At 71.7% G+C, this 226,250-nt stretch carries 216 protein-coding genes, 1 tRNA gene, 1 pseudogene and 1 riboswitch (1 of these 219 cut by a window edge); of the genes and pseudogenes, 147 read left to right on the top strand and 71 right to left on the bottom strand.

Features of this window, described 5'->3' with window-relative positions; genetic code table 11:
• Nucleotides 1–536 precede the first annotated feature (536 nt).
• From IE248_RS04715 to IE248_RS04700, 4 genes are all read left to right on the top strand, one after another.
• Nucleotides 537–1,121, top strand: a complete 585-nt coding sequence (locus IE248_RS04715) for a TetR/AcrR family transcriptional regulator (protein ID WP_100581854.1) — start codon at nt 537–539, stop codon at nt 1,119–1,121.
• Nucleotides 1,122–1,239: 118 nt separating this feature from the next.
• On the top strand, nt 1,240–2,730 hold the full coding sequence (locus tag IE248_RS04710) for an MFS transporter (RefSeq protein WP_373301464.1): 1,491 nt from the start codon (nt 1,240–1,242) through the stop codon (nt 2,728–2,730).
• Nucleotides 2,731–2,810: 80 nt separating this feature from the next.
• On the top strand, nt 2,811–3,872 hold the full coding sequence (locus IE248_RS04705; RefSeq protein ID WP_267896581.1) for a UDP-N-acetylmuramate dehydrogenase: 1,062 nt from the start codon (nt 2,811–2,813) through the stop codon (nt 3,870–3,872).
• A 17-nt stretch (nt 3,873–3,889) separates the two neighbouring features.
• Nucleotides 3,890–4,306, top strand: a complete 417-nt coding sequence (locus tag IE248_RS04700; protein ID WP_100581855.1) for a hypothetical protein — start codon at nt 3,890–3,892, stop codon at nt 4,304–4,306.
• 3 nt (nt 4,307–4,309) lie between these two features.
• Here IE248_RS04700 and IE248_RS04695 read toward each other — a convergent pair whose 3' ends face one another.
• Both IE248_RS04695 and IE248_RS04690 read right to left on the bottom strand, forming a co-directional pair.
• The gene (locus tag IE248_RS04695; protein WP_008739744.1) at nt 4,310–5,329 is read right to left on the bottom strand and encodes an adenosine deaminase; all 1,020 of its coding nucleotides are present in this window, start codon (nt 5,327–5,329) and stop codon (nt 4,310–4,312) included.
• Between the two features lie 166 nt (nt 5,330–5,495).
• On the bottom strand, nt 5,496–6,722 hold the full coding sequence (locus IE248_RS04690; RefSeq protein ID WP_073794646.1) for a pyridoxal phosphate-dependent aminotransferase: 1,227 nt from the start codon (nt 6,720–6,722) through the stop codon (nt 5,496–5,498).
• A 236-nt stretch (nt 6,723–6,958) separates the two neighbouring features.
• Between IE248_RS04690 and IE248_RS04685 the strand changes: the two genes are divergently transcribed.
• The 11 genes from IE248_RS04685 (at nt 6,959) to IE248_RS04635 (ending at nt 21,320) form a co-directional block, all read left to right on the top strand.
• Nucleotides 6,959–7,031 (top strand) — tRNA-Trp (locus tag IE248_RS04685).
• Between the two features lie 105 nt (nt 7,032–7,136).
• A complete protein-coding gene (gene secE / locus IE248_RS04680) occupies nt 7,137–7,418 on the top strand; it encodes a preprotein translocase subunit SecE (RefSeq protein WP_037792022.1) in 282 nt (93 codons plus the stop codon).
• Between the two features lie 84 nt (nt 7,419–7,502).
• Entirely contained in the window at nt 7,503–8,435 is a 933-nt protein-coding gene (gene nusG / locus IE248_RS04675) for a transcription termination/antitermination protein NusG (RefSeq protein ID WP_190029987.1), read from the top strand.
• Between the two features lie 165 nt (nt 8,436–8,600).
• Complete coding sequence (rplK, locus tag IE248_RS04670) at nt 8,601–9,035, top strand: 50S ribosomal protein L11 (protein ID WP_008739735.1); 435 nt, start codon at nt 8,601–8,603, stop codon at nt 9,033–9,035.
• Nucleotides 9,036–9,123: 88 nt separating this feature from the next.
• The gene (gene rplA, locus IE248_RS04665; protein WP_008739733.1) at nt 9,124–9,852 is read left to right on the top strand and encodes a 50S ribosomal protein L1; all 729 of its coding nucleotides are present in this window, start codon (nt 9,124–9,126) and stop codon (nt 9,850–9,852) included.
• 172 nt (nt 9,853–10,024) lie between these two features.
• Nucleotides 10,025–10,927, top strand: a complete 903-nt coding sequence (locus IE248_RS04660; protein ID WP_229895118.1) for an SCO4651 family lipoprotein — start codon at nt 10,025–10,027, stop codon at nt 10,925–10,927.
• A gap of 148 nt (nt 10,928–11,075) precedes the next feature.
• A complete protein-coding gene (locus IE248_RS04655; protein ID WP_190029986.1) occupies nt 11,076–11,912 on the top strand; it encodes an SCO4651 family lipoprotein in 837 nt (278 codons plus the stop codon).
• Between the two features lie 298 nt (nt 11,913–12,210).
• Nucleotides 12,211–12,741 carry a 50S ribosomal protein L10 gene (gene rplJ / locus IE248_RS04650; RefSeq protein WP_008739730.1) on the top strand — a complete coding sequence of 177 codons (531 nt, stop codon included), beginning with the start codon at nt 12,211–12,213 and terminating at the stop codon, nt 12,739–12,741.
• A 110-nt stretch (nt 12,742–12,851) separates the two neighbouring features.
• Nucleotides 12,852–13,235 (top strand): 50S ribosomal protein L7/L12, encoded by a 384-nt coding sequence (gene rplL / locus IE248_RS04645; RefSeq protein WP_037792014.1) that lies wholly within the window; start codon nt 12,852–12,854, stop codon nt 13,233–13,235.
• 605 nt (nt 13,236–13,840) lie between these two features.
• A complete protein-coding gene (gene rpoB / locus IE248_RS04640) occupies nt 13,841–17,323 on the top strand; it encodes a DNA-directed RNA polymerase subunit beta (protein WP_008739728.1) in 3,483 nt (1,160 codons plus the stop codon).
• Between the two features lie 97 nt (nt 17,324–17,420).
• Nucleotides 17,421–21,320, top strand: a complete 3,900-nt coding sequence (locus IE248_RS04635) for a DNA-directed RNA polymerase subunit beta' (protein ID WP_008739726.1) — start codon at nt 17,421–17,423, stop codon at nt 21,318–21,320.
• A gap of 60 nt (nt 21,321–21,380) precedes the next feature.
• Here the strand turns inward: IE248_RS04635 and IE248_RS04630 are convergent, their stop codons facing one another.
• The 7 genes from IE248_RS04630 to IE248_RS04600 form a co-directional block, all read right to left on the bottom strand.
• Complete coding sequence (locus tag IE248_RS04630) at nt 21,381–22,394, bottom strand: M48 family metalloprotease (protein WP_190029985.1); 1,014 nt, start codon at nt 22,392–22,394, stop codon at nt 21,381–21,383.
• Between the two features lie 13 nt (nt 22,395–22,407).
• Entirely contained in the window at nt 22,408–22,911 is a 504-nt protein-coding gene (locus IE248_RS04625) for a Pycsar system effector family protein (RefSeq protein ID WP_190029984.1), read from the bottom strand.
• Nucleotides 22,908–24,014, bottom strand: a complete 1,107-nt coding sequence (locus IE248_RS04620; RefSeq protein ID WP_190029983.1) for a hypothetical protein — start codon at nt 24,012–24,014, stop codon at nt 22,908–22,910. Before IE248_RS04620 ends, IE248_RS04625 begins: the two co-directional genes overlap by 4 nt.
• Before the next feature lie 14 nt (nt 24,015–24,028).
• The gene (locus IE248_RS04615) at nt 24,029–26,149 is read right to left on the bottom strand and encodes a hypothetical protein (RefSeq protein WP_190029982.1); all 2,121 of its coding nucleotides are present in this window, start codon (nt 26,147–26,149) and stop codon (nt 24,029–24,031) included.
• Entirely contained in the window at nt 26,146–26,913 is a 768-nt protein-coding gene (locus IE248_RS04610) for a hypothetical protein (RefSeq protein WP_190029981.1), read from the bottom strand. The genes IE248_RS04615 and IE248_RS04610 overlap by 4 nt, the downstream gene beginning before the upstream one ends.
• Nucleotides 26,914–26,998: 85 nt before the next feature.
• On the bottom strand, nt 26,999–27,721 hold the full coding sequence (locus tag IE248_RS04605) for a Crp/Fnr family transcriptional regulator (protein ID WP_190029980.1): 723 nt from the start codon (nt 27,719–27,721) through the stop codon (nt 26,999–27,001).
• Between the two features lie 79 nt (nt 27,722–27,800).
• On the bottom strand, nt 27,801–30,311 hold the full coding sequence (locus IE248_RS04600; RefSeq protein WP_229895117.1) for a YfhO family protein: 2,511 nt from the start codon (nt 30,309–30,311) through the stop codon (nt 27,801–27,803).
• Between the two features lie 457 nt (nt 30,312–30,768).
• On the opposite strand from IE248_RS04600, the gene rpsL reads away from it, so the two are divergent.
• The 41 genes from rpsL to glmM all read left to right on the top strand — a co-directional run bounded on the left by rpsL (nt 30,769) and on the right by glmM (nt 59,741).
• The gene (gene rpsL, locus IE248_RS04595) at nt 30,769–31,140 is read left to right on the top strand and encodes a 30S ribosomal protein S12 (protein ID WP_007265893.1); all 372 of its coding nucleotides are present in this window, start codon (nt 30,769–30,771) and stop codon (nt 31,138–31,140) included.
• Between the two features lie 2 nt (nt 31,141–31,142).
• Nucleotides 31,143–31,613 (top strand): 30S ribosomal protein S7, encoded by a 471-nt coding sequence (gene rpsG, locus IE248_RS04590; protein ID WP_007265894.1) that lies wholly within the window; start codon nt 31,143–31,145, stop codon nt 31,611–31,613.
• Nucleotides 31,614–31,652: 39 nt separating this feature from the next.
• Nucleotides 31,653–33,785, top strand: coding sequence for an elongation factor G (gene fusA / locus IE248_RS04585; RefSeq protein WP_037798042.1), 2,133 nt, complete (start codon nt 31,653–31,655; stop codon nt 33,783–33,785).
• 148 nt (nt 33,786–33,933) lie between these two features.
• Nucleotides 33,934–35,127 carry an elongation factor Tu gene (gene tuf, locus IE248_RS04580; RefSeq protein ID WP_037798043.1) on the top strand — a complete coding sequence of 398 codons (1,194 nt, stop codon included), beginning with the start codon at nt 33,934–33,936 and terminating at the stop codon, nt 35,125–35,127.
• A gap of 166 nt (nt 35,128–35,293) precedes the next feature.
• Complete coding sequence (locus IE248_RS04575) at nt 35,294–36,496, top strand: hypothetical protein (RefSeq protein ID WP_190029978.1); 1,203 nt, start codon at nt 35,294–35,296, stop codon at nt 36,494–36,496.
• Between the two features lie 453 nt (nt 36,497–36,949).
• Nucleotides 36,950–37,258, top strand: coding sequence for a 30S ribosomal protein S10 (rpsJ, locus tag IE248_RS04570; protein ID WP_003948644.1), 309 nt, complete (start codon nt 36,950–36,952; stop codon nt 37,256–37,258).
• Nucleotides 37,259–37,272: 14 nt separating this feature from the next.
• The gene (gene rplC / locus IE248_RS04565) at nt 37,273–37,917 is read left to right on the top strand and encodes a 50S ribosomal protein L3 (RefSeq protein WP_008739720.1); all 645 of its coding nucleotides are present in this window, start codon (nt 37,273–37,275) and stop codon (nt 37,915–37,917) included.
• Between the two features lie 4 nt (nt 37,918–37,921).
• Nucleotides 37,922–38,572 (top strand): 50S ribosomal protein L4, encoded by a 651-nt coding sequence (gene rplD / locus IE248_RS04560; RefSeq protein WP_008739719.1) that lies wholly within the window; start codon nt 37,922–37,924, stop codon nt 38,570–38,572.
• Nucleotides 38,572–38,895, top strand: coding sequence for a 50S ribosomal protein L23 (gene rplW, locus IE248_RS04555; protein WP_037792012.1), 324 nt, complete (start codon nt 38,572–38,574; stop codon nt 38,893–38,895). The genes rplD and rplW overlap by 1 nt, the downstream gene beginning before the upstream one ends.
• Before the next feature lie 39 nt (nt 38,896–38,934).
• Nucleotides 38,935–39,771, top strand: a complete 837-nt coding sequence (gene rplB / locus IE248_RS04550; RefSeq protein ID WP_008739715.1) for a 50S ribosomal protein L2 — start codon at nt 38,935–38,937, stop codon at nt 39,769–39,771.
• Nucleotides 39,772–39,783: 12 nt separating this feature from the next.
• Nucleotides 39,784–40,065: a 30S ribosomal protein S19 gene (gene rpsS / locus IE248_RS04545; RefSeq protein WP_008739713.1), complete on the top strand. Its 282-nt coding sequence runs from the start codon at nt 39,784–39,786 to the stop codon at nt 40,063–40,065.
• A 43-nt stretch (nt 40,066–40,108) separates the two neighbouring features.
• The gene (gene rplV / locus IE248_RS04540; protein WP_037792011.1) at nt 40,109–40,456 is read left to right on the top strand and encodes a 50S ribosomal protein L22; all 348 of its coding nucleotides are present in this window, start codon (nt 40,109–40,111) and stop codon (nt 40,454–40,456) included.
• Nucleotides 40,456–41,298 carry a 30S ribosomal protein S3 gene (gene rpsC / locus IE248_RS04535; protein ID WP_008739710.1) on the top strand — a complete coding sequence of 281 codons (843 nt, stop codon included), beginning with the start codon at nt 40,456–40,458 and terminating at the stop codon, nt 41,296–41,298. Before rplV ends, rpsC begins: the two co-directional genes overlap by 1 nt.
• Before the next feature lie 5 nt (nt 41,299–41,303).
• Nucleotides 41,304–41,723, top strand: a complete 420-nt coding sequence (rplP, locus tag IE248_RS04530; protein WP_008739704.1) for a 50S ribosomal protein L16 — start codon at nt 41,304–41,306, stop codon at nt 41,721–41,723.
• Nucleotides 41,723–41,947: a 50S ribosomal protein L29 gene (gene rpmC / locus IE248_RS04525; RefSeq protein ID WP_008739703.1), complete on the top strand. Its 225-nt coding sequence runs from the start codon at nt 41,723–41,725 to the stop codon at nt 41,945–41,947. Before rplP ends, rpmC begins: the two co-directional genes overlap by 1 nt.
• The gene (gene rpsQ, locus IE248_RS04520; RefSeq protein ID WP_008739702.1) at nt 41,947–42,231 is read left to right on the top strand and encodes a 30S ribosomal protein S17; all 285 of its coding nucleotides are present in this window, start codon (nt 41,947–41,949) and stop codon (nt 42,229–42,231) included. Before rpmC ends, rpsQ begins: the two co-directional genes overlap by 1 nt.
• Before the next feature lie 126 nt (nt 42,232–42,357).
• Nucleotides 42,358–42,726 carry a 50S ribosomal protein L14 gene (gene rplN, locus IE248_RS04515; RefSeq protein WP_008739701.1) on the top strand — a complete coding sequence of 123 codons (369 nt, stop codon included), beginning with the start codon at nt 42,358–42,360 and terminating at the stop codon, nt 42,724–42,726.
• Nucleotides 42,727–42,728: 2 nt separating this feature from the next.
• Nucleotides 42,729–43,052, top strand: a complete 324-nt coding sequence (gene rplX / locus IE248_RS04510; RefSeq protein ID WP_008739700.1) for a 50S ribosomal protein L24 — start codon at nt 42,729–42,731, stop codon at nt 43,050–43,052.
• Entirely contained in the window at nt 43,052–43,603 is a 552-nt protein-coding gene (rplE, locus tag IE248_RS04505) for a 50S ribosomal protein L5 (protein WP_037792008.1), read from the top strand. The genes rplX and rplE overlap by 1 nt, the downstream gene beginning before the upstream one ends.
• A gap of 5 nt (nt 43,604–43,608) precedes the next feature.
• Nucleotides 43,609–43,794, top strand: a complete 186-nt coding sequence (locus IE248_RS04500) for a type Z 30S ribosomal protein S14 (protein WP_003956452.1) — start codon at nt 43,609–43,611, stop codon at nt 43,792–43,794.
• Between the two features lie 223 nt (nt 43,795–44,017).
• Entirely contained in the window at nt 44,018–44,416 is a 399-nt protein-coding gene (gene rpsH / locus IE248_RS04495; RefSeq protein WP_008739698.1) for a 30S ribosomal protein S8, read from the top strand.
• Between the two features lie 20 nt (nt 44,417–44,436).
• Nucleotides 44,437–44,976, top strand: a complete 540-nt coding sequence (gene rplF, locus IE248_RS04490) for a 50S ribosomal protein L6 (protein ID WP_008739697.1) — start codon at nt 44,437–44,439, stop codon at nt 44,974–44,976.
• Nucleotides 44,977–44,978: 2 nt separating this feature from the next.
• Nucleotides 44,979–45,362 (top strand): 50S ribosomal protein L18, encoded by a 384-nt coding sequence (gene rplR, locus IE248_RS04485; RefSeq protein ID WP_008739696.1) that lies wholly within the window; start codon nt 44,979–44,981, stop codon nt 45,360–45,362.
• A 45-nt stretch (nt 45,363–45,407) separates the two neighbouring features.
• The gene (gene rpsE / locus IE248_RS04480) at nt 45,408–46,010 is read left to right on the top strand and encodes a 30S ribosomal protein S5 (RefSeq protein WP_008739695.1); all 603 of its coding nucleotides are present in this window, start codon (nt 45,408–45,410) and stop codon (nt 46,008–46,010) included.
• Nucleotides 46,010–46,192 carry a 50S ribosomal protein L30 gene (gene rpmD, locus IE248_RS04475; RefSeq protein ID WP_005313525.1) on the top strand — a complete coding sequence of 61 codons (183 nt, stop codon included), beginning with the start codon at nt 46,010–46,012 and terminating at the stop codon, nt 46,190–46,192. Before rpsE ends, rpmD begins: the two co-directional genes overlap by 1 nt.
• 2 nt (nt 46,193–46,194) lie before the next feature.
• Nucleotides 46,195–46,650 (top strand): 50S ribosomal protein L15, encoded by a 456-nt coding sequence (gene rplO / locus IE248_RS04470; protein WP_008739693.1) that lies wholly within the window; start codon nt 46,195–46,197, stop codon nt 46,648–46,650.
• Nucleotides 46,651–46,836: 186 nt separating this feature from the next.
• Nucleotides 46,837–48,150 carry a preprotein translocase subunit SecY gene (gene secY / locus IE248_RS04465; RefSeq protein ID WP_008739692.1) on the top strand — a complete coding sequence of 438 codons (1,314 nt, stop codon included), beginning with the start codon at nt 46,837–46,839 and terminating at the stop codon, nt 48,148–48,150.
• Complete coding sequence (locus tag IE248_RS04460; RefSeq protein WP_008739691.1) at nt 48,150–48,797, top strand: adenylate kinase; 648 nt, start codon at nt 48,150–48,152, stop codon at nt 48,795–48,797. The genes secY and IE248_RS04460 overlap by 1 nt, the downstream gene beginning before the upstream one ends.
• 92 nt (nt 48,798–48,889) lie before the next feature.
• A complete protein-coding gene (map, locus tag IE248_RS04455; protein WP_008739690.1) occupies nt 48,890–49,726 on the top strand; it encodes a type I methionyl aminopeptidase in 837 nt (278 codons plus the stop codon).
• A 152-nt stretch (nt 49,727–49,878) separates the two neighbouring features.
• Nucleotides 49,879–50,100 (top strand): translation initiation factor IF-1, encoded by a 222-nt coding sequence (infA, locus tag IE248_RS04450; protein ID WP_003956442.1) that lies wholly within the window; start codon nt 49,879–49,881, stop codon nt 50,098–50,100.
• A 74-nt stretch (nt 50,101–50,174) separates the two neighbouring features.
• The gene (gene rpmJ / locus IE248_RS04445) at nt 50,175–50,288 is read left to right on the top strand and encodes a 50S ribosomal protein L36 (RefSeq protein WP_003956441.1); all 114 of its coding nucleotides are present in this window, start codon (nt 50,175–50,177) and stop codon (nt 50,286–50,288) included.
• 200 nt (nt 50,289–50,488) lie between these two features.
• A complete protein-coding gene (rpsM, locus tag IE248_RS04440; protein WP_008739674.1) occupies nt 50,489–50,869 on the top strand; it encodes a 30S ribosomal protein S13 in 381 nt (126 codons plus the stop codon).
• Between the two features lie 54 nt (nt 50,870–50,923).
• Nucleotides 50,924–51,328: a 30S ribosomal protein S11 gene (gene rpsK, locus IE248_RS04435; RefSeq protein WP_003956432.1), complete on the top strand. Its 405-nt coding sequence runs from the start codon at nt 50,924–50,926 to the stop codon at nt 51,326–51,328.
• Nucleotides 51,329–51,467: 139 nt separating this feature from the next.
• Complete coding sequence (locus tag IE248_RS04430) at nt 51,468–52,490, top strand: DNA-directed RNA polymerase subunit alpha (RefSeq protein ID WP_008739666.1); 1,023 nt, start codon at nt 51,468–51,470, stop codon at nt 52,488–52,490.
• A gap of 92 nt (nt 52,491–52,582) precedes the next feature.
• A complete protein-coding gene (rplQ, locus tag IE248_RS04425; RefSeq protein ID WP_008739665.1) occupies nt 52,583–53,047 on the top strand; it encodes a 50S ribosomal protein L17 in 465 nt (154 codons plus the stop codon).
• Between the two features lie 90 nt (nt 53,048–53,137).
• Nucleotides 53,138–53,989, top strand: a complete 852-nt coding sequence (gene truA / locus IE248_RS04420; RefSeq protein WP_073794663.1) for a tRNA pseudouridine(38-40) synthase TruA — start codon at nt 53,138–53,140, stop codon at nt 53,987–53,989.
• A 71-nt stretch (nt 53,990–54,060) separates the two neighbouring features.
• Nucleotides 54,061–55,683, top strand: a complete 1,623-nt coding sequence (locus tag IE248_RS04415) for an ATP-binding cassette domain-containing protein (RefSeq protein ID WP_373301463.1) — start codon at nt 54,061–54,063, stop codon at nt 55,681–55,683.
• Nucleotides 55,684–55,717: 34 nt separating this feature from the next.
• Nucleotides 55,718–57,010, top strand: coding sequence for a glycosyltransferase family 87 protein (locus tag IE248_RS04410; protein ID WP_190030078.1), 1,293 nt, complete (start codon nt 55,718–55,720; stop codon nt 57,008–57,010).
• A 236-nt stretch (nt 57,011–57,246) separates the two neighbouring features.
• Nucleotides 57,247–57,690 carry a 50S ribosomal protein L13 gene (gene rplM, locus IE248_RS04405; RefSeq protein WP_008739660.1) on the top strand — a complete coding sequence of 148 codons (444 nt, stop codon included), beginning with the start codon at nt 57,247–57,249 and terminating at the stop codon, nt 57,688–57,690.
• A gap of 42 nt (nt 57,691–57,732) precedes the next feature.
• Entirely contained in the window at nt 57,733–58,248 is a 516-nt protein-coding gene (rpsI, locus tag IE248_RS04400; RefSeq protein WP_008739658.1) for a 30S ribosomal protein S9, read from the top strand.
• 134 nt (nt 58,249–58,382) lie between these two features.
• Entirely contained in the window at nt 58,383–59,741 is a 1,359-nt protein-coding gene (glmM, locus tag IE248_RS04395; RefSeq protein ID WP_008739656.1) for a phosphoglucosamine mutase, read from the top strand.
• A 12-nt stretch (nt 59,742–59,753) separates the two neighbouring features.
• Here glmM and IE248_RS04390 read toward each other — a convergent pair whose 3' ends face one another.
• Complete coding sequence (locus tag IE248_RS04390; RefSeq protein ID WP_190029977.1) at nt 59,754–60,719, bottom strand: DUF389 domain-containing protein; 966 nt, start codon at nt 60,717–60,719, stop codon at nt 59,754–59,756.
• Between the two features lie 24 nt (nt 60,720–60,743).
• Nucleotides 60,744–61,745, bottom strand: coding sequence for a type I pantothenate kinase (gene coaA / locus IE248_RS04385; protein ID WP_008739652.1), 1,002 nt, complete (start codon nt 61,743–61,745; stop codon nt 60,744–60,746).
• 212 nt (nt 61,746–61,957) lie between these two features.
• On the opposite strand from coaA, the gene glmS reads away from it, so the two are divergent.
• From glmS to IE248_RS04350, 7 genes are all read left to right on the top strand, one after another.
• Nucleotides 61,958–63,805, top strand: a complete 1,848-nt coding sequence (gene glmS, locus IE248_RS04380; protein ID WP_008739650.1) for a glutamine--fructose-6-phosphate transaminase (isomerizing) — start codon at nt 61,958–61,960, stop codon at nt 63,803–63,805.
• A 28-nt stretch (nt 63,806–63,833) separates the two neighbouring features.
• The gene (locus tag IE248_RS04375) at nt 63,834–64,202 is read left to right on the top strand and encodes a holo-ACP synthase (RefSeq protein ID WP_190029976.1); all 369 of its coding nucleotides are present in this window, start codon (nt 63,834–63,836) and stop codon (nt 64,200–64,202) included.
• Between the two features lie 100 nt (nt 64,203–64,302).
• Nucleotides 64,303–65,691, top strand: a complete 1,389-nt coding sequence (locus tag IE248_RS04370) for an NAD(P)H-hydrate dehydratase (protein WP_190029975.1) — start codon at nt 64,303–64,305, stop codon at nt 65,689–65,691.
• Nucleotides 65,692–65,748: 57 nt separating this feature from the next.
• The gene (gene alr / locus IE248_RS04365; RefSeq protein WP_037791983.1) at nt 65,749–66,888 is read left to right on the top strand and encodes an alanine racemase; all 1,140 of its coding nucleotides are present in this window, start codon (nt 65,749–65,751) and stop codon (nt 66,886–66,888) included.
• 12 nt (nt 66,889–66,900) lie between these two features.
• The gene (locus tag IE248_RS04360) at nt 66,901–68,130 is read left to right on the top strand and encodes an alpha/beta fold hydrolase (protein ID WP_073794669.1); all 1,230 of its coding nucleotides are present in this window, start codon (nt 66,901–66,903) and stop codon (nt 68,128–68,130) included.
• Complete coding sequence (gene tsaE, locus IE248_RS04355) at nt 68,066–68,641, top strand: tRNA (adenosine(37)-N6)-threonylcarbamoyltransferase complex ATPase subunit type 1 TsaE (protein WP_079195889.1); 576 nt, start codon at nt 68,066–68,068, stop codon at nt 68,639–68,641. The genes IE248_RS04360 and tsaE overlap by 65 nt, the downstream gene beginning before the upstream one ends.
• A 184-nt stretch (nt 68,642–68,825) precedes the next feature.
• On the top strand, nt 68,826–69,008 hold the full coding sequence (locus IE248_RS04350; protein ID WP_008739640.1) for a hypothetical protein: 183 nt from the start codon (nt 68,826–68,828) through the stop codon (nt 69,006–69,008).
• A gap of 43 nt (nt 69,009–69,051) precedes the next feature.
• Here IE248_RS04350 and IE248_RS04345 read toward each other — a convergent pair whose 3' ends face one another.
• Entirely contained in the window at nt 69,052–69,621 is a 570-nt protein-coding gene (locus IE248_RS04345) for a hypothetical protein (protein WP_037792050.1), read from the bottom strand.
• 126 nt (nt 69,622–69,747) lie between these two features.
• On the opposite strand from IE248_RS04345, the gene tsaB reads away from it, so the two are divergent.
• The 5 genes from tsaB to IE248_RS04320 are packed head-to-tail and all read left to right on the top strand — an operon-like array spanning nt 69,748 to nt 72,966.
• Entirely contained in the window at nt 69,748–70,410 is a 663-nt protein-coding gene (gene tsaB / locus IE248_RS04340) for a tRNA (adenosine(37)-N6)-threonylcarbamoyltransferase complex dimerization subunit type 1 TsaB (protein WP_037798044.1), read from the top strand.
• Between the two features lie 17 nt (nt 70,411–70,427).
• On the top strand, nt 70,428–70,907 hold the full coding sequence (rimI, locus tag IE248_RS04335; protein WP_008739636.1) for a ribosomal protein S18-alanine N-acetyltransferase: 480 nt from the start codon (nt 70,428–70,430) through the stop codon (nt 70,905–70,907).
• The gene (tsaD, locus tag IE248_RS04330) at nt 70,900–72,045 is read left to right on the top strand and encodes a tRNA (adenosine(37)-N6)-threonylcarbamoyltransferase complex transferase subunit TsaD (RefSeq protein ID WP_190029974.1); all 1,146 of its coding nucleotides are present in this window, start codon (nt 70,900–70,902) and stop codon (nt 72,043–72,045) included. Before rimI ends, tsaD begins: the two co-directional genes overlap by 8 nt.
• A complete protein-coding gene (locus IE248_RS04325; protein WP_008739632.1) occupies nt 72,042–72,314 on the top strand; it encodes a hypothetical protein in 273 nt (90 codons plus the stop codon). The genes tsaD and IE248_RS04325 overlap by 4 nt, the downstream gene beginning before the upstream one ends.
• A 28-nt stretch (nt 72,315–72,342) precedes the next feature.
• Nucleotides 72,343–72,966 (top strand): hypothetical protein, encoded by a 624-nt coding sequence (locus tag IE248_RS04320; protein WP_229895115.1) that lies wholly within the window; start codon nt 72,343–72,345, stop codon nt 72,964–72,966.
• On the opposite strand, the gene IE248_RS04315 is transcribed toward IE248_RS04320, so the two are convergent.
• Complete coding sequence (locus IE248_RS04315) at nt 72,953–74,182, bottom strand: THUMP-like domain-containing protein (RefSeq protein WP_190029973.1); 1,230 nt, start codon at nt 74,180–74,182, stop codon at nt 72,953–72,955. The genes IE248_RS04320 and IE248_RS04315 overlap by 14 nt on opposite strands.
• Before the next feature lie 90 nt (nt 74,183–74,272).
• Between IE248_RS04315 and IE248_RS04310 the strand changes: the two genes are divergently transcribed.
• Nucleotides 74,273–75,214: a polysaccharide deacetylase family protein gene (locus tag IE248_RS04310; protein WP_037791980.1), complete on the top strand. Its 942-nt coding sequence runs from the start codon at nt 74,273–74,275 to the stop codon at nt 75,212–75,214.
• A complete protein-coding gene (locus tag IE248_RS04305; protein WP_373301461.1) occupies nt 75,211–76,095 on the top strand; it encodes a polysaccharide deacetylase family protein in 885 nt (294 codons plus the stop codon). Before IE248_RS04310 ends, IE248_RS04305 begins: the two co-directional genes overlap by 4 nt.
• 36 nt (nt 76,096–76,131) lie before the next feature.
• On the opposite strand, the gene IE248_RS04300 is transcribed toward IE248_RS04305, so the two are convergent.
• Genes IE248_RS04300 through IE248_RS04285 form a run of 4 tightly spaced genes read right to left on the bottom strand, consistent with a single transcriptional unit; the run spans nt 76,132 to nt 80,985 of the window.
• Nucleotides 76,132–77,565, bottom strand: coding sequence for an FtsW/RodA/SpoVE family cell cycle protein (locus IE248_RS04300; protein ID WP_008739625.1), 1,434 nt, complete (start codon nt 77,563–77,565; stop codon nt 76,132–76,134).
• Entirely contained in the window at nt 77,553–78,761 is a 1,209-nt protein-coding gene (locus tag IE248_RS04295; protein ID WP_008739624.1) for an LCP family protein, read from the bottom strand. Before IE248_RS04295 ends, IE248_RS04300 begins: the two co-directional genes overlap by 13 nt.
• Before the next feature lie 57 nt (nt 78,762–78,818).
• Complete coding sequence (locus IE248_RS04290; RefSeq protein WP_229895114.1) at nt 78,819–80,267, bottom strand: sensor histidine kinase; 1,449 nt, start codon at nt 80,265–80,267, stop codon at nt 78,819–78,821.
• Nucleotides 80,260–80,985 carry a response regulator transcription factor gene (locus IE248_RS04285; protein ID WP_008739622.1) on the bottom strand — a complete coding sequence of 242 codons (726 nt, stop codon included), beginning with the start codon at nt 80,983–80,985 and terminating at the stop codon, nt 80,260–80,262. Before IE248_RS04285 ends, IE248_RS04290 begins: the two co-directional genes overlap by 8 nt.
• 279 nt (nt 80,986–81,264) lie before the next feature.
• On the opposite strand from IE248_RS04285, the gene groES reads away from it, so the two are divergent.
• Entirely contained in the window at nt 81,265–81,573 is a 309-nt protein-coding gene (groES, locus tag IE248_RS04280) for a co-chaperone GroES (RefSeq protein WP_008739621.1), read from the top strand.
• 133 nt (nt 81,574–81,706) lie between these two features.
• On the top strand, nt 81,707–83,335 hold the full coding sequence (gene groL, locus IE248_RS04275; RefSeq protein WP_190029972.1) for a chaperonin GroEL: 1,629 nt from the start codon (nt 81,707–81,709) through the stop codon (nt 83,333–83,335).
• 71 nt (nt 83,336–83,406) lie between these two features.
• Here groL and IE248_RS04270 read toward each other — a convergent pair whose 3' ends face one another.
• On the bottom strand, nt 83,407–84,117 hold the full coding sequence (locus tag IE248_RS04270) for an ester cyclase (RefSeq protein ID WP_073794677.1): 711 nt from the start codon (nt 84,115–84,117) through the stop codon (nt 83,407–83,409).
• A gap of 58 nt (nt 84,118–84,175) precedes the next feature.
• Nucleotides 84,176–84,949: an SDR family NAD(P)-dependent oxidoreductase gene (locus IE248_RS04265; protein ID WP_008739618.1), complete on the bottom strand. Its 774-nt coding sequence runs from the start codon at nt 84,947–84,949 to the stop codon at nt 84,176–84,178.
• Between the two features lie 192 nt (nt 84,950–85,141).
• Here IE248_RS04265 and IE248_RS04260 point away from each other — a divergent pair, with 192 nt between their 5' ends.
• Nucleotides 85,142–86,041 carry a LysR family transcriptional regulator gene (locus IE248_RS04260; protein WP_037798046.1) on the top strand — a complete coding sequence of 300 codons (900 nt, stop codon included), beginning with the start codon at nt 85,142–85,144 and terminating at the stop codon, nt 86,039–86,041.
• Between the two features lie 106 nt (nt 86,042–86,147).
• Here IE248_RS04260 and IE248_RS04255 read toward each other — a convergent pair whose 3' ends face one another.
• A complete protein-coding gene (locus tag IE248_RS04255; RefSeq protein ID WP_008739615.1) occupies nt 86,148–86,474 on the bottom strand; it encodes a WhiB family transcriptional regulator in 327 nt (108 codons plus the stop codon).
• 390 nt (nt 86,475–86,864) lie between these two features.
• On the opposite strand from IE248_RS04255, the gene IE248_RS04250 reads away from it, so the two are divergent.
• The 4 genes from IE248_RS04250 to IE248_RS04235 all read left to right on the top strand — a co-directional run bounded on the left by IE248_RS04250 (nt 86,865) and on the right by IE248_RS04235 (nt 91,460).
• Nucleotides 86,865–87,476 carry a response regulator transcription factor gene (locus IE248_RS04250; protein WP_003948568.1) on the top strand — a complete coding sequence of 204 codons (612 nt, stop codon included), beginning with the start codon at nt 86,865–86,867 and terminating at the stop codon, nt 87,474–87,476.
• A 391-nt stretch (nt 87,477–87,867) separates the two neighbouring features.
• The gene (locus IE248_RS04245) at nt 87,868–88,497 is read left to right on the top strand and encodes a sigma-70 family RNA polymerase sigma factor (RefSeq protein WP_008739613.1); all 630 of its coding nucleotides are present in this window, start codon (nt 87,868–87,870) and stop codon (nt 88,495–88,497) included.
• A 113-nt stretch (nt 88,498–88,610) separates the two neighbouring features.
• Entirely contained in the window at nt 88,611–90,119 is a 1,509-nt protein-coding gene (gene guaB, locus IE248_RS04240; RefSeq protein ID WP_008739612.1) for an IMP dehydrogenase, read from the top strand.
• A 216-nt stretch (nt 90,120–90,335) separates the two neighbouring features.
• Nucleotides 90,336–91,460, top strand: coding sequence for a GuaB3 family IMP dehydrogenase-related protein (locus IE248_RS04235; RefSeq protein WP_030230774.1), 1,125 nt, complete (start codon nt 90,336–90,338; stop codon nt 91,458–91,460).
• A gap of 71 nt (nt 91,461–91,531) precedes the next feature.
• Here the strand turns inward: IE248_RS04235 and IE248_RS04230 are convergent, their stop codons facing one another.
• Complete coding sequence (locus tag IE248_RS04230; RefSeq protein ID WP_073773765.1) at nt 91,532–92,761, bottom strand: nucleotide sugar dehydrogenase; 1,230 nt, start codon at nt 92,759–92,761, stop codon at nt 91,532–91,534.
• Between the two features lie 239 nt (nt 92,762–93,000).
• Here IE248_RS04230 and IE248_RS04225 point away from each other — a divergent pair, with 239 nt between their 5' ends.
• The 7 genes from IE248_RS04225 (at nt 93,001) to IE248_RS04195 (ending at nt 107,563) form a co-directional block, all read left to right on the top strand.
• The gene (locus IE248_RS04225) at nt 93,001–94,707 is read left to right on the top strand and encodes a glycerol-3-phosphate dehydrogenase/oxidase (RefSeq protein WP_073773764.1); all 1,707 of its coding nucleotides are present in this window, start codon (nt 93,001–93,003) and stop codon (nt 94,705–94,707) included.
• A 170-nt stretch (nt 94,708–94,877) separates the two neighbouring features.
• Complete coding sequence (locus IE248_RS04220; protein WP_190029971.1) at nt 94,878–97,487, top strand: serine/threonine-protein kinase; 2,610 nt, start codon at nt 94,878–94,880, stop codon at nt 97,485–97,487.
• Between the two features lie 116 nt (nt 97,488–97,603).
• Nucleotides 97,604–100,210, top strand: coding sequence for a serine/threonine kinase C-terminal domain-containing protein (locus IE248_RS04215; protein ID WP_190029970.1), 2,607 nt, complete (start codon nt 97,604–97,606; stop codon nt 100,208–100,210).
• A 126-nt stretch (nt 100,211–100,336) separates the two neighbouring features.
• Nucleotides 100,337–102,130, top strand: coding sequence for a serine/threonine-protein kinase (locus tag IE248_RS04210; protein WP_190029969.1), 1,794 nt, complete (start codon nt 100,337–100,339; stop codon nt 102,128–102,130).
• A 103-nt stretch (nt 102,131–102,233) separates the two neighbouring features.
• A complete protein-coding gene (locus IE248_RS04205) occupies nt 102,234–103,865 on the top strand; it encodes a succinic semialdehyde dehydrogenase (protein ID WP_073794685.1) in 1,632 nt (543 codons plus the stop codon).
• A gap of 26 nt (nt 103,866–103,891) precedes the next feature.
• Nucleotides 103,892–105,715 (top strand): GMC oxidoreductase, encoded by a 1,824-nt coding sequence (locus IE248_RS04200; protein ID WP_190029968.1) that lies wholly within the window; start codon nt 103,892–103,894, stop codon nt 105,713–105,715.
• Nucleotides 105,716–105,904: 189 nt separating this feature from the next.
• Entirely contained in the window at nt 105,905–107,563 is a 1,659-nt protein-coding gene (locus tag IE248_RS04195) for an LAVTG motif-containing sortase-dependent surface protein (RefSeq protein ID WP_190029967.1), read from the top strand.
• 94 nt (nt 107,564–107,657) lie between these two features.
• On the opposite strand, the gene IE248_RS04190 is transcribed toward IE248_RS04195, so the two are convergent.
• Complete coding sequence (locus IE248_RS04190) at nt 107,658–107,918, bottom strand: chorismate mutase (RefSeq protein ID WP_073773758.1); 261 nt, start codon at nt 107,916–107,918, stop codon at nt 107,658–107,660.
• 268 nt (nt 107,919–108,186) lie between these two features.
• Nucleotides 108,187–109,392 (bottom strand): RNA-guided endonuclease InsQ/TnpB family protein, encoded by a 1,206-nt coding sequence (locus tag IE248_RS04185; protein ID WP_190029966.1) that lies wholly within the window; start codon nt 109,390–109,392, stop codon nt 108,187–108,189.
• 338 nt (nt 109,393–109,730) lie between these two features.
• Here IE248_RS04185 and guaA point away from each other — a divergent pair, with 338 nt between their 5' ends.
• The 4 genes from guaA (at nt 109,731) to IE248_RS04165 (ending at nt 114,110) form a co-directional block, all read left to right on the top strand.
• Entirely contained in the window at nt 109,731–111,317 is a 1,587-nt protein-coding gene (guaA, locus tag IE248_RS04180; protein ID WP_037798048.1) for a glutamine-hydrolyzing GMP synthase, read from the top strand.
• Between the two features lie 161 nt (nt 111,318–111,478).
• Nucleotides 111,479–112,240, top strand: coding sequence for a class II aldolase/adducin family protein (locus IE248_RS04175; protein WP_190029965.1), 762 nt, complete (start codon nt 111,479–111,481; stop codon nt 112,238–112,240).
• Nucleotides 112,241–112,342: 102 nt separating this feature from the next.
• Nucleotides 112,343–113,599, top strand: coding sequence for a hypothetical protein (locus tag IE248_RS04170; RefSeq protein ID WP_174261718.1), 1,257 nt, complete (start codon nt 112,343–112,345; stop codon nt 113,597–113,599).
• A gap of 19 nt (nt 113,600–113,618) precedes the next feature.
• Nucleotides 113,619–114,110, top strand: a complete 492-nt coding sequence (locus tag IE248_RS04165) for a DoxX family membrane protein (RefSeq protein WP_008739580.1) — start codon at nt 113,619–113,621, stop codon at nt 114,108–114,110.
• On the opposite strand, the gene IE248_RS04160 is transcribed toward IE248_RS04165, so the two are convergent.
• Together IE248_RS04160 and IE248_RS04155 are read right to left on the bottom strand one after the other, a co-directional pair.
• Entirely contained in the window at nt 114,056–114,280 is a 225-nt protein-coding gene (locus IE248_RS04160; protein ID WP_037791967.1) for a hypothetical protein, read from the bottom strand. The genes IE248_RS04165 and IE248_RS04160 overlap by 55 nt on opposite strands.
• Entirely contained in the window at nt 114,267–115,595 is a 1,329-nt protein-coding gene (locus tag IE248_RS04155; protein WP_190029964.1) for a PspC domain-containing protein, read from the bottom strand. The genes IE248_RS04160 and IE248_RS04155 overlap by 14 nt, the downstream gene beginning before the upstream one ends.
• Before the next feature lie 131 nt (nt 115,596–115,726).
• Between IE248_RS04155 and IE248_RS04150 the strand changes: the two genes are divergently transcribed.
• The 3 genes from IE248_RS04150 to IE248_RS04140 all read left to right on the top strand — a co-directional run bounded on the left by IE248_RS04150 (nt 115,727) and on the right by IE248_RS04140 (nt 118,911).
• A complete protein-coding gene (locus IE248_RS04150; protein ID WP_073794739.1) occupies nt 115,727–117,031 on the top strand; it encodes an ATP-binding protein in 1,305 nt (434 codons plus the stop codon).
• Nucleotides 117,028–117,735, top strand: a complete 708-nt coding sequence (locus IE248_RS04145) for a LuxR C-terminal-related transcriptional regulator (RefSeq protein ID WP_008739574.1) — start codon at nt 117,028–117,030, stop codon at nt 117,733–117,735. Before IE248_RS04150 ends, IE248_RS04145 begins: the two co-directional genes overlap by 4 nt.
• 72 nt (nt 117,736–117,807) lie before the next feature.
• Nucleotides 117,808–118,911 (top strand): alpha/beta hydrolase, encoded by a 1,104-nt coding sequence (locus IE248_RS04140; protein ID WP_229895113.1) that lies wholly within the window; start codon nt 117,808–117,810, stop codon nt 118,909–118,911.
• Nucleotides 118,912–118,930: 19 nt separating this feature from the next.
• On the opposite strand, the gene IE248_RS04135 is transcribed toward IE248_RS04140, so the two are convergent.
• Together IE248_RS04135 and IE248_RS04130 are read right to left on the bottom strand one after the other, a co-directional pair.
• Nucleotides 118,931–120,007 (bottom strand): C40 family peptidase, encoded by a 1,077-nt coding sequence (locus tag IE248_RS04135; protein WP_190029963.1) that lies wholly within the window; start codon nt 120,005–120,007, stop codon nt 118,931–118,933.
• Between the two features lie 128 nt (nt 120,008–120,135).
• Entirely contained in the window at nt 120,136–120,489 is a 354-nt protein-coding gene (locus tag IE248_RS04130; protein ID WP_037791964.1) for a hypothetical protein, read from the bottom strand.
• Nucleotides 120,490–120,663: 174 nt separating this feature from the next.
• Between IE248_RS04130 and IE248_RS04125 the strand changes: the two genes are divergently transcribed.
• Nucleotides 120,664–120,981: an ArsR/SmtB family transcription factor gene (locus IE248_RS04125; protein ID WP_008739566.1), complete on the top strand. Its 318-nt coding sequence runs from the start codon at nt 120,664–120,666 to the stop codon at nt 120,979–120,981.
• Between the two features lie 60 nt (nt 120,982–121,041).
• Complete coding sequence (pcrA, locus tag IE248_RS04120) at nt 121,042–123,585, top strand: DNA helicase PcrA (RefSeq protein WP_008739557.1); 2,544 nt, start codon at nt 121,042–121,044, stop codon at nt 123,583–123,585.
• Nucleotides 123,586–123,652: 67 nt separating this feature from the next.
• Here pcrA and IE248_RS04115 read toward each other — a convergent pair whose 3' ends face one another.
• Both IE248_RS04115 and IE248_RS04110 read right to left on the bottom strand, forming a co-directional pair.
• Complete coding sequence (locus tag IE248_RS04115; protein ID WP_229895112.1) at nt 123,653–125,191, bottom strand: M23 family metallopeptidase; 1,539 nt, start codon at nt 125,189–125,191, stop codon at nt 123,653–123,655.
• Between the two features lie 230 nt (nt 125,192–125,421).
• Nucleotides 125,422–126,237, bottom strand: coding sequence for an esterase/lipase family protein (locus IE248_RS04110; protein WP_229895111.1), 816 nt, complete (start codon nt 126,235–126,237; stop codon nt 125,422–125,424).
• 278 nt (nt 126,238–126,515) lie between these two features.
• Here IE248_RS04110 and icmB point away from each other — a divergent pair, with 278 nt between their 5' ends.
• Entirely contained in the window at nt 126,516–126,917 is a 402-nt protein-coding gene (gene icmB / locus IE248_RS04105) for a coenzyme B12-dependent isobutyryl CoA mutase small subunit (protein ID WP_008739554.1), read from the top strand.
• Between the two features lie 582 nt (nt 126,918–127,499).
• Here icmB and IE248_RS04100 read toward each other — a convergent pair.
• A complete protein-coding gene (locus tag IE248_RS04100) occupies nt 127,500–129,050 on the bottom strand; it encodes a DUF5691 domain-containing protein (protein ID WP_229895110.1) in 1,551 nt (516 codons plus the stop codon).
• A gap of 246 nt (nt 129,051–129,296) precedes the next feature.
• The gene (locus IE248_RS04095) at nt 129,297–130,637 is read right to left on the bottom strand and encodes an SWIM zinc finger family protein (RefSeq protein WP_190029961.1); all 1,341 of its coding nucleotides are present in this window, start codon (nt 130,635–130,637) and stop codon (nt 129,297–129,299) included.
• Between the two features lie 134 nt (nt 130,638–130,771).
• Between IE248_RS04095 and IE248_RS04090 the strand changes: the two genes are divergently transcribed.
• The 5 genes from IE248_RS04090 to sucD all read left to right on the top strand — a co-directional run bounded on the left by IE248_RS04090 (nt 130,772) and on the right by sucD (nt 137,746).
• Nucleotides 130,772–131,878, top strand: a complete 1,107-nt coding sequence (locus IE248_RS04090; protein WP_037798053.1) for an ATP-binding protein — start codon at nt 130,772–130,774, stop codon at nt 131,876–131,878.
• Entirely contained in the window at nt 131,875–134,121 is a 2,247-nt protein-coding gene (locus IE248_RS04085; protein WP_190029960.1) for a DUF5682 family protein, read from the top strand. The genes IE248_RS04090 and IE248_RS04085 overlap by 4 nt, the downstream gene beginning before the upstream one ends.
• A gap of 94 nt (nt 134,122–134,215) precedes the next feature.
• Entirely contained in the window at nt 134,216–135,403 is a 1,188-nt protein-coding gene (locus IE248_RS04080; protein WP_190029959.1) for a VWA domain-containing protein, read from the top strand.
• 252 nt (nt 135,404–135,655) lie between these two features.
• Nucleotides 135,656–136,834, top strand: coding sequence for an ADP-forming succinate--CoA ligase subunit beta (gene sucC / locus IE248_RS04075; RefSeq protein WP_037798055.1), 1,179 nt, complete (start codon nt 135,656–135,658; stop codon nt 136,832–136,834).
• A gap of 21 nt (nt 136,835–136,855) precedes the next feature.
• Nucleotides 136,856–137,746 (top strand): succinate--CoA ligase subunit alpha, encoded by an 891-nt coding sequence (gene sucD / locus IE248_RS04070; RefSeq protein WP_030154828.1) that lies wholly within the window; start codon nt 136,856–136,858, stop codon nt 137,744–137,746.
• A gap of 88 nt (nt 137,747–137,834) precedes the next feature.
• On the opposite strand, the gene IE248_RS04065 is transcribed toward sucD, so the two are convergent.
• Nucleotides 137,835–139,946, bottom strand: coding sequence for a helix-turn-helix domain-containing protein (locus IE248_RS04065; RefSeq protein WP_229895109.1), 2,112 nt, complete (start codon nt 139,944–139,946; stop codon nt 137,835–137,837).
• A 119-nt stretch (nt 139,947–140,065) separates the two neighbouring features.
• Here IE248_RS04065 and IE248_RS04055 point away from each other — a divergent pair, with 119 nt between their 5' ends.
• Complete coding sequence (locus IE248_RS04055) at nt 140,066–141,646, top strand: cell division protein PerM (RefSeq protein WP_190029957.1); 1,581 nt, start codon at nt 140,066–140,068, stop codon at nt 141,644–141,646.
• A gap of 425 nt (nt 141,647–142,071) precedes the next feature.
• Here the strand turns inward: IE248_RS04055 and IE248_RS04050 are convergent, their stop codons facing one another.
• Nucleotides 142,072–142,677 (bottom strand): hypothetical protein, encoded by a 606-nt coding sequence (locus IE248_RS04050; RefSeq protein ID WP_073794708.1) that lies wholly within the window; start codon nt 142,675–142,677, stop codon nt 142,072–142,074.
• Nucleotides 142,678–142,908: 231 nt separating this feature from the next.
• Between IE248_RS04050 and purN the strand changes: the two genes are divergently transcribed.
• Both purN and purH read left to right on the top strand, forming a co-directional pair.
• Nucleotides 142,909–143,532, top strand: coding sequence for a phosphoribosylglycinamide formyltransferase (purN, locus tag IE248_RS04045; protein ID WP_037798059.1), 624 nt, complete (start codon nt 142,909–142,911; stop codon nt 143,530–143,532).
• Nucleotides 143,529–145,121 (top strand): bifunctional phosphoribosylaminoimidazolecarboxamide formyltransferase/IMP cyclohydrolase, encoded by a 1,593-nt coding sequence (gene purH / locus IE248_RS04040; RefSeq protein ID WP_190029956.1) that lies wholly within the window; start codon nt 143,529–143,531, stop codon nt 145,119–145,121. Before purN ends, purH begins: the two co-directional genes overlap by 4 nt.
• Nucleotides 145,122–145,215: 94 nt before the next feature.
• Here purH and IE248_RS04035 read toward each other — a convergent pair whose 3' ends face one another.
• Nucleotides 145,216–145,887, bottom strand: a complete 672-nt coding sequence (locus IE248_RS04035) for a hypothetical protein (RefSeq protein ID WP_073794710.1) — start codon at nt 145,885–145,887, stop codon at nt 145,216–145,218.
• A 246-nt stretch (nt 145,888–146,133) separates the two neighbouring features.
• On the opposite strand from IE248_RS04035, the gene IE248_RS04030 reads away from it, so the two are divergent.
• The 6 genes from IE248_RS04030 to IE248_RS04005 all read left to right on the top strand — a co-directional run bounded on the left by IE248_RS04030 (nt 146,134) and on the right by IE248_RS04005 (nt 152,141).
• On the top strand, nt 146,134–147,000 hold the full coding sequence (locus IE248_RS04030; protein WP_037798063.1) for a bifunctional methylenetetrahydrofolate dehydrogenase/methenyltetrahydrofolate cyclohydrolase: 867 nt from the start codon (nt 146,134–146,136) through the stop codon (nt 146,998–147,000).
• Nucleotides 146,990–147,688 carry a DUF3017 domain-containing protein gene (locus IE248_RS04025; RefSeq protein ID WP_190029955.1) on the top strand — a complete coding sequence of 233 codons (699 nt, stop codon included), beginning with the start codon at nt 146,990–146,992 and terminating at the stop codon, nt 147,686–147,688. Before IE248_RS04030 ends, IE248_RS04025 begins: the two co-directional genes overlap by 11 nt.
• A 193-nt stretch (nt 147,689–147,881) precedes the next feature.
• Nucleotides 147,882–148,871 carry a malate dehydrogenase gene (locus tag IE248_RS04020; RefSeq protein WP_037798065.1) on the top strand — a complete coding sequence of 330 codons (990 nt, stop codon included), beginning with the start codon at nt 147,882–147,884 and terminating at the stop codon, nt 148,869–148,871.
• A 101-nt stretch (nt 148,872–148,972) separates the two neighbouring features.
• The gene (locus IE248_RS04015) at nt 148,973–150,697 is read left to right on the top strand and encodes an AbeC-like domain-containing protein (RefSeq protein ID WP_100581887.1); all 1,725 of its coding nucleotides are present in this window, start codon (nt 148,973–148,975) and stop codon (nt 150,695–150,697) included.
• Entirely contained in the window at nt 150,681–151,100 is a 420-nt protein-coding gene (locus IE248_RS04010; RefSeq protein WP_047960666.1) for a hypothetical protein, read from the top strand. Before IE248_RS04015 ends, IE248_RS04010 begins: the two co-directional genes overlap by 17 nt.
• A 3-nt stretch (nt 151,101–151,103) precedes the next feature.
• Nucleotides 151,104–152,141: a serine/threonine kinase C-terminal domain-containing protein gene (locus IE248_RS04005; RefSeq protein ID WP_190029954.1), complete on the top strand. Its 1,038-nt coding sequence runs from the start codon at nt 151,104–151,106 to the stop codon at nt 152,139–152,141.
• A 24-nt stretch (nt 152,142–152,165) separates the two neighbouring features.
• On the opposite strand, the gene IE248_RS04000 is transcribed toward IE248_RS04005, so the two are convergent.
• Nucleotides 152,166–152,669 carry a carboxymuconolactone decarboxylase family protein gene (locus tag IE248_RS04000; protein WP_037798067.1) on the bottom strand — a complete coding sequence of 168 codons (504 nt, stop codon included), beginning with the start codon at nt 152,667–152,669 and terminating at the stop codon, nt 152,166–152,168.
• Between the two features lie 46 nt (nt 152,670–152,715).
• Between IE248_RS04000 and pdxR the strand changes: the two genes are divergently transcribed.
• The gene (gene pdxR, locus IE248_RS03995) at nt 152,716–154,119 is read left to right on the top strand and encodes a MocR-like pyridoxine biosynthesis transcription factor PdxR (RefSeq protein ID WP_073773734.1); all 1,404 of its coding nucleotides are present in this window, start codon (nt 152,716–152,718) and stop codon (nt 154,117–154,119) included.
• Nucleotides 154,120–154,507: 388 nt separating this feature from the next.
• Here pdxR and IE248_RS03990 read toward each other — a convergent pair whose 3' ends face one another.
• The gene (locus tag IE248_RS03990; RefSeq protein ID WP_073795045.1) at nt 154,508–155,344 is read right to left on the bottom strand and encodes a hypothetical protein; all 837 of its coding nucleotides are present in this window, start codon (nt 155,342–155,344) and stop codon (nt 154,508–154,510) included.
• A gap of 119 nt (nt 155,345–155,463) precedes the next feature.
• On the opposite strand from IE248_RS03990, the gene IE248_RS03985 reads away from it, so the two are divergent.
• Together IE248_RS03985 and IE248_RS03980 are read left to right on the top strand one after the other, a co-directional pair.
• Nucleotides 155,464–155,772, top strand: a complete 309-nt coding sequence (locus IE248_RS03985) for a hypothetical protein (RefSeq protein ID WP_037795508.1) — start codon at nt 155,464–155,466, stop codon at nt 155,770–155,772.
• 15 nt (nt 155,773–155,787) lie between these two features.
• Entirely contained in the window at nt 155,788–156,978 is a 1,191-nt protein-coding gene (locus IE248_RS03980; RefSeq protein ID WP_008744019.1) for a glutathionylspermidine synthase family protein, read from the top strand.
• A 6-nt stretch (nt 156,979–156,984) separates the two neighbouring features.
• Here IE248_RS03980 and rocD read toward each other — a convergent pair whose 3' ends face one another.
• A complete protein-coding gene (rocD, locus tag IE248_RS03975) occupies nt 156,985–158,190 on the bottom strand; it encodes an ornithine--oxo-acid transaminase (protein ID WP_073795047.1) in 1,206 nt (401 codons plus the stop codon).
• Nucleotides 158,191–158,299: 109 nt separating this feature from the next.
• Nucleotides 158,300–158,390, top strand: a riboswitch (ZMP/ZTP riboswitch).
• Between the two features lie 36 nt (nt 158,391–158,426).
• Between rocD and glyA the strand changes: the two genes are divergently transcribed.
• The 4 genes from glyA (at nt 158,427) to IE248_RS03955 (ending at nt 162,812) form a co-directional block, all read left to right on the top strand.
• Nucleotides 158,427–159,698, top strand: a complete 1,272-nt coding sequence (gene glyA / locus IE248_RS03970; RefSeq protein ID WP_073795048.1) for a serine hydroxymethyltransferase — start codon at nt 158,427–158,429, stop codon at nt 159,696–159,698.
• Nucleotides 159,699–159,836: 138 nt separating this feature from the next.
• Nucleotides 159,837–160,850 carry a tryptophan--tRNA ligase gene (gene trpS, locus IE248_RS03965; RefSeq protein WP_008744016.1) on the top strand — a complete coding sequence of 338 codons (1,014 nt, stop codon included), beginning with the start codon at nt 159,837–159,839 and terminating at the stop codon, nt 160,848–160,850.
• 225 nt (nt 160,851–161,075) lie between these two features.
• Complete coding sequence (locus IE248_RS03960; RefSeq protein WP_008744015.1) at nt 161,076–161,672, top strand: 2'-5' RNA ligase family protein; 597 nt, start codon at nt 161,076–161,078, stop codon at nt 161,670–161,672.
• A 180-nt stretch (nt 161,673–161,852) separates the two neighbouring features.
• Nucleotides 161,853–162,812, top strand: coding sequence for a YihY/virulence factor BrkB family protein (locus IE248_RS03955; protein ID WP_190029952.1), 960 nt, complete (start codon nt 161,853–161,855; stop codon nt 162,810–162,812).
• Here IE248_RS03955 and IE248_RS03950 read toward each other — a convergent pair.
• On the bottom strand, nt 162,809–164,119 hold the full coding sequence (locus tag IE248_RS03950) for a D-alanyl-D-alanine carboxypeptidase family protein (protein WP_434090938.1): 1,311 nt from the start codon (nt 164,117–164,119) through the stop codon (nt 162,809–162,811). The genes IE248_RS03955 and IE248_RS03950 overlap by 4 nt on opposite strands.
• 85 nt (nt 164,120–164,204) lie before the next feature.
• Between IE248_RS03950 and IE248_RS03945 the strand changes: the two genes are divergently transcribed.
• Nucleotides 164,205–164,450 (top strand): SCO4848 family membrane protein, encoded by a 246-nt coding sequence (locus IE248_RS03945; RefSeq protein WP_008744012.1) that lies wholly within the window; start codon nt 164,205–164,207, stop codon nt 164,448–164,450.
• A complete protein-coding gene (locus IE248_RS03940; protein WP_190029951.1) occupies nt 164,447–166,057 on the top strand; it encodes a metallophosphoesterase in 1,611 nt (536 codons plus the stop codon). Before IE248_RS03945 ends, IE248_RS03940 begins: the two co-directional genes overlap by 4 nt.
• Here the strand turns inward: IE248_RS03940 and IE248_RS03935 are convergent.
• The 11 genes from IE248_RS03935 to IE248_RS03885 form a co-directional block, all read right to left on the bottom strand.
• Nucleotides 166,054–166,785 (bottom strand): TetR family transcriptional regulator, encoded by a 732-nt coding sequence (locus tag IE248_RS03935; RefSeq protein ID WP_037799819.1) that lies wholly within the window; start codon nt 166,783–166,785, stop codon nt 166,054–166,056. The genes IE248_RS03940 and IE248_RS03935 overlap by 4 nt on opposite strands.
• Before the next feature lie 11 nt (nt 166,786–166,796).
• Nucleotides 166,797–167,327: a thiol-disulfide oxidoreductase DCC family protein gene (locus IE248_RS03930; protein ID WP_190029950.1), complete on the bottom strand. Its 531-nt coding sequence runs from the start codon at nt 167,325–167,327 to the stop codon at nt 166,797–166,799.
• A 3-nt stretch (nt 167,328–167,330) separates the two neighbouring features.
• Entirely contained in the window at nt 167,331–167,735 is a 405-nt protein-coding gene (locus tag IE248_RS03925; RefSeq protein ID WP_190029949.1) for a hypothetical protein, read from the bottom strand.
• An 88-nt stretch (nt 167,736–167,823) separates the two neighbouring features.
• The gene (locus IE248_RS03920) at nt 167,824–168,579 is read right to left on the bottom strand and encodes an alpha/beta fold hydrolase (RefSeq protein ID WP_190029948.1); all 756 of its coding nucleotides are present in this window, start codon (nt 168,577–168,579) and stop codon (nt 167,824–167,826) included.
• Nucleotides 168,580–168,684: 105 nt separating this feature from the next.
• A complete protein-coding gene (locus IE248_RS03915) occupies nt 168,685–169,233 on the bottom strand; it encodes a hypothetical protein (RefSeq protein ID WP_190029947.1) in 549 nt (182 codons plus the stop codon).
• 70 nt (nt 169,234–169,303) lie between these two features.
• Nucleotides 169,304–169,909 (bottom strand): Uma2 family endonuclease, encoded by a 606-nt coding sequence (locus tag IE248_RS03910; RefSeq protein WP_190029946.1) that lies wholly within the window; start codon nt 169,907–169,909, stop codon nt 169,304–169,306.
• Between the two features lie 203 nt (nt 169,910–170,112).
• The gene (locus IE248_RS03905) at nt 170,113–170,880 is read right to left on the bottom strand and encodes a succinate dehydrogenase iron-sulfur subunit (protein ID WP_008742073.1); all 768 of its coding nucleotides are present in this window, start codon (nt 170,878–170,880) and stop codon (nt 170,113–170,115) included.
• Complete coding sequence (gene sdhA / locus IE248_RS03900) at nt 170,880–172,634, bottom strand: succinate dehydrogenase flavoprotein subunit (RefSeq protein ID WP_008742072.1); 1,755 nt, start codon at nt 172,632–172,634, stop codon at nt 170,880–170,882. The genes IE248_RS03905 and sdhA overlap by 1 nt, the downstream gene beginning before the upstream one ends.
• A gap of 23 nt (nt 172,635–172,657) precedes the next feature.
• Complete coding sequence (locus IE248_RS03895) at nt 172,658–173,155, bottom strand: succinate dehydrogenase hydrophobic membrane anchor subunit (protein WP_008742071.1); 498 nt, start codon at nt 173,153–173,155, stop codon at nt 172,658–172,660.
• 8 nt (nt 173,156–173,163) lie between these two features.
• Nucleotides 173,164–173,544 (bottom strand): succinate dehydrogenase, cytochrome b556 subunit, encoded by a 381-nt coding sequence (sdhC, locus tag IE248_RS03890; protein ID WP_073795060.1) that lies wholly within the window; start codon nt 173,542–173,544, stop codon nt 173,164–173,166.
• A 152-nt stretch (nt 173,545–173,696) separates the two neighbouring features.
• Nucleotides 173,697–174,374 carry a 2-oxo-4-hydroxy-4-carboxy-5-ureidoimidazoline decarboxylase gene (locus IE248_RS03885; protein WP_229895108.1) on the bottom strand — a complete coding sequence of 226 codons (678 nt, stop codon included), beginning with the start codon at nt 174,372–174,374 and terminating at the stop codon, nt 173,697–173,699.
• 362 nt (nt 174,375–174,736) lie between these two features.
• Here IE248_RS03885 and IE248_RS03880 point away from each other — a divergent pair, with 362 nt between their 5' ends.
• A complete protein-coding gene (locus tag IE248_RS03880; RefSeq protein ID WP_008742067.1) occupies nt 174,737–175,468 on the top strand; it encodes an RNA polymerase sigma factor in 732 nt (243 codons plus the stop codon).
• Nucleotides 175,468–176,529: a hypothetical protein gene (locus IE248_RS03875; RefSeq protein WP_190029945.1), complete on the top strand. Its 1,062-nt coding sequence runs from the start codon at nt 175,468–175,470 to the stop codon at nt 176,527–176,529. The genes IE248_RS03880 and IE248_RS03875 overlap by 1 nt, the downstream gene beginning before the upstream one ends.
• A gap of 209 nt (nt 176,530–176,738) precedes the next feature.
• Here IE248_RS03875 and IE248_RS03870 read toward each other — a convergent pair whose 3' ends face one another.
• Entirely contained in the window at nt 176,739–177,641 is a 903-nt protein-coding gene (locus IE248_RS03870; protein WP_073795063.1) for a L,D-transpeptidase family protein, read from the bottom strand.
• Nucleotides 177,642–177,803: 162 nt separating this feature from the next.
• Here IE248_RS03870 and IE248_RS03865 point away from each other — a divergent pair, with 162 nt between their 5' ends.
• Nucleotides 177,804–179,384, top strand: coding sequence for an acyl-CoA mutase large subunit family protein (locus tag IE248_RS03865; protein WP_190029944.1), 1,581 nt, complete (start codon nt 177,804–177,806; stop codon nt 179,382–179,384).
• Nucleotides 179,385–179,429: 45 nt separating this feature from the next.
• On the top strand, nt 179,430–180,080 hold the full coding sequence (gene leuE / locus IE248_RS03860) for a leucine efflux protein LeuE (protein WP_073795068.1): 651 nt from the start codon (nt 179,430–179,432) through the stop codon (nt 180,078–180,080).
• Here the strand turns inward: leuE and IE248_RS03855 are convergent.
• From IE248_RS03855 to IE248_RS03845, 3 genes are read right to left on the bottom strand one after another with little or no spacing between them, the layout of a single operon-like run.
• Nucleotides 180,077–181,174, bottom strand: a complete 1,098-nt coding sequence (locus IE248_RS03855) for an acyltransferase family protein (RefSeq protein WP_190029943.1) — start codon at nt 181,172–181,174, stop codon at nt 180,077–180,079. The genes leuE and IE248_RS03855 overlap by 4 nt on opposite strands.
• On the bottom strand, nt 181,171–182,526 hold the full coding sequence (locus IE248_RS03850) for a polysialyltransferase family glycosyltransferase (protein ID WP_100581996.1): 1,356 nt from the start codon (nt 182,524–182,526) through the stop codon (nt 181,171–181,173). Before IE248_RS03850 ends, IE248_RS03855 begins: the two co-directional genes overlap by 4 nt.
• A 2-nt stretch (nt 182,527–182,528) precedes the next feature.
• Nucleotides 182,529–183,503 carry a glycosyltransferase family 2 protein gene (locus IE248_RS03845; protein WP_073795213.1) on the bottom strand — a complete coding sequence of 325 codons (975 nt, stop codon included), beginning with the start codon at nt 183,501–183,503 and terminating at the stop codon, nt 182,529–182,531.
• Between the two features lie 176 nt (nt 183,504–183,679).
• Between IE248_RS03845 and IE248_RS03840 the strand changes: the two genes are divergently transcribed.
• From IE248_RS03840 to IE248_RS03790, 12 genes and pseudogenes are all read left to right on the top strand, one after another.
• Nucleotides 183,680–185,101, top strand: a complete 1,422-nt coding sequence (locus tag IE248_RS03840) for a DUF6716 putative glycosyltransferase (protein ID WP_190029942.1) — start codon at nt 183,680–183,682, stop codon at nt 185,099–185,101.
• Nucleotides 185,098–185,487 (top strand): annotated as a pseudogene (locus IE248_RS37155) (acylneuraminate cytidylyltransferase family protein); the annotation flags it as partial. The gene IE248_RS03840 and the pseudogene IE248_RS37155, both read left to right, overlap by 4 nt.
• Before the next feature lie 381 nt (nt 185,488–185,868).
• Nucleotides 185,869–186,777, top strand: a complete 909-nt coding sequence (locus IE248_RS37150; RefSeq protein ID WP_073795217.1) for an N-acetylneuraminate synthase family protein — start codon at nt 185,869–185,871, stop codon at nt 186,775–186,777.
• A 78-nt stretch (nt 186,778–186,855) separates the two neighbouring features.
• Entirely contained in the window at nt 186,856–188,013 is a 1,158-nt protein-coding gene (locus IE248_RS03830; protein ID WP_008742057.1) for a hypothetical protein, read from the top strand.
• A 137-nt stretch (nt 188,014–188,150) separates the two neighbouring features.
• Nucleotides 188,151–189,395, top strand: coding sequence for an amidohydrolase (locus tag IE248_RS03825; protein ID WP_073773710.1), 1,245 nt, complete (start codon nt 188,151–188,153; stop codon nt 189,393–189,395).
• Nucleotides 189,396–189,624: 229 nt separating this feature from the next.
• Entirely contained in the window at nt 189,625–190,689 is a 1,065-nt protein-coding gene (locus tag IE248_RS03820) for a BMP family lipoprotein (RefSeq protein ID WP_008742055.1), read from the top strand.
• A gap of 293 nt (nt 190,690–190,982) precedes the next feature.
• Entirely contained in the window at nt 190,983–192,545 is a 1,563-nt protein-coding gene (locus tag IE248_RS03815) for an ABC transporter ATP-binding protein (RefSeq protein WP_229895137.1), read from the top strand.
• On the top strand, nt 192,542–193,660 hold the full coding sequence (locus tag IE248_RS03810) for an ABC transporter permease (RefSeq protein ID WP_073773708.1): 1,119 nt from the start codon (nt 192,542–192,544) through the stop codon (nt 193,658–193,660). Before IE248_RS03815 ends, IE248_RS03810 begins: the two co-directional genes overlap by 4 nt.
• Nucleotides 193,657–194,922, top strand: a complete 1,266-nt coding sequence (locus IE248_RS03805; protein WP_100581899.1) for an ABC transporter permease — start codon at nt 193,657–193,659, stop codon at nt 194,920–194,922. Before IE248_RS03810 ends, IE248_RS03805 begins: the two co-directional genes overlap by 4 nt.
• Entirely contained in the window at nt 194,919–195,317 is a 399-nt protein-coding gene (locus tag IE248_RS03800) for a cytidine deaminase (protein WP_008742051.1), read from the top strand. Before IE248_RS03805 ends, IE248_RS03800 begins: the two co-directional genes overlap by 4 nt.
• A 100-nt stretch (nt 195,318–195,417) precedes the next feature.
• Nucleotides 195,418–196,695 carry a thymidine phosphorylase gene (locus IE248_RS03795; protein ID WP_008742050.1) on the top strand — a complete coding sequence of 426 codons (1,278 nt, stop codon included), beginning with the start codon at nt 195,418–195,420 and terminating at the stop codon, nt 196,693–196,695.
• A 119-nt stretch (nt 196,696–196,814) separates the two neighbouring features.
• On the top strand, nt 196,815–197,150 hold the full coding sequence (locus IE248_RS03790; RefSeq protein ID WP_229895107.1) for an STAS domain-containing protein: 336 nt from the start codon (nt 196,815–196,817) through the stop codon (nt 197,148–197,150).
• Here the strand turns inward: IE248_RS03790 and IE248_RS03785 are convergent.
• Together IE248_RS03785 and IE248_RS03780 are read right to left on the bottom strand one after the other, a co-directional pair.
• Nucleotides 197,037–198,041: a sigma-70 family RNA polymerase sigma factor gene (locus tag IE248_RS03785; protein WP_190029940.1), complete on the bottom strand. Its 1,005-nt coding sequence runs from the start codon at nt 198,039–198,041 to the stop codon at nt 197,037–197,039. The two genes, IE248_RS03790 and IE248_RS03785, sit on opposite strands and share 114 nt — an antisense overlap.
• A 39-nt stretch (nt 198,042–198,080) precedes the next feature.
• Nucleotides 198,081–199,382, bottom strand: coding sequence for an MFS transporter (locus IE248_RS03780; protein ID WP_008742047.1), 1,302 nt, complete (start codon nt 199,380–199,382; stop codon nt 198,081–198,083).
• Nucleotides 199,383–199,444: 62 nt separating this feature from the next.
• Here IE248_RS03780 and IE248_RS03775 point away from each other — a divergent pair, with 62 nt between their 5' ends.
• Nucleotides 199,445–200,419, top strand: coding sequence for a LysR family transcriptional regulator (locus IE248_RS03775; RefSeq protein WP_190030072.1), 975 nt, complete (start codon nt 199,445–199,447; stop codon nt 200,417–200,419).
• Here IE248_RS03775 and IE248_RS03770 read toward each other — a convergent pair.
• Entirely contained in the window at nt 200,416–201,441 is a 1,026-nt protein-coding gene (locus tag IE248_RS03770; protein WP_100581901.1) for a helix-turn-helix transcriptional regulator, read from the bottom strand. The genes IE248_RS03775 and IE248_RS03770 overlap by 4 nt on opposite strands.
• A gap of 137 nt (nt 201,442–201,578) precedes the next feature.
• Between IE248_RS03770 and IE248_RS03765 the strand changes: the two genes are divergently transcribed.
• On the top strand, nt 201,579–202,874 hold the full coding sequence (locus IE248_RS03765; RefSeq protein WP_190029939.1) for an ATP-grasp domain-containing protein: 1,296 nt from the start codon (nt 201,579–201,581) through the stop codon (nt 202,872–202,874).
• Here the strand turns inward: IE248_RS03765 and IE248_RS03760 are convergent.
• Both IE248_RS03760 and IE248_RS03755 read right to left on the bottom strand, forming a co-directional pair.
• Nucleotides 202,850–203,224, bottom strand: a complete 375-nt coding sequence (locus tag IE248_RS03760) for a cupin domain-containing protein (protein ID WP_037798079.1) — start codon at nt 203,222–203,224, stop codon at nt 202,850–202,852. The genes IE248_RS03765 and IE248_RS03760 overlap by 25 nt on opposite strands.
• A 76-nt stretch (nt 203,225–203,300) precedes the next feature.
• Nucleotides 203,301–204,029 carry an alpha/beta hydrolase gene (locus tag IE248_RS03755; RefSeq protein WP_073795084.1) on the bottom strand — a complete coding sequence of 243 codons (729 nt, stop codon included), beginning with the start codon at nt 204,027–204,029 and terminating at the stop codon, nt 203,301–203,303.
• 113 nt (nt 204,030–204,142) lie between these two features.
• Here IE248_RS03755 and IE248_RS03750 point away from each other — a divergent pair, with 113 nt between their 5' ends.
• The 3 genes from IE248_RS03750 (at nt 204,143) to IE248_RS03740 (ending at nt 206,632) form a co-directional block, all read left to right on the top strand.
• Complete coding sequence (locus tag IE248_RS03750; RefSeq protein WP_008742040.1) at nt 204,143–205,291, top strand: adenosine deaminase; 1,149 nt, start codon at nt 204,143–204,145, stop codon at nt 205,289–205,291.
• 140 nt (nt 205,292–205,431) lie between these two features.
• On the top strand, nt 205,432–205,689 hold the full coding sequence (locus IE248_RS03745; RefSeq protein WP_037793701.1) for a hypothetical protein: 258 nt from the start codon (nt 205,432–205,434) through the stop codon (nt 205,687–205,689).
• Between the two features lie 169 nt (nt 205,690–205,858).
• Nucleotides 205,859–206,632 (top strand): hypothetical protein, encoded by a 774-nt coding sequence (locus IE248_RS03740; RefSeq protein ID WP_073795085.1) that lies wholly within the window; start codon nt 205,859–205,861, stop codon nt 206,630–206,632.
• 57 nt (nt 206,633–206,689) lie between these two features.
• Here the strand turns inward: IE248_RS03740 and IE248_RS03735 are convergent, their stop codons facing one another.
• From IE248_RS03735 to IE248_RS03715, 5 genes are all read right to left on the bottom strand, one after another.
• The gene (locus IE248_RS03735) at nt 206,690–206,893 is read right to left on the bottom strand and encodes a PspC domain-containing protein (RefSeq protein WP_008742037.1); all 204 of its coding nucleotides are present in this window, start codon (nt 206,891–206,893) and stop codon (nt 206,690–206,692) included.
• A 41-nt stretch (nt 206,894–206,934) separates the two neighbouring features.
• The gene (locus tag IE248_RS03730; RefSeq protein WP_190030071.1) at nt 206,935–207,456 is read right to left on the bottom strand and encodes a VanZ family protein; all 522 of its coding nucleotides are present in this window, start codon (nt 207,454–207,456) and stop codon (nt 206,935–206,937) included.
• A 166-nt stretch (nt 207,457–207,622) separates the two neighbouring features.
• On the bottom strand, nt 207,623–208,258 hold the full coding sequence (locus IE248_RS03725; protein WP_073795088.1) for a PH domain-containing protein: 636 nt from the start codon (nt 208,256–208,258) through the stop codon (nt 207,623–207,625).
• A gap of 25 nt (nt 208,259–208,283) precedes the next feature.
• Nucleotides 208,284–208,922, bottom strand: coding sequence for a class F sortase (locus IE248_RS03720; protein ID WP_190029938.1), 639 nt, complete (start codon nt 208,920–208,922; stop codon nt 208,284–208,286).
• 81 nt (nt 208,923–209,003) lie between these two features.
• Nucleotides 209,004–210,248: a hypothetical protein gene (locus tag IE248_RS03715; protein WP_190029937.1), complete on the bottom strand. Its 1,245-nt coding sequence runs from the start codon at nt 210,246–210,248 to the stop codon at nt 209,004–209,006.
• A 247-nt stretch (nt 210,249–210,495) separates the two neighbouring features.
• Between IE248_RS03715 and deoC the strand changes: the two genes are divergently transcribed.
• From deoC to IE248_RS03700, 3 genes are read left to right on the top strand one after another with little or no spacing between them, the layout of a single operon-like run.
• A complete protein-coding gene (gene deoC, locus IE248_RS03710; protein WP_037793712.1) occupies nt 210,496–211,464 on the top strand; it encodes a deoxyribose-phosphate aldolase in 969 nt (322 codons plus the stop codon).
• A 5-nt stretch (nt 211,465–211,469) separates the two neighbouring features.
• Nucleotides 211,470–212,906: an aldehyde dehydrogenase family protein gene (locus tag IE248_RS03705; protein WP_037798081.1), complete on the top strand. Its 1,437-nt coding sequence runs from the start codon at nt 211,470–211,472 to the stop codon at nt 212,904–212,906.
• The gene (locus IE248_RS03700; RefSeq protein ID WP_008742030.1) at nt 212,899–213,813 is read left to right on the top strand and encodes an aldehyde dehydrogenase family protein; all 915 of its coding nucleotides are present in this window, start codon (nt 212,899–212,901) and stop codon (nt 213,811–213,813) included. The genes IE248_RS03705 and IE248_RS03700 overlap by 8 nt, the downstream gene beginning before the upstream one ends.
• A 114-nt stretch (nt 213,814–213,927) precedes the next feature.
• Here the strand turns inward: IE248_RS03700 and IE248_RS03695 are convergent, their stop codons facing one another.
• Nucleotides 213,928–214,293, bottom strand: coding sequence for a hypothetical protein (locus tag IE248_RS03695; protein ID WP_008742029.1), 366 nt, complete (start codon nt 214,291–214,293; stop codon nt 213,928–213,930).
• A 54-nt stretch (nt 214,294–214,347) separates the two neighbouring features.
• Between IE248_RS03695 and IE248_RS03690 the strand changes: the two genes are divergently transcribed.
• The gene (locus IE248_RS03690; RefSeq protein WP_100581999.1) at nt 214,348–215,049 is read left to right on the top strand and encodes a uridine kinase family protein; all 702 of its coding nucleotides are present in this window, start codon (nt 214,348–214,350) and stop codon (nt 215,047–215,049) included.
• 7 nt (nt 215,050–215,056) lie between these two features.
• On the opposite strand, the gene IE248_RS03685 is transcribed toward IE248_RS03690, so the two are convergent.
• The 3 genes from IE248_RS03685 to IE248_RS03675 all read right to left on the bottom strand — a co-directional run bounded on the left by IE248_RS03685 (nt 215,057) and on the right by IE248_RS03675 (nt 216,802).
• On the bottom strand, nt 215,057–215,485 hold the full coding sequence (locus tag IE248_RS03685) for a MarR family winged helix-turn-helix transcriptional regulator (protein ID WP_100581906.1): 429 nt from the start codon (nt 215,483–215,485) through the stop codon (nt 215,057–215,059).
• A complete protein-coding gene (locus tag IE248_RS03680; RefSeq protein ID WP_198944735.1) occupies nt 215,482–215,925 on the bottom strand; it encodes an SRPBCC family protein in 444 nt (147 codons plus the stop codon). The genes IE248_RS03685 and IE248_RS03680 overlap by 4 nt, the downstream gene beginning before the upstream one ends.
• A 169-nt stretch (nt 215,926–216,094) precedes the next feature.
• Complete coding sequence (locus tag IE248_RS03675; RefSeq protein ID WP_073795096.1) at nt 216,095–216,802, bottom strand: SigE family RNA polymerase sigma factor; 708 nt, start codon at nt 216,800–216,802, stop codon at nt 216,095–216,097.
• 183 nt (nt 216,803–216,985) lie between these two features.
• On the opposite strand from IE248_RS03675, the gene afsQ1 reads away from it, so the two are divergent.
• From afsQ1 to IE248_RS03660, 3 genes are read left to right on the top strand one after another with little or no spacing between them, the layout of a single operon-like run.
• Nucleotides 216,986–217,663 carry a two-component system response regulator AfsQ1 gene (afsQ1, locus tag IE248_RS03670; RefSeq protein ID WP_008742024.1) on the top strand — a complete coding sequence of 226 codons (678 nt, stop codon included), beginning with the start codon at nt 216,986–216,988 and terminating at the stop codon, nt 217,661–217,663.
• Nucleotides 217,660–219,147 carry a sensor histidine kinase gene (locus IE248_RS03665; RefSeq protein WP_037793694.1) on the top strand — a complete coding sequence of 496 codons (1,488 nt, stop codon included), beginning with the start codon at nt 217,660–217,662 and terminating at the stop codon, nt 219,145–219,147. The genes afsQ1 and IE248_RS03665 overlap by 4 nt, the downstream gene beginning before the upstream one ends.
• The gene (locus tag IE248_RS03660; protein WP_073795098.1) at nt 219,131–219,763 is read left to right on the top strand and encodes a hypothetical protein; all 633 of its coding nucleotides are present in this window, start codon (nt 219,131–219,133) and stop codon (nt 219,761–219,763) included. Before IE248_RS03665 ends, IE248_RS03660 begins: the two co-directional genes overlap by 17 nt.
• Nucleotides 219,764–220,032: 269 nt before the next feature.
• On the opposite strand, the gene IE248_RS03655 is transcribed toward IE248_RS03660, so the two are convergent.
• From IE248_RS03655 to IE248_RS03645, 3 genes are all read right to left on the bottom strand, one after another.
• The gene (locus IE248_RS03655; RefSeq protein ID WP_100581907.1) at nt 220,033–221,682 is read right to left on the bottom strand and encodes a phospho-sugar mutase; all 1,650 of its coding nucleotides are present in this window, start codon (nt 221,680–221,682) and stop codon (nt 220,033–220,035) included.
• Between the two features lie 44 nt (nt 221,683–221,726).
• Nucleotides 221,727–222,533 carry a purine-nucleoside phosphorylase gene (locus IE248_RS03650; protein WP_008742020.1) on the bottom strand — a complete coding sequence of 269 codons (807 nt, stop codon included), beginning with the start codon at nt 222,531–222,533 and terminating at the stop codon, nt 221,727–221,729.
• A 110-nt stretch (nt 222,534–222,643) separates the two neighbouring features.
• Nucleotides 222,644–223,081: a gamma-glutamylcyclotransferase family protein gene (locus IE248_RS03645; RefSeq protein ID WP_008742019.1), complete on the bottom strand. Its 438-nt coding sequence runs from the start codon at nt 223,079–223,081 to the stop codon at nt 222,644–222,646.
• A 185-nt stretch (nt 223,082–223,266) separates the two neighbouring features.
• On the opposite strand from IE248_RS03645, the gene IE248_RS03640 reads away from it, so the two are divergent.
• Together IE248_RS03640 and IE248_RS03635 are read left to right on the top strand one after the other, a co-directional pair.
• On the top strand, nt 223,267–224,706 hold the full coding sequence (locus tag IE248_RS03640; protein WP_037793691.1) for an NAD(P)H-quinone dehydrogenase: 1,440 nt from the start codon (nt 223,267–223,269) through the stop codon (nt 224,704–224,706).
• 211 nt (nt 224,707–224,917) lie between these two features.
• The gene (locus IE248_RS03635) at nt 224,918–225,838 is read left to right on the top strand and encodes a DeoR/GlpR family DNA-binding transcription regulator (protein WP_037798082.1); all 921 of its coding nucleotides are present in this window, start codon (nt 224,918–224,920) and stop codon (nt 225,836–225,838) included.
• Nucleotides 225,839–225,913: 75 nt separating this feature from the next.
• On the opposite strand, the gene IE248_RS03630 is transcribed toward IE248_RS03635, so the two are convergent.
• Nucleotides 225,914–226,250: the final stretch of an acetyl/propionyl/methylcrotonyl-CoA carboxylase subunit alpha gene (locus IE248_RS03630; protein WP_073773685.1), read on the bottom strand. The gene runs 1,418 nt beyond the window's last position; 337 of the gene's 1,755 nt are visible here — the last part of the coding sequence; its start codon lies off the right edge, out of view — the gene reads right to left on this strand; its stop codon occupies nt 225,914–225,916.

Below are 226,250 nucleotides of genomic sequence, written 5' to 3'. Positions count from 1 at the left end.
GTCCAGGCCTCGGCGGGCCGTCTGGGCATCAGTGGATCGTCCGGGGCCCGGCGGATTTCCGCACGCTGGGGGACCTTCCAGGCGCCAGACGGCTCTCCGCGCGCCGGGGGATCTTCCGGGCGTCAGACGGCTCTACGCGCGCCGGGGGACCGCCCGGGCGCCAGACGGCTCTCCGCCGCGCCGGGGGATATTCCGGGCGCCAGGCGGCTCTCCGCGCGCTGGGGGCGGGTGTGGGCACCAGGGGTTGGTATGGGCAGCCACCACGCACAGGCCGGCGGGTGACGGCCGGCCTCAGCCCCCGGCGGCCCTCTTCTTGCAGGTCACGCTTGTAGCTCAGCCCACCACCGGCCCGGCGGCGGCCGATGAAACCAGTGCGCACCCCCACCCCGGCTCCCATCCCCCCCGCCCCGCCCGCGCCTCCCCATCCCGCGCCTCCCCAATCCCGCTCCCCCCACCGCGCCCGCGCCTCCACCCCGGCCCCACGCCAACCCCGCCCCCAGTTGACGAAGTTAGTGATTGAGCACTAACTTCGAACCATGGCAAGGATGAGCGCAGAGGAGCGGCGCGAAAGCGTCATTCGCGCGGCGATGCACGAGTTCGCCCGTCGCGGCTATTACGGGACCTCCACCGAGGCGATCGCCAAGCGCGTCGGGGTCTCGCAGCCGTATCTCTTCCGGCTCTTCCCGAACAAGCAGGCCATCTTCCTGGCCGCCACCACGCGGTGCATGGAGGACATCCGGCTCGTCTTCGAGGAGGCCGCCGAGGGCCGCAGCGGCGACGAGGCGCTCGGGGCCATGGGGGACGCGTACATGAAGCTGATCGCCGAGCAGCCCGACAAGCTCCAGATGCAGCTCCAGGTCAACGTGACCGTCGCCGCCGCCGAGGCCGCCGGGGAGCTGGAGTTCGGCCGGCTGGTGCGGGCCGGGTGGGAGGGGCTGTGGGACACCGTCCGCATGCCCCTCGGGGGAGACGTGGAAGCGGCTACGAGCTTCATGGCGCACGGAATGCTCATCAACACCCTCTCCGCCCTCGGCTTCCCGCCCGGGCACCGGGTCTGGGAGGGCTGCTATCCCGCCGCCAAGCCCGTCCGCGCCCAGGGGGAAGAGGGGGCGGAGGAGTGAGGCCGGGGGCTCCTCGGCCCCACCCCCGGCCCCGGTCGTCCGGCCGGCGCCGCCCGCCCATTCGTATGGGCTCGAAAGTTAGTCAGCAATCACTAACAAAGACTTCCAGGGGGAAATCGTGACCACGCACACCGCCACCGCCTCCGGCGCCGGCACCGACGGCGCCCGGCTGCGGGGGCCCGCCGCCTGGGCGCTCCTCATCACCGCCACCGCCGGGTTCATGGCGGCCCTCGACAACCTCGTCGTCACCACCGCCCTCCCCGCCATCCGCGAGGACCTCGGCGGGAAGCTGGAGGACCTCGAATGGACGGTGAACGCCTACACCCTCACCTTCGCCGTCCTCCTCATGTTCGGCGCCGCCCTCGGTGACCGCTTCGGACGCCGCCGGCTCTTCATCGCCGGCCTCACCGTCTTCACCGGAGCCTCCGCCGCCGCGGCCCTCTCGCCCGGCATCGACGAACTGATCGCCGCCCGCGCCGTCCAGGGCGTCGGCGCCGCGATCATGATGCCGCTCACCCTCACCCTGCTCACCGCCGCCGTCCCGGCCGCCCGCCGCGGCATGGCCCTCGGCATCTTCGGAGCCGTCACCGGCCTCGCCGTCGCCAGCGGCCCCCTCATCGGCGGCAGCCTCACCGAGCACATGTCCTGGCAGTGGATCTTCTGGCTCAACGTCCCCATCGGCCTCGCCCTGATCCCGCTCGCCCGTCTCCGCCTCGCAGAGTCCTCGGCCCCGCAGTCCCGCCTCGACGTCCCGGGCACCCTGCTCATCAGCGGCGGCCTCTTCGGCATCGTCTACGGCCTGGTCAACGCCAACGCCCACGGCTGGACCAGCGCCCCCGTCCTCACCGGCCTGATCGGCGGCGCCGCGCTCGTCGGCTGGTTCATCCGCCACGGCTTCCGCAGCGCCAACCCCATGCTCCCCATGCGCCTCTTCCGCGACCGCGGCTTCTTCGGGATCAACTTCGCCAGCCTGCTGATGTTCGTCGGCATGTTCGGCTCGATCTTCCTGCTCAGCCAGTACTTCCAGGGCGTCTCCGGCTACTCGCCCGCCGAGGCCGGACTGCGCATGCTGCCCTGGACCGGCATGCCGATGATCGTCTCCCCGATCGCGGGCATCCTCGCCGACCGGATCGGCAGCCGACCCGTCATCTCCGCAGGTCTCGCCTTCCAGGCCACCGGGCTCGCCTGGTACGCCGCGACCCTGTCCGCCGACATGTCGTACGCCGCCCAGCTCCCCGCCCTGATCCTCAGCGGCATCGGCATGGGCCTGTACTTCGCCCCCGCCTCCTACGCCCTGATGGCCACCGTGGCCCCCGCCGACCAGGGCAAGGCCTCCGGCACCAACAGCGCCCTGCGTGAGGTCGGCGGCGCGCTCGGCATCGCCGTCCTCGCCTCCGTCTTCTCCGCCCAGGGCGGCTACGAGAGCCCGCAGGCCTTCACCGACGGCACCGTCCCCGCCCTGTGGATCGGCGCGGGAGCCGTCGCCGCCGCCTCCCTCTTCGCCCTGCTGCTCCCCTCCAAGGCGAAGGAACAGAGCCGCCGCCCCGCCGCCGCCGGCGCGGCGGCCCGCGAGGAGCTCGTCGCCCTCGACAAGGCACCGGCGCACTGACCATCCGCCCCGAGCCGAGCGCGCCGGGCGAGTACGGTCCGTGGCCCCGCAGGGATGCGAGGGGCACGGACCGTACTCTTGTGCACGTGCAGGAACTCCACGACGCCCCCCTCGCCCCGCTGACCACCTTCCGCCTCGGTGGTCCCGCAGCCCGCCTGGTCACCGCGGTCACCGACGCCGACGTGATCGACGCCGTCCGCGCGGCCGACGACAGCGGGACCCCGCTCCTCGTCATCGGCGGCGGCAGCAACCTGGTCATCGGCGACCAGGGCTTCGACGGCACCGCCCTGCGCATCGCGACCACCGGCTTCACCCTGACCGGCACCACCCTGGAGCTCGCCGCCGGGGAGAACTGGAGCGCGGCCGTCGCCCGTACGGTCGAAGCGGGCCTCGCAGGCATCGAATGCCTCGCCGGCATCCCCGGCTCCGCCGGCGCCACCCCGATCCAGAACGTCGGGGCGTACGGCCAGGAGGTCTGCGACACCATCACCGAGGTCGTCGCCTACGACCGCACCCGCCGCGAGACGGTCACGCTGACCGCCGCCGAGTGCGCGTTCTCGTACCGCAACAGCACCTTCAAGGACCAGCCCGACCGGTACGTCGTGCTCCGCGTGCGCTTCGCCCTGGAGGACGCCGGCGGGCTGTCCGCGCCGATCAAGTACCCCGAGACCGCCCGCGCCCTCGGCGTCGAGGCCGGCGACCGGGTGCCCGCCGCCACCGCCAGCGCCACCGTGCTGCGGCTGCGCGCCGGCAAGGGCATGGTGCTGGACCCCGCCGACCACGACACCTGGTCCGCCGGCTCCTTCTTCCACAACCCGGTCCTCGGCGACGAGGCGTACGCCGCCTTCCTCGCCCGCGTCCAGGACCGCCTCGGCCCCGACACCGCCCCGCCCGCCTACCCGGCCGGTGACGGGCGTACGAAGACCAGCGCGGCCTGGCTGATCGACAAGGCCGGATTCACCAAGGGCTACGGCACCGGCCCCGCGCGCATCTCCACCAAGCACACCCTCGCCCTGACCAACCGGGGCCAGGCCACCACCGAGGACCTCCTCGCCCTGGCGCGCGAGGTCGTCGCGGGCGTCCACGCGGCCTTCGGCGTCACCCTGGTCAACGAGCCGGTGACGGTCGGCGTCAGCATCTGAAGGAGCCCGGGCGCGCCATGCAATGCCCCCTGCACGGTGCCGGAACGGACCCCACCCGCCTGGTGGGACGCGCGATCAGCGGCATCGTCGCGTCGTGGCACGTCTACGAAGGCGAACGCTCCGAGGCACCGCTCGACGTCTGGCTGATCGACAGCGAGGGCGATTCCACCCGGATCACCACCGGGTCGGACCGGTGCCTCATCGTGGAGTCCGCCACCCCGCACGAGCCGTACGACATGGGGGAGTGGGGCCGCATCGAGGTCGGCGAGGACCTCGGATACCACCCCTTCCTGCGCCACCTCGGCCACACCGTGGCGACCGTCGCCGAGTTCGCGGCCCCGCAGACCGGGCGCACCCACCTGGAGATCGGCTTCGCCGACGGCGACCGCGTGCGCGCCGACTGCTGGGAGGGCGACCTGCGGCTCACCCGCTGACGGCTACGTCGCCAGCCAGTGGTCGATCCCGGCCAGCAGCTTCGCCTGTACGTCCTCGGGCGCGGCCGAACCGCGTACGGACTGCCGCGCCAGCTCGGCGAGCTCCGCGTCCGTGAAGGCGTGGTACCGGCGCGCGATCTCGTACTGCGCGGCCAGCCGGGACCCGAACAGCAACGGGTCGTCGGCGCCCAGCGCCATCGGCACCCCGGCCTCGAAGAGGGTCCGCAGCGGGACGTCCTCGGGCCGCTCGTACACGCCGAGCGCGACGTTCGAGGCGGGGCAGACCTCGCAGGTGATCTGCCGGTCGGCGAGCCGCCCCAGCAGCCGGGGATCCTCCGCGGCCCGCACGCCGTGCCCGATGCGGGCGGCGTGCAGATCGTCGAGGCAGTCGCGGACGGAGGCGGGACCGGTCAGCTCACCGCCGTGCGGAGCGGCGAGCAGGCCGCCCTCGCGGGCGATGGCGAAGGCCCGGTCGAAGTCACGGGCCATGCCGCGGCGCTCGTCGTTGGAGAGGCCGAAGCCGACGATGCCGCGGTCGGCGTAGCGGACGGCGAGACGGGCCAGGGTGCGGGCGTCCAGGGGGTGCTTCATCCGGTTCGCGGCGATCAGGACGCGCATCCCGAGCCCGGTCTCGCGCGAGGCGGCGTCGACGGCGTCCAGGATGATCTCGACGGCCGGGATCATGCCGCCGAGCAGCGGGGCGTAGGAGGTGGGATCCACCTGGATCTCCAGCCAGCCGCTGCCGTCCCGGACGTCCTCCTCCGCGGCCTCGCGCACCAGACGACGGATGTCGTCCGGCTCGCGCAGACACGAGCGGGCGGCGTCGTAGAGCCGCTGGAAGCGGAACCAGCCGCGCTCGTCCGTGGCGCGGAGCTTGGGCGGCTCGCCGGCGGTCAGCGCGTCGGGGAGGCGCACCCCGTACTTGTCGGCCAGCTCCAGCAGGGTCGATGGACGCATCGACCCGGTGAAGTGCAGGTGGAGGTGGGCCTTCGGCAGAAGCGTGAGATCGCGTACGTGCTCCATCCGGTGATCCTGCCGCATATGTCACCCGATTGGCAGCGCATTACCTGAACGGAACATTGCCCGAACGCGAATCCGAGGGTCGCGGGGGCCCGCGGGAGCCGCAAACGCCGGAGCGGCGGTACCCCCGTGGGGTGCCGCCGCTCCGGGAACGGTTCCGCGCGCCGCTCTAGGCCTTGGCCTCCGCCAGCAGCTTCTGGATGCGGGACACGCCCTCCACCAGGTCCTCGTCGCCCAGGGCGTACGAGAGGCGCAGGTAGCCCGGGGTGCCGAAGGCCTCGCCCGGGACGACCGCGACCTCGGTCTCGTCCAGGATCAGGGCCGCGAGCTCGATGCTGCTCTGCGGGCGCTTGCCGCGGATCTCCTTGCCCAGGAGCTCCTTGACCGACGGGTACGCGTAGAACGCGCCCTCCGGGGTCGGGCAGAAGACGCCCTCGATCTCGTTCAGCATCCGCACCATCGTCTGGCGGCGCCGGTCGAAGGCGGTGCGCATCTCGGCGACCGCGTCCAGGTTCCCGGAGACGGCGGCCAGCGCCGCGACCTGGGCCACGTTGGAGACGTTGGAGGTGGCGTGCGACTGCAGGTTGGTCGCGGCCTTGATGACGTCCTTCGGGCCGATGACCCAGCCCACCCGCCAGCCCGTCATGGCGTACGTCTTGGCGACGCCGTTGACGACGATGCACTTGTCGCGCAGCTCGGGGACGATCGCCGGCAGCGAGACGAACTTCGCGTCGCCGTAGACCAGGTGCTCGTAGATCTCGTCGGTCAGCACCCACAGGCCGTGCTCGGCGGCCCAGCGGCCGATGGCCTCCGCGTCGGCCTCCGGGTAGACGGCGCCCGTCGGGTTGGACGGGGAGACGAACAGCACGACCTTCGTCCGCTCGGTCCGCGCGGCCTCCAGCTGCTCCACGGAGACGCGGTAGCCGGTGGTCTCGTCGGCGACGACCTCGACCGGGACACCGCCCGCGAGACGGATCGACTCCGGGTACGTGGTCCAGTACGGCGCCGGGACGATGACCTCGTCGCCCGGGTCGAGGATGGCCGCGAACGCCTCGTAGATCGCCTGCTTGCCGCCGTTGGTGACCAGGATCTGCGACGCGTCGACCTCGTAGCCGGAGTCGCGCAGCGTCTTCGCGGCGATCGCGGTCTTGAGCTCGGGGAGACCGCCGGCCGGCGTGTAGCGGTGGAACTTCGGGTTGCGGCAGGCCTCGATCGCGGCCTCGACGATGTAGTCCGGGGTCGGGAAGTCGGGCTCGCCCGCGGCGAAGCCGATCACCGGGCGCCCGGCGGCCTTGAGCGCCTTGGCCTTGGCGTCGATGGCGAGGGTGGCGGACTCGGAAATGGCGCCGATACGGGCGGAGACGCGGCGCTCGGAGGAAGGCGTGGCAGAGGTCATGCGGCCAATCGTCCCAGACGTCCTTGAAGCCCCGCACACCGTTTCAGTGAGCGGACGCGATGGGTCCGCATGGCGATCTCACGCGCGCTCCGGAGGCCGCCGACGATCTTCCGGCGGCTTCTGTTCGACGTCAGGGCCCGGACCACGTACACTCACCTGTCGTTGGCCCCCGCCGATCGCCCCAGAGCGTGAGCACTCCGTGCACTCGCCCGGATGCGGTAGGTTGGGGAACGCAAAGGGTCGTAGCTCAATTGGTAGAGCACTGGTCTCCAAAACCAGCGGTTGGGGGTTCGAGTCCCTCCGGCCCTGCTCCACACTCCTTCTCGGACGTGTGCGCAGGTACGTACTTCGATGCAACGCCGTGCGGCGCAACCGGGCGCGGCTACGGCCACGACCCGGATTCAGGTGAGAGACATGACGGACGCCCTGGGCTCCATCGACATGCCTGATGCCGAGGACGACACTCGCGAGAAGAAGGCCCGCAAGGGCGGCAAGCGCGGCAAGAAGGGCCCTCTGGGCCGGCTCGCGCTGTTCTACCGTCAGATCGTCGCGGAACTCCGCAAGGTTGTCTGGCCCACTCGGAACCAGCTCACGACGTACACCACCGTGGTGATTGTCTTCGTCGTCATCATGATCGGTCTGGTGACCGTGATTGACTATGGGTTCCAGCAAGCCATCAAGTTCGTCTTCGGCTGATCCCCGCGGAGGGCGGCGCCTTGATGGGTGCCGCCCGTTTTCGCATGTTCGACCACCTTTTGTATCCAGGAAGAAGCAGCCACCGTGTCTGACCCGAACCTGAACGTGAGCCCCGACTCCGTCGAGTCCGTCGAGGACGAGCTCGACATCGTCGAGGCTGCAGACGCTGTGGACCCCGACGAGGCCGAGCTCGCCGACGCCGAGGCCGGCATCGCCGCGGAGGACGCCGCGCTGCACGTCGAGGACGAGGCTGACGCCGACGTTGAGGACGCCGCCGACACCGAGGCTGACGACGACGACACCGAGGCTGCCGAAGACGACGCCCAGGACGAGGGCGACGTCGAGGCCGAGGCCGACACCGACGGGGAAGAGGCCGAGGAGGCCGCCCCCGCCGAGCCCGTCGACCCCATCCAGGCCCTCCGCGAGGAGCTCCGCCTGCTCCCCGGCGAGTGGTACGTGATCCACACCTACGCGGGCTACGAGAAGCGCGTGAAGGCCAACCTGGAGCAGCGCGCCGTCTCGCTGAACGTCGAGGAGTTCATCTACCAGGCCGAGGTGCCCGAGGAAGAGATCGTCCAGATCAAGAACGGCGAGCGCAAGAACGTCCGGCAGAACAAGCTGCCCGGTTACGTTCTCGTCCGCATGGATCTGACGAACGAGTCCTGGGGCGTCGTCCGCAACACGCCTGGCGTCACCGGCTTCGTCGGCAACGCGTACGACCCGTACCCGCTGACCCTGGACGAGATCGTCAAGATGCTCGCCCCGGAGGCGCAGGAGAAGGCCGCCAAGGCCGCCGCGGAAGAGGCCGGTCTGCCCGCGCCCGCCGTCAAGCGCACCATCGAGGTCCTGGACTTCGAGGTCGGCGACTCGGTCACCGTCACCGACGGCCCCTTCGCCACGCTCCAGGCGACGATCAACGAGATCAACCCGGACTCGAAGAAGGTCAAGGGCCTCGTGGAGATCTTCGGTCGCGAGACCCCGGTCGAGCTGAGCTTCGACCAGATTCAGAAGAACTGATCTTCTGAGACAACGCTTCCGGACAGGTCAGATCGCCCCGCGAAGGGCGGTCTGACCTGCTCGGTTTTTAGCCCCGCTCCGATACCCGTTATCGTGGTGCGGTATGCCTCCATCCGGATGACCGGATTGGCGGCGAAAAACTCTCACTAGGACCCGGAGAGAGCAATGCCTCCCAAGAAGAAGAAGGTCACGGGGCTTATCAAGCTCCAGATCAAGGCCGGTGCGGCCAACCCGGCTCCGCCGGTCGGCCCCGCGCTCGGTCAGCACGGCGTCAACATCATGGAGTTCTGCAAGGCCTACAACGCCGCGACCGAGTCGCAGCGTGGCATGGTCGTGCCGGTGGAGATCACGGTCTACGACGACCGCTCCTTCACCTTCATCACCAAGACCCCGCCGGCCGCGCGCCTCATCCTGAAGGCCGCGGGCATCGAGAAGGGCTCCGGCGAGCCGCACAAGACCAAGGTCGCCAAGCTCACCGGCGCCCAGGTCCGCGAGATCGCCGAGCTGAAGATGCCCGACCTCAACGCCAACGACGTCGACGCCGCGATGAAGATCATCGCCGGCACCGCGCGTTCGATGGGCGTCACGGTCGAAGGCTGATCCAGCCACCCCCAGCACCACCAGTGGTAGGACCAAGCGCTGGTCCGCACCACGACTCCATGCCTGAAGCCAAAACACAGGAGCAGAAGTGAAGCGCAGCAAGACTCTCCGCGCTGCGGACGCCAAGGTCGACCGGGAGAAGCTGTACGCCCCGCTCGAGGCCGTCCGTCTCGCCAAGGAGACCTCCACGACCAAGTTCGACGGCACCGTCGAGGTCGCCTTCCGCCTGGGTGTCGACCCGCGCAAGGCCGACCAGATGGTCCGCGGCACCGTGAACCTCCCGCACGGCACCGGCAAGACCGCCCGGGTCCTGGTCTTCGCGACCGGTGACCGTGCTGCGGCCGCGGAAGCCGCCGGCGCCGACATTGTCGGCGACGACGAGCTGATCAACGAGATCGCCAAGGGCAACCGCCTGAACGAGTTCGACGCCGTTGTGGCCACCCCGGACCTCATGGGCAAGGTCGGCCGCCTCGGCCGCGTGCTCGGTCCCCGTGGCCTCATGCCGAACCCGAAGACCGGCACCGTCACGATGGACGTCGCGAAGGCTGTCACCGAGATCAAGGGTGGCAAGATCGAGTTCCGCGTCGACAAGCACTCGAACCTGCACTTCATCATCGGCAAGGTCTCCTTCTCCGATGAGCAGCTGGTCGAGAACTACGGCGCGGCCCTGGACGAGATCCTCCGTCTGAAGCCGTCCGCCGCGAAGGGCCGCTACATCAAGAAGGCCGCCCTGAGCACCACGATGGGTCCCGGCATCCAGCTGGACTCCAACCGCACCCGGAACCTCCTCGTCGAGGAAGACCCGGCCGCGGTCTGAGCCTTCCCGGCTCACTGAGTGGCTGAACGGGCCCCTCGCCCCCTTCACAGGGCGGCGAGGGGCCCGTTCTTCGTGTTCCGGCGGCTTTCCGGCCGAAACCCGTTCGATGGCCGCCAGGAGTAGAACGTATGGTCGTACCAACGAAACGATCACATCAGGGGTGGGGACTCCAATGCTCGCGAACCGCAAGAAGACCGTCGGCGCGGCGCTGGCCGCCGTACTGCTCGTGGGTGGGGCCACGGCGTGCGAGAACGGCGACAAGGGCGACAAGAAGGACTCGGGCAAGGCGGCCGCGACCGCCTCGGCCTCCGCCTCGGCTCCGGCCTCCGCGGCCGCGGGCAAGGGGGCCGCCGCGGCGACGCCCGTCGCGCTGCTGGAGGGCACGAAGAAGACGTCCGAGGAGATCACCTCGCTCCAGTACTCGATGTCCGGCACCACCCCCGACGGGGCGGTCACGGGCGAGGTGTCGATGGCGCTCAAGCCGGCCCTCGCGATGGCGATGAAGCTGGCCTCGCCGGACAGCCCGGGGCAGACCGTCGAGATGCGCCTGGTCGCCGGCGCCATGTACATCGGCGCCGAGGGCAAGTGGCTCAAGTTCGACCTGAAGTCCATGGACCCGAAGTCCGCCGCGAAGCTGGACGCGGCCGGCAAGGGCACCCAGAACGCCGAGAACCCGGGCGACAAGGCGAACGCCCTGCTCCAGTCCAAGGACGTCAAGCTGGTCGGCGAGGAGACCGTCGACGGCCAGAAGACGAAGCACCTGGCGGGCACCCTCACGCTGGACCAGATGAAGACCGCGGCCGCGAGCGAGGACCAGGCGACGAAGGACCGCCGGGAGAAGACGCTCCAGGAGCTGGAGAAGCAGGGCATCACCAGCCTGACCATGGACATGTGGATCGACGAGGGCAACCACGCCAAGCAGGTGCGCACGCGCGGCCAGGGCACCAAGGGCGCCACGGACATGACGATCAAGTTCACGGACTACAACAAGCCGGTCGACGTGCAGGCCCCGCCGGCCGACCAGGTCGTGGACCTCGCCGAGATGATGAAGGGCTCGGGCGAGGGCAGCGCCTGACCGGCCACGCTCCGCACTCCGTCGTAACAACGGGCCCTCCGCCCCCCTTCCCGGGGGCGGGGGCCCGTTTCGTCGTGAATGTGGGGATTTCCCATCTTCCGCGTAGGGTCGGGGAGTTGTACAGAGATCCACACATGGGGGAGACCAGATGAACAAGGCTGTCCGGACACGGGCCGGCGCCGCCATGGCGGGCGCCGTACTGCTCGTGGGCGGCCTCACGGCCTGCGGCGGGGACAAGGCCGGGGCCGACGGGGGCAAGGCCGGCGCGGACCGGAAGGCGGGGGCCACGGCCTCCGCCCCGGCCCAGACGCCCGCGGAAGCCGTGAAGGCGTCCTACCTGAAGACGGTGAAGGCCGGGTTCGCGAAGGCCGAACTGACGACCGTGGGGGCGGACGGGAAGACCCTGAAGCAGTCCGGGACCAAGGGCTGGTACCCGTCCACGCACGACATCACGCTGACCCGCGACACGGGCGACACCCGCTCGATCATGCTCGGCGACACCGTCTACAGCCACATGGACAAGCCGGTCGACGGCAAGGTCTGGATGCGGATGGAACTGGCCAAGGACGGCAAGCCCGGCGTCCGGCTCAACGAGGACCCCGCCGAGTACCTGGCGATGCTGCTCGGCCAGCAGAAGCTCACGTTCGCCGGCGCCGAGCGGACCGGCGGGGCCGAGACCCGGCACTTCAAGGCCGCCCTCACCAACGAGGACCTGCTCAAGGCGGACGAGAGCGGCAAGGTCATGGAGGAGAAGGACCGCGCGTACCTCCACGAGGCGCTGAAGAAGATCTCCGCCGTCGAGGTGGACCTGTGGATCGGCGCCGACGGCCACCCCGCCCGCGTCGACTCCGTGACCACCGGCGAGGAGGGGACGAGCAAGACCACGGCGACGTTCTCCGACTACGGCAGCGTCCCGGCGATCACGGCCCCGCCGGAGGGCGAGGTGATCCTCTTCGACGAGGTCATGAAGCGCTCGGGCTCCTGACGCCGCCGGTGGCGCCCGCCGTTCCCGGCCAGTCCGGCGGGCGCCGCCACGGCCGATTTGCCTCGGCTCGACCCCTTCGCGTACGCTTCCCCGGAAGCCAAAGACCGCTGGTCGTTGCCGTGCCCGCAAGGGTGCGGCGGCCGAAGGATCCGCTAACTGCGGACGTCCTGCGCAGGTGACTGTGGAAAGTTCCCGGAACTCGTTCCGGTTGAGCTACGCCCTGGCGCCCGCGCCGGGGCGTTTCGTATTTCAGCCCCTTCTGAGCGGTCCTCATCACCCGGAAGGAGGCCGACGCACTATGCCGACGCCCAACAAGGCTGCCGCGGTAGCCGAGCTCAAGGACGCGTTCCAGAGCTCGAACGCCGCCGTGCTGACCGAGTACCGGGGTCTCACCGTCGCGCAGCTCAAGACGCTGCGTCGCTCTCTCGGTGAGAACGCCCAGTACGCCGTGGTGAAGAACACGCTGACCAAGATTGCGGCCAACCAGGCCGGGATCACCGCGCTGGACGAGCACTTCGCTGGTCCGACCGCGGTCGCCTTCATCACCGGTGACCCGGTGGAGTCGGCGAAGAGCCTGCGTGACTTCGCCAAGGACAACCCGAACCTCATCATCAAGGCGGGTGTCCTTGATGGTAAGGCGCTCACCGCCGATGAGATCAAGAAGCTTGCGGACCTCGAGTCCCGCGAGGTTCTGCTCAGCAAGCTGGCCGGCGCGTTCAAGGGCAAGCAGTCTCAGGCTGCCTCGCTCTTCCAGGCGCTGCCGTCGAAGTTCGTCCGCACCGCGGAAGCGCTTCGCGTCAAGCTCGCCGAGCAGGGCGGTGCCGAGTAATTCGGCTCGCGCACTGATCCACGCCGCCTAGTGCGTGGGTCGTAGCGGGCCGTTACGCCCGCCTCTATATACATCCGGCACCTGCCGATTTAGTGGAAGGATCGCCCATCATGGCGAAGCTCTCTCAGGACGACCTCCTCGCCCAGTTCGAGGAGATGACCCTCATCGAGCTCTCTGAGTTCGTGAAGGCCTTCGAGGAGAAGTTCGACGTCACCGCCGCTGCGGCCGTCGCGGTTGCCGGCCCGGCCGGTGGCGGCGCCGCTGTCGAGGCCGTCGAGGAGCAGGACGAGTTCGACGTCATCCTCACCGGTGCCGGCGACAAGAAGATCCAGGTCATCAAGGTCGTGCGTGAGCTGACCTCCCTGGGCCTGAAGGAGGCCAAGGACCTCGTGGACGGCGCTCCGAAGCCGGTCCTCGAGAAGGTCGCCAAGGAGGCCGCTGACAAGGCCGCCGAGTCCCTCAAGGCTGCCGGCGCGGCTGTCGAGGTCAAGTAACACCTCTGAGGCTCTCTGAAGCCTCTTCAAAGGGCGATCACCCGTAAGGGTGGTCGCCCTTTGGCGTACCCGTTGTGCCTGACTTGCCCTGGTCTCGTTGGGGAGTAGGGTGATCTTCGTTGCCTCGAAGCAGGGTCCGGAGATGATCCGCTCGGAGCAGGGGGCCTTGACGAACGGCACGCGGCGCGCAATTCTCAGTCCCGATGTGAGATCGGTCCGCTGGTCCGGGATCCAAGGCTCTGGTCGAGGATCCGAGGTATGGATCGACTACGAAGAGGGCAGTACTGATACGCGCTCTGTGTACGAGGGCCGCAGTGTCAGGCGCAGTGTTGGACGCAGGGTTGGTTCGTTTTAGACGACATGGGGAAGGCCTGTTGCCGGTTTCCGGAAACCTGGTCTGGACATCAGTGAGCCAAGTGGCTACACTGACCCTTTGCGCTGCCTGTTAGCTGCCCCCTGCCCGTCGCCAGGGGCATGCCCACGCTTGAGCACACTTGATTGATACGCCCTGACCTGGTCATCCGGCCGGATTGGGGGGCCTGTCTTCTGTGTCAGCTGGGACCGGTACGCGCGTAGTGAGTCCGAGCCCTCGGAAGGACCCCCTCTTGGCCGCCTCGCGCAACGCCTCGACCAATACGAACACCGGTGCCAGCACCGCCCCGCTGCGCATCTCCTTTGCAAAGATCAAGGAGCCCCTCGAGGTTCCGAACCTCCTGGCGCTGCAGACCGAGAGCTTTGATTGGCTGCTCGGAAACGCAGCCTGGAAGTCTCGCGTCGAGTCGGCGCTTGAGAGTGGACAGGACGTCCCCACCAAGTCCGGTCTGGAAGAGATCTTCGAGGAGATCTCGCCGATCGAGGACTTCTCCGGGTCGATGTCGCTGACCTTCCGCGACCACCGTTTCGAGCCGGCGAAGAACTCTGTCGACGAGTGCAAGGAGCGCGACTTCACGTACGCGGCTCCGCTGTTCGTCACGGCCGAGTTCACGAACAACGAGACCGGAGAGATCAAGTCTCAGACGGTCTTCATGGGCGACTTCCCGCTCATGACCAACAAGGGCACCTTCGTCATCAACGGCACCGAGCGTGTCGTGGTGTCGCAGCTCGTCCGTTCCCCCGGTGTCTACTTCGACTCCTCCATCGACAAGACGTCCGACAAGGACATCTTCTCCGCCAAGATCATCCCGTCCCGGGGTGCCTGGCTGGAGATGGAGATCGACAAGCGCGACATGGTCGGTGTCCGCATCGACCGCAAGCGCAAGCAGTCCGTCACCGTCCTCCTGAAGGCTCTCGGCTGGACCACCGAGCAGATCCTTGAGGAGTTCGGCGAGTACGAGTCCATGCGCGCCACCCTGGAGAAGGACCACACCCAGGGTCAGGACGACGCGCTGCTCGACATCTACCGCAAGCTGCGTCCGGGCGAACCGCCGACCCGCGAGGCCGCTCAGACGCTGCTCGAGAACCTCTACTTCAACCCGAAGCGCTACGACCTCGCCAAGGTCGGCCGCTACAAGGTGAACAAGAAGCTCGGCGCCGACGAGCCGCTGGACGCCGGTGTGCTCACCACCGACGACATCATCGCGACGATCAAGTACCTCGTGCGGCTCCACGCCGGCGAGACCGAGACCATCGGTGAGTCGGGCCGTTCGATCGTCGTCGAGACCGACGACATCGACCACTTCGGCAACCGTCGTCTGCGTAACGTCGGCGAGCTCATCCAGAACCAGGTCCGCACGGGTCTGGCTCGTATGGAGCGCGTCGTCCGCGAGCGCATGACGACTCAGGACGTCGAGGCCATCACGCCGCAGACCCTGATCAACATCCGGCCGGTCGTCGCCTCCATCAAGGAGTTCTTCGGCACCAGCCAGCTGTCGCAGTTCATGGACCAGAACAACCCGCTCTCGGGCCTGACCCACAAGCGCCGCCTGTCGGCGCTGGGCCCCGGCGGTCTGTCCCGTGAGCGGGCCGGCTTCGAGGTCCGTGACGTTCACCCGTCGCACTACGGCCGCATGTGCCCGATCGAGACCCCTGAAGGCCCGAACATCGGTCTGATCGGCTCGCTCGCGTCCTACGGTCGCGTCAACGCGTTCGGTTTCGTCGAGACGCCGTACCGCAAGGTCATCGACGGTGTCGTCACCGACGACGTCGACTACCTGACGGCCGACGAGGAAGACCGCTTCGTCATCGCCCAGGCCAACGCCGGCCTGTCCGAGGACATGCGCTTCACCGAGAACCGCGTGCTGGTCCGCCGTCGTGGCGGCGAGATCGACTACATCGCCGGCGACGACGTCGACTACATGGACGTCTCCCCGCGCCAGATGGTGTCCGTCGCGACCGCGATGATCCCCTTCCTGGAGCACGACGACGCCAACCGTGCCCTCATGGGCGCGAACATGATGCGCCAGGCCGTTCCGCTCATCAAGGCGGAGGCGCCGCTCGTCGGCACCGGCATGGAGTACCGCTGTGCGGTCGACGCCGGTGACTCGATCCGTGCGGAGAAGGACGGTGTCGTCCAGGAGGTCTCGGCCGACTACGTCACCGTCGCCAACGACGACGGCACGTACACCACGTACCGCGTCGCGAAGTTCTCCCGCTCGAACCAGGGCACCTCGGTCAACCAGAAGGTGATCGTCAACGAGGGCGACCGGATCGTCGAGGCCCAGGTCCTCGCCGACGGCCCGGCCACCGAAGAGGGCGAAATGGCCCTCGGCAAGAACCTGCTCGTCGCGTTCATGCCGTGGGAAGGTCACAACTACGAGGACGCGATCATCCTGTCGCAGCGCCTCGTGCAGGACGACGTCCTCTCCTCGATCCACATCGAGGAGCACGAGGTCGACGCCCGTGACACCAAGCTGGGCCCCGAGGAGATCACCCGGGACATCCCGAACGTCTCCGAGGAGGTCCTCGCCGACCTCGACGAGCGCGGCATCATCCGCATCGGTGCGGACGTCGTCGCCGGCGACATCCTGGTCGGCAAGGTCACGCCCAAGGGTGAGACCGAGCTGACCCCGGAGGAGCGCCTGCTCCGCGCGATCTTCGGTGAGAAGGCCCGCGAGGTGCGTGACACCTCGCTCAAGGTTCCTCACGGTGAGATCGGCAAGGTCATCGGTGTCCGCGTCTTCGACCGCGAGGAGGGGGACGAGCTTCCCCCGGGCGTGAACCAGCTGGTCCGCGTCTACGTCGCCCAGAAGCGCAAGATCACCGACGGTGACAAGCTCGCCGGCCGCCACGGCAACAAGGGTGTCATCTCCAAGATCCTTCCGATCGAGGACATGCCCTTCCTTGAGGACGGCACGCCGGTCGACATCATCCTGAACCCGCTGGGTGTCCCGTCCCGAATGAACCCGGGACAGGTCCTGGAGATCCACCTCGGCTGGCTCGCCAGCCGCGGCTGGGACGTCTCCGGTCTCGCGGAGGACTGGGCCGAGCGTCTGAAGGTCATCGGTGCCGACCGTGTCGAGCCCGGTACCAACGTCGCCACCCCGGTGTTCGACGGTGCCCGTGAGGACGAGCTCGCCGGCCTGTTCGAGCACACCATCCCGAACCGCGACGGTGACCGCCTGGTCCTCCCGTCCGGCAAGGCGCGCCTGTTCGACGGCCGCTCCGGTGAGCCGTTCCCGGACCCGATCTCGATCGGGTACATGTACATCCTCAAGCTCCACCACCTGGTCGACGACAAGCTCCACGCTCGGTCGACCGGTCCGTACTCGATGATCACGCAGCAGCCGCTGGGTGGTAAGGCGCAGTTCGGTGGCCAGCGCTTCGGTGAGATGGAGGTGTGGGCGCTTGAGGCTTATGGCGCCGCTTACGCCCTCCAGGAGCTGCTGACCATCAAGTCCGATGACGTCACCGGCCGCGTGAAGGTCTACGAGGCCATCGTCAAGGGCGAGAACATCCCCGAGCCGGGCATTCCCGAGTCCTTCAAGGTGCTCATCAAGGAAATGCAGTCGCTCTGCCTCAACGTGGAGGTGCTGTCCTCGGACGGCATGTCCATCGAGATGCGCGACACCGACGAGGACGTCTTCCGCGCGGCGGAGGAGCTCGGTATCGACCTGTCCCGGCGTGAGCCGAGCAGCGTCGAAGAGGTCTGACGGGCCTGACGGGGGGCTCGCTCAAGAGCCCCCCGTCATCCCCGGGACCGTTCAGACCATGATTGAGACTCGACCCCGAAAGAGGGATTGACGCACAGTGCTCGACGTCAACTTCTTCGACGAGCTGCGGATCGGCCTTGCCACCGCGGACGACATCCGAACCTGGTCGCACGGCGAGGTCAAGAAGCCGGAGACCATCAACTACCGCACCCTCAAGCCCGAGAAGGACGGACTCTTCTGCGAGAAGATCTTCGGTCCGACCCGGGACTGGGAGTGCTACTGCGGCAAGTACAAGCGTGTCCGCTTCAAGGGCATCATCTGTGAGCGCTGTGGCGTCGAGGTCACGCGCGCCAAGGTGCGTCGTGAGCGGATGGGCCACATCGAGCTTGCCGCTCCCGTCACCCACATCTGGTACTTCAAGGGCGTCCCGTCGCGCCTTGGCTACCTGCTGGACCTCGCGCCGAAGGACCTCGAGAAGGTCATCTACTTCGCCGCGTACATGATCACGTTCGTCGACGACGAGCGCCGCACCCGCGACCTCCCGTCGCTGGAGGCGCACGTCTCCGTCGAGCGCCAGCAGATCGAGAACCGCCGTGACGCGGACCTCGAAGGCCGTGCCAAGAAGCTTGAGACCGACCTGGCCGAGCTTGAGGCCGAGGGCGCGAAGGCCGACGTACGCCGCAAGGTGCGCGAAGGTGCCGAGCGCGAGATGAAGCAGCTCCGTGACCGCGCCCAGCGCGAGATCGACCGCCTCGACGAGGTCTGGGCCCGCTTCAAGAACCTCAAGGTCCAGGACCTCGAAGGCGACGAGCTGCTCTACCGCGAGCTGCGTGACCGCTTCGGCACGTACTTCGACGGCTGCATGGGCGCCGCCGCGCTGCAGAAGCGCCTGGAGTCCTTCGACCTCGACGAGGAGGCCGAGCGCCTCCGCGAGATCATCCGTACCGGCAAGGGCCAGAAGAAGACCCGTGCGCTCAAGCGCCTCAAGGTCGTCTCCGCGTTCCTGCAGACCAGCAACAAGCCCAAGGGCATGGTTCTGGACTGCGTGCCGGTGATCCCGCCGGACCTGCGTCCGATGGTGCAGCTGGACGGTGGCCGCTTCGCGACCTCCGACCTGAACGACCTGTACCGCCGCGTGATCAACCGCAACAACCGCCTGAAGCGCCTTCTCGACCTCGGTGCCCCCGAGATCATCGTGAACAACGAGAAGCGCATGCTCCAGGAGGCCGTGGACGCCCTCTTCGACAACGGCCGTCGTGGTCGCCCGGTGACCGGTCCCGGTAACCGTCCGCTGAAGTCCCTGAGCGACATGCTCAAGGGCAAGCAGGGTCGATTCCGTCAGAACCTTCTCGGCAAGCGCGTGGACTACTCCGCGCGTTCCGTGATCGTCGTCGGTCCGCAGCTGAAGCTGCACCAGTGTGGTCTGCCCAAGGCCATGGCGCTGGAGCTCTTCAAGCCGTTCGTGATGAAGCGCCTGGTCGACCTGAACCACGCGCAGAACATCAAGTCGGCGAAGCGCATGGTCGAGCGCGGCCGCACGGTCGTGTACGACGTGCTCGAAGAGGTCATCGCCGAGCACCCGGTGCTGCTGAACCGTGCGCCCACGCTGCACCGTCTCGGCATCCAGGCCTTCGAGCCCCAGCTGGTCGAAGGCAAGGCCATCCAGATCCACCCGCTCGTCTGCACCGCGTTCAACGCGGACTTCGACGGTGACCAGATGGCCGTGCACCTGCCGCTCTCCGCGGAGGCGCAGGCCGAGGCCCGCATCCTGATGCTGTCCTCGAACAACATCCTCAAGCCGGCCGACGGCCGTCCGGTCACGATGCCGACCCAGGACATGGTCCTCGGTCTGTTCTTCCTGACCACCGACGGTGAGCTCCGTGACGTCAAGGGCGAGGGCCGCGCGTTCGGCTCGACCGCCGAGGCGATCATGGCGTTCGACGCCGGCGAGCTCGCGCTGCAGTCGTCCGTCGACATCCGCTTCCCGGTGGGCACCATCCCGCCGCGCGGCTGGGTGGCGCCGGTCGCCGAAGAGGGCGAGCAGGAGTTCCAGCCGGGTGACAGCTTCCGTCTGAAGACGACCCTGGGTCGCGCGCTCTTCAACGAGCTGCTGCCCGAGGACTACCCGTTCGTCGACTACTCGGTGGGCAAGAAGCAGCTCTCCGAGATCGTCAACGACCTGGCGGAGCGCTACCCCAAGGTCATCGTGGCGGCGACGCTCGACAACCTGAAGGCGGCCGGCTTCCACTGGGCGACCCGTTCGGGCGTCACCGTGGCCATCTCCGACGTCGTCGTGCCCGAGGCCAAGAAGGCCATCGTCGCGGGCTACGAGGCGATGGACGAGAAGGTCCAGAAGCAGTACGAGCGCGGTCTGATCACCAAGGACGAGCGCACGCAGGAGCTCATCGCGATCTGGACCAAGGCGACCAACGAGGTTGCCGAGGCGATGAACGCGAACTTCCCCAAGACGAACCCCATCTTCATGATGGTTGACTCGGGTGCCCGAGGAAACATGATGCAGATGCGACAGATCGCCGGTATGCGTGGTCTGGTGTCGAACGCGAAGAACGAGACCATCCCGCGTCCGATCAAGGCGTCCTTCCGTGAGGGCCTCACCGTTCTGGAGTACTTCATCTCCACGCACGGTGCCCGTAAGGGTCTGGCGGACACCGCCCTGCGTACCGCCGACTCGGGTTACCTCACCCGTCGTCTGGTGGACGTCTCGCAGGACGTCATCATCCGCGAGGAGGACTGCGGCACCGAGCGCGGCCTCAAGCTCAAGATCGGTGTCAAGGACGAGGCGGGTGTCCTCCGCAAGGCGGACGACGTCGAGACCTCCGTGTACGCCCGCATGCTGGCCGAGGACGTCGTCATCGACGGCAAGGTCATCGCGCCGGCGAACGTGGACCTCGGTGACGTGCTCATCGACGCCCTCATCGCGAACGGCGTCGAGGAGGTCAAGACCCGCTCGGTCCTGACCTGCGAGTCCGCGGTCGGCACCTGTGCCTTCTGCTACGGCCGCTCGCTGGCCACCGGCAAGCTGGTCGACATCGGTGAGGCGGTCGGCATCATCGCCGCCCAGTCCATCGGTGAGCCCGGTACCCAGCTGACGATGCGTACCTTCCACACCGGTGGTGTGGCCGGTGACGACATCACGCAGGGTCTGCCGCGTGTCGTCGAGCTCTTCGAGGCCCGTACCCCGAAGGGTGTCGCCCCGATCTCCGAGGCCGCCGGCCGCGTGCGGATCGAGGAGACCGAGAAGACGAAGAAGATCGTCATCACGCCCGACGACGGCAGCGAGGAGACGGCGTTCCCGATCTCCAAGCGCGCCAAGGTCATCGTGCACGAGGGCGACCACGTCGAGGTGGGCCAGAAGCTCACCATGGGTGCCACCAACCCGCACGACGTGCTGCGCATCCTCGGCCAGCGTGCCGTCCAGGTCCACCTGGTCGGCGAAGTCCAGAAGGTCTACAACTCGCAGGGCGTGTCGATCCACGACAAGCACATCGAGATCATCATCCGGCAGATGCTGCGCCGCGTGACGATCATCGAGTCCGGCGACGCGGAGCTCCTGCCGGGCGAGCTCGTCGAGCGCTCGAAGTTCGAGACCGAGAACCGTCGTGTGGTCACCGAGGGCGGACACCCCGCCTCCGGCCGTCCGCAGCTGATGGGTATCACCAAGGCCTCGCTGGCGACGGAATCCTGGCTGTCGGCCGCCTCCTTCCAGGAGACGACCCGAGTCCTGACGGATGCGGCGATCAACGCCAAGTCCGACAGCCTCATCGGCCTCAAGGAGAACGTCATCATCGGTAAGCTCATCCCGGCCGGTACGGGTCTGTCCCGCTACCGCAACATCCGGGTCGAGCCCACCGAAGAGGCCAAGGCCGCGATGTACTCGGCCGTCGGCTACGACGACATCGACTACTCGCCCTTCGGCACCGGCTCCGGCCAGGCTGTCCCGCTGGAGGACTACGACTACGGCCCGTACAACGGCTGAGTCGCAGCAGAGCGTCTACCGCAGGGCGGTCACCCGAAAGGGTGGCCGCCCTGCGGCGTTTCACGGGGCGGGCCGGAGGTACGGCCGGAGATGGTGCAGCCGGGTGCGGTGGTCGGGGTGGGAGGAGAGCAGCCGGGCGAACGCCCCGGCGCCGCGCGGGGAGGCGTTCTCGCGGCGTTCCCGTTCCTCCTCCTCGGCGAGGACCCGCTCCAGCAGCGCCGCCAGCATCGGCCCGAAGCCCAGGGCGGCGGCGTGCGCGTCGGCGCGCAGCTCACCGCGGCGGGTGACGGCGGCGCTCAGCCAGGGGAGGGCGAGCAGGAGCAGCGGCAGGCCGTACGTGGCGGTCAGGGTCAGGTACGCGAGCCAGCAGGCGGCCGCGGTCAGCGCGAGCGTGGTGCCGTGGGAGAGGCTGCGGGCCGTCCGGGGCCACAGCCGTACGGCGAGCCGCCAGGCGGCCCGGGCCGGGAGGGCGTACCAGCGGGCGAGGAGCGCCGCCCAGGCGTGACCGCCGGTGTGGTGGCCGAGCTCGTGGGCGAGGACGGCGGCGAGCTGGGAGCGGGGGAGGTTCTCGACGGCGTACCGGGTCACGCCGACGAGGTGCCCGGCGGCGGCGAAGGCGTTGAGGTCCCGGCTGTCCTCGATCCACAGCTGGTAGCGGCTGCCGTCGATCCCCGCGCGGGCGGTGACCTCGCGCCAGACCGGGTCCAGGACGGCGAGCTCGTGGGGGAGCGGCCGGTGCAGCCGCAGCAGGTGGCGGGCGAGGCGGTCCTCGACGGTCCGGTTGAAGACGAGGGCTCCGGAGGCCAGCCAGAGGAGCGCCGGCAGCCAGGCCGGGAGGCCGAGCCACGCGTCGAGGAGGAGGGACAGGGCCAGCACCAGGCCGAGGCCGAGCAGGAACGCGGGCAGGTGCAGGGCGAGGCCCAGCCAGGCCGTGGCGTCGACGGAGCGCTGCCGGGCCCGGTAGGTGAGGCGCGTTCCGGGTGCGTGCCGGCGGACCAGGTCGTCGGGGACGGGGACGGGGACGGGGACGGGGACGGGCTCGGGGCCGGAGCCGGGGTCGGGCGTCGGGTGCATGGCGGGCCTCCGGTCAGCCGATCAGCAGGGCGGCGGGCAGCAGGAACAGGCCCGCGCAGAAGGCGACCAGGCCGGCCCGTATCCACTGGTGCTTGCGGACGACGATGCGGCTGTTCGCCGCGAGCGCCGAGCGGACCGCCGCGGCGGGGTCCCGGCCGGTGACGGCGAGGGCCTGCTCCAGGCGGTCCTGGCGGTCGGCGGAACGGATGTCCCCGAAGTAGGACAGCGGGGACCCGTCCCGCCACTGGGCACGCAGCGACCTGGGCAGTACGGCGAGCAGCAGCGCCGGCAGCGCCAGCGCGAGCGCCCCCGCACCGGCCCACCACACGACCTGCCCGGCCCCCGACAGCACGCCGGGCCGCCACCGCTGCGCGGCGAGCTGCGAACTGAGCACCCCGGTGGTCATCCCAAGCGCCCCGACCAGCACGGCCGCCTTGCTGTCGGCCCGGGCGATCTCGCACCGCACGTCGGCGAGCAGCTGCGCGGCGAACGCTCCACCGGGCTCGCAGGCGGTCATCGAGGGCTTCCCTGGGCGGCGGACGGCTCCGGAGGCACGGGCGGCTGCCAGGCGGGAAGCGCTTCGGGTGGCGGGTAGGGGGCGGCGGCCGGCTCCGGATCCTCCGCCACGGCGGCCGGATCCGCGCCGCCCGGATCCCCCGGGACGTGCTGCCCGAAGACCGCGTTGAAGGCGTCGATCGCGAGACGCCGCGGTCCCTCCAGCTCGAAGGGCTCCGTACCCGCCTTGGTCAGCAGCTCCTTGATCAGGTTCATCTGCGCGCGGAGCCGTTCCCGCTGGTCCTCGCGGAGGCTGCCCAGGGCCTTCGCGGAGTCCTCCGGGTGCTGGACCAGGTGCATGGCCCACGCGTCGACCCCGCCGCGGGTCAAGTACTCCTGGTAGAAGGCGATCCGCTCGGCCTCGTACTTCTGGAGCTCCAGGCGCTGGCGGTGCTGGGCACCGGCCCGCGCCGCCTTCTCCTGATCGGCCTGATACCCGTACCGCTCCGTGTGGATCTCTTCCGTGGCCGTGTGCTCGATGGCCTGCAGTCGCCGGGCGTGCGCGATGCTGGTCTCGTCGCGGCGCAGCCGTGCCGTCCAGGAGACGTGCAGGCCCGCGTCCTCGCCCAACGGCTTCCCCTGACGGACGACGGCGATCAGTTCGGCCTCGGCGGCCGCGCTGTCGGCGATCGGGAACCGCCGGGTGGCGTGCCGGGCCACGTGCTCCACTTCGCCCAGGAGCAGCCGGGGCACGTCGCGGTGCCCGCTGCGGACGAAGCGGGCCGGGTCGGTGACCTGCCAGTTGAACTCGACGCTCGCCTCGAACTCGTGCGCGTCGTTGTCGCTGGGCAGCGCCATCCGGGCCTGCGCCGGGTGGATGCCCATGTCCACCTCGTAGACGGCGGTGTAGCGGCGTCGGAGGCGGCGGGGCCGCAGCGGTGGCAGGAAGACCTCGTGGCCGCCCCGGGCGGTGGTGTACACCAAGGCGTGATCGATACGGGTGGGCGGCCTGCCCGGCAGGCCGAGCCGCCCGATCTGGCGGACGGTGATGACCGGGTCGATCAGCCGGGTGTGCCGGTCGGCGTGCTGATCCCAGTCGGCGGAACGGTACAGAGGGCTGTCCATGAGCGGGCCTCCTGTCAGACGTGGGCGAGAGGAGCGGCGGGATGGGCGGCGAGCGTGGCGCGCAGCCGGCCGGCGACGGCGGGTCCGGGCTTTCCGTCGAGACCCGGCACCGTGTCGAGGAGGTGGTCGAGCCGGGCCGCGTCACGGGTGCCCGTGACGAGCGCGGGGAGCAGGGCGGCCAGGGCGCCCGCCGTGCCCGCGTCGGAGTCGGCGGCCCGGACCCAGGCCCGCAGCACCGCCTCCGCGCGCTCGTTGAACGAACGGTCGTTCAGGGCGGCGCTCAGCAGCCGTGGGATGCCTCCGAAGGCGGCCGGTGCCCCGGCGTACCCCGCGAGCAGGGGAGGGGCGGAGGCGGGAGCGGGACGCTCGCAGGCGGTGAGGAAGCCGTCCAGGGCCAGCGCCCGGGCGGAGGGGTGCCCTTCCAGGGTGGGCAGCAGCTCGGCGAGCGCGGCCCCGGCGGCGGACGAGAGCAACAACAGGGCGACGGATTGCGGGAGTTCCGCGGTGACCTGCTGGTCACCCACCCCGATCCTGGGCTGGGCGAGCTTCTTCTCGTACTGGTGACGTGCTTGTACGCGCAGGGCGGCCAGGGCTTCGGCCGGGCGCTCGGGGCCGATCAGGCCCAGGGCGCGGACCGCGACCCAGCAGCGTTTGGGATCCTGGCCGTCGGCGCTCCAGCCGTTGATGATCCGCGGGATGTTCGGTGCGCCGATCCGGTGGGAGAGGGCGAGGGCGCTCACCGCGGTGAGCTGGCGCCGGGACTCCTTCGCACGCGCCCAGCGCTCCAGGATCAACGCCATGGTGGAGGGAAGGTCGGTGAAGGCGAGGACGGCCACGGTGGCCGCCGCCCGGGTCCGTACGAAAGGCCGGCCATCGGCGGCGAGACCGTCGAGCCAGGTGATCAGGGCGGGCCGGGCCGCCGGGTGACCGGTCCAGACCTCGCGGAGCAGGATCGGCGCCACCCGGTCGTCGAGGAAGGCCGCCTTGAGCTGGGTGACCGGGCCCCATTCGGTCTGCTCGTCCGCGGTGTAGCGCCGGGCCCGCGCGATCTGGAGCCGTTTGGCGATGTGGGTGCCGAAGACCGGGATGGCCTTCTGGAACCGGTCGTCGCCGGTCCTGAGCAGCGCCGAGTAGAGGGTGTCGCTGAGCTCGGCGGTCAGCGCGTACGGCCCGTTGTCGAACGCGGCCAGCGCGATCAGGAAGGCCTTCTCCCGCAGATGGAGCCTGTTGTCGGCCTCCTCGAACCACTCCTGGACCTGACGCTCCAGGGTGACCAGCGAGTACTGCTCCATCTCGGTCTCGTCGGCGCGCAGGAGCACGGCGGCGTAGCCCACGACCTCGCGGATCTGGTGCCCGCGCGAGAGGAACTCGGTGACCGCGGGCCGGGCCAGCAGCTCTTGCGCCTCGGCCCGGCCGAGATGCCGGTGCAGGAGCGTGGAGAGAACGGTCTCCGGTGCGGGAGCCTGCCAGTCGGCGAGACGGACGGTGTCCTCGATGTACGGGCTGTGACCCGTCGTGATCACGAGGTAGGCGTTCTGCTCCCGCAGCTGCCCGCGCAGGGCGAGCAGGTGGGCCTCGCGCAGCGGCTGCTCCCGTGAGGGCTCCAGATCGCACAGCACGTGGCCGTGGGCCTCTCCCGTGGAGACGAACCTCCGGCTGAGTTCGCTCGGTGTCACCTCGCGGTCCATGGCGTGGACCGGGGTGGCCCCGAGGCGGTGGAGCAGCATCAGGGCGGCGGTGCGGCGGCCCGTGAAGGGGGCGCCGGTCAGGACCAGGACGTGCTCGTGGCGCAGCCGCTCCAGCAAGGATCCGAAGGCGGTCCCCTCACAGACGAACGAATCCGCCAGCCGTTCCAGAGTCCCGGCCGGGATCTCGCCGGAGACCTGGCCGCCGCCGAAGCCGCCGAACTCGTAGTGGATCTCGGTCTTGCCGCCCGAGATGATGTCGCCGATGACCTGATGAGCGGTGACGCCCCGGTTGATGCCGTCGAAGACCATCGAGGGAGGGGTGTGCGCGTCCAGGTCCCGGCGGGCCGCCCAGGGTTCCTGAGCCGGCTGCTCGGGTTCCGCCGCGGCCTTCTCCTGCGCGGGGCCGGCGGCCTCGGCCGACGCGTCCGGCGGCGGCTGGTCACTCATCGGCGCTCGCCCGGGGTCCCGAAGGTGATGCCGCCCGTGATCTGGTTGGCGATCGCGCCGTGGTTGGTCCCGTGGAACTCGATTCCGCCTGCCGCGGCGGCTCCGGCGGGCCGGGTTGCCGGGGCGGGCGCCGGGGACGCGGGGGTCGGGTCGGCGGGCGGGGGCGTGGCGGAGGGGTTCGCGAGGGTGGGGAGCGGGCCGTGGAGCCAGGCCGGGAGGGGGCCGTTCTTGGTGGGGACCGTGATGTGGGTGAACTCCTCGGCCGGGATGCCGGTGTGCTGGTGGCGCACGATGCCCGCGTGGACGGATTCGGAGACGCACAGGACGAAGTCGCCCGCGCGCTCGCGCAGTGCGGCCCGCAGCGGGTCGGCGTCGAGGAGGCGGCAGGCGTCGTTGAGGTCCGTCCCCACCCAGCCGTCGTACTCGTCGATGGCGACGTACCCGCCGGCCAGGACCGCGCGCAGCCGCAGCTGGGTGGAGCTGGCGGCCATCCGGTTCATCGCGCGCAGCTCCGCCGGGAGGTCCGTGAGCAGCGCCCGGAGCAGGGTGGTGAGGGGGACGGCGGGGTCGATCAGTTCCATGACGGCGTCGCCGCGGTCGGCGCGCAGCCGCATGGTCTGGTCGACGCCGGCCGTGAGTAGGACCCGGTCGACGAGGCTGAAGAGCATCCGGCGCAGGAGCGCCTGCTGGACGTCGTCCCGGTCGCTGAAGCGCTCGGTGTCGATGAGGAGCATGGTGCGGGGCAGGGGTGCTGTCTGAGGCATGCCAGGAGCGTGCACCGGTGCGTGCCGCGGCCGTGAGGGCGGATGACGCACCCGGAGTGTGACCGGGTGCACTGAAGGGGCGGGGTCAGGGCGTCGGGGGCTGTGACCGGGCGATCCGGTGCAGCACGTCCGGCCGTACGATCACCAGCGCGCGCCGGCCCGTACTGACCACCCCGCGGTCCCGCAGGTCCTTGAGCTGGCGCTGGACCATCTCCCGGGAGGCGCCCACGGCCCCGGCCAGTTCCTGCTTGGTCAGCGGCACGGCCACCTCCAGCCCCTCCGCCGTGCGCCGGCCGTGCAGCTGCGCCAGCTCCAGCAGCAGTACGGCGAGCCGTTCGCGCACGCTCAGCGCGGCGAACTCCAGGCGCCGCCGGTCTCCCGCGCGCTGGCGGTCGGCGGTGAGGGCGAGGAGTTGCAGGGCGGCGTCGGGGCAGCGGGCGAGGAAGGCGCGGAAGGTCTCGTGCTCGATGACCAGCGCGCGGACGCGTTCGAGCGAGGTGACGCTCGCGGAGCGGGGACGGCGGGTCAGCGCGGCGGACTCACCGACGATGTCGCCGGGGCCGCGCAGGGCCAGCAGGGCCTGGTAGCCGTTGGAGTAGGCGGCGGTGACCTTGGTCCAGCCGTGCAGGAGCAGCATCACGTGGGCCGTGGGCTCGTGCTGGTGCAGCAGCGCGGTGCGGGGCGGATAGACGAGCTCGTGGCCCAGCGCGCGTAACTCGGCGCCGTCCACGTCTTCGAGCCGGGCGAGGAAGGGGACCCGGTCGTCGAGCCCGCCGTCGCCGCCGTCCGCCAGGTGTTCCAGGATCATCTGCCGCCCGCCCCCGCCCCGTTGATCAAGGCGGTCAATGTACTGAACACCGGGTTGGGGCGGCCCGGAAACGGACGAATTACCCCCGCCGGACCGCGCGGCGGCGGCGGAGGTGGGGGGTGAGGGTGGCCGCGGTGAGGGTGAGGAGGGCCAGGGCCCCGGCGGCGAGGCCCGGGGCCAGGCCCTTCGGGGTGAAGGCGCAGGACAGGGGGGCGCCGTCGCGGGGGACGGGGAGGGCGAGCAGGCCGTGGAAGGGGAGCGGCGGGGCCGAGCAGTGCCAGCCGGGGGCGGCCGTCACGGCGAACACGGCCGTGCCCGTCGCGCCCGGCGGGAGGGTGGCCTCGATGGTGTGGCCGCCGGCGCGGACCGAGGTGGCGCCGGTGGCGGTGAGCCGGCGGACCGCCGCGTCGAGGCGGGTGCGGTCCAGGCAGCCGACGGGGTGCTCCCCGGCGGTGGCCCCGGCCGCGCGGGTGCGGACGGCGACGGAGATCCGGCCGGAGGCGGGCACCGGGCCCAGGGGCACGACACCGCTCACGCGGCCCTCCAGGCGGCGCCGGGTGCCGCCCGAGACGGCGGTGCCGTAGAGCGCGGGGGAGTACCAGTACGCCTCGGAGCCCGGCGCGCAGTCGGCCTCGTACGTCCGCGCGGTGGCGGAGCCGCCGACGCCGACCGGCGGGACCCGGTAGACGGTGGCGCCCAGGACGTTCTCCTGGCGGGCGTAGACGCTGTCGGCCGGGTTCGGGGACGTGTACGGGGCGGAGCGGACCGTGACCAGCGGCGGCGCGGGGAAGCGCGCCGCGGTCCACGTGCCCGGGACGGCTCCCGGGCGGACCCGCGCGCCGATCGAGAAGATCGCGTCGAGCACCGGGTTGTCGGCGCCGAAGAAGGTCCGGCCGTCGTTCTTGAAGCCGTATCCCAGCGGCTCCAGGGCCCGGTACGTGGCCTGCGGCAGGTAGCTGCTGTAGTACTGCGGCCCCTCCGCGCCGAGCGCCAGGGCGTCGTTGTACGAGGTTTGCGGCGCGCCCGAATCCGTCCGGTGGGCGGGCCAGTCGTCCACGCCCCGGACGGCCTCGTAGTGCCGGGTGATCGAGGCGCTCGACGTGACGGCGGGCGCCGCCCAGCGCTCGCGGGCCCGCCGGGCGTCGGCGCCCGCGGCCGCCGCGGTGGACTCGGCGAAGACGACCCCGGCCATCAGCACGGCCGCCACCGGGACCAGCACGCGCCGCCCCCGCCCCCGGCCCAGCCCCGGCAGGGTGAGGGCCAGCAGCGACAGCGCCCCGCCGGCCAGTACGGCGGGCCAGGTCCAGCCGCCGAAGTCGTCGGCGCCGCGGAGCGCGAAGGCCGCCGCCACCAGCAGCGCCGCCGACAGCGCCAAGTGGAGCGGACGGGGGCGGTGCGCCAGCGCCAGCCAGGCGAGGATCACCACCATCGCGCTGAAGACGAAGGTCTCCCGGTACGGATTGCCGTTCGGGACGGCGAACCCGTGCCAGGCGTACTGCGTCGGCGGGAACTGGAACGAGGCCAGCACCAGCAGCGTCGCACCCGTCCACACCAGCCGGGTCCGGCGGGCGATCGCCGTGTTGAGCACGAAGGTTCCCGCGAGGATCAGGCCCAGCGAGGCCACGTACAGGCGGGGCCGGCCGCCCCACAGGTGGGTGGCCGGGAGCATCCCCGCGAGGAACGCGTCCAGCCGCACCGGCTCGAAGGCGGCCGCCCGGGTGGGCTGCGCGGCCCCGCTGGAGAGGAACGCCGGCAGGAGGAGGGGGAGGGTGAGCGCGATGCCCGTCGCGGCGGCGCCGGCGGCCCGCCCCAGGGCCCGCAGCCGCTCCCGGCCGGTCATCTCGCGGGTGAGCAGCCGGATCCCCAGCAGCAGGCAGGCGGCCGTCGTCGCCATCATCGCGGTGTAGAAGTTGCCGGACCAGGCGAGCGCCACCAGCAGGGTCGCGCCCGGCCAGCGGCGGCCCTCCAGGCACCACTCGACGGCGATCCCCAGCAGCGGCAGCGCGACCAGGCCCCACAGCCACATCGGGATGTACGAGGCGTCGCTGAGGGCCCAGCCGCACAGCCCGTAGCAGGCGCCGAGGGTTCCGCGCTGCCACCAGGGGCCGGGCTGGAGCATGCCGAGGTAGCCGGTCATCAGCGCGGCGGCGGTGCCCATGGTCAGCGGGGTGACCACGAAGACGGCCAGGTCCACGTGGCCGCGCGGGACCAGCACGGCGAGCCAGGAGAAGGGGTTGCCGAGGTAGGTGTGGTAGTCGGCCAGGAACTGCTGGCCGAAGCCGCCGCGCCAGGTGAAGAGCAGGTCACCGGCGGCCCGGCCGTGGACCAGGTCCCACAGCCCGCGGTGGAAGGGCACGTACTGGTTGGCCTGGTCGTTGACCGCCCGGCCGGCGGGCCCGAAGGGGTAGGCGCCGCGGAGGGCCCAGGCCGCGCAGAAGGCGCCCGAGGTGATCACGAAGGCGAGCAGGGGCCCGTACAGCCCGGCGAGCCGGGCCGGCAGGGGGAGCCGGCGCCCGCCGGGGCCGGGGTCGGGGGCCGGGGGGCTCCCCGCCGTCACCGGATCCGGGCTGCCCGAGGTGACCGTCCCCAATGTCCCGCTCCCTGGTGAGAAGTGCCGTTCGGGATGAATCGCTGAGGCAGTGTAGATCCCGGGGCCGCTCCGGCGCGGGTCGGACGGTGTCGCTCGCGCGGGTGTCCGTACCACATCCGAACGACTTCCGCACATCCGGACTGCCGCCCGGGTGTGGCGCGGGGGCGTCGGCCGTGCGGCGCCCGGCCTGTGGGCGCGCGGCGGGTCCGGGGCGGCCGGTGCGGAAGGGCTTTTGTTTTGACCGGAGTGGATGCGGTAGGTACGCTCAGACCTTGTGCCTGGGGTGTGCCTGGGCTCCCGTGCGTGTCCATCAACCGCACGCGAGTCGAACCGCCACCGCGATCCATGCGTTTCCGTGCTTGCGCGGAGGTCCGCCGGATCCGACACACCCGACCGCGTGGGTCGGCAAATGTTCCAGGTTAGTTTCACTACACGGCACACAGAAACCGGAGAAGTAGTGCCTACGATCCAGCAGCTGGTCCGGAAGGGCCGGCAGGACAAGGTCGAGAAGACCAAGACCCCCGCGCTTGAGGCTTCGCCCCAGCGTCGTGGCGTCTGCACGCGTGTGTTCACGACCACCCCGAAGAAGCCGAACTCGGCCCTCCGTAAGGTCGCGCGTGTGCGTCTGACCTCCGGTATCGAGGTCACGGCCTACATTCCGGGTGAGGGGCACAACCTGCAGGAGCACTCGATCGTGCTCGTGCGTGGTGGCCGTGTGAAGGACCTGCCGGGTGTTCGTTACAAGATCATCCGCGGTGCGCTTGACACCCAGGCTGTCAAGAACCGCAAGCAGGCCCGCAGCCGCTACGGCGCCAAGAAGGAGAAGTAAGAATGCCTCGTAAGGGCCCCGCCCCGAAGCGCCCGGTCATCATCGACCCGGTCTACGCATCTCCTCTGGTGACGTCGCTCATCAACAAGATCCTCCTGAACGGCAAGCGCTCCACCGCCGAGCGCATCGTTTACGGCGCCATGGAAGGCCTCCGCGAGAAGACCGGCAACGACCCGGTCATCACGCTGAAGCGCGCGCTGGAGAACGTCAAGCCGTCGCTTGAGGTCAAGTCCCGCCGTGTCGGTGGCGCGACCTACCAGGTCCCCGTCGAGGTCAAGCCGGGTCGCCAGTCGACCCTGGCCCTCCGCTGGCTCGTGGGCTACTCCCGCGCCCGTCGTGAGAAGACCATGACCGAGCGCCTCATGAACGAGCTGCTCGACGCCTCCAACGGTCTTGGCGCTGCCGTCAAGAAGCGCGAGGACACGCACAAGATGGCCGAGTCCAACAAGGCCTTCGCGCACTACCGCTGGTAGTCCCACCCCACATCGAGACCGAGAGAAGACCGAAGCCTTATGGCTACCACTTCGCTTGACCTGGCCAAGGTTCGCAACATCGGGATCATGGCCCACATCGACGCGGGCAAGACGACCACCACCGAGCGCATCCTGTTCTACACCGGTGTGTCGTACAAGATCGGTGAGGTCCACGACGGCGCTGCCACGATGGACTGGATGGAGCAGGAGCAGGAGCGTGGTATCACCATCACGTCTGCCGCGACGACCTGCCACTGGCCCCTCGAAGACGTTGACCACACCATCAACATCATCGACACCCCGGGTCACGTCGACTTCACCGTCGAGGTGGAGCGTTCGCTCCGCGTCCTCGACGGCGCCGTCACCGTCTTCGACGGTGTCGCCGGTGTGGAGCCGCAGTCCGAGACGGTCTGGCGTCAGGCCGACCGTTACGGCGTGCCCCGCATCTGCTTCGTCAACAAGCTGGACCGCACCGGCGCCGAGTTCCACCGCTGCGTCGACATGATCAAGGACCGCCTCGGTGCGGTTCCGATCGTCATGCAGCTCCCCATCGGTGCCGAGATGGACTTCCAGGGCGTTGTCGACCTGGTCACCATGAAGGCGTTCGTCTGGTCCGCCGAGGCGACCAAGGGCGAGATGTACGACATCGTCGACATCCCGGCCACGCACACCGAGGCCGCTGAAGAGTGGCGCGGCAAGCTGGTCGAGACCGTCGCCGAGAACGACGACGAGATCATGGAGCTCTTCCTGAACGGCGACGAGCCGTCCGTGGAGCAGCTGCACGCCGCCGTCCGTCGGATCATCCTGAACTCCGGCAAGGGCAAGGGCGAGCCCACGATCACCGCGGTGTTCTGTGGCACGGCGTTCAAGAACAAGGGCGTTCAGCCCCTGCTCGACGCCGTCGTCCGCTACCTGCCGTCGCCGCTGGACATCGAGGCCATCGAGGGCCACGACGTCCGCGACGCCGACGTGGTCGTGAAGCGCAAGCCGTCCGACGAGGAGCCCCTCGCGGCGCTGGCGTTCAAGATCATGAGCGACCCGCACCTCGGTAAGCTCACCTTCGTCCGGGTTTACTCGGGCCGCCTGGAGGCCGGCACCTCGGTGCTGAACTCCGTCAAGGGCAAGAAGGAGCGCATCGGCAAGATCTACCGCATGCACGCCAACAAGCGTGAAGAGATCGCCGCGGTGGGCGCCGGTGACATCGTCGCCGTCATGGGCCTGAAGCAGACCACCACCGGTGAGACGCTGTGTGACGACAAGCAGCCCGTGATCCTGGAGTCCATGGACTTCCCGGCTCCGGTCATCCAGGTCGCCATCGAGCCCAAGTCCAAGGGTGACCAGGAGAAGCTGGGTGTCGCCATCCAGCGCCTGGCGGAGGAGGACCCCTCCTTCCACGTTCACTCGGACGAGGAGACGGGCCAGACCATCCTCGGCGGTATGGGCGAGCTGCACCTTGAGGTGCTGGTCGACCGTATGAAGCGCGAGTTCAAGGTCGAGGCCAACGTCGGCAAGCCGCAGGTCGCGTACCGCGAGACGATCCGCGGGACCGTGGAGCGTCACGACTACACCCACAAGAAGCAGACCGGTGGTACCGGTCAGTTCGCCAAGGTGCAGATCGCGATCGAGCCCATCACCGAGGCCGACGGTCCGGCGTACGAGTTCGTGAACAAGGTCACCGGTGGCCGCGTGCCGAAGGAGTACATCCCTTCGGTCGACGCCGGTGCGCAGGAGGCCATGCAGTTCGGCATCCTGGCCGGCTACGAGATGACGGGCGTTCGCGTCACGCTTCTCGACGGTGGCTACCACGAGGTCGACTCCTCCGAGCTCGCGTTCAAGATCGCCGGTTCGCAGGCCTTCAAGGAGGCCGCGCGCAAGGCGTCCCCCGTGCTCATGGAGCCGATGATGGCCGTTGAGGTCACCACGCCCGAGGACTACATGGGTGACGTCATCGGTGACATCAACTCCCGCCGTGGCCAGATCCAGGCCATGGAGGAGCGTCACGGTGCTCGCGTCGTGAAGGGCCTCGTGCCCCTTTCGGAGATGTTCGGCTACGTCGGAGACCTCCGCAGCAAGACCTCGGGTCGCGCCAGCTACTCGATGCAGTTCGACTCCTACGCCGAGGTTCCCCGGAACGTCGCCGAGGAGATCATCGCGAAGGCCAAGGGCGAGTAACTCTTCCGAGTACACGCTTTAGGCTTGTCACCGGAGCCTCTGGGGCAACAGGAGTAACCCTCCGTTGCCCCGGAGGGACCGGCTTTCCAGCAAAGATCACCTGGCGCCGATGAGTAAGGCGTACAGAACCACTCTCCAGGAGGACCCCGTGGCGAAGGCGAAGTTCGAGCGGACTAAGCCGCACGTCAACATCGGCACCATCGGTCACATTGACCACGGTAAGACGACCCTCACGGCCGCCATTACCAAGGTGCTGCACGACGCGTACCCGGACCTGAACGAGGCCTCGGCCTTCGACCAGATCGACAAGGCTCCTGAGGAGCGCCAGCGCGGTATCACCATCTCCATCGCGCACGTCGAGTACCAGACCGAGGCGCGTCACTACGCCCACGTCGACTGCCCGGGTCACGCTGACTACATCAAGAACATGATCACGGGTGCCGCGCAGATGGACGGCGCCATCCTCGTGGTCGCCGCCACCGACGGCCCGATGCCGCAGACCAAGGAGCACGTGCTCCTGGCCCGCCAGGTCGGCGTTCCGTACATCGTCGTCGCCCTGAACAAGGCCGACATGGTGGACGACGAGGAGATCCTGGAGCTCGTCGAGCTCGAGGTCCGTGAGCTCCTCTCCGAGTACGAGTTCCCCGGCGACGACCTGCCGGTCGTCCAGGTCTCGGCGCTCAAGGCGCTCGAGGGCGACAAGGAGTGGGGCGAGAAGCTCCTCGGCCTCATGAAGGCCGTCGACGAGCACATCCCCACGCCGCCGCGTGACACCGAGAAGCCGTTCCTCATGCCCGTCGAGGACGTCTTCACGATCACCGGTCGCGGTACGGTCGTCACCGGCCGTATCGAGCGTGGTGTCCTGAAGGTCAACGAGACCGTGGACATCATCGGCATCAAGGAAGCCAAGACCACCACCACGGTCACCGGCATCGAGATGTTCCGCAAGCTGCTCGACGAGGGCCAGGCCGGTGAGAACGTCGGTCTGCTCCTCCGTGGCATCAAGCGCGAGGACGTCGAGCGCGGCCAGGTCATCATCAAGCCCGGTTCGGTCACGCCGCACACCGAGTTCGAGGCCCAGGCCTACATCCTGTCGAAGGACGAGGGTGGCCGTCACACCCCCTTCTTCAACAACTACCGTCCGCAGTTCTACTTCCGTACCACGGACGTCACGGGTGTCGTCACCCTGCCGGCCGGCACGGAGATGGTCATGCCGGGCGACAACACCGAGATGACGGTCGCGCTGATCCAGCCGGTCGCCATGGAGGAGGGCCTGAAGTTCGCCATCCGTGAGGGTGGTCGTACCGTGGGCGCCGGCCAGGTCACCAAGATCACGAAGTAATTTCGTGCTCTGACCTGGTAGCTCGCGCGAGCGGGCACCATGTTTGACAGAAGGGCCCCTCCCTTGTCGCCTCGGCGGCGGGGGAGGGGCCCTTCGTCGTACCCGGCGAGGGGCCTGTGAGAGGCTCCGAAACGTCTGGGCAGGAACGTTTCAGGGGTGGGGAAGCATGGGTCGGCAAGGCGACGACGGTCCGGGGATATCGGACGCGGAATGGGACCGCTTCCGCGAGGAGATCGAGCGGCAGGACGGCAACGCCCCCAAGGAGCCGTCCGCGCGGGCGCGGATGGTGACCGAGCGGCTGCGGCGCGAGGACGAGGAGCGCCGGCGGGCCGAGCAGGGGCGGTTCGGGCGGGGGCGGATCGGGCGCGCGCGGACGCCGCAGCCGGCCCAGCCGCCCGGGTGGCGCACCGGGCCCGCCTGGCAGGAGGCGCAGGGCCGGGGGAGCGGCAAGCGGCGCCTGAAGGCCGCGGGGGCCATCGTGCTCGTCGCCGGGCTGGCCCTGGTCGCGCTGCGGCCCGAGCTGGTGATCGACCGGATCACGGGGAAGACGCAGGCCCGCGAGGACGCGCGGAACGCCCCCGTGCTGCCCGTGGAGTCCGTACGCCCGACCGCGGCCCCGGCGGCCGGGCAGCCGGACCGGCCGACCCTGAAGGAGCCCTTCCGGGGCTCCCCGGCCCTCCAGTGGGCCGACGGCGCCGCCGGGATCGAGGTGCCGCCCGCCACGGCGGCCGGCGGGATGTCGAAGGAGCAGGTCGCGCAGGCGCTCGACCAGGCGAAGCGGCTCCTGGTCGCGGCCAACCTGGACCCCGCGGTACTGCGCGGAGAGCGGCCCGAGGCGGTGCTGGCGCTGCTCGAACCGCAGGGGGAGCGGGACCGGCGCCTGCTGGAGAAGGCGCTGGCCCGGCCGACCGCGGAGGAGGACCCGCTCTGGCTGGTCAGCCGCTTCCCGGCGGCCGAGGTCCGGCTCGCGACGGACGTGGTCAAGACGCGCGGGCGGATGACCTTCGAGGCGAGCAGGCCCGGAGAGGTGAAGGTGAGCCTGGACTACACCTTCACCTACGCCCTGACGAAGGCGGCGCCCGGTTCCGAAGAGGTGACGCGGACCATCGTGCGGCGCCAGTTCGAGCTGTACCTGCGGGATCCGGAGCGCTGGCAGGAGACCACGAAGGGCACCCTTCAGCTGGGGAACTCCGCGCACGAGTACGGCAACGCCCGGTGCGGCGTCCACGACGGCTACCTGCATCCGAGCTTCCCGACGGACGGCCCGGACGAGGTGGCGCCCTCGGGCGCGCCGCTCGACCCGTACGACCGGAGCAGGAACGTGGAAGGGTCCGAAACCGGCGAATGCGGAGAGATCACAAGGTTCTGACCAGGGAAGCCCCGTTGCGTGGCGCAGTTTGACGTGTCCGCGCGGCGGGGTATTCTCTTCCGCCCGATTGGCGCAGTACGTGTGTCGTATGGCAGACTACTCAAGTTGCTCGGTTGAGTGCCGATGCTGCGCGCCTCCCGCCGGGAGGACCGGAAGCGAGTCCCACAGTACTCGTCGCCTCTATCTGTCCCTCGGGGCAGCAATGGAAGCGGACGTACGGGAATCTTCTGGGAAGTGTCAGCACGGTGCCGGCCAGGAACCCGGTGGGTGTTTCTCCCCCGAACCGCGGTCTTTGGGACCGCACCCCCTTGATGAGGGAAATTTCCGTATGGGGATTTTCTGTAGAGGGTGTGCGACACGCCCGACCGCGTGGGTCGGAGGGAAGCGGTGGAGAGATCCACAGCCGCCCGGGTGCCAGAGCGTTTCCACAACAGACAGGACTACGGAGTAGCCATGGCGGGACAGAAGATCCGCATCCGGCTCAAGGCCTACGACCACGAGGTCATCGACTCCTCGGCGAAGAAGATCGTCGAGACGGTGACGCGCACTGGTGCGTCGGTCGCGGGCCCGGTGCCGCTGCCCACTGAGAAGAACGTGTACTGCGTCATCAAGTCGCCGCACAAGTACAAGGACTCGCGCGAGCACTTCGAGATGCGCACGCACAAGCGCCTGATCGACATCCTCGACCCGACCCCCAAGACCGTTGACTCGCTGATGCGCCTGGACCTTCCGGCCGGCGTTGACATCGAGATCAAGCTCTGAGAGGCGTCGAGAAGATGGCAAAGCAGATCAAGGGCGTCCTGGGCGAGAAGCTCGGCATGACCCAGGTCTGGGACGAGAACAACCGTGTCGTCCCGGTCACCGTGGTCAAGGCCGGACCCTGCGTCGTTACCCAGGTCCGTACGAACGACATCGACGGCTACGAGTCGGTCCAGATCGCCTTCGGCGAGATCGACCCGCGCAAGGTGAACAAGCCCCTCAAGGGCCACTTCGCCAAGGCCGACGTCACCCCGCGCCGCCACCTGGTGGAGCTCCGCACCTCCGACGCCAGCGAGTACACGCTCGGCCAGGAGATCACCGCCCAGGTGTTCGAGTCCGGCGTCAAGGTTGACGTCACGGGCAACAGCAAGGGCAAGGGCTTCGCCGGTGTCATGAAGCGGCACAACTTCCGGGGCCTCGGCGCCGGTCACGGTGTGCAGCGCAAGCACCGCTCCCCCGGTTCGATCGGTGGCTGCGCCACCCCTGGGCGTGTCTTCAAGGGCATGCGCATGGCCGGTCGCATGGGCAACGAGCGCGTCACCACCCAGAACCTGACCATCCACGCGGTTGACGCGGAGAAGGGTCTGCTGCTCATCAAGGGCGCGGTCCCCGGTCCGAACGGCGGCCTCGTCCTGGTCCGTACCGCGGCCAAGGGGGCTTGAGGTAATGAGCACCATTGACATCCTTTCGCCGGCAGGCGACAAGGCCGGTACCGTCGAGCTCCCCGCGGAGATCTTCGACGCGAAGACCAGCGTTCCGCTGATCCACCAGGTCGTTGTCGCTCAGCTGGCCGCTGCCCGTCAGGGCACGCACAAGACCAAGCGTCGTGGCGAAGTCCGTGGTGGTGGCCGCAAGCCGTACCGCCAGAAGGGCACCGGCCGCGCCCGTCAGGGTTCGACCCGCGCTCCGCAGTTCGTCGGCGGTGGCGTCGTCCACGGCCCGCAGCCGCGTGACTACTCCCAGCGGACCCCGAAGAAGATGAAGGTCGCCGCCCTCCGCGGTGCCCTCTCGGACCGTGCGCGTCACTCCCGCATCCACGTCGTCACCGGCGTGGTCGAGGGTGCCGCCTCCACGAAGGCCGCCAAGACGCTGTTCGGCAAGATCTCGGAGCGCAAGAACGTGCTCCTGGTCGTCGAGCGCGCCGACGAGGCCGCGTGGCTGTCCGCCCGCAACCTGCCCCAGGTCCACATCCTGGAGCCGGGCCAGCTGAACACGTACGACGTGATCGTCTCTGACGACGTGGTCTTCACTCAGGCCGCGCTTGAGTCCTTCGTGTCTGGCCCCAAGGCCGATGAGACCGAAGGGAGCGACGCCTGATGTCTGAGGCGACCGTTACCAGCAAGACCTTCACTGACCCGCGCGACCTGCTGATCAAGCCGGTTGTCTCGGAGAAGAGCTACGCGCTGCTGGACGAGAACAAGTACACGTTCATCGTCGCGCCCGGCGCCAACAAGACCCAGATCAAGCAGGCCGTCGAGGCGGTCTTCTCGGTCAAGGTCACCGGGGTCAACACGATCAACCGTCAGGGTAAGCGCAAGCGCACCAAGACCGGTTTCGGCAAGCGTGCGAACACCAAGCGCGCCATCGTGACCCTCGCTGAGGGCGACCGAATCGACATCTTCGGCGGCCAGGCCTCCTAACGGAGGTCTAGTCGTCCGGAATCGGACGAGGACTGAGAAATGGGTATCCGCAAGTACAAGCCGACGACCCCGGGCCGTCGTGGCTCCAGCGTCGCCGACTTTGTCGAGATCACGCGGTCCACGCCGGAGAAGTCGCTGGTTCGCCCGCTGCACAGCAAGGGCGGCCGTAACAACACCGGTCGGATCACTGTTCGCCACCAGGGTGGCGGTCACAAGCGCGCCTACCGCGTGATCGACTTCCGTCGTCACGACAAGGACGGCGTGCCGGCCAAGGTCGCGCACATCGAGTACGACCCCAACCGCACCGCGCGCATCGCGCTCCTGCACTACGCGGACGGCGAGAAGCGCTACATCATCGCGCCGAAGGCTCTGAAGCAGGGCGACCGGATTGAGAACGGCCCGACGGCCGACATCAAGCCCGGTAACAACCTGGCGCTCCGCAACATCCCGGTCGGTACCACGATCCACGCGATCGAGCTCCGTCCCGGTGGCGGCGCGAAGTTCGCCCGCTCGGCTGGTGCCTCGGTGCAGCTGCTCGCGAAGGAGGGCACCATGGCCCACCTCCGCATGCCGTCCGGCGAGATCCGTCTCGTCGACGCCCGCTGCCGCGCCACGGTCGGCGAGGTCGGCAACGCCGAGCAGTCGAACATCAACTGGGGCAAGGCCGGCCGTATGCGCTGGAAGGGCGTTCGCCCCTCCGTCCGCGGTGTCGCGATGAACCCGGTTGACCACCCGCACGGTGGTGGTGAGGGCAAGACCAGTGGTGGTCGCCACCCGGTCTCCCCGTGGGGTCAGAAGGAGGGTCGTACTCGCTCGCCGAAGAAGGCTTCGAGCAAGTACATCGTCCGCCGCCGCAAGACGAACAAGAAGCGCTAGGAGCGGGTTTAGATGCCGCGCAGTCTCAAGAAGGGGCCCTTCGTCGACGACCACCTCGTAAAGAAGGTGGACGTCCAGAACGAAGCCGGCACCAAGAACGTCATCAAGACCTGGTCCCGTCGCTCGATGATCATCCCCAGCATGCTGGGTCACACCATCGCGGTGCACAACGGCAAGACCCACGTCCCGGTGTTCGTCACCGAGTCGATGGTCGGCCACAAGCTCGGCGAGTTCTCGCCGACTCGCACCTTCCGCGGCCACGTCAAGGACGACCGGAAGTCGAAGCGCCGCTAAAGGCGGGGTGGTTACGACTATGACTTACACCGAAGGGACAACCATGGAAGCCAGGGCCCAGGCGCGGTACATCCGCGTCACGCCCATGAAGGCCCGCCGAGTGGTGGACCTTATCCGTGGCATGGATGCCACGGAGGCTCAGGCGGTCCTGCGTTTCGCCCCGCAGGCCGCGAGCGTGCCGGTTGGCAAGGTGCTGGACAGCGCCATTGCCAACGCCGCACACAACTACAACCACCCGGACGCCTCCACGCTGGTCATCAGCGAGGCGTTCGTGGACGAGGGCCCGACCCTGAAGCGGTTCCGTCCGCGTGCGCAGGGCCGTGCCTACCGGATCCGCAAGCGGACCAGCCACATCACCGTGGTCGTCAGCAGCAAGGAAGGTTCCCGGTAATGGGCCAGAAGGTAAACCCGCACGGGTTCCGGCTCGGCATCACCACCGACTTCAAGTCGCGTTGGTACGCCGACAAGCTGTACAAGGACTACGTCAAGGAAGACGTCGCCATCCGTCGGATGATGACGTCCGGCATGGAGCGCGCCGGCATCTCGAAGGTTGAGATCGAGCGCACCCGTGACCGCGTGCGTGTGGACATCCACACCGCTCGTCCGGGCATCGTCATCGGCCGCCGTGGCGCCGAGGCCGACCGCATCCGCGGTGACCTCGAGAAGCTCACGGGCAAGCAGGTCCAGCTGAACATCCTCGAGGTCAAGAACCCCGAGCTTGACGCTCAGCTGGTTGCCCAGGCCGTTGCCGAGCAGCTTTCCTCCCGCGTCTCCTTCCGTCGCGCCATGCGTAAGAGCATGCAGGGCACGATGAAGGCCGGCGCCAAGGGCATCAAGATCCAGTGTGGCGGCCGTCTCGGCGGCGCCGAGATGTCCCGCTCCGAGTTCTACCGCGAGGGTCGTGTGCCGCTGCACACGCTGCGCGCGAACGTGGACTACGGCTTCTTCGAGGCCAAGACCACCTTCGGCCGTATCGGTGTGAAGGTCTGGATCTACAAGGGCGACGTCAAGAACATCGCCGAGGTTCGCGCCGAGAACGCTGCGGCCCGTGCGGGTAACCGCCCGGCCCGTGGCGCGCAGGGCGCTGGCGACCGTCCCGCCGGCCGTGGTGGCCGTGGTGGCGAGCGCGGCGGCCGTGGTGGCCGCAAGCCGCAGCAGGCTGCTGGTGCCGAGGCCCCCAAGGCCGACGCTCCCGCCGCCGCTCCGGCCGAGAGCACCGGAACGGAGGCCTGACCGACATGCTGATCCCTCGTAGGGTCAAGCACCGCAAGCAGCACCACCCGAAGCGCAGTGGTATGGCCAAGGGCGGTACTGAGGTCACGTTCGGCGAGTACGGCATCCAGGCGCTGACCCCGGCGTACGTGACGAACCGCCAGATCGAGGCGGCTCGTATTGCGATGACCCGCCACATCAAGCGTGGCGGCAAGGTCTGGATCAACATCTACCCGGACCGCCCGCTGACGAAGAAGCCTGCCGAGACCCGCATGGGTTCCGGTAAGGGTTCTCCTGAGTGGTGGATCGCCAACGTGCACCCGGGCCGGGTCATGTTCGAGCTGTCCTACCCGAACGAGAAGATTGCTCGTGAGGCGCTCACCCGCGCTGCTCACAAGCTTCCGATGAAGTGCCGGATTGTTCGGCGCGAGGCAGGTGAGTCGTGATGGCGACGGGAACCAAGGCGTCCGAGCTGCGTGAGCTCGGCAACGAGGAGCTCGTTGGCAAGCTGCGCGAGGCCAAGGAAGAGCTGTTCAAGCTGCGCTTCCAGGCGGCCACGGGCCAGCTGGAGAACAACGGCCGGCTCAAGTCCGTCCGTAAGGACATCGCTCGCATCTACACCCTGATGCACGAGCGTGAGCTCGGTATCGAGACGGTGGAGAGCGCCTGATGAGCGAGAAGAACGTGACTGAGACCACTGAGCAGCGCGGTTTCCGCAAGACCCGTGAGGGTCTGGTCGTCAGCGACAAGATGGACAAGACCGTCGTCGTCGCCGTCGAGGACCGCGTGAAGCACGCCCTGTACGGCAAGGTCATCCGCCGTACGAACAAGCTCAAGGCTCACGACGAGCAGAACGCTGCCGGCGTCGGCGACCGCGTCCTCATCATGGAGACGCGTCCGCTGTCGGCGAGCAAGCGCTGGCGCATCGTCGAGATCCTCGAGAAGGCCAAGTAATTATCTGAGGCCCTGGACAACAAGTTCAGGGGCCCCTCAGGTTCGTTCCGCCAGGCTCGGTGGGGGCGGTAGCTCCTCGGAGTGAAACCCCCGCCGGGAACCGGCAGACAAACAGGAGATACACACGTGATCCAGCAGGAGTCGCGACTGCGTATCGCCGACAACACTGGTGCGAAGGAAATCCTTTGCATCCGTGTTCTCGGTGGTTCGGGTCGCCGCTACGCGGGCATCGGTGACGTCATCGTCGCCACCGTCAAGGACGCGATCCCCGGTGGCAACGTGAAGAAGGGTGACGTCGTCAAGGCGGTCATCGTTCGCACCGTCAAGGAACGCCGCCGCCAGGACGGCTCGTACATCCGCTTCGACGAGAACGCCGCTGTCATTCTCAAGAACGACGGCGACCCTCGTGGCACCCGTATCTTCGGCCCCGTGGGCCGTGAGCTGCGCGAGAAGAAGTTCATGAAGATCATCTCGCTCGCGCCGGAGGTGCTGTAAGCATGAAGATCAAGAAGGGCGACCTGGTTCAGGTCATCACCGGTAAGGACAAGGGCAAGCAGGGCAAGGTCATCATGGCCATCCCTACTGAGAACCGCGTCCTCGTCGAGGGTGTCAACCGGGTCAAGAAGCACACCAAGGCCGGTCAGACCGCTGGTGGTTCGCAGGCCGGCGGCATCGTGATCGTCGAGGCCCCGATCCACGTCAGCAACGTTCAGCTGGTTGTGGAGAAGGACGGCCAGAAGGTCGTTACCCGCGTCGGTTTCCGCTTCGACGACGAGGGCAACAAGATCCGCGTTGCCAAGCGGACGGGTGAGGACATCTGATGGCTACCACTCCGCGTCTCAAGACGAAGTACCGCGAGGACATCACCGGCAAGCTGCGTGAGGAGTTCTCGTACGAGAACGTCATGCAGATCCCCGGCCTCGTGAAGATCGTCGTCAACATGGGTGTGGGCGACGCCGCCCGCGACTCCAAGCTGATCGACGGCGCCATCAAGGACCTGACGACGATCACCGGTCAGAAGCCGGCCGTCACGAAGGCCCGCAAGTCCATCGCGCAGTTCAAGCTGCGCGAGGGTCAGCCGATCGGCTGCCACGTCACCCTCCGTGGTGACCGCATGTGGGAGTTCCTGGACCGTACGCTGTCGCTCGCGCTGCCGCGTATCCGTGACTTCCGCGGTCTGTCGCCGAAGCAGTTCGACGGCCGTGGCAACTACACCTTCGGTCTCACGGAGCAGGTCATGTTCCACGAGATCGACCAGGACAAGATCGACCGTACCCGGGGTATGGACATCACCGTGGTCACCACGGCGACCAACGACGCTGAGGGCCGCGCGCTCCTTCGTCACCTCGGCTTCCCCTTCAAGGAGGCGTAAGCGAGATGGCGAAGAAGGCTCTCATCGCGAAGGCTGCCCGCAAGCCCAAGTTCGGTGTGCGTGCGTACACCCGCTGCCAGCGCTGCGGTCGTCCCCACTCCGTGTACCGCAAGTTCGGCCTGTGCCGCGTCTGCCTTCGTGAGATGGCTCACCGTGGCGAGCTGCCGGGCGTGACCAAGAGCTCCTGGTAATTCCCTCTCGTCCGCAAGGACTTGGGAACTTCCAGGCACTCTCGGTAAGCATCTGGTCGGTGGGTGCCCTGCTCCGCATGCCGTAGGCTTGTGGGGTTGGGCGTCCGCCGTCCATAACGACTTACTACGCCGTAGGTCCCCGCACCGCACCCGTCCCGCCACAGAGTGGGGAGAGGGATGGCGCATACAGGAAACCCCGGCGAGAGAGGCCGAAGGCCACTTCATGACCATGACTGACCCGATCGCAGACATGCTGACCCGTCTGCGTAACGCTAACTCGGCGTACCACGACTCCGTCGTGATGCCGCACAGCAAGATCAAGTCGCACATCGCGGAGATCCTCAAGCAGGAGGGTTTCATCACCGGCTGGAAGGTCGAGGACGCCGAGGTCGGCAAGAACCTCGTCCTCGAGCTGAAGTTCGGGCCGAACCGTGAGCGCTCCATCGCGGGCATCAAGCGGATCTCGAAGCCCGGTCTGCGCGTGTACGCAAAGTCCACCAACCTGCCGAAGGTCCTCGGCGGCCTGGGCGTGGCGATCATCTCCACGTCCCACGGTCTCCTGACCGGCCAGCAGGCAGGCAAGAAGGGCGTAGGTGGGGAAGTCCTCGCCTACGTCTGGTAGTCGGGAACGGAGGAAAAGCAATGTCGCGAATCGGCAAGCTCCCCATCCAGGTTCCCGCCGGTGTGGACGTCACCATCGACGGCCAGACGGTCGCTGTGAAGGGCCCCAAGGGTTCCCTGTCGCACACCGTCAAGGCGCCGATCGAGATCGTCAAGGGTGAGGACGGCGTTCTGAACGTCACCCGCCCGAACGACGAGCGTCAGAACAAGGCCCTGCACGGCCTGTCCCGCACGCTGGTGGCGAACATGATCACCGGTGTGACCACGGGGTACGTCAAGGCTCTCGAGATCAGCGGTGTCGGTTACCGCGTCGCCGCGAAGGGCTCCGACCTGGAGTTCCAGCTTGGTTACAGCCACCCGATCCTGATCGAGGCGCCCGAGGGCATCTCCTTCAAGGTCGAGTCGCCCACCAAGTTCTCGGTCGAGGGCATCGACAAGCAGAAGGTCGGCGAGGTCGCCGCCAACATCCGCAAGCTGCGGAAGCCCGACCCGTACAAGGCCAAGGGTGTCAAGTACGCCGGCGAAGTCATCCGCCGCAAGGTCGGAAAGGCTGGTAAGTAGCCATGGCATACGGTGTGAAGATCGCCAAGGGCGACGCGTACAAGCGCGCTGCCAAGGCTCGCCGCCACATCCGCATTCGCAAGAACGTGTCGGGTACGGCGGAGCGTCCGCGCCTCGTCGTGACGCGTTCCAACCGCAACATCGTTGCTCAGGTCATCGACGACCTCCAGGGTCACACCCTGGCGTCCGCGTCGACCCTGGACACCTCGATCCGCGGTGGCGAAGGCGACAAGAGCGCCCAGGCCCAGGCCGTCGGCGCGCTCGTGGCCGAGCGTGCGAAGGCTGCCGGCGTCGAGACCGTTGTCTTTGACCGCGGTGGCAACCGATACGCCGGGCGCATTGCCGCTCTGGCTGACGCCGCCCGCGAAGCCGGGCTGAAGTTCTAAGCCCCGGTTCCGGGACTCACGGACGTAACAGAGAGAGGTAATCCAATGGCTGGACCCCAGCGCCGCGGAAGCGGTGCCGGTGGCGGCGAGCGGCGGGACCGGAAGGGTCGCGACGGTGGCCCTGCCGCCGAGAAGACCGCTTACGTTGAGCGCGTTGTCGCGATCAACCGCGTTGCCAAGGTTGTCAAGGGTGGTCGCCGCTTCAGCTTCACCGCGCTGGTCGTGGTGGGCGACGGTGACGGCACTGTAGGTGTCGGTTACGGCAAGGCCAAGGAAGTTCCCGCGGCCATTGCCAAGGGTGTCGAGGAAGCCAAGAAGTCCTTCTTCAAGGTTCCGCGCATCCAGGGCACCATCCCTCACCCGATCACGGGCGAGCGTGCCGCGGGCGTCGTGCTGCTGAAGCCGGCCGCCCCCGGTACCGGTGTTATCGCCGGTGGCCCGGTGCGCGCCGTTCTGGAGTGCGCCGGCGTTCACGACATCCTGTCGAAGTCGCTCGGCTCTTCCAACGCGATCAACATCGTGCACGCGACCGTGGCGGCCCTCAAGGGCCTGCAGCGTCCCGAGGAGATCGCGGCTCGCCGTGGTCTGCCCCTCGAGGACGTCGCCCCCGCGGCTCTCCTTCGTGCACGTGCCGGGGCGGGTGCGTAATGGCTCGCCTCAAGATCACGCAGACGAAGTCGTACATCGGCAGCAAGCAGAACCACCGCGACACGCTGCGTTCGCTCGGGCTCAAGCGCCTGAACGACGTCGTCGTCAAGGAGGACCGCCCCGAGTTCCGCGGAATGGTTCACACCGTCCGCCACCTCGTGACGGTTGAGGAGGTTGACTAATCATGGCTGAGAACAGCCCGCTGAAGGCCCACAACCTCCGTCCCGCCCCCGGCGCCAAGACCGCGAAGACCCGTGTCGGTCGTGGTGAGGCGTCGAAGGGTAAGACGGCCGGTCGTGGTACGAAGGGCCAGAAGGCCCGTTACCAGATCCCGCAGCGCTTCGAGGGTGGGCAGATGCCCCTCCACATGCGTCTGCCGAAGCTCAAGGGCTTCAAGAACCCCTTCCGCACCGAGTTCCAGGTTGTCAACCTGGACAAGCTCGGCGCTCTCTACCCCGAGGGTGGAGAGGTCACGGTGGCCGACCTGGTCGCCAAGGGCGCGGTGCGCAAGAACAGCCTCGTCAAGGTCCTGGGCCAGGGCGAGCTCTCCGTGGCGCTGCAGGTTTCGGTTGACGCCGTCTCCGCTTCCGCCAAGGAGAAGATTGCCGCTGCCGGCGGCACCGTCACTGAGCTCGTCTAAGACGAAACTCGGTGATTAATAGCTGAAACCCAACCGGGGATGCCTCACATATGGGGCATCCCCGGTTGGTCGTTCCACGGGGGGCACTGTCGCCGGTAAGGTGGCCTGCACCTTTGCTTGTACGTATTCGTCGATCCCTCAGACCGTCACCTCTGACGCAGTAGCGCGGGGGTCGCAGGAGGCACCGTGCTCACCGCGTTCGCCCAGGCGTTCAAGACGCCTGACCTGCGCAAGAAGCTGCTCTTCACGCTCGGCATCATCGTGCTGTTCAGGCTCGGGTCCCACATCCCGGTACCCGGCGTGAGCTACAAGAACGTTCAGATCTGTGTCGACCAGCCGGGGAACAGCAACGGGCTGTTCGGCCTGGTCAACCTGTTCAGCGGCGGTGCGCTGCTGCAGATCACGATCTTCGCGCTCGGCATCATGCCGTACATCACGGCGAGCATCATCCTGCAGCTGCTGACCGTGGTCATCCCGAAGCTGGAGAACCTCAAAAAAGAGGGTCAGTCCGGCACGGCGAAGATCACTCAGTACACGCGCTATCTGACGGTCGCGCTCGCGATCCTGCAGGGCACCGGCCTCGTGGCCACCGCCCGCAGCGGCGCCCTGTTCCAGGGCTGCCAGGTCGCCAGCCAGATCGTCCCGGACCGGTCGATCTTCACCACTGTCGTCATGGTCATCACGATGACCGCCGGCACCTGCGTCGTCATGTGGCTCGGTGAGCTCGTGACCGACCGCGGCATCGGCAACGGCATGTCGATCCTCATGTTCATCTCCATCGCCGCCGGCTTCGTCAGCGCGCTGTGGGGGATCAAGGTCCAGGGCAAGATCGCGGGCGGCTGGGTCGAGTTCGGCGTGGTCATCCTCGTCGGTCTCGCGATGGTCGCCCTCGTGGTCTTCGTCGAGCAGGCGCAGCGCCGGATCCCGGTCCAGTACGCGAAGCGCATGATCGGCCGCAGGGCCTACGGCGGTACCTCGACCTACATCCCGCTCAAGGTCAACCAGGCGGGTGTCATCCCGGTCATCTTCGCCTCGTCGCTGCTGTACATCCCGGCGCTGATCGTTCAGTTCAGCGGTTCGACCGCCGGCTGGGCGACGTGGATCAGCAAGCACTTCGTCAAGGGCGACCACCCTTACTACATCGCCGCCTACTTCCTCCTGATCGTTTTCTTCGCGTTCTTCTACGTGGCGATCTCGTTCAACCCCGAGGAAGTTGCAGACAACATGAAGAAGTATGGTGGGTTCATCCCGGGCATCCGCGCCGGCCGACCCACCGCCGAGTACCTCAGCTACGTACTCAACCGGATCACCTGGCCGGGGTCGCTGTACCTGGGTCTCATCGCTCTTGTGCCGACGATGGCGTTGGCGGGCTTCGGCGCGAACCAGAACTTCCCGTTCGGCGGGACGAGCATCCTCATCATCGTGGGTGTCGGTCTGGAGACCGTGAAGCAGATCGAGAGCCAGCTCCAGCAGCGCAATTACGAAGGGTTCCTCCGCTGATGCGAATCGTCCTCGTCGGACCTCCCGGTGCGGGCAAGGGAACGCAGGCCGCGTTCCTTGCCAAGAACCTGTCGATCCCGCACATCTCCACGGGCGACCTCTTCCGCGCCAACATCAGCAAGGGCACGGAGCTCGGCCGCAAGGCGAAGGCGATCATGGAGGCGGGCCAGCTGGTCCCCGACGAGATCACCATCGCCATGGCTCAGGACCGCATGGAGCAGGCCGACGCCGCGGGCGGCTTCCTGCTCGACGGCTTCCCCCGCAACGTCTCGCAGGCCGAGGCCCTCGACGCCTACCTCAAGGCCGGGGACCTGAAGCTGGACGCGGTCCTCGACCTGGAGGTCGAGGAGGACGAGGTCGTCAAGCGGATCGCCGGCCGCCGGGTCTGCCGCAACGACTCCTCGCACGTCTTCCACGTCACGTACGCGGCGCCGAAGACCGAGGGCGTCTGCGACACCTGCGGTGGCGAGCTCTACCAGCGCGGTGACGACTCGGAGGAGACCGTCCGCAACCGGCTGGACGTCTACCACACGCAGACCGAGCCGATCATCGACTACTACAAGGCCCAGGGCCTGCTGGTGACCATCCCGGCCCTCGGTGAGGTCGCGGACGTCACGCAGCGCGCGATGGACGCCCTCAAGAAGTAGTCCCCTCGTTGTGCAGGTACGGCCGCGGTGTCCCCAGGGCATCGCGGCCGTACTGTTGAAAAGACCCGATTCAAAGGTGGAAGGCACTCTCCATGGTCCAGATCAAGACCCCCGAGCAGATCGCGAAGATGCGCGAGGCGGGGCTGGTCGTCGCCGCGATCCACGCGGCGACTCGTGAGGCGGCCGTTCCGGGCGCCACGACGCGGGATCTGGACATGGTGGCCCGCAAGGTCATCGCCGACGCCGGCGCGAAGTCGAACTTCCTCGGGTACGGCGGTTTCCCCGCGACCATCTGCACCTCGGTGAACGAGGTCGTCGTCCACGGCATCCCGGACGACAAGACGGTCCTCAAGGACGGCGACGTCATCTCGATCGACGCCGGCGCGATCGTGGACGGCTGGCACGGCGACGCGGCGTACACGGCCTTCGTGGGCACGGGGCACGCGCCTGAGCTCGTCGAGCTGTCCCGGGTGACCGAGGAGTCGATGTGGGCCGGCATCGCCGCCATGAAGCTCGGCAACCGCCTCGTGGACATCTCCAAGGCGATCGAGGGCTACATCCGCCGGCAGCCGCGTCCCGCGACCGGCAAGTACGGGATCATCGAGGACTACGGCGGCCACGGCATCGGTTCCGAGATGCACATGGACCCCCACCTGCTGAACTACGTCTCGCGCAAGCGGGGCAAGGGCATCAAGCTGGTCCCGGGCGTCTGCCTGGCGATCGAGCCCATGGTCTCCCTGGGCACCGCCCAGACGGAGGTCCTGGCGGACGACTGGACGGTCATCACGACCGACGGCACCTGGTCCTCGCACTGGGAGCACTCCATCGCGCTGACCGAGGAGGGCCCGATCGTGCTGACCAGCCCGGACTGCGGCAAGGCCCGCCTGGCGGCCTACGGCGTCACGACGGCGCCCGATCCGCTGGGCTGAGCCGCAGGTTAATGATCTAGTCTGTGGGGCAAACTTTCCGGATTCGTCTTTCTGGGTGCCCTGACGTAGACTGACTCGTCGGCTCCTTTGCACCCGCATGTCTTCATGCGAAGCGGGGAGCTGATCAAGGTAGCCGATTCGAAAGGCGAAGCGTGGCCAAGAAGCAAGGTGCCATCGAAATCGAGGGCACCGTGATCGAGTCCCTCCCGAACGCGATGTTCAAGGTGGAACTCCAGAACGGTCACAAGGTCCTCGCGCACATCAGCGGCAAGATGCGGATGCACTACATCCGAATCCTGCCCGATGACCGGGTCGTGGTGGAGCTTTCCCCGTACGACCTGACGCGTGGCCGGATCGTCTACCGATACAAGTAGATCTTGTCTTCGCTCCCGTCCGGGCTTTTCGTCCGGGCGCGGGTGGTGGCACTGACCCGGAGAACCTCACCAACATGAAGGTCAAGCCGAGCGTCAAGAAGATCTGCGACAAGTGCAAGGTGATCCGCCGTCACGGCCGGGTCATGGTCATCTGCGACAACCTGCGCCACAAGCAGCGCCAGGGCTGACGCACGCCGACCGACCTGCCTTCCGCAGTTCTTCGCGCGACGTAAGAAAAACGTACATACGCAGAACCCGCCCAGCCCTTCACGGGGCCGGCGGCACCTCCGGCGGGGGCCGGGGACCCGGGCGTACCACCACCCATCAGGAGTGGTCGGCGGTCGGGGGCGGTTCTGCTGAAGACCCCCGAACACACAGGAGCCATTGAATGGCACGCGTTTCCGGTGTTGACATCCCGCGCGAAAAGCGCGTGGAGATCGCACTCACCTACGTCTTCGGTGTCGGTCGCACCCGGTCCAAGGAGATCCTTGCGGCCACCGGTGTGAACCCCGACACCCGCGTTCGTGACCTGGCCGAAGAGGACCTGGTCAAGATCCGCGAGTACGTGGACGCCAACCTCCGCACCGAGGGTGACCTCCGCCGCGAGATCCAGGCCGACATCCGCCGCAAGGTCGAGATCCAGTGCTACCAGGGTATCCGCCACCGTCGCGGCCTCCCGGTGCACGGTCAGCGCACCAGCACGAACGCTCGTACCCGCAAGGGTCCGCGTCGCGCGATCGCCGGTAAGAAGAAGCCGGGCAAGAAGTAGTCCTGTTCAGCGGTCTTGCGCTGTAGGACCGACCACCTCCCGTAGGAGATTTAGATGCCCCCCAAGGGTCGTCAGGGCGCTGCCAAGAAGGTGCGCCGCAAGGAAAAGAAGAACGTCGCTCACGGGCACGCCCACATCAAGAGCACGTTCAACAACACCATCGTTTCGATCACCGACCCCTCGGGCAACGTGATCTCCTGGGCCTCCGCCGGCCACGTCGGCTTCAAGGGCTCGCGCAAGTCCACCCCCTTCGCCGCGCAGATGGCCGCCGAGTCGGCCGCCCGCCGCGCGCAGGAGCACGGCATGCGCAAGGTTGACGTCTTCGTCAAGGGTCCGGGCTCCGGCCGCGAGACCGCGATCCGCTCCCTGCAGGCCACTGGCCTGGAGGTCGGCTCGATCCAGGACGTCACCCCCACCCCGCACAACGGCTGCCGTCCGCCGAAGCGCCGCCGCGTCTGACGCAGCGACGCCCGTGCGTCTTTGAGTGTCCGGGCGGTACGGACCCTTTCGGGGGGACGTACCGCCCGTACCCTTGCTGTACCTGGCTTTACCCGTCGGGCGTCAAATAGTGGGCGTCCACGACTGAAGGAACACAGACATGCTTATCGCTCAGCGTCCTTCGCTGACCGAAGAGGTCGTCGACGAATACCGCTCGCGGTTCGTGATCGAGCCGCTGGAGCCGGGCTTCGGCTACACCCTCGGCAACTCGCTGCGTCGTACCCTCCTGTCCTCCATCCCGGGTGCCGCTGTCACCAGCATCCGCGTGGACGGCGTCCTGCACGAGTTCACCACCGTGCCGGGCGTCAAGGAAGACGTCACCGACATCATCCTCAACATCAAGCAGCTGGTCGTCTCCTCGGAGCACGACGAGCCGGTCGTGATGTACCTGCGCAAGCAGGGTCCCGGCCTGGTCACCGCTGCTGACATCGCGCCCCCGGCCGGTGTCGAGGTGCACAACCCGGACCTGGTCCTCGCCACGCTCAACGGCAAGGGCAAGCTGGAGATGGAGCTGACCGTCGAGCGCGGTCGCGGCTACGTCTCCGCCGTCCAGAACAAGCAGCTGGGCCAGGAGATCGGTCGCATCCCGATCGACTCCATCTACAGCCCGGTCCTCAAGGTCACCTACAAGGTCGAGGCGACCCGAGTCGAGCAGCGCACCGACTTCGACAAGCTGATCGTCGACGTCGAGACCAAGCAGGCCATGCGCCCGCGCGACGCCATGGCGTCCGCCGGCAAGACCCTGGTCGAGCTGTTCGGCCTGGCGCGCGAGCTCAACATCGACGCCGAGGGCATCGACATGGGCCCCTCGCCGACGGACGCGGCCCTGGCCGCCGACCTGGCGCTGCCGATCGAGGAGCTGGAGCTCACGGTCCGCTCGTACAACTGCCTCAAGCGCGAGGGCATCCACTCCGTGGGTGAGCTCGTGGCCCGCTCCGAGGCCGACCTGCTCGACATCCGCAACTTCGGTGCGAAGTCGATCGACGAGGTCAAGGCGAAGCTCGCCGGCATGGGCCTGGCCCTCAAGGACAGCCCGCCCGGGTTCGACCCGACCGCCGCCGCCGACGCCTTCGGCGCCGACGACGACGCGGACGCCGGTTTCGTCGAGACCGAGCAGTACTAAGCACCACCCGTAGAACTTTCCCGCGGCGTCCGCCCCGGGGGAACTGACACCGGTACCTGACACGGCCGGTGCAGATATGAAGGAGTATCACCATGCCGCGTCCCGCAAAGGGTGCCCGTCTGGGCGGCAGCGCCGCGCACGAGAAGCACCTCCTCGCGAACCTCGCGAAGTCGCTCTTCGAGCACGGCCGCATCACGACGACCGAGGCCAAGGCCCGCCGCCTGCGTCCGGTCGCCGAGCGTCTGATCACCAAGGCGAAGAAGGGCGACATCCACAACCGTCGCCTCGTTCTGCAGACGATCACGGACAAGAGCATCGTGCACACGCTGTTCACCGAGATCGCCCCGCGTTACGAGAACCGCCCCGGTGGTTACACGCGCATCACCAAGATCGGCAACCGTCGTGGCGACAACGCCCCGATGGCCGTGATCGAGCTGGTCGAGGCCCTTACGGTCGCCCAGCAGGCCACCGGTGAGGCCGAGGCCGCCACCAAGCGCGCGGTCAAGGAGGCGGAGGCCACCGAGGCTCCCGCCGCCGAGGAGACCAAGGAGGCCTGATCCCTCCGGGATCACGCCGAACGGCTCTGAACGGGCCCGCCCCCTTTGCGGGGGGCGGGCCCGTTCTGCATGTCTGAGAGGATCTGTCGCGTGAGTGACGAGGTGGAGCCCGGGCACGTCCGGGTGCGGCTGGACCTGTCGTACGACGGGAAGGACTTCTCCGGCTGGGCGAAGCAGCGCGTGCTGCGGACCGTCCAGGGCGAGCTGGAGTCCGCCCTGACGACCGTGATGCGGCTGCCGGACCCGGTCGAGCTGACCGTGGCCGGGCGGACCGACGCCGGGGTGCACGCCCGCGGGCAGGTCGCGCAGTTCGACGTGGCCGAGGAGGTGTGGGCCGAGCACCACGACAAGCTGCTGCGCCGGCTCGCCGGGCGGCTGCCCCACGACGTACGGGTGTGGAAGGTCGCCGAGGCCCCCCAGGGCTTCAACGCGCGGTTCTCCGCCATCTGGCGCCGCTACGCCTACCGCGTCGGCGACCACCAGGGCGGCGTGGACCCGCTGCGCCGCGGGCACGTGCTGTGGCACCAGTGGCCGCTGGACGTCGACGCCATGAACCGGGCCGCCGCCGCGCTGCTCGGGGAGCACGACTTCGCCGCGTACTGCAAGAAGCGCGAGGGCGCCACGACGATCCGTACGCTCCAGCAGCTCAGCTGGGAGCGGGCCGAGGACGGGATCGTCACCGCGACCGTGCGGGCCGACGCCTTCTGCCACAACATGGTCCGCTCGCTGGTGGGCGCGCTGCTGCACGTCGGCGACGGGCACCGGCCCGTCGAATGGCCCGGCCAGGTGCTGGCCGCGGGCGTACGGGACTCCTCGGTGCACGTGGTGAAGCCGCACGGGCTCACCCTGGAGGAGGTCGGCTACCCGGCGGACGAGCTGCTCGCCGCGCGCAGCAAGGAGGCGCGCAACCTGCGCACCCTCCCGGCCGCCGGCTGCTGCTGACCGGTTCCGCGCGGGGCCGCCGGCGGCAATCCGTTTGGGCGGGCCCGGTGCGGGGCTGTTGAATGCCCCGCATGGGACATCTCGAAGCCAGCCACCTGGAGTACTACCTTCCCGACGGGCGGGTCCTGCTCCCCGACGTCTCCTTCCGGGTGGGGGAGGGGTCGGTCGTCGCCCTCGTCGGGGCGAACGGGGCCGGCAAGACCACCCTGCTGAAGATGATCTCCGGGGAGCTCCAGCCGCACGGCGGCGGGATCACCGTCTCCGGCGGCCTCGGCGTGATGTCGCAGTTCGTGGGGTCGGTGCGGGACGAGACGACCGTGCGCGACCTGCTGGTGTCGGTGGCGCAGCCGCGGATCCGGGAGGCCGCGAAGGCCGTGGACCGGGCCGAGCAGCTGATCCTCACGGTGGACGACGAGGCCGCGCAGATGGCGTACGCGCAGGCGCTCAGCGACTGGGCCGACGTACAGGGCTACGAGGCGGAGACCCTGTGGGACGTCTGCACGATGGCCGCGCTGGCGATCCCGTACGACACCGCGCAGTTCCGCGAGGTGCGCACGCTCTCGGGAGGTGAGCAGAAGCGGCTCGTGCTGGAGGCGCTGCTGCGCGGGCCGGACGAGGTGCTGCTGCTCGACGAGCCGGACAACTACCTGGACGTTCCGGGCAAGCGGTGGCTGGAGGAGCAGCTGAAGGCCACCCGCAAGACGGTGCTGTTCGTCTCGCACGACCGGGAGCTGCTGACCCAGGCCGCCGAGAAGATCATCAGCCTGGAGGCGAGCCCGACGGGCTCGGACGTCTGGGTGCACGGCGCGGGCTTCGACACGTACCACGACGCCCGCAAGGAGCGCTTCGCGCGCTTCGAGGAGCTCAAGCGGCGCTGGGACGAGGAGCACGCCCGCCTGCGGGCGCTGGTGCTGCGGCTGCGCAACCAGGCGGCGAGCAGCCCGGACATGGCCTCGCGGTACCGGGCGATGCAGACCCGCTTCCAGAAGTTCGAGGAGGCCGGTCCGCCGCCGGAGCCGCCGCGCGAGCAGGACATCCGGATGCGGCTCAAGGGCGGGCGTACGGGCGTGCGCGCGCTCACCGTGGAGAACCTGGAGCTGACGGGGCTGATGAAGCCCTTCTCGCTGGAGGTCTTCTACGGCGAGCGGGTCGCGGTGCTCGGCTCGAACGGCTCCGGGAAGTCGCACTTCCTGCGGCTGCTGGCGGGCGAGGACGTCAAGCACACGGGTACGTGGAAGCTGGGCGCCCGTGTGCTGCCGGGGCACTTCGCGCAGACCCACGCGCATCCGGAGCTGTTCGGCCGGACGCTGGTCGACATCCTGTGGACGGAGGCCGCCAAGCCCCTGGGCGCGGCGATGGGCGTCCTGCGGCGCTACGAGCTGGAGCGCCAGGGGGAGCAGCCGTTCGAGAAGCTCTCCGGCGGGCAGCAGGCGCGCTTCCAGATCCTGCTGCTGGAGCTGGCGGGGACGACGGCGCTGCTGCTGGACGAGCCGACGGACAACCTGGACCTGGAGTCGGCGGAGGCGCTGCAGGACGGGCTGGAGTCGTACGACGGCACTGTGCTGTGCGTCACGCACGACCGGTGGTTCGCCCGCACATTTGACCGTTATCTGGTCTTCGGTTCGGACGGGGTGGTGCGGGAGACTCGGGAGCCGGTCTGGGACGAGCGGCGCGTGGAGCGCGAGCGGTCCTAGGGGCGGGCGGAACCGACGGGGAGGCGTTGTGGGGCTGAGGGCCGGCACCTGGCTCAGGAGATGGGACGGCGACCGGGCGCGGGGGCCCGGGGAGCGGGGCGAGCGGCTCGTCGCCTGGCTGCTGAGGCCCGCGTCCCGGCCCTGGCAGGCCGTCTCGCTCGCGGTGCTCCTCGGCATCTGCGTCTCCACCAGCCTGCGCGGGAACTGGGGCTCCGACAACGCCTTCGTGGTCAAGGCCGCCGACGCGCTGCTCGCGGGCGCCTCCCCGTACGAGGACAAGCGGTTCCTGTACCTGCCGAGCGCCGTGGTCATGGCGGTGCCGGAGGCGCTGCTGCCGACGCCGGTGCTGCGCTGGCTGCTGCCGGTGGGGATCTCGGGGCTGCTGGCGGTCGGCTGGTGGGCGGCGCTGCGGCTGTTCTCGGTGCCGCTGCGGTCCCGCTTCGCGGTGGGGGGTTTCGCGCTGTTCGCGATCGCCTACAAGCCGTACGTGAACCTCGTGCTGATCGGGAACTGGACGGCCGTCTCCGCGGCTGCCCTGCCCGTGGCGCTGCTGCTCGCACACCGCAGGTCCTGGGTGGGCGCCGGGCTGGTGGTGGGGCTGGCGATCGCCTGCAAGCCGATGCTGGTTCCGGTCGGGCTGCTCTTCGTACTGGCCCGGCAGTGGCGGGGGCTGGCGGCGGCGGTGCTGCTGCCGGTGGCGGTGTCGCTGGCCGGGGCGCTGCTGATGCCGAGCCCGACGCTGTTCTTCACCAAGACGCTGCCGTTCCTGCTGGGCGGGCAGGACGCGTACGCGCTGCCCTGGGACGCCTCGCCGATCGCGGTGCTGCCGCGGCTGGGGGTGCCGGAGCCGGTGGCGGTCGCGGTGGCCTTCGCGGGGGCCGCGGGCGGGCTGTGGGGCGCCTGGCGGCGCTGGCGGCGGTCGGACGAGCCGGACGAGGGGCAGCTGCGGCTGGTGGAGACGGCCTGCATGGTGATGCTCGCCGCATTCCTGGTCTCCCGTCCCTCCTTCGACCACTACCTCCTGGTGGTGCTGCCGCTGCTGCTGGCCTCGGGGGTGCGGCCCGGCTCGATGCCCCGCTCGCCCTGGTTCTGGCTGGCCCTGACGCCGCAGGTGGTCCTGCTCCCGTGGCCCTCGGAGCTGGCCCACAAGCGGCGCGCGTTCAAGGACTGCGCGACCCTCTGCGGGCTCGCGATTCTGCTGGCGCGTCGTGCACTGCTCTCCGGCCGGGTTACCCTTGAGCCCGTAACAACTGCGGGGTCCCCACCCAGGACCGAACCGGAGTGCGCCGCGACGCCAGCAGCATCGGCATCGCGGACCGCGTTTTGACCCGTATGGGTCTGCTTGGGTATCCTGCTGGTTTGTTATGCGTATTGGCTTTCTCATTCTCACGTGAAAGGGCCTTGCGCCGGTCCACCGGACCGATGACCAGCAGTTCACACGCGGGTTGCGTCCCCGATGTGAACGAGGGCTGTCGTGATCGTCCGTGGTGACCCTGTCAGGACCCGTCCCTTCGGGCTCACGCCCTGGGGATGACCCACCACTGAAGAAGCGAAGGCATACGCGTGCGTACGTTCAGCCCCAAGCCCGGCGACATCTCGCGCCAGTGGCTCGTCATCGACGCCCAGGACGTTGTCCTCGGCCGTCTGGCGACCCAGGCCGCCGCCCTCCTGCGCGGCAAGCACAAGCCGACTTACGCCCCCCACATGGACATGGGCGACTTCGTCATCATCGTCAACGCCGACAAGGTTCACCTGTCCGGCAACAAGGCGTCGCAGAAGATGGCGTACCGCCACTCGGGCTACCCGGGCGGTCTCCGTTCGGTGCGCTACGACGACCTCCTGGCGAACAACCCGGAGAAGGCCGTCGAGAAGGCCATCAAGGGCATGCTCCCCAAGAACACCCTGGGCCGTCAGATGCTCTCGAAGCTGAAGGTCTACTCGGGCGACCAGCACCCCCACGCTGCCCAGCAGCCGGTGCCGTTCGAGATCACCCAGGTCGCGCAGTAGTTCCGGCCACCCCCTAAGACGTAGAAAATTCTGAGGAGCATCGTGGCCGAGACCACCGCCGAGACCCCCGTCGAAGAGTTCGAGGGCGTCGAGGAGTACACCACCGAGTCTGAGGTTGTCGTCGAGGGCGACTACACCTCCGAGTCCCTTGCCGGTCGCTTCGGCGACCCCCAGCCGGCCGCCGGCCTGGGCCGTCGCAAGAACGCCATCGCCCGCGTCCGGATCGTTCCGGGCACCGGCAAGTGGAAGATCAACGGTCGCACCCTTGAGGACTACTTCCCCAACAAGGTGCACCAGCAGGAAGTCAACGAGCCGTTCAAGCTCCTTGAGCTCGACAACCGCTACGACGTCATCGCGCGCATCGCGGGTGGCGGCGTCTCCGGCCAGGCCGGCGCCCTGCGCCTCGGCGTGGCCCGTGCGCTGAACGAGGCGGACGTCGACAACAACCGCCCGGCGCTGAAGAAGGCCGGCTTCCTTTCCCGCGACGACCGTGCGGTCGAGCGCAAGAAGGCCGGTCTCAAGAAGGCCCGTAAGGCTCCGCAGTACAGCAAGCGTTAATCTGCGCCTGCTGTTCAGCAACGAAACCGCCCCGGCAGCACTCTCCGTGCTGCCGGGGCGGTTCGTTTACCGCCACAAGCGGCAATACCTGGCACAAGCGGTCACACACAATCAGTGAACTCGGGAGGACAACAGTGGGACGACTCTTCGGGACGGACGGTGTACGAGGCGTCGCCAACGCGGATCTGACGGCTGAGCTCGCGCTCGGCCTCTCCGTGGCGGCTGCGCACGTACTCGCCGAAGCGGGCACGTTCGCGGGCCACCGGCCGACGGCCGTGGTCGGCCGCGACCCCCGGGCCTCCGGCGAGTTCCTGGAGGCCGCGGTCGTCGCGGGCCTCGCGAGCGCGGGCGTGGACGTCCTGCGCGTCGGTGTGCTGCCCACCCCGGCGGTGGCGTATCTCACCGGTGCGCTGGGCGCCGACCTCGGCGTGATGCTCTCCGCCAGCCACAACGCGATGCCCGACAACGGCATCAAGTTCTTCGCGCGCGGCGGCCACAAGCTCGCCGACGAGCTGGAGGACCGCATCGAGTCGACCTACGAGCAGCACCGCACCGGCGCTCCCTGGGACCGGCCCACCGGCGCCGGCGTCGGCCGGGTCTCCGACTACGACGAGGGCTTCGACAAGTACGTCGCCCACCTCATCGGCGTGCTGCCCAACCGCCTCGACGGGCTGAAGATCGTCCTGGACGAGGCGCACGGCGCGGCCGCCCGCGTCTCCCCCGAGGCCTTCGCCCGGGCCGGCGCCGAGGTCGTCACCATCGGTGCCGAGCCCGACGGCCTGAACATCAACGACGGGTGCGGCTCCACCCACCTGGGTCTGCTGAAGGCGGCCGTCGTCGAGCACGGCGCCGACTTCGGCATCGCGCACGACGGCGACGCCGACCGCTGCCTCGCGGTCGACGGCGCCGGCGAGGAGATCGACGGCGACCAGATCCTCGCGGTGCTGGCGCTGGCCATGCGCGAGGCGGGCCAGCTGCGCGGCAACACGGTGGTCGGCACCGTGATGTCGAACCTGGGCTTCAAGCTGGCCATGGAGGGCGAGGGCATCCAGGTCGTGCAGACCGGTGTCGGCGACCGCTACGTGCTGGAGTCGATGAAGGAGAACGGCTACGCGCTGGGCGGCGAGCAGTCCGGCCACGTGATCATCCTCGACCACGCGACCACCGGTGACGGCACTCTGACCGGCCTGATGCTGGCGGCGCGCGTCGTGGCCACCGGCCGTTCCCTGGCCGAGCTGGCCGGCGTCATGCAGCGGCTGCCGCAGGTCCTGGTCAACGTCCCGGACGTGGACAAGTCCCGCGTGTCCACCTCCGCCGAGCTGGCCGCGGCCGTCGCCGAGGCCGAGCGCGAGCTGGGCACCACCGGCCGGGTGCTGCTGCGCCCGTCGGGTACGGAGCCGCTGGTGCGCGTGATGGTCGAGGCCGCCGACATCGAGCAGGCCCGCGCGGTGGCGGGCCGACTCGCCGACGTCGTGAAGTCGGCGCTGGGCTAAAGCCACACGGGCCTAGGCTGCCGGGGGGTTCAGCCCCTTGGAACGGCGGATCCAGCGACCTCGCTGGGTCCGCCACAGTGCTTTCTGGGCGTACAGCGTCAGCACGCCGGCCAGCATGATGCCGCACAGGTTCAGCAGGAGCTGCTCCAGCGATCCCCACATCTGGCCGAACTCCCCGTAGCTGAGGGCGACGGCGGCGTTCGCCGCGGCCGGGACGGTGGTCACGGAGATCGCCACGCCGACGAGCGCCCCGGACTTCGCGGAGGTCAGCGAGAGCGTGCCGGCGATGCCCGCGAGCAGCGACACCACGAAGGACAGCGGGTCCGGCTGCCAGATGAAGTTCGTGTTCGGGCGGGGCTGGTCCAGCATCTCCCGCGAGAACTGCCCGATGGCGTCCATTCCCAGGCTGAACACGGTGGTGGCGGCGATCCCCACGGCGAAGCCGGTCAGCAGGGCCGTCAGGGAGCGCAGCGCGAGACGCGGCTTGGACCGGACGATGCCCGTGCAGACCCCCGCCAGCGGGCCGAACTCGGGGCCGACGGCCATCGCGCCCACGATCAGGATCGAGTTGTCGAGCACCACACCACAGGACGCGATCATGGTCGCGAGGATCATGAACCCGCAGTAGGTGATGGAGAGCGTGGACTCCTCGTGGGTCGCCTCGGCCAGCTGTTCCCACAGGACGGCGTCGGCCGCCTCACCGGGGGCCTCCCGCTCGGCCGCGTCCGCCCGCTCGGACAGGGACAGGTCGATGTTCTCGACGGCGATCGAGCCGTCCTTCCCGATGCCCAGGCCCTGGAGCTCCCGCAGCAGCTCGTCCCCGGCCTCCCGGGCGACGTCGCAGAGCACGAGGTCGCCCTCGGGGTCGCGCGCGGCGCCGGGCAGCACGACGACGTGCGTGGTGCCGACCGTCGACTCGATGGCCGACAGCGCGGACTGCGTACGGTCGGGCGGGACGATCAACCGGAGGTGCAGCATGCCCGCACCCTAAGGGCCGATCGGTCAGAGCTTGCGGAGGCTGAGTTTCTGCACCTTGTGATCCGGGCCCTTGCGGACGACGAGGGTGGCGCGGCCGCGGGTGGGGGCGACGTTCTCCAGCAGGTTGGGCTTGTTGATCGTGCGCCACATGGTCTGCGCGTACTCCAGGGCCTCCTCCTCGGAGACCTGGGTGTACTTGCGGAAGTAGGAGAACGGGTTCTGGAACGCGGTCTCGCGGAGCTTGCGGAACCGGTTGAGGTACCAGCGCTCGATGTCCTCGGGGCGGGCGTCCACGTACACGCTGAAGTCGAAGTAGTCGGCGAGGCCGACGCGGGTGCGGCCGTCCTTGCCGGGCAGGGCCGGCTGGAGGACGTTGAGCCCCTCGACGATGAGGATGTCGGGGCGGCGTACGACGAGCCGCTCGCCCGGGACGATGTCGTAGATCAGGTGCGAGTACACGGGGGCCGTGACCTCGTCCTTGCCGGCCTTGATGTCGGCGACGAAGCGGGTCAGCGCGCGGCGGTCGTACGACTCGGGGAAGCCCTTGCGGGCGGTCAGACCGCGCCGCTGGAGTTCCTTCATGGGGTAGAGGAAGCCGTCGGTGGTGACGAGCTCGACGCGGGGGTGCTCGGGCCAGCGGGCGAGCAGGGCCTGGAGCAGACGGGCCACCGTGGACTTGCCGACGGCGACGGACCCGGCGACGCCTATGACGAAGGGCGTGCCCTGCTGGGCGCCGTGGCCGTTGCCGGCGTCCCCGAGGAAGGTGTTCAGGGTGCCGCGCAGCTGGCTGGTGGCGCCCACGTACAGGTTGAGGAGGCGGGAGAGCGGGAGGTAGACGTCCCGGACCTCGTCGAGGTCGATGACGTCGCCGAGACCGCGCAGCCGCTCGACCTCGTCGGCGGTGAGGGGGAGCGGGGTCCGCTCTCTCAGGGCGCTCCACTCGGCCCGGGTGAGGTCGACGTACGGCGAGACCTCGGCCCGGCGCGGGGGGCGGTCGGCCCGGTCGGTCCGGTCGGGGCGCTCCATCGCGCTGTCCGGCGTGCTTCGTGGCGGCGAAGTGATCACAGGGCCATTGTCGGGGCTCGGGGCCGGTTGTGGGTGGTGGGCTCGGTCACGTACGGGGTCGGGGACGGGGGCCGGGGCCGTCGGGGGCGGGGTGACGGGCGGGGTCACCGGCGTGGGTTTTCGTCTTGTTCAGGTCCCTGGCAGGAGCCGGACGGGGGCGTACCCTGCCGCCTATGTGCGGAATTGTGGGTTACGTGGGAGCGCAGTCGGCGCTCGATGTGGTCATCGCCGGACTCAAGCGACTGGAGTACCGCGGCTACGACTCGGCCGGGGTCGCCGTGCTCACGGACGGGGAGCTGGCCACCGCCAAGAAGGCCGGCAAGCTGGTCAATCTGGAGAAGGAGCTGGTGGGGCACCCGCTGCCGGCCGGCTCCGCGGGGCTCGGGCACACCCGGTGGGCTACCCACGGCGGGCCCACCGACATCAACGCGCACCCCCACCTCGACAACGCGGGGCGGGTGGCCGTCGTCCACAACGGGATCATCGAGAACTTCGCCGCGCTGCGCGAGGAGCTGGCCGAGCGCGGGCACCGGCTGGAGTCCGAGACGGACACGGAGGTCGTGGCGCACCTGCTGGCGGAGCGGTTCGGGGACTGCGGGGACCTGGCGGAGGCCATGCGGCAGGTCTGCCGGCGGCTGGAGGGCGCGTTCACGCTGGTCGCGGTGCACGCCGACGCGCCGGACGTGGTGGTCGGCGCCCGCCGGAACTCGCCCCTGGTGGTGGGCGTTGGAGAAGGCGAGAACTTCCTCGCCTCGGACGTGGCCGCCTTCATCGCCCACACGCGGTCCGCGATCGAGCTGGGGCAGGACCAGGTCGTCGAGCTCCGCCGCGAGGGGGTGACGGTGACCGACTTCGGCGGTGCGCCGGCGACCGTGCGGGCGTACCACGTGGACTGGGACGCCTCGGCGGCCGAGAAGGGGGGATATGACTACTTCATGCTCAAGGAGATCGCCGAGCAGCCGAAGGCTGTCGCCGACACCCTCCTGGGCAGGATCGACGCGAACGGCTCGCTGACCCTGGACGAGGTGCGCATCCCCGCCTCGGTGCTCCGGGAAGTCGACAAGGTCGTGATCGTGGCGTGCGGTACGGCGTACCACGCGGGCATGATCGCGAAGCTGGCGATCGAGCACTGGACCCGCATCCCGTGCGAGACGGAGCTGGCGAGCGAGTTCCGCTACCGCGACCCGATCCTGGACCAGCGGACGCTGGTGATCGCGATCTCGCAGTCCGGCGAGACCATGGACACCCTGATGGCGCTGCGGCACGCGCGCGAGCAGGGCGCCAGGGTGCTGGCGGTCTGCAATACGAACGGGTCGACGATCCCGCGCGAATCGGACGCCGTGCTGTACACGCACGCCGGTCCGGAGGTGGCCGTCGCCTCGACCAAGGCGTTCCTGACGCAACTGGTGGCCTGCTATCTGGTCGCGCTGTACCTCGGGCAGGTGCGGGGTACGAAGTGGGGCGACGAGATCGGGGCGGTGATCCGGGAGCTGTCGGAGATCGCCGGCGCGGTGGACACCGTACTGGAGACCATGGAGCCGGTGCGGGCGCTGGCGCGGTCGCTGGCGGACAAGGACACGGTGCTGTTCCTGGGGCGGCACGTCGGGTACCCGGTGGCGCTGGAGGGCGCGCTCAAGCTCAAGGAGCTGGCGTACATGCACGCCGAGGGCTTCGCGGCGGGCGAGCTCAAGCACGGGCCGATCGCGCTGATCGAGGAGGATCTGCCGGTGGTGGTGGTCGTGCCGTCGCCGCGCGGGCGCTCGGTGCTGCACGACAAGATCGTCTCGAACATCCAGGAGATCCGGGCGCGCGGGGCGCGGACCATCGTGATCGCGGAGGAGGGCGACGAGGCGGTCGTCCCGTACGCCGACCACCTGATCCGGATCCCGGCCACGCCGACGCTGCTCCAGCCGCTGGTGGCGACGGTGCCGTTGCAGGTGTTCGCGTGCGAGCTGGCGACGGCGCGGGGCAACGAGGTGGACCAGCCGCGTAACCTCGCGAAATCGGTGACGGTGGAGTAGCCGGCGGAGCAGGCAGGGGTCTGGTGTTGTGATTATCGGTGTGGGGATTGACGTGGCCGAGATCGAGCGGTTCGGCGCCGCGCTGGAGCGGACGCCGCATCTGGCCGGGCGGCTCTTCATCGACGCCGAGTTGACGCTGCCGAGCGGCGAGCGGCGCGGGGTCGCCTCGCTCGCCGCCCGGTTCGCGGCGAAGGAGGCCCTGGCCAAGGCGCTCGGCGCGCCCGCCGGGCTGCTGTGGACGGACGCCGAGGTGTACGTCGAGGAGAGCGGGCAGCCGAGGCTGCGGGTGTCCGGGACGGTCGAGCGGCGGGCGCAGGCGCTGGGCGTGAAGTCCTGGCACATCTCGCTGAGCCACGACGCGGGGGTGGCCTCCGCCGTGGTGATCGCCGAGGGGTAGCCGAGGGGGCCGAGGCTCCGAGGGGGGCCGAGGGGGGCCGAGGGGGCCGAGCGGGAGCGGCAAGGGGTCGCGGGGAGGTCCGTCGGGCAGGCTGGGGGGCATGCGTACTGCTTACAGCGTGGAGACCGTACGGGCCGCCGAGCGCGAGCTGATCGCCAGGCTGCCGGAGGGCGCCCTGATGCAGCGGGCCGCGGCCGGGCTGGCCGCCGTGTGCGCGGGGCTGCTGCGGAAGGTGTACGGGGCGCGCGTCGTCCTGCTGGTCGGCCCCGGGGACAACGGCGGCGACGCCCTGTACGCGGGCGCGCGCCTCGCGCGGCGCGGGGCCGGGGTGACGGCGGTGGCGATGGATCCGGAGCGGATCCACGGGGGCGGGCTGCGGGCGCTGCTGGCGGCCGGCGGCCGGCTCGCGGACGGCGTTCCCGCCCGGGCCGACCTGGTGCTGGACGGGCTCGTCGGGATCGGCGGGCGGGGCGGTCTGCGGCCGGCCGCGGCGGCCCTGGTGGAGCGGATCCCGGCCGGGGCGGTGGTGGTGGCCGTGGACCTGCCGAGCGGGGTGGACGCGGACACCGGGGAAGTGGCGGGAGCGGCCGTACGGGCCGATGTCACGGTGACGTTCGGGGCGTACAAGCCGGGGCTGCTCATCGACCCCGGGGCCTCACGGGCCGGGGTGGTGCGGCTGGTGGACATCGGGCTGTCGCTGCCCGAACCGGAGGCCGAGGCTCTGCAGGACGCCGAGGTGGCGGCGCTGCTGCCGGTGCCGACGGCTTCGAGCGACAAGTACCGGCGGGGCGTGGTCGGGGTCGTCGCCGGGTCGTCGCAGTACCCGGGCGCGGCGGTGCTGGCCGTGTCGGGGGCGCTGCGGGGCGGCGCGGGCGCGGTGCGGTACGTGGGGCCCGCGGCGGACGCGGTGCTCGCGCGGTACCCGGAGACGCTGATCGGGCGGGGCCGGGTGCAGGCGTGGGTGGTCGGCCCGGGACTGGGATCCGGCCGGGCCGCCGAGGTCGCGGAGGTCCTGGCGGACCCGGTGCCGGTGCTGGTCGACGCGGACGGGCTGCGCGGGCTGGACCCGGAGGTGCTGCGGGGCCGGCTGGCCCCGACGCTGCTGACCCCGCACGCGGGGGAGGCGGCGGCGCTGCTGGGGGCTTCGCGGGAGGAGGTGGAAGCCGCCCGGCTGACGTCGGTCCGCGCGCTGGCCGTGAAGTACGGGGCGGTGGCGCTGCTGAAGGGCTCGACGACGCTGGTGGCCGCCGCCGGGGGGCCGGTACGGGTGAACCCGACGGGGACGCCGTGGCTGGCGACCGCGGGCAGCGGTGACGTCCTCTCGGGGCTCACGGGGTCCCTGCTGGCGGCGGGCCTGGACGCGCTGGACGCCGCCTCGGTGGGTGCGTACCTGCACGGCCTGGCGGCCCGCCGAGCCGCCTCCGGAGCGCCCCTCCTGGCCCAGCACATCGCCGACTCCCTCCCGGAAGCCTGGCGCCAACACCCCTGACGGGGTCTCGTCGAGCCACGGAGGGGGTGGGGCGGGCGTTCTGAGAGACTGTGCGGGATGAACGAGACAGCGACGCGCGTGTACGCCGAGATCGATCTTGATGCCGTACGGGGGAACGTGCGCGCCCTGCGGGAGCGGGCGCCGCGCGCCCAGGTCATGGCCGTCGTCAAGGCGGACGGCTACGGGCACGGCGCCGTCCCCTGCGCCCGCGCCGCCCTGGACGCCGGCGCGGCGTGGATCGGCACCGCCACGCCCCAGGAGGCCCTCGCGCTCCGCGCCGCCGGCATCGACGCCCCCCTCATGTGCTGGCTGTGGACCCCCGGCGGGCCCTGGCGGGAGGCCGTCGAGGCCGGCATCGACGTCTCCGTCAGCGCCCTGTGGGCCCTCGACGAGGTACGGGCCGCCGCCCGCGCCGCCGGCCGCACCGCGCGGATCCAGCTCAAGGCCGACACCGGCCTCGGCCGGGCCGGCTGCCAGCCCGCCGACTGGGCGGAGCTCGTCGGCGCGGCCGTCGCCGCCCAGGCCGAGGGAACCGTCCGGGTCACCGGCCTCTGGTCGCACTTCGCCTGCGCCGACGAGCCCGGCCACCCCTCCGTCCCGCTCCAGCTCGCCGCGTTCCGCGACATGCTCGCGTACGCCGAGAAGGAGGGCGTCGAGCCCGAGGTCCGGCACATCGCCAACTCGCCCGCGACCCTCACCCTCCCCGAGAGCCACTTCGACCTCGTCCGCTGCGGCCTCGCCGTCTACGGCGTGTCGCCCGCCCCCGAGCTCGGCACGCCCGCCCAGCTCGGGCTGCGCCCGGCGATGACCCTCAAGGCCTCCGTGGCGCTGGTCAAGGCCGTCCCCGCCGGGCACGGCGTCAGCTACGGGCACCACCACGTCACCGCCGCGGACACGCGCCTCGCGCTGATCCCCGCCGGGTACGCCGACGGCGTCCCGCGCCACGCCTCCGGCCGCGGGCCGGTGCTGGTCGGCGGCAAGGTCCGTACCGTCGCCGGGCGCGTCGCGATGGACCAGTTCGTCGTCGACCTCGGCCCCGACGACCTGGTCGAGGCGGGGGACGAGGCCGTCCTCTTCGGCCCCGGCGACGGCGGCGAACCCACCGCCGAGGACTGGGCGCAGGCCGCCGACACCATCGCGTATGAGATCGTCACCCGTATCGGCGGCCGGGTGCCCCGGGTGTACCGCAACGGCTGAGCGAGGACGGGCGTGGGTGACGGCGTGGGCGACGGCGTGAGCGAGAACTGGCGCAAGGCCGGCTGGGCCGGCGCCGCCATCGGTGTCATCGCGGCGGGCGCGGCGGCCGGAGTCGCCATGGAGCGGCTCACCGTCGGCCGCGGCATGCGCATGAAGGCCCGCCTCGCGCTCGACGCCGCCGGGGACTACGGGTCCCTGCGCGGCACCGAGGGGACCACCCGCGCCGAGGACGCCACCGAGATCTACTACGAGACCGACGAGCTGCCCGAGGAGAAGGGCAGCCGGGGCCGCCTGCTGCGCCGCAAGGCCGCGGCCGCGCCGACCGTCGTGTTCTGCCACGGCTACTGCCTCAGCCAGGACTCCTGGCACTTCCAGCGCGCCGCCCTGCGCGGCGTGGTCCGCTCCGTCTACTGGGACCAGCGCAGCCACGGCCGCTCCGCGCGCGGTCTCGCCCAGGCCGACGGCGAACCGGTGACCATCGAGCAGCTCGGCCGCGACCTGAAGGCCGTCATCGACGCGGCCGCGCCCGAGGGCCCCCTCGTGCTCGTCGGGCACTCCATGGGCGGTATGACGATCATGGCGCTGGCCGAGCAGTTCCCCGGGCTGGTACGGGAGCGCGTGCTCGGCGTGGCCCTGATCGGCACCTCCAGCGGGGGCCTGGGCGAGGTCACGTACGGGCTGCCGCTGCCCGCCGCCGGGCTGAGCGCGGTGCGCCGGGTGCTGCCCGGGGTGCTCAGGGCGCTCGGCTCCCAGGTCGAGCTGGTCGAGAAGGGCCGCCGGGCCACCGCCGACCTCTTCGCCGGGATGGTCAAGCGCTACTCGTTCGGCTCGCGCGAGGTGGACCCGGCCGTCGCCCGATTCGCCGAGCGGCTCATCGAGACCACCCCCATCGACGTGGTCGCGGAGTTCTACCCGGCGTTCCAGATCCACGACAAGTCCGCCGCGCTCCAGCGGTTCGCGGACATCCCCGTCACCGTCATCGCCGGGGACCGCGACATGATCACCCCGGCGGCGCACAGCGAGGCCATCAAGGCCGAGCTGCCGGCCGCCGAGCTGACCGTCCTGGAGTCCGCCGGGCACCTGATGATGCTGGAGTACCCGGAGACCGTGACGGGGCTGCTGGGCGACCTGCTGGTGCGCACCGGAGCCGTGGCCGCAGCGACTAACGTTGGCGGGCATGGAAGAAGTACCGCGGGAAGCACCGCAGGAACCGCAGGAAGTACCCCGCAGCCGGGCCACTGACGCCGCTGCCCAGGCCCTCGTCACCGTCGACTCCCCGGACTCCATGCGGGAGCTGGGCCGAAGGATCGCGGGCCTGCTGCGCCCCGGCGACCTCGTGCTGCTGACCGGTGAGCTCGGCGCCGGCAAGACCACCCTGACGCGGGGCCTGGGCGAGGGTCTCGGGGTGCGCGGGGCCGTGACCTCGCCGACCTTCGTGATCGCCCGGGTGCACCCCCCGCTGGCGGACGGGCCGCCGCTGGTGCACGTGGACGCGTACCGGCTCGGCGGCGGGCTGGACGAGATGGAGGACCTGGACCTCGACGTCTCGCTGCCCGAGTCCGTGGTCGTCGTGGAGTGGGGCGACGGCAAGGTCGAGGAGCTCTCCGACGACCGGCTGCACGTGGTCATCGCGCGGGCGGTCGGCCACGAGGAGGTCCTGGACGACGTCCGGGAGGTCTCGGTGCACGGGGTCGGGGCGCGCTGGGCGGACGGCGCCGGGCTGGAGGAGCTCTCCGGGGTCCTCTCGGAGTAGCCGTCCCCTGCGCGATCGCCCCGGGGACAACCGCCCCGGTGGCCGCTCCGGCGGCCGCCGGGGGTAAACGTACCGACAACTCGTCGGCAAGATATTGCGCTGGTGGCGGGGGTCGTGGTCACATGGTACCGAAGCTTTCTTAGGTATACCTAAGTTCGGTGTTCCGGACCCCCAGGAGGCAGCCATGTCGGCTGACGCGGCAGTGCACGGCGACCCCCGCCCGTCCGCCCTGTCCATGAGGGCGCTGCTGGCGGCGGGGAGGGCCGCCAGCGCGGTGTCCACACCGCCCGCGTGGGGGTGGGCCCTGCCGGAGGAGTCCGAGGGCGCCACGACGGAAACGGCCGCCCCGGAGTCCGAAGCGGCCTGATGTCCTGATCCCGTACGGGTGAATACCCGGGGGGAGGCTCCCGTCAGGGAACGACGACGACCTTCGAGTCGATCGTCGCGAAGGCCCACATGGCGTCCCCGTCCAGGCGCGACATCCGGATGCCGCCGGTCTTCTTGTTCGGGTCGGGCTCCGGCATCGAACCGTCCACCCGGGCGCTGAACCCGACCGCGACGCCCTCGGCCGTGGCGAAGCGCACGACGTGCTCGATCGGCACCCCGTCCGATCCGGTGACCGCGCCCGAACGCGCGCCGACCTTGACCGTGTAGGTACCCGGCTTCGGGTGCACCGTGCTCGGCATCACCGCGAACGACTTTGGCGCGCCACCCTCGCCGACCAGCCACACCCGCTTCTGGGACAGTGAGTACACGACCCGGGTCCCGGTGCCGGAGTTCTCCGGCAGGGCCGCAGGCTTGGCCGGATCCTGCTTGGCGGGCGCGGCGCCGGACGGGCTCGCGGCGGGGCTCGGGGCCTGCCCGGCCGCCTTCGGCGGGAGCGCGGGCGCCGTCGCGGAGGCCTGGTAGCCGAGGAAGCCGACGGCGGCCAGTGCCGCGACGGTGAGCCCCGCCACGATTCCCGAGCTGCTGCGTGCCACCTTGCTCCACCTCTCCACGCGTGCCGTGATCCGGTGCCGCACGGGCACCTCGGTCGAAAGGTAGCAGCCGGGCCGCTCCACGACCGGCCGCGAGGCCCTCCGTCCCCGGAGTCGTAGGCTGTTCGCGTGCTCTTGCTCGCTGTAGATACCGCCACGCCCGCCGTCACCGTCGCCCTGCACGACGGCGAGTCCGTCCTCGCCGAGTCGAACCAGGTCGACGCCCGCCGCCACGGGGAGCTCCTGCTGCCCTCCGTCGACGCCGTCCTCGCCCGGGCCGGGGTCAAGCTCGAAGCCGTCACCGGCGTCGTCGTCGGCGTCGGCCCCGGCCCCTACACCGGGCTCCGCGTCGGCCTCGTCACCGCCTCCACCTTCGCCGCCGTCCTCGGCGTCCCCGTGCACGGCCTGTGCACCCTCGACGGACTCGCGTACGCCGCGGGCGCCGCCGGGATCGAGGGCCCCTTCACCGTCGCCACCGACGCGCGGCGCAAGGAGGTCTACTGGGCCCGGTACGAGGACCCGCGCACCCGGGTCGGGGAGCCCTCGGTCGACCGCCCGGCCGACATCGCCGAGCGCGTCGCGGGCCTGCCCGCCGTCGGCCAGGGGGCCCGCCTGTACCCCGAGGTCTTCCCGGACGCCCGCGACCCCGAGCACCAGTCGGCCGCAGCCCTCGCCGCGCTGGCCGCCGAGCGGCTGGCCGCCGGGGCGGAGTTCCTCCCGCCGACCCCGCTCTACCTGCGCCGGCCCGACGCCGAGGTACCGAAGAACTACAAGGTGGTCACCCCGCAGTGACAGCGGTACTGCGCGAGATGCGCTGGTGGGACATCGAGCCCGTGCTGGAACTGGAACACGAGCTGTTCCCCGAGGACGCCTGGTCCGCGGGCATGTTCTGGTCCGAGCTCGCCCACGCGCGCGGCCCCGGGGCCACCCGCCGCTACGTCGTCGCCGAGACCCCGGACGGCCGCCTGGTCGGCTACGCCGGGCTGTCCGCCGCCGGCGACCTGGGCGACGTACAGACCATCGCGGCCGCGCGCGACCAGTGGGGCACCGGGCTCGGCGCCCGGCTGCTCACCGACCTGCTGCGCGCCGCCACCGCCTTCGAATGCGCCGAGGTGCTCCTGGAGGTACGGGTGGACAACACCCGCGCCCAGAAGCTGTACGAGCGCTTCGGCTTCGAGCCCATCGGCTTCCGGCGGGGCTACTACCAGCCCGGCAACGTCGACGCGCTCGTGATGCGCCTTTCCGATCCCGCAAGCTCCGTACCCGTACAAGGTGAGACCCATGGCTGACGAACCGCTCGTCCTCGGCATCGAGACCTCCTGCGACGAGACCGGCGTCGGCGTCGTCCGCGGCACCACCCTCCTCGCGGACGCGATCGCCTCCAGCGTCGACGAGCACGCCCGCTTCGGCGGGGTCGTGCCGGAGGTCGCCTCCCGGGCTCACCTGGAGGCGATGGTCCCGACCATCGAGCGCGCCCTGAAGGAGGCCGGGGTCAGCGCCCGCGACCTCGACGGCATCGCGGTCACCGCCGGCCCGGGCCTCGCGGGGGCGCTGCTGGTGGGCGTCTCGGCGGCGAAGGCGTACGCGTACGCGCTGGGCAAGCCGCTGTACGGGGTGAACCACCTGGCCTCGCACATCTGCGTCGACCAGCTGGAGCACGGGCCGCTGCCGGAGCCGACGATGGCGCTGCTGGTCTCCGGCGGGCACTCCTCGCTGCTGCTGGCCCCGGACATCACCTCCGACGTCCGGCCGCTCGGCGCGACCATCGACGACGCGGCCGGCGAGGCCTTCGACAAGATCGCGCGCGTGCTCCAGCTGGGCTTCCCCGGCGGCCCGGTCATCGACCGGCTCGCGCGCGAGGGCGACCCGAAGGCGATCAACTTCCCGCGCGGGCTCACGGGGCCGCGCGACGCGGCGTACGACTTCTCCTTCTCCGGCCTCAAGACGGCGGTCGCCCGCTGGATCGAGGCGAAGCGGAAGGCGGGCGAGGAGGTGCCGGTGCGCGATGTGGCGGCGTCCTTCCAGGAGGCCGTGGTGGACGTGCTGACGCGCAAGGCGATCCGCGCGTGCAAGGACGAGGGCGTCGACCACCTGATGATCGGCGGCGGTGTCGCGGCCAACTCCCGGCTGCGTTCGCTGGCGCAGGAGCGCTGCGACGACGCGGGGATCGTCCTGCGGGTGCCGCGGCCGAAGCTGTGCACCGACAACGGCGCGATGGTGGCGGCGCTGGGCGCGGAGATGGTCAGGCGGAACCGCCCGGCCTCGGACTGGGACCTCTCGGCCGACTCCTCCCTGCCGGTGACGGACCCGCACGTGCCGGGCACGGCGCACACCCACGGCCACGACCACGACCACGAGCACGGCCACGGTCACGCGCACGATCACGACCACGTCCACGAGATGAGCAAGGACAACCTGTACTCATGAGTACCGTCGCGCTGATGTGGGAGGCCCGGGCCGCCGGCGGGCGGGGCAACGAGCTGCTGGAGTGGGCCCGTTCGCAGGTGCTCGCCGAAGAGCCGGTGCGCCGTGAGGTGTTCCGGGCCCCGCAGGACCGGGTGCTCGTCATCACCTGGTGGGAGACGGCCGAGGGGGTGGCGGCGGAGCTGCCCGAACTTCCCGAGCCCGCGGCCGACTTGATCGCGCGGGCCGTGCACCGCTGGCGCTTCGAGTCGGTGGAGGTCGGCGAGGGCTGACGCCCCGGGTGCAGATATCGTCATGGGCATGCCTCGCCGTGACCTGCCGCCCCCGCCTCCGCCCGCGCACCTGCGCGCCTGGATGGACGAGCGCGCGGTACGGGCCGACCGCGCCCGGTTCCTGCGGGAACTGGGCCGCCGGGCCCTGGGTGTCGGCCAGTTGCTGCTGCTGTGGGCGGTCTCCGCGGTGTTCGCGCTCGGCTGGTCCTTCGTCGGCATGGCCCTGATGGCCTTCGAGCAGGGCGACGCGGGCTCGAAGGTCCTCGGCCTCGTCTTCGCCGTGCTCGGCGCGGGCGTCCTGGTCCCGGCCGGGATCTGGTTCGCCTGGGGCGCCCGCCGGTACCGCGCGGTGCGGCAACTGCAGTGCGCCTGGGCGGAGGCGGACCGGGACCCGGCCGCCGACGGCCTGCTGCGGGCTCCCTGGCTGAGCCTGGCCTGGCTGCTGGCCTCCCTGGGGCCGGCCGCGCTCGGGCTCTGGCTCACCTTCGGCGTCGCGGTGTCGGCCCGGCCGGGCTCCGACACGTACAGCGAGGTCGCGTACTACATGGGCCTCGGCATGATCCTGTGGATCACCGGCCTGCTGGGCCTCGGCAAGGCGGGCGCCCACTACCGCTGGGCGCTCCGCCTCGGCCGCACCCCTACGGCGCGGTAGTACCGGGCTCGGGCGAGGGCCCGGCCGCCGGTTCGGCCGCCGGTTCGGGCGCCGGCGAGCCGATCAGCATCGACGGCGCTCCGGCCACCCGGGTCAGGAACACGGTCGCGGAGTTCGGGCCCTGCGGCTTGACCTTCTTGCGCAGTTCCTCGGGCTCGATCGCGGAGCCCCGCTTCTTCACCGTCAGGATGCCGACGCCGCGCTCGCGCAGCAGGGCCTTCAGCTTCTTCAGGCCGAAGGGCAGGACGTCGGTGATCTCGTACGCCGTCGCGTACGGCGTCGCGCGCAGCTCGTCGGCGGTGACGTACGCGATGGTCGGGTCGATGAGCCGGCCGTCCAGCCGCTCGGCGACCTCGGCGACCAGGTGGGCCCGGATCACCGCGCCGTCGGGCTCGTAGAGGTAGCGGCCGACCGGCCCGGCCTCGGGGTCGGGCAGCGGGTCGGCGGTCTCCAGCGAGCGCGGCCCGGGGAGCAGGGTGGCGCGGACGGTGCCGGGGGCGGTGCCGAACCAGAGCACGGCCTCCTTGACGTCACCGGTGTCGGAGATCCACTCGGCCTCGGCCTCCTTCGGCACCGCCTCGTGCGGGATGCCGGGCGCGATCTTGATCGCGGCGTGCCGGGCCGTCAGGGCGGCCCGGACGGCCCAGGAGAGCGGCGGGGAGTAGCCCTCCGGGTCGAAGACGCGGCCGCGCCCGCCGCGCCGGGCCGGGTCGATGAACACGGCGTCGTACGCGGAGGTGTCCACCTCCGTCACGTCCGCCTCCCGGACCTCGATCAGGTCCGCCAGGCCCAGCGCCTCGGCGTTGGCGCGCGCGACGGCGACGGTGAGCGGGTCGCGGTCCACCGCCAGCACCCGGATGCCGAGCCGGGCCAGGGCGAGGGCGTCCCCGCCGATGCCGCAGCACAGGTCGGCGACGCTGCGCACGCCGAGGGCCGCCAGCCGTCCGGCGCGGTAGGAGGCGACCGAGGCGCGGGTGGCCATCTCGCCGCCGCCGGGCGTGAAGTACATCCGGTACGCGTCCTCGGCGCCGAACTTCGCCACCGCCCGCTGCCGCAGCCGGGCCTGCCCGAGCGCGGCGGAGACCAGCGCGGCGGGGTGCTCGCGGCGCAGCCGGGTGGCGACGGCGAGCTCCTGGGCGGGGTCGTAGGCGCGGAGCGAGTCGAGGAGGGCACGGCCCTCGGGGGTGAGGAGGGCGGCGAAGTCTTCGGGGGTCACCGGTTCATTGTGGGCCAGTCGGTGGAAGGTCGGCGTCCGCTCGCGGTGTCGCCCGGGCGGCGCGGGCCGCCGGTGCGAGGATCCGCTGCTATGCAGCTAGTAGGACAAAAGGGAAATCGGAAGCAATACGGTCACCGGTCCGCGGGGCGTGCGCGCGGCCGGTTCGGGGTGGTCTTGGCCGCGCTGCTGGTCGCCGGCCTGGGAACGGCGTGCGGCTCCTCGGAGTCCGCGGCGCCGGACAAGACCGAGAAGACGAAGGCCGGCAAGGGCGCCGAGTCGGGCGCGGCCGGCGCCCTCGCCCAGGCGAAGGCGGCCCAGCAGGCCCGCGTCGCCGCCGCCAAGCGCTGGGGCCTGGTCAAGACCCCGCTCATGGCTCCGGCCGCGCCGAAGGAGAAGCCGGAGATCAGCACCCGCGAGGGCTTCGAGGTGGAGGACGGCGACGAACTGCCGCACGTCTTCACCACCGTCCCGACGGAGGACAAGGTTGTCTTCCTCACCATCGACGACGGCGCCGAGAAGGACCCCGAGTTCCTGAAGATGATGCGGGAACTGAAGATCCCGTACACGGCGTTCCTCAGCGACTACCTGGTGCGGGACAACTACCCGTACTTCAAGGAGATGCAGGCCGCCGGGGTCACCCTCAACAACCACACCCTCAACCACCGGTACATGCCCGGACTCTCCTACGACCAGCAGCGCGAGGAGATCTGCGGCCAGCAGGACACGATCCAGAGGGTGTTCGGCAAGCGCCCGACCCTCTTCCGGCCGCCGTACGGGAACTACAACCAGGACACCCTCAAGGCGGCCAAGTCCTGTGGCATCAAGGCGGTCCCGCTGTGGAACGCCGAGGCGTTCGTCAACCGCATGGACTACCGGGAATGGGACCGGGACCTGCACCCCGGTGACATCATCCTCACGCATTTCCGCGGGAAGGACGATTGGAAGGGGTCGATGCCTGACATGATCCGTCATGTCATGAAGACCGTCACGGACAAGGGGTACGCCGTGGCTCGGCTGGAGGACTATCTGTGAAGTACGCGCGCCGGTTGGTAGCCGGAACGCTGGCGGCCGGTGCGCTCGCGCTGTCCCTGTCGGGGTGCGGGAAGAGCGTGGACCCGATCGAACGGATGGGCCGCAAGGCCTCGCAGGAGGCGAGCCCGCAGGCCGCGGGCTCGCCCTCGGCGCCCGCCCTGCCGTCCGCGGGGGCGGGGGCGGACACGGGGGACGCGTACAAGCGCTGGGGGCTCTCGGAGCCCCTGAAGTTCGCCCCGAAGCCCGACCGCAAGCCCGCCCTGCCCTCGGCGGCGCCGGGCAAGGTCCCGGTGGTGGACCGAATACCCGTCCCGCCGGGCGAGAAGGTCGTCTTCCTGACCTTCGACGACGGCGCCGAGAAGGACCCCGAGTTCCTGAAGATGGCGGCCGAACTGAAGCTGCCCCTCTCCATGTTCCTGACGGACAGCGTGGCCTCGTCGGACTACGGGCACTTCGAGAAGCTCCGCGACAACGGCAGCGGCAGCACGATAAACAACCACACCCTGACGCACCCGAACCTGCGCACCCTCTCCTTCGCGGCGCAGAAGAAGGAGATATGCGGCCAGCAGGACCGGCTGGAGAAGCGCTTCGGTCACCGCCCCCCGCTGTTCCGCCCGCCGTTCGGCAACTACAACGCCGACACCCTCAAGGCCGCCTCGGAGTGCGGGATCTCCTCGGTGGTGCTGTGGCGGGTGTCGATGCAGATCAACAACTTCCAGTACGCCGAGGGTTCGGCGCTGAAGCCGGGGGACATCGTCCTGGCCCACTTCCGCGGCAAGGCGGAGCTCAAGGGCTCGACGGAGATCGAGATGACGACGCGCATGCTCCGCCGCATCCAGGAGCAGGGCTACGCGATAGGCCGCCTGGAGGACTACCTCTGACCCCGCGCCCCTGACGGCGGACCGCGGCCACCGCGGCTACCGCGGGTCTCCGCCCGGCAGGGCGTTCTCGGGGTGCGGCGGTACCACGATCGGGGTGATCGTCGTTTCCGCCGGGCCGCGGGCGTCCGCCTGGCGGCCGCGTTCCGCGCTGTCGCTGATGCGCAGCAGCAGGGCGATCATGATCCAGTTGGCCAGGAGGGACGAGCCGCCCTTCGCCAGGAAGGGGAGGGCCTTGCCGGTCAGAGGGATCAGGCCCGTCACGCCGCCCGCGACCACGAAGACCTGGAGGGCCAGCGCCGCCGAGAGGCCGACCGCCAGCAGCTTGCCGAACGGGTCGCGCGCGCCGAGGGCCATGCGCAGGCCCCGCTGCACCAGCAGGGCGTAGAGGAGCAGGACGGCCATGACGCCGGCCAGGCCCAGTTCCTCGCCCACCGTGGTCAGGATGAAGTCGCTGCGGCCCGCGAACTTGATCAGCTCCGGGTGGCCCATACCCAGCCCCGTGCCGGACATCCCGCCCGTGCCGAAGCTGAACAGCGCCTGCGCCGACTGGTCCGAGGTGACGCCCGGCGGCCGGTCCTTCCAGTAGTAGGACAGCGGGTTGAGCCAGGCGGCCACGCGCGCCTTGACGTGCGGTTCGGTCGAGCCCACCGCGAAGGCGCCCACCGCCGCCATGAACACACCGCACACGATCCAGCTGGTGCGCTCGGTGGCGACGTACAGCATCACCACGAACACGCCGAAGAAGATCAGCGAGGTGCCGAGGTCGCGCTCGAAGACGAGCACCAGCATCGACACGATCCACACCGTGACGATCGGCCCGAGCTGACGCATCGGCGGCAGCCGCATGCCCAGGAACCTGCGGCCGGTCAGGGACAGCGAGTCGCGGTGGACGACCAGGTAGCCCGCGAAGAAGACCGCGATCATGATCTTCACGAACTCGCCGGGCTGGAGCGAGAAGCCGAACAGGATGATCCAGCGCTTCGCGCCGTACGTGTCCGCGCCGAAGAACACCGGCGCGATCAGCAGCACCAGCGCCACCGCCATGGTGATGTAGATGAACCGCTGGAGCAGCCGGTGGTCGCGAAGCAGCGCCAGCACCAGCAGGCACGCGGCGAACCCGACCACCGTCCACAGCAGCTGGTCGGGGGCGTTCGGGGCGCCCCCGTACCGCTCGATGTAGCTCTGGTCGAGCCGGTGGATCAGCACCAGCCCGAGCCCCGTCAGCAGCATGGCCAGCGGCAGGATCAGCGGGTCCGCGTACGCCGCGAACCGGCGCACGCCCAGGTGCCCCACCAGCGACAGCAGGGTCATGCTGAGCGTGAAGCCGGCGAGGTTCGGCGGCAGCTCGCCGTTCATCGCCAGGCCGGCGCTCACATGGCCGAAGACGGCGATGGCGATGACGAAGAGGAGGAGCAGCGCTTCCGTGCGGCGGCGCGCGCCGGCCGCCGTCAGGGGCCTCAGTCCACGCACGGGATGCCGCCGCCGTCCGCGGCGCCCTTCCCGGAAGCGCCGGGGGAGGGCGACGAGGCGGGCGCCCCGGCAGGTGCCGCCGATGACGCCTCACCGGATGCCGGCGGGGTGCTCGGGCCGCCCGGGCCTTCGGAAGCCTTGGGTCCGATCTGCTCGGCAATGAGGCGCTTTATCTTCATATCATCTACGACGTTGATGTCCTCCCCATGGTTCCTTCCGAAGCGCTCTATGGGGAGCGTCACGAACCTCGTTTTGCCTCCGGACAGGTTTTTGGCCTGTTTCACGAAGGACAGCAGATCCCATCCGGCGTCGGTCACCACGTCCTCCTTCGCCGAGTCGATCAGCTTCATCAGCTTCGTCGGATCGGTGAAGGTCCCGACGGAATTCAGCTTGTGCGTCGCGCCCGCGAGGAAGGCCTGCTGTCGTTTCGTCCGGTCCAGGTCGCCCGCTTCCAGGCCGTGCCGCTGCCGTACGAAGGCCAGCGACTGCTGCCCGTTCAGGTTCTGGCGGCCCGCCGGGAAGTCCGCGCCCGAGTACTTGTCCTTCACCGGCTTCTTCAGGCACACCGGTACGCCCTTCAGCGCGTCGGCCAGGTGGTAGAAGCCGGCCAGGTTGAGCTCGGCGAAGTGATCGACCGGGACGCCCAGGAAGTTCCGCACGGTCTCCAGCTGCGCCTTGCGGCCCGCCTCGCGGCCCTCCCGCTCCAGCTCCCGCTGGTCCTTGACGCCCTGCGCGGTGAGGGCGTCCTCCCTGGCCGCCTTCGCCAGCCCGTACGCCTTCTTGACCTTGTCCTTCCCGTGCCCGGGGATCGCCACGAAGTCGTCGCGCGGGACGGAGAAGGCCGTCGGCCGCCCGCCGTCGCCCGGTACGTGCAACAGGATCAGGGTGTTCGCGTTGTAGCCGCCGATGTCGGAGCTCCCCGCGTGCAGCTTGTCGAGGACCTCCTCCGGCAGCTTCTCGCCGTTCTGGTCGCGGCGGCTGTCCAGGCCCATGAGCAGGATGTTCGTGTCTCCGAACTTCGACTTCTCGGCGCCCTCCAGGGCCTTCGAGCTGCCGATGCTCCCCGCCAGGTCCTGGTACGCGTACCAGGCGGTGCCGCCCGCGATCGCCGTCACCGCGCAGCCGGTGATCAGCAGCTTGCGGCCGAGTCCGCGGGACGGGTGCCGGCGCTTGGTCTTCCTGCGATGCGCGCTCATGCCTGTCGATGCTGGGGGAGCGGTGCTGAAGGAACCCTGAGGATCCTGAAACCGCCCTCAGGAGCCCACGGGCCCGGACACGCGTTCCGCCGCGCTTCCCGCCGCGCTTCCCGCCGCGCGCCCCGGCACGCGCAGCACCAGCCGCGCGCCCCCGGCGGACGAGGCGAGCGCGTGGACGTCGCCGCCGTGCGCCCGCGCGATCTCCCGGGCGATGGCCAGGCCCAGCCCGGTGCCGCCGGCGGCACGGCTCCGGTCCTGATCCAGCCGTACGAAGCGCTCGAACACCCGGTCCCGGTCCGCCTCCGGGATGCCCGGGCCGTCGTCCGTGACCTCCAGCAGCGCCCAGCCCCCGGCCGGGTCCGCCCCGGCCCGGACGGTGACCCCGGCGCGGGCGTGCCGCAGCGCGTTGTCCACCAGGTTGGCCAGCGCCCGCTCCAGCCGCGCCGGATCCCCGGACGCCGGTACGGGCGCCCGCGCCTCCAGCCGTACCGGAACCCGGGGATCCGGGCGCCGCGCCACGTCCTCCGCGGCCAGCAGCGCCAGGTCCACCGGCTCGGAGCGGCCGTGACCGGCCCCGCCCCGGCCGGCGGCCCGGTCCCCGTCGCCGTCGCCGTCGAGCCGGGCCAGCAGGAGGAGGTCCGCCGCGATGCGCTGGAGCCGCTCCGTATCGGCCAGCGCCGCCGCCACCGACTCCCGGTCGGGGCTCTCCAGCGCCACCTCCAGCCGGGACCGGACCGCCGCCAGCGGATTGCGCAGCTCGTGCGAGGCGTCCGCCGTGAACTGCCGCTGGCGGGCGTCGCTGCGCTCCAGCCGGTCGAGCGTGTCGTTGACCGTCCGGGCCAGCTCGGCGATCTCGTCCGCCCCGCCCGGGTCCGGGACCCGCCGGTCCAGCTCGCTCGCCGTGACCGCCGCCAGCCCGGTCCGGATCGCCGCCACCGGGCGCAGCGCCTGCCCGGTCACCCACCAGGCCAGGGCCGCCGCGAAGCCGATCAGCGGGGGCGCGCCGGCCAGCATCCCGATCGCGACCGCCCGGGTCGCGTCGTCGACGTCGCCCAGCACGGTGACCGCGTACACGGCGTACACCTCGCGCCCGTCGGGCGCCGTCACCACGACCACCGCGCGCCGTTCCGCGCCGGGGCGCGCGGGCGGCAGTACGGCCGAGTGGGAGTCCACCCCGGCGGCGGGACGCAGCCGGCCGAGCTCCGGGGTGTCCTTCGGGTCCCCGCTGGTGGCGACGGTCCGGCCGCGCGCGTCCTTGACGAGGACCAGGTCGACGCCGCCCTCGGGCGCGGGCAGCCGCCCGCCGGGCGGCAGGGAGCCGGTGTCGAGCTGCGCGGCGACCTTGCGGGCGGCGAGTTCGGTGCGGCCGGTGGTGTTGTCGAGCAGGTTCGCCCGCAGCAGCGTGTACAGCCACAGCCCGCCGGCGCCGAGGACGGCCGCCATCGCGAGGGCGGCGGCCACCGCGGCGCGCCGCCGGAGCGGGCCCATCCGTGTCCGGTCAGCCACCGTCGGGGGCCATCCGGTAGCCGGTGCCGTGGACGGTGAGGATCGAGCGGCGGCCGAAGGGGGCGTCGATCTTGCGGCGGAGGGAGGAGACGTACACCTCCACGATGTTCGGGTCGATGGCCTGCGGGCCGTCCCAGACCCGGTCGAGGATCTCCTGCTTGGCGACGGCCTCGCCGGGGCGCTCCAGCAGACAGGCGAGGACGCCGAGCTCACGGGCGGTCAGCTCGATCTCCCGGTCCCCGCGGCGGCAGCGGCGGGCGGGCGGGTCGAGGACGAGGTCCCCGGCCTGGAGCACGCGCCCGGGATCGGGCGCGCCGGCCCGGCGGGCCAGGGCGCGCAGCCGCGCGGCGAGGACGACGAAGGAGAACGGCTTGGTGAGGTAGTCGTCGGCGCCGGCGTCGAGACCGTCGGCCTCGTCGTGTTCGCCGTCCTTGGCGGTGAGCATCAGGACGGGGGTGGGGTCGCCGTGGGCGCGCATGCGGGTGCATATCTCGTGGCCGCCGAGGCCGGGCAGCATCAGGTCGAGCACGACGACGTCGTAGCCGGCGGCCCCTCCGGCCGTTCCGGCGGCGGCCCCGTCGACGGCCCCGCCGGTGAGGGCGAGGTCGAGGCCGCGGTGGCCGTCGTGGGCGACGTCGACCCAGTGGCCCTCGGCGCAGAGGCCCCGCCGCAGGGACTCGGCGAGGCCCTCTTCGTCTTCGACCACCAGGATGCGCATCGCTCAAGCGTCACATATCGGGCCGCAGAGCCCCCGGGCCGCATCCGTCCGGGGGCCGGAAAAGGCAGGGTGACGTGGCCGGATCGCGACCCGGCCGGAGTTGGATTGGCACTCCGCTTGACCGAGTGCTAATCGCCGGAATAGTCTCGGGCCTGGCACTCGCCACTGGTGAGTGCCAACGCAGCGACAGGTAGGTCCGGCACCCGCGACGACGGAACCACCTGGTCGCCACCCCAAAACAGTTAACCCCGTGAGATCTCCGAAGGGGGAGACCGGATCGTGACGACCACCAGCTCCAAGGTTGCCATCAAGCCGCTCGAGGACCGCATTGTGGTCCAGCCGCTCGACGCCGAGCAGACCACGGCCTCCGGCCTGGTCATCCCGGACACCGCGAAGGAGAAGCCCCAGGAGGGCGTCGTCCTCGCGGTGGGCCCGGGTCGCTTCGAGGACGGCCAGCGTCTTCCGCTGGACGTCACCGTCGGCGACGTCGTGCTGTACAGCAAGTACGGCGGCACCGAAGTGAAGTACAACGGCGAGGAATACCTCGTCCTCTCGGCCCGCGACGTGCTCGCGATCGTCGAGAAGTAAGTCACTTCTCCAGTTTTGCTTTGAGCTACGCCCCTGGTCACCCCTGCTGATGCCGGGCGGCGAGGGGCGTAGTTCGTTCTAGGCGGTCGCGGTGAGCGGCCGGGGATCGCAACGAGAGGGCTGAACCGCTCCCATGCCGAAGATTCTTAAGTTTGACGAGGACGCCCGTCGCGCTCTTGAGCGCGGCGTCAACAAGCTTGCCGACACGGTCAAGGTGACGATCGGTCCCAAGGGCCGCAACGTCGTCATCGACAAGAAGTTCGGCGCCCCCACCATCACCAACGACGGTGTCACCATCGCCCGCGAGGTCGAGCTGGACGACCCGTACGAGAACCTGGGCGCGCAGCTCGTGAAGGAGGTGGCGACCAAGACCAACGACATCGCGGGTGACGGCACCACCACCGCCACCGTGCTGGCCCAGGCGCTCGTCCGCGAGGGCCTGCGCAACGTCGCCGCGGGTGCCTCCCCGGCCGCCCTGAAGAAGGGCATCGACGCCGCGGTCAAGGCCGTGTCCGAGGAGCTCCTCGCGACCGCCCGCCCGATCGAGGACAAGTCCGACATCGCCGCCGTGGCCGCGCTCTCCGCGCAGGACCAGCAGGTCGGCGAGCTCATCGCCGAGGCGATGGACAAGGTCGGCAAGGACGGTGTCATCACCGTCGAGGAGTCCAACACCTTCGGCCTGGAGCTGGAGTTCACCGAGGGCATGGCCTTCGACAAGGGCTACCTCTCGCCGTACATGGTCACCGACCAGGAGCGTATGGAGGCCGTCCTCGACGACCCGTACATCCTGATCAACCAGGGCAAGATCTCGTCCATCCAGGACCTGCTGCCGCTGCTGGAGAAGGTCATCCAGGCGGGTGGCTCCAAGCCGCTGCTGATCATCGCCGAGGACGTCGAGGGCGAGGCGCTCTCCACCCTCGTCGTCAACAAGATCCGCGGCACGTTCAACGCCGTGGCCGTCAAGGCCCCGGGCTTCGGCGACCGCCGCAAGGCGATGCTCCAGGACATGGCCACCCTCACCGGTGCCACCGTCATCGCCGAGGAGGTCGGCCTCAAGCTCGACCAGGCCGGTCTGGACGTACTCGGTTCCGCGCGCCGCGTGACCATCTCCAAGGACGACACCACCATCGTCGACGGTGGGGGCGAGTCCTCCGAGGTCATCGGCCGCGTCAACCAGATCAAGGCCGAGATCGAGTCCACCGACTCGGACTGGGACCGCGAGAAGCTGCAGGAGCGCCTGGCGAAGCTCGCCGGCGGCGTCTGCGTCATCAAGGTCGGCGCCGCCACCGAGGTGGAGCTCAAGGAGAAGAAGCACCGCCTTGAGGACGCCATCTCGGCGACCCGCGCCGCGGTCGAGGAGGGCATCGTCTCCGGCGGTGGCTCCGCGCTCGTCCACGCCGTGAAGGTGCTGGAAGGCAACCTGGGTCTGGCCGGCGACGAGGCCACCGGTGTCGCGGTCGTCCGCCGCGCCGCCGTCGAGCCGCTGCGCTGGATCGCCGAGAACGCCGGTCTCGAGGGTTACGTCATCACCTCGAAGGTCGCCGAGCTCGACAAGGGCCAGGGCTTCAACGCCGCCACCGGCGAGTACGGCGACCTGGTCAAGGCCGGCGTCATCGACCCGGTCAAGGTCACCCGCTCCGCGCTGGAGAACGCCGCTTCCATCGCCTCCCTGCTGCTCACGACCGAGACCCTGGTCGTCGAGAAGCCGGCCGAGGAAGAGGCCGACGCCGGTCACGGCCACGGTCACGGCCACAGCCACTGATCGAGCCCCACGCCGAGAAGGCCCCGTTCCGCAGCCGCGGAACGGGGCCTTCCCCGTTCTTGCCGGATTTCTCAGGATCCGTACGGGGATCCCGACCCGCCCATCTGACGTTGCAGCTGTCCGGGGTTGTAGTGCCACCAGCCCTCGGTGATCTCCCCGCCCTGGCAGCGGAAGGTGGTGCTCCCCGACATCTCGTACGTCTTCCCGGTCGCGGCGACCCCCATGAACTCGCCCTTCTGGGTGCCGCGCCAGTTCCACACCGTCGTGACCAGGTTGCCCTCGGACAGCTGGGCCACCGGCTCGAAGGTCATGTCGAAGGCCCTGCTCCAGGCCTCCACGCCCGACCGCATGGCGTCGCGCCCGATGGCGGTCGGCTCCTCCCTGCCGGCGTCGTGGTCGATGTAGTTCGCCGCGCAGCACTCGTCCAGGACGCCCAGGTCGCCGCCCATGAGCGCTTCCCGGAACACCCGGTCGACCAGCCGCTTGTTGAGGTGCTCGTCGCGGACCACGTCGAGGTTCACGAACTTCGGCATTCCCTCGCAGAGGGCCACCATCTGCTCGAACATCCGGTCCGTCTCGGGGAGGTGAGAGTTCCTCATGGCGTCCTCGTACGAGGCGAATTCCACCATGTCCACGTAGTGGTTCCGGGCTTCGCGGTCCTGGCCGATCATCGTGTGGGTCGCGGTGCGCTTCCCGCTGCTCTGCTCCGCCCAGCGGTCGATGAGCGCGTTCATCTCGTCGAACCGCCTGGTCTCGTAATCGATCACTTGTACGAATGTCATGGCGTCGCCTCCCGCTGGAGATGGGACATGTCCAGTTTAGGGAGCCAATGCCCTTTTGTTACTGGGGTCCGTACTTGCGGCCCGTACGCGAGGACATCCCGCCCAGCAGACCGCGCGGCGTCAGCTTCACCACGCCCATCAGCGCCTTGTAGCGCGGATCCGGGACCGACACCGTCTTGCCCCGCGCCAGGTCGGCCAGCGCCGAGGCCACCAGCTTGTCGGCGTCGAGCCACATCCAGCCGGGGATGTTGTCCGTCCCCATGCCCGCCCGCTGGTGGAACTCCGTGCGCACGAAGCCCGGGCACAGCGCCATCAGCCGCACGCCGGAGCCCGACAGGTCCCGCGCCGCGCCCTGGGTGAACTGCACGACCCACGCCTTGCTGGCCCCGTAGGTGCCGCGCGGCACGAAGGCGGCGACCGAGGCCACGTTGATGACCCCGCCGCGGCCGCGCGAACGCATCGACGCGGTGGCCGCCGAGGTCAGCCGCAGCACCGCCTCGACGTGCACCTTCAGCATGGTCAGCTCGTCGGCCATCGAGACTTCGAGGTAGCGCCCCTTGTTGCCGAAGCCCGCGTTGTTGACCAGCAGGTCCACCGGGTGCGTACGGTCGCCCAGGCGCTGCTCGACGGCGGCGATGCCCTCCTCGGTGGCGAGGTCGGCGGCCAGCACCTCGGCCTCGATGCCGTGCCGGTCGTGCAGCTCGGTGGCCTGTTCGGCGAGCCGCTTCGTATCGCGGGCCACCAGTACGAGGTTGTGCCCCTGGGCGGCGAGCCGCCGGGCGAAAGCGGCGCCGATGCCCGCCGTGGATCCCGTAATCAACGCAGTCGTCATGTGCGCAACCTAGCCGCCCGGGCTGACGGCGCCGAGCGGGCCCGGCCCGTGGCCGCGTCGGCCGTACTTCGCCGCCCCGGCCGCAATTTCTCCGCGTACCGCGAGGATCACGGACCGTGTCATCCCCGGCCGCGGCTCAAAGGGTCGGGCGGACATTCGCGCCGCGGTCAAAGCGGGGCTTATGCTCGAAGGGTGATCGAGGCACGTCATCTCCGGGTCCTGCGCGCTGTCGCCGGGACCGGGTCCTTCTCCGCCGCAGCCCGCGAGCTCGGCTGCACCCAGCCGGCCGTCTCCCAGCAGATGAAGGCGCTGGAGCAGTCGGCCGGCACCCCCCTGCTCATCCGTACGGGGCGCGAGATGCGGCTCACCCAGGCGGGTGAGGCGCTGGTCCGGCACGCCGCCGGGATCCTCGCCGGACTGACGGCCGCCGAGGAGGAGGTCGCCGCCATCGCGGGGCTGCGCGCGGGCCGGGTCCGGCTGGTGTCCTTCCCGAGCGGGAGCTCGACCCTGGTGCCGACCGCGCTCGCGGCGATGCGCGCCGAGCACCCGGGTACCCGTATCTCCCTGGTCGAGGCCGAGCCGCCGCGCTCCGTGGAGATGCTGCGCGAGGGCGACTGTGACGTGGCGCTGGCGTTCCGGTACGGCGGGGCCGCCCATTCCGCTGCGGAGTGGGAGGACCTCGTGGTGCTGCCGCTGCTGACCGACCGGCTCGTCGGGCTGGTTCCCGACGGGCACCGGCTGGCCGGCGCGGAGCGGGTGGGCATGGCGGAACTCGCCGACGAGCCGTGGATCGCCGGCTGTCCGCGCTGCCGCCGCCATCTGGTGGAGGTGTGCGAGGGCGCGGGCTTCACCCCGCGCATCGACTTCGCCACCGACGACTACCCGGCCGTGGTGGGCCTGGTGGGCGCCGGTCTGGGCGTCGCGGTGCTGCCGGAGCTCGCGGTGGAGTCCGTACGGGCCAAGGGCGTGAGCACCCTGAGCGTGGAGCCGGCGGTGGAGCGGGAGGTCGTGGCGCTGACGCTGCCCGACCTGGCCCGCGTGCCGGCCGTGGCCGCGACCCTGGCCGAGCTGGAGCGGGCCGCCGCGCGCTGAGCGCGCGCAGGGGCCCCCGCCGTACGCGCGGCCGTGCGCGGGACGGCGCGAGCTGTTCCGGGAGACGCGCGAGGAAACGTTCCTTCAGGCGTCTCCCGGCCGCTGGTCAGTGGGGCGCGATCGGTCCGATCGAGGTCGAGGCGGGGATCAGGCGGTGCCGCGCGCGGCCCATCAGCTCTTCGCGTTCGTCTTCGGTGAGGCCGCCCCACACCCCGTAGGGCTCGCGGACGGCCAGGGCGTGTGCGGCGCATTCAGAGCGCACCGGGCAGCGCATGCAGACCTCTTTAGCCGAGGCCTCGCGCGCGCTCCTGGCCGCGCCCCGCTCGCCTTCCGGGTGGAAGAACAGGGAGCTGTCGACTCCCCGGCAGGCAGCGAGCAGCTGCCAGTCCCAGAGGTCGGCGTTCGGTCCGGGGAGGCGGGAGAAATCTGCCATGGGTAGTCCTCTTGGTGCCGGTACTGAGGCGGATACGGTCCATGTCTCCAACGGGTCTCCACACCTACTGTCGTAGTAGATGTAAATATGACTCATTGGGAATCTAGCCTCAGACACGTGCCAAACGGAAGGAAAGCCGCCAAATAGGGCATAGCTCCAGATGGAGGACAGATGACTTGCGCCTCCGGCGTTGTGATCGGGTCCTCACGTAGAGTGCCGAAGGTGCCCGTCGAACCCGTAACTCTTTCGAGTGACCATCGTTGAGAGTGCGAAGGCGGTTGAAAGAAGAAGTTCTCGGACATGTGTCCGAGAGCATCGACCGCACAGGTGACGATACGTACCAGCCTGGAGGCTCAAGGTGACGCGCATCAGCAGCTGCGGAGGGCGGTCATGACATCCGTCCTCGTCTGCGACGACTCCCCGCTTGCCCGAGAGGCGCTCCGTCGCGCGGTTGCCACCGTGCCCGGCGTCGAGCGTGTGACGACGGCAGCCAACGGCGAGGAAGTCCTCCGCCGCTGGGGTGCCGACCGCTCCGATCTGATTCTGATGGATGTACGGATGCCCGGGCTGGGCGGTGTGGAGACGGTGCGCCGGCTGCTCTCGGCCGACCCGGGCGCCCGCATCATCATGCTGACGGTCGCCGAGGACCTGGACGGCGTGGCCCTCGCGGTCGCCGCCGGCGCCCGGGGTTACCTGCACAAGGACGCCTCGCGCGCCGAACTGCGGGCCACGGTCACCCAGGCCCTGGCCGACCCGACCTGGCGACTGGCCCCGCGCCGGCTCCGCTCGGCCGAGATGGGCGCCGCGCCCACGCTCACCGCGCGCGAGATCCAGGTCCTGGAGGGCATGAGCCACGGCCGGTCCAACGCGGAGATCGGGCGCGAGCTCTTCCTCTCCGAGGACACCGTCAAGACGCACGCCCGCCGGCTGTTCAAGAAGCTGGGCGCCTCGGACCGGGCACACGCCGTGGCGCTCGGTTTTCGCTGGGGCCTGGTCCGCTGACCGTCCGCTGACCGCACGCCCACCGGCCGGCCACCGCCCCTGACCGGGGCAGACCGGCCGCAGGCCGGCATCCGGGAGCGGTCCCCGCCCGCCACCGGCGGGCGGGGCGGCGCGCCACCCCCTTCCGGCCGGCCGCGCGGGTCCCGTCGTACCCGGTGCGCGGCCGGGGATTGGCGGGGCACAATCCGGGGGACGTGTCGCTTCGTGCGCGATGCCGCATCCTTGAGTGTGTGGCCGCGTTTTTCGGAGATGGGGCCGCGGGGATGATTCGGGCCGAGCGGAGGGGAGGGCGCAGACGATGAGTACCGGCGCACCCGCTCACAACGCTTCGATGCACAACAGTGACGACCGCGGTGCCACGAATGCTCCGGCGTCAAGGCACCATGGATTGATGCGTGACGACGACGCCCAGGGGTCACCCGCGGCCGCAGGCCCGAGCGGCGCCGCCAAGGGCGGCAGTGCCGCCGGTGTCAGCGCACTCGTACGCCGGGCGGTGGAGGGCGACGAGCAGGCCACGCACGATCTGCTCGCCTTCGTGCACCCCCTCGCCATCCGCTACTGCCGCACCCGGCTCTCGCGGCTCCCCGGTGACGCCCGTCACTTCGTGGAGGACCTCGCGCAAGAGGTCTGCGTCGCCGTCCTGATGGCGCTGCCGCGGTACCGGGACACCGGGCGCCCCTTCGAGGCCTTCGTCTTCGCCATCGCCGCCCACAAGGTCGCCGACCTCCAGCGCGCCGCCATGCGGCACCCGGGGAGCACGGCCGTGCCCTCGGACGAGATGCCGGAGCGGCCGGACGACTCGCTGGGCCCGGAGGAGCGGGCGCTGCTCAGCAGCGACGCCGCCTGGGCGAAGAAGCTGCTGGCGAACCTGCCGGAGAACCAGCGCGAGCTCCTCGTCCTGCGCGTCGCCGTCGGGCTGACCGCCGAGGAGACCGGGCAGATGCTCGGGATGTCCCCCGGCGCGGTGCGGGTGGCGCAGCACCGGGCGCTCAGCAGGCTCCGCGCCCTCGCCGAGCAGTAGGTTCCGTCGTAGGAACAGACGAAACTTCTCCTTGACCTTGGTCGTGGAATGAGACGCGGCGGGATCCCGTTAGCATGGACATCCGCGCAGAGCAAGACCATTGGGAAGGTGTCATGACCGACAGCGGTTCGACCGGAGTACCCGACAAATTCGCCACGCTCGGACTGACCTACGACGACGTGCTGCTGCTGCCGGGCGCGTCGGACATGTCGCCTGACGCGATCGACACCTCTTCCCTCATCTCGCGCAACGTGCGCGTCAACGTCCCGCTGCTGTCCGCCGCCATGGACAAGGTCACCGAGGCCCGCATGGCCATCGCGATGGCCCGTCAGGGCGGCGTCGGCGTCCTGCACCGCAACCTCTCCATCGCGGACCAGGCCAACCAGGTCGACCTGGTCAAGCGCTCCGAGTCCGGCATGGTCACCGACCCGATCACGGTGCACCCGGACGCGACGCTGCGCGAGGCCGACGAGCTGTGCGCCAAGTTCCGCATCTCCGGCGTGCCCGTCACCGACGCCGCCGGCAAGCTGCTCGGCATCGTCACCAACCGTGACATGGCCTTCGAGTCGGACCGCAGCCGCCAGGTGCGCGAGGTCATGACCCCGATGCCGCTGGTCACCGGCAAGGTCGGCATCTCCGGCGTGGACGCCATGGAGCTGCTGCGCCGCCACAAGATCGAGAAGCTTCCGCTGGTCGACGAGGCGGGCCTGCTCAAGGGCCTGATCACGGTCAAGGACTTCGTCAAGGCCGAGAAGTACCCGAACGCCGCCAAGGACAAGGACGGCCGCCTCCTGGTCGGCGCCGCGGTCGGCGTCGCCGGCGACGCGTACGACCGCGCGCAGGCCCTGATCGAGGCGGGCGCCGACTTCATCGTCGTCGACACCGCGCACGGCCACTCCCGCCTGGTCGGCGACATGGTCGCCAAGATCAAGTCGAACTCCTCGGTCGATGTCATCGGCGGCAACATCGCCACCCGTGACGGCGCCCAGGCCCTCATCGACGCCGGCTGCGACGGCATCAAGGTCGGCGTCGGCCCCGGCTCGATCTGTACCACCCGCGTCGTCGCCGGCATCGGCGTCCCGCAGGTCACCGCGATCTACGAGGCCTCCCTCGCCGCCAAGGCCGCGGGCGTCCCGGTCATCGGCGACGGCGGCCTCCAGTACTCCGGCGACATCGCCAAGGCCCTGGTCGCGGGCGCCGACACGGTGATGCTCGGCTCGCTGCTCGCGGGCTGCGAGGAGTCCCCGGGCGAGCTGCTCTTCATCAACGGCAAGCAGTTCAAGTCGTACCGCGGCATGGGCTCGCTCGGCGCGATGCAGTCCCGCGGCGACCGCAAGTCCTTCTCCAAGGACCGCTACTTCCAGGAGGGGGTGGGCGGCGACGACAAGCTCATCCCCGAGGGCATCGAGGGCCAGGTCCCCTACCGCGGCCCGCTCTCCGCGGTCGTGCACCAGCTCGTCGGCGGCCTGCGCCAGTCGATGTTCTACGTCGGCGGCCGCACGGTCCCGGAGCTCCAGGACCGCGGCCGGTTCGTCCGCATCACCTCGGCGGGACTCAAGGAGAGCCACCCGCACGACATCCAGATGACGGTGGAAGCCCCGAACTACTCCCGCAAGGGATAGCCGGGCGGGCGGTGCCGAGCGCATGAGGGCGGGTCCGGAGCAGCCGGGCCCGCCCTTCGGCCGCCCGGAGCCAGGGCGACCGCCGGGGGCTCCCCGGACCCCGCGCCCCGAATGCCGGCGGGGCCGGACACGGCGTCCGTACAGCGGTCACCGGAACGCGGGTCCCCGGCCTTCGGGGATACTGGACAGGCAGACCCAGAGGAAAGGCCACCACACGTGACTGAGATCGAGATCGGGCGCGGCAAGCGCGGCCGCAGGGCGTACGCGTTCGACGACATCGCCATCGTCCCGAGCCGGCGTACGCGGGACCCGAAGGAGGTCTCGATCGCCTGGCAGATCGACGCCTACCGCTTCGAGCTGCCCTTCCTCGCAGCCCCCATGGACTCGGTCGTCTCCCCGCAGACCGCCATCCGCATCGGCGAGCTCGGCGGCCTCGGCGTGCTGAACCTCGAAGGCCTGTGGACCCGGTACGAGGACCCGCAGCCGCTGCTCGACGAGATCGCGGAGCTGGACGAGGAGACGGCCACCCGCCGCCTCCAGGAGATCTACTCCGCGCCGATCCAGGCCGACCTGATCCGGCAGCGCATCAAGGAGGTGCGCGACTCGGGCGTCGTCACCGCCGCCGCGCTCTCCCCGCAGCGCACCGCCGAGTTCTCCAAGGCCGTCGTCGACGCGGGCGTGGACATCTTCGTCATCCGCGGCACCACGGTGTCGGCGGAGCACGTCTCCGGCGCCGCCGAGCCGCTGAACCTGAAGCAGTTCATCTACGAGCTCGACGTCCCGGTCATCGTCGGCGGCTGCGCCACCTACACCGCGGCCCTGCACCTGATGCGCACCGGCGCGGCCGGTGTCCTCGTCGGCTTCGGCGGCGGCGCCGCGCACACCACGCGTAACGTGCTCGGCATCCAGGTCCCGATGGCGACCGCCGTCGCGGACGTGGCCGCGGCCCGCCGCGACTACATGGACGAGTCCGGCGGCCGCTACGTGCACGTCATCGCCGACGGCGGCGTGGGCTGGTCCGGCGACATCCCGAAGGCCGTCGCCTGCGGCGCCGACGCCGTGATGATGGGCTCCCCGCTGGCCCGTGCCACCGACGCGCCCGGCAAGGGCAACCACTGGGGCATGGAGGCCGTCCACGAGGACGTGCCGCGCGGCAAGAAGGTCGACCTGGGCACGGTCGGCACCACCGAGGAGATCCTCACCGGCCCGTCGCACTCCCCGGACGGCTCGATGAACATCTTCGGCGCGCTGCGCCGCTCGATGGCCACCACCGGCTACAGCGAGCTCAAGGAGTTCCAGCGGGTCGAGGTCACCGTCGCGGACTCGCAGCACCGCCGCTGACGCCCCGTACGGCGCACGTACGACGCCGGAGGGCCGGCACCCCGCCAGGGGTGCCGGCCCTCCGGCGTGTGTCACAGCCGGTGGGCGGCGCCGGCGGGGCTGGCGCCGCGCGTGTCGAGGAGCAACTGGGCCTTCACCGCCAGGCCTTGGAGGTCGTAGGTGCGGTGGTGCTGGAGCAGGATCGTCAGATCGGCGTTGGCGGCGGCCTCGTAGAGCGACTCGGCGCGCGGCACCGGCTGGTCGCGCACCCGCCACCCGGCGATGTACGGGTCGTGATAGCTGATCAGGGCCCCGAGGTCGAGGAGGCGGTTGGCGATCTCGCCCGCCGGGGAGCCCTCCTGGTCGGCGAGGTCGGGCTTGTACGTGACCCCGAGCAGCAGGACCCTGGCGCCGCGGGCGGATTTGCCGTGTTCGTTCAGCAGGGTGGCCGAGCGCTGGATGACGTACTGGGGCATCCGGTTGTTGATCTCCTGCGCCAGGCCGACCATGCGCAGCGGGTGCCCGGGGGTGCGGGTGGTGTGGGGGAGGTAGTTGGGGTCGAGCGGGATGCCGTGGCCGCCGACGCCGGGGCCGGGGCGGAAGGCCTGGAACCCGTACGGCTTGGTCTCGGCGCAGCGGATGACGTCCCAGAGGTCGACGCCCAGGTCGTGGCAGAGGACCGCCATCTCGTTCATGAGGGCGATGTTGACGTGCCGGTAGTTGGTTTCGAGGAGCTGGACGGTCTCGGCCTCGCGCAGGCCGCGGGCGCGGACGACCTTCTCGGTGAGCCGGGCGTAGAACGCGTGGGCGGACTCGGTGCAGGCGGGGGTGAGGCCGCCGATCACCTTGGGGGTGTTGGAGACGCCGTGCGTGCGGTTGCCCGGGTCGAGGCGGCTGGGGGAGTAGGCCAGGTGGAAGTCCCGGCCGGCGCGCAGCCCGGAGCCCTCTTCCAGGATCGGCCGCAGGTAGTCCTCGGTGACGCCGGGGTGGACGGCGGATTCGAGGATGACGGTGGTGTGCGGGCGCAGCCGGGCGGCGAGGGTGCGGCCGGCCTCGCCCACGGCGGTCAGGTCGAGCGCGCGGTCGGCGCCGAGCTGGGTGGGGGCGCAGATGACGGCGGTGCGGACCCGGCCGAGTTCGGCGGGGTTGGTGGTGATCCGGAAGCCGGCCGCCGACATGCGGCGGATCTCGGCGGCGGTGAGGGTGCTGTCCGTGGCCGGACCGCTGTCGTAGCCGACGGTCTCGATCCTGGCGGCGACGGCCGCCTGGGCGAGGGGGAGGCCGAGGTGGCCGAGTCCGATGACGGCGAGATCTGCGGGCATGGGGGGCCGTCCCTTCCCTTCCCTGACATGCATGAGGGGGCGGTGCGCGCAAGTCCTGTGGACCGGGGGAGCGGACTGGAGCTGGCGCAATGTCAGACTAGGCGTATATATGACAGAAATGTCGCATTACGTGGCGGTGGTCGCCCTTGTGTTGTCCACAGGCGGTGGCCGATGCGGGTGCGGGCGGTCAGAATCAGGAGAACGGGGGATGTGAGAGGGATCACCAACGGGAGGCAGTCGTGAGGACAGCGGCACTGGGACCGGTCCAGCGCGCCGAGGCGCTCGCCCGGATGGCCGAGCGGGAACTGGACGTACTGGTGGTGGGCGCGGGCGTGGTGGGAGCCGGAACCGCGCTGGACGCCGTGACCAGAGGGCTGTCGACCGGCCTGGTGGAGGCGCGGGACTGGGCCTCGGGCACTTCCAGCCGGTCCAGCAAGCTGATCCACGGCGGACTGCGGTACCTGGAGATGCTCGACTTCGCCCTCGTGCGGGAGGCGCTCAAGGAGCGCGGCCTGCTGCTGGGGCGGCTGGCGCCGCACCTGGTGAAGCCGGTGCCGTTCCTGTACCCGCTCCAGCACCGGGCCTGGGAGCGGTTCTACGCGGGCTCCGGCGTCGCGCTGTACGACGCCATGTCCCTCTCCAGCGGGCACGGGCGCGGGCTGCCGGTCCACCGCCACCTGTCGCGCACCCAGGCCCTGCGGGTGGCTCCGGCGCTGCGCAAGGACGCGCTGGTGGGGGCCCTGCAGTACTACGACGCCCAGATGGACGACGCGCGGTACGTCACCACGCTGGTGCGGACGGCCTCGGCGTACGGGGCGCACTGCGCCAACCGGGCGAGGGTGGTCGGGTTCCTGCGCGAGGGCGAGCGGGTCGTCGGCGCGACGGTGCGCGACGTGGAGGGCGGCGGGGAGTACGAGGTCCGCGCGAAGCAGATCGTGAACGCGACCGGGGTGTGGACGGATGACACCCAGGCGCTGATCGGGGAGCGCGGGCAGTTCCACGTACGGGCGTCGAAGGGCATCCACCTCGTCGTCCCGAAGGACCGGATCCACTCCTCGACCGGGCTGATCCTGCGCACGGAGAAGTCGGTGCTGTTCGTGATCCCGTGGGGTCGGCACTGGATCGTGGGGACCACCGACACGGACTGGGACCTGGACAAGGCGCATCCGGCGGCCTCCAGCGCGGACATCGACTACCTGCTGGAACACGTGAACTCGGTGCTGGCGGTGCCGCTCACGCGGGACGACGTCCAGGGGGTGTACGCGGGCCTGCGGCCGCTGCTCGCCGGCGAGTCGGACGCGACGAGCAAGCTCTCCCGGGAGCACACGGTGGCGCACCCGGTGCCGGGGCTGGTGGTCGTGGCGGGCGGCAAGTACACGACGTACCGGGTCATGGCGAAGGACGCGGTGGACGCGGCGGTGCACGGGCTGGACCAGCGGGTGGCGGAGTGCGTGACCGAGGAGGTGCCGCTGGTGGGGGCGGAAGGGTACCGGGCCCTGTGGAACGGGCGGGCCCGGATCGCGGCGCGGACGGGAATTCATGTGGCGCGGGTGGAGCACCTGTTGAACCGGTACGGGTCGATGACGGAGGAACTGCTGGAACTCATCGCGGCGGACCCCGGGCTGGCGGAGCCGCTGGGCGGGGCGGAGGACTACCTGCGCGCCGAGGTGGTGTACGCGGCCTCGCACGAGGGGGCGCGCCACCTGGACGACGTCCTGACGCGGCGGACGCGGATCTCGATCGAGACGTTCGACCGGGGGACGCGGTCGGCGCGGGAGGCTGCGGAGTTGATGGCTCCGGTTCTGGGCTGGGACAAGCAGCAGATCGAGAAAGAAGTGGAACACTACGAGAAGCGGGTGCAGGCGGAACGGGAATCCCAGCGTCAGCCGGACGACCAGACGGCGGACGCGGCGCGGCTGGGGGCGCCCGACATCGTTCCGTTGTAACTCCGGGATCTGGAACGGGGAACCGTAGACCCGGGGCGCCCGTCCGTTGCGGAGTGAGGAACAATGAGGGTTCTGCCGGGGCGGGTTCTGCCGGGGTTGGTCACCTGACACCCCGGCCGCCGGGGCTGCCGGGGCGGCCTGAGCAGGCGGCACGATCGCAGAGGGGACGCATGTCGAAGCCGGAGCACACCGAGTCGCCGGAGCCGTCTGTCGGAGCCGGATCGCCTGCGGCGAAGCCGGGTCCGGCTCCGACGGCTCCGGGGCCCGCCGATCCCTCCACGCCCGCGTCAGCGGCCGGGGACCCGGATCCGGCCAAGCCCGCGGCCGCCAAGCCCGCGGCGAAGGGTCCGGATCCGGCCAAGCCGAAGGCCGCCAAGCCGGCGGCGAAGGGTCAGGATTCGGCCAAGCCCGCGGCCGGCAAGTCGTCCGCCGCCGCGGACGCCTCCGCCGAGCCCGAGGACGCGAAGCCGGCGGGCGCCGCCAAGCCCGCCGCCGCGCCCGAGGCCGCGAAGCCCGTGGTGAAGGGCCCGGATCTGGCGAAGCCCGCGCCGGGCAAGTCGTCCGCCGAGGCGGATGCCTCCGCCGAGGCCGAGGCCGAGGACGCGAAGCCCGCGGCTTCCAAGGGCGCGGGCAAGGCCGCGTCCGGGGGGCTGGATCTGGCCAAGCCTTCGGCCGGCAAGCCGTCCGCCTCCGCCGAGGCCGAGGACGCGAAGCCGGCGGCTTCGAAGGGCGCGGGCAAGGCCGCGCCGGCGACGCCGGCCGCGCCGGTGAAGGGCAAGGCCAGCAACCCCGTGACCGAGAAGGCCGACGCCGTGGCCGCCGAGGTCAAGGCGCGGGCCGAGGCGGCGAAGGCCGCCGGGAACGGCCAGGACAAGGGGCGGCTGCTCGCGGGCCGCTACCGGCTCGGCGCCGTCCTCGGCAAGGGCGGCATGGGCACCGTCTGGCGCGCCGAGGACGAGACCCTCGGCCGGACGGTCGCCGTCAAGGAGCTCCGCTTCAGCACCGGGGTCGACGAGGACGAGAAGCGCCGCCTCATCACCCGTACCCTGCGCGAGGCCAAGGCCATCGCGCGGATCCGCAGCGGCGGCGCCGTCACCGTCTATGACGTCGTCGACGAAGACGGCCGCCCGTGGATCGTCATGGAGCTCATCGAGGGCCCCTCGCTGGCCGAGTTCATCCGCGAGCGCGGCACGCTGACGCCCCGCCGCGCCGCCGAGGTCGGCCTCGCGGTGCTCGACGTGCTCCGCGCCGCGCACGGCCAGGGCATCCTGCACCGCGACGTGAAGCCCTCCAACGTGCTCATCGCCGGCAACGGCCGCGTCATCCTCACCGACTTCGGCATCGCGCAGGTCGAGGGCGACCCCTCCGTCACCTCCACCGGCATGCTCGTCGGCGCCCCGTCCTACATCTCGCCCGAGCGCGCCCGCGGCCAGCGGCCCGGTCCGCCCGCCGACATGTGGTCGCTCGGCGGTCTGCTGTACGCCGCCGTCGAGGGCGTGCCCCCGTACGACAAGGGCTCCGCGCTCGCCACGCTCACCGCCGTGATGACCGAGCCGGTGGACCCGCCCAAGAACGCCGGCCCGCTGACCGAGGTCATCTACGGCCTGCTGGTCAAGGACCCGGCCCGCCGCCTCGACGACGAGCGCGCCCGCGCGATGCTCACCGCGGTGATCAACGCCCCCGACGAGCCCGAGCCCGCCCCCGAGCCGGTCCCCTCCGCGGAGGAGACCCGGCAGATCTCGCTCGTCGAGGCCAAGCAGGCCGCCGAGAAGATCGCCGAGGCGAAGGCCGAGAAGAAGGAGCGCGAGCGCCGCGAGCGCGAGCAGCGCGAACGGGCCCGCGCGGCACTGAAGGCGGCCCGCAAGGCCGCGGCGGTCCCGGCCGCCTCGGCGGCAGCGGCGCCCGCCGCGCGCCCCGGCGGCCCGATCGCGGCCTCGCTGACCGACGTCATGCCGCGCCGCACCATCGCGCTCGCGATAGCCGGCGTGATCGTCGTACTGGCCGTCATCGGCTCGCTCGTCGTCTACGCGTTCAGCGGCGACGACAAGGGCGGCAAGAACGAGGGCAAGGGCGGCGCGACCCCGAGCGCCTCCGGCAGCGCCTCGACGGGCGCCGCCGCGGGCGGTACGGCCAAGGGCGGCGACGCCAAGGCCAGCGCGGACCCCAAGGGCGGCGGGGAGGCGTCCCCGGGCCAGTCGCCGGGCAACCAGCAGAGCAGCCAGGGCCAGACGCAGGGCCAGACCCAGGGGCAGACGCAGGGACAGGGAGAGGGCGGCGACAGCCAGGGCCAGGGGGCCGCGCCCGGCACCCCCGGCGGCACCCTCCCGGCCGGCTACGCCACGGTGACGGACCCCCGGTTCCACTTCAGCATGGCGATGCCCGAGGGCTTCCACCAGACCGACACGGCGGGTGAGAACTCCGGCGCGATATACAGCCGCGACGGGGGTTTCCCCCGCATCCAGGTCGACTTCAACGGCAGCCCGCTCGACGACGCGCGCGCCGCGTGGGCCTCGCTGGCCCCGGCAGTGGCGGGCAGCAGCAAGAACTACAAGGTGATCCGGATCGAGTCGGTGAAGTACCGGGACTATCCGACCGTCGCCGACTGGGAGTTCGAGCGCGACCAGAAGGGCATCCGGGTCCGGGTGCTCAACCGCGGCTTCAAGGCGGACGCGAAGCACGGCTTCGCCATCATGATCAGCTGCCCCGCCGCGGACTGGGACGGCGCGGAGTGCACGCAGATGCGGACGACGGCGTTCGAGACGTTCCAGATACTGGGCTGACGCGGAACACCCCACCCGTACGGACGGGCCTCGTCAGGCCCGGGACGCGGGCGGCCCCGGCGACGTATCGTGTCAGAGGGGCCAAGGGGAGCCCAGCCGCACTCGGGGGAGGCGATGTGGAGGACTACGCGGGCCGGATCCTCGCCGACCGCTACCGTCTGCCGCTGCCGCCGTCGGACGAGTACGAGCTGATCGAGACCCGGGCCTTCGACACGCGCAGCGGCCAGGAAGTCCTCGTCCGGCAGGTGCCGTTACCGGAGGTCGTGGACGCGGAGCTGCTGGACGGCTCGCGGGCCCGGCCCGCCGGGCGCGGCGCGGCCGGGGAACTCCCGGCGGTGCGGCGGGCGATCGCGGCCGCGCAGGCGGCGGCGTCGGTACCGGACCATCCCCGGCTGGACCAGGTCTTCGACGTGTTCGCCGAGGGCGGTTCGCTGTGGATAGTGAGCGAACTGGTCCCCGCGAGGCCGCTGGCCGCGCTGATAGCCGACGAACCGCTGAGCCCGTACCGGGCGGCGGAGGTCGCGGCCGACGTGCTGACCGCGCTGCGGGTGCTGCACGCCCACGGCTGGACGCACCGGAACATCACGGTGCGGACCGTGCTGGTGTGCGATGACGGGCGGGTGGTCCTGACGGGCCTGGCGGCGGGAGCCGCCGAGGAGGCCCTGTGCGGGTACGACCCGGTCCCGCCGGACGGCTCCGCCGGTGAGCCGGGGCCGGGCCCGGGGCCCGGGGACCCGTGGGGCACCCCGCCGCCCGCCCCGGGCGCCGGCCGCGTCCCGCCCCCGGGACCGCCCGGCCCCACCGCCGCCCTGGACCCCGGGCCCGACGCCGCGCTCCCCTCCGGGTCCGGCATGGGGCTCAACCCCGGGTCTGATGCCGGGCTCGACCCCGGATACGGCGCCGGGTTCGATCCCGGGCCCGGTGCCGGGTTCGGCCCGGGGTCCGATCCCGGGCCTGACGCCCGGTTCAGCTCCGGGTCTGGTGCCGGGTTCGATCCCGGGTCCGACGCCGGGTTTGCCCCGGGGGCGGGTGCCGGGTTCGAACGGGGGGTGGGCGGCGGGGGGTATGCGCCGCTCGTCGCGCCCGGGTACGACACCGGGCCGCGCTATTCCGACCACATCACCCCCGGGCGGGCCGCCGAGGAGCCCGACGCCAAGGCCGCCGCGCGCGCCGGGGCCATCGCCGCCTACCGGGCCGGGGCGCAGGCCGCCGCCGCCCGCAAGGCGCAGGCGCGGCCCGAGGGGTCGAACCTGCCGGAGGGCTACTCGTACCCGTACGGCGGTCCGGACACCAACGCCGCCCAGGCGGCCCTGCCCTGGCCCGGCATCACCCCGCGCGACCAGCCGCTCCCCGAGCCGGAGCCGGAATCCGCTGCGGAGTCGCCGCTGGAGCCTGAGCCCGAGCCGGAGGCGTTGGCCCGGCCCGTGCTGCCCGCGCAGCTGGCCCTCCCGCAGGGGTACCGCCAGGCCGAGGCGGATCGGTCCCGGCCGCTGCCGCGCGCCGCCGAGGACGGCTGGGGCGGCGGTGGCCCCCGTACCGGACTCGACGCCGAGCGGGCGCGCCAGACCCGGATGGCCGTCGTCGGGGCCGTCACCGAGCGCTGGGCCCCCGAACAGGCCCGCTCCGTACAGGGCCCCTGGCAGCTCGCCGCGCCCGTCGGGCCCGCCACCGACCTCTGGGCGCTCGGCGCGCTGCTGTACCGCGCCGTCCAGGGGCACGCCCCGTACCCCGAGGACAGCGCGGCCGAACTCGTCGAGATGGTCTGCGCCGAGCCGCCCGCCTTCGCCGAGGAGTGCGGCCCGCTGCGCCCCGTCGTGGAGTCGCTGCTGCGTCAGGACCCCACCGAGCGGCCCGACTTCGAGGAGCTGCGCGGCTGGCTCCGCTCGCTCGTCCGCTCGGCGCCCGAGCCGGACGGCGGCACCGGCATCGGCATCGGCATGCTCCCGATGCCGGAAGCGGACCCCGCGAAGCTGCCCGTCGTCCGCAGGCGCGGCGACCTCCACGGCCGGCACCGCAACCCGGCGGCCCCGCGCCGCCGTCGGCCCCTGGGGCGAACCCTGCTCGCGGGGGTCCTGGCCCTGCTCGCCGGGGCGGTCGCGTACGCGATGCTGTTCATGCCCCGCTCCGGCGGGTCCGAGGAGCCGCAGAACGCGGGCAAGCCCGTACCGCAGCAGTCCCCGTCACGCTCCGCGGCGCCCACGAAGCCGCAGCCACAGCCCCAGCCCCAACAGAGCGGCGGCGCGCCGCAGTCCAACCCCGCCCCGCAGACCGCCCCGGAGGGCTACACGATCCAACAGGACCCGGAGCACTTCGAGATCGCCGCGCCCAAGGGCTGGGAGCGCCACGGAGTCAACGAGGCCGGCCAGGTGCGCTACACCGACGGGGCGTTCACCCTGACCGTCGTCCCGGGCCGGGACAAGGTGCGGGGCAATCCGGATCCGGCGACGTACCAGAAGGACACGGAACCGGAGTTGAACGCCTACCGCAATTCCACCTGGACCACCAGCGGAGACATCAAATCCACCACGGTGGGCCAGCAGCTCCGTGTCACGGGCCGCTACACCTGGCACGATGCCAATGGCCGCAGCGTGTTCGCCCGCAACTTCGTCGTCGCGCTCGGCAACAGTTACCACGTCGTCATGGTCACAGGCCCGGAGGACGAGCAGGACAAGGTGACCGAAGTCTTCGAGAAGGCCACGGGGAGTTACAAGTCGGGCGGGTGAACGCCGCCTGACGGGCGGTCAAGTACGGTAATTGCGTCACAGTGCGGTCTCACCGACCCCGCGCGGTTCCGGCTTCGCCCGCGGGCTCCGTAATCTGGCCGCAAGTGCAAAGGGTGGCGGGGATCAGTGGAACAGCAGACAGGCGCGGGTGCGGTGCTCGCGGGCCGGTACCGGCTCGTCGAGCCCATCGGCAGTGGCGGCATGGGCAAGGTGTGGCGCGCACACGACGAGCTGCTGCACAGGACGGTCGCCGTAAAGGAACTGACGGCGGGTCTGTACGTCGCCCAGGCCGACCGGGACGTCCTGCACGCCCGGACGCAGAAGGAGGCCCGGGCCGCCGCCCGGATCCAGCACCCCGCGGTGGTCACCGTCCACGACGTGCTGGAGCACGACGACCGGCCGTGGATCGTCATGGAGTACATCGACGGTCCCTCCCTCGCCGAGGCGGCCAAGTCGGCCGGCCGGATCGAGCCCCGCGAGGCGGCCCGCATCGGGCTGCACGTCCTGGGCGCGCTGCGCGCCGCGCACGCGGTGGGCGTGCTGCACCGGGACGTGAAGCCGGGCAACGTGCTGCTGGCCAAGGACGGCCGGGTACTGCTGACGGACTTCGGGATCGCCGCGATCGAGGGCGACTCGTCCATCACGCGCACCGGTGAGATCGTCGGCTCCATCGACTACCTGGCCCCGGAGCGGGTCACGGGCGGCACCCCGGGGACGGCATCGGACCTGTGGTCGCTGGGCGCGACCCTGTACACGGCCGTCGAGGCCCGCTCGCCGTTCCGCCGCACCTCGCCGATCTCCAGCCTCCAGGCCGTGGTCAACGACGAGCCGCCGCCGCTGAAGCAGTCGGGGGCGCTGGGGCCGGTCATCACCGCCCTGCTGCGCAAGGACCCGGCGGAGCGGCCCGCGGCGCAGGAGACCGAGCGGATGCTGCTGGAGGCGATGGAGGGCCGGGAGCCGAAGGCGGCGCACGCGTACGTGCCGACCCGCGCGATGAGCGCCGGGGAACTGGCCACCGCCGAGTCCGGCACGGATCCCCGCGCCCCGTACCCCTACGATCCGCACGCCCAGGACCCGCGGTCCTCGCCGCACGGGCAGCAGCCCGCTCCGACGACGGCCCTGCCCGAACAGCCCGCTCCGGCGACGGCGCCCGCGCCGGCCGCGGTCCATGCCCATGCCCAGACGGCCCACGCCCATGCCCAGGCTCCGGCCCCTCTCCCCGCGCCCGGGTCCGAGCGCCCCGGCCGCGTCAAGCGCGCGGCGGTCGTCGCCCTGGTGGCGGCGCTGATCGGCGGCGGCGGTGTGTTCGGCGTGCTGAAGCTCACCGGTGACTCGGGCGACGGCGGCTCGGGCGGTACGGGCCAGGGCGGCTCGGGCTCGGACAAGAACGCGAGCGCCCCGGACCGGACGGACGGTTCCGAGGGTCAGGGCGGAGCCGCCGGGAAGGGCGAGGAGGCCACCCCGCCGGCGGGGTGGAAGAAGGTCACCGACCCGGCCGGGTTCACGCTGTTCGTGCCCGACGGCTGGAAGCGCCAGATGGACGGCGACCAGATCGACTACACGCCGGACGGCGGCAAGCACTTCATCCGGATCGCCGTCGACGAGACCGCGGACTACGACAATCCGTACACGCACATGCTGGAGATGGAGAAGGAGCTGAAGAAGCGCTCCGACTACAAGCGGTACGACCTGCACGGGAACTCGTTCCGGGACACCACGCGGGCGGCGCTGTGGGACTTCGGCTGGACGGAGAAGGGCGCCCAGGCCGGTGCGCGCCGGGCCATCGAGCAGATGTACATGACCCCGGACAACACCGAGTACGCGGTGTACATGTCGGGTCCGGCCTCCGACTGGTCGAAGACGCGGGAGCAGTTCGACACGGTGCTCAGCGGGTGGGAGCCGCCCGAGGGGACGAGCTGACGCGGCGCCGTCCGGTCATCCTGCCAGCGTTCACTGGCGGAAAAGGCAAAATCCGGTTACCCACGGGTACCCAAAGGCCTCCGGGCGGAATACGCTCACCGCCATGACGGACTCGCAGGCCCCCGCCGCCCCCGACCGCGCCGTACCGGAGCCCACCAACCCGGTCGCCCCCGCCCCGGCAGGGGCCCGTACCGCCGCCGACGTGGTGACCCCGGAGCTGGTCGCCAGGCTGACGCGCGGAGTGATCGGCTCCGGCCGCACCGCCAACCACACCCCCTTCACCGGGGAGAAGCTGGCGGACCTGCCCGAGGCCACCCCCGAGGACGTGGCCGCCGCCTTCGAGAAGGCCCGCGCCGCCCAGTCCGCCTGGGCCGCCGTCCCCGTGCGCCGGCGCGCCGCCGTCCTGCTCCGCTTCCACGACCTGGTGCTGTCCCGGCAGGCCGAGGTCCTCGACCTCATCCAGCTGGAGACCGGCAAGGCCCGCCTGCACGCCCACGAAGAGGTCCAGGCCGTCGCCGTCTCCGCCCGGCACTACGGCCGCAAGGCCCCCGGGTACCTGCGGCCCAAGGGCCACACGGGCGCCATCCCGACCCTGACCAAGGTCACCGAGCTGCGCCAGCCGCGCGGCGTCGTCGGGCAGATCGCGCCCTGGAACTACCCCCTCGAACTCTCCGTCGGCGACGCGCTGCCCGCCTTCGTCTCCGGCAACGCCGTGGTCATGAAGCCCGACACCGAGACCGCGCTCACCGCCCTGTGGGCCCGTGACCTGCTGATCGAGGCCGGGCTGCCCGCCGAGGTGTTCCAGATCGTGCTCGGCGAGGGCCCCGTCGTCGGCCCCGAGGTGGTCCGCCACGCCGACTACGTCTCGTTCACCGGCTCCACGCGTACCGGCCGCGAGGTCGCCCAGGGCGCCGCCGCCCGCCTCGTGGGGGTCACCCTCGAACTCGGCGGCAAGAACGCCATGCTCGTCCTGCGCGACGCCGACATCGAGAAGGCCGCCGCCGGCGCCGTCCGCGCCTGCTTCTCCTCCGCGGGCCAGCTGTGCATCTCCATCGAGCGGCTCTACGTCCACGCCTCCATCGCCGACGAGTTCACCGCCCGCTTCGCCGCCCGGACCAAGGCGATGCGGCTCGGCGCCTCCCTGGCCTACGGCGCGGACATGGGCTCCCTCGTCGGCGAGCGCCAGCTGGAGAACGTACAGCGGCACGTGGACGAGGCCGTCGCCAAGGGCGCCACCCTCGTCGCGGGCGGTGTCGCCCGGCCCGACATCGGCCCGCTCTTCTACGAGCCCACCATCCTCGACGGCGTCGAGGCACCCATGTCGGTGTGCGGCGAGGAGACCTTCGGCCCCGTCGTCTCCCTCTACCGCTTCACCGACGAGGACGAGGTCATCGCGCGGGCCAACGCCACCGCGTACGGCCTCAACTCCAGCGTCTGGACCAAGGACGCCCGCCGCGGCCACGCCGTCGCCGCCCGGCTGCGCACCGGCACCGTCAACATCAACGAGGGGTACGCGCCCGCCTACGGCAGCGCCCAGGCCCCCATGGGCGGCATGAAGGACTCCGGCCTCGGCCGCCGGCACGGCTCCGAGGGCATCCTCAAGTACACCGAGGCCCAGACCGTCGCCCACCAGCGGCTCCTCCCGATGGCGCCCTCGCTGGGCATGGACGACGAGAAGTACGCGGCGTTCATGACCCGCAGCCTCAAGGTCATGAAGACGCTCCGATTCCGCTAGGCACCACCGCTCGGGGAGGCACCGCAGTGTCGGACAACACCGACGAGTACGCGTACGACTACGACGTCATCGTCATCGGATCGGGCTTCGGAGGGTCGGTCTCGGCACTGCGGCTCACCGAGAAGGGCTACCGGGTCGGCGTCCTGGAGGCAGGCCGCCGCTTCACCCGCGAGAGCCTGCCGAAGAACAGCTGGGACCTGCGCAACTACCTGTGGGCCCCCGCCCTCGGGCTGTACGGGATCCAGCGGATCCACCTGCTCGGCAACGTGATGGTGCTCGCGGGCGCCGGCGTGGGCGGCGGCTCGCTCAACTACGCCAACACCCTGTACGTGCCGCCGGCGGCCTTCTTCGAGGACCGGCAGTGGGCGGCCATCACCGACTGGCGCGAGGAACTCGCCCCGTACTACGACCAGGCCAAGCGGATGCTCGGTGTCCGGCTCAACCCGACGCTGACCCCGTCCGACGTCCACCTCAAGGCCGCCGCCGAGAAGATGGGCGTCGGGGACTCCTTCCACATGGCCCCCGTCGGGGTGTTCTTCGGCGACGGCGAGGACGCCCGGGAAGGCGCCGAGCGGCCGAAGGTCCGGGCCGGCGAGGAGGTCCCCGACCCGTACTTCGGCGGCGCCGGCCCCGCCCGCAGGGCCTGCACCGAATGCGGCGAGTGCATGACCGGATGCCGGCACGGCGCGAAGAACACCCTGGGCGAGAACTACCTGTACCTCGCCGAGCGCGCGGGCGCCGTCATCCACCCCATGACCACCGTCACCGCACTGTCCGAGCACCCGGACGGCGGCCACCGGATCCGCACCGTCCCCACCGACCACCGCCGCTCAGGCAAGGCGAAGGTGCTGCGCGCCCGGTACGTGGTCCTCGCCGCCGGTACGTATGGCACCCAGACCCTCCTGCACACCATGAAGGACCGCGGCGAGCTGCCCCGCCTCTCCGACCGGCTCGGCGAGCTGACCCGCACCAACTCGGAGGGCCTCGTCGGCGCGCAGACCGACGACCGCCGCTACCGCAGGCGCCACGGCGAGGGCCCCGGCAAGGAGCGGCGCGCCGACTTCACCAAGGGCGTGGCGATCACCTCGTCCGTGCACCCCAACGCCGACACCCACATCGAGCCCGTCCGCTACGGCAAGGGCTCCAACGCCATGGGGTTCATGACCATCCTCCAGGTGCCCTACGCCCCGCACCGGGTCCGGGCCTGGCTGGCGCGGACCGTCACGCACCCCGTGCAGCTGCTGCGCTCGCTGTCCAACCGGCGCTGGTCGGAGCGGACCATCATCGGCCTGGTCATGCAGTCCCTGGACAACTCCCTGACCACCTACCGCAAACCGGGCGGCCTCGGGAAGGGCCTGCTCACCGCCCGCCAGGGCCACGGCGCCCCGAACCCGGTGCAGATCAAGGAGGCCACCGAGGCCGCCACCCTGCTGGCCGAGGAGATCAACGGGTTCCCGGGCAGCAACGTCGGCGAGCTGATGGGCACCCCGCTGACCGCGCACTTCCTCGGCGGCTGCCCCATCGGCGCCTCCCCGCGGGAGGGCGTGGTGGACCCGTACCACCGGCTGTACGGGCACCCGGGCATCTCGGTCGTGGACGGTGCGGCGGTCTCCGCGAACCTCGGGGTCAACCCGTCGCTGACGATCACGGCGCAGGCCGAGCGGGCGATGTCGTACTGGCCGAACAACGGCGAGCGGGACCCGCGGCCGCAGCAGGGCGCGGCCTACGCCCGCCTCGCGGCGGTGGAACCGGTCAGTCCGGCCGTCCCGAAGGAGGCGTTCGGCGCGCTGCGGCTGCCGTTCCTGGCCGTCCCGGAGGTGCCCCCGCGCACACCGGAAGCGGAGCTCTGACGGCCACCTCCACCCGGACATGACGGCGGCGGGCACCGCGCTCCCCCTCCGAGCGCGGTACCCGCCGCGTTACTGGTGTGACAGGCGGTCACGGCGGAAGGTTGTACCGGAGTCGGGCGAGGCGTCCTGTGGTGTCCGTCACATGGTGGGACGGGCAACTGCGACGCACGTTCGGGGGTCAAGGGGGGCATGAGAAAGCGCATCTCTTTGCTGGCCGCGAGCGGCCTGGTGGCACTGGGTCTGGCCACCACCCCCGCGCACGCCGCGGACCCCGTCTTCACGCTCAGCGGTCCGGCCGAGGTCGGCCTGCGTCCGCACCCCGGACCGAGCGGGGACGCACACAAGACCACCGTCGAATTCCGCGTCGACAACACCACCGGCACGGTCTTCGACAAGCGGAGCACCTTCACGATCGACCTGAGCGCCTTCAAGGGCATCGCCGACGTCACGCTCCTCAAGGACCACAGCCAGGGCTGCACGCAGACCGCCACCGCGGTGACCTGCGCAGCGGAAGGGCTCTACCCGCGCGCCAGCGAGGTCGTGACCCTGGAACTCAGCGCCGCCAAGGACAGCAAGCTCGGCGCGAGCGCCGATCTGACGATGACCGGCAAGACCGAGGGCGCCACCTTCAAGCAGGCCACCACCAGGGTCAAGGTCGGCGGCCCCGACCTGGTGCTGGAGAAGGCCGCGCTCAAGGCGAAGATGAACCCCGGCGACACCCAGGGCCTGCCGATCGTCTTCGCCAACGCCGGCACGGAGTCCGTGGGCGGCGTCGCGCTGCGGATCGACACCACGCACGGCATGGACCTGGTCGAGAAGTACGACAACTGCTCGGTGGAGAAGGTGTCCGACTGGACCACCGGCACGGTCTGCCTCCTCGACGGGGAGTTCAAGCCGGGCGCGGTCTACGAGGTCTCCGGCGCGCTGACCCTCAAGGCCGCCGCGCACGCCTTCCACGACGGCATCGTCTACTCCGTGAACGCGGCGGGCAAGGAGGGCAAGGAGCCCGCCGCCCGGCAGCAGCTGGGCAAGAACACCGCCGGCACCGGCAAGAAGCTGGCCGTCACGGAGCGGACGCCGGCCAAGGCGGCCCTGCGCCCGGGCGCCGACCTCGACCCGGGCAACAACCGGCACGAGTTCGACTTCGAGGCCAAGAACAGCGCCGACCTCGCGGCCGACGCCGTGTCCCTCAAGGGCAAGGCCGGCGACACCGTCCGGGCCGACCTCGGCTTCCGGAACAAGGGCCCGGCCTGGGTGTCCTACGCGCACCTCGGCTCGGGCGTCGCCCGTACCGACATCGTGATCCCGGAGGGCGCGAAGGTCATCAAGGCCCCCGCGGGCTGCGAGGGCGTCGAGGCCGACGGAACGAGCCGCAAGCAGAACGCGGGCGCCCCGCGCTACTTCTGCTGGACGGACTCCGAGCTGGGCGAGCAGGAGAAGGTCTCCTACCCGTTCGAGCTGAAGATCGAGAAGGTCGTGGCGGACGCCAAGGGCTCCGTCACGGTCGACGGCTGGGCCCCCGACGGCATCCAGGTGCAGGGCTTCGACCCGAACAAGGCCAACGACAAGGCCGCGTTCGTGATCAACGCCAGGGACGCTGGCCCCACGCCGGGCCCGACCTCCTCGACCGGCAGCCCGACCCCGAAGCCGAGCTCCTCCACGAGCCCGTCCCCCTCCGCCTCGGTGACCACCACCGCGGCCGTCACCGGTACGGGCCCCAAGGCCAACGGCAACCTCGCCTCGACGGGCAGCTCCGTCGGCCCGGTCGCCTTCGGCGCGGCCGTGCTGGTCGCCGCGGGCGGCCTGCTGTTCGTGGCGGTCCGCCGCCGCGACACCGGGAGCGCGTGACGACGTAACGCGGGGGAGGCCCGCCCTCCCCGCACCACGCAACGGCCGGCCCGGGACGCCCCGGGCCGGCCGCTGCGTTCGCGGGGAGGGCGGTTCACACCCGGCCGCGGCACAGCTCCAGCAGGGTCATCGCGAGCGTGGTCCCGGGCTTGCCGAGGGCGTCGCTCCAGTGCGACAGCACCTCCATCTCGCGCGACAGGTGCACCCGGCGGCCGCCCGAGGTGATCCGGGCCTCCTGGATCACCGTCGAAACGGCCATCCGCTCCTGGATCAGCCCGATGATCCGGTCGTCGATGGCGTCGATGCGCTCGCGGGAACCGGCGATCAGCTGCTCGGGGGTGGTGGTGACGGTCATGGTCTCTCCTGTGGGTCGCGGCGAAGGGGACCGGCCGACGGGAGCGGAAACGCGGAGCGCCCCGGTCCTGTCGGACCGGGGCGCTCTGGGAAGTCAGCGGCTCAAGCGAGCATCACGATGACCCATGGCGACCGGACCGGCCGGTGCCATAGGTAAAGAGGAAGCTCAGCTGCTTGCGCACGGACGGATTATCACCCTCCCCGGCGCCCCCGGCCAACCCGGTTCGGATGTTGAGATCCTCCCCTCCCGTAGGAATGGGATTCCTGACTCACGCTGCCTGGCGAACCGGCGGTCCGTCTGGTCTTCCGCGATCAGCGCCAGCCGGGTCGAGACCTGCCCGGACGAGCATGACGCGTGCGGAGTTCTTGTCCCTGGGAGAAACGGCTCCGCACGCCGTGCACGTATACGTACGTTCTGACAGGGGAAGTGCGTGCTTGGTTCTCGCTCCGCACTGCCCGCAGTCCCTGGTGGTGTGCGCCGGGTGCACGAGGTGGAGGATCCGGCTGTGCTTGCGCGCCATGCTGATCAGCTCGGCCTTGGTTGCTGCGATCGCCGCGTCCGCGGCTTTCCGCGCCATCGTGGACCTGGCGAGGAACTTCGGCCGGAAGTCCTCCACAGCGATCTGATCGAAGCGCATCACGACGCGCTTGGCCCATTTGCGGGCGGTGTCCTGGCGCTGCCGGGCAATTTTCTTGTACATCTTCGCGACCTGCCGCTTCGCGTCGCGGAAGCCCTTTGATGCGGCCTGTCCCCGCTTTGGCCGCCGGCGAGCCATCATCCGCTGGTACCTGGCCAGCTTCGCGGACCCCTTCTTGCCGTGCTCGGGATGCGGGAGGTCGTGATCGTCGCTGGTGGTGGTCGCGGTCTCCTTCACACCCCAGTCGATGCCGATCACGGTGCCGGTCGTGGGCAGCGGCTGTACCTGTGCAGGGACGACGAAGGAGGCGTACCAGTGACCGAGGCCGTCGCGGTAGATCCGGACACTGGAGGGCTCGGCAGGCAGATCCCGCGACCACACCACCGTCAGGGCAATGCCTCCGGCGAGGTGCAGACCGCCACCCTTCAACCGGAAGCCGTGCCGCGTGTAGTTGAGCGTCAGGTCAGCCGAGACCTTCCTCTTGAAGCGGGGCATGCCCGCCCGCTGCCGTACCGGCAACCGGGCCTGGATGTCCTTCAAGGCCTTGGCGCGGGACTTGGCGAAGTCCCGGACGGCCTGCTGCTGCGGCACACTGCCACCGGCACGCAGCCACTCGTGCCTGCTGCGCCAGCCGGTCAGCAACTTGTCCAGAGCTGCTGGTCCGCACTTCTTGCCGGCCTTGTGCGCCGCCCGGGATTCGGCGACGCATTGGTTCCACACCCAGCGGCCCCGATCCCACTCCGACAGCAGAGCCGATCGGGCCGTGGGCGACACGCGCAGGCGGTAGGTGTACCGGGCATACCCGGCCGTCACCCCGGAGTCCCCCACTGCCGCCATACGCCCAAGCTAGCGGCGCGAGTCCGCTCGCCTTCCCGGAACCTCTACGGCCCACACGAACGAGCGACCGCCACGGAACCCCGGCAGACGGAGCCCCGGCCGCATTCACCGGCAGCGTCGCCCATCACCTCAGGGCCGGGAGACGCTGCGCGAATCTGCCGTCTCCGGCGCGGGCGCACAGGGCTTGATCAACCGTGCGCTACCGGCTCCTTGACACCCGGTACGGCCTGACGGGCGCACCGGCGTGGCCTTGCACTCGGATGGTGAGACGAAGAGGCCCGCCCGGCCCCCGTTAGAATCGACAGAACAACCCCCTCTTCCGCCGGAAGGCCTGCCCCGTGCCAGAAGCCACCTCCGCCACCCACGACAGCGCCCCGGACACGGTTCTCGTCGTCGACTTCGGCGCCCAGTACGCCCAGCTCATCGCCCGCCGCGTCCGCGAGGCACGGGTCTACAGCGAGATCGTGCCCAGCACCATGCCCGTGGCCGAGATGCTGGCCAAGAACCCCAAGGCGATCATCCTCTCCGGCGGCCCGTCCTCCGTGTACGAAGAGGGCGCCCCGCAGCTGGACCGTGCGATCTTCGAGGCCGGTGTCCCCGTCTTCGGCATGTGCTACGGCTTCCAGCTGATGGCGGTCACCCTCGGCGGCACCGTCGACAACACCGGCGCCCGCGAGTACGGCCGTACCCAGCTCGCCGTCTCCAAGCCCGGCTCCACCCTGTTCGAGGGCACCCCCGAGAACCAGTCGGTGTGGATGTCGCACGGCGACGCCTGCTCCGCCGCTCCCGAGGGCTTCACCGTCACCGCGTCGACCGGCGTCGTCCCGGTCGCGGCCTTCGAGAACGACGAGAAGAAGCTGTACGGCGTGCAGTACCACCCCGAGGTGATGCACTCCACGCACGGCCAGCAGGTCCTGGAGCACTTCCTCTACCGCGGCGCCGGCCTGAAGCCCACCTGGACCACCGGCAACATCGTCGAGGAGCAGATCGCGGCCATCCGCGAGCAGGTCGGCGACAAGCGCGCCATCTGCGGCCTCTCCGGCGGCGTGGACTCCGCGGTCGCCGCGGCCCTCGTGCAGAAGGCCATCGGTTCCCAGCTGACCTGCGTGTACGTCGACCACGGCCTGATGCGCAAGGGCGAGACCGAGCAGGTCGAGAAGGACTTCGTCGCCGCCACCGGCGTGCAGCTGAAGGTCGTCGACGCCCAGGAGCGCTTCCTGAACGCGCTCGCCGGCGTCTCCGACCCGGAGACCAAGCGGAAGATCATCGGCCGCGAGTTCATCCGTGTCTTCGAGCAGGCCCAGCTGGAGATCCTCCAGGAGGACGGCCCCGCGGTCGCCTTCCTCGTGCAGGGCACCCTGTACCCGGACGTCGTCGAGTCCGGCGGCGGCACCGGCACCGCCAACATCAAGTCCCACCACAACGTGGGCGGCCTCCCCGACGACATCGAGTTCGAGCTCGTCGAGCCGCTGCGCCAGCTGTTCAAGGACGAGGTCCGGATGGTCGGCCAGGAGCTCGGCCTCCCGGACGAGATCGTCCAGCGCCAGCCCTTCCCCGGCCCCGGCCTCGGCATCCGCATCGTCGGCGAGGTCACCAAGGAGCGCCTGGACCTGCTCCGCGAGGCCGACGCCATCGCCCGCCACGAGCTCACCGCGGCCGGCCTGGACCGCGAGATCTGGCAGTGCCCGGTCGTCCTGCTCGCGGACGTCCGCAGCGTCGGCGTCCAGGGCGACGGCCGCACCTACGGCCACCCGATCGTGCTGCGCCCCGTCTCGTCCGAGGATGCGATGACCGCCGACTGGACGCGCATGCCGTACGAGGTGCTCGCCCGGATCTCGACCCGCATCACCAACGAGGTGGCGGACGTGAACCGCGTGGTCCTGGACTGCACGAGCAAGCCCCCGGGCACCATCGAGTGGGAGTAGTCCCCACCCGGCCCGGCGCCCGGTCCCGCACCGGGCCCCGCCGCCCGTGACGAAGCCGCCGTTCCCCCCGGGGAGCGGCGGCTTCGTCGTGCGTATGGCCTCTTCGGCCGGCCGCCGGTAGCTTGCGCCGCGGCCCGGAGCCGCGACCTGAAGGAGGGGCCATGGCCGAGCGACCCGTACCCGTGCCCGTGGAGCGGCTGGGCTTCGAGATGCCGCCGGTGTTCGCCACCGCCGCCGAGGAACGCGCGCACCGCAAGGAGCGGCTCGCCGGGGCGCTGCGGCTGCTGGGCCGGCTCGGGTACGAGGACGGGGTGGCCGGGCACGTCACCGCCCGGGACCCGGAGTTCGAGGACTGCTACTGGGTGAACCCCTTCGGGCGGGCCTTCGCCGGCCTGACCCCCGGGGAGCTGCTGCTCGTCGACGGGGACGGCCGCGTCCTGGAGGGGGAGCGCCGGGTCAACGAGCTGGCCTTCGCCCTGCACGCGGCCGTGCACCGGGAGCGCCCCGGGGTGGTGTCCGTGGTGCGCGCGCAGGCCCCGTACGGCAGGGCGCTGGCGGCCCTCGGCGAACTGCTGGCCCCCGTCACCCACGAGGCCTGTGCCTTCTACGAGGACCACGCGCTCGTGGACGCGTACACGGGCCCCGAGGACGCCCCCACGATCGGCCGCGCCCTGGGCCCGTACAAGGCGCTGGTCCTGCGCCACCACGGGCTGCTGACCGTCGGGGACTCCGTGGACGCCGCGGTGTGGTGGTTCGTCGCGGCGGAACGGGCGGCGCGGGTGCAGCTGACGGCCGGCGCGGCCGGGAAACCGCAGCTCATCGGCCATCGGGCGGCGCTCGCCACCCGGGAGCGGTTCGGCTCCGATCTGGCGGCCTGGGTGAACTGCCAGCCGCTGTGGCAGACGGTGGCGTCAACATCATGAACGGTTAATCACCTGCTCTGACATCGTGCGCAATCCGGAACACTGCCGCAGTGGTGCACAATTCGCTGGCATCGCACCGTAGTTCAGAGAGGCGGCACGTACGTGGCTGTCCAAGAGATGTCCCGGGGTACCCATACCGCCGCCTGCCTCTGCGAGGTGTGCGCCCGGGTGGGTCACCGGCGCGCGGTCGCCGCGTTCCTGGAGAAGCGCGACGAGTTCGCCGCCGGGCAGGGGCTGCCCGCAGCCGTCGCCCACTCCCTCGGCGCGTCCCGGCAGTGGGTCTCCGACGAGCTGACGCTGTCGGCCCGTACCGTCGCCGACCGGGGCCGGGAGGCGGGCACCTCCTGGCTGTACCTGTTCTCCCGGCGGGCCGTGCTCGCCGTGTGGATCGCCGCCGGGACCCTGCTGGTGGTGCAGGTCGGCGCGGCGCTCGGCACCGGCTGGTCCACCGCCCGCACCGCCGGGCTGCTCGCCGCGCTGGTGCTGGCCGGGCTGCTCACGGTCGCCGCCCGCGCGCAGTCGCTGCGCGGCGGGCTGCTGGCCCCGATCGTCGGCGAGGACAACCGGCTGTCCACCTCGAAGGCGGTGCCCAGCGCCTGGCTCGTGCTGACGGCGTTCGCCGCGCTGCTGCCCGCCCTGCGGCTGGCCGCGTCCTCGCCGGGGCCCGAACGGCAGGCGCTGTACCAGGGCTTCGCGCTCGGGCGGGCGCTGCCGCTGCTGGCGGTGGTGGCGCTGACCTCGGGGGTGGCGGTGCTGGTGCGCCGCGTGGTCTGCGTACGGATCATGAGCCAGAAGCTGCAGAAGCTGCCCGCGGACCGGCCCTGCGGGGCCGACCTGCTGACGGACGACGCCGGGCGCGGCAGCTTCCCCGACGCGCAGTACGTGCTGGTCTCCACCGTCGTCGTGGTCTACGCGGGGGTGTCGCTGGCCCGGTTCCCGGACCGGCTGCCGCAGCTGCCGTGGGCGCTGGCGCTGCTGGTCGCGCTGTCGGCCGCGGTGTACCTGGCGGCCAAGTACGCGGAGGGCAGCCGCCCGCTCGTGCTGTCAGTGGTGCGCAGACGGGAGCCCGGGGACCTGGACGCGGCCGTCCGGCCCGGGGACGACATCGAGATCCGGGGCGTCGGGTTCGTGCCGCCCGGGGCGCAGACGCCGGAGATGCTGGCCCGGCTGGTGGTCCGGATCGGGGCGGTCCACGTCCACGTGCCGCTGGTTCCGGTGGCGGGCGGATTCACCAACCCCTCCGACGCGGTGCTGACCGTCCTGGTGCCCGCCGAAGTGGAACCGGGCCGCGTCGACGTCCAGGTGGTCACCGCCGCCGGAGTGGAATCCAACCGCTGCACCATCGACGTGGCGGAGTGATCGGGGTACACATGGTCCCGTGACCCGAACTGACGTACTTTCCGGGCTGAGGGAACGAGCCGCCAGGCACGCCCTCCTGCCGCTGCGGATCTTCCTCGGAGTGACCTTCGTCTACGCCGGCCTGGACAAGCTGACGGACTCCGCGTTCCTGTCCGCCGACGGCCCCGGCTCCATCGGCGAGCTGATGCGCGGGGTGCGCGACACCTCGGCGGTCCCGGCCCTGGTCGACACGGCCCTGAACGCGCCCGTCGGCTTCGCCGTGGCCCTGGCCGTCGGGGAACTGCTGGTCGGCCTCGGTACCCTCGCCGGTCTGCTGACCCGGATCGCGGCCACCGGCGGGGCGCTGATCGCGCTCAGCCTGTGGCTCACGGTCTCCTGGGCGGTCACCCCGTACTACTACGGCAACGACCTGGTCTACCTGATGGCCTGGACCCCGCTGATCCTCGCCGGGGCGCCCTACCTCTCGCTGGACTCGCTGATCCGGTCACGCCGGTCCCGGCGCACCGCGTAGGTGGTCATCCCGACCAGCATGGCGAGCGTGAGCCCGCCCGCGGCCATCGGGACGACCGCGTACCAGGGCAGATCGGCCCGGCCCGTCGCGTCGAGCAGGTAGAGCACGCCCACCGCGAGCAGGACCAGCCCCGCGATCAGCCGTCCGGGCTGGAACTCATGACGCCGCACGGGCCACCTCCACCTGTCCCACACCCGCCGCGAGGTGCAGCTCGATCGTCCCGCCGGCCTCGGTGCCGGCGGCGGGCGGCAGGGTCACCTGCCGCTGTTCGCCCCCGCTGCGGACCCGTACGTCCTCTTCGCGCTCCCCGGGCAGCTGTACGTCGCCCAGCCTGCGGATGCCGATGTCGGCCCGGGCGGTGACCTCCCGGGGCACGATCACCTTGAGCCGCCCCGCGTCGATGCCGGCGCGGACCTTCAGCGTGGCGCCCTTCGGGACGTCCAGGCGGCTCAGGTCCAGCGTCGCCAGCCCCGTCCCCGCCTCGTACGCGGGCCGTACGTCCTGCACCGCGGCCGGGCGCCATTCGACGTACCGCCAGTCGGTGCCGATCTCGCGGGGCAGCGCGGAGGCGCCCGCCAGCAGCCCGGCGGTGATCATCGCGAGCAGGACGGTGCCGAAGCCGGTACGGCCCTTCAGCGAGCTGACCAGCAGCCCCAGGCCGAAGACGGCCAGCGTGGTGGCCAGACCGATCTGGAGGGCGTGCCCCAGCGCGCTGCCGTGCCACACCGAGGCGGTGGCGACGCCCCCGGCCAGCACCGCCAGGACGAACAGCCGGCCGCCGATGCCGCCCCGGGGCGCCGCCGGGGTACGGACCCGCTCCCGGGCCTCCGCCGGGACGCCGGGGGCGGCGGCCGGAGCCACGTCGTCGTCGGGGCCCCACAGGTAGCCGGACGAGCCGACCGGGCCGGTCGTGCCGTCCTTGACCAGCGGGTCCCGCCACCATGACGGGCCGCCGGGGGTGGGCGGCGCCTGCGTCTCGGGAGGCGCCGGACTGTGCGCGGCCCGCTGTGCGGTGCGCTGCGCCGCCGGGGCCGCCGGCGCCTGCGGGGGCCGTGCGGCGCGGCCGCGCTGCGACCCGTACGCCCCGGCGCCGACCGCCACGATCACCAGCGCCGAGAAGACCCCCAGCCCGCCGTTGTCCAGCATCGACAGGAACAGCGCGCAGCCGATCAGGGCCGCGAACACCGCCGCCAGGGTGGCGCCCTCGACCCGGCCGGTGAGCAGCTTCTTCGCCTCGCTGTCCTCCTCGCCCTCCAGGGGCAGCAGCAGCCACGCGAAGCCGTAGAAGATCAGGCCGATGCCGCCCGTCACGGCCAGCACGCCGAGCACGATCCGGAAGATCACCGGGTCCAGGTCGAAGTACCGGCCCAGGCCGCCGCACACGCCCGCGAGGACTTTGTCGCGCCTGCCGCGCCGCAGGGGCGGTCGCCCGTCGGGAGTCGAGGGGGGCCCGGGATCCACCGGGGCACCGTGAACGTCGGTCATGTGTCCATCGTGACGGCCGCCGCCGCCCCCCGGCACCGGGCCCGACCCTGGTACGACCCTGATATCCCCCGGGGCGGACTGGGGGGATGCCCTGATGCCCGGCGCCCCTCGCGCGTGTGACCATCGGTGACATGCCCGCAGCAGCCGCGTCCCGCCCCCCGCACCCACAGGCTCCGCCCGAGAACACCGAGACCCCGCAGCGCAAGCTCTACCGCAGCGCCGACGGCCGGATGCTCGGCGGTGTCGCGCGCGGGCTCGCCGGGCACCTCGGGCTGCCGGTGATCTGGGTCCGGCTCGCCTTCCTCGGCCTGTTCATGTTCGGGGACGGCCTCGGAGTGCTGCTGTACGCCGCGTTCTGGGTGTTCGTACCGCTCGGCGTCGGCGGCGGCAGCGGACACCGCTCCCTCTTCGAAACCCGCGCCGACGGCAGCCTGCGGCTGCGCAAGCCCGCCAAGGGGCAGATCACCGCCCTGATCGCGCTGTGCGTCGGCGTCGCGATCTTCAGCGCCAAGGTGCAGGCCGGCGGCGCCGGCGGCCGCTACATCTGGCCGACGCTGCTGGTCGGCGCCGGCGTCGTGCTCGTGTGGCGCCAGGCCGACAACGCCCGCCGCGCCCACTGGAGCGCCGCCGCCGGCCGGCACGCCCGGCTGCTCCAGATCGGCCGGGGCCTCGCCGGGGTCGCGCTCGTCGGCGTCGGCCTGACCGTCTTCATCGTCGTACGGGGCTCCGCCGCCCAGCTGGGCAACGTACTCACCGCCGCCCTCGCCGTCCTCGTCGGCGTGGCCCTGCTCGCCGGACCCTGGCTGATCCGGATGACCCAGGACCTCTCCGAGGAGCGCCTGATGCGCATCCGCGCCCAGGAGCGCGCCGAGGTCGCCGCCCACGTCCACGACTCCGTGCTGCACACCCTCACCCTGATCCAGCGGGGCGCGGAGGACGCCGGGGAGGTGCGCCGGCTCGCGCGGGCCCAGGAACGGGAGCTGCGGAACTGGCTCTACAAGCCCGAGGGCACCGGCAAGGACGAGGCCGAGGAGCCGACCACGCTCGCCGAGGCCGTGAAGAAGACCGCCGCCGAGGTCGAGGACCACCACGGGGTCCAGATCGAGGTCGTCGTCGTCGGCGACTGCCCGCTCGACGACGGGCTGTCCGCGCAGGTGCAGGCCGCGCGCGAGGCGATGGTCAACGCCGCCAAGTACGGTGGCGAGAGCGGGCCCGTCCAGGTCTACGCCGAAGTGGAGGGGCAGACGGTGTTCGTGTCCGTACGGGACCGGGGACCGGGATTCGACATCGACGCGGTACCCGACGACCGCATGGGCGTACGAGAATCGATCATCGGCCGGATGCAGCGCAACGGCGGGACCGCACGACTGCGGTCCGCGCCCGGCGGCGGCACGGAAGTCGAGCTGGAGATGGAGAGGGCGGCGAACACAGCATGACCGAGGAGACCACGACCGGTTCGGGTGCGGGGACACCGGAGGCCAGGAGGGTCCGGGTGGTGCTCGTCGACGACCACCGGATGTTCCGCACCGGAGTCCAGGCCGAGATCGGCGAGACCGCCCGCACCGGCGTCGAGGTCGTCGGCGAGGCCGCCGACGTCGACCAGGCCGTCACCGTCATCACCGCCACCCGCCCCGAGGTGGTGCTCCTCGACGTGCACCTGCCCGGCGGCGGCGGGGTCGAGGTGCTGCGCCGCTGCGCTCCGCTGATGTCGGCGGCCGAGCACCCGGTGCGGTTCCTGGCCCTGTCGGTGTCGGACGCCGCCGAGGACGTCATCGGGGTCATCCGGGGCGGCGCCCGCGGGTACGTCACCAAGACCATCACCGGCACCGACCTGGTGGACTCCGTCTTCCGGGTCCAGGACGGGGACGCGGTGTTCTCGCCCCGGCTGGCCGGCTTCGTGCTCGACGCCTTCGCCTCGACGGACGCGCCGCCCGTGGACGAGGACCTGGACCGCCTGACGCAGCGCGAGCGCGAGGTGCTGCGGCTGATCGCGCGCGGGTACGCGTACAAGGAGATCGCCAAGCAGCTGTTCATCTCGGTGAAGACGGTCGAATCGCACGTCTCGGCGGTGCTGCGCAAGCTCCAGCTGTCCAACCGGCACGAGCTCACCCGATGGGCGACGGCGCGCCGGCTGGTCTGATCACCGTTGTGATCCACGACGCACGCGGCCCGGGCAACCGGGCCGCACCGCACGCTCCTCTTGGGGGGTGTGATGAGTCTGACGGGGACCCCCCTCTTCGCGACGGTGATCGCCCTGGCCGTGGTGGCCGTCGTCCTGCCGCTGGCCCTGTGGGCCAGGGTGCGCGGGCCCGCCGTCGTACGCCTCGCCACCCGCGCCCTGATGCTGCTGTTCGCCCAGGCGACCGCCATCGCGCTGGTCTTCGTCGGCATCAACAACGACCAGAACTTCTACACCTCCTGGGCCGACCTGTTCGGCACCGGCAAGTACGTCACCGCCGCCCACGACCTCGGCGCGGACGGCCTCGGCGGCAAGAAGGTGGAGGCCGAACCGAAGGTCCTCCAGGAGTTCACCGCCGTCGACGGCCTCGGCGGGCGGGTCCGCAAGACCGAGCTCGACGGGAAGATCTCCGGGGTCAAGGGCGACGTCATGGTGTGGCTGCCGCCGCAGTACGACGACCCGGCGTGGAAGGACCGCACGTTCCCCGTCGTCGAGCTGATCCCCGGCATCCCCGGCACCGGCAAGTCCTGGTTCCAGGGGCTCAAGGCCCACGAGAAGCTGGAGCCGCTGATGAAGAGCGGCAAGGTGCAGCCGTTCATCCTGGTGTCGCCGCGCGCCATGCTGCTCGGGGACACCGACACCGGCTGCGCCAACATCCCGGGCAAGGTCAACGCGGACAGCTGGTTCAGCGTCGACGTCCGCAAGATGGTGACCGACAACTTCCGCGCGTCGGGGGAGGCCCGCCACTGGGGCGTGGCCGGCTACTCGGCGGGCGCCTACTGCGCCGCCAAGCTGGCGATCGCCCACCCCGACCGCTACAGCGCCGCCGTCTCGCTGTCCGGCTACAACGACCCGGGCCAGGAGCCCACGTCGCTGATCGCCAAGGACCCGCGGACGCGCAAGAGCCACAACCTGGTCAGCCTCATGAAGGCCGCCCCGGCCCCGCCCGCGGTGGCGCTGTGGATGTCGGGCGCCGAGCACGACGGCTACCTGTCCGGGCTCGACCTGGGCGCCGTGTCGAAGGCGCCGACGGTGGTGCACGCGGAGAAGGTGGGCGGCGGCCACAACATGGACACCTGGACGCGGCAGCTGCCGCAGACCTTCGAGTGGCTGGGCACGGTGGTCAAGACGCCGTAGCCGCCGGGGCCCGCTCGGCCTACGAGGGGCGGGAGGCGCCGGCCCAGGGCATCGAGTCCACCGGGGCCAGCCGGACCGTGGAGCCGGGGCGCGGGGCGTGGATCATCTGGCCGTTGCCGACGTACAGGCCGACGTGCGTCACCCCTGAGTAGAAGAACACCAGGTCACCCGGGGCCAGTTGATCGCGCGGGACGCGCCGGCCGACGTTGATCTGGGTGTAGGTGGTGCGGGGCAGGGACACCCCGGCCGAGCGCCAGGCCGCCTGGGTCAGGCCCGAGCAGTCGAACGAGCCCGGGCCCGTCGCGCCCCAGACGTACGGCCTGCCGATCGCCCCGTACGCGAAGGACACGGCGCGGGCGGCGCGCGAGCCGTCGGCGGGCGGCGGGGTCTGGGCGGCAGGTCCGGCGGGGGAGCTCCCGGCGGCCGGGCGGCCGTCCACCGTACCGGCCGGGCTTCCGGCCGACCGGGCCTCGTACGCGGCGCGCTCCTCGGCGGTGAGCCGGGCCAGCAGCCGCCGGGCGGCGGAGAGCTTCTCCTCGACGGCGGCCTTGTGCCGGGCGAGTTCGTCCTGGCGGGCGCGGAGGTCGGCGGCCTTCCCGCCGGCCTGCGCGCGCAGCTTCCCGACCTCGTCGAGCCGGCGGCGTACGGAGGCGATCTCGGCGGCGCCGCGGTCGCCGGTGCGGGACATGAAGGCGGCCCGGTCCAGGTAGTCCTGCGGGTCCTGCGCCGTGGCCAGCTGGACGGCGGGGCCCAGGTTCCCGGCGCGGTACTGGTTCGCGGCCAGGGAGCCGAGCGCGCGGCGGGCGTCGTTCAGGCGGTCGGTCCTGCGGGCCGTCTCGTCGCGGAGGGTGGTCAGCGCGCGCTGGGCCTCGTCGGCCTTCTCCTTCGCCCCGTTGTACTGCTCGGTCGCGGCCTCGGCCTCCTCGTAGAGCCGGTCCACCTCGGCCTTGACCTGGGCGGGGGAGAGCTGGGGCTCGGCCTGGGAGGTGCCTTCGAAGGCGGTGGCGGTGGCAGCGCCCGCGAGGGCGAGGGTGGCGGCGGTCCGTACGGTGCCGCCGGACAGCGGGCGCTGCCTGGGCTTTCGATGACTGGCCACGAGGGCCTCACGTCCTTCCTCCGTCGGGGCTCGGAGGAGGACGCTAGACCCGCGGGTAACGGGCGGATGACGAGATGATCCGAAGTGACCGGACACGGCCGGATTCGACCGGATCCGACTGGCGAGGGTCAGTGCCAGAGAACGGCGATGAAGATATTGACCACGGTCAGTCCGCCGACCGCCCCGAACAGCGCCTTCTCCACCCGCTCCTCGTCGCGCTTGAGGTAGACGAGGGCGAGGATGACGAAGAGGATCGCCATCTTCACGCCGATCTTGACGTTGTTGACGGTGCCTCCGTCCATCTCGCGGAAGCCGACGAGGAGCGCGCCGGTGACGAGCATGGTCAGCGCGCCGTGCAGCATCGCGGGTATGAAGCGCGCGGTGCCCGCGCCCATGGCCTTCATCTGGGTCATGAAGCCGCCGAGGAGGGCGGCGATTCCGACGATGTGCAGGCCGACGAAGACATTGATCAGTACGTTCATTCCGCCGAGCGTACGGGGCGCCTTCCGGCGCACTGCGGCGGCCTCCTGGCGGTCTGCGGGCGGGCCCCGGGGACGGTGTCCGGGCGGTCCGCGGGGGCCCTCGGGCGGAGTTCGGCCGGTCCGCGGGGGCCCTCGGGCGGCCGTGGCCGTTCGAGATCTGCGTACAGTGGGCGCATGGCCGCCGCGACTGAGCTGACCCACCCCGCCGCCGACCGGATCGAGCTGGTCGAGGTCCTCGCCGCGCTCGGGCACCCCGCCCGGATGGACATCGTCCGCACACTGGCCTCCGCGGAGGCGGTCTACTGCGGCGAGGTGGTCCCGGACCTGCCCCGCTCCAGCGTCACGCACCACCTGAAGACGCTGCGCGAGAGCGGGGTGATCCGGCAGGAGCCCCAGGGCCGCCGGACCTGCCTGGCGCTGCGCCGGGAGGACCTCCAGGCCCGCTTCCCGGGTCTGCTGGAGCTGGTGCTCGCCCACGCCCAGGCGGGATGACGCGGTGATTTTCCGGTGCGGGGACCGGCTGTCGGTCCCGCCCCCTAGACTCGGAATGCGATGAGCAGCCTCTTTGACGACAGTTTCCTGGCGGACCTCACCCCCTCCGACGAGGTCCCGCCGCCGCCCGAGGAGCACGCCGCCCCGGAACCGGGCGCGGACGATCTCTTCGGGGGCCGGTTCGACGTACCCCCGAGCAGGGACGAGTACTACCGGGACGGCGCCCCCCGGCCCGTCATCGACCCGGCGGCGCTCCTGGAGGGCCTGAACACCGAGCAGGCCGCGGCCGTGGTGCACGCCGGATCCCCGCTGCTCATCGTGGCCGGCGCCGGCTCCGGCAAGACCCGCGTGCTGACCCACCGCATCGGCCACCTGCTGGCCGCGCGCGGCGTCCACCCGGGCCAGATCCTGGCGATCACGTTCACCAACAAGGCCGCCGGTGAGATGAGGGAGCGCGTCGAAGGCCTCGTCGGCCCGCGCGCGAACGCCATGTGGGTCTCGACCTTCCACAGCGCGTGCGTGCGCATCCTGCGCCGCGAGTCCAAGCGGCTCGGCTTCACCTCGTCGTTCTCGATCTACGACGCGGCCGACTCGAAGCGCCTGATGGCGCTCGTCTGCCGTGACATGGACCTGGATCCGAAGAAGTTCCCGCCCAAGGCCTTCAACGCCAAGATCTCGAACCTGAAGAACGAGCTGATCGACGACGAGGCCTTCGCGGCCCAGGCCGTCGACGGTTTCGAGAAGACGCTCGCCCAGGCGTACGCGCTCTACCAGGGGCGGCTGCGCGAGGCCAACGCGCTCGACTTCGACGACATCATCATGACGACGGTGCACCTGCTCCAGGCCTTCCCGGATGTCGCCGAGCACTACCGGCGCCGCTTCCGGCACGTCCTGGTCGACGAGTACCAGGACACCAACCACGCCCAGTACACCCTCGTGCGCGAGCTGGTCGGCACCGGCTACCCCGACCTGCCGCCCGCCGAGCTGTGCGTGGTGGGTGACGCCGACCAGTCCATCTACGCCTTCCGCGGCGCGACCATCCGCAACATCCTCCAGTTCGAGGAGGACTACAAGGACGCGACGACGATCCTGCTGGAGCAGAACTACCGCTCCACGCAGACGATCCTCTCCGCTGCCAACGCGGTCATCGAGCGCAACGAGAACCGCCGCGCCAAGAACCTGTGGACCGAGGCCGGCAGCGGCGCGGTCATCACCGGCTACGTCGCGGACACCGAGCACGACGAGGCGCAGTTCGTCGCCGACGAGATCGACCGCCTCACCGACGCCGACGACGCCAAGGCCGGCGATGTCGCGATCTTCTACCGGACCAACGCGCAGTCGCGCGTGTTCGAGGAGATCTTCATCCGGGTCGGGCTGCCCTACAAGGTCGTCGGCGGCGTCCGCTTCTACGAGCGCAAGGAGGTCCGGGACGTCCTCGCGTACCTGCGCGTCCTCGCGAACCCGGAGGACAACGTCCCGCTGCGCCGGATCCTGAACGTGCCCAAGCGCGGCATCGGCGAGCGCGCGGAAGCGATGATCGACGCGCTCGCGATGCGCGAGAAGATCACCTTCCCGCAGGCGCTGCGGCGGGTCGACGAGGCCTTCGGCATGGCGGCTCGCTCGACGAACGCCGTGAAGCGGTTCAACGTGCTGATGGAGGAGCTCCGGACGATCGTCGACTCCGGGGCCGGTCCGGCGGTGGTGCTGGAAGCGGTGCTGGAGCGTACGGGCTACCTCGCCGAGCTCCAGGCCTCCACCGACCCGCAGGACGAGACGCGGATCGAGAACCTCCAGGAACTGGCGGCGGTGGCCCTGGAGTTCGAGCAGGCGCGGGCGACCGCGGCCGCCGAGGCCGCCGAGAACGGCGCCCCGCCGGTGGGCCCGGGCACCCTCTCCGAGTTCCTGGAGCAGGTCGCCCTGGTGGCCGACTCCGACCAGATCCCGGACGAGGACACCGAGGGCACGGGCGTCATCACCCTCATGACCCTCCACACCGCCAAGGGCCTGGAGTTCCCGGTGGTCTTCCTCACCGGCATGGAGGACGGGGTCTTCCCGCACATGCGGTCGCTGGGGCAGACCAAGGAACTGGAGGAGGAGCGCCGCCTGGCGTACGTGGGCATCACGCGCGCCCGGGAGCGGCTGTACCTGACCCGGTCCTCGATGCGCAGCGCGTGGGGGACCCCCTCGTACAACCCGCCCTCGCGGTTCCTTGAGGAGATCCCGGCCGAGTACCTCCAGTGGAAGCGGACCGGCGCGACGCAGAAGCCGGCGGGCCCGATGCGCGGTTCGGGTTACGGGGCGGGGTCCGGCTCGGGTTCGGGCTTCGGCTCGGGCTCCGGGAAGACTTCGTTCGGGACCTCGCCCGAGGCGTTCCTGTCCTCGTCGCGCGGGAAGTCGGGCCCCTCGGGGTTCGCGACGCGGCGCGCGGCCGACAAGCCGGTGATCTCGCTCGTCGTCGGAGACCGGGTCACCCACGACCAGTTCGGGCTGGGCACCGTGATGGAGGTCAAGGGAGCCGGCGCGGACGCGCAGGCCACCATCGACTTCGGGGACGACAAGCCGAAGCGGCTGCTGCTGCGCTACGCGCCGGTGCAGAAGCTGTAGGTGCGGGGGCCGGGCCCCGGGCGGGGCCCCGGGCGGGGGCATGTGCCCGCGCCCGCGCCCGCGTCGGTCAGTTCGGGTCCAGGTCGTGGCTGCGCAGCCACGGCAGGGGGTCGATCGCCGCGCCGCCGCCGGGCCGTACCTCGAAGTGGAGGTGCGGGCCGGTGGAGTTGCCCGAGTTGCCGGAGTACGCGATGACGTCACCGGCCTTGACCTTGCCGGACCGGATCTTGGTGCTGCTCAGGTGGCAGTACCAGGTCTCGGTGCCGTCGGGGGAGGTCACTATGGCCATGTTCCCGTAGGCGCTGTTCCACTGGGTGCGCACGGTGCCGTCGGTGGCGGCCATGACCGGGGTTCCGTAGCCGACCGGGAAGTCGATGCCGGTGTGCACCGACATCCACATGCCGCCGGCCTGTCCGAAGGTGGCGCTCAGGCCGTGCTGGGCGACGGGGATCGCGAACTTGGGGCGGGCCGCTTCCTTGGCCGCCGCCTCCTCCGCCTTCCGCTTCTTCTCGTCTTCCTGGCGCTGGTGGAGGTCGATGCGCTCCTGCGTGCGGCTCGCGCGGTCCGCGAAGTCGCCCGCGTCGGCGCTGAGCGCCGCCAGCTGGGTGTCGAGCTTGCTGTTCGCGGCGACCGGCTTGACCGAGGCCGGGTCGGGCGCGGCGAGGGTGGTGACCTCTTCGCCGGTCTTGCCGCCGGTGTCGGTGAGCCCGCCGACGGACGCGGCGGCGACTCCGGCGACGCCCATGACGCAGACGGAGGGCACGGCGACGGTCAGCAGGGCGGAACGCTTCGCCGGGGTGCGGCGGCGGCTGTTCGCGCTCTTGGCGGCGCCGGCGCGGCGCGCGGCGCGCGACTCGGTGCTCGGCGCGGGCGCGGGGCCGGTGGTGACCGGCATGGCCTGGGTGGGCAGATCGTGCACGGCGGCGGGATCGAACTCGAAGTCGGTGTCGAAGTCGAACTCGGGCTCGGGCTCGAACTCGTTCTTGAGCCCGGTCTCGGCCTCGATCTCGGTCTCGGGTTCCGGGACGAACTCGGGTTCCGGGACGAACTCGGCCTCGGGCGCGGCGTACTCGTACGGCGCCTGCTGGTACTCCTGGTACTCCCCGTAGGAGTAGGCGGCGGCCTCGGGCTGCGGCTGCTGCGGGGCCTCTTCCTGGACGACGGTGTTCCAGGTGGTGGCGTCGTAGGCGCCGGTCTCGGCGGCGGTGGTGCCGTAGCCCGGCATCGCCCAGTGCCCGGTCTGCTCGCCGGAGGTGTCGTAGCCGAAACCGGCCGACGGGTACTGCGCGTTGGCCTCGTTCGCCACGGTCCAGGCGCTCGTGTCCGTCTCCCAGCCACCGCCGGGAGGTACCCCCAGCCCGGTGCCGTCGGCGGTGACGCCCTGGCTCGGGATGGTGGAGAGGTACGCGTCCTGCTGCGGGTAACTGTCCTGCGTGGTCCAGGCGGTGGTGTCGTACGCGCCGGTCTCGTAGGAGTTGTACGCGTAGTTGTACCCCTGGCCCTGCGTTTCATAGGAAACGTAGCCGGTGTCACCAGCGAAAGTGGTGGTGGAAAGGCCGTCATACCCCAGATCGGGGTACTGGCCCGACGATGGGCGGTCGTTCACCAACTTCTCTTTCGCCTCGGCGGTGGGGGGCCTGGGTGGCCGGGGAATGGGAGGTTCCCCGGAGGAGAGCAGTGGCGTGACTGTACCCGCCGGTTACGTGCGACGACAATCTTCGGCGGGGTCCCTCCTCGTGAGAACCGGGCATTCGGCCGCCTTTCGGTCGCCGAAACACTGAGCCTTGGCCTTGAGTTCGAAATCCGTTCGACTTTTTTTGGGTTCTGTGGGCCGGGTCAGGCGGACTCGGACGACCAGCCGCCGACCTGCGGAACCGACAGTTCACCGAGCTCTCCGGGGCGTCCGTCGAGGGCCCGGCGGATCGCCGCGATCACCGCGGGGTGCGCGGGAAGGGCGAGGTGCCCGATACCGGTGACCTGCACGTTCTCGGTGTGCAGATCCGGATGTTCGATGCGCGCCGTCCCGGTGGGCGCCATGATCGCGTCGAATTCGCTCCAGAACGCGACGCACCGGGTCCGGCACCCGGGCGCGGGCGCGCGGAGCTCGGCCATCACCTCCGAGTCCGGGCGCATCTGCCGGACCAGCGGGTGGGCGTCCATGAAGGGGGCGACGCGGGTCCCGGAGTGCGGGGTGCCGAGCGTGACGAGCGTGCGGACGCGCGCGTCCCCGCCGAGCCGCTGGACGTAGTAACGCCCGACCAGCCCGCCCAGGCTGTGGCCGACCAGGTCCACCCGGTCCTGCCCGGTGCGCTCGCACAGCTCCTCGACGCGGCGGGCGAGGAGCCGGGCCGTGACGCGCAGGTCGCGCGTCAGGAGGGAGTAGTTGTACGACTCCACCCGGCGCCGGCCGTCCGCGCCGAGCGCCCGGCGCAGCAGGACGAAGACGGAGCGGTTGTCGGTGAACCCGTGCAGCAGCAGCACCGGCGGCCGGGGCCCGGCCGGGCCGGCGGGCGGGCGCTCGTTCAGTACGCCGGTGGGATAGAGGAGCATGTGCCCGGCGAGTACGAGCGCCTCCAGTACGGCGGCCCGCAGGGCGGCCCCCGAGGGCGGCCCGGCCGGCGGAACGGACAACGGCGTGATCGACAGACCCATCGACGGCCTCCCCTGAGCCTCTTGAGCCTCTTGGGTACGCGCCGGTCGACCGCCCGCTGCCGTGTTCACCGCAGATGTGAATGTGGCCCCGCCCCCGTGCCGTGCGGCTGGCGGCGCGGTGGCGGGGCGACCCGGTTGCGGCTCGGTGCGGCTCCCCTGGTGAATCAGTCGCGGTGAATCAATGGCGTCCCACGTGTGATTTCCCCCTCGTGGTTGACCGCGAAACGGTGGCGTGCGCGATGCTGTACTTAACGTTCGTTCACTCGGGAGGCAGTGCGATGGGTGTGACCGGTCCGATCCGTGTGGTGGTGGCCAAGCCGGGTCTCGACGGCCACGACCGCGGTGCCAAGGTCATCGCGCGTGCCCTGCGGGACGCGGGCATGGAGGTCATCTACACCGGCCTCCACCAGACGCCCGAACAGATCGTCGACACCGCGATCCAGGAAGACGCCGACGCGATCGGCCTCTCGATCCTCTCGGGCGCGCACAACACGCTGTTCGTGCGGGTGCTGGAACTCCTGAAGGAGCGCGACGCGGAGGACATCAAGGTCTTCGGCGGCGGCATCATCCCGGAGGACGACATCGCCCCCCTCAAGGCGAAGGGCGTCGCCGAGATCTTCACCCCGGGCGCGACGACGACCTCCATCGTCGACTGGGTCAACACCCACGTCCGCCAGTAGCCCCAGCGGCACCGTTTGCCGGGTCCGGCCCCGACCCCCCGCGCCTCAATCACCGGCGAGGCTGATTCCAGCCCCGCCGGCCTTCGACGCGCCGCCGGGAAGGCTGAAACCCCAGCCTCGCCAGCGTTCGACGCGCCGCCCGGCGCAGCGGGGAAGGCTGAAAACCCAGCCTCGCAGGCCTTCGACGTGCCGCCCGGCGCAGCGGGGGAGGACGAAAATTCCAGCCTCGCCGGCGATTGAGGCGCCGTCCGGCGGCGCCGGGGAACGGTGGAAGGGCGGGGCGGGGAGAAGAACTTCGCGCAGCGCGCTCCGGACACGCGTCAGGCCGACGGCCTCCGAACGCAGGTCAGGACGCTGTGTCAGGCCGACGGGCTCCGGACGCGGGCTCGGACCCAGAGTCAGGCTGGCGGGCTCTGGACACAGGTCAGGACGCAGGGTCAGGCCGGCGGGCTCTGAACGCAGGTCAGGACGCAGGGTCAGGCCGACGGGCTCCGGACGCGGGTCCGGACGCGGGGTCGGGCTGGCGGGCTTCGGGCGCGGGCCTGGACGCGGGGTCAGGCACCGGCGGGGTCCGGGCGCGGGTCAGGGCGGCGGGGTCAGTTCCGTGAGCATGGTCGCGCGTAGCCGGAGCGTGGCCGACAGCCGCTGGAACGCCTCGGCCCAGTACGCCCCGGCTCCCGCATCGGCATCGGCGTCGGCGTCCGCGTCGGCCTCCGCCAGCGCACCCGCCACCGCAGGGTCCAGGCAGCGCTCCGCCAGGCCCATCACCCCGCTGAAGCTCCACGGGTAGCTCCCCGCATCCCGCGCCGCGTCGAGCGCGTCGACGACGGCCCGGCCCAGCACCCCCTCCCACGGCACTCCGCACACCCCGAGCAGCTGGAACGCCTCCGACAGCCCGTGCGCCCGCACGAACTCCGCGACCCACGCGGCCCGTTCCCCCTCGGGCAGGACCGACAGCAGCTTCGCCCGCTCCGCTATCGACGCCGTCCCCGGTCCCGCCGCCGGCGGCGCCGCGGCCGAGCCGAGCAGGGCCTTCGACCATTCTGGGTCGCGCTGGCGGACCGCCGCCCGGCACCACGCCGCATGGAGTTCCTCCGCCCAGCCCTCCGCCGTCGGCCGCGCCAGTATCTCCGCGGGGTCGAGCCCCCCGAACCGCTCCCGCCAGCGGGACAGCGGGGCCGCCTCCACCAGCTGGCCCAGCCACCACGCCCGCTCCCCGCGCCCGGCGGGCGGCCGCTTCACCACCCCGTCCCGCAGCATCCCCGCATCGCACTCCGCCGGCGGGACCACCCCCTCCGGGCCCACGCAGGCCAGCGCCCGCTCCGCCATCCGCCCCGCCAGGGCCGACCCCGGCAGCGCGGACAGCAGCTCGGCCGCCGTCGCCCGGACATTGCGGCTGCGGTCACCCAGCGCCGCCTCCAGGAACGGCTCGTCCCCCTCCGACAAGCCGACCCGCAGCGAATCGAGGAACATCAGCCGGTCCTCGGCCCGTTCGGTGGCCCAGGTCGTCGCCAGCAGCCGCGTCGCCCCCGCCGGCTCCTGCGCCCGTACGGCACCCAGGAGGGCCACCCGCTCCGCGAACAGGCCCTCCTGCCACAGCCGCTCCACCCCCGCCGCGTCCGTGAGCTCCGGCAAGGCGCCGGCGCCGCCCGGCCCGCCGCGCAGCGCGAACCGCCAGTCGGGGTTCAGCCGGGCCAGCCACAGCCCCCGCGCCCCGGCCAGGGCCAGCGCCTGCGGGCGCAGGTCAGTCCGCGCCCGGGCCGCCTCCAGCAGCGCCGGGACCAGCGCCGCCGGTGCCCGGTAGCCGTGGCGCCCGGCGGCGGCCAGCCACTGCGGGAGCAGCTCCGTCAGATCCGGGGCGCCGCCCCGCCGGCCGCCCCCGCCGGCCGCGGCGGAGCGGCCCGCCAGCAGCTGCGCGAGCCGCCGCCGGGCCGCCTCCGGTGGTACCGGGCGCGGATCCCGGGGCGCGGGCTCGGGCCGCGGACCCGCCTCGGCGGGCCGCAGCCCGGCCCGCCGTCGCACGGTCTGCACGGCCGCCGCGTCCAGCAGCGCCTCCGGGCTGCCCTGCCGCCGCTCGGTGCCCAGCAGCGCGGCACCGACCAGCTCCTCCCAATCCCCGCCCAGCGTCTCCATCGGACCCCTCCCTCTTTCTTTCCGTGTCGCCCGCTCCGGTCCCGCCCCCTCCGCGGGACCGGAGCGGCTCTCGCCCCCGTGTCGACCAGCGTTCAGCTGGCGTGGCTGTCGTTCATGCATGCCCCCCGGCTTGCTCGTGTTGTTCACGCGAGACGCCCCCGCGCCCCGCGCTTACCGCGTGTGCTCACGCCGGACGCCCCCGCGTCCCGCGCTTCCTGCGTGTCGCCGCGCCCGCCCCCCGGCCGGTCAGACCAGGGCCACGGGCTCCGCCGTCTCCGGCTGCCAGGCCGTCAGCGGAGTGAAGCCGCGATGGCCGCACTCGCCGAAGACCGTGACGGGACCGCCGCCCGACAGGGCGGCCAGCTGCCACAGACCGGATCTCGAACGGGCCCCGGTGAGGGCCACCGGCAGGGCGGACGTCCCCTCCGCGTCCGCCAGTTGCCAGCCCAGCTCGCCCGGTACGGGGACCACCGGCCCCAGGACCACCGGCCAGGAATCCAGCCAGGGGTCCTCGCGCAGCGCCGCCCCGTACGCCTCCAGGGCGGCCTCCGTGCTCACCCCCGCAGGAGCCCGCGCGCACGGCGTCGCCGCCGCGAAGCGCTCCCCGAGATCCGCCCGGAGCCCCGCCGACCCGGGCCGGAAGCGAGCCTCCGCCTCCAGCACCAGCCCCACCGGCAGGGCCAGCCCGGGCGGCCGCCCGGGCGGCCCGAAGTCGAGCACCAGGGCCGGGCGCCCGCTCCCCAGCCCGCGCAGCCATATCCGGCGGGTGGTGAGCCGGCCGTCCGCGGACACCGAGTCGTACTGGGACAGGACCAGCCAGTGGTCCCGTACCGCCTCCCCCTCCCCGGAGGCACCCGGTATCCCGACCCGGCTGCGGACGGTCGCGGCCAGCGGTTCCGGCAGCGCCGACACCCCCAGCCAGGCCCGGTCCAGCAGGTGCAGCAGCGCGGCCTCCTCCAGCATCCGGGCGGGCCAGCCGGGGCCGCAACTGGGTATCGTCCCCAACTCCCGCACCCGCGCGGCCAGTCCGGGCGCCTGGGCGTCGACCATCCGGGCGGCCGTCTCCTCCCAGCCCGCGTAACCCGTCTGCTCCTGGCCGGCGAGGCCGCCGCGCAGCAGATCCGCGAGCCGCTGTTCCAGCTCGGTGACGCCCGCGCCGACCCGGGCCGCCCGCCGCTCGGTCCGGCGCCGGGCGGCCTCCTCGTCCACCGGCTTGGCCGCTCCGGCGGCCGGGCGCGCGGCCTTCGCCGCCCGCTCGGCGAGCCATTGCGAGGCCCAGTCCGGCGCCTCGGCGGGCTCTCCCAGACCCTCCGCCGCCCAGAGCAACAGCAGCCCCAGCGCGTGCTTGCACGGGAACTTCCGGCTCGGGCAGGAGCACTTGTACGCAGGGCCCGTCAGATCCACGACCGTCCGGTACGGCGTGCTGCCGCTGCCCTTGCACCACCCCCACACAGATCCGGAAGCGGAACCTCCGGTCTGCGACCACGGGCCCGCCCCGCCGAGCCTGCCTCCCGCCTTGCGTGACGCATCGTCAGGAGCCAGAGCCAGTACCTGTTCCGCCGTCCAGCGGTCCCCCTGCTCAGTCATGTGTTCCACCGTAGAGACCCCCACTGACAATCGCTCTGACCTGCAACAACGCCTTGAACGGCGGGCGTTGTCAGTGGCGTGGTGCACCGTGGTCACAGCAGTCGGGAGCGGCTGCCGAGCATTGGAGGGGGACCATGACCATGCCCGAGAACGGCACGGGCGCCGAGGCGCTGCGACCGCACGCCGAAGACGCCTTCGCACACGAACTGAAAGCCCTGGCGGCAGCCGACGACCGGCCCCGCCCGACCCGCTGGAAGCTCTCCCCGTGGGCCGTCGCCACCTACCTGCTCGGCGGCACCCTCGATGACGGCACGGTCATCACGCCCAAGTACGTCGGACCGCGCCGCATCGTCGAGGTCGCCGTCACCACCCTCGCCACCGACCGCGCCCTGCTCCTGCTCGGCGTCCCCGGCACCGCCAAGACCTGGGTGTCCGAACACCTCGCCGCGGCCGTCAGCGGAGACTCGACCCTCCTCGTCCAAGGCACCGCCGGCACCCCCGAGGAAGCCATCCGCTACGGCTGGAACTACGCCCGGCTCCTCGCCCACGGCCCCAGCCGCGAAGCCCTCGTGCCCAGCCCCGTCATGCGTGCCATGGCCGACGGCATGACCGCCCGCGTCGAGGAGCTCACCCGCATCCCCGCCGACGTCCAGGACACCCTGATCACCGTCCTGTCGGAGAAGACCCTGCCGATACCGGAGCTCGGCCAGGAGGTGCAGGCCGTCCGCGGCTTCAACCTCATCGCCACCGCCAACGACCGCGACCGCGGGGTCAACGAGCTCTCCAGCGCCCTGCGCCGCCGCTTCAACACCGTCGTGCTGCCCCTGCCCGCCACCGCCGACGCCGAGGTCGACATCGTCGCCCGCCGCGTCGACCAGATGGGCCGCGCCCTCGACCTGCCGGCCGCGCCCGAGGGCCTGGAGGAGATCCGCCGCGTCGTCACCGTCTTCCGCGAGCTGCGCGACGGGGTCACGGGCGACGGCCGCACCAAGGTCAAGTCACCCAGCGGAACCCTGTCCACCGCCGAGGCGATCTCCGTCGTCACCAACGGGCTCGCCCTGGCCGCCCACTTCGGGGACGGCGTCCTGCGCCCCTCCGACGTGGCCGCGGGGATCCTCGGCGCCGTCGTCCGCGACCCGGCCGCCGACACGGTGGTCTGGCAGGAGTACCTGGAGGCCGTCGTCCGCGAGCGGGACGGCTGGAAGGACTTCTACCGGGCCTGCCGGGAGGTGACGGCATGAGCGGATCCGCCGCGCGGGGGCCGCTGCTCCTGGGCGTACGGCACCACGGACCGGGCTCGGCCCGCGCCGTGCGGGCCGCGCTCGAAGCGGCCCGGCCCTCGGCCGTGCTGATCGAGGGCCCGCCCGAGGGGGACGCGCTGCTGGCCCTGGCCGCCGACCCCGGGATGCGGCCGCCCGTCGCCCTCCTCGCCCACGCCGCCGACGACCCCGGCCGGGCCGCGTTCTGGCCGCTGGCCGGGTTCTCCCCGGAGTGGGCCGCGATCCGGTGGGCCCAGGACCGGGACGTACCGGTCCGGTTCATCGACCTCCCGGCCGCGCACACGCTGGCCGCGGAGCCGGACGCCGAAGCGCCCGGATCCGTACGGCTGGACCCCCTCGCGGTGCTCGCCGAGACCGCCGGGTACGACGACCCAGAGCGCTGGTGGGAGGACGTCGTCGAACACCGGGGCACCGGCGCCGCCGACCCGCTGGCCGCCTTCGAGGCGCTCGGCGAGGCCATGGGCGCCCTGCGCGAGGAGTTCGGGGACGGCGGGCACGCCCGCGACCTGGTCCGCGAGGCGTACATGCGGCAGCGGATGCGGGCGGCCCGCCGGGAGTTCGGCGAGGACCACGCCGTGGTGTGCGGCGCGTGGCACGTCCCGGCGCTGCGGGCCAAGACCACCGCCGCCGCGGACAAGGCGCTGCTCAGCGGCCTTCCCAAGGTCAAGGTGGAGACCACCTGGGTGCCGTGGACGCACCGCCGCCTGGCCCGCGCCGGCGGGTACGGGGCGGGCATCGCCTCGCCCGGCTGGTACGCGCACCTCTTCGAGGCGCGGGACCGGCCGGTCGAGCGCTGGCTGACCAAGGTCGCCGGGCTGCTGCGGGAGGAGGACCGGCAGGTCTCCTCCGCCCACGTCATCGAGGCGGTCCGGCTGGCCCAGACGCTGGCCGCCGTCCGGGGGCGGCCGCTGCCGGGGCTCACCGAGACCCTGGAGGCGGTCCGGGCGGTGATGTGCGACGGCTCGGAGGTGCCGCTCGCGCTGATCGAGGACCGGCTGGTCGTCGGGGACGTGCTCGGCGAAGTCCCCGACGCGGCGCCCGTCGTACCGCTCCAGCGGGACCTCACCCGCCGGCAGCGCTCGCTGCGGCTCAAGGCGGAGGCGCGGGAGCGGGAGCTGGAGCTGGACCTGCGCAAGGAGACCGACGCGGCCAGGTCGGTGCTGCTGCACCGGCTGCGGCTGCTCGGCATCGAGTGGGGCACCCCGACGGCGTCCCGGGGGAGCACGGGGACGTTCCGGGAGACCTGGCGGCTGCGCTGGGAGCCGGAGCTGTCGGTACGGGTCGCCGAGGCCGGCATCTGGGGCACCACCGTCCTCGCGGCCGCCACGGCCAAGGCCGAGGCGGACGCCGGGGCGGCGGCGGAGCTCGCCGAGGTGACCGCGCTGGCCGAGCGCTGCCTGGAGGCCGGGCTCGGCGAGGCCCTGCCGGCGGTGCTGCGAGCCCTCGCCGACCGGGCCGCCCTGGACACCGATGTGGCGCGGCTGGCCAAGGCGCTGCCCGCGCTGGCCCGCTCGCTGCGCTACGGGGACGTCCGCGGCACCGACGCGTCGGCGCTGGCCACCGTCGCGGCCGGGCTCGCCGAGCGGATCTGCGTGGCGCTGCCGGCCGCCTGCGCGGCGGGGCTCGACGCCGACGCGGCGGCGGAACTGCGCGGGCACGTGGACGGGGTGCACGGGGCGGTCGGGCTGCTGGACCGGGAGGACCTGCGGGAACGCTGGTCGGCGGTGCTGCGGACACTGGCCGCGCGGGACACCGTGCCCGGGCTGATACGGGGGCGGGCGGCCCGCCTCCTGCTCGACGAGGGCCGGCTGCCGCAGGAGGAGACGGCGCGGCTGATGGGGCTCGCCCTGTCACCGGCGTCCGCCCCGGCCGACGCGGCGGGCTGGATCGAGGGCTTCGCGGGCGGCGGCGGCACCCTGCTGGTCCACGACGACCGGCTGCTGGGCCTGATCGACGCGTGGCTCGTCTCGGTGCCGGAGGGGGCGTTCATCGACGTCCTGCCGCTGCTCCGCAGAACGTTCGGGGCGTACGAACCCGGCGTCCGGCGGACCCTGGGCGAACTGCTCCGCCGGGGCCCCGGCCGGGTGTTGACGGTCCCCGGCGCCGGCGCGGCCCCGCCGGGCTTCGCCCCCGCCCTGGACCCCACCCGCGCCGACGCGGTCCTCCCGCTGCTCCACCTCCTCCTCACGGCCGCACCGCCGTGAGGGGCCGGACGGTGCGTGGGGCCTCGGGGGCCTCGGGGGCTGGGTGGGCTCGGCAAACGGTGAGTGGGCACGGCGAGAGAAGGGGGACGGGGAGATGACGGGAACGGGAGACACGGCGGTGGCGGTGGCGGGGGCCGACGGGGAGCGGCTGCGGCGGTGGCGGATGGTGCTCGGCGGGGGAGAGGCCGACGGCACCGGCTGCGCCCTCGCCGGGCTGGACGCCGCGATGGACGGCGCCCTCGGCGCGCTGTACGGCGGCGGCGGGAGCGGCGGCGCGCCCCGCGGCGAGCGCTCCGCGGGCCTCGGCGGGTCCGCGCCGAACGTGGCGCGCTGGCTCGGGGACATCCGTACGTACTTCCCCAGCTCCGTGGTCCAGGTCATGCAGCGCGACGCGATCGCCCGCCTCGGCCTGTCCACGCTGCTCATGGAGCCGGAGATGCTGGAGGCCGTCGAGCCGGACGTCCACCTGGTCGGCACCCTGCTCTCGCTGAACAAGGCCATGCCCGAGACGACCCGGGAGACGGCCCGCGCCGTCGTCCGCAAGGTCGTCGAACAGCTGGAGAAGCGCCTCGCGACCCGCACCCGGGCCACCCTCACCGGCGCGCTCGACCGCTCCGCCCGGGTCAGCCGCCCCCGGCACGCCGACATCGACTGGAACCGCACCATCCGGGCGAACCTGAAGAACTACCTGCCCGAGTACCGCACAGTCGTCCCCGAGCGCCTCATCGGCTACGGCCGCGCCGCCCAGTCGGTGAAGAAGGAGGTCATCCTCTGCATCGACCAGTCCGGCTCGATGGCGGCCTCCGTCGTCTACGCCTCCGTCTTCGGCGCGGTGCTCGCCTCGATGCGGTCGATCGCGACCCGCCTGGTCGTCTTCGACACCGCCGTCGTGGACCTGACCGACCAGCTCGACGACCCCGTCGACGTCCTCTTCGGCACCCAGCTCGGCGGCGGCACCGACATCAACCGGGCGCTCGCCTACTGCCAGTCCAAGATCACCCGGCCCGCGGACACCGTCGTCGTCCTCATCAGCGACCTCTACGAAGGCGGCATACGCGACGAGATGCTGAAGCGCGTGGCCGCGATGAAGCGGTCGGGGGTGGAGTTCGTGACCCTGCTCGCGCTGTCCGACGAGGGTGCGCCCGCCTACGACCGCGAACACGCCGCCGCCCTCGCCGCACTGGGCGCCCCGGCCTTCGCCTGCACCCCCGACCTGTTCCCGGAGGTGATGGCCGCGGCCCTGGAGAAGCGGCCCCTGCCCGACCCCCGCCCGGCGTCGTAAATCGGCAGATCGCACGAAGACGCAGGTGGGCCGTGAGGCGATCTGTGACAGGTATCACCGCTCAGGTGTGATCTCCGATTTAGGGACCCACGTCCCACGGGGATAACCTGCGAGACGGACATGCCGCGTCCACGGTCACCGTGTGCGCCTTCCTTGTGACAGCGCCGTCACGTTGCCCTCCGCGGCACGCCCACGCAGATAGCAGACAACCGCGAATCACTGCGAATCTTTGAAGACAAGGGACGGACGCGCGTGGACCTGTTCGAGTACCAGGCGAGGGACCTCTTCGCCAAGCACGGTGTACCGGTGCTGGCCGGTGAAGTCATCGACACGCCTGAGGCGGCGCGCGAAGCCACTGAGCGACTGGGCGGCAAGTCGGTCGTCAAGGCGCAGGTGAAGGTCGGCGGCCGCGGCAAGGCCGGCGGCGTCAAGCTCGCCGCCACCCCGGACGAGGCCGTCGCGCGTGCGACGGACATCCTGGGCATGGACATCAAGGGCCACACGGTCCACAAGGTGATGATCGCCGAGACCGCTCCGGAGATCCTTGAGGAGTACTACGTCTCGTACCTCCTCGACCGGACCAACCGGACCTTCCTGGCCATGGCCTCGGTCGCGGGCGGCATGGACATCGAGCAGGTCGCGGAGGAGACTCCCGAGAAGCTCGCCAAGGTCCCGGTCAACGCCAACGAGGGCGTCACCATCGAGAAGGCCCGCGAGATCGTCGCGCTGGCGAAGTTCCCGGCCGAGGTCGCCGAGCAGGTCGCCGAGGTCCTCGTGACCCTGTGGGCCACCTTCATCGCCGAGGACGCGCTCCTCGTCGAGGTGAACCCGCTCGCGAAGGTCGCCTCCGGCGACGTCATCGCGCTCGACGGCAAGGTCTCGCTCGACGAGAACGCCGAGTTCCGCCAGCCGGGCCACGAGGAGTTCGTGGACCACGCTGCCGCGAACCCGCTGGAGGCCGCCGCCAAGGCGAAGAACCTCAACTACGTCAAGCTCGACGGTGAGGTCGGCATCATCGGCAACGGCGCGGGTCTCGTCATGAGCACCCTCGACGTCGTCGCGTACGCCGGTGAGAACCACGGCGGCGTCAAGCCCGCCAACTTCCTCGACATCGGCGGTGGCGCCTCCGCCGCCGTCATGGCGAACGGCCTCGAGATCATCCTCGGCGACCCGGACGTCAAGTCCGTGTTCGTCAACGTCTTCGGTGGCATCACCGCTTGTGACGAGGTCGCCAACGGCATCGTCCAGGCGCTCCAGCTGCTCGCGGACAAGGGCGAGGCGGTCACCAAGCCGCTGGTCGTCCGCCTCGACGGCAACAACGCCGAGCTGGGTCGCAAGATCCTGTCGGACGCCAACCACCCGCTGGTCCAGCGCGTGGACACCATGGACGGCGCGGCCGATAAGGCCGCCGAGCTCGCGGCTGCGAAGTAAGGGCAGAGGTCACAGACTCACATGGCTATCTTCCTCAACAAGGACAGCAAGGTCATCGTCCAGGGCATGACCGGTGCCACGGGCATGAAGCACACCAAGCTGATGCTGGCTGACGGCACCAACATCGTCGGCGGCGTGAACCCGCGCAAGGCCGGCACCACCGTCGACTTCGACGGCACCGAGGTACCGGTCTTCGGCTCGGTCGCCGAGGCGATGAAGGAGACCGGGGCCAACGTCTCCGTCCTCTTCGTCCCGCCGGCGTTCGCCAAGGCCGCCGTCGTCGAGGCCATCGACGCCGAGATCCCGCTGGCCGTCGTCATCACCGAGGGCATCGCGGTGCACGACTCCGCCGCCTTCTGGGCGTACGCGACCGCCAAGGGCAACAAGACCCGGATCATCGGCCCGAACTGCCCGGGTCTGATCACCCCCGGCCAGTCCAACGCCGGCATCATCCCGGGCGACATCACCAAGCCCGGCAAGATCGGTCTCGTGTCCAAGTCGGGCACGCTGACCTACCAGATGATGTACGAGCTCCGTGACATCGGCTTCACCTCCGCCGTCGGCATCGGTGGCGACCCGGTCATCGGCACCACGCACATCGACGCCCTGGAGGCCTTCGAGGCCGACCCGGACACCGAGCTGATCGTCATGATCGGCGAGATCGGCGGCGACGCCGAGGAGCGTGCGGCGGACTTCATCGCGAAGAACGTCACCAAGCCGGTCGTCGGCTACGTCGCGGGCTTCACCGCCCCCGAGGGCAAGACCATGGGCCACGCCGGCGCCATCGTCTCCGGCTCCTCCGGCACCGCGCAGGCCAAGAAGGAGGCCCTTGAGGCCGCCGGCGTCAAGGTCGGCAAGACGCCGACCGAGACCGCCAAGCTCGCGCGCGAGATCCTGAACGCCGCGAAGTAAGCAGTACGCAGTTCGTACGGGCGTGGCCCGCACCCCAGCTGGGGTGCGGGCCACGCCCGTACGCGTACCCGTCGGGCGGTCGCCCGCGTCACTCGGCCTTCGGCGCGAGGCGGGCGGGCCCGGCCTCCGGGTCGTTGCGCAGCTTGTCGTGGAGCTCCTTGCTCCGCTGGGTCAGATGCTGGGGTCCGCTGAGCGGGGGGACCCCGGAGACGCTCGCGCCCGGGGCCAGCGGGGGGATGTAGTGGGTGGGCGCGGTCGAGAGGGTGTACGAGGTCGCGACGGCGATCATCGCGGTCAGGCCGAGTACGGCGCGGCCCCAGAGCCGGGTGCGGTGTTCGCCGGAGCCGCGTACGGCCACGGCCGGGCGCGGCTCCAGCGGTACGGAGGGCCGTAGCGCGCCGAGGCGGTGGCGCAGCACCGCGGACTGCTTCTCGGGCGGTACGGCGGCCAGCTCGGGGATCCGGGCGGCGAGCTCGGCGTGCGCGCGCAGGAGGCGGTTGCCGGCGGTCGGTGTGGTGGCCTCGGTCTCGGCGGCGGTGTCGGGGAGGTCGAGCCCGATGCCGTCGTAGAGGAGCACGGTGCGGCGGTGCATCGGGGACAGCTGGAGCATCGCGTCCAGCAGGATCCGGTCGGCGGGATCGGCCGGCGGCTTGTCGGGGTGCCGGTGGGCGCGGCGGAACTGGTGCCAGGGGGAGAGGGCGTACTCGTACGCGGCCGAGCGCACCCAGCCGACCGGGTCGGGGTCGGCGATGAGCTCGGGCCAGCGGTTCCAGGCCAGGTGGAAGGCCCGCTCGACGGACTCCATGGCGAGGGCCCGGCGGCCGGTGAGGAGGTACGCCTGGCGCAGGAGGGCGGGGGCGGCGCGGTCGTAGAGGGCGTCGAACACGTCGGCCGGGGTCAGCGGCGCGGGGGGCTCCGCCGGGTCGCCGGAATCCGCCCCCGGAGCCTCCTGCGACCCCGGGGCGGCCGGGGCGGCCGGGGGCGGAGTGTCCAGCCCCCCGGCCGTCGCCGCACCCGCCGTGTCCTCGCCCGGGGCGGCCGGGGCCGCCGCGTCTGCGGGGTCCGCGATGCCCGGGTCCCAGAGGGCGGCCGGGGCGTCCGTGGACCCGGGGGCTGCCGGAGGCCCCGGGGCGACCTCGGGGGCGCCTGCGCCGGTGGCGGCCGAGCCGTTCGCGGCCGGGGCCGCCGGGGACCCTGCGGGGGCCAGGGCGCTCGGGTCCCACCGGGCGATCGGGGTGTCCGTGGACCCGGGCGCTCCTGGCGGCCCCGGCACGACCTCGGGGGCGGCGGCGGCCTGGGTGTCCAAGGGGTTCGGGGTCCCCAGCGCGGCCTCGGGGTCGTCTGCGCCTGTGGCGGCCGAGCCGTTCGAGGTGGCCGGGGCGTCGGGGGCTCCGGGCGGGGACATGCCGAGGATGGCCGGGGCGCCCATGGGGGCCCGAGGCGCCGACGCGTCCGGTGCGGTCTCGGGAGCGGACATGCCGGTGATGGCCGGGGCGACCGGGGTGGCCCGGGCCGGGTCCGCGGGGGCGGCTGAGGCCGACGGGGTCACCGGGGTGGTTTGGGTTCGCGGGGTCGCCTGGGGCGCCGGGCTGCCTTGAGGCGACGGGGTCGCACCGGCGGCACGGTCCGTGTGGGCGGCGTGAGCCGACGGGGTCGCCTCGGCGGCGTGGGCCGACTGGGCGGGTTGGGGCGACGGCGTCGCCTGGGCAGCGGGGGCGGCCTGGGGCGGCTGGGCAGGGTGGTGCGGCGCGGCCGGCTGGGGCGGCTGGGCCGTTTGGGGTGACGGGGGTGTGTTGGGGCGTGGAGGGGCCTGGGCCGAAGGGGTGGTGGCGGGGCCCGGGTGGGTGCTGCGGGAGGGGGGAGGGGCCGGGGTTCTGGAGGGGGCGGGGTCGTGGGGCGCGCGCCTGGCCGGGGACTTGGGGCGGGGGCGGGCGTGGCCGCCGGCCGGGTGGCCGTGGGCGGCGGCGCGTTCGGACAGGCCCGCCAGGAACGCGGCGTACGACTCGCGCTTGCGCCCGCGCGGTTCGGTGCGGCCCAACTCCCAGGAGCGGACGGCGGTTCCGGTGACCCCGACCGCCGCCGCCACCTGCTCGTACGTCAGGTGCGCCCCCTCGCGCAGCTTTCGACGCTCCCCGGGCGCGGGGAGGACGGGCTCAGGGTCCTGGCTCTCGCCGGAGGTCGTACCGACGTTTTGTGTCATGCCACGCTCCCCGCGAACCGGCGACCCTGGGCGATAAAGTACATAAACGTATATTGAGCGACACCACGGACATTCGCCTGTTACCCGTCCATAGCGCGTGTCGTTGGCACCATGGCGGAGTGACCCAAGTAATCGAACGCGGGACCCCGTTGCCGACGCCTCAAAGGGCCGGCGGGCGGCGCCGTTCACCGGCCGCCGCCGCGTGTGTGCTGGGCGGTGCGATGGCCGCCGGACTGGGGCTCGGCTTCCTCGCCGTGCTCGTGATCGTGCTGTGGATCAGCTCCCCCTACCCCGACAGCGGCCCCGGCGGCGCGCTGCACCTCGCCGCCGGGCTGTGGCTGCTCGCCCACGGCACGGACCTCGTCCGCTACGAGACCCTCTCCGGCGTACCGGCCCCCGTCGGGATGACCCCGCTGCTCCTGGTGGCGCTGCCCGTGCTGCTGATGCGGCGCGCGGCGCGCCTCGGCAGCGCCTGCGGGGACGGCAGCGACGGCGACGAGGTGCTCCCGGCCAGCGCCGTCTTCTCGGCGGTGACCTGCGGCTACCTGGCCGTCGGATCCCTGGCCACGGTGTACGCGGCCGGCGGTCCGATGCCCGCCGATCCGCTGAGCGCGGCCTGGCACGTCCCGCTGGTGGCGGTGCTCGCCGCGGCGGGCGGGGTGTGGGTGGCCAAGGGGCGTCCGCTCGGCCCGCTGCCGGAGTGGGTGCCGAAGGGCGTACGGAGGGCAGTGGCGCGCCCCCGTTACGCGCTGGCGCTGCGGTCCGGCGCGGCCGGGGCGCTGGTGCTCCTCGGCGGGGGCGTTCTGCTGGTCGGGGCCTCGCTGGCGTGGCACGGCGCGGAGGTCCAGGGCACGTTCCTGGCGCTGACGGGGGTGTGGTCGGGGCGGTTCGCGGTGCTGCTGCTCGCGCTGGCGCTGATCCCGAACGCGATGGTGTGGGGCGCGGCGTACGCGCTCGGGCCCGGGTTCGCGCTGGGTGCCGGGGCGACGGTGACGCCGCTCGGCTTCGAGGGCTCGGCGGCGCTGCCGTTGCCGCGGTTCCCGCTGCTGTCGGCGTTGCCGCCGCAGGGGCCGGGGTCGCCGGTGACCTGGGCGGTCGGCGTGATTCCGGTGGCGGCCGGGCTGGCGGTGGGGTGGCTCGCGGTACGGCGGGCGCGCGAAGTCTCGTACGGGGAGACCGCGCTGACGGCGGGTCTGGGTTCGATGGTGTGCGGGCTGTTGACGGCGGGGCTCGCGGGGGCGGCGTCGGGGCCGCTGGGGTCGCGGGAGCTGGCGCGGTTCGGGCCGGTGTGGTGGCAGGCGGGGGGCGCGGCGGCGGCGTGGACGCTGGCGGTCGCGGTGCCGTTGGCTGTCGCCGTGCACGCGTGGCGGAATCGGCCGGCGGCCGGTACGGGGCCGGGGGACGAGTGGCATGCGCCGGGGACGCGGGAACTCCGGTGGGAGACGTTGCGCCGGGCGGCGGGGGCGCCGCTGGTTCCGGACCGGGCGCCGGTGGCTGCGCCGGCGCCGGTGCCGCCGGTGCCGCCCGTGCGGCCGCAGCCTCAGCCGAATCCGGTGCCGGTTCCGGAGCCGGATCCCGAACCCGAGCCGGATCCGGTTCCGACGCCGATTCCGGACCCGGTCCCGGCCACGCCGGTGGCTCCGCCGGTGCTCCCGGTCTCGGGCGCCCGGGTCCTCTCCCGCCGCCGCCCGCCCCTCTGACTGGCCGCAGCCCCCGCAAGCTGCCCGCCCCTGCGGCGCCGTCGCCGGGGCCAGCCCCCGGACCCCCGGTCCTCAAACGCCGGACGGGCTGGGGTGGCCGGGTTTTCAGCCTCGCCGGCGTTTGAGGCGCGGGTCTGGGCGGAGCCCAGGGAACGGGCGAAGGGCGGGTAGGGGACAGCCCCGCAGGGCAGAGCCTGCGGGGCTGTCCCGCCGCGCGGGGACTTGCCGGGCGAGTCGTACGCCCCCCGTCCGGCCAGGGGGCTTGGCGGGCAAGCCCGCAGGCCCCTTCTCCGGCCGGGGCTTGGGGGCAAGCCGCAGTGCCCCCGTTCGGGCGGGGGCTCGGGGGCGAGTCGTATGGCCCTCCGGCCGGCCGGGGCAAGCCGTAGGGCTCCCGTCCGGGCGAGTCGTGGGGCCGTCCGGGCCGGTTAGCGGCGGGATTTGAGGACGGTGCCGATGGGGTTGTCGGGGAGGAGGGTGTTGCACTGGAGTTCCGCCGTCTTGGTGAGGGCGTCGTCACGGCAGACGTAGAAGTCCTTGTACGCCAGCTGCACGGCGTACGAGCTCGCCGCCAGCAGGATCGCCAGTGACGCCGTCACCAGCCCGCTGATCGCCGCCGTCCGCTGCGGACGGGCGGCCGGGCCGAGGGCCGCGAGGCCGGACGGCGGCGGCGGGGTGCCGTCCGTCGGGGCGGGGGCGGCCGGGCGGCCGCGCAGGGCGGTGATGCCCCAGTAGAGCGCGAGCGCGCCCAGCAGGAGCCCCATCGAGGGGATCCCGAAGATCCCGAAGAAGAAGCCCCACATGCCCGACAGCATCGCGTACCGCGCGCGCCGCTGGACCGGATCCGTCGGGTCCCAGCGCGCGGGGCCGCCGCCGCTGCCGCCGTCGGGGTCCACGCCCCGGCGGTCACGGTCGCCGTCGCGCCCGTCGCCGCCGCCGTCGCGGGGCTCCCACGGCTGGTCGGGCCGGCCTTCGGGGGGCGCCGCGAAGGGGTTGTCGTCGGTCGAGGGGTCGGGCTGACGGCGGTCCGGCATCGAGTGCGTTACTTCCCCTGTGTCGTGGACGCGGCATGCGGCGCGGGGCATCGCGCCGCACCGTTTGCGGCTTGTACGCCAGACGCTACCCCTCGGCCGTCCCCCCGTCCCTCGGGGGCCGTCCGGTGAGCCGGTATCGTTGCTGCCGGTCGGCGGCTTCGTATGGTTCCCCGTATATCGGTGCCCCGGAGTTTCGTACGATCACACTAAGCGAACAAGAAAGGGCCTCCCATGGCCGTCTCCCGCCTGGTCGTGCTGGTCTCCGGGTCCGGCACCAACCTCCAGGCCCTGCTCGACGCCATCGCTGCCCACCCCGGCGGCCCCGAGGGCTTCGGCGCGGAGGTCGTCGCCGTCGGCGCCGACCGCGAGGACATCGCCGGTCTGGAGCGCGCCGAGAAGGCCGGGATCCCCACTTTCGTGTGTCCGGTCAAGGGATACGCGACCCGCGAGGAGTGGGACGCGGCCCTGACGGCCGCGACCGCCGCCCACGAGCCGGACCTGGTGGTCTCCGCCGGGTTCATGAAGATCGTGGGCAAGGCCTTCATCGACCGCTTCGGCGGCCGCTTCATCAACACCCACCCCGCCCTGCTCCCCGCCTTCCCGGGGGCGCACGGCGTACGGGACGCGCTCGCCTACGGCGCGAAGGTCACCGGCTGCACCGTCCACTTCGTGGACGGCGGCGTGGACACCGGTCCGATCATCGCCCAGGGTGTGGTCGAGATCCGGGACGGGGAAGACGAAGCCGCTCTCCATGAGCGCATCAAGGAAGTCGAGCGCACCCTGCTCGTCGACGTCGTGGGGCGCCTGGCCCGGCACGGCTACCGCATTGAGGGACGAAAGGTAACAATCCAGTGACCGCCGTAGAGAGCGTTGCGAGCAACGACCCGACCACGACCCAGCGGCCGATCCGGCGTGCGCTCATCAGCGTCTACGACAAGACGGGACTGGAAGAGCTGGCCCTCGGCCTGCACGCGGCGGGCGTCGCGCTCGTCTCCACCGGCTCCACCGCCTCGAAGATCGCCGCCGCCGGAGTGCCCGTCACCAAGGTCGAGGAGCTCACCGGCTTCCCCGAGTGCCTGGACGGCCGGGTCAAGACCCTGCACCCGCGCGTGCACGCCGGCATCCTCGCCGACCTGCGCCTGGAGGACCACCGCAACCAGCTCGCCGAGCTGGGCGTGGAGCCCTTCGACCTGGTGGTCGTCAACCTGTACCCCTTCCTCGCGACCGTCCAGTCGGGCGCCACCCCCGACGAGTGCGTCGAGCAGATCGACATCGGCGGCCCCTCGATGGTCCGCGCGGCCGCCAAGAACCACCCCTCGGTCGCCGTCGTGACCAGCCCCGACCGCTACGCCGACGTGATCGCCGCGGCCCAGGGCGGCGGCTTCGACCTCACCGCCCGCAAGCGGCTCGCGGCCGAGGCCTTCCAGCACACCGCCGCCTACGACGTCGCCGTGGCCTCCTGGTTCACCAACGCGTACGCCCCGGAGCCCGAGGCCGTCCTGCCCGAGTTCCTGGCCGGCGCCTGGGAGCGCAAGTCCACCCTCCGCTACGGCGAGAACCCGCACCAGGCCGCCGCGCTCTACACGGACGGGCAGCCGGGCGGGCTCGCCAACGCCGAGCAGCTGCACGGCAAGGAGATGTCCTTCAACAACTACGTGGACACCGAGGCTGCGCGCCGTGCCGCCTACGACCACGAGGACCCCTGCGTCGCGATCATCAAGCACGCCAACCCCTGCGGCATCGCGATCGGCGCGGACGTCGCCGAGGCGCACCGCAAGGCGCACGCCTGCGACCCGCTGTCGGCGTTCGGCGGCGTCATCGCCGTCAACCGCCCGGTGACCGTCGAGCTCGCCGAGCAGGTCGCGGAGATCTTCACCGAGGTCATCGCCGCCCCGGCGTACGAGGACGGCGCGGTCGAGGTCCTGGCGAAGAAGAAGAACATCCGCGTGCTGAAGGTGGACGGCACCCCGCACCAGCCGGGCGACCTGAAGCCCGTCAGCGGCGGCGTGCTGCTCCAGCACTCCGACGTCTTCCAGGCGGAGGGCGACGACCCGGCGAACTGGACCCTCGCCACCGGCGAGGCCCTCTCCCCGGAGCAGCTCGCCGAGCTCGCCTTCGCGTGGAGGGCCTGCCGGGCCGTCAAGTCCAACGCGATCCTGCTCGCCAAGGGCGGCGCCTCTGTCGGCGTCGGCATGGGCCAGGTCAACCGCGTCGACTCGGCGAAGGTCGCCGTCGAGCGGGCCGGCGCCGAGCGCGCGCAGGGCTCGTACGCCGCGTCCGACGCCTTCTTCCCCTTCCCGGACGGGCTGGAGATCCTGACCGCCGCGGGCATCAAGGCCGTGGTCCAGCCGGGTGGTTCGGTCCGTGACGAGCAGGTCGTCGAGGCCGCGAAGGCGGCCGGCGTGACCATGTACTTCACGGGGACGCGGCACTTCTTCCACTGACCGCCCCGGGCCCCGGCCCACTGACGGGCCCCACTGACGGCGAAGGCCGCGCCCCGCACCGCTGCGGGGCGCGGCCTTCGCCGTGAACGCGGTGCTACGGGGTCCAGTGGCGCGGGCGATTGAACCAGGCGGTCGCCGAGCCGGTCACCATCGAGCCGAAGATGATGCCGCTGACGGTGATGCCGATGGCGGCGCCGACCAAGGCGGCCATGATGGGCCCGGCCGTCCCGGCGCCGTCGTGGGAGGAGGAGCCGGCGATCACGGTCGCCACGTTGGCCAGACTGACCAGCACGCCGAGGCCACCGTAGATGGCCGTCAGGACGCGCACCGGGGTGGCGCCCTTGCCGAGCCGGACGCCGAGGACGACGGGCGCGAGCGCGAACAGCAGGAGGACGACGCCCACGACGGCGGCGCCGCCGCCCAGCATGCCCGTGACGTCGGAGTTCTCCGAGCCGGCGACCAGAGCGCCGATGACGATGATCAGGAGCGCGCCGAGCAGCTGGAACCCGCCGATGACGAACAGCAGGACCCGGGCCGTCTTCATCAGGCCCGGCATCTGCGCGGGCGCGCCCGGGAAGCCGCCCGGGTAGCCGCCGCCGGGGTGCCCCGGGTACCCCGGGTAGGCCTGCGGAGGCTGCTGCTGCGGATAGCCGTAGCCCTGCGGCGGGACGCCCTGGGGGGCCTGCTGCGGGGCCTGCGGCGGGTAGCCGTAGCCGGGCTGGCCCTGCTGCGATCCGTACGGATTGTGGGGGTCGCCGAAGCTCATGTGGGGTGTCCCTCCGTGGAAGTGCGGGGACGCACGGCACGGCACGGAGGCTTCGCTGCGTGTTCTGCGGCCGCCCCCCGGCACTGCCCGCGGCACTCTGTGACCGCCATCGTGATCGCCTCGCGCGGGACTTGTCCAGCCGCAGCGCACACGGACGGTCACTTGTTGTGCAAGCGCAATGAATCCGCGGGGCCGGTGGAGCCCCGCGAGTGGAACCGGGGCCGCCCCATCCGGGAGGATGGGGGTATGACCGCCCAGATTCTCGATGGCAAGGCCACGGCAGCCGCGATCAAGTCCGAACTGACCGCCCGGGTGGCGGACCTCAAGGCGCGGGGTGTCACCCCCGGCCTCGGCACCCTGCTGGTCGGGGACGATCCGGGCAGCCGCTGGTACGTCAACGGCAAGCACAAGGACTGCGCCGAGGTGGGCATCGCCTCCATCCAGCGCGAACTGCCCGCCACCGCCTCCCAGGAGGACATCGAGGCGGTCGTACGGGAACTCAACGAGAACCCGGAGTGCACGGGTTACATCGTCCAACTCCCGCTCCCCAAGGGCATCGACACCAACCGGGTGCTGGAACTGATGGCCCCGGAGAAGGACGCCGACGGCCTGCACCCCATGTCGCTCGGCCGGCTCGTGCTGAACGAGCCGGGACCGCTGCCGTGCACCCCGTACGGGATCGTCGAGCTGCTGCGCCACCACGGCGTCGAGATCAACGGCGCGCACGTCGTCGTCCTCGGCCGCGGCATCACCGTCGGGCGCTCCATCGGGCTGCTGCTGACCCGCAAGTCCGAGAACGCCACCGTCACGCTGTGCCACACCGGTACCCGCGACCTGTCGGGGCTGCTGCGCCAGGCGGACATCATCGTCGCCGCGGCCGGGGTTCCCCACCTGGTCAAGCCGGAGGACGTGAAGCCGGGCGCGGCCGTGCTCGACGTCGGCGTCAGCCGCGACGAGAACGGCAAGATCGTCGGCGACGTCCACCCGGGTGTCGCGGCGGTGGCCGGCTGGATCTCCCCGAACCCCGGCGGTGTCGGCCCGATGACCCGGGCGCAGCTGCTGGTCAACGTCGTGGACGCGGCCGAACGGGCGGCGACGACCAGTGCGGGCTGAGCGCGAGCACGCCGGTCCGACGGGCACGGCCAAGGCGACGGGCACGGCGAAGGCGACAGGCACGGCCAAGGCGACGGACGCGGCGGAGGGATCCGGCGCGGCCGAGGCGACGGACGCGGCCAAGGGGCCCGGCGCGGCCGAGGCGACGGCCGTGTCCGACCCGGCCGCAGCGCCCGACGGCGCGGGCGCGCCCGAGGTGACGAAGGCCGCGCCGGCCGCGACCACCGCGGCCGACGCGCCCGAGGTGACCACCGCGGCCGCCACCCCCGCCGCGACCGCCACCGGCGGGGCCAAGGAGGCGAGAGGGACCCGACGGTTCCCCTCCATCACGCGGGACACCGCCCGCCCCGAGGGCGGCGGCCGCGCCGCACCGCGTGACGCGTCCGCTCCGGCCCGGCAGTGGCCCATGCTCAGCGTCCTCGCGGCCACCGCCGTCGGGCTGCTGGTCACCGCGGTCGGACACCCCCGCATCGGCTGCCTGTTCATCGGCGTCGCCCTGATCGCGGCGGCGGTGCTGCGCCGCGTCCTGCCCTCGGTGGGCATGCTCGCGGTGCGCTCCCGCTTCACGGACATGGCCACGTACGGGGTGCTGGGCGTCGCGATCACGCTGCTCGCGCTGGTCATGCAACCGCAGCCGTGGCTGGACATCCCCTCGCTGGAGTCGACCGTCCACTTCAGCATTCGCTGAACGGGGCGGCCGCGCGCCTTCGAACTCCCGGGCGACATGTGCCACGCACCACACGGACCCGGGGGTTAGCCCGTGCCGGGGTCGGATAGCCTGACGGGCGGATGTCTCTTCACGTCAAGACTTAATGGGGAGCGGCGTCCTCCAGCACATGGGGCAGGGACGCCCCACCGCCAGCTGTCTAACGGAGAAGGCCATGACCCGCACTCCCGTGAATGTCACCGTGACCGGCGCCGCCGGCCAGATCGGCTACGCGCTGCTCTTCCGCATCGCGTCCGGTCACCTGCTCGGCGCGGACGTGCCGGTCAAGCTCCGTCTTCTGGAGATCCCCCAGGGCATGAAGGCCGCTGAGGGCACCGCCATGGAGCTCGACGACTGCGCCTTCCCGCTCCTCAAGGGCATCGACATCTTCGACGACCCGAACAAGGGCTTCGAGGGTGCCAACGTCGCGCTGCTCGTCGGCGCCCGCCCGCGCACCAAGGGCATGGAGCGCGGTGACCTGCTCTCCGCCAACGGCGGCATCTTCAAGCCGCAGGGCGCCGCGATCAACGCGCACGCCGCGGACGACATCAAGGTCCTGGTCGTGGGCAACCCGGCCAACACCAACGCGCTCATCGCGCAGGCCGCCGCCCCGGACGTCCCGGCCGAGCGCTTCACCGCGATGACCCGCCTGGACCACAACCGCGCGATCTCGCAGCTGGCCGCCAAGACCGGCGCCGCCGTCTCCGACATCAAGCGCCTCACCATCTGGGGCAACCACTCGGCGACCCAGTACCCGGACATCTTCCACGCGGAGATCGCCGGCAAGAACGCCGCCGAGGTCGTCAGCGACGAGCAGTGGCTGGCCGACACCTTCATCCCGACCGTCGCCAAGCGCGGCGCCGCGATCATCGAGGCCCGTGGCGCGTCCTCGGCCGCCTCGGCCGCCAACGCCGCCATCGACCACGTGCACACCTGGGTCAACGGCACCGCCGCGGGCGACTGGACCTCGATGGGCATCCCGTCGGACGGCTCCTACGGCGTCCCGGAGGGCATCATCTCCTCCTTCCCCGTCACCACCAAGGACGGCAAGTACGAGATCGTCCAGGGCCTGGACATCAACGAGTTCTCCCGTGCGCGCATCGACGCGTCCGTGGCGGAGCTCGTCGAGGAGCGCGACGCGGTGCGCGAGCTCGGCCTGATCTGATCCGTACGCGGACGAACGCCCAGCGCCCCGGCCCTCCCGGCCGGGGCGCTTTGGCGTGTTTACGCCTGTCGCGGGATGTAGGCGAAATCTAAGGTCGGGCGGTGACCGAGACCCCGATTCCCCCGCAGCCCACCGCCGGCGGGGACGATCCCCGCGACGGCCGCCCCCCGGTGCACCCGTCGGTCAGCGAGGCGGGCCGGCTGCTGTGCGCGGGCACCTACCTCGACTCCGCGTACCGCGATCGGGTGATCGAGGAGCTGTACGTCCACGAGGAGCGGATCGTCGCGCCCTCCTACGGCTTCGACGCCGCACGGGTCCTCGCCCACGCCCTGCGCGCCCGCCGCACCGAACTCGGCTGGGCGGCCGCCGTACTCGGCGCCTGGTTCGTCGGCTCCCTGCTCACCAGCGGCGCCCTCGCGATGCTCCTCTTCCCGTTCCTGCTGCTGAGCCTCGCGGACTGGCTGGGCAACCGGGGCGGCGCGGCGTTCCGCTTCCTCTCCCTCCTGGTACGGGTCTACGGCTGGTGGACCCTCCTCGTCGTCCTGCTCTCGATCACCGGGACGCTGCTGGCCCTGCTCGACGACGACACCCTCGGCCCCGCGTTCACCCTCGGCCCCCTGCTGTTCGGCCAGGCCCTCGGCGCCCCCCTCGCGGGCCTCCCCCTGGTGTGGGTGCCGGCCGTCTTCGCCGCCGTGGTCACCGTCGTCGGACTCCAGCGCGGGCACGTCGCGCGGACCATCACGGGCGACCTCAGCCCGCGCCGGTACGCCGACCCGGCCTCCGACCCCGCCGAGACGGACACCGGCGTACGGTTCGCCCGGGTCCGCAGGCGCATCCGCGCCGAGCAGCACGCACCGGTGATCATGTACGACATCAACGACCCGTTCTGCGGCGCCGGCGACGCCTACCAGCCCTGGCAGCTGTCCGTGGAACTGCGCCCGCGCGAGGACCTCGAAGCCGGGCGGGAGCCGACTCCGCTCACCAACGCCCACATGGTGGAGCGCATCGTGCCGCTGCTCCAGCGGCTGCGGGTGCCCTCGCCGCACGGCTCGCCCGAAGCCGAGGCCGCCGTACTGGACCGGATGCGCGAGCTGGCCATAGACGAGTGCGTGTTCCTGCCCGCCGGCGGGCTGCGGCACCGCGACGAAGCCCCGCCCGTGCAGCAGCGGTTCGCCACGCACCGGGCCGAGGCCATCGAGGAGGGCGGCGAGCGGCGCCGGCACTTCCTGCGGATCCGGGTGGGCGGCTGGGACGAGAACCTCGTCGTCACCGTCTTCGTACGCGTTCACACCCAGGGCGGCATGCTGATGCTGGAGGTGGCGCCGCACGTGCTGCTGCCCGTCCGCACGTCGTTCCACAACGCGGACGCCGACGCCGAGCGCTACGTCAACAACAACCGCTTCGGGAAGGTGGTCTCGGCCCTCCAGAACACGCCCGGCTCCTTCGCGCACTCGCTCGCCACGCTGTCCCGGGGCGGCGGCAGCTGGGGGCGGATCGCCAGCGGCGGACACGGCGGCGCCCGGCCCGAGGGACCCCGGGTGTCGGTGCGGGAACTCGCCGCCCAGGACAACGGGTCGCTGTTCCACCTCATGGACCTCGACCGGTACCTGAAGACGATTCAGGACCGGGTCGTCGGCGGTATTACCGTTGCCCTGCACGAAGCGGGCTGGCACACCGAGGAGTTCGCGCAGCGCGCCGTCCACGTCGCCGAGGGCGGTGTGTACATCCGGTCGATGGGCGACATCCACGACAGCGCGTTCAGCATCGGCGGCAGCGGGCATCACAACAGCGCACACAGGGGGAGAAGCCATGGCGGCGGCAGATAGCGGGACCAGGAGCGGGAGCGGGGGAGCGGGCGCGGGCGGGCCCGAGCCCACCCTGCGGGTGGAGGGCGGTGTCCACGGCAGTGCCTTCAGCATCGGCGGCAGCCACCACACCAACACCGTCCACCACGGCGGTACGGGGAGCCCGGCCGTGCCCGGCGCGGCGGAACTGCTGGAGGCGGTGCTCGACCTGCGCGCCGCCCTCGTACGGGCGCCCCGGGGCGCCGACCGGTCCGCGCTCGACGCCGAACTCGACGAGGTCGCGGGGGAGCTGGACGGGGCGGAGACGATCCGGCCCGGGCTGGCCACCCGGCTGCGCGAGGCGCTGGAGCGGTGGGCTCCGCTGGTGGAATCGGTGAACGCGGCCGCCGCGCTCGGCGCCCTGCTCGGCACGCTGGGAGGCTGAACCGTGGCTCCTGAACCGAGGCAGTCCGGCGAACCCCGCTGGGACGCGCACGCGCAGCGCTGGGTGTGGGAACCGGCCGCCGGGGCGGCGCCGGCCCCGCCGCAGGTGTACGGGCCGCCGCCGGTGATGCCGTCGGCGCCGCCGGTGTCGCCGACCCCGCCGGGGCAGGCCGGGCAGGCCGGGCAGGCGGGGCCCGCGCCCGCCGGGCCGGCGTACGACCCGCTCGGGCCGGGGGCGCCGGGGGTGCCCGGGCTGCCGCCGTACGCCCCGCCGGGGCAGCAGCCGCCGTACGTCTCCAACCCCCCGTACCTGCCCCCCGTACCGCCGGGGCCGCCGCCCTCGGGCGGGGCGCGCGAGCGGTGGCTGACACCGGCGACGGTGGGCATCGCGGTGGCCGCCGTCCTGATCGGCGCCGGGGCGGTGTGGTTCATGGCCCGGGACACGGACGACGCGAACCGGGCCGGGGAGAAGAACGGGACGGTGGCCTCGGGAGCGCCGTCGTTGCCGGGCACGCCCTCGGACGCGGCCTCGCCGACGCCCGGGGACTCCGTGTCGCCGGACAGCGGCGCGAGCGGCAGCCCGAGCGGCAGCCCGAGTCCTTCCGGCACCGGGGTGCACGAGACCAAGCAGGATCCGGCGGGCTTCACCATCGCCGTGCCGGCGGGCTGGGCGCGGGAAGAGGGCAAGGACGGGGTCTTCTACCGCTCCGCCGATCGGAGCGCGCTGCTCCAGATCTTCCGGGTCACCGAGGACGTCAGCCCGCTCGACACCGTCAAGGGCTCCTCCAGCCACCGGCGTTCGCAGACCTCGGGCTACGAGGAGATCCGCGTCGGCACCGTCCCCGGCGCCTCCGGGGCGGCCGAGCTGGTCTACGAGTACGACAACGCGGAGTTGCACGGCCGCCGCCGCTGCGTCGAGCGGGTCCTCTTCGGCCCGGACGGCAGCAAGTGGGCGGTGCTGACGGCGGGCCCGGCCGGGGAATGGGCCGCCACCCAGGACCACCACGCGGCGGCCCTGGCGGCGTTCCGGCCGGGCGGCTGACGGAGCGGCCGGCGGTGCGCTGGCTCAGTGCTTGAACATGCCCGGGGTGTAGTGCCCCGGCACCGAGCGGGAGGTCACGGCGAACCGGTTCCAGGCGTTGATCGTGGCGATCAGGGCGGTCAGCTGGGCCAGTTCGGCCTCCTCGAAGTGCTTGGCGGCCTTCTCGAACACCTCGTCGGGTACGAAACCGTCCGTCAGGACGGTGACGGCCTCGGTGAATTCGAGGGCCGCCAGCTCCTTCTCGGTGTAGAAGTGCCGCGACTCCTCCCAGGCGCCCAGCTGCACGATCCGCTCGACGCTCTCACCCGCGGCGATGGCGTCCTTGGTGTGCATGTCCAGGCAGTACGCACAGTGGTTGACCTGCGAGGCGCGGATCTTGACCAGTTCCGCGAGGGCCGGGTCGAGGCCCTTGCGGGCCGCGATCTCCAGGGCCACCATCGCCTTGTAGACCTCGGGGGCGAGCGCGTGCCACTGCATCCGGGAGGGCTGCTCGGGGGCGTACGCGGGGGCTTCGTTCGTCGTCGTCATGTCCCCAACGGTACGGGGAAGAAGCCCGGCGATATGGTCCATATCCATGACGGATTCCTGGGCCAATTTCGGCGCCGACCTGCATCTCGACCTTTCCGCCGGGCGCGGCCGGCGCGCCGGGCTCGTGGAGGCGCTGCGCGAGGCCGCGCGCAGCGGGCGGCTCGCCCCCGGCACCCGGCTGCCGTCCTCGCGGTCGCTCGCGGTGGACCTCGGGATGGCGCGGAACACGGTCGCGGACGCGTACGCCGAGCTCGTCGCCGAGGGCTGGCTGACGGCCCGCCAGGGGTCGGGGACCCGGGTCGCCGAACGGGCCCGGCCGCGGCCGGGGAAGGCGGCCGGCGCGGCGCCGGTGCGCCGCCCGGAGCGGCGCGGGCCCTCGTACAGCCTGGTGCCCGGCACCCCGGACCTCAGCGGCTTCCCGCGCGCGGCCTGGCTGGCGGCCGCCCGGCGGGCGCTGACGCACGCGCCGAACGACGCGTTCGGGTACGGGAGCGACGCGCGCGGGCGGGTCGAGCTGCGGGAGGCGCTGGCCGAGTACCTGGCGCGGGTGCGGGGCGTGTACGCCGACCCGGAGCGGATCGTGCTGTGCGCGGGGTTCGTCCAGGGGCTGAAGCTGATGTCCGGGGTGTTGCGGGCGCGGCGGGTGCGGGAGGTGGCGGTCGAGGGGTACGGGCTGAACGTGCACCGGGACGTGCTGGCGGCGGCGGGGCTGCGGATGCGGCCGCTGCCGGTGGACGGGGCGGGGGCGCGGACGGAGGACCTGGCGGGGGCGGAGGGCGCCGTCCTGCTGACGCCGGCGCACCAGTTCCCGACGGGCGCCGCGCTGACGCCCGCGCGGCGGGCGGCGGCGGTCGACTGGGCCCGCAGGACGGGCGGGCTGATCCTGGAGGACGACTACGACGGGGAGTTCCGCTACGACCGGCAGCAGATCGGGGCGTTGCAGGGGCTGGACCCGGACCGGGTGGTGTACCTGGGCACCGCGAGCAAGGCGTTGGCGCCGGGGTTGCGGATGGGGTGGCTGGTGCTGCCGGCGGGGCTGGTGGAGGAGGTGCTGGCGGTGAAGGGGCGGGCCGAGTGGACGTCCAGCGCGCTGGACCAGCTGACGCTGGCCGAGTTCATGCGGTCGGGGGCGTACGACCGGCACGTGCGGGGGATGCGGCAGCGGTACTTCCGGCGGCGCGAGGCGTTGGTGGCGGCGGTGGGGGAGCGGGTGACGGCGGTGTCGGGGATCTCGGCGGGGCTGCACGCGGTGCTGGACCTTCCGGCGGGCACGGAGGGGCCGCTGGTGCAGGCGGCGGCCTGGCACTCGCTGTCCCTGACGGGGCTGTCCTACTACCGGCACCCGGAGGCGGACATGCCGGCGCGGGACGCGCTGGTGGTGGGCTACGGGACCCCGCCGGACAGTGCGTGGGGGGCGACGCTGGCGGCGCTGGCGGCGACGCTGCCGTAGCGGGGGGTTGGGGGTGGGGTGGGGCGGGGCCGGTGTCGGGGGTGGGGTGGGGTGTCGTCCGGGACTGCATGATTTATGGCGGCTGGGCGGGCGCTGTCGCCTTGCGGCTCCCGTCACGCCACAAATCACGTTTTACGTCCCGGCCAACACCCCACCCCACCCCCGCCCCCGGCCCCGCCCGCGCACTTCAGCCTCGCCGGCGTTTGAGGCGCGGGGTCCGGGGCGGAGCCCCGGGATCCTTTCAGCCCGTCCGGCGTTTGAGGACCGGGGTCCGGGCGGAGCCGGGGGAACGGTGGAAGGGCGGGGCGGGGAGACAGTCCTTGTTATGCGCCGCGCCGCCGCGCCGCGAGGGGCTGGGTATGGGCACCCCGGAGGGGGGAGGCGGGGGTTACGCCGGGGTCGGGTCCGGGGTCGGGCCTGGGGGCGGCGGTTCGCCGAAGCGGGCCAGGGCGAGGGCTCCGGCCACGGAGACGGCGAAGCCGGTGACGGCCAGCCACGCCAGTCCCTCCCGCGGCCGGTCGCCGAGCCACGCGACCCCGACCAGCGCCGGGCCGACCGTCTCGCCCAGGACCAGCCCGGCCGTCGCCGCCGTCACCGAGCCCCGTTGCAGCGCCGAGGTGAGCAGCAGGAACGCCGCACCCCCGCCCAGCAGCAGCGCGTACACGGCCGGGTTGGTCAGCGAGAAGCCGTCGATGAGGCGTACGGAGACCTCCACCACCCCGAAGCCCGTGCCCGCCGCCAGGCCGAGGACGAGCGCCCGGGGGCCGTCCGGCAGCCGGCCCGCCGCCGCGCCGACGAGCAGTACCAGCACCGCCGCCACCAGCAGTCCCGGCTTCAGCGCGGGCGGCCCCTCCCCGGTGCCCTCCTCGCCGGACGCCAGTCCCAGCATCAGCAGCCCCGCGCAGACCACCCCCACCGCGCCCCATTCCGTCCCGCTCAGCCGTACCCGCAGCAGCCGTGTCGCGGCCACCGCCGTCACCGCCAGGCTGGCCGCCATCGCCGCGCCCACCGCGTAGATCGGGATGTGGAGGAGGGCGATGATCTGGAGGGCGAAGCCGACCGCGTCCAGCCCGAGCCCGAGCAGGTAACGCCACTGGCGCAGCGCGCGCAGCATCAGCGCCGGGTCCACCCCCGACCCCGTGCCCGGCTCCGCCGCCCGCGCGGCCATCGCCTGGAAAACCGAGGCCGTGCCGAAGCAGACCGCCGCACCGAGCGCGCACATCATCCCAAGCAGCACGAAAACGACTCTAGAACACCGGGATGAGGACGGCTGGATTCCGTCGGTGCGAGGCCCCGCTCTACTCTGTCCGCAGCACGCCGCCGCGCCGAGGGGGAGCCACACGCATGGACAGCACCAGTAGCAGCACCACCCGTCGCCGGATGCGTTCCGGCGGCGTCGCGCTCGGCGGCATGGGTCTGCTCGCCGCCACCCTCGTCGCCTGCGGCAGCAGTGACGAGCCCGACCGCCGCTGCGCCTCCCGCAGCACGCTGGACCACCTGAACAGCAAGGAGTGCAAGAGCGGCGGCCACGGCTCGTACTACTACGGGGGCAGGGTCAGCTCCGGCAAGGTCACCGGCGGCAGCTTCGACAAGTCCGCCGTCACCCGCGGCGGCATCGGCAACGGCGGCCACTCCGGCTCCAGCGGCGGCTGAGGGACGTAACGATCCATGAAGCGGCACACCATCGAGCCCCGCCCCGACTGGCAGCGGACCGTCGAGGAGCAGGGGCTGATCTACCCCCTGACCCGCTACCCCGACGACTCCCTGCGCCCCTACTGGGACGAGAGCGCGTACTACTCCTTCTCGCTCCCCGAGGTCGAGGCGCTGGAGGGGGTCGTCGAGGAGCTGCACGCGATGTGCCTCGCCGCCGCCGCGCACATCGTGGAGCACGACCGCTTCGCGGACCTCGGCATCAAGGATCCGAAGCTCGCCGCGCTGATCGCCGAGTCCTGGCGCCGCCGCGCCGAGCAGCCCTCGCTGTACGGGCGTTTCGACCTGCGCTACGACGGCTCCGGCCCGGCGAAGATGCTGGAGTACAACGCCGACACCCCCACCTCCCTGGTGGAGGCGGCGAGTCCGCAGTGGTTCTGGATGGAGGACCGTTTCCCCGGGGCCGACCAGTGGAACTCCCTGCACGAACGGCTCGTCGACGCCTGGCGCCGGCAGGCCGAGCTGCTCCCGCCGGGCCCGGTTCACTTCGCGCACTCCGAGACCGACGAGCTCGGCGAGGACCTGATGACGGTCGCCTACCTCCAGGAGACCGCGGACCAGGCCGGTCTCGAAACCCATGCCCTGTCCGTCGAGCAGATCGGCTGGGACAGCCTCTCCGGCCGCTTCGTCGACGAGCGGCTGCGCTTCATCCGCGCCTGCTTCAAGCTCTACCCGTGGGAGTGGCTGGCCGAGGACGAGTTCGGCCCCCAGGTGCTCGGCACCTACGACCACGGCGGCGGCTCCGGCACCACCCAGTGGATCGAGCCGCTGTGGAAGATGCTGCTCTCCAACAAGGCGCTGCTGGCGATCCTGTGGGAGCTCTTCCCGGAGCACCCGAACCTGCTGCCCGCCTACCTCGACGGCCCGCGCGAGCTCGCGGACACCACCGGCTACGCGGCCAAGCCGCTGCTGGGCCGCGAGGGCGCCGGGGTGAGCCTCCACGAGGCCGGCGGGGAGGTGCCGTTCGTACCGGCCGAGGGGGAGGCGTACGTCTTCCAGGGGCTGGCGCCGCTGCCCGACTTCGACGGCAACCGGGTCGTGCTCGGCGCGTGGGTCGTCGAGGAGGAGGCGGCGGGCCTGGGCATCAGGGAATCGGCGGGGCCGGTCACGGACGAGTACGCCCGCTTCCTGCCCCACGTCATCCTCTAGGCCCCGCTAGCCGCCCAGCACCGAGCGCAGCTGGTCGAGGCCCCAGTCCAGGTCCTCCTTGCCGATCACCAGCGGCGGGGCGATCCGGATCGTCGACCCGTGGGTGTCCTTCACCAGCACCCCGAGCTCCATCAGCTTCTCGGAGATCTCCCGGCCCGTGCCGCGCGAGGGGTCGATGTCGACGCCCGCCCACAGTCCGCGCCCGCGTACGGCGGTCACCGCGCCGCCGCCGACCAGCAGGTTGAGCTCCCGGTGCAGGTGGTCGCCGAGCTCGGCGGCGCGCTGCTGGAACTCGCCGGAGCGCAGCATCGCGACCACCTCCAGGGCGACGGCGCAGGCGAGGGGGTTCCCGCCGAAGGTGGAGCCGTGCTCGCCGGGCTTGAAGACGCCGAGGACGTCGCGGTCGGCGACCACGGCCGACACCGGCACGACACCGCCGCCGAGCGCCTTGCCCAGGATGTACACGTCCGGGACGACCCCCTCGTGCTCGCACGCGAAGGTCCTGCCGGTCCGGCCCAGCCCCGACTGGATCTCGTCCGCCATGAAGAGGACGTTCCGCTCGCGCGTCAGTTCCCGTACGCCCCGCAGGTATCCGGGCGGCGGTACGAGCACCCCCGCCTCGCCCTGGATCGGCTCCAGCAGTACGGCGACGGTGTTCTCGGTGACGGCGTGGGCGAGCGCGGTGAGGTCCCCGTACGGGACGATCTCGAACCCGGGTGTGTAGGGCCCGAAGTGGTCGCGGGCGTCGTGGTCCGTCGAGAAGCTCACGATGGTCGTCGTACGGCCGTGGAAGTTGTCGGCCGCGACCACGATCTTGGCGTGGCCGTCCGGGACGCCCTTGACCTCGTAGCCCCACTTGCGGGCGGTCTTCACCGCCGTCTCGACCGCCTCCGCGCCCGTGTTCATGGGCAGCACCATCTCCTTGCCGCACAGCTCGGCGAGCTGCGTACAGAAGTCGGCGAAACGGTCGTGGTGGAAGGCGCGCGAGGTGAGCGTGACCCGCTCCAGCTGGGCCTTCGCGGCATCGATCAGGCGGCGGTTGCCGTGCCCGAAGTTGAGCGCCGAGTACCCGGCGAGCATGTCCAGGTAGCGCCTTCCCTCCACGTCGGTCATCCACGCGCCTTCCGCCGTCGCGACGACGACGGGCAGCGGGTGGTAGTTGTGCGCGCTGTGCGCGTCGGCGGAACGCATGGCATCAGCAGTTGTCGACACGGGGTCTCCGATCGTCCGTCAGGCCTGTGACGAGGGTGGCGTCACTGTCCATCCTCGCTCGTATACCGGACGGAGAAACCTTTCCCGTGGCGCGCCCGCTAAGGTGGTCGGTACGCACGGCGACTGGCGCACGGAGAACCAACTCCGGGGGAGTCGTGCGCGGACGACCGCACACAGGGCCGCTCGCCTGGGCCTCGCGGGGACGAGATGACGACATCGACCCCGGAGGAGCCGCCATGAGCGCGAACCACCACCACCCCGCCCTGCTCGCCACCGACCCCGAGCTGGCGTCCTTCATCGCCGCCGAGGAGAGCCTGCAGGCGCAGACCCTGCGCCTGATCCCGAGCGAGAACTACGTGTCCGCGGCCGTGCTGGAGGCCTCCGGCACCGTGCTGCAGAACAAGTACAGCGAGGGCTACCCGGGCCGCCGTTACTACGAGGGCCAGCAGAACATCGACCGCGTCGAGGCGCTGGCCGTCGAGCGGGCGAAGGGCCTGTTCGGGGTGGACCACGCGAACGTGCAGCCGTACTCCGGCTCGCCCGCGAACCTGGCCGTGTACCTGGCGTTCGCGAAGCCGGGGGACACCGTGATGGGCATGGCCCTGCCGATGGGCGGGCACCTCACCCACGGCTGGGGGGTCTCGGCGACGGGCTCGTGGTTCCGGGGCGTCCAGTACGGCGTACGGGCCGACACCGGCCTGATCGACTACGACGCGGTGCGCGACCTGGCCCTCGCGGAGCGCCCGAAGATCATGTTCTGCGGCGGTACCGCCCTTCCGCGCACCATCGACTTCGCGGCGTTCGCGTCGATCGCGCGGGAGGCGGGCTCGGTCCTCGTCGCGGACGTGGCGCACATCGCCGGCCTGATCGCGGGCGGCGCCCACCCGTCGCCCGTGGATCACGTGGACGTCGTGTCCACCACCACGCACAAGACCCTGCGGGGTCCGCGCGGCGCGATGCTGATGTGCCGGGAGGAGCACGCCAAGGCCATCGACAAGGCCGTCTTCCCGGGCCTGCAGGGCGGCCCGCACAACCAGACCACGGCGGGCATCGCGGTCGCGCTGCACGAGGCCGCGCAGCCCGCGTTCACCACGTACGCGCACGCGGTGGTGGCCAACGCGAAGGCCCTGGCCGAGGCGCTCCTCGCCCGCGGCTTCGACCTCGTCTCGGGCGGTACGGACAACCACCTGATCCTGATGGACCTGACCTCGCGGGGCGTGGCGGGCAAGGTCGCGGCGAAGGCCCTGGACCGGGCCGGGATCGTGGTGAACTACAACACGGTGCCGTTCGACCCGCGCAAGCCGTTCGACCCGTCGGGCATCCGGATCGGCACGCCGTCGCTGACCTCCCGCGGCCTGGCCCCGGAGCACATGCCGGTGGTGGCGGAGTGGATCTCCCGGGCCGTCGACGCGGCGGCGAAGGGCGACGAGCCCGCGCTGGCCGCCGTCCGCGCCGAGGTCGGAGAGCTGATGGCGGCCCACCCGGCCCCGGGCCTCCCGCTCGCCTGACGCCCCGGACGCCCGCGGGGCCGGAGACCTCCGGCCCCGCGGGCGGGGCGCAGCGGAGCCCGTGCCTCCACTCCCACGGCCCCGCGACCGGTGCGCCGGTGGGCCCGAGCCCGCCCGCGCACCTGAGAGAATGGAGCCATGGCTTCTGATCGTCCTCGCGCGCTCTCCGGCATCCAGCCCACCTCCGGTTCGTTCCACCTCGGGAACTACCTCGGTGCCATCCGCCAGTACGTCGCCCTCCAGGAGACGCACGACGCGTTCTACATGGTCGTCGACCTGCACGCGATCACCATGCCGCAGGATCCGAAGGACCTGCGCGCGAACACCCGCCTCTCCGCCGCCCAGCTGCTCGCCGCCGGCCTGGACCCCGAGCGCTGCACGCTCTTCATCCAGAGCCACGTGCCCGAGCACGCGCAGCTCGGCTGGGTCATGAACTGCATCACCGGCTTCGGCGAGGCCAGCCGGATGACCCAGTTCAAGGACAAGTCCGCGAAGTCGGGCGCGAACAACGCCACCGTCGGCCTGTTCACGTACCCGATCCTCCAGGTCGCCGACATCCTCCTCTACCAGGCGAACGCCGTCCCGGTCGGCGAGGACCAGCGCCAGCACATCGAGCTGACCCGCGACCTCGCCGAGCGCTTCAACACGCGCTTCGGCAAGACCTTCACCCTGCCCGCCGCGCACATCGTCAAGGAGGTCGCGAAGATCTACGACCTCCAGGACCCGGCGATCAAGATGTCGAAGTCCGCGTCCTCGCCCAAGGGCCTGATCAACCTCCTCGACGAGCCCAAGGTCACCGAGAAGAAGATCAAGAGCGCGGTCACCGACACCGAGGCCGAGATCCGCTTCGACACCGAGAAGAAGCCCGGCGTCAGCAACCTGCTGACGATCTACTCCACCCTCACGGGCGAGACGATCGCCGCCCTGGAGGAGAGGTACGAGGGCAAGGGCTACGGCGCGCTGAAGACCGATCTGGCCGGTGTGATGGTCGATTTCGTCACACCGTTCAGGCAGCGGACCCAGGCGTACCTGGACGACCCCGAGACCCTGGACTCCATCCTCGCCAAGGGTGCGGAAAAGGCCCGCGCGGTCGCCGCCGAGACCCTGGCGCAGGCCTACGACCGGCTCGGATTCCTGCCCGCGAAGCACTGAGGCCGCACCGGCGCCGCACCGGCGCGCCGCGGACGCCGCACCGGTGTGGCACCGGTACCGCACCGGTACCGCCCGGGCGCCGGAGCCCCCCGAAAGAGGCCTCTGGCGTCCCGGGGGTGCTGCCGCCACACTGAAGCGACAGCACCCCGGCGCGGAACCGACCGACCGCCCACCGGCCGCTGACCGACAGACCGACGGAACAGACTGACGACGGAGGAGACAGACGTGGGGACCGTAACGCTCGGCGTTTCGATCGCGGTCCCGGAGCCGTACGGCAGCCAGCTCCAGGAGCTGCGCGCAGGCTTCGGGGACGCCGCCGCGCACGGCATTCCCACGCACGTCACCCTCGTGCCGCCGACCGAGGTGGCCGCGGACCGGCTCCCGGAGATCCGCGCGCACCTCGCCGAGGTCGCGGGCGCCTTCCGCGCCTTCGCGATGCGGCTCGCCGGGACGGGAACCTTCCGCCCGCTCTCGCCGGTCGTCTACGTCCGGATCGCCGAGGGCGCCCAGGGCTGCACCCGGCTCCAGCACCAGGTCCGCGACCCCGAGGGGCCGCTCGACCGCGAGCTGGCGTTCCCGTACCACCCGCACGTCACGGTCGCCCACGGGATCTCCGAGGAGGCGATGGACACGGCGTTCTCGACCCTCGCCGACTACGCCGCCGAGTGGGTCTGCGACGGCTTCGCGCTCTACGAGCAGGGCTCCGACGGCGTCTGGCGCAAGTTGCGTGAATACCCTTTCGGTGCGGGCCCCACGGGCGTCCCGGCGCAGCTGAACTCCCCCGCCGATGACGCGGCCGAGGCGACGATACGACCCTCCTGAAGGTGTCGGAGCGGCCGCGAGGTCAGCGGCCGCAGCAGGGTCATCCGGGCACCGAACCTGATCCTCCGCAGGACCAGGGCATGGAACGGGCGAGCCGTCGGGCGAAAAGTCACAATCGACGACCGTAGTCCCCAAAAGCGACAATCCTTGCTATTTCCGGCAGCTCATTTACGGGGACCCATGGACTGGCTGACGAAACTCCCGGTGATCGGCCCCGTGGCGGCCACGCTGATGCGCACGCACGCGTGGCGTTCCTACGAGCGGCTCGACCGGGTGCACTGGACCCGGCTCGCCGCCGCGATCACCTTCATCAGCTTCCTCGCCCTCTTCCCGCTCATCACCGTCGCGGCCGCCGTCGGCGCGGCGCTGCTCAGCCAGGACCAGCTCGACAAGCTGGAGAAGAACCTCTCCCAGCAGGTCCCCGGGATCTCCGACCAGCTCGACATCAACGGCCTCGTCGCGAACGCGGGCACCGTCGGGCTCGTCGCCGGCGCCATCCTGCTGTTCGCCGGGATCTCCTGGGTCGGCGCGATGCGGGACTGCCTGCGCGCCGTGTGGGACAAGGACGACGAGGACCAGGGCAACCCCGTCGCGCGCAAGGGCAAGGACACGCTGGTGCTGCTGGGCCTCGGCGCGGCGGGGCTGGCCTCGGCGGCGGCCTCGATCATCGGCGCCAGCGCCGTCGGCAAGTTCGGCGGCTGGCTCGGCATCCCGCCGCACGGCGTCGGCGGCGGGGTGCTGCGGGCGGCCGCCTTCCTCGTCGGCGTGGTGGCCGCGTTCCTGCTCCTGCTCTACGTACTGACCCTGCTGCCCGGCGTCGAACCGCCGCGCGGCCGCCTGATCCAGGCGGCCCTCATCGGCGCGGCGGGCTTCGAGCTGCTCAAGCTGCTGCTGAGCGGCTACATGCGGGAGGTCGCGGCGAAGAGCATGTACGGGGCCTTCGGCGTGCCGATCGCCCTGCTGCTCTGGATCAACTTCACGGCGAAGCTGCTGCTGTACTGCTCGGCCTGGACCGCCACCGGTGACGATGCCGCCCCGGCCGGGACGGAGCGCCCCGAGGACGCGGGGGCCGATGGCCCCGAGGACGCCGAGGCCGAAAGCGCCGGGGCCCCGGCCCGGAAGCTCCCGCCGAAGGTCTAGGGCAGGAGGTCGGTGTCCGGGCCCCGGCCCCCGCGCGGGCGGCGCGGGCGGCGGCGGTTCGCGGCGAACACCCCGCCCGCCGCGACGGCCAGCGCCCCGCCCGCGATGCCGAGCGCGGTCCCCACGCCGCCGCCGGCGCCCTGGCCGGACGCCGAGGGGGTGTTCTCGTGGGACTGGGCGGGCGAGCCGTGCGAGGTGCCGTCCTCGCTCTTCGGCGACACCAGCTCACCCACCGGCTTCACCTTGCCCGCCGCCGCGAAGCCCCAGTCGAGGAGGTCGGCGGTCTCCTCGTAGACGGAGTTCAGGCCGCCGGAGTTCGGGTTCATCACCGTGACCAGCAGGGTCCTGCCGTCGCGCTGGGCCGCGCCGGTGAAGGTGGAGCCGGCCATCGTGGTGTTGCCGTTCTTCACCCCCGCGATGCCCTTGTACGGGGCGAGGCCGCCGGCGCCCGTCATCAGCCGGTTCGTGTTCTGGATCTCGAAGGAGTCGCGCGCCTTGCCGGCCTCCTGGCTGCCGGGGAACTGCGCGCTCACCGTGCCGCAGTACTCCTTGAAGTCCTGCTTCTGCAGCCCGGAGCGGGCGATGAGGGTCAGGTCGTACGCGCTGGAGACCTGCTCAGGCGCGTCGTACCCGTCGGGCGAGACCACGTGCGTGTCGAGGGCCTGGAGCTCCTCGGCGTGCGCCTGCATGTCCTTGACGGTCTTCTCGATGCCGCCGTTCATGGCCGAAAGTACGTGCACGGCGTCGTTGCCGGAGCGAAGGAACACCCCGAGCCACAGGTCGTGGACGGAGTACTCGTAGTCCTCCTTGACCCCGACGAGGCTGGAACCCTGGCCGACGTCGGACATCTCCTCCTCCGTGACCTTGTGGACCTGGTCCTTGGGGAGGGTCGGCAGCACGGTGTCCGCGAAGAGCATCTTCATGGTGGAGGCCGGGGGCAGCCGCCAGTGCGCGTTGTGCGCGGCCAGGACCTCGCCGGAACCGGCGTCCGCCACGATCCACGAACGCCCGGTGAGGCTCTCCGGCAGCGCGGGCGCGCCCGGCAGCAGGTTCACCTGGGTCCCCGGCTGGCCGAGCCGGGTCCCGCCGACGGCGGACATCGACACGGGTGGCGCCGGCGCCTGCTTGGCCCCGCCCTTGCCGTCGCGGGGCTTCGGGGTCGGGGCGGGCGCGGGGTGCGCGCGCGGCAGGGCGTGGGCGGGGGCCGTGAGCATGACGGGGACCAGCAGCGCGGCGGACAGGACCGTCAGCGCGGTCTTCTTGGCAGACACGCAGGTGAAAGTACATCCCGATGCTGTGTGCGGCATCGCGGACCGGCCAACCCGCCGCAACCATTGCCGGTACAGCCCACCCCCGCGCGTCCGTCCTGGGGACGAAACCGATACTGGGGGCATGAGACTCAGCCGCGCCGCCTCCTGGTTCCTGCTCGCCTTCGGAGTGTGGAGCTGGTTCATCTGGGTGTCCTTCGTCCGGAACCTGTGGAAGAACGGCAGTGGCCTGGCGTTTGACGCCGCGGGAGATCCGACGGCTTACTTCTGGGTCCACTTTCTCCTGGCCGTGACCTCCTTTCTCCTGGGGACGGCCGTTGGTGTGATCGGGCTGCGTGGCGTTCGCGCGTTGAGGCGTGCGCCGCGATGACCGTGGTGATCTTCGCGGTGGTCGCGCTGGCGGTGCTGGGGCTGCTGGTACTGGTCCACCGGTGGCTGTGGATCCGCCTGGTCCGCGACACGACGCGGCCGGGCGGGGCCTGGCGCCGGGCGGGCACGGTTCTGGCCTTCGCGCTGCCGGCCCTCGCGGTGGCGGCCCTCACCGCCGGGCGCGCGGGCGCGCCGTTCTGGCTCCAGCGGGCCGTGTCCTGGCCGGGCTTCATGTGGCTGGCGGTGCTGCTGTACCTCAGCCTGGCGATGCTCGTGGCCGAACCCGCCCGAGCCCTTCTCCTCCGGAGGTCACCCCGCCAACCCCCCGAGCCCACGCTGCCCACCGCCCCCGCCCCGGCCGCCGCGGCGGAGGCTGCGCCTGCGGCGAGTCGGGGCGCTGCCCCGGGCCCCGCGCCTCAATCGCCGGCGGGGCTGGGTAGCGCCGCCGCGGCCGTGCCTGCGGGTGCGGGGCTGGATGGTGCGGCCTCGGCCGCTTCTGCGGGGAGCGGTGGTGCGGCTCCGGCCGTGCCGGGGGTCGACGGTGCGGCCTCGGCCGGGTTGCCCGGGCTCGGTGCGCGGAGCGATGCCGTGGCGGGGGCTGGGGCGGAGCCCCAGGTTCGGGAAGGGGCGGGTAGGGGAACAGCGCCGCAGGCCCCCACCGACACCCCCGTCGGCGGCGACGCCGAGGCCGCCGCTCCCGCTCCCGCGCACGACAGCGCCGTGGCGGCAGGGGCCACCGGGGTGACCTCGGCGGCCGGGGGCGGACCCGGGGCGGGGGACGGGATGAGCCGGCGGAGGTTCGTCGCGCGGGTCGTGGGCGGGGCGGCGGTGGCCGCGGCCGCGGGGACCGTCGGGTACGGGACGTACGGCGTCCTGCGCGGACCCCGCGTCAAGAGGGTCACGGTGCCGCTCGCCAAGCTGCCGCGCGCGGCGCACGGGTTCCGGATCGCCGTCGTCAGCGACGTCCACCTCGGCCCGATCCTCGGCCGCGCCCACACCGCCCGCATCGTGGACACCGTCAACCGCACCCAGCCCGACCTCATCGCCATCGTCGGCGACCTCGTGGACGGCAACGTGCACGACCTCGGCCCCGCCGCCGAGCCGCTGCGCGGCCTCCGGGCCCGCCACGGCTCGTACTTCGTCACCGGCAACCACGAGTACTTCTCCGGCGCCCAGCAGTGGATCGACCACGTCCGCGAGCTCGGCCTGACGCCGCTGGAGAACGCCCGCCGCCCGCTGCCCCTCTTCGACCTCGCCGGCGTCAACGACGTCCAGGGGGAGAGCGAGGGCCACGGCCCGGACTTCGAGGCGGCCCTCGGCAACCGGGACCGGTCCCGCGCCGCCGTGCTCCTGGCCCACCAGCCGATCGTCATCCACGACGCCGTCCGGCACGGCGTGGACCTCCAGCTGTCCGGCCACACCCACGGCGGCCAGCTCTGGCCCGGCAACTACCTCGCCGAGCTCGCCAACCCCACCGTCGCCGGCCTGGAGCGCTACGGGGACACCCAGCTCTACGTCTCCCGGGGCGCGGGCGCCTGGGGACCCCCGGTCAGGGTCGGGGCGCCGTCCGACATCACGGTCGTCGAGCTCGCCTCGTACCAGGCCTAGGCCGCCGGGTCCCGGTCGGCGTCCGACGCGCGCTTGCGCGACACCGCCGTCTGAGCCATGCCCGGGAGGAAGTCCGCGAACAGTTCGTGGAGCTCCCGCACCAGCGGCCGCAGCACCCGGAACCGGGCCAGCACTATGCCCCGCGTCGTGAGCTGCGCGCCGCGCTCGGCCAGGCGGCGGGTCTTCTCGCTGTCCGGGGAGCGGTCGAAGACCCAGTACAGGACCAGGCCCATCTGCGAGAGCCACATCAGCTCCGGCAGTACGTCGGCCAGCTCCGCCGGCACCTTCGTCTTCGCCCCCGCCAGCACCTCGCGGTGCATGTCGATGGCCGCCTTGCGCGCGGGCTCCGACTCCGGCGAGAAGGGGCTGAGCGGACTCTCGGGGTCCGCGGCGTTCTTGAAGAACTGGGAAGCGAACTCGTGGTAGGGGGCGGCAATGTCCAGCCAGCTGGTCAGTACGCCCGCGAGCCGCTTCTGGAGGTCGGTCTCGTTGTCCAGGATGGGCCGGACCGCCGCCTGGTGCGCGGCGCCGATCCGGTCGTAGAAGCCCTGGACGAGGTGTTCCTTCGACGCGAAGTAGTAGTAGGCGTTGCCGACCGAGACCCCCGCCTCCTTGGCGATGCCCCGCATGGTCGTCTTGTCGAAGCCGCGTTCCTGGAAGAGCCGGAGCGCGGTTTCGAGGATGAGCGTGCGGGTCTGCTCGCTCTTGGGAGCCTTCTGATCAGTCACGGTGTCCGACTTTATCGGGGTGTGGAGCACTGGTCGTCACAGGCCGGTTCTTCCGGCTCCGCTTCCCCGCCGCCGCGGACCGCCGAGCGCCAGGCGGAGGCCGTGTACATGGCGGCCCGGGCGAAGGGCCGGCCGGCCGGGGTGGCCAGCCAGTTCGCCCTCGGCCGGTGCTCCGCCAGCGCCCACAGGCACACGATGAAGGCGTCCGTCCCGCTCCACACCTGGCCCGAGTCCCCGACCACGGTGATCTGGCGGAGCGTCCCCGCGTGGTCCAGCAGCGGGTACCGCCGCCGAGCCGCCTCGGATCCGGCCGGGACGAGCCGGAGCGGCACCAGCAGGCGCTGCCCGAGCAGCCAGTGCCGGATGTGGACGCAGAGGGGGCAGTGGGCGTCGTACAGCACCGTCAGGTGCCGTACGGCCGCCCCCGGCGCCCCCGGCGCCCCCGGCGCCCCCGGCGCCCCCGGCGCCCCCGCCGCCCCCGGCGCCCCCGCCGCCCCCGGCGCTGTCGGCGAGGCCGTCGGCGCGGCCGTCGGCGTGGCCATCGGTCAGGCCCCGGCCGGCGCGGTCCAGGCGTTCGGGGCGACCGGCGGGGTCTGCTGGCGCTCCATGATCCCCCGGCGGCGCATCCTGTTCAGCACCCACACGTTGCCCAGGTGCATGAAGCCGAGGACGAGCAGGACGACGCCGAGCTTGACCGACAGCTCCTCGAAGAGGCCGCGGGCTTCGAGGATCGTCTCGCCCGAGCGCAGGTAGAGGGTCACGAAGCCGATGTTCACGAGGTAGAACCCGACCACCAGGAGGTGGTTGACGGCGTCCGCGAGCTTCTCGTTGCCCTGGAGGACGTCCGCGATGAAGACCCGGCCGTTGCGGCTGAGGGTGCGGGCCACCCAGACGGTGAGGCCGATGCTGACGATCAGGTAGATGACGTACGCAACCACGGTGAGGTCCATTGCCCCAGCCCCCTTGAACGCGTTCAATTGCTGATGGACATGACTGTAGACCCTCTTTTGAACAGGTTCAAGCGAACGGGCGGTCGGGTCAGCGGCGCAGGAAGTCCAGCAGCAGTCGCGTGATCTGCGCCGGGCGCTCCAGGGAGGGCAGATGGCCCGCCCACGGCAGCTCGACGTGGAGCGCGCCGGGGACGAGCGAGGCCAGCTCGGCGGGGACGTCCCGGAAATCGGGGATGTCGTGCGCGCCCCCGACGGCGAGGACGGGCACCGTGAGGGCCGTCAGGTCCACGGCGGGCTCGGGGAGCTCGTGTTCCCCGGAGGCCGCCAGGGCGCCCCGCAGGTTCCCCAGCTGCATGGCCCGTACGAGGGCGTGCGCGGCCGCGTCGGCGTCCGGGCCGAGCCACTGGCGGGCGTTCAGCTCGGCCGCGCCCTCCAGGTCGCCGGCCTCCAGCAGGGCGCCCTCGGCGGCGTTGAAGGCCAGCAGCGCCGGCCCGCGCCGCTGCGCGGGGAGGGCGGGGCAGAGCAGGGCCAGGGAGCGCACCCGGTCCGGGTGCAGGGCGGCCAGCTGCAGCGCGATCCGGCCGCCGTACGAGGACCCGACGAAGGCGGCGCGCTCGATGCCGAGCCGGTCCATCAGGGCGAGTACGTCACCGGCGTCGCTGTACGGGGCCTCGGCGGCGGGGGATTCCCCGCAGGTCCGGAAGTCCGCGCGGACCACCCGGAAGCCGGCCTCGGCCAGCGGGGCCCACTGGGGCTCCCACATCCGGCGGTCGCACACGGAGGAGTGCAGCAGCAGCACCGCGGGCCCGGTCTCGGGTCCCGCCACGTCATGAGAAATGATCATGGCCCGATCGTCCCGGACCCGCAGCGCGCCGGCCACCCCTTTCCGGGGCGGCCGGCCGCGCGCCCCGCAGCGGATGCCGTAGCGGGCGCCGGACCGGACGCCGGATCAGACGCTCAGCGACCGCGCGTAGTTGACCTGGTGCATCACCCAGGCGTACGAGTTGGGGTCGGTCGCCGGGATCATCGTGGAGTGGTGGCGGCCGCCGCTGTGCACGGTGACCTGGATGTAGCCGGTCGTCCGCTTCTCCTTCATCAGCAGGAACAGCAGCCCGAGCAGGCAGAACAGGAAGAAGATGATGGCCAGCACGATCGCGTGGGCCGGCATCTTCTCCTCGGTGCGCGAGAGGTCCGTGGCGTTCCACATCGCGCCCCGCAGCGGCATCGTGCCGGACGGGGTGATGATCTGGTCCCCGGCGACGCTGATGTCCCCGATGGACAGGCCCTGCCCGGGAACCGCGCCGGGCCCGGGCGCGTACCCGGGCGCCGGCGGCTGCTGCGGAATCGGCAGCCCCGCGCCGCCAACGGTCGGCTGGTGCGCCGGAGGCTGCGGGTAGGGCTGCGGGTAACCGTAACTGGCCTGACCGGGGCCCCACTTGTAGTCACCCGGTGCCTGGCCGGGGTCACTCGCGTACGGATTCGGCTGCTGCTCACTCATGCGGCCGATCCTTCCACAGGGCATCCCCGCGCACCGTACCCCCCGTCAGAACCCCTACCCCACCGCCCACTTAGGGCCGGGTGACCTCCTCGCCGATCACCAGGCCCTTGGCGGGCCCCTCGGGGACGGTGGCCGGGGTGCCGTACGAGACGGTGGTCTTGGTGGCGTACGTCCCCTTGTCAGGGTCCGGGGAGCTGAACACGGTCACCGTGCGCTGATCGGTGAAGTCATCGATGACGACGTAGACCGAAATGGCGGCGAGGGCGTACCACCGCTGCTTTCGGATGTGGTCCCGGCGGTGAGCGTCGTTGCCGGGCGAGACGATCTCGGCAACCAGCGGCACCCGGGTGGCGTCCACGCCGAGGCCTTCCTCGTCGGGGATCTCATCCAGGTCCCGTGGGGCCACGAAAAGGTCGGGGATGCAGACCTTCCGCCCCTGGATGATGTTGATGTCCTGGAAGACCGCGAGATCGCTGCCCGCGAGGTGGGCTTCCAGCATCCAGCGCAGGCGATTGTTGAGCACGTCGTGACGGCGACGGCCGGTGGGAGACACCTCGATGGACCCTTCGATGATCTCGGCCCGGTAGCCCTCCGGAAGGTCCATCGCCTTCCAGGCCTGCCACAGCACCTCATCGAGACCGGGGTCGCACATCGCCTCGTGGGCAAGAGCGGACATGGAAAGCACCTCCTTCTCTCAGTGTGGGTGCGGACGACGCTTCGGTACAAGCGGCGCTGGCGACCGTAGCGCCATCGGCCCAAGGGTTCGGTCCGATGAAAGGTTTATCCGGCCCGTCCCCACCCCTGGGGGTGAACGCGGCGAGGGCCCCGGCCCGGTGGTGAACACCGGGGCGGGGCCCTCGTACGAGCGGGGACCGGAGGTCAGAAGCGGCGCGTGATCAGGGCGCGCTTGACTTCCTGGATCGCCTTCGTGACCTCGATGCCGCGCGGGCAGGCATCGGTGCAGTTGAAGGTCGTGCGGCAGCGCCACACGCCGTCCTTGTCGTTCAGGATCTCCAGCCGCTGCTCGCCGGCCTCGTCGCGCGAGTCGAAGATGAAGCGGTGCGCGTTGACGATCGCCGCCGGGCCGAAGTACTGGCCGTCGTTCCAGAACACCGGGCACGAGGACGTGCACGCGGCGCACAGGATGCACTTGGTGGTGTCGTCGAAGCGCTCGCGGTCCTCGGCGGACTGCAGGCGCTCACGCGTCGGCTCGTTGCCGGTGGTGACCAGGAACGGCATGACGTCGCGGTACGCCTGGAAGAAGGGCTCCATGTCGACGACGAGGTCCTTCATCACCGTGAGGCCCTTGATGGCCTCGACGGTGATCGGCTTCTCCGGGTTGATGTCCTTGATCAGCGTCTTGCAGGCGAGCCTGTTCTTGCCGTTGATCCGCATCGCGTCGGAGCCGCAGATGCCGTGCGCGCAGGAGCGACGGAAGGTCAGCGTGCCGTCGAGGTCCCACTTGATCTTGTGGAGACCGTCGAGCACGCGCTCCTTCGGGTCGATCTCGATCTGGAAGTCCTGCCACTGCGGCTCGTCCGAGATCTCGGGGTTGTAGCGGCGGATCCGGAACGTGACCGTGATGAAGGGCGAGGCCGCGGCCGCAGCCTCCATCTCGTCCGTCTTGGACAGGGTCGGGGTGGCCATCAGTACTTACGCTCCATCGGCTGGTAGCGGGTGACGACGACGGGCTTGTAGTCCAGCCGGACGGAGTCCTGGCCGTTGTCGTCGACCTCGCGGTACGCCATGGTGTGGCGCATGAAGTTGACGTCGTCGCGGTTCGGGTAGTCCTCGCGGTAGTGACCGCCGCGGGATTCCTTGCGCGCGAGCGCGGACACGGCCATGACCTCGGCCAGGTCGAGCAGGTTGCCCAGCTCGATGGCCTCCAGCAGGTCCGTGTTGAAGCGCTTGCCCTTGTCCTGGACGGACACGTTCTTGTAGCGCTCGCGCAGTTCCGCGATCTTGTCGACCGCGGTCTTGATGGTCTGCTCCGTACGGAAGACCATCACGCAGGCGTCCATCGTCTCCTGGAGCTCCAGGCGCAGGTCCGCGACCCGCTCCTTGCCCGTGGAGTTGCGCAGGTGCTCGACCAGGTCGGCCACCTGCTGCGCCGGGTTCTCGGGGAGCTCGACGAAGTCGTTCTCCTGCGAGTACTTCGCCGCGGCGATGCCCGAGCGCTTGCCGAAGACGTTGATGTCCAGCAGCGAGTTGGTGCCCAGACGGTTGGCGCCGTGCACCGACACGCACGCGACCTCGCCGGCCGCGTACAGGCCCGGGACGACGGTGGTGTTGTCCGCCAGGACCTCACCCTCGACGTTGGTCGGGATGCCGCCCATGGCGTAGTGCGCGGTGGGCTGGATCGGGATCGGGTCCGTGTACGGCTCGATGCCCAGGTAGGTGCGCGCGAACTCGGTGATGTCCGGGAGCTTCGCGTCGAGCTGCTCCGGCGGCAGGTGCGTGAGGTCCAGGTACACGTGGTCACCGGCGGGACCGCAGCCGCGGCCCTCACGGATCTCGGTGTAGATGGAGCGCGAGACGACGTCACGGGACGCGAGGTCCTTCATGACCGGCGCGTACTTCTCCATGAAGCGCTCGCCGTCCTTGTTGCGGAGGATGCCGCCCTCACCGCGGGCGCCCTCCGTCAGCAGGATGCCCATGCGCCAGATGCCCGTCGGGTGGAACTGGAAGAACTCCATGTCCTCCAGCGGCAGGCCGCGGCGGTAGCAGGCCGCCTGGCCGTCACCCGTGAGGGTGTGCGCGTTGGAGGTCACCTTGAAGAACTTGCCGGTGCCGCCGGAGGCGTAGATGACGGCCTTGGCCTGGAACACGTGGATCTCGCCGGTGGCGAGCTCGTACGCGACCACACCGGCCGACTTCTTGACGCCGTCGACCTCGACCAGGAGCTGGTCCAGGACGTAGAACTCGTTGAAGAACTCCACGCCCTCCTTGACGCAGTTCTGGTACAGCGTCTGGAGGATCATGTGGCCCGTGCGGTCCGCGGCGTAGCAGGACCGGCGGACCGGCGCCTCGCCGTGGTTGCGGGAGTGACCGCCGAAGCGGCGCTGGTCGATGGTGCCGTCCGGCGTGCGGTTGAACGGCAGGCCCATCTTCTCCAGGTCGAGGACCGCGTCGATGGCCTCCTTCGCCAGGATCTCGGCGGCGTCCTGGTCGACCAGGTAGTCACCGCCCTTGACCGTGTCGAAGGTGTGCCACTCCCAGTTGTCGTCCTCCACGTTGGCCAGCGCGGCGGCCATGCCGCCCTGCGCGGCACCCGTGTGGGAGCGGGTGGGGTAGAGCTTCGTCAGCACCGCGGTGCGGCTGCGCTTCGTCGACTCGATGGCGGCGCGCATGCCCGCGCCACCTGCGCCGACGATGACGGTGTCGTACTTGTGGATCTTCATTGGTTTCGCCTCAGCCCCGTTGCCTAGCGGATGTTCGGGTCGAAGGTGAAGATCACCAGCGTGCCCAGAAGGATGGTGAACACCGTGGCGGTGTAGAGCAGGCCCTTCAGCCACAGCCGCGTGTTGGCGCGCTCCGCGTAGTCGTTGATGACGGTACGCAGACCGTTGGAGCCGTGCAGCATGGCCAGCCACAGCATCAGCAGGTCCCAGACCTGCCAGAACGGGGACGCCCAGCGGCCCGCCACGAAGGCGAAGCCGATCTTGGAGACGCCGCCGTCCAGCACCAGCTGGATCAGCAGGTGGCCGATGACGAGCACCACGAGGACGATGCCCGAGAGGCGCATGAAGAGCCAGGCGACCATCTCGAAGTTGCCGCGGGTCGAGCGCGGCGTCTTGCCGGTGCGCTTGCGCGGGGCTTCGATGTAGGGCGCCGGGTTGTCGGCGTCGTAGAGGCTCACGTCCTCCACGGCGCCGACCGCCTGGGCGGAGGAAGCATCAGAAACTGTGTTGTTCGAAGACATGGCGCGCGTCACTTCCCGAACAGTTCAGCAGCTGCGTGGCCCAGTACGGGGTACAGGGCGCCGATCATCAGGAAGACCCAGAGGCCCACGACCGACCAGAGCATCTGCTTCTGGTAGCGCGGGCCCTTGGACCAGAAGTCCACGGCGATGACACGGAGACCGTTGAGCGCGTGGAAGAGGATTGCGGCGACGAGGCCGTACTCCAGCAGCGCGACGATCGGATTCTTGTAGGTAGCCACGACATCGTCGTACGCCTCGGGAGAGACGCGGACGAGAGCGGTGTCGAGGACGTGTACGAACAGGAAGAAGAAAATGAGGACGCCGGTGACTCGATGAGCCACCCAGGACCACATTCCTTCCCGGCCGCGGTACAACGTTCCAGCCGGCACGGAAAACCCTCCGGAAGCGGGGCGGGGGCCAGCCGGCTTCGTTGTCGGTCGGGCCCGGCCGGGTACGGTCCACCGGCCCCGGACATCGTAGCGACGCTTTGTCGGTTCCTTCGCGCGGGGGTCATCGGTGTGATCAAACAGGCACGGACGGGCTATCCCACGGGGGAAAATAGCCCGAAATCCGCTGCGAACAGCCCATTGCCCGGGGCCGCCCGGTCCAACAGTCGCGGCAGTCGGTCCATCAGGTCGGCGAGTCGGGCCTGCGCGAGGCGGCGCAGCTCGTCCGCGGAGATGGCCCGCTCCTCGTCGATCTCGTGGGTCATGCGGCGCCGGATCGCGCCCAGCAGCTGGTCCGCCCGCTCCTCCGGGGGGTGTCCGGCCAGGCAGATCACGAAGGCGTGGCCGAAGGTGCGCTCGTACTGCGCGTGGGCCGCGTCGAGCGCGAGCAGCGCCGCGTACGGGGCCCCGCGGCCCAGCTCCGCCGGGAACTCGCCGCTCAGCGCCTCGGTGAGGTCCGCCTGCGAGAGGTCGTACGAGGCCTCGTCCGCGGCGGCGAGCAGAGACGGGGCGTCGGGGTAGGGGCGGTGGGTGGCGACGCGGTGGGCCCAGCGCCGGCTTCCGCAGCAGTACAGCAGGATGGCGTGGGCGTCCTCGTGGGAGAGGGCGTTGAACCGCGTCAGCCCGGGGCCGTGGCCGGGGGCTCTGCCGGGGACGGTGGAGCGCCCCCCGGGCTTCGCCCCGGGAGTGCCCCGCTCACCCCCAGGGGCCTGTGCCGGAAGGTGGCTGGACAGCGGGGGGCTCCTCGGTGCGCGGCGCGGGTGTGCCGCCACGCTATCGAGGCGCGGCCGGGCGTGCTGTGCCCGAATGAGGTTTTCACCCGGAAGTGAGCCGAAAGGATGACGTGAGGCATGTGTGAACGCGCCGGACCCACTGAACGGGTGACCCCGCGGGGCCGTGTGAGAGGGGAGGACGACCGAGGCCGCCACCCCCCACAGGAGAGGCCCCGGTCGCCATCCGTCACGGACTCGTGCGACAAGCCCGTACTCCAGTCAGCGCCTCGGGTGCGTTTTGTGTCACACCCCGCTCCGCGCAGGTTTGGTTGCAGGTTGTACAACTCGTGGACGAAGGTGCCTGAAAGCCGTAACGTGCTGATTTGCGCCACACGTACAGGACAGTGAACGGGTTGGGGACTTTGCTGGGGGACGACGCGGAGCTGACCGCCGCGGTGCTCGCGGCACAGCACGGCGATGAGAACGCGTTCCGTACTGTGTACCGCGCCGTGCACCCGCGCCTGCTCGGATACGTACGGACGCTCGTCGGCGACGGCGACGCGGAGGACGTCACTTCCGAGGCCTGGCTGCAGATCGCCCGCGACCTCGATTCCTTCACCGGCGACGCGGACCGCTTCCGGGGCTGGGCCGCCCGCATCGCCCGCAACCGCGCCTTGGACCACATCCGGATGCGCGGCCGCCGCCCCGCGATAGGCGGCGACGAGAGCGAACTCACGAACCACACCGCCGACAGCGATACGGCGGGCCTCGCGATGGAGTCCCTGTCCACCGGCCGCACCATGGCGCTGATAGCCCGTCTCCCGCAGGACCAGGCCGAGGCCGTCGTGCTCCGCGTGGTGGTCGGACTCGACGCGAAGAGCGCGGCGGAGACCCTCGGCAAGCGCCCGGGCGCCGTCCGCACGGCCGCCCACCGGGGCCTGAAGAAGCTGGCGGAGCTGCTCAGCACCGAACTGGCCGAGGAGGGGGCTTCCGGAACCGGCCCTCCGGTCGGCCATAATGCCGGAGGCCGGTCGCGGGACGGCGGAGGCGAGAGGGATCTCGATGCCGTTCCGGCGCAGCGCGGCCCGGGCGGGAGCCTCGTAGAACAAACCGGTGTGACGCATTCACGTTGGCGGACGCAGAAGGACATGTGATGGCCGACGAGCGCAACAGGTGGCTGGACCAGGCCGCGGCGGAAGAACTGCTGCGCGGAGCACCGGTCGGACCTGTCGCCGACCAGCGTGCCCGGGCCGAGGCCGACCGCCTCCGCGCCGCCCTCGACACCCTCGCCCCGACCCTCCCGCACCCGGCCGCCGGCCCGGAGCTGCCCGGGGAGGCCGCCGCCCTGGCCGCCTTCCGCGCGGCGCACGGCACGGTCCGGCCCGAGGAGCCCGGGTCGGCGGCGGCCCACGAACCCCTGGTGGAACTCGGCCGCGAGGACCACCGAGCGGCCGAACTCCTCGTACGCACCCGCCCGCCGCGGCGGAACACCGCCGTGCGGTTCGGGCTGGCGGCCGCGCTGGCGAGCGTCGCCGTCGGCGGACTGGCAGCGGCCGTCGGGACCGGGCTGCTGGACCAGGGCTCGCACACCTCCGCCGGACCGCTGCCGTCGGTGTCCGTGAGCACCGGGGGGAATCCGGCGCCGACCGGGGACGGCGGCGGCCTGCGGCCGCTGCGCTCCCCGCAGGCGCGGCCCACCGAGCCGTTCGGCGGCGACGGCTTCGCCCCCGTCGGACCCTCGCACTCGCCCGGCGAGGAGACCGGCGCGGACGCGGCCCCGGACCCGGACGGGCATGCGGCGGTGGGCGGCTCGGCCGGGACCTCCTCGCCGCCCGCCTTCGGCGGCGGCGGCGCCGTCAAGGACGGCGGCCAGGACCGGCCGACGAGCGGCACCAAGGAGCGCGAGCGGGACCGCGACCGCGACCGGGAGAACACGGTCAAGGCCGCCGACCTGTGCGAGGCCTACCGGGCGGGGCAGATGAACGACGACCGGCGCGAGCGGCTGTCGAAGCTGGCCCGGGGCACCGCGCGGATCGCGCGGTACTGCGAGGCGCTGCTGGACGTGGCCCGCGACGGCGACATCGCCGGTGGCACGGGCACCTCCACCGGTTCCGGGCGGTCGACGACCGACGGCCCCGGCCCCGGGAGCGACGCCCTGCTGCCCCCGACCCCGACCGCCACGCGCGGATCGCTCGGCTTCCGCAGCCGCCTGTAACGCGTCCCGGCTCCCCGTCACACACGGCTGTAACACTTTTCGAGCCGCCGGCGCAGTACATATCGAGCCGACTGGTCATCGGCCGCGCATGAGCCGGGGTTCCCCCCGTACCTCTGGGCTCTGCGCAACCGGCGCGGGCGGGACACGTTCCCCCGGTCCCGCCCGCGCCCATTAATCTCCGGACCCGCCGACGACCCGGCGGGATCCGGTCACCAGTAGACGACGACCTTGTCGCCGACCTTCACGTCGTCGAAGAGCTTCGACAGCTTGGCCTTGTCCCGGACGTTGACGCAGCCGTGCGAGGCGCCGCTGTAGCCGCGGGCCGCGAAGTCCGCCGAGTAGTGCACCGCCTGGCCGCCGCTGAAGAACATCGCGTACGGCATGGGCGTGTGGTAGATCGTCGACGTCCACTCCTTGGCCTTCCAGCCCACGTCGAACACGCCCTCGCGGGTCGGGGTGTTCTCCGAGCCGAAGCGGACGTCCATCGTGGAGATCACCTTGCCGTCGATCATCCAGGCGAGGGTGCGGCTCTCCTTGCTGATGCACATCACCCGGCCCGTCATACAGCGCGGGTCCGGCGCGTCGACCTCGTTGACGGTCGGCGGGCGCAGCTCGTCCGCGGTGGGCTTCTTGGTCAGGCCCTGGATCTTCTTCCAGGTCTCCGCGTCCACGGAGCCGCTCGCGGTGAGCCCGTTCCTCGACTGGAAGGACTTGACCGCCGTCGTCGTCTTCGACCCGTAGAAGCCGGTGGGCGCGACGCTCATCAGCTTGAGCTGCTTCAGGCGGGCCTGGAGCTCGCGCACCTGCTCGCTGTCGTCGCCGTTCGCCATGACCGCCTTGACGGACGGCGAGGCTGACGGGGAGGAGGAGGCGGACGCGGAGGCGGAGGGGGAGGCCGAGGACGCGGAGGCGGACGGCGACGCGGAGGGATCGCCGGCCGGCTTGTCGTCGGAGGAGGGGGAACTCTCGGGGGTGGTGACCGCCGCGGACGCGGAGGGGGCCGTGGAAGCGGAGCCGGTGTTCTCCGTCTTCTGCGACCCACAGGCGGTCGCGGCGAGCGCGACGGCGGTGGCCAGGCCGAGCGTGCGGGCCATTACTCTCTGGCGGTGCATGGCGGTCCCCCGAATTCCCAGTCGTGTTGTCTGCGTTTATCTAGGTGATGCCTGCCGGGCGTGGAGAGTTGCGCCCGGCCGTCCGATGTTGCGCCATTGTGACCGGGGCCCGGACCGGGCCGTCGCGGCGGAAGTACCCCCAGTGCGGAGGGTCACGGGCAGATGGCGAACACCGAGAGCGGCATCCCGATCGAACCCGTCTACGGGCCGGCGGCCCTGACGGACTGGAACCCGGCGGACAAACTGGGTGAACCAGGGTCATATCCCTACACCCGTGGGGTCTATCCCACGATGTACACGGGCCGCCCCTGGACCATGCGGCAGTACGCCGGGTTCGGCACGGCCGCCGAGTCCAACGCCCGGTACCGTCAGCTCATCGAGGGGGGCGGCACCGGGCTCTCGGTCGCCTTCGACCTGCCCACCCAGATGGGGCACGACTCCGACGCCCCGCTCGCGCGCGGCGAGGTCGGAAAGGTCGGCGTGGCCGTCGACTCCGTCGAGGACATGCGGGTGCTGTTCGAGGGGATCCCGCTCGACCGGGTCTCCACCTCGATGACCATCAACGCGCCCGCCGCCCTGCTCCTGCTGCTGTACCAGCTCGTCGCCGAGGAACACGGCATCCCGGGCGAGCGGCTGACGGGGACGATCCAGAACGATGTCCTCAAGGAGTACATCGCGCGCGGCACCTACATCTTCCCGCCCGGCCCCTCCCTGCGGCTGACCGCCGACACCTTCCGCTACTGCCGGGCCGAGATCCCCCGCTGGAACACCATCTCCATCTCCGGCTACCACATGGCCGAGGCCGGGGCCTCGCCCGCGCAGGAGGTCGCCTTCACCCTCGCCGACGCGATCGCGTACGTCCGTACCGCCATCGGCGCGGGCATGGCGGTGGACGAGTTCGCGCCCCGGCTGTCGTTCTTCTTCGTCGCCCGCACCACCCTCCTGGAGGAGGTCGCGAAGTTCCGCGCGGCCCGGCGGATCTGGGCCCGCGTCATGCGGGAGGAGTTCGGGGCGCGGGACCCGAAGTCGCAGATGCTGCGCTTCCACACCCAGACGGCCGGGGTCCAGCTGACGGCGCAGCAGCCCGAGCTGAACCTCGTACGGGTCGCCGTGCAGGGGCTGGCCGCGGTGCTGGGCGGGACCCAGTCGCTGCACACCAACTCCTTCGACGAGGCGATCGCGCTGCCGACGGAGAAGTCGGCGCGGCTCGCCCTGCGCACGCAGCAGGTGCTGGCGTACGAGACGGACGTACCGCACACGGTGGACCCCTTTGCGGGGTCGTACGCGGTGGAGCGCATGACCGACGAGCTGGAGGCGGCGGCGCTCGCGCTGATGCGGCGGGTCGAGGACCTGGGCGGCGCGGTCGCCGCGATCGAGGCCGGGTTCCAGAAGGGCGAGATCGAGCGGAACGCGTACCGGATCGCGCGGGAACAGGAGAGCGGCGAGCGGGTGGTGGTCGGCGTCAACCGCTTCGCGCTCGCCCGGGAGGAGCCGTACGCCCCGCTGCGGGTCGACCCGGCGATCGAGGCCCGCCAGTGCGAGTCGCTCGCGCGCCTGCGGGCGACCCGCGACGCCCCGGCGGTGACCGCCGCCCTCACGGCCCTGCGCGAAGCGGCGGCGGGCCCGGCGAACGTCCTCTACCCGATGAAGGAAGCCCTCCGCGCCCGCGCCACGATCGGCGAGGTCTGCACCACCCTGCGCGAGGTCTGGGGGACGTACGAGCCGACCGGTTCCACATGGTGAAACCGGGTGGCGCGACAGGCGCGTACCCGTGCGACACTCCTGCACATGCTGGGTGTCACGGATCTGCCGACCTATATCGCCGGTCTCATATTGATCATTTTGTTGCCGGGGCCGAACTCGCTGTACGTGCTGTCCGTTGCCGCGCGGCGGGGGGTGCGGACCGGGTACAAGGCCGCCGCCGGGGTGTTCACCGGGGACGCCGTGCTGATGGTGCTCGCCGCCGCCGGGGCGGCCTCGCTGCTGCGGACCAGTCCGATGCTGTTCGGCGTCGTCAAGCTGCTCGGCGCCGGGTACCTCACCTGGCTCGCGATCGGCATGATGCGCGGCGCCTGGGCGCTGTGGCGCTCCCGCCACGGCGAGGAGGGCGTCGCGGCGGAGGCCGCCGCCCCGGAGGGGGACGGCGAGCGGCCGTACCGGCGGGCGCTGCTGATCAGCCTGTTCAACCCGAAGGCGATCCTGTTCCTGGTCTCCTTCTTCGTGCAGTTCGTGGACCCCGGCTACGCCTACCCGGCGCTGTCCTTCCTGGTCCTCGGCGGGCTGCTGCAGACCGGCAGCTTCCTCTACCTCACGCTGCTGATCTTCGCCGGGACCCGCCTCTCGGAGGCCTTCCGCCGCCGCAAGCGGCTCTCCGTCGGCGCGACCTCGGCGGCGTCCGTCCTCTTCCTCGGGTTCGCCGCCAAGCTCGCGGTCAGTTAGCCGTCGAGGAGCCTGCGGAGCCTCGGGCCCAGCGGGCGCTCCACCAGCCGGTGGATCCCCCAGGCGAGGGCCAGCATGAACACCAGCGTCAGCGCGAAGGTGGCCGGCGCCGGGATGCCCGCCCCGCGGTGCAGGGCCTTGATGACCACCCAGCCCAGGTGCTCGTGCACCAGGTAGAACGGGTACGTCAGCGCCCCCGCCACCGTCAGCCACCTCCAGCGCGCCCACGCCAGCTTGCCGAGGGCGACCAGGGCGACGGCCGCGAACCCGGCCGTGACGATCGCGATGATCACCAGCGAGCTGCGGTACGAGAAGAACTTCGGGTTCGGCGCGTGCCACAGCCCCGCCACCGCGTAGTGCTGCCCGATCAGCCAGCCGGTCAGGGCCACGGCCCAGGCCAGCCGGTCGCGGTGGTCGCGGTGCACCAGGTACAGGCCGATGCCTCCGATGAAGAACGGCGCGTACTGCGGCATCAGGGCCTGGCTGAGGAACGCCTTGCCCGCCGGGTCGCCCGCGTCGACGAGGACGGCGGCGACGGTCCAGACCCCGCAGAACAGCAGGGTCCGGCGGCGGCCGCCGCCCGGCAGGACCACGCAGAGCGCGAACAGGACGTAGAACCGCAGCTCGACCCAGAGCGTCCAGCACACCCCGAGCACCCGGTCGGCGCCCAGCGGCTGCTGGAGCATCGTCAGGTTGAGCAGGAAGTCGGAGGGCGAGACCGCCTCGACCGCGACCGTGACCAGGATCAGCGCCACCCAGTACGCCGGGTAGAGCCGGGCGGCCCGCGAGGCGGCAAAGGCGCGGACGGTACGCCCCTGGGCGCTCATGCAGATCACGAAGCCGCTGATGACGAAGAAGATCTGTACGCCGAGCGGGCCGTACGCGAACCAGGTCGAGGCCTCGGGGAACAGCTTGTTCGGGGACGCCCCCCAGGCCTTGGCCACCTCCCCGCCGCGCCCGCCGTAGTGGTACCCGGCGACCATCAGCGCGGCGAGCAGCCGCAGCGCGTCCAGGGCGCGCAGCCGGTCGCCCCCGGCCTTCGGCGCGGGTCCGGCCCCGGTGCGCGCCGCCGGTATCGCCGGGGCGGCGGTCATCGCCTGCCCCGCGTCCGGCGGACCCGCCGGACCTGGCGGACGGCGCGGCGCACGGCCGGGCTGCGGGTGAGGAAGGTCAGCCGGGCGGGGATGCCGCCGGGCAGCCCCTGGCTCGCCAGCCGGCGCCGGCTGAAGTAGCGCCAGGTGTGCTCGTCGAGGTGGCGGGTCAGGTACGCCTCGGCCGCCCCGCGGTGTTCCACGAGGATCCGCGGCTGCATCGCGAAGCCGACGGCGCTCAGCAGGCCGCCCAGCCGGGAGGAGACCTCCTCGGGGCCGGGGGCGCTCCAGCCGCGCACGGCGTCGGTGTCGGCGAGGTCGGGGAGCAGCGCGTCGACCACGGTGAGCGGGACGCGGTTGCTGTTCTGGTACGGGGAGAGGCGGCCGAGCACCGTCTTCGTGCCGGCGCGGGCGACGGGCAGCCCGAACAGGGTGGCGGCCGTCAGCAGCCCGGTGGAGAAGCAGCCGACGACCAGCGCCGGGCGGACCCGCTGGTACAGCACCTCGGCGAGCACCGGGCTGTCCAGCACGGTCAGGCGGGCGCCGAGCCGCTCGGCCTCGGCCTCGGCCCGGCGGGCGTAGAGGGCGGGGGCGCTGGGGTGCGGCTTGAAGACGAGCTCCCGGTGGCCCAGGGCGAACGCGCCGCGGACCATCTCGGCGTGCAGTTCCTCCTCCTGGGCGGGGCTGATCAGGTCGAGGGCGGAGAGGTACTGGCCGAGCAGCAGCGCCGGGGCCTCTTCGGAGGCGGGCGGGCGCGCGCCGTCCGGGGCGACGGCCGCGAGCTCGGCGAGGACCTTCAGGAACTCCTCGGTCGGCACCAGTTCGGCCGGTACGCCGAACTCGGTGAGCAGCAGCGGCTCCAGTCCGGGTACGAGGTCCAGGTGCAGCACCCGCCGCACCCGCATCCCGATCTGCGGGTCGAGCCGGACGCGGGTGGGTCCGTAGCTCATCAGTCCGTCGGCGTAGACGTCGACGGCGGCGCCGGGGAAGAGCTGGCACAGGCTCTGCGCGGGCGGCACCTGGAGGGATTCCACGATCAGCTCGACGCGGTCGTCGCCGAGTCCCCACAGGGTGCGCAGGTAGCGCTCCCAGAGGGGGACGTCGTCCGCGCGCGGGGACCAGGCGCTCGGGTGCTGCGGCTCGATGACGGCGTTCCAGTCGAGGACCTCGTCGAAGCGGGTGCTCAGGGTGGCGAAGCCGGGCATGTCGGCGAGCCGGGGGCTGACCTCGGCGGCGAGGGCGTGGTCGCTGGTCAGCAGGATCCGGCGGTCGGCGGCCGGGAAGCTGCCGGCGTCCACGGCGGCGGCGAGGGTGGCCGTCCCGTAGAGGGTGGAGCCGATGAAGATCTGCGTCAGGCTCACGCTGCCGCCCCCGACGGGGTGCGGCGGCGGAGCCTGCGCAGCAGGGCGGAGCGGTCGGCGTCCATCGAGGCCAGGGCCTGGTCCAGGACGTCCTGGGGCATGCGCCCGAGCGCGGCCGCGCTCATCGAACGGAGTTTCTTGGCCACGGCCGGTTCGAACCTTTCAAGAGACCCGTTGTGGTGCGCGATGATCGCACAATACGTTCGCACGGCTTTCGGGAGCAGAAGATCAAATTCCCGGTCGGCCGCGGTTTCCGAAATCACCTGGTCAAATGCGCGCATGAAATCGAGCTGGCGCTCGTCGCCGATCTGCGTCAGCGAGGTGGAAACCCCGCGACGGTAGAAGATTCCGGGCATTCCGACCGCCGCGAAGGATTTCGCCTCCCGGTGCAGCCGCCAGATCCAGGGCCGGTCCTCGGCCGTCCGCAGCCCGTCGGTGAAGTGCAGCAGTCCCCGGTCCAGCAGCCGCCGGTGGTACATCCCGGCCCAGGCGTACGGATAGTCCACCGAGGTGGCCCGGTCCGCGGGCAGGATCCCGGAACGCGGATCGGCGACGACCCCGTGCGCACCGAAGGGGACGCGCTGCACGGAGCGGGCCCGCCCGGTGACCCTGACATGGTCGTTGCGGACGAAATCGCAGTTCAGTGCCTCAATGGCGGCCACCATACGGGCCAGATGGCCCGGCGCCAGCCAGTCGTCGCCGTCCATGAAGGCGAGGTACTCGCCCCGGGCCGCGTCCAGACCGGTGTTCCGCGCGGTCGCCAGGCCGCCGTTGCGCTCGTGGCGCAGGTGCACCGCGCCGGGCAGCTCCCGCGCGGCCCGTTCCAGAAGGTCGGGAGTCCCGTCCGTCGAGTGGTCGTCGACGAGCAGGAACTCGAAGTCGTCCCGGGCGTTGAGCGCGAGACTTTTCAGGGCATCCGGTGCATATGTCTGCACGTTGTAGAACGGCACGACAACAGAGAGCTTGAACACCTGCGAGACGTTAGGCCGTTGTCCGGCATTCACCATGGCCCGCATACATATTCCATGTGAACGAAGCGGGGCGGGCGAGTTAACCGGTGCGGATTCGCATGACGTAGACGGGTTGTTAACCCGCTGTTGTGCGGTCGTTGGGCCGATCACCGAAATTGCGGAATAGCTTCTGCCGCGTGCCAGTCAGCAATCGATCAGCGCAACGCTCCGCCCCCCGCTCTCCTCTTCGGGTCGCCGTACTCGCCGATTCGGATACGCGATGGAAATGGGGCGCCCTCACCGCCCGCCGCCTCGCGCCCGGCCACCGGCTCACCGGCCACCTGCTGCGCGGCCGGGCCACCCCCACCGCGCGCCAGCTCGGCGAGGTGGGGGTCCGGGCCGACCGGCTGACCGAGGTGACCTGCGCGGAGTTCCTCGCGGACATCGAGCGCGAGCGGTACGACGTGGTCGTCCTCGCCCTCGTCGGCGGGGCCGTCCAGGCCGTCCTGCACGGCGTCCGAGCCCTGTGGCCCGACCCGGCCGCCCGCCCGGTGATCGTCACCGGATACGTGGGCGTCGTGTACGAGAAGCTCGCCGACGGGCTGCTGCTGCGCCACGGCGCCGACCTCGTCCTCGCCAACTCCCGCCACGACGCGCAGCGGTTCCGCGCCGTGTACGAGGGGGTGGGCGCCGACGCCGGCTGCGTCACCGAGACCGTGCTGCCCTTCCTCGGCGGGGCCGCGTACGAGCCGGCCGGGAGCCGGGCCACGACGGTGGTCTTCGCCGTGCAGCCCTCGGTGCCCGAGAGCCGCGCCGACCGCGCGTACCTGCTGGAGCGGGCCGCCGGACACGCCCGGCTGCACCCGGACCGGGAGGTGCTGGTCAAACTGCGCAGCCGGCCCGGGGAGCACACCACGCACCTGGAGGAGCAGCCGTACCAGCGGCTCGCCGCGAAGGTCCCCGGCGGGCTCCCCGCCAACTGCCGCCTCGCGTACGGGAACATGGGCGAGGTCCTCGACGGCGCCGACCTGCTGGTCACCGTGTCGTCCACCGCCGCGCTGGAGTCCCTGCACCGGGGCATCCCGACGGCCGTCCTGACGGACCTCGGCATCCGCGAGGCGCTGGGCAACCACCACTTCCTCGGCTCGGGCTGCCTGGCCTCCTGGGACCAGCTGGACGCGGGGCTGCTGCCGCAGGGCGACCCGGAGTGGCTGGCGGCGCAGGGCGTGGCCCCGCTCGCCACCACCCCGCGCGCCGCCGGGGCCGGGGCCGCAGCCGGCGCCGAAGCCGCGGACCCCGCCGGGGCCGCCGCCGCCGAAGACGCCGACGTGTTCGCCGCCGCGCGGGCCCGCCTCGCCGCGCTGCTGGAGCTGCCCGGGCTCCCGCCCGTGGCCCCGTACTACACGCTGACCACCGCCCCCCGGTACCTGCCCGGGATCCTCGCCCGCCACCACCTCGCCGCCGACGGCACCCCGCTGCCCGGCGCCGCCCGCGAGGGCGCCGAGCCGTCGCGGCTGCGCCGCCGGCTCCGCTCGCACCTGCGCGACGCCGCCCGCGGGCTCTACCGACACGGGGTCCAGCGCGTGGCCCCGCTCATCCGCCGAATGGGAGAACTGTGAGCCGCCGAGTCCTGGCCGTCATCCCCGCCCGGGGAGGTTCCAAGGGCGTCCCGGGCAAGAACCTGGCCGAGGTCGCCGGGATCCCGCTCGTCGCCCGCGCCGTACGGGCCTGTCTCGCCGCCCCGACCGTCACCGACGTGGTGGTCTCCACCGACGGCGAGGACATCGCCGCGGCGGCCACCGCCGCCGGGGCCACGGTGATCCGCCGCCCCTCCGCGATCTCCGGGGACACCGCGAGCAGCGAGGCGGCCGTGCTGCACGCCCTCGACGCCTTCGAGGAACCGCGCTCGGTCACCGTCGACGTGGTCCTCCTCGTCCAGTGCACGAGCCCCTTCCTGACCTCCTCCGACGTGGAATCGGTGGCCGCCGCCGTCGCGGCCGGCGAGGCCGACTCGGCGCTGACCGTCGCCCCCTTCCACGGCTTCCTCTGGCGCACCCGGGACGGCGCCGGCCACGGCGTCAACCACGACGAGGCCGTCCGCCCGCGCCGCCAGGACCGCCCCCAAGACCTGCTGGAGACCGGCGCCGCCTACGCGATGGACGCCGCCGGATTCCGCACCGCCCGGCACCGGTTCTTCGGGCGCACCCTGCCCGTCGCGACCGACCCGGCCCGGGTGCTGGAGATCGACGATCCGCACGATCTCGCCCGCGCCCGGCTGCTCGCCCCCCTGTTCGACGTACCGCCGGCCAGGGGCGACCGATCCGACCCGACGCTCACACCCCTTGAGCACACCCCCGCACCCTCGCACCGAAGGACGTCACCTGTCATGACCGCCAACGCCAACTCCCGTCTGCGCACCTTCGGCCGGCGCACCGCCGGCCCCGGCCGGCCCGTCTACGTCGTCGGCGAGATCGGCATCAACCACAACGGCGAGCTGGAGAACGCCCTCGCCCTCATCGACGCCGCCGCCGAGGCCGGCTGCGACGCCGTGAAGTTCCAGAAGCGCACCCCGGAGATCTGCACCCCGCGCGACCAGTGGGACATCGAGCGGGACACCCCCTGGGGCCGGATGACCTACATCGACTACCGCCACCGCGTCGAGTTCGGCGAGGAGCAGTACCGCGCCATCGACGAGCACTGCGCCAAGCGCGGCATCGACTGGTTCGCCTCCCCGTGGGACACCGAGGCCGTCGCCTTCCTGGAGAAGTTCGACGTCCCCGCCCACAAGGTGGCCTCCGCCTCCCTCACCGACGACGAGCTGCTGCGCGCCCTGCGCGCCACCGGCCGCACCGTCATCCTCTCCACCGGCATGTCCACCCCGAAGCAGATCCGCCACGCGGTGGAGGTGCTCGGCAGCGACAACATCCTGCTCTGCCACGCCACGTCGACGTACCCGGCCAAGGCCGAGGAGCTCAACCTGCGGGTCATCAACACCCTGCGCGAGGAGTACCCCAACGTCCCGATCGGCTACTCCGGCCACGAGACGGGCCTGCAGACCACCCTGGCCGCCGTCGCCCTCGGCGCCGCCTTCGTCGAGCGCCACATCACCCTCGACCGCGCGATGTGGGGCTCCGACCAGGCCGCCTCCGTCGAGCCGGGCGGCCTGACCCGCCTGGTCCGCGACATCCGCACCATCGAGACCGCCCTCGGTGACGGCGTCAAGAAGGTCTACGAGTCCGAGCTCGGCCCGATGAAGAAGCTCCGCCGCGTCCAGGGCGACCTCGCCGGCGTCTGACCGCAGGCCCCTCCGGTCCGACCGCGTCCGGCCGGCCGCAGTACGACGTTCCGCCCCGCCCCTGACGAGGAGTACGTGGTGACCCCTTCAGACTCCACCCTGGCTTTCGTCGAGAGCCCGGTCCAGCTGCTCAACGTGCTGGAATGGGCGCACGCCCAGGCCGCCGCGCCGGAGGGCGGGGGAGGGCTGCTCAGCGGCGTCCCGAGCCAGCCGGACCGGCGGACCCCGGCCGGCCGGCCCGCCGCCGAGGCCTCGACCGGGGTGCGGATCGTCGTACTGCCGCCCGTGGACCCGATGTCCCGCGGCCAGCTGCGCCGGATGGCGGGGCTGGCCCGGGACGAGGGCCACGAGGTGCACTGGCAGGAGGCCCGCGGCGGCCGCCTCGCGCCGTTCAAGGCCCTCGCGGCGCTCTCCCGCGACGTACGGCGGGCCCGCCGGGTCGTCGTGGGCGACCCGTTCTCCCGCTACGTACAGCTGCTGCTCACCCTGGTGAGGGCGCAGGAGCTGGTCGTGGTCGACGACGGCACCGCCACCATGGAGTTCGTCGCCCAGACCGCCCGCGGCGAGCGCCTGGTGCGCTGGCACCGGGTGGGCGGCGGCGGCCTGCCCGGCCGGGTGCGCGAACTCGCCTACGCCCCGGTCTCGGCGACCGCCCGGCGCCGCTTCACCCCGGCCGTCGGCCACGGCCGCCGCGTCGAGGTCTTCAGCTCGATGCCCGTCACCGTCCACGGCGGCATGACCCTGCGGGTCAATGACTTCGCCTGGACCCGCGCCCGGTTCGGCCCGCCGCGCCTGACCAAGGGCACCGACCTGGTCGGCACCTCCCTCGTGGAGACCGGGGTCGTCGAGCCCGCCCGCTACCTCGAAGCGGTGCGGACCCTGACCCGGACGTACGGGGCCACCCGCTACTTCGCGCACCGCAGGGAGTCCCCGGACAAGCTCCGGGCGCTGAGCGAGGCGACCGGGCTGGAGATCGTCCGCCCGGACCTTCCGCTGGAACTGATCGCCCGCCGCGGCCCGGTCGGTCGTACGATCGTCAGCTTTCCGTCTACGGTCGTCCACACGCTGCCGTACGCACTGACTGGTACCGGGGTCACCGTCGCCGTATGCGGCATCGACCCCGGCTGGCTCACCGGGACGGCCTCGCCGCGCGCGCGCAGTTTCCTGGCGGGGGTCACCGACACGGCCCGTGATGTGCGCAGACTCCCCGCCCAGGCGGCTCCGGCGGCCGGATGAGCGCGCGAGTTTACCCCCGGGCGCATCCGGTCATGCGTCCAGAGGCCGGGTTTCTTTCCCCTAACGGCATGAACTTTTCGTGATCTCCAGCCAGTTGGCGGGTCGGTGGGCCTACCCTTCAACAGGTGAACCAGTTGATGTCCCGCGAGTCCCAGACCGCCCAGCCCGGCACGCCCGACCGGCCCGAGCTGCCCGGCAAGCTTCCGGACCACCTGCGTGCCGAACTGATCGCCTTCCGTCGGGACTTGCACATGCACCCCGAGCTAGGACACCAGGAGTTCCGCACCACGGCGGCGATCAAGGCCCGGCTGGAGAAAGCCGGCCTGAGCCCACGGGTGCTGAAGTCCGGCACGGGCCTCGTCTGTGACGTGGGCACCTGGGACGGGGTCCGGCCGATCCTGGCCCTGCGCGCGGACATCGACGCCCTGCCCATTCCGGACGCGAAGACCCACGTCCCGTACCGCTCGACCTTCCCGGACCGCGCCCACGCCTGCGGCCACGACGTGCACACCACGATCGTGCTCGGCGCCGGCCTGGTGCTCGCGGAGCTCGACCGGCAGGGGATGCTGCCCCGCGCGGTGCGGCTGCTGTTCCAGCCCGCCGAGGAGGTGCTCCCGGGCGGGGCCAGCGAGGCCATCGAGTCCGGGGTGCTGGACGGCGTGGGCAAGATCATCGCCGTGCACTGCGACCCCCGGGTCGACGCGGGCCGGATCGGGCTGCGCGCGGGTGCGATCACCTCGGCCTGCGACCGGCTGGAGGTCAGCCTCGACGGCCCCGGCGGGCACACCGCCCGCCCGCACCTGACCACCGACCTGGTCACGGCGGCGGCCCGGGTGGCCCTCGACGTACCGGCCGTGCTGGCCCGCCGGATGGACGCCCGCTCGGGCATGTCCATCACCTGGGGCCGGATCGAGGCGGGGCACGCCTGCAACGTGATCCCGATGCACGCGGAACTGTCCGGAACCGTGCGCTGCCTGGACATCAACGCCTGGCACGAGGCGCCCGACCAGATCCACGCGGCCATCGACGAGGTCGCGACGCTGCACCGGGCCAAGTCGGAGATCACCTACGTGCGCGGGGTGCCGCCGGTCGTCAACGACCCGGTGATCACCGAACTGCTCCGGGAGTCGATGGCGGCCCGCCGCGGCGCGGAGTCCGTCGAGGACACCGAGCAGAGCCTGGGCGGCGAGGACTTCTCCTGGTACCTGGAGCACGTCCCGGGAGCCATGGCCCGCTTGGGGGTCCGCGCGCCCGGCTCCGGCACCAAGCACGACCTGCACCGCGGGGACTTCGACGTGGACGAGTCCGCGATCGGCGTCGGAGTGGAGTTCTTCACGGCCGCCGCGCTGATCGACGGACGCCGCACCGGGCCGGTCAGGTGACCCGGGGGCCGGATTCCGTACAGCATCCGCAGGTCCGCCGGTAGCCGTGTCCAGCCCTTGGTACGCAAGGGCTGGACACGAGAGCAGTCACCGATCGGTCACTGTCCGGTTCGCGACGATCCGATAACGACTCATGAACGGGCCTTTAACTGACATCTACGCGCGTTACGATCGCCGCGAAACCAGCGCCGGTCGTGGCGCTTCGGTCAGGTTTTGAAGGAGCCTCCCCTTGCGCCGGATCACCAGGATCGCCACCGTGGGCATCGCGTCCGCGGCGCTGGCCCTCTCGGCCACCGCCTGTGGCGGAAAGAAGTCGTCCGACTCCACCGCGTCCTCGTCGGAGTCGTCGTCGAGCAGCAAGTCCGCAGCCATCGCGTATGACATCGGCGGCCGCGGCGACCAGTCCTTCAACGACGCCGCGTTCGCGGGTCTTGAGAAGGCCCAGAAGGACCTGAAGATCAAGGGTGCCGAGGCGGAGCCCAGCGAGGGCGAGAGCGAGGCCGACAAGGTCCAGCGCCTCACCGAGCTCGCGCGCAAGGGCAACAACCCGGTCATCGGCGTTGGTTTCGCGTACGCGCCGGCCATCAAGAAGGTCGCCGCGAAGTTCCCGAACACCACCTTCGGCCTCATCGACGACACCTCGGTGCAGGACAAGAACATCGCCAACCTGGTGTTCAACGAGGAGCAGGGCTCCTACCTGGCCGGCGTCGCCGCCGCCAAGGCGTCCAAGTCCGGCAAGGTCGGCTTCATCGGCGGTGTCGAGGTTCCGCTGATCAAGAAGTTCGAGGCGGGCTTCACGCAGGGCGTCAAGGACACCAACCCGAACGCCGAAGTGCTGTCGGCCTACCTGACGCAGCCGCCGGACTTCTCCGGTTTCGCCAAGCCCGACCTCGGCAAGGCCACCGCCCAGGGCCAGCTGGCCAAGGGTGCCGACGTGATCTACGCCGCCGCCGGTCTCGCCGGTTCCGGTGCGATCGAGGCCACCGCCACCGCCGGCAAGTGGGCGATCGGTGTCGACTCCGACCAGTACAACCAGGCCGGTCTGTCGAAGTACAAGGACAAGATCCTGACCTCGGTCACCAAGGACGTCCAGGACTCGGTCTACAACCTGATCAAGTCGGTCGAGGACGGCAAGCCGCAGACCGGTGAGATCCGCTACGGCCTCGACAAGGACGGCGTCGGCCTGGCCGACTCCAACCCCGCGTACAAGCAGATGACGGACGTCACCGCCGCGGTCGAGAAGGCCAAGGCCGACATCATCGCCAAGAAGATCACGGTCAAGACCGCCCCGTAGGGCCGTCCCTGACGTGACGTACGTGAAGTACTCCAGGTACTCGCAGTACGTGAAGTAACGGTCTCGGGGTCCGGGAACGCGGTCTTGACCGCTCCCGGGCCCCGAACCGCGTCCGTGAATCATGTGATCTACCTGGTCACAAGTTTTCACTTTCGACAGTGCTACGCGCGTAGAGGCATCGTGGACGCGATACCTTCTCTCCCCGCCCTGTCCCCCTGCCGCAAGGCATTTTCCAGCTCCTTCCGCGCCAAGGAGAGTGCGTCATCAACGCGTCCAGCCCCCCCGCCGTAGAACTGCACGGCATCACCAAGCGTTTCCCCGGCGTCGTCGCCAACAAGGACATCGCCATCACCGTCCGCAAGGGCACGGTCCACGCCCTCATCGGTGAGAACGGTGCCGGCAAGTCGACCCTGATGAAGATCCTCTACGGCATGCAGAAGCCGGACGAGGGCACCATCGCCATCGACGGGGAGCAGGTCACGTTCTCCAGCCCCGGCGAGGCCATCGCCCGCGGCATCGGCATGGTCCACCAGCACTTCATGCTGGCCGACAACCTCACCGTCCTGGAGAACGTGGTTCTCGGCGGCGAGAAGCTGTACGGCATCGGTGCCAAGGCCCGTAAGAAGATCAAGGAGATCTCGGACGCGTACGGCCTCGGCGTACGCCCCGACGCCCTGGTCGAGGACCTCGGAGTCGCCGACCGCCAGCGCGTGGAGATCCTCAAGGTCCTCTACCGCGGCGCCCAGATCCTCATCCTCGACGAGCCGACCGCCGTGCTCGTGCCGCAGGAAGTGGACGCGCTCTTCGACAACCTGCGCGAGCTCAAGGCCGAGGGCCTGACCGTCATCTTCATCTCGCACAAGCTGGGCGAGGTGCTGAAGGTCGCCGACGACATCACCGTCATCCGCCGCGGCACCACGGTCGGCACCGCCGACCCGAAGACCGCCACGACCAAGCAGCTCGCCGAGCTGATGGTCGGCAGCGAGCTCCCCTCGCCGGAGACGCGCGAGTCGACGGTCACCGACGTGGCGATGCTCAACGTCCAGGACCTGCGCCTGACCGCCACCGACCCCGACGGCGTCGTGCGCGAGGTACTGGCCGGCATCGACTTCACCATCCACAAGGGTGAGGTGCTCGGTGTCGCCGGTGTCGAGGGCAACGGCCAGACGGAGCTCATCGAGGCCCTCATGGGCATGAGCATCCCGGACGGCGGTGTCATCACCCTCGACGGCAAGGACATCTCCACCACGCCGACGCGCAAGCGCCGCGAGGGCGGCATCGGCTACATCCCCGAGGACCGCCACCGCCACGGCCTGCTGCTGGAGTCCCCGCTCTGGGAGAACCGGATCCTCGGCCACGTGACCGAGAAGCCCAACTCCAAGCGCGGCATCCTCGACCCGAAGGCCGCCCGCAAGGACACCGAGCGGATCGTGCGCGAGTACGACGTGCGCACCCCCGGCATCGAGGTCACGGCGGCGTCCCTGTCCGGCGGCAACCAGCAGAAGCTGATCGTCGGCCGCGAGATGAGCCACGCCCCGAAGTTCCTCATCGCCGCCCACCCCACCCGCGGTGTGGACGTCGGTGCGCAGGCCCAGATCTGGGACGCCATCCGCGAGGCCCGTCGCGAGGGCCTCGCCGTGCTCCTGATCTCGGCCGACCTGGACGAGCTGATCGGCCTGTCCGACACGCTGCGCGTCATCTACCGCGGCCGCCTGGTCGCGGACGCCGACCCGGCGACCATCACGGCCGAGGAGCTCGGCACCGCCATGACGGGTGCCGCCCGCGGCCACCTGGAAGCCACCGACAACCCTTCCGCCGCTGCCGACGGTGACACGACGGAGGACGAGGCCCGATGAAGAAATTCGACAAGGACAAGGTGCTGCTCGCGATCGCCGGTCCGGCGCTCGCGCTGGTCAGCGCGTTCCTGCTGACCATGATCGTGCTGGCCGCGTCGGGCGTGGACCCGATCGACCCGCTGCGCGTCATGATCGACCAGGCGAGCTACGAGGACGTCCAGGTCCTCATCCTCAACCAGGCGGGCATCTACTACCTGGCCGCCCTGGCCGTCGCCATCGGCTTCCGGATGAACCTCTTCAACATCGGCGTCGACGGCCAGTACCGTCTCGCGGCGATGATCTCCGCCGTGGTCGGCGCCTCGGTCTCGCTGCCGGGTCCGCTGCACGTCGCGCTGATCGTGCTCGTCGCCATGGTCACCGGTGCCTTCTGGTCCGGCATCGCGGGTGTCCTGAAGGCCAAGCGCGGGGTGAGCGAGGTCGTCTCGACGATCATGCTCAACGCCATCGCCACCGCCCTGATCGCCTGGCTGATCCTGCCGAAGAACCTCGGTGTCCAGCCCCCCGGCTCGAACGACCTGACCACCGGCGACATCCCGGAGTCCGGCTGGTTCCCCGCCCTGACCATCGGTGACGGCCTGGAGGTCTACGGCTTCACCTTCGTCGCGTTCGCCCTCGGCGTCGTCTACTGGTTCGTGCTCAACCGGACCCGCTTCGGCTTCGACCTGCGCGCCACCGGTGCCAGCGAGTCCGCCGCGCAGGCCTCCGGTGTGGACGCCAAGAAGATGATCATGACCTCCATGCTCATCTCCGGCGCGGTCGCCGGTCTCGCCGGCATGCCGCTGCTGCTCGGCGAGTCCCACACGTACAACCTGTCCTTCCCCGTGGGCATCGGCTTCACCGGCATCACCATCGCCCTGCTCGGCCGCAACAGCCCGATCGGGATCTTCTTCGCCGCGCTCCTGATCGCCTTCATCGACAAGGCCTCCGCCGGTCTCGACACCGCCGGTTACGCCAAGGAGATCGGCACGATCATGCAGGGCCTGATCGTGATCGCGGTCGTCGTCAGCTACGAGCTCGTCCGCCGCTACGGCATCCGCCGCCAGCAGCAGAAGGTCGGCCAGGAACTGGCCGCCGGGCACGCCCTCAAGACCGACAACAAGGAGGTCGCGGCGTGAGCACCAGCACCGTTTCCGCGACGAGTGCCGCGCCCAAGAAGGACGGCGGCCGACGCAAGCTCACCCTGCCCTGGATCCTGCTGATCATCGCGGGCGGCCTCGCCCTGATCTCGCTGGTCCGGGTCATCTCCGGCGCCGACGACCTGACCTCCGCGGGCCAGATCTCCGGCGCGCTCCAGCTCGCCGTCCCGATCGGCCTCGCCGGCCTCGGCGGTCTGTGGGCCGAGCGCGCGGGTGTCGTCAACATCGGCCTCGAAGGCATGATGATCCTCGGCACCTGGTTCGGTGCCTGGGCCGGCTACCAGTGGGGTCCCTGGACCGGTGTCCTGATGGGCATCGTCGGCGGCGCCCTCGGCGGCCTGCTGCACGCGATCATCACGGTGACGTTCAACGTCAACCACATCGTCTCCGGTGTGGCGGTCAACATCCTGGCCGTCGGCTTCACCCAGTACCTGTCGAACTTCACCTTCGACGAGGCCCCCGGCGGCTCCTCCAAGCAGTCCCCCCGCATCGAACCCCTCACGGAAATCACCATTCCGGGGTTGTCGGACTGGCTGGCCACGCTCCAGGGCAAGCACTGGTTCCTGATCTCGGACATCGCCGGCGTGCTCGGCGGCCTGGTCACCAACCTGTCGCCGCTGACCGTCATCGCCGTCCTGCTGGTCCCGGGTACCTGGTGGGTGCTGTGGCGGACCTCCTTCGGCCTGCGCCTGCGCTCCTGCGGTGAGAACCCGGTGGCCGCCGAATCCCTCGGCGTCAACGTGTACAAGTACAAGTACATCGCCGTGATGGTCTCCGGCGGGCTCGCCGGCCTCGGCGGCGCGTTCCTCGCGATCGTCTCCACGGGCATCTACCAGGAGGGCCAGACCGGCGGCCGCGGCTACATCGGTCTCGCCGCGATGATCTTCGGTAACTGGATGCCGGGCGGAACGGCCCTCGGCGCCGGCCTCTTCGGCTTCACCTACAGCCTCAAGCTGCGCGGCGGCGCCGAGAACGTCCACGCGATGCTGCTGCTCCTCGCGATCCTGCTCGTCGTGGCCTTCGGCTGGTACCTGTACAAGAAGACGCACGTCAAGGCCGGTGTCGCGGCTGTCTCCGCGGCCGCCCTGTTCCTCTGGTACGCCCTGACCGACACCATCCCGAGCCAGTTCGTCGAGGCCGCGCCGTACGTCACGACGCTTCTGGTGCTCGCCCTGTCCGCGCAACGCCTGCGGATGCCGAAGGCGGACGGCTTGCCGTACCGCAAGGGCCAGGGCAAGTGACGGCCGCTCCGGCCGTGGACTGGGAAGTCCTGCGCGCGGCGGCCCGGGACGCGATGTCCCGGGCGTACGCCCCGTACTCGGGCTTCGCGGTCGGCGTCGCCGCCCTGGTGGACGACGGCCGGGTCGTGACCGGCTGCAACGTCGAGAACGCCAGCTACGGACTCAGCCTGTGCGCCGAGTGCGGTCTGGTGTCCTCCCTCCAGGCCACCGGCGGCGGTCGTCTGACGCACTTCACCTGCGTCGACGGCAAGGGCGAGAGCCTCGTGCCGTGCGGGCGCTGCCGCCAGCTGCTGTTCGAGTTCGGCGGAGCGGAACTGCTGGTGGACACCCCCAAGGGGATCCTCCCGCTGGCCGAGATGCTGCCGCAGGCCTTCGGGCCGGACCACCTGAGATAGCCGTGCCGACGGCCCTTCGCCCCTGCCGGGCGAAGGGCCGCCGTCTTCTCCGGAACCCCTCACCCACACCCCCCTCTATGCGCGTAGAAGGAAGCACCACATGGACGTCATCTCCGTCATCCGTACCAAGCGGGACCGCGGCGAGCTGAGCCCCGAGCAGATCGACTGGGTCATCGACGCGTACACGCGCGGTGTCGTCGCCGACGAGCAGATGTCGGCCCTGGCGATGGCCATCCTGCTGAACGGCATGAACCGGGCCGAGATCAAGCGCTGGACCGCCGCGATGATCGCGTCGGGCGAGCGGATGAACTTCGACTCCCTGTCTCGCCCGACCGCCGACAAGCACTCCACCGGCGGCGTCGGCGACAAGATCACCCTGCCGCTGGCCCCGCTCGTCGCGGCCTGCGGCGCGGCCGTACCGCAGCTCTCGGGCCGCGGCCTCGGCCACACCGGCGGCACCCTGGACAAGCTGGAGTCCATCCCCGGCTGGCGCGCGCTGCTCTCCAACGAGGAGATGCTGCACGTCCTCGACACCACCGGCGCGGTCATCTGCGCGGCGGGCGACGGCCTGGCCCCGGCGGACAAGAAGCTGTACGCGCTGCGCGACGTGACGGGCACCGTCGAGGCCATCCCGCTGATCGCCTCCTCGATCATGTCGAAGAAGATCGCCGAGGGCACGGGCTCGCTCGTCCTCGACGTGAAGGTCGGCACCGGCGCGTTCATGAAGAACATCGAGGACGCCCGCGAGCTCGCCTCGACGATGGTCGCCCTCGGCACCGACAGCGGCGTCAAGACGATCGCCCTGCTGACCGACATGTCCACCCCGCTCGGCCTGACGGCGGGCAACGCGCTGGAGATCCGCGAGTCCGTCGAGGTCCTCGCCGGCGGCGGCCCCTCCGACGTCGTCGAGCTGACCCTGGCGCTGGCGCGCGAGATGCTGGACGCGGCGGGCATCAAGGACGCCGACCCGGCCAAGGCGCTGGCCGACGGCTCCGCCATGGACGTCTGGCGCCGGATGATCGCGGCCCAGGGCGGCGACCCGGACGCGGCCCTGCCGGTGGCCCGCGAGCAGCACGTCGTCACCGCCCCCGAGTCGGGCGTGCTGACGCGCCTGGACGCGTACGGCGTGGGTGTCGGCGCCTGGCGCCTGGGCGCCGGCCGCGCGCGCAAGGAGGACCCGGTGCAGGCGGGCGCCGGCATCGAGATGCACGCCAAGCCGGGCGACACCGTGACCGCGGGCCAGCCCCTGATGACGCTGCACACGGACACCCCGGAGAAGTTCGAGTACGCCCTGGCCTCCCTGGAGGGCACCTTCGACATCGCCCCGGCCGGCACGGCGTTCTCCGCCACGCCGATCGTGATGGACCGCATCGCGTAGCCCCTGCGCTCACCCGCACGGCCGAACGGGACCGGTGGACCCCCACCGGTCCCGTTCGGCATGTCCGGGGCGGGCGGGCCCGGCCGATGAGTTCCGGGCGGCGGGGGAGTCATCCCCCCGTGGAGACCCCCCGACTCGTGCTGCCCGGACCGAGCCCCGGCGCGCGCGACGCCGTACCGCTGTGCGCGCGCCTGTCCCGGCTGTACGAGGGCGGCGCGCGGACGGTGGAGTGCGATGCCGCCGCCGTCACGGCGCCGGACCTCGGCGCCGTACAGGCACTGGCCCGGCTGCGGCTCGCCGCGCGGGGGCGGTCGCTGCGGGTGACCGGGGCCGCCCCGGCGCTACGCGCCCTGCTGGACCTCGTAGGACTCGTCGAGCTGCTCGGGGAGACCGAAGAGCGGGAACCAGCGGTCGGTGTCCAGGAAGGCGTTGAGCCCGACGATCTTGCCGTCTGAGATCTCCAGGACCTGGAGCGCCCACGGGGTGTGGCCCGCCCCGGAGGCGGCCGGCCGGTACTGGGCGAAGGCCGGCAGGCCGTTCGCCGTCGTCGGGAGCAGGCGGGAGCCCCGGCAGCCGCTGCCCTGGTTCAGGTGCCAGGCGGCGATGTCCTCGCGGCCCCGCAGCCACAGGTCGAACGGCGGCATCGACAGCACCGCGTCCTCGTGCAGCAGCGTGGTCAGCCGGGAGATGTCGTACGCCTCGAAGGCCGACAGGTACCGCTCCAGGAGCTTCACCTGCTCCGCGTCCAGCGGGTCGGCCGCCTCGCCCTCGCGGATCCGCCGCGCCGACAGCGTCGCCCGGGCCCGCTGGAGGGCGCTGTTCACCGACGCCACCGTGGTGTCCAGCAGCGTCGCGACCTCGTCCGCTTTCCAGGCCAGCACCTCGCGCAGGATCAGCACGGCCCGCTGCTTCGCCGGCAGGTGCTGAAGCGCCGCGATGAAGGCCAGCCGGACGGATTCCCGCGCCAGCGCCATCTCCGCCGGGTCGGCGGTCTGCTGGAGCACCCGGCCGTCCGGCACCGGCTCCAGCCAGGTCACCTCGGGCCGCTCGTTCAGCACGGCCGAGGCCTGGTGCTGCGGGGCGCCGAAGTCCATCGGGCGGGCCCGCTTGTTCCCCGCGCTCAGCAGGTCCAGGCAGACGTTGGTGGCGATCCGGTACAGCCACGACCGCAGCGAGGACCGCCCCTCGAACCGGTCGAAGGCCCGCCAGGCGCGGACGTACGTGTCCTGCACGGCGTCCTCGGCGTCGAAGGACGAGCCCAGCATGCGGTAGCAGTAGCCCGTCAGCTCGACCCGGTACCGCTCCATCGCCGCATCCAGGTCCGGGCTGGTAGCGAGGTCAGTCATGGCCGTCATCCCCCAGGTAGCTTCCCGATACCCCGGAAGCTACCGGAGGGGTCTGACAACCGCAGCCGGGACGGCTCCCGAGCCGACGAGGCGGGCCGTACGGGCCGCGTGCGAGCCGTACAGGGTGATGCCGGCGACGCCGACGACCGCGAGCAGCGCGATCCCGACCGTGGCCGCCCACCCGGAGGAGTGGTAGGCCAGCGCGCCCAGCGTGCCGCCCGCGCTGGAGCCCAGGTAGTACGCCGACTGGTACAGCGCGGAGGCCTGCGCGCGGCCCGTCTTCGCGGTCCGGCTCACGGCGGCCGAGGCCACCGCGTGCCCGGCGAAGAAGCCCGCCGTGATCAGCACCAGGCCCGCCAGGATCGCCGCCAGCGAGTCCGACAGCGAGAGCAGCAGCCCCAGCGCGGTCGTGGTCACCGCCAGGTACAGCGCGCCGCGCCGGCCCGCCCGGGCCACCAGCCGTCCGGCCGCCGCCGAGGAGACCGTACCGACCAGGTAGACCAGGAAGACCGACCCGACGACGCCCTGCCCCAGCGAGAACGGCTCGTCCACCAGCCGGTAGCCGATGACCGTGTACACGGCGCCGAACACCGTCATGAACAGCGCGCCGATCCCGTACAGCCGCAGCAGCAGCGGGTCCCGCAGGTGCCCGGCGACGGTACGGCCCACCGCGCGCGGGTTCAGCGAGGCGGGGCGGAAGAACCGGGCCCGGGGCAGCAGCACCAGGAAGGCCACCGCGCAGACCAGCGCCATCAGGCCGACCGTGAGCAGACCCGCCCGCCAGCCCCACAGCTGCGCCGCCCACCCGGTGACGATGCGGCCGCTCATGCCGCCGATGGAGTTGCCCGCCACGAACAGGCCGATCGCCGCCACCAGGGCCTTCGGCTTGACCTCCTCCGCCAGGTACGCCATCGCGGACGCCGGGATGCCGGCGATCGCGGCGCCCTGGACGGCGCGCAGCACGATCAGCCACTCCAGGTTCGGGGCCAGGGGGACGAGGAGCCCGACGCCGACGGCGATCACCATCGACCAGGTCATCATCCGGGTCCGGCCGAACCGCTCGGACAGCGCGCTGAGCGGCAGGACGAACAGGGCGAGCGCGCCGGTGGCCGCGGACACCGTCCAGCTGGCCTGACCCGCCGTCACGCCGAAGCCGGCGGAGATCGCGGGGAGCAGGGCCTGGGTGGAGTAGAGGAGGGCGAACGTCGCCAGTCCGGCGGCGAAGAGCGCGAGGCTCATCCGGCGGTAGCCGGGGCGGCCGGGGGAGTGGGGCTGCGGTGCGGGGGACGACGGGGTGGAGGCACCCGGGATGACGGGTGCCCCGGTATGAACGGGAGGCATGCTTCGACGGTAGGCCCGTCTTTTTTATGCGTCCAATGCACAGAATCGCGATAATCGATCCACTGCTGCATCAACCCAGCTCAGGGGCGTGGATGTCGATGAACCGTTACGTAGAAGACATGGCTGTGACAACTTTGCTGGCCCCTCGGCTGGCGTATTTCGTCGCGGTCGCCCGGCACGAGCACGTCACCCGCGCCGCGCACGAGCTGGGCGTCCCGCAGTCCACCCTGTCCCGCGCCATGGTCCGGCTCGAACATGACCTGGGCGTCACGCTGTTCGCCCGCAAGGGCCGTACGGTCGCCCTGACCACGGCGGGCCGCACCTTCCTGGCCTCGGCCGAGCAGGCCCTGACGGAGATCGACCGGGCCGCCGAGTCGGTGCAGCAGGACGCCGATCCGGCCGCCGGGAAGGTGGCGTTCGGCTTCCTGCACACCCTGGGCTCCGAGACGGTGCCCGGGCTGATCCGGGCCTTCCGCGCCGACCATCCGCGGATCCGGTTCTCGCTCGTGCAGAACTACGGCGAGGCGATGCTGGAGAAGCTGCGGGCCGGGGAACTCGACCTGTGCCTGACCTCCCCGCTGCCGGACGCGCCCGACCTGGTGGCCCGCCGGCTCGACGAGCAGCGGCTGCGGCTGGTGGTCCCGGACGACCACCGGCTCGCGACCCGCAAGCGGATCCGGCTCGCGGAGGCCGCGGAGGAAACGTTCGTCACGCTGGAGCCGGGGTACGGGATGCGCCGCATCACCGACGACCTGTGCGCGGAGGCGGGGTTCACGCCGAGGATCGCCTTCGAGGGCGAGGAGGCGGAGACGCTGCGCGGGCTGGTCGCCGCGGGGCTCGGCGTGGCGCTCCTCCCGCCGCCGGCCGTGCCCCGGCCGGGCGTCGTCGAACTCAGCGTCACCGCCCCGCGCGCGGTCCGCGAGATCGGCGTCGCCTGGCTCGACGGCCACCCCGACACACCGCCGGTCGCGGAGTTCAAGCGCTTCCTCCTCTCCCGCCGCGGCCGCCTGATCCCGGACCTGGAACCGCCGGCCTAGGGCGTCTCCTTCGGGTCGTTCGGCGAAGGGGACAGCAAGTACCCCGCCTGGAAGCGGGACTTGGCGCCGATCGCCCGCATGATCTCCGCGATGTGCCGCTGACAGGTCCGCTCCGACATCCCCAGCCGGCGCGCGATCACCTTGTCCTCCAGCCCCTCCGACAGCAGCCGCACGATCGTCTGCCGCAGCTCGTCCGAGATCGACCGCGCCGCTTCCGGGCTCACCGTCGCCGGGAACGGCTCCGCGCCCACCCAGGACCGCTCGAACGCCGCCGTCATGAAGTGCACGACGTTCGGCTCGCGCACCACCAGCGCCGCCCCGCTGCGTTCAGGCACCGCCATCAGCCCGGTGTGCTCGTCGAAGATCAGCATCCGCATCAGCCCGTCGCCCAGCGTCCGCACCTGCGCGCCCAGCGCCGTCACCCGTTCCACGTACGCCGCCGTCGGCCGCGAGTACCGCGCCGTGTGCTGGTAGATCGTCCGCATCCGGACCCCCCGCGTCAGCAGCGACTCGTCCCGCCCGATCGCCTCCTCCAGCGACTCCAGCGGCCGCCCCCCACCCGGCTGCGAGGTCAGCAGCTCCCGCTCGCACCCCGCCGACAGCTCCGCGATCAGCCCGCGCACCGCGCCCAGGTCCGTCATCAGCTCCAGGTGCCCCGACCCGTTCAGCTCCCGCAGCGCCGCCCCCGCCTCGTACGCCGGGACCAGCGCCTCCAGCCGCCCGCGCAGCCGGTCCATCTCGTCGTGGGTCTCCCGTACGAGCAGTGCCAGCGGGGCCAGCGCCCGCGCCGCCGCCGCCCGGGGCGCGACCGGGCTCCAGCGGTCCGCGCCGCCGCCGGGCGCCCGCTGGAGCAGGTGCGCGGCCGCCAGCTCGGTGATCGCGGCGCCCGCCCGCGCGCCCAGCGCCGAGGTGGCCTCCGCCGTGTGGAAGGCGTGCCGTTCCACCGCGTACGCGTACAGGCGCCGCGCGGCGGGGCTCAGGTCCCCGTACGTCCCGGCAACGCCGTCGGCCTCAGCTGACATATGCGTATTCGTCCCGGCCTGTGACTGTTTATAAACCCCTCGTGTTCCCGCAAGGCGGCAAGACGACGCCCGTCCGGACGCTACCGGCATATGCCGAACCGGCACAGTGGACGCACGGCGTGAAGGGGGAGCGCGGTATGGGGCAGCGGACGGTCATCGAGGGGCGGGGGCCCGTGGCGGTCCTGCTGAGCCCACGCCCCGCCGTGGTGGCGGCCGCCCGCCGTGCGGGCGCCCGCACGGTGGTGGTCGCGCCGGATCCATCGGTGCCATCCGACCGTGAGGGGGCGGAGCGGCGGGTACGGACGGACTGGCGCGACCACCACCGGCTGGTCGGCGCCGTCGGCCGGCTGGAGGACGTCCGCCGGGGCCGCGCCGCCGTCTTCGGGTTCGACGCGGCGGGCGCCCTGGCCGCCGCCCGCGCCAACGAGGAACTCGGCCTGCCCGGCACGCCCGCCGCCGCCGTCACCGCCCTCATGGACAAGGCCGCCCTGCGGGCCCGCTCCAACACCCTGCACGCCGCCCGGCCCGTCTCCTTCGCCCGCTGCGGCCGCGCCTCGCTGCTCCCCTTCATCACCACCCTCATCGGCTACCCCTGCGTCATCAAGCCCCGTGCGGGCGCCGACGGGGAAGGCGTCCGGCTGGTCCGGGGCGCCGCCGAGGGCGAGGCCGCCGCCCGCGACTACCCCGCCGTCACCGACCTGCTCGTCGAGGAGTACCTCGAAGGCCCCGAGCTCGCCGTCGAGTCCCTCTCCCGCGCCGGCCACCACCGCGTCCTCGGCTGGTCACGGCGGCTGCCCGGCCCCGGACCCGGCCTCGTCGCCGCCGGCCACGACCTGCCCGCGGCCCTGGACCCGGCGACCGCGGCGGCCGTACGGGCCCTCGTGCGCGGCGTCCTCGACCTCGCCGGGCACCGCGACGGCCCCTCCCACACCGAGATCGTCCTCACCGCCCACGGCCCCCGGCTCGTCGAGGCCCACGCCCGGCCCGGCGCCGAGGAGCTCACCCAGCTGCTCCGGCTCGCCCACGGCACCGACGTGCTCGGCCTCGCCCTGGCCGCCGGACTCGGGCTCCCCGGCCCGTTACGCCGCCCGCACGCCGCGCACGCGGCGCTGCGGTACGTCGACTTCCGGCCCGGCCTGCGCGTCGACGGGCTCGGCCCGGCCCTCGCCGCCGCCCGCTCGCTGCCGGGCGTGATGCGCGTCGGGCTGCGGATACCGGCCGGGGCCACGGTGCGCCGGGCCCCGACGGGCGCCCTGCACCACGCGCACATCCTGGCCGCCGCCCCGACGGCCGCCGCCCTGGCCCGCACCCTCGACCTGTCGGCCGCGCTGCTCGCCCCACCGGGACCACCAAGGCCACCGGGGTCGCCGGGGCCGCCGGGACGCCTCATCCCCGGACCGCGACCGGGTCAGTCCGACGCGGGTCGGGCGTAACCCCCGAAGCCCGTCCAGTCGACCACCACGCACGCCTCGTCGCCCACCACCCAGGCGTCGTGTCCGGGGGCGATCTCCATGAAGTCGCCGGGGCCGTACTCCTCCTCGCCCGCCCCGCCGTCCATGACGACCTTCATCCGGCCGCTGACCACGTATCCGGTGTGGGCGGCCAGGCAGCTGTCCGTGCCCGCCATCGGCCTGATGTGCTCCGTCCAGCGCCAGCCCGGTTCGAACACCGCGCGGCCGACGGGACCGCCGTCCGTCTCGATCAGGTCGAGGCGCCCCTTGCCCTCGGCGAAGGGACGCGTCTCGTCCGCCTGGTCGAAGCTCTTGCGCACGATCGCGGCCATACCGCATCGCCTCCCGCGCAGCAGGGCCCCGAGTCCACTTTCACTCTACGCTCGCGGGCCCTTCCCGCCGGGCCGGTCAGCCCCGCAGCGACCGGCCGAAACCGGAGGCCAGCGGCATCCGCAGCCCCAGCGGCGGCGGCGCCGCCAGCGCGTCCGTCACCGGCCGCGAGTACCGGCCGGTGAACATCGCGCCGAGGACGAAATCGACCGACAGGGCCACCACTTCGGCCTGGTGGTCGCGCAGCCGGTGCCCGTCCGAGTGGACCTCGAACCGGCACGTGGAACGATTCGCCTTCTTCGCCCGGGCCGCCAGCAGGAACGAGGACTCCGGGTCGCAGCGGGCGTCGTTGGTGCCGTGGACGATCAGCACCTGCCGCCCCGCGAGCTGCTTCACCGGCTCAGGGGGGTCCGCCGACGCCGCCCGCCCCGGGCAAGGGGCCAGCGCCAGAACCGAGTTGACGGCCCCGTGTCCCGCGGCCCGCAGGGCGGCCAGGCCGCCGGCGTCGTAGCCGGCCAGGCACACCGGCACGTCCCCGTACCGGCGCACCGCCTCGTCCGCCGCCCACCCCGCGTCGTCCTCGCGGGGCCCCGAGCCGTGCAGGACCTGGTGGGTGACCAGCCCCTGCGCCCCGCCCGCCCGGCCCAGCGCCCGCGCGAGCACGCGCAGTGGACCGGGGGAGAATCTGGATGCCCCGGGGAGCAGGAGCACCACACCGTTGACCGTGCTGTCCGTCGAGACCGAGCCGGTCGCGCCGGCCGCCCGCCCCAGGCGGGCCCCGCGCGCCGGCGGCGCATGCTGTGCCATGGCGGAACAGTCTCAGACTGACAGGTGTACGCGACCCGTCCGTACGGTCTCTGTTACGTATCGACCGTTGTTGCCAACGCGCTGCTCTACGCGCGTAGGAGTAGAGTGCCCGGATGACGAGCGAGACCCCCAACCTGCCCACTCCGGATCAAATCCGCCGCTCCCCGAAGGTGCTGCTGCACGACCACCTCGACGGTGGTCTGCGCCCCGGGACCATCATCGAGCTGGCGCACAAGGTCGGCTACGAGAACCTTCCCGAGACCGAGGCCGACAAGCTCGGCATCTGGTTCCGCGAGGCCGCCGACTCCGGTTCCCTGCCGCGCTACCTGGAGACGTTCGCGCACACCTGCGCCGTCATGCAGACGAAGGAGGCCCTCTTCCGGGTCGCCTCCGAGTGCGCCCAGGACCTGGCCGAGGACGGCGTCGTGTACGCCGAGATCCGCTACGCCCCCGAGCAGCACCTCGAAGCCGGCCTGACCCTCGAAGAGGTCGTCGAGGCGGTCAACGAGGGCTTCCGCGAGGGCGAGCGCCGCGCGCGGACGAACGGCAACCGCATCCGCGTCGGCGCCCTGCTGACCGCGATGCGCCACGCGGCCCGCGCGCTGGAGATCGCCGAGCTGGCGAACCGCTACCGCGACAACGGCGTGGTCGGCTTCGACATCGCCGGCGCCGAGGCCGGGTTCCCTCCCACCCGCCACCTGGACGCGTTCGAGTACCTCAAGCGCGAGAACAACCACTTCACCATCCACGCGGGCGAGGCCTTCGGCCTGCCGTCGATCTGGCAGGCCCTGCAGTGGTGCGGCGCCGACCGTCTGGGTCACGGCGTGAAGATCATCGACGACATCGAGGTCGCCCCCGACGGCTCCGTGAAGCTGGGCCGCCTGGCCTCGTACGTACGGGACAAGCGCATCCCCCTGGAGATGTGCCCGACCTCGAACCTGCAGACCGCCGCGGCCGCCTCGTACGCCGAGCACCCCATCGGCCTGCTGCGCAAGCTGCACTTCAGGCTGACGGTCAACACCGACAACCGGCTGATGAGCGGCACCAGCATGAGCCGCGAGTTCGAGCACCTCGTCGACACCTTCGGCTACACGCTCGACGACATGCAGTGGTTCACGGTCAATGCGATGAAGTCCGCGTTCATTCCTTTCGATGAACGACTGGCCATGATCAACGAAGTGATCAAGCCCGGTTATGCGGAGCTGAAGTCGGAATGGCTGTTCCGGCAGACCGTCTCCACCAGCGGTTCCGTCTCGGTCTAGGGTATGGCGTGACGTTCTGAGAGCGCCCGGGAGGAGCAATTCCCGGGCGCTTTCTCATATCAAAGGATGTTTGCGGGCCGGGGTTTGAAGTGACTAGTTTGCGGAGTCGCTCAAATCCCCGTCGCAAGGACGAATCCTTCATGAAGAAGTCAGCTGCCAAGATCGTCGGTGCCGCCGCCCTCGGTGCCGCCTTCGCCGCCGTCGCCGCCGGTTCCGCCTCCGCCGCCCCCGCCGTCGGCCTCGCCGACGCGCTCGGCACCGCCACCGGTGCGGTCGAGGGGCTCACCAGCCAGCAGCAGGTCAGCCAGGACGGCCGGCAGTCGAGCGACCCCGCCGCCGCGCTCGCCCCCGTCACCGGTCTGCTCGGCGGTCTGCCGACCAGCAACCTCGGCGCCTGATCCACGCCTGACCGGCGCGGCGGAGCCCGAGGGGCGCCGGCGCCGCCCGTGGAATTCGTACGCACGCACGCGCGGCGCACACCCTTTCGACCAGGTGTGCGCCGTGTCGTCGCGTGTGCCACGATCACCCCCAACTGCCCGCCGACGCATTGGGTATGAGGTCTCCGTCATGCGCATCACGGCACGAGCGACCACGGTCGCGCTGCTCCCCGCCCTGCTCTTCGCAGCCGTGGGCTGCGGCAGCACGGACACACCCGCGACGGGCAAGGCACCGGCCCCCAGCGGCTCCGCCGCCTCCGGCGCGCCCGGTACGGGCACCTCCGCGGGCACCTCCGCCGGAGCCGCCTCCGGCGCGCCGGCCGCCCCGAAGACGGGCGGCACCAAGCTGGAGCGGGCCTCCCTGGAACAGGGCGACCTGCCCGGGTACCAGATCTCCTCGCAGGCCAACCCGAACGCCCCCCACGGACAGCCGCAGGCCGACAAGAAAGCCTGCCAGCCGCTCGCCGACGCCATGGGCGACAAGCCCGACCCGGCCGCGCGCGAGAGCGTCAACCGCGGCATCGGCTCGCAGCGCCAGGTGGGCCTCGCGGTCGCCGCCACCGTCAGCTCCTACTCCGAGAGCGACGCCAAGCGGCTCGTCTCCCGGCTGAGGCAGGCCATCGCCGCCTGCGGCGGCGGCTTCTCGGCCACCATCGAGAAGCAGACCGGCAGTTACAAGGACGTCAAGGCGGCCTCGTACAAGACCGGCGGCGACGAGAGCGTCAGCTGGACCACCACCGCCGTCGCGGGCGACGCCTCGGCGCAGGTGCACCTGGTCGTCATCCGCCAGGGCGGCACCGTCGTACGGCTCACCGCCCTCAACGTGGCGGCGGCCGGCCAGAAGGCGCAGGTCCCGCAGGAAGTGGCGGACAAGCAGCTGGAGAAGGTCAAGCGCGCGGGCTGACCGGCTGCCCCGTCACGCCCCCCGGTGAACCGGACCGGACCGCCAGGCCGGACCGGTTCACCAGGCGGCGTTCGCGGAGGCCTTCTCGTTCGGCAGCAGCACCCACAGCGCCAGGTAGACCAGGAACTGCGGGCCGGGCAGCAGGCACGACAGGACGAAGATGACGCGCATCGTCTTCGCCGACATTCCGAAACGTCGCGCGAGACCGGCGCAGACTCCGCCGATCATCCGTCCGTCGCGGGGGCGGGCAATCGCGCTCATGAGGTTCTCCTTCGTATGGGCTCGCTCTTCCTTGCGATGCCTCAATACTCGCGCGGTACCGCCGACAGGACCTCGGTCCACGGGCCGAGCCCGACCCTGGTAATTCTCGGGGTGGGCCCCTGAGACCGCCGGATCCGGGAGCGCAGCGCCGGTACGAAGGCCACGTGCGCCAGCACCACGCCGGCGGTGCTCAGCAGCACCGAGTCCACGTCCACGACCCGCCCCGGGATCGCGCTCTGGAGCATCTCGATGCTGACGGAGAACAGCACGGCGACGGCCGCCGTGCGGGCCAGCGAGGACCACGCGGCCAGCGGCGACGGCGCGAGCCGCCCGCCCACCAGCGGCAGCAGCACCCCGAGCGGGGCGAGCAGCGCCAGACCCTCGCCGATCCGCCGGGCCCCGCCCAGCGGGCCGTACGCGAGGTCCGCCTTGATCCCCTCCAGCGGGGTCAGATTGGCGGCCGCCGCCCACGGCACGTCCAGGGGCCGCAGCGTGAGCCAGCCTACGAGGACCAGGTGGGCGGTGAGGAGGACCCAGCCGGCGAGCCGGAGCCGGAACCGGATCGCTTGGGCGGTGGGGGCGGAGGCGGCGCTGTCGCCGGCCTTGAGTCGCTGCACACCTGCGAGGACGCGCTGAGCGGTAGCGGCGGTTCCGGACGTACGGGAGGTGCTCACGCGATCCGCTTACCCGCGCGCCGGACCCGGAACCGCACGCGGACCAGGACCCGGATCAGCGCGTCGCGAGGAGGACGACCACCGCGACCGCGCCGATCGCGGCGGGCGCGATGATCTCGTAGGCCCAGCGCACCGTGACACCGCCCTGCGCCCCGGCCCGGTCCGCCCCGCGCTCGGCCAGCTCGCGCAGCTCGTCCACGACCTTGTCGGCGCCGGCCCGCTGCGGCCCGGCGGCCGCGCCCTCGGGCTTCTGCACCTGAAGGCCCTTGCCGGTCAGTCCGCCGCGGCGGCTGAACTGCTGCCGGTTCGCCTTCTTGCGCTCCCGCAGCGAGACGGGCACCGACCACAGCTGGAACTTCCGGCCCTCCGCGAGCACCTCGGCGGAGTAGCCGGCCCGTACCGCGTCGACCGAGGCCCAGGGCAGCACGATGGTCCGGAAGGGGTTGCGGATCCGCAGCCGGTCGTCGTTGGCGAAGACGGCCGCGCGCAGCGTGAACGCCACGATCAGCGGTACGGCGCAGAGCGCGACGGCCAGCGCGGTCCAGCGGGTGGACCCCGAGCCGCGCACGACGGCGTCGCCGCAGAGCCACACGGCCAGCGCGAGCAGCAGCACCCCGGTGATCACTGCCATGGGGGAGCGGTAGACCCGGTCGTCGTAGACCGGTTCGTCGGTGGGCTGCTGGCTGCTCATGGGCCCGATTGTGCCTCACGCCGTCTCAGCCCACGAGATCGGCGTACAAGATGATGTTGTCCGGGCGGTGACCTGCGGTGATCTCGCCGCCGCAGGTGATGACGCGGAGTTCCGGCCGGGTGGTGTTCCCGTAGACCTTGGCCGTGGGGAACCGCGACTTGTCGACCTGCTCCAGCTCGCGCACCCGGAAGACGGCGGAGCTGCCGTCCGCGCGGGAGACGGTGATCTCGTCGCCGGTGCGGACCTTGGAGACGTCCTTGAGTACGGCCGGGCCGCGCGCGGTGTCGAAGTGGCCGATCAGTACGGCGGGCCCGGTCTGGCCGGGGGTGACGCCCTTGGTGTACCAGCCGATCTTGTCCCCGTCCGCCACCGAGGGCACCTCGACGGTGCCGTCGGCCTCCAGGCCGAGCCGGAGCACCGGGGAGGCGTCCACTCCGGCCGCGGGAATCCGTACGCGGACGGGCTCCGAGGCGGGCAGCGACGCGGCCGCGCGGGCGGTGGAGGCCGGGGCCGGGGCCGGGGCGGCGGAGCCGGCGGCGATGTGCGCGGGCGGCGCGGCGGGAGCGGAGGGAGCGGTACCGCCGCAGCCGCCGACGGCGGCCAGGGCGAGCAGCGCGAACGCGAGGGCGGGGCCGCGGCGGGCCGCTCGGCAGGGGCGGGGCATGGGGGAGCTCCTGAACGGGAACCGGCGGGCCACCGCGAGGGTGACCCGCCGAAGGGGCAGGGGAGGCGCGAGGGCGGAGCGTCAGCCGTGGTTGCGGCGACGGCGCAGGACGCTCGTACCGAGGGCGGCGACGATCGCGAACAGGCCGGCGCCCGCCGCCAGGGTGGTGCTGTCGTCGGTGTCCGCGACGGTCTCGACCGGGAGCTCGGCGCCCGCCGCGACCGCGCCCTTGGGGACCACGGCCGTCTGGGCCTGGACCGGGGTCTGCGCCTGGGTCTGGGTCGTGACGCCGGTCGTGGCGGAGCCGGTCTGCTCCTCGGTGACCTTGTACTCGAAGGTGCAGCCCTTGGGGAGCGCCGGGAAGGAGGCGGTCTTGACCGGGACGTTCTCGCCGCCCTGGGTCTTCCAGTTCAGGACCGGCTGGGCGCTGTTCGGGTTGATGATGCGCAGGTAGTAGCTGTCCGGCCCCTTGGGGTGCGAGCGGTCCAGCGTCAGGGTCCAGTCGCCGGGGCCCTCGGCGTGCACGAAGGCCTTGGGGCCCTTCGGGGACATGGTCAGGTCGGCCGTCATGCCGCCGGCGCCGACGGTCACGTGCTTGACCTCGGAGACGCAGGAGGAGGGCGTGGCGGCCTTGCCCTTGGGCAGCGGGTAGGACTTGCTCGCGCCGCCCTCGGTGACGACGAGCACGGGCTCGGCGGTGTCCGCCTTGGTGAGCTTCAGGGACACCCCGCCCACGGCGGCGCTGGTCTGCTGGCGGTTCAGCATGGTCAGGACGCGCGACATGTAGTCGTCGCCCGGCTTCCACTGCGGTCCGACGGCGCGGATCCAGGCCTCGGGGCCCTCGGCCTTGTTGCGCAGCACCGCGACCATCCCGTTGCCGATGGAGACGGCCTGGCCCGCGTAGCGGTCGTTCTCCGAGGGGGCCGGGGTGGCGGCCTTGCCCTTGGGCAGCGGGAACGAGGTGGTGGCGCCGTTCTCGAACACGGTGAGGACGGGCTCGGCCGTCTCCGCCTTGGTGAGGGTGAAGACCGTCCCCTGCACCGACTGCTTGGTGTGGCCCCGGTCGAGGGACGCCAGCGTCTTCGGGCGGGTGGTGCCGTCCTCGTTCACGATGAAGATCTTGACGGAGGGGGACTCGGTCGCGGAGTTGACCATGTCCGCGACCAGGTGCTTGTTGATGACGACCCGCTCGGCCTGGGACGCGGCCGCCTTCGTCGAGGTCACTGCCTGAGGTGCGGGCGCCGCGAAGGCGGAGCCGGCGGCGGGGACGAGCATCGCGCCGGCGAGGGCGGCGGTGACGATCGAGGTGCGGAGGGCGGTACGCATAACGACTCCTGAAGCGTGGGTGAGGAAAGTGGAGGAGAGTCGCATGCCGCGTTGAGTCTGTTCGGTCTGTTTCACCGGGTCAGGTGTGGCGGGCTGCTGAAGAGAAATCTATTGATCGTTTGCGGCCGGAGGATGCGCTTCCTGTCACCGGATCGTCACAGCGAATGATTCTACGGCCGGGCGGAGATTTCGGCTGATTTCAGGGGTGGGGGTGACAGGCCGCTACGCGCGTAGATATGCTCATGTGGTGACCATGCCCACCACCCTCCCCGCATTCGCTGACGTGACGACGTCCGACAGCGCACTGCGCCGCTTCCTTCACGGGCTCCCCGGCGTCGACGCCGTCGGCCTGGAGGCTCGCGCGGCCGCGCTCGGCACTCGCTCGATCAAGACCACGGCCAAGGCGTACGCCATCGACCTGGCCATTTCGATGATCGACCTGACGACGCTGGAAGGCGCGGACACCCCGGGCAAGGTCCGGGCGCTCGCCGCCAAGGCCGTCCATCCCGATCCCCTCGACCGCACGACGCCCACGACCGCCGCGGTCTGCGTCTACCCCGACATGGTGGCCACCGCCAAGGCGGCCCTGAACGGGGCGGACGTCAAGATCGCCTCCGTCGCCACCGCCTTCCCGGCGGGCCGCGCGGCCCTCCCGGTCAAGCTGGCCGACACCCGGGACGCCGTCGCCGCCGGCGCCGACGAGATCGACATGGTCATCGACCGTGGCGCCTTCCTCGCCGGCCACTACCTCGACACCTATGAGCTGATCAAGGCCGTCAAGGAGGCGTGCGTCCGCGAGGACGGCACCGCCGCCCGCCTCAAGGTCATCTTCGAGACCGGCGAGCTGTCGACCTACGACAACATCCGCCGCGCCTCCTGGATCGGCATGCTCGCGGGCGCCGACTTCATCAAGACGTCCACCGGCAAGGTCGGGGTCAACGCCACCCCCGCCAACACCCTGCTGATGCTCGAAGCCGTCCGCGACTTCAAGGCGCAGACTGGAATCCAGATCGGCGTGAAGCCGGCCGGCGGCATCCGCACCACCAAGGACGCGATCAAGTTCCTGGTCCTGGTCAACGAGACCGCGGGCGAGGACTGGCTGACCAACCACTGGTTCCGTTTCGGCGCCTCCAGCCTGCTGAACGACCTGCTGATGCAGCGCCAGAAGCTGAGCACCGGCCGCTACTCCGGTCCCGACTACGTGACGGTGGACTGATCACCATGGCATCTGTTTTCGAGTACGCACCCGCCCCCGAGTCGCGGTCCGTCGTCGACATCGCGCCCTCCTACGGGCTCTTCATCGACGGCGAGTTCACCGACGCCGCCGACGGCAAGGTCTTCAAGACCGTCTCCCCGTCGTCCGAGGAGGTCCTCGCCGAGGTCGCCCAGGCCGGCGCCGCCGATGTGGACCGCGCCGTCAAGGCCGCCCGCAAGGCCTTCGAGAAGTGGTCCGCGCTGCCCGGCTCCGAGCGCGCCAAGTACCTCTTCCGTATCGCCCGGATCATCCAGGAGCGCAGCCGCGAGCTGGCCGTCCTGGAGACCCTGGACAACGGCAAGCCGATCAGGGAGACCCGCGACGCGGACCTCCCGCTGGTCGCCGCGCACTTCTTCTACTACGCGGGCTGGGCCGACAAGCTCGACCACGCGGGCTACGGCGCGAACCCGCGCCCGCTCGGCGTGGCCGGCCAGGTCATCCCGTGGAACTTCCCGCTGCTGATGCTCGCGTGGAAGATCGCCCCGGCGCTCGCCACCGGCAACACGGTCGTCCTCAAGCCCGCCGAGACCACCCCGCTGTCCGCGCTGTTCTTCGCGGACATCTGCCGCCAGGCCGGTCTGCCCAAGGGCGTCGTCAACATCCTCCCCGGTTACGGGGACGCGGGCGCGGCCCTCGTCGAGCACCCGGACGTCAACAAGGTCGCCTTCACCGGCTCGACGGCCGTGGGCAAGAAGATCGCCCGCCACGTCGCCGGCACCGACAAGAAGGTCACCCTGGAGCTGGGCGGCAAGGGCGCCAACATCGTCTTCGACGACGCCCCGATCGACCAGGCCGTCGAGGGCATCGTCACCGGCATCTTCTTCAACCAGGGCCAGGTCTGCTGCGCGGGCTCGCGCCTGCTGGTCCAGGAGTCGATCCACGACGAGCTGCTGGACTCGCTCAAGCGCCGCCTCTCCTCGCTGCGCCTCGGCGACCCGCTCGACAAGAACACCGACATCGGCGCGATCAACTCCGCCGAGCAGCTCGCCCGGATCACCGCGCTCGCGGAGACCGGCGAGGCCGAGGGCGCCGAGCGCTGGTCCCCGGCGTGCGAGCTGCCGTCCTCCGGCTACTGGTTCGCCCCGACGCTGTTCACCAACGTCACCCAGGCGCACACCGTCGCCCGCGACGAGATCTTCGGCCCGGTGCTGTCCGTGCTGACGTTCCGTACGCCGGACGAGGCCGTCGCCAAGGCCAACAACAGCCAGTACGGCCTGTCCGCCGGCATCTGGACGGAGAAGGGCTCGCGCATCCTCGCGGTCGCCGGCCAGCTCCGCGCCGGTGTCGTCTGGGCCAACACGTTCAACAAGTTCGACCCGACCTCGCCCTTCGGCGGCTACAAGGAGTCGGGCTTCGGTCGCGAGGGCGGCCGCCACGGCCTGGAGGGCTACCTCGATGTCTGAGTCGTCGTCGGCGCGTCTGAGCGTCTTCAAGACCTACAAGCTGTACGTCGGGGGCAAGTTCCCCCGCTCCGAGAGCGGCCGGGTGTACGAGGTGACGGCGAAAACATCGTCGGGTGGCAAGGGCAAGTGGCTGGCCAACGCCCCCCTGTCCTCCCGCAAGGACGCGCGTGACGCGGTCGTCGCCGCCCGCAAGGCGTTCGGCGGCTGGTCGGGCGCGACCGCGTACAACCGCGGGCAGATCCTCTACCGCGTCGCCGAGATGCTGGAGGGCCGCCGCGAGCAGTTCGTCCGCGAGGTCGGCGAGGCCGAGGGGCTGTCCAAGTCCAAGGCCGCGGCGGTCGTGGACGCGGCCATCGACCGCTGGGTCTGGTACGCGGGCTGGACCGACAAGATCGGCCAGATCGTGGGCGGGGCCAACCCGGTCGCGGGCCCGTTCTTCAACCTCTCCACCCCGGAGCCGACCGGCGTCGTCACGGTCGTGGCCCCGCAGGACTCGTCCTTCCTGGGCCTGGTGTCGGTGATCGCCCCGGTCATCGCGACGGGCAACACGGCCGTCGTGATCGCCTCGGAGAACGCGCCGCTCCCGGCCCTCTCCCTGGGCGAGGTGCTGGCCACCTCCGACCTGCCCGGCGGCGTGGTCAACATCCTGTCCGGCAAGGCCGGCGAGATGGGCCCGCACCTGGCCTCGCACCAGGACGTCAACGCGATCGACCTGGCGGGCGCCGACGCGGCGCTGGCCAAGGAGCTGGAGATCGCGGCGGCCGACAACCTGAAGCGCGTCCTGCGTCCACAGCCTGTGGACGACTGGAGCGCCGACCCGGGCACGGCCCGTATGACGGCGTTCCTGGAGACCAAGACGGTCTGGCACCCGACGGGTTCGCTGGGCGCGGGCGGGTCCTCGTACTAGTCCCGGATCCAAGTCCCGGATCCGTGACCCGGATCCGGACCGGACCAGGCCATGGAAGAGCCGGCCCCGGTGGCGCCCCCCGCGCCGCCGGGGCCTTTCCGTGCCCGCGTCCGGCTAGCGCCCTGCCCCGTCGGCGGCGCCGGGGAGCAGTGGGCCGAGCAGTGAGGACGCGGCGGCGGTCGGCAGTTCGCCGACCGAGGGGCCGCGGGTGAGGGCGCCGGTCACCATGCCGGTGCCCAGGGCGGGGAAGTCCGCGATCTTGGTGCCGACGCCGTTGTCCAGCGGGTCCACGCCGGTGTTCGCGAGGGGGTTCACCTTGAGGTTCGCGATCGGGTCGGTGACCCCCGCGAGCGCCGCCGGAACCGAGAGTTCACCGGCCTGGGCGCCGCCCGCGGCCATCGCGAGCGCGGCGCCGGCCATCGAGAGCGTGAGGCCTGCGGAGCGCAACGTGGAGGTGTGCGGAGCTGCGTGACGTGCCATGGGTTTCCCGCCTGTGGTCGTAGTCGCGTGCGCACGCAGCGTAGTTGAGGTGTGATCCTGGATACCAACCGGGCACAGGAGGCATCCCCTGCGCGGGGGAATGGTTCACACTGGTGTCCCGTGAGCTCCTCCTCTCCTTTGCCTACGCGTGTCGTTCTTCTGACCGGTCCCTCGGGATCCGGCAAGTCCTCGCTGGCGGCCCGCTCGGGCCTGCCCGTACTGCGCCTGGACGACTTCTACAAGGAGGGGGGCGACCCGACCCTCCCGCTGGTCGAGGGGAGTTCGGACATTGACTGGGACTCCCCGCTGTCCTGGGACGCGGACACCGCCGTCGCGGCGATCGAGGAACTGTGCGCCGCCGGCCGTACGCAGGTGCCGGTCTACGACATCGCGACGTCCTCGCGGACCGGGGCGGAGGCGCTGGACATCTCCCGGACGCCGCTGTTCATCGCCGAGGGGATCTTCGCGGCCGACATCGCCGCCCGGTGCCAGGAGCTCGGGCTGCTGGCCGACGCGCTCTGCCTGCGGGGGCGGCCGTCCACGACGTTCCGCCGCCGGCTGGCGCGCGATCTGCGCGAGGGCCGCAAGTCGGTCCTGTTCCTGCTGCGGCGGGGCCTGCGGCTGATGCGGGCGGAGCGCGGCATCGTGGCCCGCCACGCCGCCCTGGGTGCGCACCCGTGCGGCCGGGACGAGGCCCTCGGCCGCCTCGCCGCCGCGGCCGCCGGGCGCCACCGCGCCACCCCGGCCGCGGCTTAGGCCCGGCTCAGGCCGTCTCCTGGTCGACGGCCAGGCGGGCCAGGAGGGACACCGCGGCCTCGATGGGGGCCGGGGCGAAGAACCGGGCGTCGACCTCTTCCACCGCCGCGATCGCCCGGGGGGCCAGCTCGGCGCCGAGCGCGGTGACGCGCAGCCGCCTGGCGCGGGTGTCGGCCGGGTCCACCTCGCGTTCGATCAGGCCCTTCTTCTCCAGGGTGCGCAGCACCTGGGAGGTCATCTTCACGTCCGTGCCCGCCTGACGGGCCACGGCCAGCTGGTTGGGCCGCTCGCCCTGGCCGTTCAGCCACCAGGTGCACGCGAGCAGGACGAACTGCACGTGCGTGAGGTCGAGCGGGGTCAGGGCCGCCGCGATGTCACGCTGCCAGCGCAGCGTGACGTGCCACAGCAGGAATCCGGGGCTCTCTCCGGGCTTCACCGCGCCGCGAGCTCCACGAGCGCGGCCATCGTCTCGGGCCAGTCCGCCGTGATGCCGGGGCCGATCTGCGGCCCGGCCTCCTCTGCGCCCTCGCCGCTGATCTCCATCCGGTAGACCACCCGCGTGCGGTCCTCGCCGAGCGGGACGAGGCGGTGGGTGGTGCGCAGGACGAGCCCCCCGAAGCGGGCCTCGTCGGTGAAGTGTTCGCCCTCGCCGAGCGCGGTGACCCGCAGGAGCACCGGGTCCTCCCCGGGCGGGGTCATCGCGATCTCGGCGCCTTCGGCGAACGGGCCCCGGAGTTCGATCTTCTCGATCCCGCCGTTCCAGGCGCCCCAGTTCTCCACGTCGCTCCAGAGCCGCCAGATCGCCCCGCGGTCGGCGGCGGTCTCGACGGCGTGCTCGTACTCCCACATGGGGGCCTCCTTGGACCAGAAGTTCATCTGTGGAGAGATTATCTCCGCGAAGACTATTCGTCCAGCGGTCACCACCGGGCCCGGACATGCGAGAAGGCGGGACCCCGGCCCCACGGCCGCATGGTCCCGCCTTCTCTCCCCCTCCGTGACCGCCGTCCCACCCCCGCAGGACGGTCCCCCCGGCCCCGTGGTCCGGTCAGGCGACGAGCTCCTCGAAGGACTCCGCCTCGTCGCGCCCGAAGCTCAGTGCCTCGTCCTCGCGCAGCCGCCGCAGCGACCGCCAGATGCTCGACTTCACCGTGCCGACGCTGATGCCCAGGATCTCCGCGATCTCCGGGTCCGTGCGGCCCTCGTAGTACCGCAGCACCAGCATCGTCCGCTGCGGCTCCGGAATCCGGGTCAGCGCCTGCCACAGCACCGCGCGCAGTTCCGTGCCCCGCATCGCGTCCGTGTCGGAGGCCGTCTCCGGCAGCTCCTCGGTCGGGTACTCGTTCAGCTTCCGCCGGCGCCACGCGCTGATGTGCAGGTTCGTCATCGTGCGCCGCAGGTAGCCGCCCACGGCCGCCTTGTCGCTGATCCGGTCCCACGCCCGGTACGTCGAGAACAGCGCGCTCTGCAGCAGGTCCTCGGCCTCGTAACGGTCACCGGTCAGGTGGAAGGCCGTCGCGTACAGGGCCGCCCGGCGCTCCCGGACGTACGCCGTGAACTCGGCCTCCGAGGCGGAGGACGGGGCCGGCGCGGGCAGCGGCGCGACGGAGGAGGACTGGTACGTGTTCGCGTCGATGGCCACTACGTGTGCCGCGCGGGGACGGGTGACCGTCGCCGTACGGACACCTGCCCGGCGGTTCACATCGTGCAGCCGCGTGACAACCGCGCTGGTGGTGGTGCTGTGCAGCGTGTTCATCTCGCGCCCCCCGTCGTGGAGTCTGCTCTGGTTCGGTGTGGTGCTTGGTGCGTTGAGTAGAAGCCTGCCCCCGGGAGATAACCGGGTTGTCCGCCGACTGTCACAGCACTGTCACAGGCACCCCGGAACCGCCGCCGTGCACGCGGGTACAAGTCCCAACGGGCAATGGGACAGAATGAGCCCGTGCCTTTTCTGCTGCTGATCGAGGACGACGACGCCATCCGCACGGCCCTCGAACTCTCCCTGTCTCGCCAGGGCCACCGTGTGGCCACCGCGGCGACGGGCGAGGACGGCCTGAAACTGTTGCGCGAGCAGCGGCCGGACCTGATCGTGCTGGACGTCATGCTGCCCGGGATCGACGGCTTCGAGGTGTGCCGGCGGATCCGTCGCACCGACCAGCTGCCGATCATCCTGCTCACCGCGCGCAGCGATGACATCGACGTGGTCGTCGGCCTGGAATCGGGCGCCGACGACTACGTGGTCAAGCCCGTCCAGGGCCGGGTGCTCGACGCCCGCATCCGGGCCGTGCTGCGCCGCGGCGAGCGCGAGGCGAGCGACTCCGCCACCTTCGGGTCCCTCGTCATCGACCGCTCCGCCATGACCGTGACCAAGAACGGTGAGGACCTCCAGCTCACCCCGACCGAGCTGCGGCTGCTGCTGGAACTCAGCCGGCGGCCCGGCCAGGCGCTCTCCCGGCAGCAGCTGCTGCGGCTGGTGTGGGAGCACGACTACCTCGGCGACTCCCGGCTCGTCGACGCGTGCGTGCAGCGGCTGCGCGCCAAGGTCGAGGAGATCCCGTCCTCGCCGACCCTGATCCGTACCGTGCGCGGCGTCGGCTACCGGCTGGACTCCCCGCAGTGATCCGAGCCCTGTTCGCGGGCCGGCGCTGGACCAGCCTGCGGCTGCGGCTCCTCGTCGTGTTCGCCCTGGTCGCGCTGACGGCCGCCGTCTCCGCCTCCGGGATCGCCTACTGGCTCAACCGCGAGGCGGTCCTCACCCGCGTCCAGGAAGCCGCCCTCGGAGACTTCCGCCAGGAGATGCAGAACCGGGCCGCGGCGCTGCCCGGCGACCCGACGCCCGAGGAGATGCAGCGCACCGCCGAACTGATGGCGGGCAGCAGCCCCGGATACAGCGTGCTGCTGGTCGACGAGCGCAAGGACGGCCGCAAGGTCTTCGGCGCGGCCGGCCCCGACTCCTTCGGGCTGGACGACGTACCCAAGTCCCTCCAGCACGCGGTGAACGACCGGCAGAAGACGACCACGGCCAACGACGCCGAGTACCACGTGTACTGGCAGCGCACGAAGCCGCAGGGCAACCCGTACCTGGTCGGCGGGACGCGGATCGTGGGCGGCGGGCCGACCGGCTACATGTACAAGTCCCTCGCGCAGGAGCGGGACGACCTGAACGCGCTGGGCTGGTCGCTGACCATCGCGACGGGCCTCGCGCTGCTCGGCTCCGCGCTGCTCGCGCAGGCCGCGGCCCGGACGGTGCTCAGGCCCGTACAGCGGCTCGGTGACGCGGCGCGGCGGCTCGGCGAGGGCGAGCTGGACCACCGGCTCGACGTGTCGGGGACCGACGAACTCGCCGACCTGTCGCGGACCTTCAACAGGACCGCGGAGGCGCTGGAGAAGAAGGTCGCCGACATGAGCGCGCGGGAGGAGTCCAGCCGGCGCTTCGTCGCGGACATGTCCCACGAACTGCGCACGCCGCTCACGGCGTTGACGGCGGTGGCCGAGGTGCTGGAGGAGGAGGTCGACGACCTCGATCCGATGATCGCACCGGCGGTGGCGCTGGTCGTGAGCGAGACGCGGCGCCTGAACGACCTGGTGGAGAACCTGATGGAAGTCACCCGCTTCGACGCGGGGACGGCGCGGCTGGTGCTGGACGACGTCGACGTCGCCGACCAGGTGACGGCGTGCATCGACGCGCGGGCCTGGCTCGACGCCGTCGAACTCGACGCGGAGCGGGGCATCATGGCCCGGCTCGACCCGCGCCGGCTCGACGTCATCCTCGCCAACCTGATCGGCAACGCGCTCAAGCACGGCGGTTCGCCGGTGCGGGTGTCGGTGACGGTCGAGGAGGAATGGCTGGTCATCGCGGTCAAGGACAACGGTCCGGGCATCCCGGAGGAGGTCCTGCCGCACGTCTTCGACCGTTTCTACAAGGCGAGCGCCTCTCGGCCGAAGTCGGACGGGAGCGGGCTCGGCCTGTCGATCGCCATGGAGAACGCGCACATCCACGGCGGCGACATCACGGCCGCCAACGCGGCGGAGGGCGGGGCGCTGTTCACGCTGCGGCTGCCGGTGGACGTGGGGAAGGTGATCGCCGGTGAGGTGGACGCGTAGGGCGCTGTCCGGGGTCGTGCTGGCGACGCTGGCGTACGGGACGTCCGGCTGCGGCATCCGGGCCACGACGGTCCCGGTCGACGTGGGCCCGGCGCCCTCGCGGGTGTCGTGCGACACCCCGGAGGCGCCGTCCGGCGCGCAGAGCGGGGTCCAGGGGTTCCGGGCCACGGTGGAGCTGGTCTGCGGCTCGCAGCTGGTCGGGGTGGAGCGCGTCGTCCCGGTGCCGGAGAAGCGGATCGGCCGCGATCCGGTGGTGCTGGCCGCGCAGGCGCTGCTGGAGGCGCTGGAGCGGACGCCGTCCGCCGGGGAACGGGACGCGGGGTTCACGACCGGGGTCCCGGGCGGGCTGACCGTGGCCCCGCCGCGGACCGGCGACCCGGCGGGGACGCTGCGGCTGAGCCGGCGGCCGGAGGACCTGCCGCCGGTGGCGCTGTCGCAGATCGTGTGCACGCTGGCCGGCAGCGAGGCCGTGGCGGCGGGGCCGGGGCCGGTGGTCCTGGGCGGGCCCGACGCGGATCCGCCGCGGGCGTGGGAGTGCACGGACGCCGTCCGCTCCCGGCCGGAATCGGTCCCGACCCTGGGCGACGTGGTCCGCCCGAAGCCGACGGCCTCCTGACCGGACCCCGGCGGGGCCGGATCTTCCAGCCTCGCCGGCGTTTGAGGCGCGGGTCCGGGCGGAGTCCGGGGAACGGTGGAAGGGCGGGGCGGGGACCGGCTCCGCGCAGCGGTGGGCCGCCGGGGGAGTCCCGGGAACGGGGTCGGCCCCCTGAGGCGGGCTCAGGGGGCCGATGGGCGTCCGGTCCGGCGGACGGGCCGGGCCGGGCACCGGTCGCGGGACCCGGCCGGCGGTGCGGAGCCGGGGGTACCCGTCGGGCGCGCGGGGGATCAGATCCCGGCCGCGGCCGCCAGGTCCTTCTTGATGGCGTCCAGGACGTCCTGGCCCCGGCCGCGGGCCGGGGTGAGGTCGGCGGCGTCCGCCACCGGGACCACGACCTCCAGGTAGCACTTCAGCTTCGGCTCCGTGCCCGACGGGCGGACGATCACCCGGGCCTTGTAGTCGCCGTCCAGGTAGTACCGCAGGCCGTCCGTCGGGGGCAGCGCCGCCGTCCCCTGGGCGAGGTCCTCCGCCGAGACGACGCGCAGGCCCGCCAGGGCCGCCGGCGGCCGCGTGCGCAGCGCCGCCATCGCGTTGGCGATGACCGACAGGTCCGAGACGCGGACCGACAGCTGGTCGGTGGCGTGCAGCCCGTGGGCCATCGCCAGGTCGTCCAGCAGGTCGGTCAGCGTGCGGCCCTGCTCCTTGAGCTCCGAGGCCAGCTCCGCCACCAGCAGCGCGGCGGTGATGCCGTCCTTGTCGCGGACGCCCTCGGGGTCCACGCAGTAGCCGAGCGCCTCCTCGTAGCCGTAGCGCAGGCCCTCGACGCGCGAGATCCACTTGAAGCCCGTCAGGGTCTCCTCGTAGCCCACGCCCGCCGCCTCCGCGATCCGGCCGAGGAGGGAGGACGAGACGATCGACTCAGCGAAGACGCCCCGCGCCCCCTTGTGGACCAGGTGGGCCGCCAGCAGCGCGCCCACCTCGTCGCCCCGCAGCATCCGCCAGCCGCCGTCGGCGGTCGGGACCGCCACGGCGCAGCGGTCCGCGTCCGGGTCGTTCGCGATGACGATGTCAGGCCCGGCCTCGGCGGCCTTCGCGAAGGACAGGTCCATCGCGCCCGGCTCCTCCGGGTTGGGGAAGGCGACCGTCGGGAAGGCCGGGTCAGGCTCCGCCTGCTCGGCCACCAGCACCGGGGTCGGGAAGCCGGCGCGGGCGAACGCCGCCATGACGACGTCCTTGCCGACGCCGTGCATGGCCGTGTAGACGGTCCGCACGCCCCGGGGGGAGCCGGGGGTCAGGACCGCGTCCGTACGCGCCAGGTAGGCCTCCAGGACCTCGTCACCGAGGTCCTCCCAGCCGGACTCCGGGCGGGGGACGGAGGCGAGCGTGCCGACGCGCGCGATCTCCCGCGCGATCTCCTCGTCCGCCGGGGAGACGATCTGCGAGCCGTCGCCCAGGTAGACCTTGTAGCCGTTGTCCCGGGGCGGGTTGTGGCTCGCGGTCACCTCGACGCCGGCGACGGCACCCAGGTGCCTTATGGCGTACGCGAGGACCGGCGTCGGCAGTGGCCGGGGCAGGACGGCCGCGCGCAGTCCGGCGCCGGTCATGACGGCCGCGGTGTCACGGGCGAAGTCCGCGGACTTGTAGCGGGCGTCGTAGCCGACGACGACCAGGCCGTCGGCGTGCCCCTGGGCCCGCAGGTAGGCCGCCAGGCCCGCCGCCGCGCGGATGACCACGGAGCGGTTCATCCGCATCGGGCCCGCGCCGATCTCGCCGCGCAGTCCGGCGGTGCCGAACTGCAGGGTGCCGGAGAAGCGGTCCGCGAGTTCGGCGGTGTCGCCGGACTCGATGAGCTTGGCGAGCTCGTCCGCCGTCTCCTGGTCCGGGTCCTCGGCCAGCCAGGCCCGGGCCCGGGTGATCAGGTCGTCCTGTTCCTGCACTACTTCCGCCTTGTCTCTCGTACGGTGCCGGTGCCTGTGCCGTGTCAGATGCGGGCGAGCACCTGGGTGAGCAGCTTGCCCATGCGCGCGGCCGAGTCGCGGCCGGCCTGGAGCACCTCTTCGTGGTTCAGCGGCTCGCCGGAGATGCCCGCCGCCAGGTTGGTGACCAGCGAGATGCCGAGCACCTCGGCGCCGGCCTCACGGGCGGCGATGGCCTCCAGCACGGTGGACATGCCGACCAGGTCGGCGCCCATGACGCGGATCATGTTGATCTCGGCCGGGGTCTCGTAGTGCGGGCCGGGGAACTGGACGTAGACGCCCTCTTCGAGGGTCTCGTCGATCTCCTTGCACATCGCGCGCAGGCGGGGCGAGTAGAGGTCGGTGAGGTCCACGAAGTTGGCGCCGACGATCGGCGAGGTCGCGGTGAGGTTCAGGTGGTCGCTGATCAGGACGGGCTGGCCCGGGGTCATGCCCTCGCGCAGGCCGCCGCAGCCGTTGGTCAGGACGACGGTCTTGCAGCCGGCGGCGACGGCGGTGCGGACACCGTGGGCGACGGCGGCGACGCCGCGGCCCTCGTAGAAGTGGGTCCGGCCGAGGAAGAGCAGCGCACGCTTGTCGCCGATCTTGTACGAGCGGATCTTGCCGCCGTGGCCCTCGACGGCGGGGGGCGGGAAGCCGGGCAGCTCGGTGACGGGGAACTCCGCCTCGGGCACGCCCAGCGCCTCTGCGGCGGGGGCCCAGCCGGAGCCCATGACGAGGGCGACATCGTGGGTTTCGGCGCCGGTCAGCTCACGCAGACGGGCGGCTGCGGCGGTGGCGTCGGCGAAGGGGTCGGTAACAGATGCGTTCACGCTGACGAGCGTAACCGAGCATTGCCTACGCGCGTAGATGGCGCAGCTCACGGTGTTCGGATCGTTGCCTTGTCGTTTCCGCCGAAACGTCCCTCCGTGTTCCCCCGGCGTCAGCAGGGGCGCTTGCGCACCTCCATCACGTAGTCGTGCGGGGCGCCCGCGGATTCGGCGGCGTCGGCGATCTCACCGAGGTAGCGGGCCGAGGGGAGGCCGCCCTCGTAGCCGTTGAGGACGTAGCACCAGGCCGCCTCCTCGCCGTCCAGGGTGTGGACGCGGATGCGCATGCGGCGGTAGATGTCCAGCCCGACGCCCTCCCACCGGTCCATGGAGTCCTCGTCCAGCGGCGCGATGTCGTACAGGGCGACGAAGACCTGGTGGCGCGGGGCTTCGACGATCGTCGCCAGCGCGCCCTCCCAGCCCATCTGCTCGCCGCCGAAGGTCAGCCGCCAGTCGTTGATCCAGCCCGTGCCGCGCAGCGGCGAATGGGGTGCGCGGCGCGTCATCAGCCGCGGGTCGAGGTTGCCGGCGTACGCGGCGTAGAGCGACATGAGGTCGAGGGTACGGGAGGGGCGGCGCGGGCGGCGTGTCCGGCCGTCCTCACGGATGGCCGGACCGGGGGAGAAGCACCTTGAAGCGTGCGGGACAATGGAGCACGGAATGCATCCCCCGGGGAGACCCCCGGAAGCCCCGGCCGGGGCGGCAGCCGGCCGGGTAGACGTGAGGCGGAGTTTTCGTGACCCGGATCGTGATCATCGGCGGCGGACCCGGCGGGTATGAGGCGGCCCTCGTAGGGGCCCAGCTCGGCGCGGAGGTGACCGTCGTCGACTGCGACGGTCTGGGCGGGGCGTCGGTGCTCACCGACTGCGTGCCCTCGAAGACCCTCATCGCGACCGCCGAGGTGATGACGACCTTCGACTCCTCGTACGAGGAGCTCGGCATCGTCGTCGCCGACGACACCCCGCACATCGAGCAGGCCGCGCGCGTCGTCGGCGTGGACCTCGGCAAGGTCAACCGCCGCGTCAAGCGCCTCGCGCTGGCCCAGTCGCACGACATCACCGCCTCCGTGACCCGCGCCGGCGCCCGCGTCCTGCGCGGCCGCGGCAAGCTCGGCGGCCCGCAGGGCATCGACGGCACCCGGGACGTCATCGTCACCGCCGCCGACGGCACGGAGACGATCCTGACGGCCGACGCCGTGCTGATCGCGACCGGCGGCCACCCCCGCGAGATCCCGGACGCGATGCCCGACGGCGAGCGCATCCTGAACTGGACCCAGGTCTACGACCTCGAAGAGCTCCCGGAGGAGCTCATCGTCGTCGGCTCCGGTGTGACCGGCGCCGAGTTCGCCGGCGCGTACCAGGCCCTCGGCTCCCGGGTGACCCTCGTCTCCTCCCGCGACCGGGTGCTGCCCGGCGAGGACCCGGACGCCGCCGCCGTCCTGGAGGACGTCTTCCGCCGCCGCGGCATGAACGTCATCGGCCGCTCCCGCGCCGAGTCCGCCAAGCGGGTGGGCGACCGGGTCGAGGTCACCCTCTCCGACGGCCGGGTCATCACCGGCACGCACTGCCTGATGGCGGTCGGCGCGATCCCGAACACCGGGAACATGAACCTGGAGGAGTCCGGGGTCCGGCTCAAGGAGTCCGGCCACATCTGGACCGACAAGGTCTCGCGCACCTCCGCCCCCGGCGTGTACGCCGCCGGAGACGTGACCGGCGTCTTCGCGCTGGCCTCCGTCGCCGCCATGCAGGGGCGCATCGCGATGTACCACTTCCTGGGCGACGCGGTGGCCCCGCTGAACCTGAAGACGGTGTCGTCGAACGTCTTCACCGACCCGGAGATCGCCACCGTCGGTTACACGCAGGCCGACGTGGACTCCGGGAAGATCGACGCCCGTGTCGTGAAGCTGCCGCTGCTGCGCAACCCGCGCGCCAAGATGCAGGGCATCCGGGACGGCTTCGTGAAGATGTTCTGCCGCCCGGGCACCGGCATCGTGGTGGGCGGCGTCGTCGTCTCGCCGCGCGCGAGCGAGCTCATCCACCCGATCTCGATCGCGGTCGACAACAACCTGACGGTCGAGCAGATCGCAAACGCGTTCACCGTGTACCCCTCCCTGTCGGGATCGATCGCCGAGGTGGCACGCCAGTTGCACACGCGGAAGGCCGCCGGGGAGGCCTGATCCCGGGCAACCGCCTTGCGCCGCAGGGGGTTTGGGGCGGGGTCGACCACAGCGGTGAGAAGTTCACGCACTCTTCGAAACGCGTATACCACTAGTCGCCCCGCCTTATGAACAACTTCGGTATTCCGGCGTAAAGAGCTGAAACCAGACGGTCGTTGGCGTTACTGTCAGTTTCGTGTTCGCTGCAGAACGTCGCCAATTGATCCTCGAAATGGTGCGGGCCAACGGAGCGGTATCGCTCCGGGAGCTCGCCCGCGTCGTCCAGACCTCCGAAGTGACCGTACGGCGGGACGTGCGGGCACTGGAGGCAGAAGGACTCCTCGACCGCCGGCACGGCGGTGCGGTATTGCCGGGCGGTTTCACGCGGGAGTCCGGCTTTCCGCAAAAGTCCCATCTCGCGACGGCGGAGAAGACCGCCATCGCCGATGTCGCGGCGAGCCTCGTCGAAGAAGGCGAGGCCGTGGTCGTCGGCGCGGGTACCACCACCCAGGAGCTGGCCCGCCGGCTCGCGCGGGTGCCCGGCCTGACCGTCGTCACCAACTCCCTGCTGGTCGCGCAGGCCCTGGCCCACGCCAACCGGGTGGAAGTGGTGATGACCGGCGGCACCCTGCGCGGGTCCAACTACGCGCTCGTCGGCAGCGGGGCCGAGCAGTCCCTCCAGGGCCTGCGGGTGTCGCGGGCCTTCCTGTCGGGGAGCGGTCTGACCGCCGAGCGCGGGCTCTCCACCTCGAACATGCTCTCCGCGAGCGTGGACCGGGCGCTGGTGCAGGCGGCGGCGGAGGTGGTGGTGCTCGCCGACCACACGAAGCTGGGCACGGACACCATGTTCCAGACCGTGCCGACGGACGTGATGACGCGGCTGGTGACGGACGAGCCCCCGCCGCACGACGACCGGGCCGGTACGGAGCTCCAGGCACTGGCGGACCAGGGCGTCCAGATCACCGTGGCGGGCGCCGCCGTCGCCCCCGGCGGGGACGGCGCCATGGTGGGCCGGCGGCCGCGCCGGGAGTCCCCGCTGCCCGTCCAGCGGCGGGGCGGGCCTACGGCCCAGCTGCGGAGCGCGCCGGCCGGGATGCTGGAGCAGCAGGCCGCCGGCGACCGGGCCCGCGTGGCCGACATGCGACGCCGCTAGGGCGGTTCGCCGCCGCCGCACATGAAAAACGGGGTTCCCGGGGCAGGCGCCCCGGGAACCCCGTCGTCACGCGTGTCAGTCCTTGATCTCGCAGATCGTGGCGCCCGAGGTGAGGCTCGCGCCGACCTCGGCGGTGAGACCCACGACGGTGCCCGCGCGGTGCGCGTTCAGAGGCTGTTCCATCTTCATGGCTTCCAGGACGACGATCAGGTCGCCCGCGGCCACCTGCTGGCCCTCCTCGACCGCGACCTTGACGATCGTGCCCTGCATCGGCGAGGCGAGCGTGTCGCCCGACGCGGCCGGCCCGGACTTCTTCGCGGCGCGGCGCTTCGGCTTCGCGCCGCCGGCGGCGGCCGTACGGGCCAGGGTCATGCCGAGCGAGGACGGCAGGGAGACTTCGAGGCGCTTGCCG

Origin of the sequence: Streptomyces goshikiensis (genome assembly GCF_014650555.1) — a bacterium.
Taxonomy (GTDB): domain Bacteria; phylum Actinomycetota; class Actinomycetes; order Streptomycetales; family Streptomycetaceae; genus Streptomyces; species Streptomyces goshikiensis.
The sequence above is the reverse complement of the archived record's forward strand: the minus strand, read 5'-3'. Positions and strand labels throughout refer to the sequence as shown.

What these genes read in the sequence shown, in the direction of transcription:
- IE248_RS03635 (WP_037798082.1), top strand. Translation starts at nt 224,918, where the DNA reads ATGGTGCGGGCCAACGGAGCGGTATCGCTCCGGGAGCTCGCCCGCGTC.
- IE248_RS03740 (WP_073795085.1), top strand. Translation starts at nt 205,859, where the DNA reads ATGCGCATCACGGCACGAGCGACCACGGTCGCGCTGCTCCCCGCCCTG.
- IE248_RS04175 (WP_190029965.1), top strand. Translation starts at nt 111,479, where the DNA reads ATGGCCGAGCGACCCGTACCCGTGCCCGTGGAGCGGCTGGGCTTCGAG.
- IE248_RS04285 (WP_008739622.1), bottom strand. Translation starts at nt 80,985, where the DNA reads ATGCGCATCCTGGTGGTCGAAGACGAAGAGGGCCTCGCCGAGTCCCTG.
- IE248_RS04390 (WP_190029977.1), bottom strand. Translation starts at nt 60,719, where the DNA reads ATGCTGCACCTCCGGTTGATCGTCCCGCCCGACCGTACGCAGTCCGCG.
- IE248_RS03915 (WP_190029947.1), bottom strand. Translation starts at nt 169,233, where the DNA reads ATGAGTGAGCAGCAGCCGAATCCGTACGCGAGTGACCCCGGCCAGGCA.
- IE248_RS03770 (WP_100581901.1), bottom strand. Translation starts at nt 201,441, where the DNA reads ATGTCAGCTGAGGCCGACGGCGTTGCCGGGACGTACGGGGACCTGAGC.
- rplQ (WP_008739665.1), top strand. Translation starts at nt 52,583, where the DNA reads ATGCCGCGTCCCGCAAAGGGTGCCCGTCTGGGCGGCAGCGCCGCGCAC.
- IE248_RS04080 (WP_190029959.1), top strand. Translation starts at nt 134,216, where the DNA reads ATGACGGGAACGGGAGACACGGCGGTGGCGGTGGCGGGGGCCGACGGG.
- rimI (WP_008739636.1), top strand. Translation starts at nt 70,428, where the DNA reads ATGCGCTGGTGGGACATCGAGCCCGTGCTGGAACTGGAACACGAGCTG.
- IE248_RS03980 (WP_008744019.1), top strand. Translation starts at nt 155,788, where the DNA reads ATGAAGCGGCACACCATCGAGCCCCGCCCCGACTGGCAGCGGACCGTC.
- rpsS (WP_008739713.1), top strand. Translation starts at nt 39,784, where the DNA reads ATGCCGCGCAGTCTCAAGAAGGGGCCCTTCGTCGACGACCACCTCGTA.
- IE248_RS03910 (WP_190029946.1), bottom strand. Translation starts at nt 169,909, where the DNA reads ATGTCCGCTCTTGCCCACGAGGCGATGTGCGACCCCGGTCTCGATGAG.
- rpsK (WP_003956432.1), top strand. Translation starts at nt 50,924, where the DNA reads ATGCCCCCCAAGGGTCGTCAGGGCGCTGCCAAGAAGGTGCGCCGCAAG.
- rpsJ (WP_003948644.1), top strand. Translation starts at nt 36,950, where the DNA reads ATGGCGGGACAGAAGATCCGCATCCGGCTCAAGGCCTACGACCACGAG.
- IE248_RS04020 (WP_037798065.1), top strand. Translation starts at nt 147,882, where the DNA reads ATGACCCGCACTCCCGTGAATGTCACCGTGACCGGCGCCGCCGGCCAG.
- rplE (WP_037792008.1), top strand. Translation starts at nt 43,052, where the DNA reads ATGGCTACCACTCCGCGTCTCAAGACGAAGTACCGCGAGGACATCACC.
- IE248_RS04370 (WP_190029975.1), top strand. Translation starts at nt 64,303, where the DNA reads ATGCGTACTGCTTACAGCGTGGAGACCGTACGGGCCGCCGAGCGCGAG.
- IE248_RS03905 (WP_008742073.1), bottom strand. Translation starts at nt 170,880, where the DNA reads ATGGCCACCCCGACCCTGTCCAAGACGGACGAGATGGAGGCTGCGGCC.
- IE248_RS03675 (WP_073795096.1), bottom strand. Translation starts at nt 216,802, where the DNA reads ATGAACACGCTGCACAGCACCACCACCAGCGCGGTTGTCACGCGGCTG.
- purN (WP_037798059.1), top strand. Translation starts at nt 142,909, where the DNA reads ATGGCCGTCTCCCGCCTGGTCGTGCTGGTCTCCGGGTCCGGCACCAAC.
- IE248_RS03985 (WP_037795508.1), top strand. Translation starts at nt 155,464, where the DNA reads ATGGACAGCACCAGTAGCAGCACCACCCGTCGCCGGATGCGTTCCGGC.
- IE248_RS04145 (WP_008739574.1), top strand. Translation starts at nt 117,028, where the DNA reads ATGACCGAGGAGACCACGACCGGTTCGGGTGCGGGGACACCGGAGGCC.
- IE248_RS03755 (WP_073795084.1), bottom strand. Translation starts at nt 204,029, where the DNA reads ATGGCACAGCATGCGCCGCCGGCGCGCGGGGCCCGCCTGGGGCGGGCG.
- rpsG (WP_007265894.1), top strand. Translation starts at nt 31,143, where the DNA reads ATGCCTCGTAAGGGCCCCGCCCCGAAGCGCCCGGTCATCATCGACCCG.
- IE248_RS03715 (WP_190029937.1), bottom strand. Translation starts at nt 210,248, where the DNA reads ATGCGTACCGCCCTCCGCACCTCGATCGTCACCGCCGCCCTCGCCGGC.
- IE248_RS04155 (WP_190029964.1), bottom strand. Translation starts at nt 115,595, where the DNA reads ATGACCGACGTTCACGGTGCCCCGGTGGATCCCGGGCCCCCCTCGACT.
- IE248_RS04205 (WP_073794685.1), top strand. Translation starts at nt 102,234, where the DNA reads ATGACGGACTCGCAGGCCCCCGCCGCCCCCGACCGCGCCGTACCGGAG.
- IE248_RS04125 (WP_008739566.1), top strand. Translation starts at nt 120,664, where the DNA reads ATGGCCGCCGCGACTGAGCTGACCCACCCCGCCGCCGACCGGATCGAG.
- IE248_RS03950 (WP_434090938.1), bottom strand. Translation starts at nt 164,119, where the DNA reads ATGCCGCACACAGCATCGGGATGTACTTTCACCTGCGTGTCTGCCAAG.
- rplL (WP_037792014.1), top strand. Translation starts at nt 12,852, where the DNA reads ATGGCGAAGCTCTCTCAGGACGACCTCCTCGCCCAGTTCGAGGAGATG.
- pdxR (WP_073773734.1), top strand. Translation starts at nt 152,716, where the DNA reads ATGACGGATTCCTGGGCCAATTTCGGCGCCGACCTGCATCTCGACCTT.
- IE248_RS03940 (WP_190029951.1), top strand. Translation starts at nt 164,447, where the DNA reads ATGACCGTGGTGATCTTCGCGGTGGTCGCGCTGGCGGTGCTGGGGCTG.
- guaB (WP_008739612.1), top strand. Translation starts at nt 88,611, where the DNA reads ATGACCGACAGCGGTTCGACCGGAGTACCCGACAAATTCGCCACGCTC.
- IE248_RS04655 (WP_190029986.1), top strand. Translation starts at nt 11,076, where the DNA reads ATGAACAAGGCTGTCCGGACACGGGCCGGCGCCGCCATGGCGGGCGCC.
- IE248_RS04690 (WP_073794646.1), bottom strand. Translation starts at nt 6,722, where the DNA reads ATGACCTCTGCCACGCCTTCCTCCGAGCGCCGCGTCTCCGCCCGTATC.
- IE248_RS03810 (WP_073773708.1), top strand. Translation starts at nt 192,542, where the DNA reads ATGAAGAAATTCGACAAGGACAAGGTGCTGCTCGCGATCGCCGGTCCG.
- IE248_RS04095 (WP_190029961.1), bottom strand. Translation starts at nt 130,637, where the DNA reads ATGACTGAGCAGGGGGACCGCTGGACGGCGGAACAGGTACTGGCTCTG.
- IE248_RS03875 (WP_190029945.1), top strand. Translation starts at nt 175,468, where the DNA reads ATGGCCGACGAGCGCAACAGGTGGCTGGACCAGGCCGCGGCGGAAGAA.
- IE248_RS04090 (WP_037798053.1), top strand. Translation starts at nt 130,772, where the DNA reads ATGACCATGCCCGAGAACGGCACGGGCGCCGAGGCGCTGCGACCGCAC.
- IE248_RS03760 (WP_037798079.1), bottom strand. Translation starts at nt 203,224, where the DNA reads ATGGCCGCGATCGTGCGCAAGAGCTTCGACCAGGCGGACGAGACGCGT.
- IE248_RS04610 (WP_190029981.1), bottom strand. Translation starts at nt 26,913, where the DNA reads ATGCCTCAGACAGCACCCCTGCCCCGCACCATGCTCCTCATCGACACC.
- IE248_RS04320 (WP_229895115.1), top strand. Translation starts at nt 72,343, where the DNA reads ATGCCTCGCCGTGACCTGCCGCCCCCGCCTCCGCCCGCGCACCTGCGC.
- rplD (WP_008739719.1), top strand. Translation starts at nt 37,922, where the DNA reads ATGAGCACCATTGACATCCTTTCGCCGGCAGGCGACAAGGCCGGTACC.
- IE248_RS04460 (WP_008739691.1), top strand. Translation starts at nt 48,150, where the DNA reads ATGCGAATCGTCCTCGTCGGACCTCCCGGTGCGGGCAAGGGAACGCAG.
- IE248_RS03795 (WP_008742050.1), top strand. Translation starts at nt 195,418, where the DNA reads ATGGACGTCATCTCCGTCATCCGTACCAAGCGGGACCGCGGCGAGCTG.
- IE248_RS03720 (WP_190029938.1), bottom strand. Translation starts at nt 208,922, where the DNA reads ATGCCCCGCCCCTGCCGAGCGGCCCGCCGCGGCCCCGCCCTCGCGTTC.
- IE248_RS03695 (WP_008742029.1), bottom strand. Translation starts at nt 214,293, where the DNA reads ATGGCACGTCACGCAGCTCCGCACACCTCCACGTTGCGCTCCGCAGGC.
- IE248_RS04605 (WP_190029980.1), bottom strand. Translation starts at nt 27,721, where the DNA reads ATGATCCTGGAACACCTGGCGGACGGCGGCGACGGCGGGCTCGACGAC.
- rpsE (WP_008739695.1), top strand. Translation starts at nt 45,408, where the DNA reads ATGGCTGGACCCCAGCGCCGCGGAAGCGGTGCCGGTGGCGGCGAGCGG.
- IE248_RS03855 (WP_190029943.1), bottom strand. Translation starts at nt 181,174, where the DNA reads ATGACCGCCGCCCCGGCGATACCGGCGGCGCGCACCGGGGCCGGACCC.
- IE248_RS04265 (WP_008739618.1), bottom strand. Translation starts at nt 84,949, where the DNA reads ATGACGACTGCGTTGATTACGGGATCCACGGCGGGCATCGGCGCCGCT.
- IE248_RS04615 (WP_190029982.1), bottom strand. Translation starts at nt 26,149, where the DNA reads ATGAGTGACCAGCCGCCGCCGGACGCGTCGGCCGAGGCCGCCGGCCCC.
- IE248_RS03750 (WP_008742040.1), top strand. Translation starts at nt 204,143, where the DNA reads ATGACGAGCGAGACCCCCAACCTGCCCACTCCGGATCAAATCCGCCGC.
- rplJ (WP_008739730.1), top strand. Translation starts at nt 12,211, where the DNA reads ATGCCGACGCCCAACAAGGCTGCCGCGGTAGCCGAGCTCAAGGACGCG.
- rplB (WP_008739715.1), top strand. Translation starts at nt 38,935, where the DNA reads ATGGGTATCCGCAAGTACAAGCCGACGACCCCGGGCCGTCGTGGCTCC.
- IE248_RS04575 (WP_190029978.1), top strand. Translation starts at nt 35,294, where the DNA reads ATGGGTCGGCAAGGCGACGACGGTCCGGGGATATCGGACGCGGAATGG.
- IE248_RS04350 (WP_008739640.1), top strand. Translation starts at nt 68,826, where the DNA reads ATGTCGGCTGACGCGGCAGTGCACGGCGACCCCCGCCCGTCCGCCCTG.
- IE248_RS04500 (WP_003956452.1), top strand. Translation starts at nt 43,609, where the DNA reads ATGGCGAAGAAGGCTCTCATCGCGAAGGCTGCCCGCAAGCCCAAGTTC.
- sdhA (WP_008742072.1), bottom strand. Translation starts at nt 172,634, where the DNA reads ATGAAGATCCACAAGTACGACACCGTCATCGTCGGCGCAGGTGGCGCG.
- alr (WP_037791983.1), top strand. Translation starts at nt 65,749, where the DNA reads ATGAACGAGACAGCGACGCGCGTGTACGCCGAGATCGATCTTGATGCC.
- icmB (WP_008739554.1), top strand. Translation starts at nt 126,516, where the DNA reads ATGGGTGTGACCGGTCCGATCCGTGTGGTGGTGGCCAAGCCGGGTCTC.
- rplO (WP_008739693.1), top strand. Translation starts at nt 46,195, where the DNA reads ATGGCTGAGAACAGCCCGCTGAAGGCCCACAACCTCCGTCCCGCCCCC.
- sucD (WP_030154828.1), top strand. Translation starts at nt 136,856, where the DNA reads ATGGCTATCTTCCTCAACAAGGACAGCAAGGTCATCGTCCAGGGCATG.
- rplC (WP_008739720.1), top strand. Translation starts at nt 37,273, where the DNA reads ATGGCAAAGCAGATCAAGGGCGTCCTGGGCGAGAAGCTCGGCATGACC.
- rplW (WP_037792012.1), top strand. Translation starts at nt 38,572, where the DNA reads ATGTCTGAGGCGACCGTTACCAGCAAGACCTTCACTGACCCGCGCGAC.
- IE248_RS04010 (WP_047960666.1), top strand. Translation starts at nt 150,681, where the DNA reads ATGGCGGCGGCAGATAGCGGGACCAGGAGCGGGAGCGGGGGAGCGGGC.
- rplV (WP_037792011.1), top strand. Translation starts at nt 40,109, where the DNA reads ATGGAAGCCAGGGCCCAGGCGCGGTACATCCGCGTCACGCCCATGAAG.
- rpmD (WP_005313525.1), top strand. Translation starts at nt 46,010, where the DNA reads ATGGCTCGCCTCAAGATCACGCAGACGAAGTCGTACATCGGCAGCAAG.
- IE248_RS03645 (WP_008742019.1), bottom strand. Translation starts at nt 223,081, where the DNA reads ATGTCGCTCTACGCCGCGTACGCCGGCAACCTCGACCCGCGGCTGATG.
- pcrA (WP_008739557.1), top strand. Translation starts at nt 121,042, where the DNA reads ATGAGCAGCCTCTTTGACGACAGTTTCCTGGCGGACCTCACCCCCTCC.
- IE248_RS03785 (WP_190029940.1), bottom strand. Translation starts at nt 198,041, where the DNA reads ATGACTGACCTCGCTACCAGCCCGGACCTGGATGCGGCGATGGAGCGG.
- IE248_RS03680 (WP_198944735.1), bottom strand. Translation starts at nt 215,925, where the DNA reads ATGAACTTCTGGTCCAAGGAGGCCCCCATGTGGGAGTACGAGCACGCC.
- IE248_RS04310 (WP_037791980.1), top strand. Translation starts at nt 74,273, where the DNA reads ATGCAGCTAGTAGGACAAAAGGGAAATCGGAAGCAATACGGTCACCGG.
- glmS (WP_008739650.1), top strand. Translation starts at nt 61,958, where the DNA reads ATGTGCGGAATTGTGGGTTACGTGGGAGCGCAGTCGGCGCTCGATGTG.
- IE248_RS03725 (WP_073795088.1), bottom strand. Translation starts at nt 208,258, where the DNA reads ATGAGCAGCCAGCAGCCCACCGACGAACCGGTCTACGACGACCGGGTC.
- IE248_RS03780 (WP_008742047.1), bottom strand. Translation starts at nt 199,382, where the DNA reads ATGCCTCCCGTTCATACCGGGGCACCCGTCATCCCGGGTGCCTCCACC.
- rpsH (WP_008739698.1), top strand. Translation starts at nt 44,018, where the DNA reads ATGACCATGACTGACCCGATCGCAGACATGCTGACCCGTCTGCGTAAC.
- glyA (WP_073795048.1), top strand. Translation starts at nt 158,427, where the DNA reads ATGAGCGCGAACCACCACCACCCCGCCCTGCTCGCCACCGACCCCGAG.
- IE248_RS04695 (WP_008739744.1), bottom strand. Translation starts at nt 5,329, where the DNA reads ATGGAGCACGTACGCGATCTCACGCTTCTGCCGAAGGCCCACCTCCAC.
- IE248_RS04085 (WP_190029960.1), top strand. Translation starts at nt 131,875, where the DNA reads ATGAGCGGATCCGCCGCGCGGGGGCCGCTGCTCCTGGGCGTACGGCAC.
- tsaE (WP_079195889.1), top strand. Translation starts at nt 68,066, where the DNA reads ATGGAAGAAGTACCGCGGGAAGCACCGCAGGAACCGCAGGAAGTACCC.
- IE248_RS04255 (WP_008739615.1), bottom strand. Translation starts at nt 86,474, where the DNA reads ATGGCAGATTTCTCCCGCCTCCCCGGACCGAACGCCGACCTCTGGGAC.
- IE248_RS04250 (WP_003948568.1), top strand. Translation starts at nt 86,865, where the DNA reads ATGACATCCGTCCTCGTCTGCGACGACTCCCCGCTTGCCCGAGAGGCG.
- IE248_RS03865 (WP_190029944.1), top strand. Translation starts at nt 177,804, where the DNA reads ATGGCGAACACCGAGAGCGGCATCCCGATCGAACCCGTCTACGGGCCG.
- IE248_RS04130 (WP_037791964.1), bottom strand. Translation starts at nt 120,489, where the DNA reads ATGAACGTACTGATCAATGTCTTCGTCGGCCTGCACATCGTCGGAATC.
- IE248_RS04150 (WP_073794739.1), top strand. Translation starts at nt 115,727, where the DNA reads ATGCCCGCAGCAGCCGCGTCCCGCCCCCCGCACCCACAGGCTCCGCCC.
- IE248_RS37150 (WP_073795217.1), top strand. Translation starts at nt 185,869, where the DNA reads ATGACCGCCAACGCCAACTCCCGTCTGCGCACCTTCGGCCGGCGCACC.
- IE248_RS04050 (WP_073794708.1), bottom strand. Translation starts at nt 142,677, where the DNA reads ATGCCGGACCGCCGTCAGCCCGACCCCTCGACCGACGACAACCCCTTC.
- secE (WP_037792022.1), top strand. Translation starts at nt 7,137, where the DNA reads ATGACGGACGCCCTGGGCTCCATCGACATGCCTGATGCCGAGGACGAC.
- IE248_RS04110 (WP_229895111.1), bottom strand. Translation starts at nt 126,237, where the DNA reads ATGGGTCTGTCGATCACGCCGTTGTCCGTTCCGCCGGCCGGGCCGCCC.
- leuE (WP_073795068.1), top strand. Translation starts at nt 179,430, where the DNA reads ATGCTGGGTGTCACGGATCTGCCGACCTATATCGCCGGTCTCATATTG.
- map (WP_008739690.1), top strand. Translation starts at nt 48,890, where the DNA reads ATGGTCCAGATCAAGACCCCCGAGCAGATCGCGAAGATGCGCGAGGCG.
- IE248_RS03735 (WP_008742037.1), bottom strand. Translation starts at nt 206,893, where the DNA reads ATGAGCGCGATTGCCCGCCCCCGCGACGGACGGATGATCGGCGGAGTC.
- IE248_RS04625 (WP_190029984.1), bottom strand. Translation starts at nt 22,911, where the DNA reads ATGACCGCCTGCGAGCCCGGTGGAGCGTTCGCCGCGCAGCTGCTCGCC.
- IE248_RS04195 (WP_190029967.1), top strand. Translation starts at nt 105,905, where the DNA reads ATGAGAAAGCGCATCTCTTTGCTGGCCGCGAGCGGCCTGGTGGCACTG.
- groL (WP_190029972.1), top strand. Translation starts at nt 81,707, where the DNA reads ATGCCGAAGATTCTTAAGTTTGACGAGGACGCCCGTCGCGCTCTTGAG.
- IE248_RS03955 (WP_190029952.1), top strand. Translation starts at nt 161,853, where the DNA reads ATGGACTGGCTGACGAAACTCCCGGTGATCGGCCCCGTGGCGGCCACG.
- IE248_RS03945 (WP_008744012.1), top strand. Translation starts at nt 164,205, where the DNA reads ATGAGACTCAGCCGCGCCGCCTCCTGGTTCCTGCTCGCCTTCGGAGTG.
- IE248_RS04660 (WP_229895118.1), top strand. Translation starts at nt 10,025, where the DNA reads ATGCTCGCGAACCGCAAGAAGACCGTCGGCGCGGCGCTGGCCGCCGTA.
- fusA (WP_037798042.1), top strand. Translation starts at nt 31,653, where the DNA reads ATGGCTACCACTTCGCTTGACCTGGCCAAGGTTCGCAACATCGGGATC.
- IE248_RS03700 (WP_008742030.1), top strand. Translation starts at nt 212,899, where the DNA reads ATGTCTGAGTCGTCGTCGGCGCGTCTGAGCGTCTTCAAGACCTACAAG.
- IE248_RS03920 (WP_190029948.1), bottom strand. Translation starts at nt 168,579, where the DNA reads ATGATCATTTCTCATGACGTGGCGGGACCCGAGACCGGGCCCGCGGTG.
- IE248_RS04415 (WP_373301463.1), top strand. Translation starts at nt 54,061, where the DNA reads ATGGGACATCTCGAAGCCAGCCACCTGGAGTACTACCTTCCCGACGGG.
- IE248_RS03745 (WP_037793701.1), top strand. Translation starts at nt 205,432, where the DNA reads ATGAAGAAGTCAGCTGCCAAGATCGTCGGTGCCGCCGCCCTCGGTGCC.
- rplF (WP_008739697.1), top strand. Translation starts at nt 44,437, where the DNA reads ATGTCGCGAATCGGCAAGCTCCCCATCCAGGTTCCCGCCGGTGTGGAC.
- IE248_RS04230 (WP_073773765.1), bottom strand. Translation starts at nt 92,761, where the DNA reads ATGCCCGCAGATCTCGCCGTCATCGGACTCGGCCACCTCGGCCTCCCC.
- IE248_RS03895 (WP_008742071.1), bottom strand. Translation starts at nt 173,155, where the DNA reads ATGTCTTCGAACAACACAGTTTCTGATGCTTCCTCCGCCCAGGCGGTC.
- IE248_RS04220 (WP_190029971.1), top strand. Translation starts at nt 94,878, where the DNA reads ATGTCGAAGCCGGAGCACACCGAGTCGCCGGAGCCGTCTGTCGGAGCC.
- trpS (WP_008744016.1), top strand. Translation starts at nt 159,837, where the DNA reads ATGGCTTCTGATCGTCCTCGCGCGCTCTCCGGCATCCAGCCCACCTCC.
- IE248_RS04140 (WP_229895113.1), top strand. Translation starts at nt 117,808, where the DNA reads ATGAGTCTGACGGGGACCCCCCTCTTCGCGACGGTGATCGCCCTGGCC.
- IE248_RS03870 (WP_073795063.1), bottom strand. Translation starts at nt 177,641, where the DNA reads ATGCACCGCCAGAGAGTAATGGCCCGCACGCTCGGCCTGGCCACCGCC.
- rpsC (WP_008739710.1), top strand. Translation starts at nt 40,456, where the DNA reads ATGGGCCAGAAGGTAAACCCGCACGGGTTCCGGCTCGGCATCACCACC.
- IE248_RS04700 (WP_100581855.1), top strand. Translation starts at nt 3,890, where the DNA reads ATGCAATGCCCCCTGCACGGTGCCGGAACGGACCCCACCCGCCTGGTG.
- IE248_RS04035 (WP_073794710.1), bottom strand. Translation starts at nt 145,887, where the DNA reads ATGAGCTTCGGCGACCCCCACAATCCGTACGGATCGCAGCAGGGCCAG.
- rpmC (WP_008739703.1), top strand. Translation starts at nt 41,723, where the DNA reads ATGGCGACGGGAACCAAGGCGTCCGAGCTGCGTGAGCTCGGCAACGAG.
- IE248_RS03990 (WP_073795045.1), bottom strand. Translation starts at nt 155,344, where the DNA reads ATGATGTGCGCGCTCGGTGCGGCGGTCTGCTTCGGCACGGCCTCGGTT.
- IE248_RS04065 (WP_229895109.1), bottom strand. Translation starts at nt 139,946, where the DNA reads ATGACACAAAACGTCGGTACGACCTCCGGCGAGAGCCAGGACCCTGAG.
- IE248_RS03930 (WP_190029950.1), bottom strand. Translation starts at nt 167,327, where the DNA reads ATGGCCACGCCGACGGCCGCGCCGACGGCCTCGCCGACAGCGCCGGGG.
- IE248_RS04630 (WP_190029985.1), bottom strand. Translation starts at nt 22,394, where the DNA reads ATGCACCCGACGCCCGACCCCGGCTCCGGCCCCGAGCCCGTCCCCGTC.
- IE248_RS04185 (WP_190029966.1), bottom strand. Translation starts at nt 109,392, where the DNA reads ATGGCGGCAGTGGGGGACTCCGGGGTGACGGCCGGGTATGCCCGGTAC.
- IE248_RS04295 (WP_008739624.1), bottom strand. Translation starts at nt 78,761, where the DNA reads ATGAGCGCGCATCGCAGGAAGACCAAGCGCCGGCACCCGTCCCGCGGA.
- IE248_RS04100 (WP_229895110.1), bottom strand. Translation starts at nt 129,050, where the DNA reads ATGGAGACGCTGGGCGGGGATTGGGAGGAGCTGGTCGGTGCCGCGCTG.
- IE248_RS04325 (WP_008739632.1), top strand. Translation starts at nt 72,042, where the DNA reads ATGAGTACCGTCGCGCTGATGTGGGAGGCCCGGGCCGCCGGCGGGCGG.
- rplK (WP_008739735.1), top strand. Translation starts at nt 8,601, where the DNA reads ATGCCTCCCAAGAAGAAGAAGGTCACGGGGCTTATCAAGCTCCAGATC.
- rplP (WP_008739704.1), top strand. Translation starts at nt 41,304, where the DNA reads ATGCTGATCCCTCGTAGGGTCAAGCACCGCAAGCAGCACCACCCGAAG.
- rpsM (WP_008739674.1), top strand. Translation starts at nt 50,489, where the DNA reads ATGGCACGCGTTTCCGGTGTTGACATCCCGCGCGAAAAGCGCGTGGAG.
- rplR (WP_008739696.1), top strand. Translation starts at nt 44,979, where the DNA reads ATGGCATACGGTGTGAAGATCGCCAAGGGCGACGCGTACAAGCGCGCT.
- tsaD (WP_190029974.1), top strand. Translation starts at nt 70,900, where the DNA reads ATGGCTGACGAACCGCTCGTCCTCGGCATCGAGACCTCCTGCGACGAG.
- IE248_RS04190 (WP_073773758.1), bottom strand. Translation starts at nt 107,918, where the DNA reads ATGACCGTCACCACCACCCCCGAGCAGCTGATCGCCGGTTCCCGCGAG.
- IE248_RS03825 (WP_073773710.1), top strand. Translation starts at nt 188,151, where the DNA reads ATGTCCCGCGAGTCCCAGACCGCCCAGCCCGGCACGCCCGACCGGCCC.
- IE248_RS03705 (WP_037798081.1), top strand. Translation starts at nt 211,470, where the DNA reads ATGGCATCTGTTTTCGAGTACGCACCCGCCCCCGAGTCGCGGTCCGTC.
- rpmJ (WP_003956441.1), top strand. Translation starts at nt 50,175, where the DNA reads ATGAAGGTCAAGCCGAGCGTCAAGAAGATCTGCGACAAGTGCAAGGTG.
- IE248_RS04270 (WP_073794677.1), bottom strand. Translation starts at nt 84,117, where the DNA reads ATGACATTCGTACAAGTGATCGATTACGAGACCAGGCGGTTCGACGAG.
- IE248_RS04620 (WP_190029983.1), bottom strand. Translation starts at nt 24,014, where the DNA reads ATGGACAGCCCTCTGTACCGTTCCGCCGACTGGGATCAGCACGCCGAC.
- IE248_RS04000 (WP_037798067.1), bottom strand. Translation starts at nt 152,669, where the DNA reads ATGACGACGACGAACGAAGCCCCCGCGTACGCCCCCGAGCAGCCCTCC.
- IE248_RS04715 (WP_100581854.1), top strand. Translation starts at nt 537, where the DNA reads ATGGCAAGGATGAGCGCAGAGGAGCGGCGCGAAAGCGTCATTCGCGCG.
- IE248_RS03925 (WP_190029949.1), bottom strand. Translation starts at nt 167,735, where the DNA reads ATGGACCTCACCGTGGTTGCGTACGTCATCTACCTGATCGTCAGCATC.
- IE248_RS04430 (WP_008739666.1), top strand. Translation starts at nt 51,468, where the DNA reads ATGCTTATCGCTCAGCGTCCTTCGCTGACCGAAGAGGTCGTCGACGAA.
- IE248_RS04245 (WP_008739613.1), top strand. Translation starts at nt 87,868, where the DNA reads ATGCGTGACGACGACGCCCAGGGGTCACCCGCGGCCGCAGGCCCGAGC.
- IE248_RS04030 (WP_037798063.1), top strand. Translation starts at nt 146,134, where the DNA reads ATGACCGCCCAGATTCTCGATGGCAAGGCCACGGCAGCCGCGATCAAG.
- IE248_RS03765 (WP_190029939.1), top strand. Translation starts at nt 201,579, where the DNA reads ATGGGGCAGCGGACGGTCATCGAGGGGCGGGGGCCCGTGGCGGTCCTG.
- rpsQ (WP_008739702.1), top strand. Translation starts at nt 41,947, where the DNA reads ATGAGCGAGAAGAACGTGACTGAGACCACTGAGCAGCGCGGTTTCCGC.
- coaA (WP_008739652.1), bottom strand. Translation starts at nt 61,745, where the DNA reads ATGGAGCGCCCCGACCGGACCGACCGGGCCGACCGCCCCCCGCGCCGG.
- rplX (WP_008739700.1), top strand. Translation starts at nt 42,729, where the DNA reads ATGAAGATCAAGAAGGGCGACCTGGTTCAGGTCATCACCGGTAAGGAC.